Origin of the sequence: Corynebacterium alimapuense (genome assembly GCF_003716585.1) — a bacterium.
Taxonomy (GTDB): Bacteria; Actinomycetota; Actinomycetes; order Mycobacteriales; family Mycobacteriaceae; genus Corynebacterium; species Corynebacterium alimapuense.
Genome location: NZ_PTJO01000001.1, coordinates 115,343 through 308,615 on the forward strand (window position 1 = coordinate 115,343; position 193,273 = coordinate 308,615).

General features: G+C 56.9%; 163 protein-coding genes, 1 tRNA gene and 1 rRNA gene (1 of these 165 only partly in view). 73 read left to right on the forward strand and 92 right to left on the reverse strand.

Going from position 1 to position 193,273, the window contains the following annotated elements; all coding sequences use genetic code 11:
- The 4 genes in view from C5L39_RS00560 to C5L39_RS00575 are tightly spaced (at most 8 nt apart) and all read left to right on the forward strand, a layout consistent with a single transcriptional unit that may run on beyond the window.
- On the forward strand, nt 1–1,144 hold the 3' portion of the coding sequence (locus tag C5L39_RS00560; RefSeq protein WP_123046947.1) for a Na+/H+ antiporter subunit D. It extends 590 nt beyond the left edge of the window; the window shows 1,144 of its 1,734 coding nt (coding positions 591–1,734); the start codon falls outside the window, past its left edge; its stop codon occupies nt 1,142–1,144.
- A complete protein-coding gene (locus C5L39_RS00565; RefSeq protein ID WP_123046948.1) occupies nt 1,144–1,653 on the forward strand; it encodes a Na+/H+ antiporter subunit E in 510 nt (169 codons plus the stop codon). The genes C5L39_RS00560 and C5L39_RS00565 overlap by 1 nt, the downstream gene beginning before the upstream one ends.
- 8 nt (nt 1,654–1,661) lie before the next feature.
- Nucleotides 1,662–1,937: a monovalent cation/H+ antiporter complex subunit F gene (locus C5L39_RS00570; RefSeq protein WP_123046949.1), complete on the forward strand. Its 276-nt coding sequence runs from the start codon at nt 1,662–1,664 to the stop codon at nt 1,935–1,937.
- On the forward strand, nt 1,937–2,317 hold the full coding sequence (locus C5L39_RS00575) for a monovalent cation/H(+) antiporter subunit G (RefSeq protein WP_123046950.1): 381 nt from the start codon (nt 1,937–1,939) through the stop codon (nt 2,315–2,317). Before C5L39_RS00570 ends, C5L39_RS00575 begins: the two co-directional genes overlap by 1 nt.
- A 1-nt stretch (nt 2,318) precedes the next feature.
- On the opposite strand, the gene C5L39_RS00580 is transcribed toward C5L39_RS00575, so the two are convergent.
- The 4 genes from C5L39_RS00580 to C5L39_RS00595 are packed head-to-tail and all read right to left on the reverse strand — an operon-like array spanning nt 2,319 to nt 5,002.
- Complete coding sequence (locus C5L39_RS00580) at nt 2,319–2,909, reverse strand: alpha/beta fold hydrolase (protein ID WP_123046951.1); 591 nt, start codon at nt 2,907–2,909, stop codon at nt 2,319–2,321.
- The gene (locus C5L39_RS00585; protein ID WP_123046952.1) at nt 2,899–4,041 is read right to left on the reverse strand and encodes a glutamate--cysteine ligase; all 1,143 of its coding nucleotides are present in this window, start codon (nt 4,039–4,041) and stop codon (nt 2,899–2,901) included. Before C5L39_RS00585 ends, C5L39_RS00580 begins: the two co-directional genes overlap by 11 nt.
- 18 nt (nt 4,042–4,059) lie before the next feature.
- Nucleotides 4,060–4,728, reverse strand: coding sequence for a LytR C-terminal domain-containing protein (locus tag C5L39_RS00590; protein WP_126268712.1), 669 nt, complete (start codon nt 4,726–4,728; stop codon nt 4,060–4,062).
- 10 nt (nt 4,729–4,738) lie between these two features.
- A complete protein-coding gene (locus C5L39_RS00595; RefSeq protein WP_123047103.1) occupies nt 4,739–5,002 on the reverse strand; it encodes a DUF3263 domain-containing protein in 264 nt (87 codons plus the stop codon).
- Here C5L39_RS00595 and C5L39_RS00600 point away from each other — a divergent pair.
- From C5L39_RS00600 to cls, 5 genes are all read left to right on the forward strand, one after another.
- Entirely contained in the window at nt 5,001–5,612 is a 612-nt protein-coding gene (locus C5L39_RS00600; RefSeq protein ID WP_123046954.1) for a peptide deformylase, read from the forward strand. The two genes, C5L39_RS00595 and C5L39_RS00600, sit on opposite strands and share 2 nt — an antisense overlap.
- Nucleotides 5,609–6,610, forward strand: a complete 1,002-nt coding sequence (locus tag C5L39_RS00605; RefSeq protein WP_123046955.1) for an N-acetylglutamate synthase, CG3035 family — start codon at nt 5,609–5,611, stop codon at nt 6,608–6,610. The genes C5L39_RS00600 and C5L39_RS00605 overlap by 4 nt, the downstream gene beginning before the upstream one ends.
- Nucleotides 6,611–6,680: 70 nt before the next feature.
- Nucleotides 6,681–7,109 carry a VOC family protein gene (locus C5L39_RS00610; RefSeq protein ID WP_123047104.1) on the forward strand — a complete coding sequence of 143 codons (429 nt, stop codon included), beginning with the start codon at nt 6,681–6,683 and terminating at the stop codon, nt 7,107–7,109.
- 67 nt (nt 7,110–7,176) lie between these two features.
- Nucleotides 7,177–8,007, forward strand: a complete 831-nt coding sequence (locus tag C5L39_RS00615; protein ID WP_123046956.1) for an exodeoxyribonuclease III — start codon at nt 7,177–7,179, stop codon at nt 8,005–8,007.
- Nucleotides 8,008–8,012: 5 nt separating this feature from the next.
- A complete protein-coding gene (cls, locus tag C5L39_RS00620) occupies nt 8,013–9,506 on the forward strand; it encodes a cardiolipin synthase (protein WP_197714696.1) in 1,494 nt (497 codons plus the stop codon).
- On the opposite strand, the gene C5L39_RS00625 is transcribed toward cls, so the two are convergent.
- Nucleotides 9,478–10,713: a multidrug effflux MFS transporter gene (locus tag C5L39_RS00625; protein ID WP_123046958.1), complete on the reverse strand. Its 1,236-nt coding sequence runs from the start codon at nt 10,711–10,713 to the stop codon at nt 9,478–9,480. The genes cls and C5L39_RS00625 overlap by 29 nt on opposite strands.
- Nucleotides 10,714–10,797: 84 nt before the next feature.
- Between C5L39_RS00625 and C5L39_RS00630 the strand changes: the two genes are divergently transcribed.
- A complete protein-coding gene (locus C5L39_RS00630; RefSeq protein WP_123046959.1) occupies nt 10,798–12,048 on the forward strand; it encodes a Na/Pi symporter in 1,251 nt (416 codons plus the stop codon).
- 6 nt (nt 12,049–12,054) lie between these two features.
- On the opposite strand, the gene C5L39_RS00635 is transcribed toward C5L39_RS00630, so the two are convergent.
- The 3 genes from C5L39_RS00635 to C5L39_RS00645 are packed head-to-tail and all read right to left on the reverse strand — an operon-like array spanning nt 12,055 to nt 14,290.
- Nucleotides 12,055–12,816, reverse strand: a complete 762-nt coding sequence (locus C5L39_RS00635; protein ID WP_123046960.1) for a multidrug ABC transporter permease — start codon at nt 12,814–12,816, stop codon at nt 12,055–12,057.
- Nucleotides 12,817–12,818: 2 nt separating this feature from the next.
- Nucleotides 12,819–13,760, reverse strand: coding sequence for an ABC transporter ATP-binding protein (locus C5L39_RS00640; RefSeq protein ID WP_123046961.1), 942 nt, complete (start codon nt 13,758–13,760; stop codon nt 12,819–12,821).
- Nucleotides 13,761–13,780: 20 nt separating this feature from the next.
- Nucleotides 13,781–14,290, reverse strand: a complete 510-nt coding sequence (locus C5L39_RS00645) for an NUDIX domain-containing protein (RefSeq protein ID WP_123047105.1) — start codon at nt 14,288–14,290, stop codon at nt 13,781–13,783.
- 63 nt (nt 14,291–14,353) lie between these two features.
- On the opposite strand from C5L39_RS00645, the gene C5L39_RS00650 reads away from it, so the two are divergent.
- The 3 genes from C5L39_RS00650 to C5L39_RS00660 are packed head-to-tail and all read left to right on the forward strand — an operon-like array spanning nt 14,354 to nt 19,436.
- Entirely contained in the window at nt 14,354–15,964 is a 1,611-nt protein-coding gene (locus C5L39_RS00650) for a hypothetical protein (RefSeq protein WP_245974826.1), read from the forward strand.
- Between the two features lie 23 nt (nt 15,965–15,987).
- Nucleotides 15,988–16,977, forward strand: a complete 990-nt coding sequence (locus C5L39_RS00655; RefSeq protein WP_245974827.1) for a glutamate ABC transporter substrate-binding protein — start codon at nt 15,988–15,990, stop codon at nt 16,975–16,977.
- Complete coding sequence (locus tag C5L39_RS00660) at nt 16,974–19,436, forward strand: serine/threonine protein kinase (RefSeq protein ID WP_123046964.1); 2,463 nt, start codon at nt 16,974–16,976, stop codon at nt 19,434–19,436. The genes C5L39_RS00655 and C5L39_RS00660 overlap by 4 nt, the downstream gene beginning before the upstream one ends.
- Before the next feature lie 66 nt (nt 19,437–19,502).
- Here C5L39_RS00660 and C5L39_RS00665 read toward each other — a convergent pair whose 3' ends face one another.
- Together C5L39_RS00665 and pta are read right to left on the reverse strand one after the other, a co-directional pair.
- A complete protein-coding gene (locus C5L39_RS00665) occupies nt 19,503–20,699 on the reverse strand; it encodes an acetate kinase (RefSeq protein ID WP_123046965.1) in 1,197 nt (398 codons plus the stop codon).
- On the reverse strand, nt 20,699–22,075 hold the full coding sequence (gene pta / locus C5L39_RS00670; protein WP_123046966.1) for a phosphate acetyltransferase: 1,377 nt from the start codon (nt 22,073–22,075) through the stop codon (nt 20,699–20,701). Before pta ends, C5L39_RS00665 begins: the two co-directional genes overlap by 1 nt.
- A 505-nt stretch (nt 22,076–22,580) precedes the next feature.
- Here pta and C5L39_RS00675 point away from each other — a divergent pair.
- On the forward strand, nt 22,581–23,948 hold the full coding sequence (locus tag C5L39_RS00675) for an FAD-dependent oxidoreductase (RefSeq protein WP_123046967.1): 1,368 nt from the start codon (nt 22,581–22,583) through the stop codon (nt 23,946–23,948).
- A 28-nt stretch (nt 23,949–23,976) separates the two neighbouring features.
- Here the strand turns inward: C5L39_RS00675 and C5L39_RS00680 are convergent, their stop codons facing one another.
- Nucleotides 23,977–24,891: an AEC family transporter gene (locus C5L39_RS00680; protein WP_123046968.1), complete on the reverse strand. Its 915-nt coding sequence runs from the start codon at nt 24,889–24,891 to the stop codon at nt 23,977–23,979.
- A 206-nt stretch (nt 24,892–25,097) separates the two neighbouring features.
- On the opposite strand from C5L39_RS00680, the gene C5L39_RS00685 reads away from it, so the two are divergent.
- Nucleotides 25,098–25,568, forward strand: coding sequence for a GNAT family N-acetyltransferase (locus C5L39_RS00685; protein ID WP_123046969.1), 471 nt, complete (start codon nt 25,098–25,100; stop codon nt 25,566–25,568).
- Nucleotides 25,569–25,582: 14 nt separating this feature from the next.
- Here the strand turns inward: C5L39_RS00685 and C5L39_RS00690 are convergent, their stop codons facing one another.
- Nucleotides 25,583–26,647 carry an ATP-grasp domain-containing protein gene (locus C5L39_RS00690; RefSeq protein ID WP_123046970.1) on the reverse strand — a complete coding sequence of 355 codons (1,065 nt, stop codon included), beginning with the start codon at nt 26,645–26,647 and terminating at the stop codon, nt 25,583–25,585.
- A 3-nt stretch (nt 26,648–26,650) separates the two neighbouring features.
- Entirely contained in the window at nt 26,651–27,940 is a 1,290-nt protein-coding gene (locus C5L39_RS00695) for an adenylosuccinate synthase (RefSeq protein ID WP_123046971.1), read from the reverse strand.
- A gap of 105 nt (nt 27,941–28,045) precedes the next feature.
- Here C5L39_RS00695 and C5L39_RS00700 point away from each other — a divergent pair, with 105 nt between their 5' ends.
- A complete protein-coding gene (locus tag C5L39_RS00700; RefSeq protein ID WP_123046972.1) occupies nt 28,046–29,008 on the forward strand; it encodes a diacylglycerol kinase catalytic domain-containing protein in 963 nt (320 codons plus the stop codon).
- A 21-nt stretch (nt 29,009–29,029) separates the two neighbouring features.
- Here C5L39_RS00700 and C5L39_RS00705 read toward each other — a convergent pair whose 3' ends face one another.
- From C5L39_RS00705 to C5L39_RS00735, 7 genes are all read right to left on the reverse strand, one after another.
- On the reverse strand, nt 29,030–30,214 hold the full coding sequence (locus tag C5L39_RS00705) for an FUSC family protein (RefSeq protein WP_123046973.1): 1,185 nt from the start codon (nt 30,212–30,214) through the stop codon (nt 29,030–29,032).
- A 68-nt stretch (nt 30,215–30,282) separates the two neighbouring features.
- On the reverse strand, nt 30,283–31,317 hold the full coding sequence (gene fbaA, locus C5L39_RS00710; protein WP_123046974.1) for a class II fructose-bisphosphate aldolase: 1,035 nt from the start codon (nt 31,315–31,317) through the stop codon (nt 30,283–30,285).
- A gap of 169 nt (nt 31,318–31,486) precedes the next feature.
- Complete coding sequence (locus tag C5L39_RS00715; protein ID WP_123046975.1) at nt 31,487–32,698, reverse strand: glycoside hydrolase family 76 protein; 1,212 nt, start codon at nt 32,696–32,698, stop codon at nt 31,487–31,489.
- A 51-nt stretch (nt 32,699–32,749) separates the two neighbouring features.
- Entirely contained in the window at nt 32,750–33,397 is a 648-nt protein-coding gene (locus C5L39_RS00720; protein WP_123046976.1) for a TrmH family RNA methyltransferase, read from the reverse strand.
- A complete protein-coding gene (pyrE, locus tag C5L39_RS00725; protein WP_123046977.1) occupies nt 33,384–33,938 on the reverse strand; it encodes an orotate phosphoribosyltransferase in 555 nt (184 codons plus the stop codon). Before pyrE ends, C5L39_RS00720 begins: the two co-directional genes overlap by 14 nt.
- A 40-nt stretch (nt 33,939–33,978) precedes the next feature.
- Nucleotides 33,979–35,199 (reverse strand): type III secretion system chaperone family protein, encoded by a 1,221-nt coding sequence (locus C5L39_RS00730; RefSeq protein WP_123046978.1) that lies wholly within the window; start codon nt 35,197–35,199, stop codon nt 33,979–33,981.
- Nucleotides 35,200–35,254: 55 nt separating this feature from the next.
- Entirely contained in the window at nt 35,255–36,091 is an 837-nt protein-coding gene (locus tag C5L39_RS00735) for a sulfurtransferase (RefSeq protein ID WP_123046979.1), read from the reverse strand.
- 94 nt (nt 36,092–36,185) lie between these two features.
- Between C5L39_RS00735 and C5L39_RS00740 the strand changes: the two genes are divergently transcribed.
- Nucleotides 36,186–37,595: an MFS transporter gene (locus tag C5L39_RS00740; RefSeq protein ID WP_123046980.1), complete on the forward strand. Its 1,410-nt coding sequence runs from the start codon at nt 36,186–36,188 to the stop codon at nt 37,593–37,595.
- Between the two features lie 71 nt (nt 37,596–37,666).
- Here the strand turns inward: C5L39_RS00740 and C5L39_RS00745 are convergent, their stop codons facing one another.
- From C5L39_RS00745 to C5L39_RS00775, 7 genes are all read right to left on the reverse strand, one after another.
- A complete protein-coding gene (locus tag C5L39_RS00745) occupies nt 37,667–39,385 on the reverse strand; it encodes a hypothetical protein (protein ID WP_123046981.1) in 1,719 nt (572 codons plus the stop codon).
- A 324-nt stretch (nt 39,386–39,709) separates the two neighbouring features.
- Nucleotides 39,710–42,268 carry an ATP-dependent chaperone ClpB gene (gene clpB / locus C5L39_RS00750; protein WP_123046982.1) on the reverse strand — a complete coding sequence of 853 codons (2,559 nt, stop codon included), beginning with the start codon at nt 42,266–42,268 and terminating at the stop codon, nt 39,710–39,712.
- Nucleotides 42,269–42,462: 194 nt separating this feature from the next.
- Nucleotides 42,463–43,812: a sodium/glutamate symporter gene (locus C5L39_RS00755; RefSeq protein ID WP_123046983.1), complete on the reverse strand. Its 1,350-nt coding sequence runs from the start codon at nt 43,810–43,812 to the stop codon at nt 42,463–42,465.
- A 162-nt stretch (nt 43,813–43,974) separates the two neighbouring features.
- Nucleotides 43,975–44,922 (reverse strand): ABC transporter substrate-binding protein, encoded by a 948-nt coding sequence (locus C5L39_RS00760; RefSeq protein WP_123046984.1) that lies wholly within the window; start codon nt 44,920–44,922, stop codon nt 43,975–43,977.
- On the reverse strand, nt 44,919–45,593 hold the full coding sequence (locus C5L39_RS00765; protein ID WP_123046985.1) for an ABC transporter permease: 675 nt from the start codon (nt 45,591–45,593) through the stop codon (nt 44,919–44,921). Before C5L39_RS00765 ends, C5L39_RS00760 begins: the two co-directional genes overlap by 4 nt.
- A complete protein-coding gene (locus tag C5L39_RS00770; RefSeq protein WP_123046986.1) occupies nt 45,590–46,234 on the reverse strand; it encodes an ABC transporter permease in 645 nt (214 codons plus the stop codon). Before C5L39_RS00770 ends, C5L39_RS00765 begins: the two co-directional genes overlap by 4 nt.
- A complete protein-coding gene (locus C5L39_RS00775; RefSeq protein WP_123046987.1) occupies nt 46,231–47,037 on the reverse strand; it encodes an ABC transporter ATP-binding protein in 807 nt (268 codons plus the stop codon). Before C5L39_RS00775 ends, C5L39_RS00770 begins: the two co-directional genes overlap by 4 nt.
- A 114-nt stretch (nt 47,038–47,151) precedes the next feature.
- Here C5L39_RS00775 and C5L39_RS00780 point away from each other — a divergent pair, with 114 nt between their 5' ends.
- The gene (locus tag C5L39_RS00780) at nt 47,152–48,318 is read left to right on the forward strand and encodes an FAD-binding oxidoreductase (protein ID WP_165857937.1); all 1,167 of its coding nucleotides are present in this window, start codon (nt 47,152–47,154) and stop codon (nt 48,316–48,318) included.
- Here the strand turns inward: C5L39_RS00780 and C5L39_RS00785 are convergent.
- Nucleotides 48,313–49,116, reverse strand: coding sequence for a carbon-nitrogen hydrolase family protein (locus tag C5L39_RS00785; protein WP_123046989.1), 804 nt, complete (start codon nt 49,114–49,116; stop codon nt 48,313–48,315). The genes C5L39_RS00780 and C5L39_RS00785 overlap by 6 nt on opposite strands.
- Before the next feature lie 91 nt (nt 49,117–49,207).
- Between C5L39_RS00785 and C5L39_RS00790 the strand changes: the two genes are divergently transcribed.
- Together C5L39_RS00790 and C5L39_RS00795 are read left to right on the forward strand one after the other, a co-directional pair.
- A complete protein-coding gene (locus C5L39_RS00790) occupies nt 49,208–49,471 on the forward strand; it encodes a hypothetical protein (protein WP_126268713.1) in 264 nt (87 codons plus the stop codon).
- Nucleotides 49,471–50,667, forward strand: coding sequence for an alpha/beta hydrolase (locus C5L39_RS00795; protein WP_123046991.1), 1,197 nt, complete (start codon nt 49,471–49,473; stop codon nt 50,665–50,667). The genes C5L39_RS00790 and C5L39_RS00795 overlap by 1 nt, the downstream gene beginning before the upstream one ends.
- 11 nt (nt 50,668–50,678) lie before the next feature.
- Here C5L39_RS00795 and exaC read toward each other — a convergent pair whose 3' ends face one another.
- The 6 genes from exaC to C5L39_RS00825 all read right to left on the reverse strand — a co-directional run bounded on the left by exaC (nt 50,679) and on the right by C5L39_RS00825 (nt 58,143).
- A complete protein-coding gene (exaC, locus tag C5L39_RS00800) occupies nt 50,679–52,199 on the reverse strand; it encodes an acetaldehyde dehydrogenase ExaC (RefSeq protein WP_123046992.1) in 1,521 nt (506 codons plus the stop codon).
- Between the two features lie 235 nt (nt 52,200–52,434).
- Nucleotides 52,435–52,851, reverse strand: a complete 417-nt coding sequence (locus C5L39_RS00805) for a heat shock protein transcriptional repressor HspR (protein ID WP_123046993.1) — start codon at nt 52,849–52,851, stop codon at nt 52,435–52,437.
- A gap of 29 nt (nt 52,852–52,880) precedes the next feature.
- Nucleotides 52,881–54,068 (reverse strand): molecular chaperone DnaJ, encoded by a 1,188-nt coding sequence (dnaJ, locus tag C5L39_RS00810; protein ID WP_123046994.1) that lies wholly within the window; start codon nt 54,066–54,068, stop codon nt 52,881–52,883.
- Nucleotides 54,069–54,215: 147 nt separating this feature from the next.
- Entirely contained in the window at nt 54,216–54,902 is a 687-nt protein-coding gene (grpE, locus tag C5L39_RS00815) for a nucleotide exchange factor GrpE (RefSeq protein WP_123046995.1), read from the reverse strand.
- Nucleotides 54,899–56,752, reverse strand: a complete 1,854-nt coding sequence (dnaK, locus tag C5L39_RS00820; RefSeq protein ID WP_123046996.1) for a molecular chaperone DnaK — start codon at nt 56,750–56,752, stop codon at nt 54,899–54,901. Before dnaK ends, grpE begins: the two co-directional genes overlap by 4 nt.
- Before the next feature lie 173 nt (nt 56,753–56,925).
- The gene (locus C5L39_RS00825; RefSeq protein ID WP_123046997.1) at nt 56,926–58,143 is read right to left on the reverse strand and encodes a DUF4272 domain-containing protein; all 1,218 of its coding nucleotides are present in this window, start codon (nt 58,141–58,143) and stop codon (nt 56,926–56,928) included.
- Between the two features lie 279 nt (nt 58,144–58,422).
- Between C5L39_RS00825 and C5L39_RS00830 the strand changes: the two genes are divergently transcribed.
- Together C5L39_RS00830 and C5L39_RS00835 are read left to right on the forward strand one after the other, a co-directional pair.
- Nucleotides 58,423–61,899, forward strand: a complete 3,477-nt coding sequence (locus C5L39_RS00830) for a proline dehydrogenase family protein (RefSeq protein ID WP_123046998.1) — start codon at nt 58,423–58,425, stop codon at nt 61,897–61,899.
- Between the two features lie 35 nt (nt 61,900–61,934).
- Nucleotides 61,935–63,335, forward strand: a complete 1,401-nt coding sequence (locus tag C5L39_RS00835; RefSeq protein WP_123046999.1) for an AI-2E family transporter — start codon at nt 61,935–61,937, stop codon at nt 63,333–63,335.
- Nucleotides 63,336–63,338: 3 nt separating this feature from the next.
- On the opposite strand, the gene C5L39_RS00840 is transcribed toward C5L39_RS00835, so the two are convergent.
- Genes C5L39_RS00840 through C5L39_RS00875 form a run of 8 tightly spaced genes read right to left on the reverse strand, consistent with a single transcriptional unit; the run spans nt 63,339 to nt 70,660 of the window.
- Nucleotides 63,339–63,914 (reverse strand): nucleosidase, encoded by a 576-nt coding sequence (locus C5L39_RS00840; protein ID WP_123047000.1) that lies wholly within the window; start codon nt 63,912–63,914, stop codon nt 63,339–63,341.
- Between the two features lie 57 nt (nt 63,915–63,971).
- Complete coding sequence (locus C5L39_RS00845; protein ID WP_123047001.1) at nt 63,972–64,919, reverse strand: sulfite exporter TauE/SafE family protein; 948 nt, start codon at nt 64,917–64,919, stop codon at nt 63,972–63,974.
- Complete coding sequence (locus C5L39_RS00850; protein ID WP_123047002.1) at nt 64,916–65,656, reverse strand: sirohydrochlorin chelatase; 741 nt, start codon at nt 65,654–65,656, stop codon at nt 64,916–64,918. Before C5L39_RS00850 ends, C5L39_RS00845 begins: the two co-directional genes overlap by 4 nt.
- A gap of 7 nt (nt 65,657–65,663) precedes the next feature.
- Entirely contained in the window at nt 65,664–66,959 is a 1,296-nt protein-coding gene (locus C5L39_RS00855) for a sulfate adenylyltransferase subunit 1 (protein WP_123047003.1), read from the reverse strand.
- Nucleotides 66,959–67,873 carry a sulfate adenylyltransferase subunit CysD gene (gene cysD, locus C5L39_RS00860; protein ID WP_123047004.1) on the reverse strand — a complete coding sequence of 305 codons (915 nt, stop codon included), beginning with the start codon at nt 67,871–67,873 and terminating at the stop codon, nt 66,959–66,961. The genes C5L39_RS00855 and cysD overlap by 1 nt, the downstream gene beginning before the upstream one ends.
- The gene (locus C5L39_RS00865) at nt 67,873–68,658 is read right to left on the reverse strand and encodes a phosphoadenylyl-sulfate reductase (RefSeq protein WP_123047005.1); all 786 of its coding nucleotides are present in this window, start codon (nt 68,656–68,658) and stop codon (nt 67,873–67,875) included. The genes cysD and C5L39_RS00865 overlap by 1 nt, the downstream gene beginning before the upstream one ends.
- On the reverse strand, nt 68,655–68,960 hold the full coding sequence (locus C5L39_RS00870; protein WP_123047006.1) for a hypothetical protein: 306 nt from the start codon (nt 68,958–68,960) through the stop codon (nt 68,655–68,657). The genes C5L39_RS00865 and C5L39_RS00870 overlap by 4 nt, the downstream gene beginning before the upstream one ends.
- Nucleotides 68,957–70,660: a nitrite/sulfite reductase gene (locus tag C5L39_RS00875; protein WP_123047007.1), complete on the reverse strand. Its 1,704-nt coding sequence runs from the start codon at nt 70,658–70,660 to the stop codon at nt 68,957–68,959. The genes C5L39_RS00870 and C5L39_RS00875 overlap by 4 nt, the downstream gene beginning before the upstream one ends.
- A gap of 385 nt (nt 70,661–71,045) precedes the next feature.
- Here C5L39_RS00875 and C5L39_RS00880 point away from each other — a divergent pair, with 385 nt between their 5' ends.
- Nucleotides 71,046–72,440 (forward strand): FAD-dependent oxidoreductase, encoded by a 1,395-nt coding sequence (locus tag C5L39_RS00880; RefSeq protein WP_123047008.1) that lies wholly within the window; start codon nt 71,046–71,048, stop codon nt 72,438–72,440.
- Nucleotides 72,441–72,641: 201 nt separating this feature from the next.
- On the opposite strand, the gene adhP is transcribed toward C5L39_RS00880, so the two are convergent.
- The gene (adhP, locus tag C5L39_RS00885) at nt 72,642–73,670 is read right to left on the reverse strand and encodes an alcohol dehydrogenase AdhP (protein ID WP_123047009.1); all 1,029 of its coding nucleotides are present in this window, start codon (nt 73,668–73,670) and stop codon (nt 72,642–72,644) included.
- Nucleotides 73,671–74,042: 372 nt separating this feature from the next.
- On the opposite strand from adhP, the gene C5L39_RS00890 reads away from it, so the two are divergent.
- The 5 genes from C5L39_RS00890 (at nt 74,043) to C5L39_RS00915 (ending at nt 82,630) form a co-directional block, all read left to right on the forward strand.
- Nucleotides 74,043–74,930 carry an IS5 family transposase gene (locus tag C5L39_RS00890; protein ID WP_123047010.1) on the forward strand — a complete coding sequence of 296 codons (888 nt, stop codon included), beginning with the start codon at nt 74,043–74,045 and terminating at the stop codon, nt 74,928–74,930.
- A gap of 1,326 nt (nt 74,931–76,256) precedes the next feature.
- Nucleotides 76,257–79,202, forward strand: coding sequence for a (Fe-S)-binding protein (locus C5L39_RS00900; RefSeq protein ID WP_197714690.1), 2,946 nt, complete (start codon nt 76,257–76,259; stop codon nt 79,200–79,202).
- Between the two features lie 111 nt (nt 79,203–79,313).
- Nucleotides 79,314–79,949 carry a DUF1707 SHOCT-like domain-containing protein gene (locus C5L39_RS00905; protein ID WP_165857939.1) on the forward strand — a complete coding sequence of 212 codons (636 nt, stop codon included), beginning with the start codon at nt 79,314–79,316 and terminating at the stop codon, nt 79,947–79,949.
- Nucleotides 79,950–79,995: 46 nt separating this feature from the next.
- The gene (locus C5L39_RS00910) at nt 79,996–81,255 is read left to right on the forward strand and encodes a pyridoxal phosphate-dependent aminotransferase (RefSeq protein WP_123047013.1); all 1,260 of its coding nucleotides are present in this window, start codon (nt 79,996–79,998) and stop codon (nt 81,253–81,255) included.
- A gap of 118 nt (nt 81,256–81,373) precedes the next feature.
- Nucleotides 81,374–82,630, forward strand: a complete 1,257-nt coding sequence (locus C5L39_RS00915) for a YibE/F family protein (RefSeq protein ID WP_123047014.1) — start codon at nt 81,374–81,376, stop codon at nt 82,628–82,630.
- Here C5L39_RS00915 and C5L39_RS00920 read toward each other — a convergent pair.
- The gene (locus C5L39_RS00920; RefSeq protein WP_123047015.1) at nt 82,627–83,949 is read right to left on the reverse strand and encodes a UDP-glucose dehydrogenase family protein; all 1,323 of its coding nucleotides are present in this window, start codon (nt 83,947–83,949) and stop codon (nt 82,627–82,629) included. The genes C5L39_RS00915 and C5L39_RS00920 overlap by 4 nt on opposite strands.
- A gap of 95 nt (nt 83,950–84,044) precedes the next feature.
- A complete protein-coding gene (gene dcd / locus C5L39_RS00925) occupies nt 84,045–84,608 on the reverse strand; it encodes a dCTP deaminase (RefSeq protein WP_123047016.1) in 564 nt (187 codons plus the stop codon).
- 107 nt (nt 84,609–84,715) lie between these two features.
- Between dcd and C5L39_RS00930 the strand changes: the two genes are divergently transcribed.
- Nucleotides 84,716–84,789: transfer RNA gene (locus C5L39_RS00930), tRNA-Gly, on the forward strand.
- Nucleotides 84,790–85,130: 341 nt separating this feature from the next.
- On the opposite strand, the gene C5L39_RS00935 is transcribed toward C5L39_RS00930, so the two are convergent.
- Complete coding sequence (locus C5L39_RS00935; RefSeq protein ID WP_123047017.1) at nt 85,131–86,795, reverse strand: VanW family protein; 1,665 nt, start codon at nt 86,793–86,795, stop codon at nt 85,131–85,133.
- Nucleotides 86,796–86,888: 93 nt separating this feature from the next.
- On the reverse strand, nt 86,889–88,058 hold the full coding sequence (locus C5L39_RS00940; RefSeq protein WP_123047107.1) for a glycoside hydrolase family 3 N-terminal domain-containing protein: 1,170 nt from the start codon (nt 88,056–88,058) through the stop codon (nt 86,889–86,891).
- Nucleotides 88,059–88,198: 140 nt separating this feature from the next.
- Between C5L39_RS00940 and C5L39_RS00945 the strand changes: the two genes are divergently transcribed.
- The 3 genes from C5L39_RS00945 to C5L39_RS00955 are packed head-to-tail and all read left to right on the forward strand — an operon-like array spanning nt 88,199 to nt 92,092.
- Nucleotides 88,199–88,687, forward strand: a complete 489-nt coding sequence (locus tag C5L39_RS00945; RefSeq protein WP_123047108.1) for a universal stress protein — start codon at nt 88,199–88,201, stop codon at nt 88,685–88,687.
- A gap of 14 nt (nt 88,688–88,701) precedes the next feature.
- Complete coding sequence (locus C5L39_RS00950) at nt 88,702–88,899, forward strand: DUF2613 domain-containing protein (RefSeq protein ID WP_123047018.1); 198 nt, start codon at nt 88,702–88,704, stop codon at nt 88,897–88,899.
- 16 nt (nt 88,900–88,915) lie between these two features.
- Nucleotides 88,916–92,092 (forward strand): DUF3367 domain-containing protein, encoded by a 3,177-nt coding sequence (locus C5L39_RS00955; RefSeq protein ID WP_245974829.1) that lies wholly within the window; start codon nt 88,916–88,918, stop codon nt 92,090–92,092.
- Here C5L39_RS00955 and C5L39_RS00960 read toward each other — a convergent pair.
- Entirely contained in the window at nt 91,984–93,159 is a 1,176-nt protein-coding gene (locus C5L39_RS00960; RefSeq protein ID WP_245974830.1) for an acyltransferase family protein, read from the reverse strand. The two genes, C5L39_RS00955 and C5L39_RS00960, sit on opposite strands and share 109 nt — an antisense overlap.
- Before the next feature lie 69 nt (nt 93,160–93,228).
- Between C5L39_RS00960 and C5L39_RS00965 the strand changes: the two genes are divergently transcribed.
- Both C5L39_RS00965 and C5L39_RS00970 read left to right on the forward strand, forming a co-directional pair.
- Complete coding sequence (locus tag C5L39_RS00965; protein ID WP_123047020.1) at nt 93,229–94,452, forward strand: porin PorA family protein; 1,224 nt, start codon at nt 93,229–93,231, stop codon at nt 94,450–94,452.
- A 29-nt stretch (nt 94,453–94,481) separates the two neighbouring features.
- The gene (locus C5L39_RS00970) at nt 94,482–95,915 is read left to right on the forward strand and encodes an MmpA family trehalose lipid delivery protein (RefSeq protein ID WP_484028998.1); all 1,434 of its coding nucleotides are present in this window, start codon (nt 94,482–94,484) and stop codon (nt 95,913–95,915) included.
- Here C5L39_RS00970 and C5L39_RS00975 read toward each other — a convergent pair.
- Nucleotides 95,851–97,005 (reverse strand): glycosyltransferase family 4 protein, encoded by a 1,155-nt coding sequence (locus C5L39_RS00975; RefSeq protein WP_123047022.1) that lies wholly within the window; start codon nt 97,003–97,005, stop codon nt 95,851–95,853. The genes C5L39_RS00970 and C5L39_RS00975 overlap by 65 nt on opposite strands.
- Nucleotides 97,006–97,047: 42 nt before the next feature.
- Here C5L39_RS00975 and C5L39_RS00980 point away from each other — a divergent pair, with 42 nt between their 5' ends.
- Complete coding sequence (locus C5L39_RS00980) at nt 97,048–97,815, forward strand: class I SAM-dependent methyltransferase (RefSeq protein WP_197714691.1); 768 nt, start codon at nt 97,048–97,050, stop codon at nt 97,813–97,815.
- Nucleotides 97,816–98,051: 236 nt separating this feature from the next.
- Here the strand turns inward: C5L39_RS00980 and C5L39_RS00985 are convergent, their stop codons facing one another.
- The 3 genes from C5L39_RS00985 to C5L39_RS00995 form a co-directional block, all read right to left on the reverse strand.
- Entirely contained in the window at nt 98,052–99,881 is a 1,830-nt protein-coding gene (locus C5L39_RS00985) for a phosphoenolpyruvate carboxykinase (GTP) (RefSeq protein ID WP_123047024.1), read from the reverse strand.
- A 118-nt stretch (nt 99,882–99,999) separates the two neighbouring features.
- Nucleotides 100,000–100,410 carry a DUF6802 family protein gene (locus tag C5L39_RS00990; protein WP_123047025.1) on the reverse strand — a complete coding sequence of 137 codons (411 nt, stop codon included), beginning with the start codon at nt 100,408–100,410 and terminating at the stop codon, nt 100,000–100,002.
- Nucleotides 100,411–100,427: 17 nt separating this feature from the next.
- Complete coding sequence (locus C5L39_RS00995; protein WP_123047026.1) at nt 100,428–101,663, reverse strand: hypothetical protein; 1,236 nt, start codon at nt 101,661–101,663, stop codon at nt 100,428–100,430.
- A 130-nt stretch (nt 101,664–101,793) separates the two neighbouring features.
- Here C5L39_RS00995 and trmB point away from each other — a divergent pair, with 130 nt between their 5' ends.
- Genes trmB through C5L39_RS01020 form a run of 5 tightly spaced genes read left to right on the forward strand, consistent with a single transcriptional unit; the run spans nt 101,794 to nt 107,143 of the window.
- Nucleotides 101,794–102,603, forward strand: coding sequence for a tRNA (guanosine(46)-N7)-methyltransferase TrmB (gene trmB, locus C5L39_RS01000; protein ID WP_123047027.1), 810 nt, complete (start codon nt 101,794–101,796; stop codon nt 102,601–102,603).
- Nucleotides 102,604–102,627: 24 nt separating this feature from the next.
- Nucleotides 102,628–103,305 carry an NYN domain-containing protein gene (locus C5L39_RS01005; protein ID WP_123047028.1) on the forward strand — a complete coding sequence of 226 codons (678 nt, stop codon included), beginning with the start codon at nt 102,628–102,630 and terminating at the stop codon, nt 103,303–103,305.
- Between the two features lie 24 nt (nt 103,306–103,329).
- Complete coding sequence (locus C5L39_RS01010) at nt 103,330–105,666, forward strand: MMPL family transporter (protein WP_123047029.1); 2,337 nt, start codon at nt 103,330–103,332, stop codon at nt 105,664–105,666.
- A gap of 15 nt (nt 105,667–105,681) precedes the next feature.
- The gene (locus tag C5L39_RS01015) at nt 105,682–106,749 is read left to right on the forward strand and encodes a lysylphosphatidylglycerol synthase transmembrane domain-containing protein (RefSeq protein ID WP_123047030.1); all 1,068 of its coding nucleotides are present in this window, start codon (nt 105,682–105,684) and stop codon (nt 106,747–106,749) included.
- A 10-nt stretch (nt 106,750–106,759) separates the two neighbouring features.
- Entirely contained in the window at nt 106,760–107,143 is a 384-nt protein-coding gene (locus C5L39_RS01020) for a DUF3054 domain-containing protein (protein ID WP_123047031.1), read from the forward strand.
- 254 nt (nt 107,144–107,397) lie between these two features.
- On the opposite strand, the gene C5L39_RS01025 is transcribed toward C5L39_RS01020, so the two are convergent.
- From C5L39_RS01025 to glf, 14 genes are all read right to left on the reverse strand, one after another.
- Nucleotides 107,398–108,948: an acyl-CoA carboxylase subunit beta gene (locus tag C5L39_RS01025; RefSeq protein ID WP_123047032.1), complete on the reverse strand. Its 1,551-nt coding sequence runs from the start codon at nt 108,946–108,948 to the stop codon at nt 107,398–107,400.
- A gap of 26 nt (nt 108,949–108,974) precedes the next feature.
- Nucleotides 108,975–113,858 (reverse strand): polyketide synthase Pks13, encoded by a 4,884-nt coding sequence (gene pks13 / locus C5L39_RS01030; RefSeq protein ID WP_123047110.1) that lies wholly within the window; start codon nt 113,856–113,858, stop codon nt 108,975–108,977.
- Between the two features lie 130 nt (nt 113,859–113,988).
- Nucleotides 113,989–115,839 (reverse strand): FadD32-like long-chain-fatty-acid--AMP ligase, encoded by a 1,851-nt coding sequence (locus C5L39_RS01035; RefSeq protein WP_123047033.1) that lies wholly within the window; start codon nt 115,837–115,839, stop codon nt 113,989–113,991.
- 124 nt (nt 115,840–115,963) lie between these two features.
- Complete coding sequence (locus C5L39_RS01040) at nt 115,964–116,875, reverse strand: cutinase family protein (protein WP_123047034.1); 912 nt, start codon at nt 116,873–116,875, stop codon at nt 115,964–115,966.
- 4 nt (nt 116,876–116,879) lie between these two features.
- Nucleotides 116,880–117,386 (reverse strand): DUF732 domain-containing protein, encoded by a 507-nt coding sequence (locus C5L39_RS01045; protein WP_123047035.1) that lies wholly within the window; start codon nt 117,384–117,386, stop codon nt 116,880–116,882.
- Nucleotides 117,387–117,393: 7 nt separating this feature from the next.
- Nucleotides 117,394–119,325: an alpha/beta hydrolase-fold protein gene (locus C5L39_RS01050; RefSeq protein WP_123047036.1), complete on the reverse strand. Its 1,932-nt coding sequence runs from the start codon at nt 119,323–119,325 to the stop codon at nt 117,394–117,396.
- Between the two features lie 399 nt (nt 119,326–119,724).
- On the reverse strand, nt 119,725–120,753 hold the full coding sequence (locus C5L39_RS01055; RefSeq protein ID WP_123047037.1) for an alpha/beta hydrolase: 1,029 nt from the start codon (nt 120,751–120,753) through the stop codon (nt 119,725–119,727).
- Nucleotides 120,754–120,914: 161 nt separating this feature from the next.
- Nucleotides 120,915–122,906, reverse strand: a complete 1,992-nt coding sequence (locus tag C5L39_RS01060; protein ID WP_197714692.1) for an arabinofuranosyltransferase AftB family protein — start codon at nt 122,904–122,906, stop codon at nt 120,915–120,917.
- A gap of 58 nt (nt 122,907–122,964) precedes the next feature.
- Nucleotides 122,965–123,945, reverse strand: coding sequence for a decaprenyl-phosphate phosphoribosyltransferase (locus C5L39_RS01065; RefSeq protein WP_123047038.1), 981 nt, complete (start codon nt 123,943–123,945; stop codon nt 122,965–122,967).
- A complete protein-coding gene (locus C5L39_RS01070; protein WP_197714698.1) occupies nt 123,942–124,448 on the reverse strand; it encodes a phosphatase PAP2 family protein in 507 nt (168 codons plus the stop codon). Before C5L39_RS01070 ends, C5L39_RS01065 begins: the two co-directional genes overlap by 4 nt.
- A 17-nt stretch (nt 124,449–124,465) precedes the next feature.
- The gene (locus C5L39_RS01075) at nt 124,466–126,472 is read right to left on the reverse strand and encodes a glycosyltransferase (protein WP_123047039.1); all 2,007 of its coding nucleotides are present in this window, start codon (nt 126,470–126,472) and stop codon (nt 124,466–124,468) included.
- A gap of 338 nt (nt 126,473–126,810) precedes the next feature.
- Nucleotides 126,811–127,443: a three-helix bundle dimerization domain-containing protein gene (locus C5L39_RS01080; RefSeq protein WP_123047040.1), complete on the reverse strand. Its 633-nt coding sequence runs from the start codon at nt 127,441–127,443 to the stop codon at nt 126,811–126,813.
- Between the two features lie 319 nt (nt 127,444–127,762).
- Nucleotides 127,763–128,395, reverse strand: a complete 633-nt coding sequence (locus C5L39_RS01085) for an arsenate-mycothiol transferase ArsC (RefSeq protein ID WP_123047041.1) — start codon at nt 128,393–128,395, stop codon at nt 127,763–127,765.
- Between the two features lie 126 nt (nt 128,396–128,521).
- Nucleotides 128,522–129,700: a UDP-galactopyranose mutase gene (glf, locus tag C5L39_RS01090; RefSeq protein WP_123047113.1), complete on the reverse strand. Its 1,179-nt coding sequence runs from the start codon at nt 129,698–129,700 to the stop codon at nt 128,522–128,524.
- Between the two features lie 193 nt (nt 129,701–129,893).
- Between glf and C5L39_RS01095 the strand changes: the two genes are divergently transcribed.
- Nucleotides 129,894–132,071: an N-acetylmuramoyl-L-alanine amidase gene (locus C5L39_RS01095; protein ID WP_165857940.1), complete on the forward strand. Its 2,178-nt coding sequence runs from the start codon at nt 129,894–129,896 to the stop codon at nt 132,069–132,071.
- On the opposite strand, the gene glpK is transcribed toward C5L39_RS01095, so the two are convergent.
- Nucleotides 132,064–133,572 carry a glycerol kinase GlpK gene (glpK, locus tag C5L39_RS01100; RefSeq protein WP_123047114.1) on the reverse strand — a complete coding sequence of 503 codons (1,509 nt, stop codon included), beginning with the start codon at nt 133,570–133,572 and terminating at the stop codon, nt 132,064–132,066. The two genes, C5L39_RS01095 and glpK, sit on opposite strands and share 8 nt — an antisense overlap.
- 708 nt (nt 133,573–134,280) lie before the next feature.
- Here glpK and C5L39_RS01105 point away from each other — a divergent pair.
- Entirely contained in the window at nt 134,281–135,720 is a 1,440-nt protein-coding gene (locus tag C5L39_RS01105) for an MFS transporter (RefSeq protein ID WP_123047043.1), read from the forward strand.
- Between the two features lie 23 nt (nt 135,721–135,743).
- Nucleotides 135,744–136,943 (forward strand): M20 metallopeptidase family protein, encoded by a 1,200-nt coding sequence (locus C5L39_RS01110; RefSeq protein WP_123047044.1) that lies wholly within the window; start codon nt 135,744–135,746, stop codon nt 136,941–136,943.
- A gap of 95 nt (nt 136,944–137,038) precedes the next feature.
- Here C5L39_RS01110 and C5L39_RS01115 read toward each other — a convergent pair whose 3' ends face one another.
- From C5L39_RS01115 to serS, 3 genes are read right to left on the reverse strand one after another with little or no spacing between them, the layout of a single operon-like run.
- Nucleotides 137,039–137,878, reverse strand: a complete 840-nt coding sequence (locus tag C5L39_RS01115) for an HAD family hydrolase (protein ID WP_123047045.1) — start codon at nt 137,876–137,878, stop codon at nt 137,039–137,041.
- Nucleotides 137,875–138,816, reverse strand: a complete 942-nt coding sequence (locus C5L39_RS01120) for a lysophospholipid acyltransferase family protein (protein WP_123047046.1) — start codon at nt 138,814–138,816, stop codon at nt 137,875–137,877. Before C5L39_RS01120 ends, C5L39_RS01115 begins: the two co-directional genes overlap by 4 nt.
- Before the next feature lie 2 nt (nt 138,817–138,818).
- Complete coding sequence (serS, locus tag C5L39_RS01125) at nt 138,819–140,078, reverse strand: serine--tRNA ligase (RefSeq protein ID WP_123047047.1); 1,260 nt, start codon at nt 140,076–140,078, stop codon at nt 138,819–138,821.
- Between the two features lie 123 nt (nt 140,079–140,201).
- On the opposite strand from serS, the gene C5L39_RS01130 reads away from it, so the two are divergent.
- From C5L39_RS01130 to C5L39_RS01140, 3 genes are all read left to right on the forward strand, one after another.
- Nucleotides 140,202–140,975: a GntR family transcriptional regulator gene (locus C5L39_RS01130; protein ID WP_123047048.1), complete on the forward strand. Its 774-nt coding sequence runs from the start codon at nt 140,202–140,204 to the stop codon at nt 140,973–140,975.
- Between the two features lie 66 nt (nt 140,976–141,041).
- Complete coding sequence (locus C5L39_RS01135) at nt 141,042–142,067, forward strand: septum formation family protein (protein WP_123047049.1); 1,026 nt, start codon at nt 141,042–141,044, stop codon at nt 142,065–142,067.
- Nucleotides 142,068–142,418 carry a metallopeptidase family protein gene (locus C5L39_RS01140; RefSeq protein ID WP_123047050.1) on the forward strand — a complete coding sequence of 117 codons (351 nt, stop codon included), beginning with the start codon at nt 142,068–142,070 and terminating at the stop codon, nt 142,416–142,418.
- A 13-nt stretch (nt 142,419–142,431) separates the two neighbouring features.
- On the opposite strand, the gene C5L39_RS01145 is transcribed toward C5L39_RS01140, so the two are convergent.
- Both C5L39_RS01145 and pheA read right to left on the reverse strand, forming a co-directional pair.
- The gene (locus C5L39_RS01145; RefSeq protein WP_123047051.1) at nt 142,432–143,118 is read right to left on the reverse strand and encodes a histidine phosphatase family protein; all 687 of its coding nucleotides are present in this window, start codon (nt 143,116–143,118) and stop codon (nt 142,432–142,434) included.
- Nucleotides 143,119–143,130: 12 nt separating this feature from the next.
- The gene (pheA, locus tag C5L39_RS01150) at nt 143,131–144,063 is read right to left on the reverse strand and encodes a prephenate dehydratase (protein ID WP_123047052.1); all 933 of its coding nucleotides are present in this window, start codon (nt 144,061–144,063) and stop codon (nt 143,131–143,133) included.
- 34 nt (nt 144,064–144,097) lie between these two features.
- On the opposite strand from pheA, the gene C5L39_RS01155 reads away from it, so the two are divergent.
- From C5L39_RS01155 to C5L39_RS01165, 3 genes are read left to right on the forward strand one after another with little or no spacing between them, the layout of a single operon-like run.
- Nucleotides 144,098–145,324 carry an amidase gene (locus C5L39_RS01155; RefSeq protein ID WP_245974831.1) on the forward strand — a complete coding sequence of 409 codons (1,227 nt, stop codon included), beginning with the start codon at nt 144,098–144,100 and terminating at the stop codon, nt 145,322–145,324.
- Nucleotides 145,321–146,079 carry a CPBP family intramembrane glutamic endopeptidase gene (locus C5L39_RS01160; protein ID WP_123047053.1) on the forward strand — a complete coding sequence of 253 codons (759 nt, stop codon included), beginning with the start codon at nt 145,321–145,323 and terminating at the stop codon, nt 146,077–146,079. The genes C5L39_RS01155 and C5L39_RS01160 overlap by 4 nt, the downstream gene beginning before the upstream one ends.
- 49 nt (nt 146,080–146,128) lie before the next feature.
- Nucleotides 146,129–147,409: an LCP family protein gene (locus C5L39_RS01165; protein WP_123047054.1), complete on the forward strand. Its 1,281-nt coding sequence runs from the start codon at nt 146,129–146,131 to the stop codon at nt 147,407–147,409.
- A gap of 100 nt (nt 147,410–147,509) precedes the next feature.
- On the opposite strand, the gene C5L39_RS01170 is transcribed toward C5L39_RS01165, so the two are convergent.
- The 4 genes from C5L39_RS01170 to C5L39_RS01185 all read right to left on the reverse strand — a co-directional run bounded on the left by C5L39_RS01170 (nt 147,510) and on the right by C5L39_RS01185 (nt 152,128).
- Entirely contained in the window at nt 147,510–148,424 is a 915-nt protein-coding gene (locus C5L39_RS01170; protein ID WP_123047055.1) for a DUF5926 family protein, read from the reverse strand.
- 22 nt (nt 148,425–148,446) lie between these two features.
- Nucleotides 148,447–149,172, reverse strand: coding sequence for a glycerophosphodiester phosphodiesterase (locus tag C5L39_RS01175; RefSeq protein ID WP_123047056.1), 726 nt, complete (start codon nt 149,170–149,172; stop codon nt 148,447–148,449).
- Nucleotides 149,169–151,070, reverse strand: a complete 1,902-nt coding sequence (locus tag C5L39_RS01180) for a pyruvate kinase (RefSeq protein ID WP_123047057.1) — start codon at nt 151,068–151,070, stop codon at nt 149,169–149,171. The genes C5L39_RS01175 and C5L39_RS01180 overlap by 4 nt, the downstream gene beginning before the upstream one ends.
- 92 nt (nt 151,071–151,162) lie before the next feature.
- Entirely contained in the window at nt 151,163–152,128 is a 966-nt protein-coding gene (locus tag C5L39_RS01185) for an L-lactate dehydrogenase (RefSeq protein ID WP_123047058.1), read from the reverse strand.
- 135 nt (nt 152,129–152,263) lie between these two features.
- Between C5L39_RS01185 and C5L39_RS01190 the strand changes: the two genes are divergently transcribed.
- Nucleotides 152,264–154,090 carry an alpha/beta-hydrolase family protein gene (locus tag C5L39_RS01190; RefSeq protein ID WP_123047059.1) on the forward strand — a complete coding sequence of 609 codons (1,827 nt, stop codon included), beginning with the start codon at nt 152,264–152,266 and terminating at the stop codon, nt 154,088–154,090.
- Here C5L39_RS01190 and C5L39_RS01195 read toward each other — a convergent pair.
- Entirely contained in the window at nt 154,080–155,588 is a 1,509-nt protein-coding gene (locus C5L39_RS01195; RefSeq protein ID WP_245974832.1) for an alkaline phosphatase D family protein, read from the reverse strand. The two genes, C5L39_RS01190 and C5L39_RS01195, sit on opposite strands and share 11 nt — an antisense overlap.
- Before the next feature lie 296 nt (nt 155,589–155,884).
- Between C5L39_RS01195 and C5L39_RS01200 the strand changes: the two genes are divergently transcribed.
- Nucleotides 155,885–156,574, forward strand: a complete 690-nt coding sequence (locus tag C5L39_RS01200) for an HAD family hydrolase (protein WP_123047060.1) — start codon at nt 155,885–155,887, stop codon at nt 156,572–156,574.
- 86 nt (nt 156,575–156,660) lie between these two features.
- Here C5L39_RS01200 and msrA read toward each other — a convergent pair whose 3' ends face one another.
- Entirely contained in the window at nt 156,661–157,338 is a 678-nt protein-coding gene (gene msrA, locus C5L39_RS01205; protein WP_123047061.1) for a peptide-methionine (S)-S-oxide reductase MsrA, read from the reverse strand.
- Nucleotides 157,339–157,620: 282 nt separating this feature from the next.
- Here msrA and C5L39_RS01210 point away from each other — a divergent pair, with 282 nt between their 5' ends.
- The gene (locus C5L39_RS01210; RefSeq protein ID WP_123047062.1) at nt 157,621–158,220 is read left to right on the forward strand and encodes a superoxide dismutase; all 600 of its coding nucleotides are present in this window, start codon (nt 157,621–157,623) and stop codon (nt 158,218–158,220) included.
- A 125-nt stretch (nt 158,221–158,345) separates the two neighbouring features.
- Here C5L39_RS01210 and C5L39_RS01215 read toward each other — a convergent pair whose 3' ends face one another.
- Entirely contained in the window at nt 158,346–159,239 is an 894-nt protein-coding gene (locus tag C5L39_RS01215; RefSeq protein WP_123047063.1) for a LysR substrate-binding domain-containing protein, read from the reverse strand.
- A gap of 70 nt (nt 159,240–159,309) precedes the next feature.
- Here C5L39_RS01215 and C5L39_RS01220 point away from each other — a divergent pair, with 70 nt between their 5' ends.
- The 12 genes from C5L39_RS01220 (at nt 159,310) to C5L39_RS01275 (ending at nt 172,221) form a co-directional block, all read left to right on the forward strand.
- Nucleotides 159,310–160,530 (forward strand): MFS transporter, encoded by a 1,221-nt coding sequence (locus C5L39_RS01220; protein WP_123047064.1) that lies wholly within the window; start codon nt 159,310–159,312, stop codon nt 160,528–160,530.
- Between the two features lie 445 nt (nt 160,531–160,975).
- The gene (locus C5L39_RS01225) at nt 160,976–161,521 is read left to right on the forward strand and encodes a copper chaperone PCu(A)C (RefSeq protein ID WP_165857941.1); all 546 of its coding nucleotides are present in this window, start codon (nt 160,976–160,978) and stop codon (nt 161,519–161,521) included.
- A gap of 7 nt (nt 161,522–161,528) precedes the next feature.
- Complete coding sequence (locus tag C5L39_RS01230) at nt 161,529–162,758, forward strand: Dyp-type peroxidase (RefSeq protein ID WP_123047066.1); 1,230 nt, start codon at nt 161,529–161,531, stop codon at nt 162,756–162,758.
- Between the two features lie 58 nt (nt 162,759–162,816).
- Complete coding sequence (locus C5L39_RS01235) at nt 162,817–163,716, forward strand: TauD/TfdA dioxygenase family protein (RefSeq protein ID WP_197714693.1); 900 nt, start codon at nt 162,817–162,819, stop codon at nt 163,714–163,716.
- Entirely contained in the window at nt 163,713–164,276 is a 564-nt protein-coding gene (locus C5L39_RS01240; protein ID WP_123047067.1) for an FcoT family thioesterase, read from the forward strand. Before C5L39_RS01235 ends, C5L39_RS01240 begins: the two co-directional genes overlap by 4 nt.
- Nucleotides 164,269–165,036, forward strand: a complete 768-nt coding sequence (locus C5L39_RS01245) for a glycosyltransferase family 2 protein (protein WP_245974833.1) — start codon at nt 164,269–164,271, stop codon at nt 165,034–165,036. The genes C5L39_RS01240 and C5L39_RS01245 overlap by 8 nt, the downstream gene beginning before the upstream one ends.
- Complete coding sequence (locus tag C5L39_RS01250; protein ID WP_123047068.1) at nt 165,033–166,934, forward strand: glycosyltransferase; 1,902 nt, start codon at nt 165,033–165,035, stop codon at nt 166,932–166,934. The genes C5L39_RS01245 and C5L39_RS01250 overlap by 4 nt, the downstream gene beginning before the upstream one ends.
- Nucleotides 166,931–169,180: a hypothetical protein gene (locus C5L39_RS01255; RefSeq protein WP_126268714.1), complete on the forward strand. Its 2,250-nt coding sequence runs from the start codon at nt 166,931–166,933 to the stop codon at nt 169,178–169,180. Before C5L39_RS01250 ends, C5L39_RS01255 begins: the two co-directional genes overlap by 4 nt.
- Nucleotides 169,180–169,413 carry a hypothetical protein gene (locus tag C5L39_RS01260; protein WP_123047070.1) on the forward strand — a complete coding sequence of 78 codons (234 nt, stop codon included), beginning with the start codon at nt 169,180–169,182 and terminating at the stop codon, nt 169,411–169,413. The genes C5L39_RS01255 and C5L39_RS01260 overlap by 1 nt, the downstream gene beginning before the upstream one ends.
- Entirely contained in the window at nt 169,410–170,453 is a 1,044-nt protein-coding gene (locus C5L39_RS01265) for a serine hydrolase domain-containing protein (RefSeq protein ID WP_123047071.1), read from the forward strand. The genes C5L39_RS01260 and C5L39_RS01265 overlap by 4 nt, the downstream gene beginning before the upstream one ends.
- 5 nt (nt 170,454–170,458) lie before the next feature.
- Nucleotides 170,459–171,457, forward strand: a complete 999-nt coding sequence (locus C5L39_RS01270) for a glycosyltransferase family 2 protein (RefSeq protein WP_123047072.1) — start codon at nt 170,459–170,461, stop codon at nt 171,455–171,457.
- On the forward strand, nt 171,454–172,221 hold the full coding sequence (locus tag C5L39_RS01275; RefSeq protein WP_123047073.1) for a glycoside hydrolase family 16 protein: 768 nt from the start codon (nt 171,454–171,456) through the stop codon (nt 172,219–172,221). Before C5L39_RS01270 ends, C5L39_RS01275 begins: the two co-directional genes overlap by 4 nt.
- Here C5L39_RS01275 and C5L39_RS01280 read toward each other — a convergent pair.
- Both C5L39_RS01280 and C5L39_RS10670 read right to left on the reverse strand, forming a co-directional pair.
- Complete coding sequence (locus tag C5L39_RS01280; protein ID WP_165857942.1) at nt 172,205–173,332, reverse strand: glycosyltransferase; 1,128 nt, start codon at nt 173,330–173,332, stop codon at nt 172,205–172,207. The genes C5L39_RS01275 and C5L39_RS01280 overlap by 17 nt on opposite strands.
- Nucleotides 173,332–174,573 carry a lipopolysaccharide biosynthesis protein gene (locus C5L39_RS10670; protein ID WP_165857943.1) on the reverse strand — a complete coding sequence of 414 codons (1,242 nt, stop codon included), beginning with the start codon at nt 174,571–174,573 and terminating at the stop codon, nt 173,332–173,334. The genes C5L39_RS01280 and C5L39_RS10670 overlap by 1 nt, the downstream gene beginning before the upstream one ends.
- Before the next feature lie 144 nt (nt 174,574–174,717).
- Here C5L39_RS10670 and C5L39_RS01285 point away from each other — a divergent pair, with 144 nt between their 5' ends.
- The 3 genes from C5L39_RS01285 (at nt 174,718) to C5L39_RS01295 (ending at nt 178,381) form a co-directional block, all read left to right on the forward strand.
- The gene (locus C5L39_RS01285) at nt 174,718–175,704 is read left to right on the forward strand and encodes an alpha/beta fold hydrolase (RefSeq protein ID WP_165857944.1); all 987 of its coding nucleotides are present in this window, start codon (nt 174,718–174,720) and stop codon (nt 175,702–175,704) included.
- A 140-nt stretch (nt 175,705–175,844) separates the two neighbouring features.
- On the forward strand, nt 175,845–177,416 hold the full coding sequence (locus C5L39_RS01290) for a long-chain-fatty-acid--CoA ligase (RefSeq protein WP_123047076.1): 1,572 nt from the start codon (nt 175,845–175,847) through the stop codon (nt 177,414–177,416).
- Nucleotides 177,416–178,381: a COG1361 family protein gene (locus C5L39_RS01295; RefSeq protein ID WP_123047077.1), complete on the forward strand. Its 966-nt coding sequence runs from the start codon at nt 177,416–177,418 to the stop codon at nt 178,379–178,381. Before C5L39_RS01290 ends, C5L39_RS01295 begins: the two co-directional genes overlap by 1 nt.
- Here the strand turns inward: C5L39_RS01295 and C5L39_RS01300 are convergent.
- Entirely contained in the window at nt 178,345–180,804 is a 2,460-nt protein-coding gene (locus C5L39_RS01300) for a hypothetical protein (RefSeq protein ID WP_123047078.1), read from the reverse strand. The two genes, C5L39_RS01295 and C5L39_RS01300, sit on opposite strands and share 37 nt — an antisense overlap.
- A 208-nt stretch (nt 180,805–181,012) precedes the next feature.
- Here C5L39_RS01300 and C5L39_RS01305 point away from each other — a divergent pair, with 208 nt between their 5' ends.
- Nucleotides 181,013–181,747: a PEP-CTERM sorting domain-containing protein gene (locus C5L39_RS01305; protein WP_126268716.1), complete on the forward strand. Its 735-nt coding sequence runs from the start codon at nt 181,013–181,015 to the stop codon at nt 181,745–181,747.
- On the opposite strand, the gene C5L39_RS01310 is transcribed toward C5L39_RS01305, so the two are convergent.
- Nucleotides 181,744–183,306 carry a TM0106 family RecB-like putative nuclease gene (locus C5L39_RS01310; RefSeq protein WP_123047080.1) on the reverse strand — a complete coding sequence of 521 codons (1,563 nt, stop codon included), beginning with the start codon at nt 183,304–183,306 and terminating at the stop codon, nt 181,744–181,746. The two genes, C5L39_RS01305 and C5L39_RS01310, sit on opposite strands and share 4 nt — an antisense overlap.
- Before the next feature lie 63 nt (nt 183,307–183,369).
- Between C5L39_RS01310 and C5L39_RS01315 the strand changes: the two genes are divergently transcribed.
- Both C5L39_RS01315 and C5L39_RS01320 read left to right on the forward strand, forming a co-directional pair.
- Nucleotides 183,370–184,005, forward strand: coding sequence for a DUF6474 family protein (locus tag C5L39_RS01315; RefSeq protein WP_123047081.1), 636 nt, complete (start codon nt 183,370–183,372; stop codon nt 184,003–184,005).
- 209 nt (nt 184,006–184,214) lie between these two features.
- Nucleotides 184,215–184,559, forward strand: coding sequence for a histone-like nucleoid-structuring protein Lsr2 (locus tag C5L39_RS01320; protein WP_123047082.1), 345 nt, complete (start codon nt 184,215–184,217; stop codon nt 184,557–184,559).
- Here the strand turns inward: C5L39_RS01320 and C5L39_RS01325 are convergent.
- Entirely contained in the window at nt 184,556–185,194 is a 639-nt protein-coding gene (locus C5L39_RS01325) for a response regulator (protein WP_123047083.1), read from the reverse strand. The genes C5L39_RS01320 and C5L39_RS01325 overlap by 4 nt on opposite strands.
- Before the next feature lie 9 nt (nt 185,195–185,203).
- On the reverse strand, nt 185,204–186,508 hold the full coding sequence (locus tag C5L39_RS01330; protein WP_123047084.1) for a sensor histidine kinase: 1,305 nt from the start codon (nt 186,506–186,508) through the stop codon (nt 185,204–185,206).
- On the opposite strand from C5L39_RS01330, the gene C5L39_RS01335 reads away from it, so the two are divergent.
- Nucleotides 186,507–187,139 (forward strand): DUF2020 domain-containing protein, encoded by a 633-nt coding sequence (locus C5L39_RS01335; protein ID WP_123047085.1) that lies wholly within the window; start codon nt 186,507–186,509, stop codon nt 187,137–187,139. The genes C5L39_RS01330 and C5L39_RS01335 overlap by 2 nt on opposite strands.
- A 24-nt stretch (nt 187,140–187,163) precedes the next feature.
- On the opposite strand, the gene C5L39_RS10675 is transcribed toward C5L39_RS01335, so the two are convergent.
- Nucleotides 187,164–187,316, reverse strand: a complete 153-nt coding sequence (locus C5L39_RS10675) for a hypothetical protein (protein WP_165857945.1) — start codon at nt 187,314–187,316, stop codon at nt 187,164–187,166.
- Nucleotides 187,317–188,126 carry a class E sortase gene (locus C5L39_RS01340; RefSeq protein ID WP_123047086.1) on the reverse strand — a complete coding sequence of 270 codons (810 nt, stop codon included), beginning with the start codon at nt 188,124–188,126 and terminating at the stop codon, nt 187,317–187,319.
- A gap of 119 nt (nt 188,127–188,245) precedes the next feature.
- On the opposite strand from C5L39_RS01340, the gene yidC reads away from it, so the two are divergent.
- The gene (gene yidC / locus C5L39_RS01345) at nt 188,246–189,490 is read left to right on the forward strand and encodes a membrane protein insertase YidC (RefSeq protein ID WP_165857946.1); all 1,245 of its coding nucleotides are present in this window, start codon (nt 188,246–188,248) and stop codon (nt 189,488–189,490) included.
- Here yidC and C5L39_RS01350 read toward each other — a convergent pair.
- From C5L39_RS01350 to C5L39_RS10680, 4 genes are all read right to left on the reverse strand, one after another.
- Nucleotides 189,417–190,049, reverse strand: coding sequence for a TetR/AcrR family transcriptional regulator (locus tag C5L39_RS01350; RefSeq protein ID WP_123047088.1), 633 nt, complete (start codon nt 190,047–190,049; stop codon nt 189,417–189,419). The two genes, yidC and C5L39_RS01350, sit on opposite strands and share 74 nt — an antisense overlap.
- Nucleotides 190,050–190,226: 177 nt before the next feature.
- Nucleotides 190,227–190,481, reverse strand: coding sequence for a GlsB/YeaQ/YmgE family stress response membrane protein (locus tag C5L39_RS01355; RefSeq protein ID WP_123047089.1), 255 nt, complete (start codon nt 190,479–190,481; stop codon nt 190,227–190,229).
- Between the two features lie 258 nt (nt 190,482–190,739).
- On the reverse strand, nt 190,740–191,636 hold the full coding sequence (locus C5L39_RS01360; protein ID WP_123047090.1) for a universal stress protein: 897 nt from the start codon (nt 191,634–191,636) through the stop codon (nt 190,740–190,742).
- A 124-nt stretch (nt 191,637–191,760) separates the two neighbouring features.
- Nucleotides 191,761–191,907 carry a hypothetical protein gene (locus tag C5L39_RS10680; RefSeq protein ID WP_165857947.1) on the reverse strand — a complete coding sequence of 49 codons (147 nt, stop codon included), beginning with the start codon at nt 191,905–191,907 and terminating at the stop codon, nt 191,761–191,763.
- Between C5L39_RS10680 and C5L39_RS01365 the strand changes: the two genes are divergently transcribed.
- Nucleotides 191,906–192,910 carry a pseudouridine synthase gene (locus C5L39_RS01365; RefSeq protein WP_123047091.1) on the forward strand — a complete coding sequence of 335 codons (1,005 nt, stop codon included), beginning with the start codon at nt 191,906–191,908 and terminating at the stop codon, nt 192,908–192,910. The genes C5L39_RS10680 and C5L39_RS01365 overlap by 2 nt on opposite strands.
- A 182-nt stretch (nt 192,911–193,092) precedes the next feature.
- Here the strand turns inward: C5L39_RS01365 and rrf are convergent.
- Nucleotides 193,093–193,210, reverse strand: a 5S ribosomal RNA gene (gene rrf / locus C5L39_RS01370).
- Between the last annotated feature and the right edge of the window lie 63 nt (nt 193,211–193,273).

Genomic DNA, 193,273 nt, shown 5'->3' on the forward strand with positions numbered 1-193,273 from the left:
CGGCATGGTCTACGCCGCCGTGGGAACAATCAACCTGGCCCAAATCGGTCTGCGGATGGAGGAAATTCCCTCCGGCATCCGAACTGCTATCTTCGGCGTCTTGCTGGTGGCTTTCGGCATCAAGGCTGCCGTATTCCCCTTGGATGCCTGGCTGCCTGACTCCTATCCCACTGCTCCTTCCCTGGTGACGGCGGTGTTCGCTGGTCTGCTCACCAAGGTCGGTGTGTACTCCATCATCCGGATGCGTTCGGTGGTCTTTACCGACGGCGCCCTCGATGGAATGCTCATGTGGGTGGCACTAGCCACGATGATTGTCGGCATTTTGGGCGCCATGGCACAGAACGACATCAAGCGACTTTTGTCATTTACCCTGGTCAGCCACATTGGTTACATGATTTTCGGCATTGCCCTTGGCTCCGCACTCGGGCTATCTGGAGCAATCTTTTATGCCGTGCACCATATTTTGGTCCAGACCGCACTATTTTTGGTCGTTGGCCTCATTGAGCGCCAAGCCGGCACATCTTCGCTGCGCAGGTTGGGATCTCTTGCCTATACCGCGCCGGTAATCGCGGTGCTCTATCTCATCCCAGCGTTAAATCTCGGCGGAATCCCACCGTTCTCCGGATTCTTGGGCAAGATCATTCTGCTCGAAGCTGGCGCCAATGATGGCAGTTGGCAGGCCTGGGTCCTCATCGGAGGTGCTGTGATTACCTCCTTGCTCACCCTCTACGTGATGATCTTGGTCTGGTCCAAAGGCTTCCTGCGCGATCGCAAAGACGCTCCCGAAGGCAACCTCGCCAACGCTCGACCTGCACCTTTGGTCGACATCACCGATGAGGTGGAGTTCGGAGACCGAGAAGATGTGGGCAAGATTCCCTTCGGGATGGTCGCCTCCACTGCTACCTTGATCGCTGCTTCTCTGGCGGTAACGGTTGCAGCTGGACCATTGGCTTCAGTCACTGGCCGAGCAGCAGAATCCGCCCAGGATGTCAGCATCTATCGATCAGCGGTGTTGGGTAGCAATTATGAAAACCCCTCCCGAACTCTTGATCAAGAGCGTCTAGACGACGGTTCTGACAACTTGGAAAACCGGGCAACCCCGCTTCCAGAGCCCGTGCCCGCTGTTGAGGAGGAGGAAAACTAATGCTCTCCGGATTCTCCCACCGCTTCCACCCCTGGTTCGTCGTCTGGATCACCATCATGTGGTGTCTGCTCATGGGCGAGCTGACCTGGGCTAATCTCATCGGCGGCTTGTTAGTCGGCATCGCCGTAGTGATGGCGCTTCCGCTGCCAGCCATGCCTACCGCTGGGCAGGGGGTTCGCTGGCTATCACTATTTGGCTACCTGGTTATCTGGAATAGAGATCTGTTGGTGGCTTCTTTCAAAGTGGCTTGGTTGTCGCTTCGCCCAGCCCCCTTACCGCGCACCGCAATTGTGAAAGTGCCGATGCGAGTATCTTCCGAACTGGTGTTGTCTTTTGCCACCGCGCTCTACAATCTCCAACCGGGTGGCGCCGTCAGTGATATCGACATCGCCAATCGCACCTGGACTGTGCATTTGCTCAATGCCGGCTCCGATGAGGCACTACGCCATGAGCTCAATTTAATCGCGGATCTTGAGCGTCGGATGATCCACATCTTCGAGAGGAGCTGAACCCACCCATGGACGACTCCATTTACAACGCCTTCCTCATGGTCGCGGCCGTGATGATTTCTATCTCCTTTATCATCATGACCTGGCGAATTCTGGTGGGACCGAACTCATTGGACCGTATGCTCGGCTTGGACGGTTTTATCGCCATGCTCCAATGCGCCTTGGCCACTTATATTTGTTGGTCGCTGGATACTACTGTCGCCAATGCCATGCTCGTGATCGCGTTGCTGGGCTTTATTGCCTCGGTGTCTGTTGCCCGTTTCCGCAAGAGGGATGGTTCCTGATGACCTATATGCTCTTCGCGGATATCGCCTCGCTCATCTTGATCCTCACCGGCGCTTTCTTAGTATTCTCCGCAGCGGTAGGAGTGGCACGCTTTGGCGATACTATGTCCCGCATCCATGCGATCACCAAGCCGCAGACCACCGGCCTAATTCTGACTATTCTCGGTGCGATTTTACGCGTCACGGGTGCGGAAGAGTTCGGTATCGCCGAACGCGGCGACCTCGGAGTATTGGTCTTGTTGGTCATCTTTGCCGCGATGACCAGTCCGGTTACCGCGCAGCGCCTGAGCCGAGTCTCCCGCCGTGAGGGGCTCTACGGAACCAAGGAATCCATGTCGCGTAACGACGCTCCCGCGGATCGTTCGCTGCGTCGTCGCTGAGCTAGCTGCTGTTTATCAAGGAGACGATCTCAGCAGCGAGGCGCTCTGGTTGCGCCTCATACCAAGGGGTCGCTGACTCCGGTACTGGCACAAATCGAGATCCCTGGATTCCGGAGTCTTCGTGTGCCGCCAAGATCAAAATAGGGATTCCAGCCTCTACCAAAGACTCTCCCAAATCAAGACCACGGGTAGCTTCCAGGCTGGCCATCAGCTCGCCTTTGTCTATGCCTCGACGGCGAAGGAGAAACTTAGGCACCAGTTTCATGGCCTTGAGCTGAGTGTCTAGTTCTTTCTCATCCACCCGCAGCTGTGGCTGCGATAGGACCAGGTGAGAGACTCGTTTCGGCTGAGCCAAGGAAATCGCAGCGGCAATCTGAGCTCCAGTGCCGTGGCCGGCTAGGATCACTCGGCGAAGCTCATTGCGGTCGAGGAATTCCTCTGCCGTCTGCTGCTGGCTAGAGAGGGAACCAATCCCTAGATTCGGCAGCCAAGACTTAATCTCGGGAGGCAAGGTCCGCACTACACCGGTAAAGGTGTCCGGCATCCGGCCTGCTGGGTGGAGAAGGACCAGGTTTTTAAGGTTAGTGGTCAAGGGGCTTCAGATCTTCCATCTCTTGACAGGTGGCATCGATCGCTAGCTTCCAATCGCCGGTCTGGAGGTAGATGCGACGCTGCCGCTGGTATCCGCCGCCGCGCTCAAGGATCTCCCAGATCAACTGGAGCTCAGCTAAGCAGCCTAGCTCTTCCGCCAGTGGAGATAGCTCGTCTACCAGGTCAGTCAGTTCCTCGGTGACCCAACGCTCATCGGTGTTTCGAGAGGTAATCACGAGCGCTTCTAGTCCGTAGCGGGCAGCGCGCCACTTGTTCTCCGCGACATGCCAGGGCTGCAAAATGGGTAGTTCTTGGCCGTGATCAATCATCCGATCAAAATGGACTACTAGGCAGTGGATCAAGGCGGCCACTGCTGAGAGCTCCCGAAGATTCGAGGTCGCATCGGCGACTCGGATCTCGATGGTCCCCCACTTGGCTGCGGGTCGGATATCAAAGTGCATGGACCCGGTGTGGTTGATCACTCCGGAAATCCCCTGGTCATGCATATGCGACTCCCACTCTGCCCAGTTCTGGAACTGATAAGGCAATCCGGCGGTGGGAAGCTGCTGATAGAGCATCGTCCGGTTGGAGGCATAGCCAGTATCGAGGCCATCCCAGCCTGGGGAAGATGCCGTCAGCGCTAGTAGCTGCGGGAATTTGGTCATCATCGCATTGATGATCGGCCACACCCGCTCTTCATGAGAGATGCCGACGTGGACGTGAATGCCCCAAATCAACATCTGCTGCCCCCAGTAACGGGTGCGTTCAATAATCTCCGCGTAGGTCATCTTGGCGGAGACTGGGTTGGTCCGGAAATCTGAGAAGGGATGCGAGCCAGACCCCCATAGCCGCAGCCCTAATTCATCTGCAGCTTCTTTGACACACGCGAGATCTGCAGCAAGTTCATTGATCGCTCCTGGCACAGTTTCATGAATCCCGGTGACCAGTTCAACGGTGTTCTGGAGGAACTCCTTTTCCAGATGAACCTCGGGGTGCGCGTTCGCAACCAGCTTGATCAATTCAACCGCTTTGGGTGCAAGATCGCGCGTTTGCGGGTCAACGAGGGCGATTTCCCATTCGATGCCCAGCGTCGGTTTCGGGGAGCGGTGAAACTCGATGGGCTCAATCGGCATGGGAGGTACTCCTTATATTTACAGTGCTACCTGGGTGACCAGAATCAGAGTGAGATCATTGGCACCGTTTTTTTCAAACGGAACACTGCCATCAATTTCTCGGGCGACGCCACCGACGCGATCAGCCAATGCCCGCGCGCGATTTTCTGCATCAGCATTTCCAGCTTCAAAGAAGACGGTGTTTTCCAACAAGATGGGATCCGAAAGGTTACCGACCTCTCCGACATCATATCCTTGCGCATCTAGAGTGCCTGCGACATCGGCAGCCAGATTGGAGACCGTCGAATTATTCAGCACATGTACCTGGGCAGGTTCCGTCGAGATCTCAGCGGGAGCATTCGCCGCCGGGGTATCAGCTGATTCCGAAGTTGCGGGATCAGCGTCTTGCTCAGTCGGGCTTGCGGGAGCTTCAGCGGAAGTCGCTTCTTCGGCATCTGCTTCGGCATCTGCTTCGGGAGCCGGCGCAGCGGAATCGGACTCTTCGACGGAGGTCGACTCAGTCTCTTCGGCGGCCGTAAGATCACCGGAATCCTCCCTGGTCATGGCGTAAAGACCCCATAAGCCAAGCAGGACGGCTACCGCGATGAGTATCATCGCTAGACCGCGTAATGGCAGGCCAGCTCCGGAGGTGGCCGCCTGGCCGGAAGAATCAGTAGAGTTCTGGTCATCCTTATTCACATTGGTCACAATAGTCACTCTAGCTTTCTTTTGTGCCAGCGCGCTCTTCGGCGCGCCTATCTCGGATACGTCGGAGTCGCGCGGTCAGGGAAGGATGGGCGGCCATGGCCGCCGGGACGTCGATAAGCACGTTGAGTCGCTGATAATAGCGAACTGGACTCATTCCCAGCCGAGCACGAATGGCTTCTTCCTTAATTCCGGCCGAGCGTGGGGAACGCTCCTCGAAATCGAGGAGACGGGCATCGGATTCGCTCAGATCGGGCATGCCTAAACTGTAGAACATGAGCATTCGCCCCATCGTGATCCATGGCGATCCCGTCCTACACAATCCCACCGAGCCTATTTCCGGAGACATCCTTGGCAACGCGGAGCTGCAGACGCTGATCGCCGACATGTACGAGACCATGGAAATTGCCAATGGCGTCGGACTAGCCGCCAACCAGGTTGGCGTGGGTCAGCGGCTCTTTGTCTACCACTGCCCCGATGTCGAAGGCCCCGAAGGGACTAAGAAGCCGGACGGCGGCATGCGTCGTGGCTGCGTCATTAACCCGGTGCTAGAGACTTCCGAGATCCCAGTGACTATGCCCGCCGACGATGGAACCGACGATGAGGGCTGCCTATCGGTACCTGGTGAAGGCTTCCCCACCCCACGCGCCGATTGGGCACGGGTCACGGGGTTTGATGAAAACGGCGAAGAGATCTCGATTGAGGGCTATGGTTTCTTCGCGCGTTGTCTCCAACACGAGGTCGGACACCTCGACGGCTTCGTTTACACCGACGTCCTCATCGGCCGCTACCGGCGAGCCGCGAAGAAGGCGATCAAGGCCCACCGGTGGAACCAGGCTGGCTTGACCTGGCAGCCGGGGGTAGATGAAGACCCCTTCGGCCACTGATGAGTATCTTTCGTTCCGACGCCGTCGAACCCGGCGACCGGATTGTCGTCCGGCGGCTACTACCCGAGACCCCGGGACACTTAAGCGATGTCATCGGGCATGTCTTGTCTACCGACCCGCTGGTAGTGCGCCCCCAGCAGGTCGGCGGGCTACCTTCTACAGCTGACTCCGTGGAGATTCCGGCCGAGCAGGTCAAAATCACCAAAAAGCTCTCTCCTCGCCGGATCCGCAACTCCGATATTCGGGCCGTCGAAACATCCACCGCCAAGGCATTCCCAGGCATCGAACATACCTGGACCACCGATGGCCAATGGCTCATGCGCGCTGGCGATGGAATCACGGAAAGATCTAACTCAGCGGCTCCGCTGGGTGCCTCGGCAGGATTCAATCCCGTCCCCCTGGCTGAAATCTCGGCTTTCTATGCTCGACATAATCTGCCAGTTCGCATTCTCATTCCAGAGCGAATCGGAGCCCCAGCCGAGAAGTTAGCTACCAGCAACAACTGGACACTAGGCCCAGAGATCACCGTAATGACCAGGGAATTGACGGATTTACCTGCGATCGACTTGGGAACTGCTCTGCGCTTTGAGATCAACCAGCAACCGGATGCAGAATGGCTAGAGCTCTACCACTTCCGTGGACACCAATTACCGGTGCAAGCGTTGGAGCTGCTTCGTAGTCAGATCGATGGGGAGATGGGATTTGGCCGCTTACTCACCGAGAAGGGCGCAACCGTTGCTATCACCCGTGGCACCTTGACCACCTCTGGAGACGACATTCTCCGGCTGGGTTACTCCGCAGTCGAGGTAAGCCCCGAGTGGCGCCGGCAAGGCTTGGGTACCCGACTAGGTGCCGAGATGCTTCACTGGGGCGCTTCCCAAGGAGCTCAATCCGCCTACTTGCAGGTAATTTCTTCCAATGCGGCTGGACGTGCGCTCTATTCCAAACTCGGATTCTTTGAGCATCACCGTCATCGATACGCGCAGCCAAACCCCTAGATAGACAGCGAACGAACAACCCCTCTGGTAGTTTTGCTTGCAAATGCTCTCAACTGCTCAAGGGGCTCTCATGGCTTTCCGCTTTTCTCCATATATTTCCTTCCCCGGCAATGGCCGCGAAGCCATGACCTACTATCAATCGATATTCGGCGGCCAGCTTGAGCTGATGACCTACGGAGATTTGCCGGCAGAAGCAGCCGCGCAGCTCCCCTTCTCCCCACCTGCATCTGCCCTTGCGCACGGCCAGCTCAACGCTGGCAGCCTTCAGCTCTCCGGCAGCGACGCTCTGGGAGATGAGTTGCCAGCGTTGCACAGCGAGGTCTATTCGTTTCTGATCAGCCCGGAGACCGTCACCGGGGCGGAAGCGATTATGGAGAAGTTCACTGCTACCGGCGCAGAGATTGCCATGCCCTTCGAACTTGCTCCGTGGGGTTCGCACTATGGCCAACTCAAGGATCCCTTCGGAATCCTCTGGGCTTTTGACGTAGACCCTGTTTAATCAACTCAGATCGGCGAACTCACCCCATTGGGCGCAACCCTGCGAAACCCCCGCTAGTCTGTAACTCATGCGCATCGCCAATTGGAACGTCAACTCCGTGCGTTCGCGCGCAGACCGTGTCGTGGAATTCCTTGATCGCCACGATGTCGATATCCTGGCGGTTCAAGAAACTAAGTGCACAGATAAGCAATTCCCCTACCAGCGCTTCTTTGATGCTGGCTACGAGGTCGCACACGTTGGCCTAAACCAATGGAATGGTGTCGCGATCATCTCCCGAGTGGGAATCTCGGACGTCGAAACGCATTTCCCCGGACAACCTGGCTTCCATAAAGATCCTGATCAGCCACAAGCAATTGAAGCCCGAGCGATCGGAGCCACTTGTGGCGGGATTCGAATCTGGAGTCTCTACGTGCCCAACGGCAGAGAAATCGCTGACCCGCACTATGACTACAAACTGCGGTGGCTCTACGCCTTGGGTTTTCATGTCGCAGATTCATTGGTTGCTCAGCCCGATCACCGAGCGGTCTATCTAGGCGACTTCAACGTCGCCCCACTAGATGAAGACGTGTGGGATATCGCGGCTTTCTACGGCAGCACTCATGTCACAGAACCAGAACGCCTAGCCTTCGAAGGATTGGAAGAGGCAGGATTAACCGAGGTCACTCGCGGTCTCGCCCAAGAAAAATTCACCTATTGGGATTACAAAGCCGGACGATTCCACAAAGGTGAAGGCATGCGGATTGATTTCCAGCTTGCTACCCCGACATTGGCAGCCGAAGCACGCAGCGGCTTCGTTGATATCGAGGAACGCGCCGGCAAAGGCGCCTCCGATCACGCACCGGTAATCGTGGATTACCTCCCCCGGGCCAGCGCTCGCGACTTCGATGAGGTTCGCTGAACATGATCACTTTCCTAGCCTCGCTCAGCACCTGGCAGCTCATTGGCCTCATCATCGATTACACCATCAAGATCATCGCTATTGGCGTGGTTCCAGAGGGGCGTCGACCCAGCTCTTCGACCGGTTGGCTGCTGGCAATTCTCTTGCTGCCCTTCGTCGGCTTGCCGCTGTTTTTGCTCATGGGTTCGCCCTATATCAACCAGCGTCGACACCGAATTCAGCAAGAAGCCAACGTGATGATCCAAGACGTGCAAACCCATGTCCCGGATCACCCCACCTATGTCGAGTTGTCGCACGAAACTGCGTCCATGATTTACCTCAATCGTCAGCTGACCAAGATCCCCGCCGTGGTGGGACACAACATGGGTGTGCACTCCGACTATGAGCTGACTATTGCCCGGATGGCCGCCGCAGTCGATGCTGCGAAGGACCACGTCTACGTCGAGATTTACATTACTTCCTGGGATAAGACCACCGAGGTATTTTTCCGCGCCCTCGAAAGAGCTGTCCAACGAGGGGTAACGGTCCTCTATCTCTTCGACCAAATTGGTTCGCACAAATATCCGGAATACCGCAAGCTAGGCCAGCGACTAACCGAGATCGGAGTCGATTGGCAGCTAATGCTGCCGCTGAAGCCCTGGCAAGGACGTTTCCGACGTCCCGATCTACGCAATCACCGCAAGCTGTTGATTATCGACGACCGCGTGGGTTTCATCGGCTCCGTCAACATGATTGACCGTAGCTACCTGGTCAGTAAAAACCTCAAGATTGGCCGCCAATGGGTCGATGTCATGATCGAGGTAGAAGGCCCAGTTGTGGCCTCGATGTCCTTCGTATTCGCCGTGGATTGGTATACCGAATCAGGACAGCTGCTCGGCATTTCGCCCCCCGAGGATGATAGCGATATGCCCGGATTAGAAGAAGACCCAACTGCCAATGTGGTCCAGCTTGTTCCTTCTGGTCCCGGTTATAACACCGAGCCAAACCTACGGATGTTTAACTCGATTATCTCCAAGGCCCGCCACCGGCTAGTCCTTTGCTCGCCCTATTTCATCCCTGATGAATCCCTGTTGCAGGCTGTGACCAGCGCTTGCTATCGCGGAGTGACCGTAGATTTGCTGGTCTCCGAACGCTCGGACCAGTTCATGGTCAACCACGCCCAGTCCTCTTATTACCAGGTCCTCTTAGAGGCTGGAGTAAGAATCCACATGTTCCCAGAACCCTACGTACTGCACTCAAAGTTCATGCTCGCCGACCCGGCCTGCGATATCGAGGCAGTGGGAGCCGTTGGTTCCTCAAACATGGATATGCGCAGCTTCGGGCTCAACTATGAGTCAACGATGCTTTTTACCCACGGAAACCTAACCGATCAGCTCAACGAGCTCACCGAGAACTACCTGCAAGTCTCTCGGCAGCTCACGCTCGAGGAATGGAATAAGCGCAGCTACTTCCGCCGCTACATCGACAATGTTATGAAACTGACTTCGGCGCTGCAGTAGTACCGTAGCGGCCGGCATAGATTGCACCGATCAATGCCAGCAGTGAACATACCGACATGCTCAATGCCATGGCCAAGCCCACGTTCTCGCCTGCACCCATCAATGGGCTGATCAGCCCGGCGAGGCCGAACTGAGTGAAACCCATGAGCGCAGAAGCGGCACCAGCACGTTCACGCACCAGGCCGGTACCCAAGGCGGTGGCATTGCCCATGATGATGCCGATCTGAGCTACCGCGATAAACAGCAAAACCATGATCAACCAGGTAACCGGGTAGAAAGCCATCACCAGCAGCAACAAGATTGAACTACCGAGAATCGCCGAGAGCGCGCAGATAAGGAGGCGGTGAGTGCTGACTCTGCCGATTAGACGGGAATTGAGGAAGCTGCCGCAGACTATTCCCGCTCCATTGAGGGCAAAAACAAAGGAAAACCCCTGGACTGAGAAGCCTAGATCCTGCTGGAAAAGGAACGGGGACGCCGAGATATAGCTAAACATCGCGGTAAAAGCCAAGGCAAAAGCCACCAAGTACCCGCGGTAACCAGGGTTAGCAAGCACGAAAGCGTAGTTTCCCACAATGTCACGGACATTGGCCGGGCTACGTTCCTCTGGAGGACGGGACTCATCAATGACAAAAGCCACCACCAGAAACTGAACAAATGCAATGGCCGCGAGCACCCAAAATAGGCCCCGCCAGCCCAGTGGCCCCACGAGGAGACCACCGACCATAGGAGCAAGCACGGGAGCAAGCCCCTGGATAGTCATCAGCAAAGCAAATGCTTTTGCCGCTGCCGCACCACGGGCAAGATCCGGTACCACCGCGCGAGCCAGCACAATGCAGGCTCCGGATCCCAGGCCTTGGATAAGCCTGGCTAGAATCAGGATTCCTACGTTGGGCGCTATGGCGGCCGCAATCGAAGCAATTAATGCCACGGTAGCGCCAGCGAACATCAGCCGGCGCCGCCCCATCGCATCTGAGATCGGGCCGATGATCAGCTGCCCAAAGGCCAAACCAGCCAGAAATCCAGACAGAGTTAACTGGACCATGGGTTGGGTAGTCGCTAGATCATCGACGATTCCCGGTAAAGCTGGCAGGTACATGTCGGTGGAAAATGGTGCGGAAGCCGACAGCAATGCAAGCCCCATCAATAGCGGGACCGTCAGCTGCTGTTTTTCTGGTTGCTTCCGGTCTGCTTTTGAAGAGATCATTGTCAACACACTAGTCCAGACAACAAATTTCACTGATAGTGATAGATTCAGGCAAACAGATGGTTTCCGCGTGGTGTCCATCAAATGAATGAGAGGGTGGGCATGGCTACTGATCGGGTGTTTCCCCGCGCGCAGCCTGGCACTCAGCAGTACATCAATCCCTCGTTGATTCCTCCCGGTGGCGACTTCGTTGCCCTTTCGAGATTCGGTTCTACGATGCGCTGGTTGACCGTGGCATTAACCATCGTGCTAATGATCTCCTCGATCTATCTCATCCTCGATGGTGCAACTGGCCTTGGTTCCGCCACTGTGTCGCGGCTTTTTGTATTAGCTGCCAATCCCATCATCGGCCTACTCATCGGTATCTTGGCTACTGCGACCATTCAGTCGTCTTCAACTGTCACCGCGTTGACAGTTGCGGCAGTGGCCACTGGTGGAGTTTCCGTCCCCGTAGCAGTACCCATTATTCTTGGCGCGAATGTCGGCACTACCATCACTCCTTTGATTCTGGCTTTTAGCTACCTGGGTGATCGCAAGCAGTTTCAACGAGCATTTACCTCTGCCTCACTACACACGTGGTTCAACCTCATCTTTGTAGTAGCGGCCTTCCTCTTGGAGATGCTTTTTCATCCGTTACAGCAGCTCACTTGGTTCCTCTCCGAGGCGTTGACCAGCGGCGGCCAAACTGCAGGCTCTTCCACTGGCGGGGCAGTGTTTTCGTTCTTTTCACCGCTCATGAAGACCATTGGTCACCGAGGCTTTTTAGGCAGCATCATGTCAACGCAGACGGCATCCATGATGAGTATTCTGATCGGAGCCATTTTGGTGCTGCTGTGCATGCAGGTCCTCAAAGCGCAGCTATCGGTGCTCACTGCCGCTACCACCAGACCGCTCTTGGAACGTTCTTCTGGGGCCTCTGATGCCTTGGGCTTTTTCTCTGGTACCACAGCAACCATGGCAGTTCAGGCGTCCTCGGTGACCATCTCTTCCCTGCTACCTTTCGCCGCTGCCCGGTCATTATCCCTGCGTAATATTCTGGTCATTACTTTGGGTGCGAATGTCGGAACCACATTCATGGCGCTCCTGACGGCATTGGCAGTCCCTGGAGCAATCGGCACTTTCGCCATCCAGGCAGCGCTAGTGCATGTCACCTTCAACGTACTGAGCACGTTGATTATGTTGTTGATCCTCCCCCTGCGCGAGCTGGTGATCCGCCTTGCAGAACGCTCGGGAAAGCTGGCTGTAGGAAGCTGTCCCAAAGCCGTTGCCTGGATGCTGGGTGGTTATTTCTTACTGCCCTCAATGGTCATCATTAGCTACGCGCTCATTAGATAGACGCTATTAGGCGTCACGGCGCTGGAGGACTACTACTCCCAGCAGCCACAAGATCGCCGCCCAGAGAAGGAAATAGGCGCCGGAACCATTGTGGTCCCAAGGAAGCCCCGCGATATCAACTTCTTGGATAAACGCATCGAGATTCTGAAAGGGAAGATAACTCGCAATATCGCTTCCGAACTCGGGAATGAGTCGAAATATCTGTTCCAGACCCATAAACCAAATAAGCACCAAGGCGACACTGCCGGCAGTCTGGCGCAAAAGCAGTCCCACACCTTGGGCGAGCATGACCACAGATGCAGCCATCGCCGGGTAACTCCAGAGAATTCTCAGAGCCGCCGCATCCTCCAGGGGATTAAATAGTGCTGCTGCCGATTCTGGGGCCAGCGCACGGGCGAGATAAAAGCCCGCCAACACCATGAGAAAAGTCAGCGCCGCAGCAATAGCTGAATAGAGCAAGAGCTTAGCCAAAGCCACGGTCCAACGCCGAGGTGTGGCTAAGTAGCTAGTCGATTGCAGATGATAGCGATACTCCGTGGTCACTAACATGACCGACTGAATCATGATCACCGAGAAACCGAGCAGATAGACCGCTACCGCTGAAGATGCCGCCCACAAAGTGGGAAAATCACCCTGCGCTTCCAAGCTGGTGTACCCGGTCAGCCCTGCCCAACCCAGACTCATCAGGATGAAAAGAGCGGTGGTCCACCAGAAGGAACGCGTGGTCCGTAGTTTGGTCCACTCAGCGACGAGGGTGTTAATAAACATCTCTATTTCTCCTCCTGATGACCACTACGGCCGTGAGCCTGATATTGCACCGCGCCACCAGTGGAATCCATGAATGCGTCTTCCAGGCTGGCATGCCTAACGGTCAGCTCTCGGATTTGGAAGCCCTCATTAAACGCCAGTTCCCCGATCTCATCGGTAGTACTGCCGGAGATTTCTAGGATTCCCCGACCAGCAGTATCTCGGCTTTCAACAGGGTCGATGCCCAGAGCTCGCAAACGAAGCGCAAACTCTCCAGCTCGGTCAATCCGCAACATCACGGTAGACACTGAATGCTCCCGAATAAACTCTTCTGTGGTGGTATCTGCCACCAGCTTTCCCCGGCCAATAACTACCAACCGGTCGGCGGTTAATGCCATCTCGGAGAGCAAATGCGAACTGATCAAAATGGTCCGCCCCTCAGCAGCCAAAGCTTTAAGCAGACCACGAACCCAACGGATACCTTCTGGGTCAAGACCGTTAACCGGCTCATCCAAAACTAGGGCCTTTGGATCGCCCAAAAGTGCCGCCGCCAGACCGAGCCGCTGCCCCATACCGAGCGAGAAGCTGCCAGCCTTCTTTCCAGCCACCTCTGTTAAACCCACCAGCTCCAGCACTTCATCAACCCGACGGACCGGCAAACCATTGGACTGCGCCAACCATCGCAGGTGATTGGCTGCACTCCGGTTGGGATGGACTGCTTTCGCATCCAGCAATGCGCCCACCTCGGTGAGGGGGCGATGCAAGTCACGGTATCGACGACCGTCGATTAGAGCCGTGCCAGAAGTCGGCGCGTCCAAGCCGACGATGGCACGAATAGTGGTGGATTTACCGGAGCCATTGGGTCCAAGAAAGCCAGTCACTAACCCTGGTTGGACGTTGAAAGTGAGATCATCGACCGCTCGAACTTGCCCGTATTGCTTGGTAAGCCCCTGAATCTCAATCATATTTCTACCTTGTCATAAGGTCAGCTAATCAGCCTGTTGATTAACTGACGGAGTTCTGGCAATGACTCCGCAAACGCGGGCATGAGCGGCATCTCCTCTAGACTCTCCAGCGGTATCCACCGCAATTCCAGTGATTCCTCGTTTCCATGGGTTTCCAGCACTTCCCCGGTCGCGGTCTGTGCGATGACCGTGGTGTAGGTCCAGTTGGCAGCCAGCGTTAAATCCGCTGGATCTGGCGGAAATGGCCCAGCAGTAATCTCGGCGTGCAGAACCCGCACTTGTTCCGGATCGATCGAGCATTCTTCCACGGCTTCGCGCAGGGCTGCCTCGGTGGAGTTTTCATGGGAATCACATGCACCACCAGGCAGTGCCCATGTCCCACCTGCGTTGGTCCACGGCGCGCGATGTTGTAGAAGAACCAGCTGTTGTGGTCCGGCACCCGCCAGTAGAAAAAGCCCAGCGGCTCCGAATCGTCCCCATACCCGCGAACCGCCGGGCCCTGCTGCCCACCCGTTTCCGTCACCGTTCATACTATTGAGACTAGCGTTTTGCTTCATCCGAGGATGTCCTCCGGGTAGCTGCGGAGAAAAGACATGACATCGAACACACCCCAGGGCTATCATGGATTAATGGAAGGCGCAGAGGAGACTCCCGACGCAGCGCCCAACCCCGCAACAACTCAGGCAACGCCGTCAATGCCCTCCAGCTATCGCCGAAGCCGATTGCGTGCTTCCATGGGGTCTTCAACTCCCGCGCTGGAATTCCCACCTGAGTTTGACGGCGAAGATTTACCCGAAGACACCCAAGACTATTGGCTTGAACATGTCGTCTCTGATGAAGAACACCGGCGCCGGACGATGGCTGGCCGCGTGCTCAACACCTTCTCGGTTCCAGGCTTGTGGCTAAAGCGAGTTTTCTCCTATTTGGCCACTACTCCCGGAAAGCTATTTGGGATGGCTGTCATCGTGTCTTTGGCAATCTTCGCAGCCGGTTATTCTATGTCTCAATCTTCGGAAGACCGACAATCCGACCTGAATCTCCTGCTAACGACCACCGAACCGATGAGCTACTCAGCTCATAATCTCTATACTTCCTTGTCGCTGGCTGACACGATTGCGGCAAATGGTTTCGTGCAAGCCGGAGTGGAATCTGCAGGAACACGCGCTAGATATTACGCAGCCATCGACCGTGCGATGATCTCTGCTGCTGAGACTTCTTCGGGGATTGACCTCTCCAATCAGGAATCCCTGGAGCTTATCGCTGACGTCGAAAGACAGGTTCCCATCTACACCGGGCTAGTGGAGACCGCACGCGCCAACAACCGCATGGATAACCCAGTCGGTGTGGCCTACATGATTGAGGCCTCCTCATTGATGCGTGAGGAGATTCTTCCTGCCGCAGCCGAGCTTTTCACCCTCACCAGCAGTGAAGTTCGAGTTCAGCAAGATACCCAAACCCGCCCCCAGTGGGTCCCTCTGTCAGGATTATTCGCCGCCGTGGCATTCCTACTAATGGCGCAATGGGCACTCTGGCGAATGACCCGACGTCGACTCAACAAGGGTTTCCTCGCTGCCACCGCTTTATTGAGCGTAGCCATCATGTGGGTCAGCGCCTCCAATTTCAGTGCATGGCAGGCTGGCACACGTGGTTTCGAAGAAGCTTCCATGCCATGGGATTCCCTCACCGCCTCAAGAATCCAGGCTCAACAAGCCCGGACAGCTGAAACCTTGACGTTGGTCCGACGAGAATCAATCAATGACTCCACCCTGGTATTCGAGGAGAGTACTCAAGCTGTAAACGTCGCCCTCGATGACTTCGCTCAAGCGCGCAGTCTTGAGTCTGTGGAGGAAAAAGCCTCCACCCAAGAACTGCTGACTAATGCCCGATCTGCTCTCGCTGACTGGGAAGACGCTCACGGTCGTTTTATCGAGGCGATGGAAACCGGCAACTACGATGAAGCTGTCCGATTGGTCACTACTACTACTGCTACGCCAGGCCAAGAAGCCACCGCTGCTGGGGCCTACGACCGACTAGATTCGATACTCTCAAGCCTGATCGCCGATGCCCGTTCTTCGATGCGCATATTTATCAATGACGGTCTAGCTGCCACCCAGCTGGTCGCCACCGCAGTGCTGGTGTTATCGCTGCTGTCCATCGTCGCCGTATGGGTAGGCATGCGCCCCCGACTACAGGAGTACCTGTGATGCGCCGGAGCATAATTGCCCTCATGGTTGCTCTGGCAACTGGTCTCTCTGCGTGCTCGACGATGAGTTCAGAAACCACTGTGGGGCAAAGTCCAAGCATCTCGGAGACTCCAACGGCACAGGCTTACGGACCACCGCTGCCAGCTGGCGCGGTTTCCGAGGAGCCTGGCGAATACCCAGCGAAAGAAGTTCAAACCACTAATCTGCTCGGTTCTCTGCGCCCAAATCTCCAAGAGCCTTCCGAACTAATTCCCCGGATTTATCTGCGTGGCCGGGTCATCATCGGGGTCGATCAGTCCCAGAATCTGCTGTCCTACCGCAATTCGAAAACCGGTGAATTGCAGGGCTTTGAAGTCGATCTTGCCAGAGAGATTTCCCTCGATATCTTCGGCGATCCAGACCGCGTGGACTTTCGGTTTGTGGAATCTGCCTCTCGCGCTGAAGCGCTAGAGAATCGAGAGGTCGACATGATCATCCGAACCATGACTATTACCAGGGAACGACAGGAACAGCTGGAATTCAGCACTCCCTACCTGTCCACTGACTCCCGATTGCTGGTGGCCCCCAGCTCTGCAATTGAAGGAATTGAAGACCTCCCTGGTCGCACTATTTGTGTCACTGATGGTTCAACTTCTCTGGAGATTGCCCGTAGTCAAGCTCCCCAGTCAAGTATTTTGCGCACCCGCAGTTGGGCGGATTGTTTGGTCGCTCTTCAACAAAATCAAGCGGATGCCATCCTCTCTGATGACGCCATCCTCTCGGGTATCGCTGCTCAAGATCCTTATACCGAAATAGTCGGAGACTCACTTGCGTCCTCGGTCTATGGCATCGCTATGCCGCAATCCGATGCTCTCTACGATTCCACTGGGCTGACCCGACAGGTCAACTCCACCATCGCCCGGATACGAAATGATGGCAGTTGGTGGCAGATGTACAACACGTGGTTCGATTCCTACCTAACTACTGCCGGGCCACCCCTTGCCGCCTATCGCGAAGAGGAGGAAATATCATGACCTCTCAGCCACAAGCTGATGGTCCCGCTGAAGACAACACCATCTTCGAAGAGCTTGAGAAGCTAGAGCTTAGTGACTCGACTTCTGGGACTCAGGCGGTGAAATATGATCCTTTCGCCGACAACGACGATGATATGGGAGACATCTCCGCCCTCCTTGAAGATCTTGGGACGTTGCGGGACCAGCAGCCCGCGCCGATAGAATGCGTCGATGCTGCTACTTCTGCGACTGGACGGATGCTTGGTCCGCTAGACACCTCGGGGGAAGAGGCCACCACTGATCCCACTATCCAAGATGACACGTCTACCAGGGCCAGAAAGCTGGCACTATCCACTTTCCGAGAGCTTCGTGGTACGACTCGGCACGGTCGAACCGTAGCTGACGGTATGGTCAATCTGCCCTTCGTCATTCCTACTCGCCCAGGTCAAGCGCTTAAAGATCCTTCCTCGGCAGTGAAAGAAAAGGGTATTGCTGCCCCCCAGCTCAAGCCCGGAGATATCGTAGCTGGCCAGTACGAAATCCTCGGAGTCATCGCCCACGGCGGCATGGGGTGGGTCTATTTAGCTAATGACCACTATGTATCTGGGCGCCTGGTCGTACTTAAAGGCCTGCAAGCGGAGAAATCTGCTGAAGAGGGTGCCGCCGCCATTGCTGAGCGTGAGTTTCTCGCCGACATCACCCATCCAGAAATCGTCAAGATTTACAATTTCATTGATGATCTCAAAGCCGCTAGCGGCTTTATTGTCATGGAGTACGTGGGTGGACCGTCATTGCGCAATCGGCGTAATGAGCAACCAGACCGAGTTCTTTCCATCGATTTGGCCATCGCTTATATGCTTGAAGTACTACCAGCTCTGGATTATCTGCACTCTCGAGGAGTGGTCTACAACGACCTCAAGCCGGACAATATTATTGTCACTGAGGATCAGATCAAGCTCATCGACCTGGGCGCGGTCTCCGGTATCGGAGCCTTCGGTTTCATCTATGGCACCAAAGGATTTCAGGCACCGGAGGTCTCTACTGAGGGACCAAGCGTAGCCAGCGATATTTACACCGTCGGCCGAACCCTTGCAGCATTAACGCTGCAGCTTCCGCAGTCCGATGGCGTCTATCTCCCAGGTATCCCCAGCCCATCGAAAGAACCTACGCTCAGAAAGTACCTCAGCTTTTATCGGCTTCTGCGTAGGGCTACTCACGAAGATCCACGTCAACGCTTCGACTCAGTCGCCGAGCTGTCTACCCAGCTCTATGGTGTCCTGCGTGAGGTCATCGCTGTGCGCGATGGCCTGCAATATCCAGCGCAGCACTCGCTTTTTTCCCCGCAACGTACCACCTTCGGTACCAAGCATCTGGTGTTTCGGACCGACCAGCTTATCGACGGCATCGATCGCACCGTGCGCATTACTGCCTCCGAAGTCATCTCTGCTCTTCCTGCACCGCTCATTGACCGCACGGATATCGGCGCTGACATGCTCTCTGGTTCTTCCTACACAGAACCGCAGGAGGCTCTTGAGACGCTCTGGCAGGCAATGAAAAGTAAGGACTTCGAGGGCTCCTCAGAAATTCCACTCGGGATTGTCCGAGCCATGTTGGACTTGGGATTTACTGGACAGGCTCGGTCTTGGTTGTCTTCACTAGAACCTAGACTTGGCCGCGACTGGCGCTTCCTGTGGTACTCCGGTGTGACTGCACTACTTCTTGATGACCACGATGCCGCCCAGAAGCACTTCGCTGCAGTGTTGTGCATTTTGCCGGGAGAGGCCGCTCCGAAACTTGCGGTGGCCGCAGTTGATGAGCTGATTTTGCAGCAATTAGGGCTGCAGAACTCACAGCTACTGCCGGAAAAAACCGCCCGCGCCGCCACTTATCTTGGAGGCACTCTCGATCAAGTCAACACTCAATCCTTCGAGGGACTGACCTCAACGTGGTCGTATCACACTCAAGAACCGGAACTCCTCCGGTTTACCGCGATGCGACTCTATGGTCTGGTCTGGGCAACCAACTCCACCACTGTTTCCTCTGCATTTGGTCTAGCTCGACAATTGATGGCCGAGGATCAGATAGAAACAGCAGTCTCAGCATTGGATAAGGTTCCGCAGGCTTCTCGTCATCACAGGATGGCCCAGCTCAGCACTATTTTGCAGCTGATCTCTGGAAGTTTGACGGAATCTCGAATCCGCCGGGCGGCACGTCGGTTGGAGGAGATCCCCACCAATGAACCACGTTTCCTCCAGATCAAGATCGCGGTCATGTCTGCTGGACTGAACTTCCTCCGAGATGCTGAGGTCGAATCAGCTGCTTCCCAGAATGACCTGTTCGAGTACCGGTTTACCCAGCGTGGTTTGAGGGGTGGCTTAGCTGAAACTCTGCGGTTACAAGCACGGCAGGCTCCTTTTGCGAAACACCGCTATGCGCTGGTGGATATGGCCAATCAAGTTCGGCCGGCCACCTGGTTTTAGGTGACCGGCCGAACGGACCGCAATAAGCAAACAGTAAAGACCTAGCGGTCTCGACAGGAGCCTGAGTTACTTAGACAACTCGGTGGCTTTCTGCGCGATAGCCAGCTCTTCATTGGTGGGAACCACAAATACCTTCACCTTGGAATCGTCAGTGGAGATTTCTCGGGCACCATCATTGGGTAGGGCATTGCGCTCTTTGTCAATGCGGATGCCATACATCTCAAGACCAGCCAATGCGTCTTCGCGAACAAACTTGGCATTCTCACCGACACCTGCGGTGAACGTGATGGCGTCAACATGGCCAAGCACAATCATGTAGGAGCCGATGTAGCGCCGCAGCTGGTGGATGTAGATGTTATAAGCCGACCAAGCGTCAGTGTCACCATCTTCGATCATCTCGTGCAGCGCACGGAAGTCATTGACTCCGGATAGACCCTTGACGCCGGACTTGCGGTTGAGCAAGACGTCGATCTCATCGATGCTTAGGCCCGCGGTGCGATAGAGGTGGAAGATAATGCCTGGGTCGATGTCACCGCTGCGGGTTCCCATGACCAGACCAGCCAGTGGGGTCATTCCCATGGAAGTGTCTACGGCTTGGCCGCCGCGGATTGCGGCACAAGAAGCGCCGTTGCCCAAGTGCAAGGTGATCTGGTGAACGTCTTTGGGGTCTTTGCCCAACAAGGGAGGAACCTGCTGTGAGACGAACTCATGCGAGGTGCCATGAAAGCCATAGCGACGGATGCCGTTTTCAAGAGCAACCTCAGCGTTGATGGCGTAGAGCGCGGCGGCTGGGGGCATATCCGCAAAGAAGCCAGTGTCGAATACTGCGACGTGGGGAATATCCGGCAGCATCTCGCGGGCAACCTCAATGCCATCGACGTTGGCGGGGTTATGCAACGGAGCCAACGGGATGATGTCACGGATCATCTCTACTACCTGGTCATTAATAATCTCAGGGGCGGAGAATACCTTTCCACCGTGGACCACCCGGTGCCCGACGGCCGATACATCGACGTCATGCGGGCCGACACCATGCTCATGGAGAATCTCAAAAGAACGCTCGAGCCCCACTGAATGATTGGGGATCGGCTCTTCGACCGTGACTTTCTCGCCTCGGATCTTGATGGCGATGACACCCACAGGCTCACCGATCTGCTCAACCAAGCCAGATACCAGCGGCTCCGCGTTGGCATCAGCAGAAGGATCCAGCAGCTGGAACTTGATGGAAGAGGAACCGGAGTTCAGGACAAGTGCGTAGGTCATTATTTTCCTCCGGCCTGGATGGCGGTAATGGCGACGGTGTTGACGATGTCGGGGACGGTAGCCCCACGGGAGAGATCATTGACGGGCTTGTTGAGCCCCTGCAAGATCGGGCCAACCGCGAGTGCACCGCCAGTGCGCTGGGCGGTCTTATAGCCGATGTTTCCGGCTTCCAGGTCGGGGAACACAAAGACATTGGCGTGTCCGGCGACGTCTGAATCAGGCATCTTCTTCTTCGCCACACCTGGGTCGACAGCGGCGTCGAACTGCAACGGGCCATCTACCTTCAGCTCTGGATCGAGGCGCTTGGCGTGACCGAGCGCCTCGATGGCGCGCTCTACGTCTGGGCCTGCTCCGGAGGCGCCGGTGGAATAGGACAACATGGCAACTCGCGGGTCGATGCCAAATTGCGCGGCGGTCTTAGCCGAGGCCATAGCAATCTCACCGAGCTGTTCAGCGGTCGGGTTCGGGTTTACCGCACAGTCACCAAAGGCCCAGAGGCGTCCTCGCAGGACCATCAAGAAGATTGAGGAAACCACAGAACCACCCGGGGCGGTCTTAATGATTTGGAAAGAAGGTTTGATGGTGTGTGCAGTGGTATTTGCTGCACCAGAGACCATGCCGTCTGCCAAGCCCTTATGCACCAGCATCGTGCCGAAGTAGGAGATATCTTTCATCGTCTCCTTGGCCTCTTCAAGAGAGACACCCTTCTTCTTACGCAGTTCCACGAAGTCCTCGGCGAATTCCTGCGCCAACGGTGAGGTGAGGTGGTTGATGATATGGGCCTTAGACAGGTCCACTCCTAGCTCACCAGAACGGTTTCGAATGTCTGCTTTATCTCCCAAAATCGTAATCTGGACGATATCGCGCTCAAGCAGTTGACCAGCAGCGAGCAGGATACGATCGTCTTCCCCCTCGGGCAGGACGATGTGGGCGCCGGCATCCTTCGCGCGAGTGAGCAGCCAGTTTTCAAAAACCGGCGGAGACATCACTGGAGCAACTTCAGCGTTGCCTAGTGCGTCATGGATTTTAACCGTGTCACGCAGGCCATCCTCGGTGACAGCCAAGGCGATAACGGCTTCCAGCTCTTGAGCGTGACGTTCGGCCAACTGCACGTGGCGACCTTGGACATCAGTCAGCAAAACTACAGCTACTCCGAGAGCAGCCGCGATCTCGGAGTCAAAGTGCAGATTGCCAGTGCCGACGATCAGCGCCGGGCCATCGTCGAGCAACCCAGCCGCGACGATTGAGCTGACCTTGGGGTCAAAATCATCGAGGTACTTAACAGTGAGCCCAAGGGATGTAGCAAGCCCCTCAGCGTCTACACCGTCAAAGTTTCGGTTGACGACACTAAGCAGTGCTGATCGTGGGTCAGACATGCGTAACCTTTCTGTCGCGGAGCAGCGCAGCCGAAGTGATAGACATCCATGGGCGCCACTCTTGTGTGATTGGTCGCCATTCTATATTGAATGTCGTGTTCGCCACACTCTTCTCGATCATGAATTTCCAGACTTAACACAGCATAACCGGACATCTCACTACATGAGATGTCAAACAACTACTAACCTGAAACACTCGAACATCCACTATTCCTGGATATTTGGGCAGCTCAAAGACTCTTTAAATGATATTATCATTTGCCAAAAACGCCATGTTTGATTATCGCCGTATGCCAGAAAATAGCCTCGCAAATCACCAACAACTTGAGGCTGGAAAGCGTGCAAATCCCCGCAAACTCGCCCACCTGCCTATCCCCCGCGACTCCCCCCCACCACAATTGCTCACTGCTCAGGGGATCATCGTGACAATGCCGAGCGGTCAGTACTATAGGACGCAAGGTTTAACTCAGTTTTCCCCAATCGCGTAAAGGATGTTCGCCCCATCATGTCTCGCCCCCTGCGTGTCGCCGTCGTCGGCGCTGGCCCCGCCGGCATCTACGCCTCGGATCTGCTCGTTAAATCCGGGCGGGATGTGGCCATCGATCTCTTCGAGCGGATGCCCGCTCCCTTCGGTCTCATCCGCTACGGAGTAGCCCCTGACCATCCCAGGATCAAGGGAATCGTGAAATCCCTACATACAGTCTTGGATAAGCCGGAAATCCGGCTCCTCGGCAATATTGAGGTCGGACGCGATGTCACAGTTGATGAACTCCGAGAATTCTACGATGCGATCGTATTCTCTACTGGAGCAACCGCTGACCGAGATCTGAAGATCACCGGTTCAGACCTCGAAGGCTTCCACGGTGCCAGCGAATTCGTCGGCTTCTACGATGGCAACCCGAACTTCGCCAGAGATTGGAATCTCACCGCTGAAAAGGTGGCTGTCATCGGAGTAGGCAATGTCGCCCTAGACGTCGCCCGCATCCTAGCCAAGACCGCCGATGAGCTTCATGTCACCGAAATCCCGGACAACGTATATGGAAATCTTGGTCGCAGCGCGGTCAAAGAAGTACATGTCTTTGGCCGCCGAGGACCTGCTCAAGCTAAGTTCACCCCCCTTGAGCTCAAAGAACTCGATCACTCCGCCAACGTCGAGGTCATCGTCGACCCAGAAGACATTGACTACGACGCGGCCTCCGAACAATCCCGCAGAGACTCCAAGTCCGTTGATTTGGTCTGCCAAACTCTCGAAAACTACGCCATTCGCGAACCCAAAGGCGCCCAACACAAGCTCTACCTTCACTTCTTCGAATCTCCAGTAGAGATTCTAGGCAAAGACGGACGTGTAGCCGGGCTAAAGACCGAGCGAACTGAGCTTGATGGCACGGGCAACGTCCGCGGTACGGGAAAGTTCAGCACTTGGGAAAGCCAAGCGGTCTACCGTGCAGTGGGCTACCGCTCCGATGCTGTCACCGGCGTGCCCTTCGATGATGAGCGCGCGGTAATTCCCAACGACGGCGGCCGTGTCATCGACCCTGACACTGACTCCCCAATCCAAGGCCTTTATGCCACCGGTTGGATCAAGCGTGGTCCAGTTGGCCTCATCGGCAACACCAAATCTGATGCAAAAGACACCACCGGCATGCTGCTCGAAGACTTCGAGGCTGGCCGTTTAGAGGCACCAGCTAAGCCAGAACTATCGGCGGTAGTGGAGATGCTCACTTCCCGAGGTATTGCCGTCACCACCTGGGATGGCTGGCACCGTCTTGATGCCGCAGAACGTGCATTAGGCGAAGCCGAGGGTCGCGAACGCAAAAAGATCGTCGAGTGGGATGACATGGTCTCCCATGCGGGTCCCGAGTATCACATTTAAGGTTCTTCCCTTACTCCCACCTACCGGGCTAGATCAGCGCCAGTAGCAGAGGCAGGGTAGCCAGGGAGAGAACAGTTTGCACCCCTGTAATTGAGATCATCAGCTGACCATCTCCGCCCATCCTCGCTGCTAAAACATAGGATGACGGAGCTGGCGGCAATGCCGTAATAATGACAATTGCAGCAAGCATGACTCCTTCAATCGACATTAACTGCGCCAAGAAGAAGGCGCCCAATGGCAGCGCGATCAGCTTGATGGCAGAAGTCAAAGTAATCATCCCGATGTGGTGCCGACTGATCTGAAACTGCAGCGCCGCGCCCACAACCAGGGTGCCGATGACCAAAGCACCGTCCGCAAGAATCCCCAGACTGGCATCGACGAAGGCTGGCAACTCAACAGGCCCCACCGAGAATCCAATGCCTACTAAACAGCTGAGGATGAGCGGATTGGTCAAGATCTGTCGGAGCATCGGCAATGGGCGAAGCTCAGTCTCATTATCGCCGTAGACTGTCAGTGCTACCACGCTAATAACATTGACCAGCGGCACCACTATCGCCGCGGCCAGAGAGAACATAGCTACACCTTGTGCTCCTGCGAGTGCCGAGGCGAAGATCAATCCGGTATAGGTATTAAAGCGAATTGCCCCTTGAATCATGGAGGTAATCTCTGGCCCAGTCGCTCGAATTGGCCGCTTTAGCACTAAGACCAAACCCGCGGCCACTAAAATTGGTATTGCTAATGCGACAGCCACCGAGCCAAACGGCACCGATGTCAGGTCTACCGAGGCAATGGCAGTAATAAAAAGGGCCGGAGTCAGAACAAAATAGGTCAGCTGCTCCATGCCATTCCAGAACTCAAAGCTCGGCAACCACCGCCGTTTGAGTATGAAGCCCACTGTCATCACAACAAGGATGGGGATGATGGCGGTCGCGACAAGCTGCATAATTTCCTAATTTTGTTGCAAGCAGCAGTTCGATACAACTGCTGCATTATCCACGGGGGCGACTGAAACTGTTGGCTAGCTATCCCCTCACTGCACTAACTAGCCCGGTTCTTGCACAGAATCTACCGGTGGACCTGCTCGACTTCGATAGGTAGCTTCCTTGACCACCACGAAGCTAGCGGCCAAGAAGGTGTACGTTCTCTGTCATGAGTGTCTATTTCTCAGTTGACCATCTAGCGAACATGGCTCCGTTAGAGGTACACCGCATGTACAAGCTGCGCGTGGACATCTTCGTCCATGAACAGCACTGCTCCTACTCCGAGATCGATGATCTCGATGCTTCACCGGATACTTTCCATATTCGAGCGCTCCGCAATGACTCTGGGGTTCGTCAACTCCTAGGTACTGCCCGGCTGTTTCCCACCACTATTGAGGGCGAAGAGGTAGTCCAGATCGGACGGGTTTGCCTGACCCCTTCTGAGCGAGGCACTGGCCTTTCAGTCGAGCTGATGGAACAGACCCTGCGGTTAGCCCGAGAACAGGCCCCAGGCCGTGATGTGGTGCTCAATGCCCAGATCCCGTTGGTCCCGTTCTACCAAGGTCTAGGCTTTGAACCCGCCGGCGAAATCTTTGATGAAGAAGGAGTCGACCACCAGCCAATGCGGCGACAGAGCTAGCTTCTGATCTCGCACTAAAGCGAAGCTGCTTGTCTGGCCCGTGAGCGGGCCAGTTCAGCGGTCTCAGCAGTAGCAAGCACAAGATTTTGTTCATCGCGTTGCAAACGAATGTCTACCTCAGGCAGAGCAAGCGCCTGAGCCAGATTATTCACCGGTTCCTCAAGCATGAAACACGCCCCTGGAGAGATCAACGTGGCATCCAATGGAAGCCCTAGGATGGCCCGCGCATGCAGGTCATATTGAGATAGACGCTGAGTTCCCATGGTCACGGCACCCGCATCCTGTGGTCGCGGAGTAACCCCGGAGAAATACACATCGTCTCCCGAGACCAACATTTCCACGGCGCACACGCCCCGGCCACCAATAGCGTTGCTGATACGAGCAGCCATCGAACGAGCGTTATCGAGTGCATAGTTGCTCATAGGCATCGGCTGCCAGGACTCAACCAGCCGACCTTTATGGTGGACATGACCAATCGGCTCACAAAACCACGTAGCCAATCTGCCGGTGCTCGGATCAATCGAGCGCACCGCCAACAAGGTCACCTCGTAGTCGAAGTCAATAAATTGCTCCACGACGACTCGGCCCCCCGCGTCAGCACCCACGTTTTCCCAGGTCTGTGCCACCTCGGCAGCGGAAGAAATCACGGTGTGATTACTTCCAGACGACCAATTCGGCAGCTTAACGATGCACGGAAAACCCACTTCCGCGGTTGCTTCTTCAAACTCTTCCCACGTCTTGGCAAAACGGTAGGCGGTCGTCGGCAGTCCCAGTTCTTGGTTAGCTGCATGACGCAGTGTGTCGCGGGCGATGGTGAGCTCGCAACCGTGAGCAGAAGGCACTACGACAGCGGTGTTGTCGTTTTCTAGTTTTTTGAGAGCATCAACGGCCACAGCCTCGACCATGGGTAGTACATAGTCAGGGTGGTAGCGGCCAACTAGCTCTTGAATTTGTCCAGCATCGGCCGCGGCCTTGGCATCGGCAAACTCGACGGTCACACCGAGTCGATGAAAGGCGCCAGAAAGCTCCTCAGCCGCTTCTCCGCGGCCGAGGAACAACACGCTGATCCCGGAGGTCACCGGCTAATCCGCCATCACGTCATGGCGCACAATGGTTTGATCTCTGCCCGGGCCCACACCGATGTAGGAGATCCGGCAACCGGAGAGCTGCTCTAGACGCAGCACATAATCCTGTGCCTTCTGCGGCAGCTCCTCAAACTTCGAGCAACCGGTAATATCCTCGTCCCATGCTGGCATGGTCTCAAAAATGGGCTGCGCGTGATGGAATTGGGACTGCGAGATGGGCATCTCATCGAATCGCTCCCCATCGACGTCATAAGCCACACAGATCGGAATTTCTCCGATACCGGTAAGGACATCCAGCTTGGTCAAGAAATAGTCAGTGAAACCATTGACGCGAGTGGCATAGCGGGCGATAACCGAGTCATACCAGCCACAACGGCGCTTACGCCCGGTGTTGACGCCGATCTCACCGCCGACGGTCTGCAGGTATTCGCCCCACTTATCGAAGAGTTCTGTGGGGAAAGGACCAGCGCCTACTCGAGTGGTATAAGCCTTGATAATGCCCAAGGACGCGGTGATGCGGGTTGGGCCGACGCCTGAGCCCACGCAGGCTCCACCAGCAGTGGGATTCGAGGACGTCACGAAGGGGTAGGTGCCATGGTCCACATCAAGCATGGTGGCCTGCCCGCCCTCCATCAGGACGTGCTTTCCTTCATCCAATGCTTGGTTAAGCATGTACTCGGCATCGATCATCATCGGCCGGAGACGATCGGCATAACCGAGGAAGTACTCGACGATGACCTCTGGGTCGATGGCCTGGCGGTTATACATTTTGACCAGAGTCTGGTTTTTCACGTCCAAAGCGGAGGTGACCTTCTGGCGCAGGATCGATTCATCGAAGATGTCTTGGACCCGGATACCCACTCGAGAAACCTTATCGGCGTAGGCCGGGCCAATGCCGCGTCCGGTAGTACCGATCGCACGCTTGCCCAAGAAACGCTCTTGAACTCGGTCCATAATCTGATGATAAGGAGCAACCAGATGGGCATTTGCCGAGATCCTGAGACGGGAGGCATCCGCGCCACGGGCCTCAAGACCATCGATCTCCTCGAACAATGCCTCGAGGTTAATTACTACTCCGTTGCCGAGAATCGGCACTGCGTTCTCGGAGAGCACTCCGGCGGGAAGAAGCTTCAATTCATACTTCTCACCACCGACGACGACAGTGTGGCCCGCGTTGTTGCCACCGTTAGGCTTGACGACATAATCGACCAGGCCACCGAGGATATCGGTCGCCTTACCCTTGCCTTCGTCGCCCCACTGGGCACCGACAATCACGATTGCAGCCATTAGTTTGCGTCACTTCCGCTCAGTTCTCGGGAACTCATGACCATTGACAGCCATAGTCGGTGCCTTATTCTACCCCCTTGCCCTTCCGGCGTAGGATCACGGCTCATGCGAGTGCTCCTCCTGAGATGTGGCGACCACCCCCTGCCGGTAATGGATATCCCCGGCATCGAAATTCATCAGCTTGGACAGATCCCCTCTCGGCGTGATCTATCAGTCCTCGACGAGGCCGCCACCGACATCCTCCCAGCTGATCCGACTCCTCCATTGGATGAGATTGCCGCCCAGCCTGATGTCGCGCACCTATCTACTCCGATGCCCGCCCCTCAGACACCGTTCCTTCCCCAAGGCTTACGTGTGATCGTCGCGGGATCTGACGCTGCCCTATCTGCGGTACTGACTCGGATGATGCGCGGGGACTACCTGTGGGCGGAAGTAGCGCTCATCCCAGTACCAGGCAGCACCGTCGCTAGAAATTGGGGACTGCCTGAATCCCCGGCGGATGCACTCGAGTTGGCACTAACTGGCTCAGTCCGCCCAGCGCCATTGATCCGAAACGACTTAGGGATCGCCGTAGCAGGTTCCGCCACCATTTCGGAGTGGGAAACAGGCGAGATCACCGGAGAGATCGTGGTCGATGACCGAGTTCTTCTTCGCCACCAAGCACGCCCCAATGTGCGGTTCGACGGCATCTTCGGTATCCGATTGGTGCCGATGACTGATGCCCCCGGCATCGCCGCTGTCCGAGCGGTATCCCCAGTCTCTCCGGAGTCCTCTCCTAAGGCTCCCACGCCACAGGGGCTGCGAGGTCGACTCGCCAGCAAACTCATCCGTTCATGGTCTCCCAGTACGCTCCAATCATTCTCTAAGCGGCCACTAGGCGGGTGGGTGTTGCAGGGAATGAGCGATCGGCGACAACGCTTAGACGCAGATTCTTTGCTCAGCGGCCGTGCGGTTCAAGCCGGTGGTCCAGCGTTGGCAGTAGCCGTGGACGAAGTAGTGCATCGACGTCCTTTGGAACGGGTGACTTTCTACCGGCACCTGCGCGACCTTCAATGCGTGCGACCCTGATCTTAGATCCACTTTTTGGCTTTAGTCATCCTCGATGATTCCCGGCCATCGTTCATAGGGGTAGGCCGGAGTCGCTGAGGTGGGCGGCAACGCAGCCGTGGCAGATTCCTCTGACCAGCCACAGACGACCAGCAGGTGCACAGTGACCGAACGAGCCTGAGCAAGAAGGACATATTCGGACAGCACTCCGTCGTCTTTAACCACCGACATATCCGTGCTGGCGGCGAGTACTTGGAGCCTGCGAACGAGTGCGGGGATCTCCGCGGTCTGAGTTTCATCCGCGAGGCCATCGAAATAGTCCGAAAGCGAGGCCGTAATATCGGCGAGCTCATCGATGATGTTAATCAATCTGATGGTCACCTGATCGCCGTCCTCGCACAACACCCGTGCTCTTCGTGCTAGCACTCGGATATCGCCTAATAACTGCTCGACCGACGGCAGGATGCGCTCTAATGAACGCACTCGCCAACGCGAATCCCACATCATCGGAGATAGCTTCGAGACTTCCCGTCCGCCCTTCGCTGCCGCGATCATGTCCGCAATGCCAGCCTGAGTGTTGTGGACGGCCATGATCGCTTCATCAAGCTCTTTGACCTCTTGTTTTTCCAAGGCCACCGCGACATCATCCAACACAGAAGAGGCAATCCCCAGGAGTTTAGAGACTTCTCTGCGGCCTGAGTTCAGTGGAGAGGCTGGCAACAAAGCGATGGTGACTAGGCCGATAACAGAGCCAATGAACGCGTCAAACATGCGCTCGGTACCGCCCCCGGCAGTGCCTGGAGGCATGATAGTGGCGATGATGATCGCGCCAATCGCGACTTGGTTACTTACCAGCACCGAGCTAGAGAGCATCGAAGCTACCAACAATGACACCGCGACGATCACTGAGATCTGCCAGGTACCTGGCCCAACATAATTGACCAAGAAGTCCCCTAGGCCCACCCCGACGGTCACGCCCAGTGAAATCTCTGCGGCACGTCGAATCCGGTCGCCACCGGATAATCCGAGAATGATCACCACTGTGATCGGGGCAAAAAAGGGTGAGGCATGCCCAAAAATAGTTTGGGCAACCCAATACGCCAGCCCAGCGGCTAATGATGCCTGGACGATCGCGAAGGATCTCTTACGTACCCGGTTTATTCTGGAACCAAGCGAACTCTCAATAACTTTGAGCCGCTCCAAGGTGCCAATTCTCAGTTTGGCCAAGGATCACAACCTTTTGCAGACGACAAAACCCCGCACAAGGCGGGGAATGCGCTAACGATGAAGCTGATTTAGCGGGTGACGGAAGTCCCCACAGAGTGCAGATCCTGGCAAGCCTCGAGAACACGGGCAGCCATTCCCTGCTCACCCTTCTTGAGGTAAGAACGCGGATCGTAGGCCTTCTTGTTGCCCACCTCGCCGTCAATCTTGAGCACACCATCGTAGTTTTCGAACATGTGGCCCACCAGCGGACGGGTGAAGGCGTACTGGGTGTCGGTGTCGACGTTCATCTTAATGACGCCGTATCCCAGTGCTTCTTCGATCTTGGCCTTTTCGGAGCCGGAGCCACCGTGGAAGACGAAGTCGAAGGGCAGATCATTCTCGCCCAGGCCGAGCTTCTTACGAGCGACCTGCTGGCCTTCCAGCAGGACCTCCGGGCGCAGCTTGACGTTGCCCGGCTTGTAGACGCCGTGGACGTTGCCGAAAGTAGCGGCCAGCAGGTAGCGCCCCTTTTCGCCGGTGCCAATCGCATCGATGGTCTTCTCAAAGTCCTCGGCGGAAGTGTAGAGGTTGGAGCCAGCCTTGGCCTCAACGCCGTCTTCTTCGCCGCCAACGACACCAATTTCAACCTCGAGGATGATGTTGGCCTTGACTGCCTTGGCCAGCAGCTCCTGAGCGATCTCTAGGTTCTCATCGATCGGGATTGCAGAGCCATCCCACATATGGGACTGGAACAGCGGCAACTGGCCGGCGTCTACGCGCTCCTGAGAGATAGCGATGAGCGGGCGGACGTACTCATCGAGTACCTCCTTCTGGCAGTGGTCGGTGTGCAGTGCAACATTGATGCCGTAGTGTTTGGCTGCCTCATGGGCATAGGCGGCCAGCGCTACTGCACCAGCGACCTTATTCTTGACTGCCAGGCCGGAAGCAAACTCAGCGCCACCGGTGGAAAACTGAATGATGCCGTCAGACTCAGCATCTGCAAAGCCCTTCAGAGCGGCGTTGATGGTCTCCGAAGAGGTGCAGTTGATGGCTGGGAAGGCGAATCCGCCCTCCTTGGCCCGAGTGAGCATCTCGTTGTAGACCTCGGGAGTTGCGATTGGCATGGGCTGTTCCTCCAGTTTGTCGGTCGTATCACCGGCGGGGTGTCCAAATAACCGGTGTCTGATTCCAGTATGCCCGGATTCGTACGCAGATGCTCGTGTACTCGGACAAGATGGAGGAATTCTTCAGAGAGATAGCCAACACATCCCAGGAGCAGCTTGCTGGTTCGGTCTAACTGCGACCTGTCGAAGCCCCAGTTTCGGCAGCTAACGAGACCCGAGCTGCCGCTTCCATCAGCATCCACCCCGAAAGCTGAACCGAAAGATCTCGCTCATCAATACGGATGACTCCGATGGCCTCAGATAAAGACGAAGGCGCCGCCCCGTAGTTCCATGGCAAGCGAGCGTCAGTAGTCCAATCGGTAGCAAATACTGGTAGCCCATCAACCTCAAGGCGCCGGTTCCACACAGAGGTTGCCGAAGCCGTGACTAGGCGGGCAGCAATCTTTTTCACTGCCCTATTGGCCGGGCTATCCGAAGGTAGGCGAACTGAAATATCGGCGAGGTAGCGCACGAGGATCCCCTTGAACAGGCCACCATCGCCATCGCCGGTATCCCAGTCAATAACTCCACCAGGAGTGGCCATATGTACTGCAATGGCCTGTACCAAGCCCCGAATTCGGGCGATATAGACCATCGATTCATCGGCACGCTCGGCATCATGCACGCCAGCAATTTCCTCAGAGTGCGCGAACCCGGCGCGAGCACGCAGCTTGAGCGCGATCTCTAGGCAGGCACCGAGCGCAACACCTTGCACATAGGGATGCACGCTGGGAACGATCTCCGGCCCATGCATGCGCATTCGTTGGCCATCGGCGATCAGACCATCATCGTTGAGGAGAGTGTCAAAGATCCAGTCTGTAATCACTCGAGCTTGGTCTAAGCGTCCGGTGCGCGCCATCATGATGGCCGCTGGCCCATTGGAGGGGACGTTATAAAAGGTCTCTCCGGTTCGCCAGGGCAAAACGCCAGTCAGCGCGTCGATGCCAGCAATGATGTTGTGCTCAAGGGGCACTAATGCCCTACTAGGTGAGACCTGCTTGAGTTGGCCTGCACGATGCATGGCTAGCGCCAGCCACGCTTTATCGTCATAGTAATTATTGCTGGTCAGCTTAGAGAGATTGCGTATCCGAATTCCCTTGATGGTATTCCGGATGCGGAGATTGCGATCGCGCGCGGGCCGACGCAGAGCTGCATCTACCTGGCAGTCGAGGTAGTGCGCCTGCCACCAATAATGCCAATGGACAAAAAGCCGATCCTTCGCCGTCGGCGGCCAACTAACGACGGCGAGGTTAGTCCGGGGAATCCCCCACAGCTTGGAGCTGTGGCGCTCATTGATTGCGGATTCCGCAAGGTCGGCGCGATGCGCCCATTTCTCCTGCACAACTTTCCTGTCGCTGATGAACTGGTATTCGTTACTATTTTCTAAGTCTATCTACCATGATTGGCTCAGGTCGGCATACTGACGAATCCATGCGTGCATAGCTATACCTGCAGCAACACCGGCGTTGATCGACCTGGTAGAGCCAAATTGTGCAATGGAACAGGTCATCAATGCCCCTTCTGCAGCTTCCGGGGTAATGCCAGGTCCTTCTTGGCCAAATAACAGTAGGCATTTTTCGGGAAGCTCAACAGTCTCCAACGGCACTGACCCCGGGGTGTTGTCGATAGCCACGACAGTCAGTTCCTGAGTCTGTGCCCATTCCAATAGCGAAGAGACATCCGGATGGTGCATCAGATGCTGATAACGGTCAGTGACCATCGCACCTCGGCGATTCCAGCGCCTTCGTCCCACGATATGCACAGTATCGGCGGCAAAGGCATTGGCGGTACGCACTACCGTGCCAATATTGGCGTCGTTTTCAAAGTTCTCGATCGCCACATGCAGAGGGTGCCTACGCTTATCGATGTCCGCGGTAACCGCCTCGCGGGTCCAATAACGGTAGGCGTCAACGACGTTGCGGGTGTCCCCTTCTGCCAACAACTGCGCATCAAAACGAGGGTCCTCCGGCAACGGGCCCTCCCAGGGGCCAACTCCGTGGCGGCCTTCTCCCCATTCGGTAGGTCCTTTAGACGAGTCCAAGATCGCCCAGCCCCAGCAAGAAGCGGTATTCCAGGCCTTCTGCGCGAATGACCTCTTCAGCTCCGGTAGCTCGGTCAACGACGGTAGCCACGCCTACTACCTCGGCACCGATCTCACGCAATGCTGCCACTGCAGTGAGCGGAGAGTTTCCGGTGGTGGTGGTGTCTTCAACTACGAGTACTTTCCGCCCCACGACACTTGGGCCTTCAACCTGGCGCTGCATGCCGTGCTTTTTGGCTTCTTTGCGCACCACGAAAGAATCAATGTCTCTACCGGAGGCATGCATGACCGAGGTGGCAACCGGATCTGCACCCAAGGTCAATCCGCCAACGGCGACATAATCCCAGTCAGCAGTCAGTTCACGCAGCAGCTCGCCGATGAGCTGGGAGGCGCGATGGTGCAAGGTCGCCCGACGCAGGTCAACGTAGTAGTCGGCCTTCCTGCCCGAAGACAGTGTCACCTCACCATGGACGACAGCTAGCTCCTTGACCAGCTCAGCGAGTTCGGCAAGCGCAGTGGGGTCAAGGTCAGTTCGGCTCATGGTCACTCCTGGTCTTTGAGAAATTCCTTACGAACAAAGACTAACCGCTCGGATCATCAAAGATCGACGACCCCCCGCTGAGATCTCGAGGCATCCTGGTTCCCTGCCCGTCTTCGGTCCGGCTGCGGCCAGCTTCCCCGATCGCATCGACCTCATCGGTTCCTACTTCACGGGGTTCGACAACCCCGCGTGCCACTGGCAGCACCCGGGTCGGCAGATCTAACGGCTCTTCGGGACGCTGCACTAACGGTGGCTCACCGCCATCAATGATGCCGGATGACAGACCAAACGCTTTCGCGGCAACGAGACCAGGCGCTGGCATCTGCCGTGATGGGTCTAGTCCATCTAGGTTGAGCACCTGCGCCGAGGAGGATTTCGGAGGCAGGGCACGGGCGGCGTCGGCAAGCAGCGCCAACGGCGCAAGCATCTTTGTCCAGTCGGCGGCATGCGATCCGCGTGCGGTCTGCGCCAGCACCCAATCTTCTTCCATCCACACCGCGGTCACTATCTCCGGCATCTGGACCAGTGCGATATTCACCCGTTCATCAACAAAGCGCTGAGCAACAGCGGTGTCGGTAGCAAAAATAGTGAAGCCGGAAGTACTCAATGCCTCCAGCATGTCTTCCGAAGCATTGTGTTCGGGGAACTCCCCTCGCCGACAATCCACCACTATCTCGGATGCCTCACCCCGACGCATGGCCATGACATTGACCCCGCCGAGGTCCATCAACACCATCTCATGGCCATAAGCCTGACCACTGACGATGTCCTTGGCCGGAGCTCCAGAGGCTGCTGCGCCTCGAGCCCACTCATCGTTGAGGTAGTCATCTGAACGGGAAAACTCGTAGCCTTCTGCCTCCGCCCATGTGCGACGCTCACGGCGCAATGCCCCAGGAAAAGAGATTCCACCGCGCTGACGGGCAGTTGCCGGAGTGGGATCTGGGGGCGAAGCTGGCTCGGTTTCTGCTGCTACTTCCGGCTCCGACGCTATGGGAGGTTCCTTCAGCGGCGGTGGCTGCGCAGTCTCCGCCTCAATGTCAGGTTCTGGCTCCAGCGCTACTTCCGGCTCCGGGTTTTCCGCTTTCACTTCAGTTTCCGCAGGTTCCGGCTCTGGGCTAGATACTGACTGAGCAGAAGTTGTCGGAATCTCCGTAGGATCCAACGGCTCCATCTGAGCCTTGCGTTGCCGGGCATCGAAATACCACAGCACGGCGGCAGCAAGCGCCGCCGCAGCTGCAAGGTAGAACGCGTAGGTGGCCATTAGCTTCCACAATAGTGTGTGGACGACAACTCAACCTGCAGACTCACCAGCTTAATTAGCCGCGCTCGACAGGGTTGGCTGGATCTGCTGACCACTGCGACCAACCACCCAGGTAGTGAGCCGCGCCGGGCAGCCCAGCTTCTTCCATCGCCGCTAGTGCCAGCGCGGAGTGATTTCCCGATCCGGAATAAAGAATCACTGATTCTCCGGAGGTAACCCCAACCTGGGCAAAGCGTTCCCGGATCTCCGCGGGGCTACGCAGCGTGCCATCTTCATTTTTCAGCTCCCGCACCGGCACCGACACCGCTCCCGGAATATGTCCAGCCTTGAGATCAAGGTTTTCCTTCTTGCCAGCAAACCGGTTCGGCTCCCGAGCGTCCACCAGCACTCCGCCGGCACTCAAATGGGCACGAACATCATCAATAGTGGCCACAGGCATCTGTCCCGGGTTCACCACTGCAGTAGAGGCGGCGGCGAAGTTGCCCGGCCCAACGACGATGGGATAGTCCTTGTCGGCCCACTCATGCAGGCCACCATTCAGGATTCGTACATTGCTCATCCCTGCCCAGCGCAGGATCCACCAGGCGCGACCTGCCATCAATCCACGACCCTCGTCATAGACCACGACCGAAGAATTGGTAGATAGCCCCCAGCGACGGAACCACTCCTGCAGTTGGTGCGGATCCGGAAGCGGATTGCGGCCAACTTCTGAGCCTGGCAGCCCCGCTAGTGCAATCGGCGGATCACAAAACAATGCGGTGGGCAGGTGCTGAGCCTCGTAGCGAGTCAGCCCGCCTCTTTCACCTGGCCCCCAGAAGGCCGCGAGAATGGTGTGCTTTTTACCCCGATAGATGTCTTGGTTCAGGTCGCTCGCGGAGACGAAATTGCTCATGGCGAAAGTCTAAAGGTAGGTGGCCTCCAGCGCATTACCTGAAAGCTGGTTAAGAGCTCTACCACCGATCAATCAGCTCAGGTAGGCTCCCTCCGTGAACAACTTCCGTCACATATTGGCTAATACGCTGGTAGCCAATGTGACTACTAGCTATCTCTGGTTTGCACTGACCTTCTGGGTCTATTTGGAGACCGGAAATGTCGGACTAGCTGGCGTACTCAACGGTCTCTATATGGGACTGATCGCCGTCGGGTCAATCTTTTTCGGCTCGATCGTTGACCACAATCTCAAAAAGAATGTCATGCTATTCGCCGCAACCTGCACCTTGGTTTGCTTTGGCTTGGCTGCCATGGTTTGGGTCATCTGGGTCACCGAAGATGACGTCTCTGCGACGAACCCGGCGTTGATAGTCTTTTCTGCCTTGGTTCTCATCGGTGCCGTCGTCGAACACATGCGCAATATTGCGCTGTCGACCACAGTGACACTGCTGATCCCGGAAAATGAACGCGACAAAGCCAATGGCTGGGTCGGCACCATCCAGGGCGCTTCCTTTTTCGCCACCTCAATTCTCGCTGGCGTCTCCATCGGATACATAGGCATGGAAGCAACGATGTGGATTGCACTGGGACTGACGTTGGTCACCTTGGTGCATCTAATTCCCATCAAGATCCCGGAAAGTCGGATCATTACTTCCGAGGAGACGACCTTGCCAGCAACCGGAACAGACACTGTCTCCTCTGCGCCTTCTGTACCCTCAGCACCCTCAGCGCCGGTGAGCTCTGGGATAGATCTACACGGCTCCTTCCGCATCATCGCCCTCGTTCCCGGATTACTGGCACTGATCCTGTTCACCAGTTTCAATAACTTCATCGGCGGTGCTTATACCGCTTTGATGGACCCCTATGGGTTGGAGCTATTTTCACCCCAAGTGTGGGGTTTGGTGCTCGGGGTAACCAGCTTGGGCTTTATCATCGGCGGCGCCCTCGTTGGCAAGTTTGGGCTAGGAGCGAACCCAGTGCGCACGCTTTTGCTGGTCAATGTCGGAATGGCCACCCTCGGTATGGTCTTTGGCCTGCGCGAATGGTGGTGGCTCTACGCTGGTGGAATCTTCCTGTTCATGCTCACTATCCCCGCTGCAGAAGCCGCCGAGCAGACCATCCTGCAAAGAGTGGTTCCCTACCGCCAACAGGGCAGAGTCTTCGGACTGGCTATGTCGGTAGAACTGGCAGCCAATCCGCTGTCCACCATCATCATTGCGGTTGTGGCCCAGGCTTATGTCATTCCGTGGATGGCCACCGACTCAGGACAGCAGTGGTTTGGCTGGTTGCTCGGCGAAGGTGACACTCGTGGAATGGCCCTGATGTTCGCCATCTCCGGATTGATTCTGCTGATCGTGGTCATCCTGGCCTTTTTCTCTAAGCCCTATCGCCAGCTCAGCGAGTATTACGCCTCCACCAGTCAAGATATTGCCGGGCATCAAGCGAACTCGCTCGCTACTGATTGATACGCAATTCTGCCGAGGCGGCTGAATTATCTATTCCGCTGATAGCGATCCTGCGAATCAGCTAAGCCGAATCAAACCGACGCCGGTTCTTCTGCGGAGTCGGTCTCCCCAGCTTCTTGAGTATCGATACCTTCGATTTCACGTTGCTTTTCTTCGATGCTGGATTCACCGCTGCAAATCAACTCAGCGAGCCTATCGACCTGTGCTTCATCAGCGACCTCAGGGAACATCCAATTAATGTCACGCCGCTCAGTGGTGATGGTGATGGTCGGGCGAGCGTTCTTCTCTTGATCGCTGGGCGGTCGAACAAATTTAATATCGTCTAACAAGAGCTCACTCTGATATAGCCCCTCACGGAGAAACTCACGTGGGTCTGCGGTGATGATTCGTTGGTTGGTCACCGCAACGAACTTGCCGGCAGCCAACTTCTCGCTCGCCGTACCCATTATACCTGGAGAAAGTGCCTTCCACGACCCATCAACACGCTTGTTAAGCATCGGCAAGAAGGCCGATGAACGCTTAGAATAAGGAAAGGCAACCGTACGAAGAACTTCTTCGTCTTCCATGAACCATCGCAGGATATTCAGATAAGGATCTAGGCCAAGGCCTTCAGGAACACAAGCACCATCAGAAACACCTGACATCGGAACCGGATAATGAAAGCTATTTGCGACCGGTTCAATGGCATCAAGTAACTGTTGACAAGTCAGCTTCACTGCCTTATTTCCTCTACGATTATTCGTCAGGGATAGCGTGGCTCGACCAGGAAGCTCTGCGATAATTCTTAGCTCGCGCACTAAGTCTTTTGTGATGCGCTTGATTTTCTCAAGGTCACTTTGAATCTCATCCGGCATAGTTAGCCCAATGCGTTCAAACAGCTGAGCTTCTTTTTCGTCTTCAGCACTCAAACTCCGCGCTCGTAGCGATTTGAGCATTTGATACTCGGCATAGGCTTTCAAAGAATGAAGCAATGCATAAACATCGAAGGACATAGCCTCGGCATTAGACTCAAGATATTGACGGAGCGGGCGTCCATCTAATTTCCCAAGTTCCTGGCTATAATCTGCGACATTTTTTCGGTAGAGCTTCAATTGCTTCCGCAAAGATGGGCCGCTTGCGGCGATTGAATCCCACGATGACTCAGGAATCGATTCAAGTCCTCGGGTGTGGTCGACTGCTTCACTCACAGATTCAACTAATGCTTCAAGTTCAGACCACTGCTCATTTCGGATTATCTTCAGAGTCTGGGTAGTCAGCGCGATATTCGTACGAGTAAGGCTCGCAAGCTCACTGATTTGCAGCTGCAATCCAATCATGGCGATAGTAGGAGCAACTGAGGCAACAGCATCTTTTGCAGACATCGCAACGGGAATAAAGCGTGCCTGACCAACTATTTTTCCGTTGTTAAGAATCGCACCAAGGTTCGCACCATCCTTCACCGCAAGCGCTCCACCGCTATTAAGTAGTGACAGAGAGGCATCGCTGATCCGATAGAACCCTTGCACACCTGAGACCCCCTCGGCAACGCTTCCTGCCGCGGCGCTAATGTTGCTGATTGATCCAAGGAGCGTAGACAACTGCTGCCGGTCAAAACCTGGGAGACTATCTAGTTTGAGGAGTTCCATCTTTTCTGGAACCTCTCCGAAAACAACAGCAATGTCGCGAGAAAATTCTACCAGAGTAGTAGCTGCTGAGACCTCAAGCTCTGCGTCCTCCTGTGCAACTGAACGCTCTACCTCTTGCGACTCTTGCTGGCTATCATTGTCAGCGCCCGCTGGTGAATCATTCATCCTCGACCGTCGCCTCTCAGGAGATTTTAGTAGTAAATACCGCTGAAGTATAAAACTATAGTAGTGCGACCCAACACAGCTCTATCTGTGATGCCCTTCGCGGGCATTGCTCGACGCAGCAAGGGCAGCGCTAACAGCTGTGCTGTCGCTGATTGTTCAGCGGGCACGACCTCCCATAGATCCCGAGAAGCTTCCTCGCATCTAATAATCAGGCTGCACTTTCTCATGCGAAGACGCCGCCCTCATCTCCGAGAACTCGGGACAAGGACGGCGGCGTCGTTAATCTGAGGCCACGCTAGAGCTCAAGCTGGAGCCAGATGGAGATTAGCCCCGGTTGACGACCAAGCCTTCTCCGTCTTCGGCAAGGTCGACGGCAACTAGGTCGCCATCCCGGATCTCTCCGGCCAACAGGGCCTTGGCCAAACGATCACCAATGGCCTGCTGAATCAGCCTACGCAACGGACGAGCACCATAGGCCGGATCATAGCCACGCTCGCCGAGCCATACCTTCGCTGCCTCAGACACATCCAGCGTCAGTCGACGCCCCGCGAGACGATGTGCCAACTGGTCAATCTGGATGCTCACAATATGCGTCAGCTGCTCCTGTGACAACGGATCAAAGATCACCACGTCATCGAGCCGGTTAATGAACTCCGGCTTAAATGCACGCTTGACCGCTTCCATCATCTGCTCCCGAGTGCCACCGGCACCCAGGTTAGAGGTGAGGATGAGGATCGTATTGCGGAAGTCCACGGTACGACCCTGACCATCGGTCAGACGGCCTTCGTCGAGCACCTGCAGCAGAACATCGAAGACATCCTGGTGGGCCTTTTCTACCTCGTCGAACAGCACGACGGTGTAGGGGCGGCGTCGAACTGCCTCGGTGAGCTGGCCACCGGCGTCATAGCCGACGTATCCCGGAGGGGCACCGACCAAGCGAGCAACGGAGTGCTTCTCACCGTATTCGGACATGTCGATGCGCACCATGGCACGTTCATCGTCGAAGAGGAACTCTGCCAGCGCCTTGGCCAGCTCGGTTTTACCCACACCCGTAGGCCCTAGGAAGAGGAAGGAACCGGTCGGACGATTGGGATCGGCGACTCCCGCCCGCGAACGACGAGTGGCATCGGAGACAGCTTGCACAGCCTCCAGCTGACCTACGACTCGGCTGCCGAGCACCTCCTCCATAGCCAAGAGCTTCTCCGTCTCGCCTTGAAGCATCTTGCCCGCTGGAATGCCGGTCCACGCGGCCACTACCTCAGCGATAGTGTCCGGGGTGACTTCCTCGGAGAGCATCGCATTATTGGCGCCTTCTGCTAACTCTGCTTGAGACTGAGCAACCTCCTTTTCTAGTTCTGGGATCCGGCCATATCGCAGTTCAGCAACCCGACCATAGTCACCGTCGCGTTCGGCGATCTCCGATTCTTGGCGGAGCTTTTCCAGTTCTTCCTTGGCGTTTCGCACCTTATCGATGGCCGTTTTCTCATTGGTCCACCGTGCAGTGAGTTCACCGAGCTTCTCGCGCTCATCAGCTAGTTCCGAGCGCAGTTTCTCTAGCCGATCCTTCGATGCGGCATCAGATTCGTTGGCCAGGGCGACTTCTTCGATCTCTAGACGACGCACGATTCGCTCACGCTCGTCGATCTCTTGCGGCGAGGAATCGATCTCCATCCGCAGCCTGGAAGCAGCTTCATCAACCAAGTCAATGGCCTTATCTGGCAAGAATCGGCTGGTGATATAGCGATCCGAGAGGGTCGCCGCCGCGACTAGCGCAGAGTCTTGAATACGCACGCCGTGGTGGACTTCATAGCGTTCTTTGAGCCCACGGAGAATACCCACGGCATCTTCCACGCTTGGTTCACCGACGAAGACCTGCTGGAATCGACGCTCCAGGGCAGCGTCCTTTTCGATGTACTTGCGGTACTCATTGAGCGTGGTGGCACCAACCAACCGCAGTTCACCACGAGCCAGCATCGGCTTGATCATGTTGCCAGCGTCCATGGCGGATTCACCGGATGCACCGGCACCAACAATGGTGTGTAGCTCATCGATGAAGGTGACAATCTGCCCATTGGAGTTTTTAATCTCATCCAAAACTGCCTTGAGCCGCTCCTCGAACTCACCGCGGAACTTCGCACCCGCAACCATCGAACCTAGATCCAGGGAGATCAGCGTCTTTCCCCGCAGCGATTCTGGGACGTCTCCAGCGATAATGCGCCGTGCCAGTCCCTCAACGATGGCGGTCTTGCCCACGCCAGGTTCACCGATCAAGACCGGGTTGTTCTTGGTCCTTCGGCTCAGTACCTGGACTACTCGACGGATCTCCGAATCGCGGCCAATGACTGGGTCAATCTTGCCCTCACGGGCAAGCTTGGTCAGGTCGGTGGAGTACTTCTCCAATGCTTGGAACTGTCCCTCTGGGTCCTCGCTGGTCACTTTGGAGGCACCACGAACCGAGGGAAATACTCCCTTGATCGCGTCATAAGTAGCACCGCGGCTAGTCAACAGCGCGGCAGCATCGGAGGAACCACGGGCGATTGCAGCCAATAGCACCTCAGTGGAGACGTATTCATCGCCGAGTTCGCCAGCGAGCTCTTGGGCTGCGGTGAGCACGTTGAGTCCATCGCGGTTGAACGTGGGATTAGCCAGGTTGGCGCCGTCTACCTTTGGGTATCCGGCAACCAGTGCACGGGCTTCCCGCAGAACCGTCTCTGGATCAACGCCAGTGGCCTTCAGTACTGGGGCAGCGATGCCGTCTTCTTGCTCCAAGATGGCAGCCAATAGATGGGCCGGGCGAATATCAGGATTGCCATCTGCGGAAGCCTGCTGCAGGGCATTCTGCAGGGCCTCTTGAGTCTTGGTGGTGGGATTGAACGAGCTCATTGCACGTTTCCTTTCTCTATATCCGTTTGTCTACTACTAGTAGTAACGCTTTAAGAGTTGAGTCTGTTCCACTCAAGGGGGATTTTCTTTGAGTCTCTCACGCTCAAGTTTAGGCCTTTCCCGCACATGACGACGCCCCCGCGGCCGCAGACTAGGCAGACGGCGTGCACGGGGGCGTCGAGAAGCTACAGAAGTCAATTATCAGCCTTGGCCGCAGTCCTAGCCTGTTGCCCCGGCGTCCAGCCAAGAGCGATCGGGGCGATGATCACTACCAACGCAATCAGCAGAGAAATCCATCCCAACCCCGCAGTAAGTCCAGCAATCACCGCGATGGGAGCCAGAATGGTCATACCGATCTCGAAAGGAGCGAACCCAACGTAGGCGACACCGTATTCATTGAGCGTGCCGGATTTGAGTTTTGGATCGACGATCTTAAGCAGCGCGATACCGGTAGCAACCGCTGCGGTCGCCCAGCCCCACGAGAAGATGCCCCGCTCCAGCCACTGCTCTCCGAAAAATTCTGGGGAGAGCACGAAAAAGATAAACAAACAGTAGACAATGCCCAAGACAAAGAGCACCACCAGAGGAATCCAGTAGTCGGCGATGGCTGCCGGAATAATAGAGGCCACGCCGAATGCGATGAGATAGTCAGTAGCCGCACCCGATAGCGAGTTAACTGTCTTTTTATCCAGATATTCTCGGCGACCCACCAGGCTAAGAAAAAGCCTGCCTAGCAGCCCCACTACGAACGACATCGCGAACAATGGGATCGAGGTATTCGGAAAAATACCTGTAATTACCTCGTTAATCAGGTAGGCAAGCATGACCGTCACCACGATAAATCCCAGGTGCAAAGTCAACGGCTCAATGGCAGAAGGATTAGTAGTGGCCCTACCAATCGAAGGACGTTGCTCTAAGTCCTCGATATATCCGGAACGCAGCTCCCAGGGCAGTTTCTTGGGCATGGTGGAGCTTCGCTCGGTACGAATTCCCCAGCTGGCAAAGATGAGACCACCGACAATCGCGGAGAGAGTACCCACCGTCGCCGCAGTAAAGCCCAAGGAACTCGCCGCCACTGCACCAGTTGCCTCGAGCGATGTACCCACCGCTGCGGCAGTGCCGAAACCTCCGATGAAGCCGACCGGAAGCATCATTCCGAACCAATCATCGGTGCCGAAAACCGGCGCGAATAGATACACACCCAGCAGAATGAATAGTCCCCACTGGCCCATAAACATGCCGGTCGAGAAAGCCCACATGTTCCTGGCTCCAGTACGCACCGAAGAAGATAGATCCATCGAATACGCCATGGAAGCGAACACAAAAGCAATCAACAGGGAGGTATAGGTTCCTATTTGGTCAGAAAAGCCGATCCAACCCAGCACCTCCGGCCCGAATATCAGTCCGAGTAATCCTGCTGTGATCGAGGCCGGCAGTAATAGGCGCTGAAAGAAGCCGACCTTGCGTCGCAGAACGTTGCCGATGACTAACAGCAACGAAATCCAACCGACGTCGATAAGCAGGCTGTAGGGGGTGTAGTCCATGACGACATTCACTTCCTTCCGGGATACAAGGACCAGCAAACCTTGGTTAACAGCTGCGTACAGCTAGTAACATCTTTGCGGCTAAGAAGGTCACGATATCGAACCCGACCCCGAAAAACCTATCTACAGCTCATCGTGGAAGTAGTGACCGGAATAGACAGGTTAAAGCTGGTCGACGAAGTCTCTCGCGATGACGGTCGGCTCCGCCTTTTCTTCACCGACGTTGCGCAGGTTCATCGCCACTAGAGAATCAGTAGTCAGCGATTCACTAGCTTCGTTAACGGCATCCAATGCCTCCTGCGGCACCGCATCTGCACGCAGTAGTGGAAGGACATTCTGCGGCAGGATCAGCTGCTCCGGATCATCGAGCGTGACCAGATCAATCTCGTTGCCAGCCGAATCCAACAGCGGCGAGGTGGTGTAAATATTGGCCACTTCAGCCGCACCTTCGAGCAAGGTAGCGATCGTCAGCGGGCCGCCGCCATCAGAGATCGGAACTACGGTGACCTTCTCGGAATCCACTCCGTAGATATCCGTCAAACCTTGGGGCCCATAGGGCCGTTCCGCCAGCTCCGGGTTGCCCGCGATACGAACCTGCTCCACGTTGTTCAAGTCGCCTAAGGAAGCAAGCTGATACTGATCGGCCAACTCACGAGTCACCCGGTAGGAATCTTGCGACTGCCCCTCAGCCAGATTTCCAACGCTTAGATCCTCGGGCAAAGACTGCTCTAGAGCAGCATAAACATCATCAGCACTTGAGCCTGCTCCGAGCTCAGTTCCACCGGAATCCGCGAGATAGTACTGAGCGAGATTGCCACTATATTCAGGTACGAGATCGACGCTTCCCTCTTCAAGGGCGCGAAGGTAGACCTCCCGAGAACCAATGCCAGAGGTGACCTCGACGTCGAAGCCAGCATCGGTCAACGCAGCGGCCCACACTTGGCCGATGATCTCGGACTCTGGGAAATTCGCAGTACCGATGACGATCGTCTCATCATCACCTGCCGCTGAATCCCCGCCACTAATGGGGTCTTCCGAAGCGCAGGCGGACAAAGTCAGAGCAAAAACTGTCGTGGCCGCGATGGCGGCGTGACGTAGGCGGATCCTCATGAGGTACTCCCTCGGGGTCGAAGTTGACGTTGCAAGCCAGCCAGGGCCAGATCCACCACCAGCGCGAGTGCGGTAACTAACAAAGCTCCCGCGAGCATCTGCGGATAATCTTGCAGCGCCAGCCCGTCAATGAGATAGCGGCCCAAGCCTGACAACCCAATGTAGGCGACCACAGTGGCTGTTGCTAGCACCTGAACCACACAAGATCGCAGACCACCAACCATGGTGGAAGCAGCTAAGGGCAATTCCACCTCTAGGAGAATTTGTCGTTCGCTGTAGCCTGCGGCACGTGCGGAATCAGTCACGGATTGGGGTACCGATACTATTCCGGAGACAAAACCCGCCAACAGTGGTGGCACCGCCAAAATAACCAACACGATGGTCGCTGGAATCAGCGGAAGCCGGACTCCGAAGCTCAACTCCACCGTCAACCAGGTCAGCAGCCCTAGAGAGGGCAAAGCACGCAGGGCTCCAGCAGTGGCAATGACACTATCGGCAGCTTTTCGAGTGTGGCCCACCCATAATCCTAAGGGCAAAGCAATCAGTAGTGCCGCGCCCACTGCTAGGCAGGTGTAGAGCAGGTGGTCTTGGATGCGCTGAGCAATACCTCCCGCTCCAGACCAATTTGCGGGATCGGCAAGGAACTCCCAGGCTAAGGCGAATTGATTCATCCTCGGCTCCTTGACCACGGCATCAGCAGGCGTCCGGCGGCTACTAGGAGCAAGTCCAATGCCACTGCCAACAGCACCGTCCCGAGCAATCCCGCCATGATCTGAGTGGGAAAGGAGCGTTGAAAGCCCTCGGTAAATAGCGTGCCCAGCGAAGAAACACCGATCAGCGCACCAACCGAGACCAGGCTGATGGTCGAGGCTGAGACCACTCGGATTCCAGAGAGCAGGCCAGGCCCGGCAAGGGGCAGTTCCACTGAGAGCACTCGCTTCCAGGCCGGGTAACCAGTAGCTACGGCAGCCTGTCGAACATCTTCCGGCACCGTATCGAAGGCATCAGCTGCGGATCTCACCTGCAGTGCCAACCCGTAAAGGGTCATCGCGACTATGACATTGAGCGGAGAGAGAATCGAGGTGCCCAGAATAAGCGGCATGACCACAAAAAGCGCCAGTGAAGGAATGACATAGAGCATCCCAGCAGCCACCACCAGGATTTCTCGGGTCGGGCGATGATAATGAGCAAGCCATCCGATCGGCAAAGCTAGAAAGAACGACGCCACGATCGCTGGCCATGAGAGCACAAAGTGCGCCCAGGCCAGCTCACCAAGACGATCGGCATTATCGATAATCCAGTCCCACCTCATTCGAGAACCCCACGAACCCGACCATGTCGATCCACCAGCAGCTGTTTTCCACCATGCTGGCGTATTTGAAGGCTGTGTGACTCCGCCCCGATAAAGTCTCGGACCCGCTCATTGGCAGGGTCAGTAACAAATTGTTCGGCGGTCCCGGATTGTTCAATTTTTCCTGAGCCACCCAGTAGAACGATCTGATCGCCGAGCAAGAATGCCTCGTCGATGTCATGGGTGACCATGAGAATGGTCTTGGGGTCTCGGTCCTGCAGTGTCAGGATCTCTTCTTGTAACCCGCGACGAACCACTGGGTCCACTGCGCCGAACGGCTCATCCATCAGAATAATGTCGGGGTCTGCGACCAAACCACGAGCAACTCCGACTCGTTGTGCTTGTCCGCCGGAGAGCTCTCCCGGATAGCGCGGAGCAAGTTCAGGCTCGAGGCCGACCAATTCCATCATCTCTGCGGCGCGCTCGCGGGCATCCTTCTTGTTAGCTCCATTGAGCCTGGCCACTACCGCAATATTGTCGGTCACTGTCCGGTGTGGCAATAGACCAGAGTGTTGCATCACGTAGCCAATAGATCGGCGTAGTTCCACTGGGTCGGTGTCTGCGACATCGTGGCCTCGGACCAGGATTTTTCCTGAATCTGGCTCAATCATCCGATTGACCATCCGCAACAAAGTGGTCTTCCCGCAACCGGAAGGACCAACGAACACCGTGGTAGAACCCTGTTCCACGCGATGATTAAAGCTCTCAATAGCCGGTGTTGTCGACCCTGAGTATGTCTTGACCACGTGCTCAAACTCGATCATGCCAACGCCTCCCGGCCATCCTATTTTCCGTAGCAGCCCAGTTTAGGCATATCTAGCGTCTGGTTCGAGAGTTCTCTAGAACACCGGCGCCCCTACGCGGGCATGATAGAAGTCATGGATTCGCTCACCCTCGCCGATACCGGCGCTTTCCTGCGTGAACATGGCCCAGATTTCCGGGACGTGGTCCAGCAACGTCTATATCAAGATGTTCTCGAATCTCGCCAAGTGTTCCCTATCGCGCTCAGACATACGCACTTAGAGCTTGCCGACGCCCTGGCCTGGGTCCTTGAGCGCACCTCTTGTTCTGGGAAGATACCGAAAAGTGTGCTCCAGCGTTTGCAACAACTGGGCCAGGACCATCGCCGTCATGGTTTTCCAGCGGAGATTTACCCAGCTTTTTCTACCGCACTTCAGCATGGCTTAGCCGTACTCGGCGCCCCGCACTCGAACGCTGCCGGAGTAGCGATAGACACCATCTGTGGTGTGATGGCACAAGCCGCCACCACCGCTGATCTCAACGGCATCGTTTCGGCCTATTCCGCCGAGGTCTTGGGCGTACAAAGACGCAGTAGGCGGATTAGCGTGGTGCTGCTGGAATCTGGACTACCGGTGGATTATCAGCCAGGTCAACATCTGCCAGTGACCACTTCTTACCTGCCCGGGGTGTGGAGAATGCTCTCCCCCGCCCTGCCCAGTAATGATTTCGGACAAATGGAATTCCATATCCAAGCGGTGGAGGGAAGCGATATCGCCCAGCTGATGGCCACGCCCAAACCTGGTGACTATTGGACGTTCGGATCAGCGCGCGGAAATCTCAGTGTCAGTGGCGAAAGAGACATCCTGATGATCGCGCATGGCACTGGTCTAGCTCCTCTTCGGGCAATCTTGTTCGACATGCTCCATTGGCAGCATCGCCCACGGGTGCACTTATTCGTGGCTGCTGAGTATCCCGGGGAGCTCTACGACCTCATGGGACTATGGAATCTGGCCGCGGTGAGTACTTGGCTATCGGTAATCCCCGTGGTTGAACATGAGCAGGATGCCTGGTGGGTCGGCGCTACTGAAACTTCCCATGCCCCCCAAGGCTTACATCTGCAGGTGTCCGGGCACGTCGGTGAGGTGGTGGCTTCTTATGGCGCATGGGCCGATAGAGAAATCCTAGTCGTTGGTGAACCTCGTGGAGTGCAAGCAACGGTGGCATCACTCATCGCTGGGGGCACCCCCGCTGCCCATATCCAATCGGAAGCGTGGGAGAACACGGACGATTGGCCTAGGTCATAACACTGGAAGCGACTTCCGGGCTCGGGCTACCTGTTCTAGGTCCAGATCATAAATGACAATCTCTGGACCAAAGCCGGCTTCCACTTCTCGACGTCCCGTCGGGCCGATGACGCAGGAGTGCCCAATGCCAGTTGGTCCCGAGGCCTGCCCCGCCGATGACGCTCCCCCTGGCCGAGCCTGTCCAGCAGCCAGAATCCACACCGTGGAATCCAAACCACGGGCGGCGGTGAGAATGCGCCACTGATCGAGCTTTCCCGGCCCATCCATCCAGCTAGTGGGCAGCGCAATCACTTCAGCTCCCCGGCGCGCTAACTCGCGAAATTGTTCGGGGAAGCGAATGTCATAACAAGTGGCTACCCCGACGGTTGATCCCTCGACCTCAAAGGTAACCAAGTCCTTGCCTGGCTTGACGGTATCGGATTCGCGGTAATTATAGGCGTCGAAAGTATGAATCTTGTCGTAGCCTAAGTGCTGATCAGGGCAGGTAATCAGCGCGGTGTTATGCACCCGCTGAATGGTCTTTCCCTGGCGATCAATGGTGTCAGCTGGTCGAAACATCCCGGCTACCACGGTTACATTGAGGGCCCGCGCGGTGTCCTGCAGACCAGTGGCGAATGCGCCGTCAAGCTCTTGGGCCTGGGTGTCTAGCCGGCCAGAGTCGAAGGCTTGACTGGTGGCCTCTGGCAGCACAATCAGCTTCGCGCCCTGGCTTGCTGCTTGTTTGATCTTTGATTGGGCTAGCGCAAGATTAGCGACGATATCGTCGCTGGACTGTAATTGCACGATTCCGATTCTCATGGCCACCACGATATGTGGATGCCCATGAGTTATCCACAGTTTGGCCAGGAACCCAGTTGGTATGGTGCTGGCTTTGTCGGAGACTATCGCCATGAACAATCTGCAGCTAACCCAGACCTCATCTGATCTCATCGCGTCGCTACAGAGCCTGAACGTAGTTGAACCCGCATTAGCTCACTTGGCACCGACTTCATTGACTGCGGCTGCTCTAGCCAGAGCCAATCTGTTCTGGCGTCATCAACACCGGCAATCAATGCAGTCTGTGACTGCTCATTTGAGCCAGGTGCAACGCTTCGCGGAGCATATCCAGGAGATTGATCTGGATGTCCACCGGCGGTTAGAGAGCAACTCCTGATGCCGGGGGCTTCCGCTTTGGATGGTCTCGATGCCACCTCCCTGCGTGCTGCCGCTGTGGTACTCAACGATGGCGCTATAGACCTATGGCACCAGCAACTCTGGCTGGGCCAGTCCTGGGATGAATTGGCTGATTCCGGGTTTAGCGGCACAGGTGCGGAGGCCGCAGTAGAACATCTACACCTGCTCACTGAGCCACTCGGGATACCGCCAGAGCACATGGAACGGGTGTCGCATATTTTCACCATAGCGGCAGAATTACAAGAGAACTTGGACTTTTCAGCAGCTCAGGCAGTCGCGATAGCCGATCGTTTCATAGAAGTGACACCCCTGGTGACTCTACTCCTAAGAGATCTACAAGGATTAGGACGGCTGCTGGATTGGACCTGCGCTCGCGAAATCGATCTGCTGTGCACCCCGGCATCGCAGAATCCACTACGCAGGTTAGGCGATGTCGATACGTTGTCGGTCGAGGCAATCAATCAGCTCAATCTGCTGGACGCGGATCCTTCGATTACCCAATTGGCCGCCGACAATCCTGATCTCTATCTCCTAGAGACGGCGAAAGGTCAGTTGGTAGCCGCGGTTGGCAACCCTGATACTGCCGATTCAGTGGTCACGGTTGTTGCTGGTGTGGGATCGAGTGATCCTAGTTCTTGGCCCACTCAAATTGATCGGGTTCGCACGGTAGCTGCCGCCACAGGAGGTGCGGCGGTGCTGTGGCTGGGATACCAGGCCCCAGCACAATTGCCGCAGGCGATCAGCTCTCATGCCGCGCGACAGGCGGGGCAAGACTTGCGAGTTTTCCAACAACAATTGGCTCAGCGTCAGCCAGATCAACGCCGAATCCTGGTCGGCTATAGCTATGGATCTGTGGTCGCTGGCGCAGCTGCCGCAGGTGGCACTGGGCTGAGCACGGATGACTTAGTGTTGGTCGGCAGCCCAGGGGTTGGGGTCGATCACGCCTCACAGCTTCGCCTTAATGGCACCAATCCGCAGGTATCTGCGGTAGTCAATCCAGGTGATCCCATTGCTTTGGCCGCCACCAAGATGGGTGGGGTACACGGAATAGACCCGGCATCCCCAGGTTTTGGGGCGCGGGTCTGGTCCGGAAACCCCCAAGGAGATCACTCGAGCTATTGGGAGGATCCCCTCTTTCTCGAACAGCTAGCGAAGCTATCCGAGCGAGGGCGGTAGCTGGAAGCAGATCAGAAGAAGCCTGCGCGCTCCTCAGCGTAGGAGACCAAGAGGTTCTTGGTCTGCTGGTAGTGAGCCAGCATCATCAGGTGGTTCTCGCGGCCGATACCGGATTCCTTGTAGCCGCCGAAGGCCGCATGGGCTGGGTAGGCATGGTACTGGTTAACCCACACGCGGCCGGCATGGATGTCTCGACCAGCGCGGTAGCCGGTGTTGGCATGACGGGACCAGACTCCAGCACCGAGGCCGTAATTGGTGTCATTTGCGGTCTTGATGGCCTCGTCGTAGTCCTTGAAAGTCGCGACAGAGAGGACGGGGCCAAAGATCTCTTCTTGGAAGATTCTCATGGTGTTGTCGCCCTTGAACACGGTCGGCTCGATGTAATAGCCGTTTTCCAAGCCTTCGACGGAGTTGATCTGGCCGCCGGTGAGTGTCTGCGCACCCTCCTTCGGTCCGATCTCCAGGTAGGAAGAGATCTTGTCCATCTGCTCCATGGATGCCTGCGCGCCCATCATGGTTTCGGTATCGAGCGGGTTTCCGATCTTGATCTTCTTGACCCGCTCAACGCCGAGTTCGAGGAATTCATCGGCGATGGACTCATGGACGAGTGCGCGTGAGGGACAGGTACAGACCTCGCCTTGGTTGAGTGCGAACATGGCGAAGCCTTCCACGCATTTATCTAGGAAGGCATCATCAGCGTCCATGATGTCGGGGAAGAAGATCGAGGGCGATTTTCCGCCCAGTTCGAGTGTGACCGGGATGATCTTGTCGGCAGCGGCCTTGTTGATCAGTTTGCCCACTGCGGTAGATCCGGTGAAGGCGATCTTGGAGATCCGGTCCGAGCCGGACAAGGCTATGCCTGCTTCTTCCCCCAGCCCATTGACGATGTTGAGAACGCCGTCTGGGAGGAGATCGCCGATAATCTCCATGAGATAGAGCAAGGAAGCCGGGGTCTGCTCAGCTGGTTTGAGCACAATCGTGTTGCCTGCAGCCAGTGCTGGAGCAATTTTCCAGGTAGCCATGAGAATGGGGAAGTTCCACGGGATGATCTGGCCGACGACCCCGAGTGGCTCATGGAAGTGATACGCCACGGTGTTGTCATCGATCTGGGACAGGCGTCCTTCCTGTGCCCGCAGTGCGCCGGCGAAATAACGGAAGTGGTCAGCCGCCAGGGGAATATCAGCGGCCAGGGTTTCGCGAACAGCCTTTCCGTTTTCCCACGTTTCCGCCACTGCGATTTCTTCGAGGTGCTCTTCGATCCGGTCGCCGATGCGGTGGAGAATCAATGCCCGCTCAGCTGGGGAGGTTTTACCCCAGCCGGGTGCTGCCTTTTCAGCTGCATCCAGTGCCAACTCAACATCAGCTGCGGTACCCCTGGCGACCTGGCAAAAGACCTGGCCGGTAATGGGAGTGATGTTGTCGAGGTATTCGCCTTCAACTGGTGGCACCCATTGGCCGCCGATGTAGTTTTCGTAGCGATCCTTGTAGTTGACGATCGAACCTTCGGTACCAGGATTGGCGTAAATGGTCACGGGGTGAACCCTTTCACTTGCGACTTGGAGGATGGTATGTGAGGTAACACACAAGATACTGTGTCGCGTGCCACATTTGTGAAGATCTCCGCAAGGAAGTTAGCTAAGGGGTGGACTAGCAAGATTTGCATCTTGTTTACCTGCCCAATCGCAGACACAGCAATGCCCGCGCCCCACCCCCATCACAGAGGTCGGGCACGGGCATCAGGTCGAAAACTATCTGCCTACGGCCTTCTTATCGACGCCGTCGTGGACGAGGTTCCCACATCACCACAGCCGTCGAACGGGGAACATGCACCAGTTCACCATGACCATGCCTATTTCGATAGGCCTCAAGTACACGTAGCCGCTCATTTTCTGCATGTGAATGCTCAAGCTCAGCACGCAGCCGCTCATTTTCCTCGGTCAGTTCAATGATTGACTTGATCCCAGCTAAGTTGACGCCTTCGTCCTGGGATAACCGCTGAATCTTGCGCAACAGTGAAATATCCCGGCGCGAATACCGACGCCCACCGCCAGAGGTTCGCGCCGGGATAACTAGGCCGATGCGGTCATAAGTGCGCAACGTTTGTGCGTGCATCCCGGCGAGTTCAGCTGCTACCGAGATAACAAAGACTTCGCCTATGTCATTGCTCGAAGATTTGTCTTTCATTGCACTCACCCTTGATATCCGCATACCTATTAGGCGTTTCCAGCCCAGTCCGAACGGGGGCTGAAACCGGCATCTTTCTCTGCTTGAGCGTAGCTGCGCAAGGCACTGGTAGCTGCGGCATCGAGGTTCTTTGGGACCTTGACTTCCACGGTAACCAGCAGGTCTCCTGCACTATTGCCCCGCTTGGGCACCCCCCGTCCACGCACCCGCAAAGTCCGCCCATTGGGAGTACCAGCAGGCAGCTTCACCTTCACTGGGGCATCGAGGGTGGGGACGGTGATCGTGTCACCGAGCGCTAGCTCCGCAAAAGAGACTGGCACAGTGACCTCAAGGTCATCTCCGGATCGAGCGAAGACCTTATCCGGGCGAACGTGGACGCTGACGAACAAGTCTCCAGAAGGCTTGCCATTGGGGCCAGCCTCACCCTGCCCTGCCAGCCGAACCTTCTGACCGTCAATAACTCCCGCAGGAATCCGCACGGTGATCGATCGCGTCCGATGAGTGGTTCCCGATCCATGACAAGTGGTGCACGGATCAGTGATCACCTGGCCCGTAGAACCGCACTGGGGACACGGAGCCGAGAATCCGAAAGCGCCTTTGTTCTCCGAAGTGAAACCCGTACCGGAGCAAGCTCCACAGGTAGTGGGATTACCAGACTTCGATCCGGAGCCATGGCAGGTATTACAAGGTGCATCCCCGCTTAGCTGAAGGGGAATCGTCGTCCCTTTCGCCGCTTCTTGGAACTCAAGGGTGATTTCCGTTTCGACATCTGCCCCCCGCGTCGGCCTAGCTGAGTGGCGAGAAGCGCCGCCGCGGTTGAAAAGGCCACCGAAGATATCGTCCATACCGCTGTCCGCAGAATATCCTCGCTGTGATCGGGATCCGCGGCCGCCGAAGATGTCGGAGACGTCGAAGTCCTCCGCAGTCTGTCGAAAGCCTCCCGGAAACCCGGCACCGCCGCCGCCGAAGCCACCAGAGCGAAGCATCGTCTTGAGCTCGTCATATTCCTGACGTTTGGCTTCATCGCCGACTACATCATAGGCTTCCGCAGCCTTTTTGAACCGGTCCTCGGCAGCTTTATCCCCAGGGTTGTTATCTGGGTGATTCTCGCGGGCCAGCTTGCGGTAGGCCTTCTTAATCTCTGAATCCGATGCGGATGAGGAGACCCCCAGATCCGCGTAGTAATTCTTGTCTGCCCATTCGCGTTGAACGGTCACTGGGCATCTCCTCCCTTCAGATGAAAACGTAATTTATTGCTTTGCATGGAATTGCTATTGAGTTATTAAAAAGTGGCACCGCCGCCGGAGGGGACGCAGCATAAGCTGTCTCAGAGGCGGCGGTGCGGTAGTGGCTGGAGCCGGTTACTAGGCGTTATCGCCGTGAGTAGCCTGTTCAGCCGGGTCCACGATGATAACCATCGCAGTACGCACAAGCTTGTCGCCAATGCGGTAGCCACGGCGCAAGATGGTTCCCAGCGCCTTGTCTTCACCGTTGGAGAGATCCTGCACGGCTTCGTGAATCTCCGGGTCGAAGGCATCGCCCTCGGCGCCGAAAGACTCAAGACTCATCCCAGATAGAGAATCGGTGAGCTTGTCCGCGAATGCTTTTAGCGGACCTGCTTCCAAATCTCCGTGCTGGGCCGCCAGATCGAGATCATCAAGAACCGGAAGCAACTTGATCAAGACCGAAGACTTAGCCGAGTCAATAATCCCTTGGCGCTCACGCTCGGTACGCCGACGATAATTGGCATACTCCGCGCTGATGCGCTTGAGATCATCGGTTAACTCAGCCAGCTGAGTTTCTACGTCAGCAGTCTCTGACTCCTCTTCCTCAGATGCTCCAGCAACCGCAGAATCGATGTCAGCCAAAGCCTGCTCGATCTCGGCTTCCAGAGCGGGGTCGACCGGAGCCTGCCCCGCATCCTCGGGAACCCCACCCTGGGCCGAAGCAGCCTCCTCGGCTGCGGCCTCGGCGCGATCAGGCGAGGTCACCTCCGGGTCAGTGTGCTCAGGTTCGCCCGGGTTATCGGGCATCGGGTTGGGATGGGTCACTTCTTCTCACCGTCCTGGCTCTCTGCGTCATCTTCCACTACCTCAGCGTCAACAACGTTGTCATCGGCAGCTTCTTCACCGGCATCTGCCTGGGTGGCACCGGCATTGGCATCAGCCTCGTAGATGGCCTTGCCCATCTCCTGGGACTCGGTAGACAGCTTCTCCACGCCAGCCTTGATAGCTTCCAGGTCATCGCCCTTGAGCGCTTCTTCGACCTCAGTGGCAGCTTCTTCAACCTTGGCCTTGATGTCCTCGGAGACCTTGTCGGTGTTTTCCTCCATGAACTTACGGGTCTGGTAGACCATCGACTCCGCGTTGTTGCGGGTCTCCTGCTCCTCGCGACGCTGCTTGTCCTCGTCGGCGTGAGCCTCAGCGTCCTTGACCATCCGGTCGATCTCTTCCTGGGAGAGGCCGGAGCCTTCCTGGATCTTGATCGTGTTTTCCTTGCCGGTGCCCTTGTCCTTAGCGGTGACATGCACGATGCCGTTGGCGTCAATATCGAAGGTGACCTCGATCTGCGGGACGCCACGCGGTGCCGGTGCAATGCCGCCGAGTTCGAAAGAACCGAGCAGCTTATTGGCGGTCGCGATCTCACGCTCACCCTGGAAAACCTGAATTTGGACGGAGGGCTGGCTGTCCTCGGCCGTGGTGAAGGTCTCGGAGCGCTTGGTCGGGATGGTGGTGTTGCGCTCAATGAGCTTGGTCATCACTCCACCCTTGGTCTCAATGCCCAAAGACAGCGGAGTGACGTCGAGCAGCAGCACGTCCTTGACCTCGCCGCGCAAAACGCCAGCCTGCAGGGCAGCGCCCACAGCGACGACCTCATCCGGGTTGACGCCCTTGTTCGGCTCGCGACCACCGGTGAGCTCCTTGACCAGATCGGTCACGGAAGGCATACGGGTGGAACCGCCGACCAAAACAACGTGGTCGATCTCGCTGACCGACATTCCGGAGTCGCGGATGACCTGGTTGAAAGGCTCCTTGGTCCGGTCGAGCAGGTCCTGCGAGATGCGCTGGAACTCAGTGCGCGAGAGGGTCTCGTCCAGGAAGAGCGGGTTCTTCTCGGCGTCAACAGTGATGTAGGGCAGGTTGATGGTGGCCTGCTGAGAAGAAGACAGTTCAATCTTGGCCTTCTCCGCAGCCTCACGTAGACGCTGCAGAGCCATCTTGTCCTTGGTCAGGTCAATGCCATTGGTGGCCTTGAACTTCTCTGCCAGCCAATTAACGATGCGCTGATCCCAGTCATCGCCGCCCAGTCGGTTGTCACCGGCAGTGGCCCGGACTTCGACGACGCCGTCGCCAATTTCCAGCAGGGAGACGTCGAAGGTTCCGCCACCGAGGTCGAATACCAGGATGGTCTGCTCTTCCTTGCCCTTTTCCAAGCCATAAGCCAACGCTGCTGCAGTGGGCTCGTTGACAATACGAAGAACATTGAGACCGGCAACCTGGCCAGCTTCCTTAGTTGCCTGGCGCTGTGCGTCCTCGAAGTAGGCCGGAACGGTAATAACTGCGTCGGTAACGTCCTCGCCCAAGTAAGCTTCAGCATCGCGCTTGAGCTTCATCAGGGTACGGGCGGAAATCTCCTGCGAGGTGTACTGCTTGTCATCGATATCGATGGACCAGTCGGTGCCGATATGGCGCTTGACGGAGCGGATAGTGCGGTCGACGTTAGTCACCGCCTGGTTCTTTGCGGACTGGCCGACCAAGACCTCACCATTCTTAGCGAAAGCAACGATGGACGGGGTGGTCCGGGCGCCTTCCGAGTTGGCGATAACGACGGGCTCGCCGCCCTCCAGAACAGAGACCACCGAGTTGGTGGTTCCCAGGTCAATTCCTACTGCACGTCCCATGATTCATTTCCTCCTGTTGTACGGGTCTTTAGTTAAGTTGACTGAAGTGGACTCAACTTCTGGAACCTACTGTACCAGTTCCCTTGAGTGTGCCCCACTCAATCTGACACTCTTCATAACGAGCTGCAACCCAAACTTGTTCCCACTTGACTCAATTTTTCTTTTCTTGCAGGTCATAGCAGTCGTTCCGCTTGTCCCCACACGCTATTTGGAGAGCACAACCAGGACAGCGCCCGCGTCCAGGCACGCGCGATCGTCGGCAAGTTCCCCTCCGCCCAGTCGGGACGCTGTCGCCACAGCCGGTCGCCAGCCTCGATCGTGTGGTGAAGCACATGAGCCAGATCGAAGGCTTCGATAATCACCGCAGGTTCTCTCAAGACTTGCTCTTGCAACAGCAGCACCGCACAGCCGTCATTGACAATGCACCTCGGCAGCGCCTCCAGATCCCCCACCTTCCACATTTCTGCATCAAAGTCCCACGCCCGGAGTCGGGAGGGGGCCACCTCAACCTGCCCGAGCACCCAAGCAAGTACCTCGACGGCGAAAGACTCCGCATGAAAAGTAGCCGCCTCAGCAATCAGCGCAGGCGACGGCACAGGCGACGGCGCAACTATTCCAGACCCGGAGACCGAAATTCGCCATGCCTTCCACACATCATCAAGGAAGCTCCGCTCCCGCGGATTCAACGAATGCTCCACCAGCTCAAGCTCTGGGCCCCATTGCTCGACGGGGGGAAAATTTCCTTGAGTGATAAATCCAGCAGAAGCAGCAACGAGGGACAGAGCGCACAATCGATAGCTGACCTCGACTGGATCACGCAAGATCAGTTCAGCGTCCCCAACAACGACAGGCAGTTCTTCATTGAGCTCATAGCCGGCCTGACGCAGGCTACGCAGATTCCGCAACCGACGGTTCCTCGCTTCTGGATGAACAGGGACTTTTACTTCGCGACCAGGTGCCAGGAGGCTCTCCCCATCAAGGTTTCGAAAAGGGCCATTACCAATCCGAAACACACAGTTAAGTTCCTCTGCCCAATCCGCGAATTCTCCCAGCTGACGTGCAGAATAAGACTCTTCGCGCCGGAAACGATAGACCACCACTGCCCGAGATATCAGCCTGGCCAAAGGATGACTACGGGTCACCGAAGCATCATTGATTTTCAGTCCAGCTTCCGCAAGATCCTGCAATGCAAGGATGCGCAGGTCCGCAATCTCGGCGGGCTCGTAGATCGCCTCCTCCCACGCCGTGACCGAAGCTCCGACGGGCGAGACTATTGGCACGGTCGAAAACACGAGGACGTCCATGTCCCCTATCAGACCAGAACTTGGTTCCGATGCAAGACGACACAGGAAGAACGTGGCAGAAGCAGCGAACCTCGCAAAGGCAACCATCTTCAGACTCCTCACAAAAACCCTGTTCAAAACGTCCTATCGGCCATATACTGGCCGAACAGAGGTGCCCGGCAATCTTTAAGCACCCTGACAAGATCGCGTCGGTTTCACCCGCGCACCCAGGCCGGGTGAAAGACGTGAACGACCACATATGACAAGGGCGGTGCGTTTCATGAATCAGCAGTTTGCACGCACCAGGCGCAACGGCGACAGACCTCCCGTAGTCAGCTGAGGCTCCACCCCAAGCCCAGCCCTGCCACCCATAGAAAGACATGCGCCATGACTACCTCTACTCCCGGCCCCGTAAATTCCGACTTGGTCTCCCCTAACTCTGATCTCGATGCGATTCTCGACGCAGCCGTCGAACGCGCCAATTCATGGTTGGACGAGCCAGAGAGCCCTGAAGGAAAACGAAAAGCCAAAAAGGCCAGCAACTCCGCAACGGAGCAGCTCGCCGCCCTCGTTCAGGATCCGGACGGGGTGAAATTCACCATGCAGTTCGTGGACCGAGTCGCCCGTCCGGAAGATGACAAAACTGCTGCCGAGGCCCTATCAAAACTGCCCAATGGTCCGGAGTTTCTCGGCTCCCTGAATAACTCAGCCCTCCGTCTCGGCGGAATCATCGGCAAGGTCCTACCCGGAATAGTCATGCCGGTGGCCCGTGCCCGTCTACGCCAATTGGTCGGCCACTTGGTCCTCGATGCTGATGGCAAGGCGCTCAATCGCCTGCTGGATACCTCCGCAAAACAAGGAACCCAGCTCAACCTCAACCTCCTCGGAGAGGCTGTCTTAGGCCATGAAGAAGCCGCGCATCGCCGCGAACGAACCTTGGCGCTGGTCAGAAATCCTCAAGTCACTTATATCTCGGTGAAAGCATCGAGCCTGTGCGCTCAGCTCAACCCTTGGGATCTGGAGGGAAATCTCTCCCGACTCAAAGATCAGCTGCGTCCGATCTATCAGGCCGCTGCGAAACGCGATCCTCGAGTATTCGTCAACTTGGACATGGAGGAGTACAAAGACCTCCATCTGACCATCCGCCTGTTCACCGAGCTGCTCGATGAGCCAGAGTTCCATGATCTTCAGGCTGGCATCGTGCTGCAGGCCTACCTGCCCGATAGCCTCGCAGCCTTGCAACAGTTGGCAGAATACGCCGCTGAACGAGTGGCTGATGGTGGGGCACCGATCAAGATTCGCTTGGTCAAGGGCGCCAACCTCTCAATGGAAAAGGTCGAGTCTGAGGTCCACGGCTGGCAGCAGGCCCCCTACGCCACCAAGGCAGAGGTAGACGCCAACTACTTGCGTCTTCTGGACTGGATTTTGCAGCCCGAGCACGCAGATCACGTTCGCATCGGTGTAGCTAGCCACAACCTTTTCACCGTCGCTATCGCCTGGGAGCTGGCTGTCCGCCGCGGAGTCGAAGCCCAAATTGATGCCGAGATGCTTCAGGGCATGGCCCCGGACCAGTCTCAAAAAGTCCATGATGCAATCGGCCGCATCATCCTTTACACCCCGGTCGTCCACGCTGAAGACTTCGATGTCGCGGTGAGCTATTTGGTCCGCCGTCTAGAGGAAAACGCCGCCGAGCAGAACTTCCTCTATGCGCTGTTCGCCCCCGAAATCGAGGGCCCCGACCTATCTCCAATGGAAAAGCAAGAGGCCGCCGCCAGGAAGGCCGCCGCTGAGCGTTGGAGCACCTTCGCAGGCACCCGACGTACCCAGGACCGTACGGATGAGACTGGCCGGCAGGCCCCTCGCACGGGACGTTTCGTCAACGAACCTGATACCGATCCGGCGCTGCCGATCAACCGTGAGTGGGCACTGGATGCGATCTCCGATGACCCCGCTCCGGTCGCTTCTCCCGAGATCTCCGATCTCGCGCTTGTCGACGCCGCGGTTGGCACCGCCCGCTCTCTCGCCCCCGAGTGGGCGTCGAAAAGCGGCGCCGACCGCGCTGCTGTTCTCGATACCGCGGCAGATCGACTGGCTGATGCCCGCGGCAAACTCGTGACCGTTATGGCCACGGAAGCGCGGAAGACGGTCGACCAATCTGATCCTGAGATCTCCGAGGCGATCGACTTTGCCACCTATTATGCTGAGTCCGCCCGGGCACTCGATAGTGCGCGTTCGGTGTTTACTCCGCACACTCTGACGGTAATTGCTCCGCCTTGGAATTTCCCCGTAGCTATCCCCGCGGGTGGCATACTCTCCGCACTCGCTGCTGGATCGGCTGTCATCATCAAACCGGCCCCGCAGGTGGTGGCCTGCGCTGAGGTGATGGTTGAGGCCATCCACCTAGCTCTAGATGAACACGGCATCGACCGTGACCTCGTTCAGCTGCTGCGCACCGATGAAGCAGAAGCCGGACAGCGGCTGATTGCGCATGAGGATGTTGACCATGTCATTCTTACCGGCGCTACCGAGACCGCAACTCTGTTTAGCTCTTGGCGCCCAGAGATGAAGCTCTCTGCTGAGACTTCCGGAAAAAACGCGATCATCGTTACTCCCGCTGCAGACCCGGATCTAGCCATAGCCGATGTCTACCACTCCGCTTTCGGCCACTCCGGACAGAAATGCTCGGCTGCTTCCCTGCTGATCTTCGTCGGCGCGGCTGGCGAATCACGCCGGATGCGCGACCAACTCCTCGATGCGGTCTCCACCTTGTTAGTAGGCCCTGGCACCGACATCTCTACGACCATGAACGGGCTGATTGAAGCTCCCGGAGAAAAGCTACTCCGTGGCCTCACTAAGCTGGATAAAGGCGAAACCTGGTTGCTCAAGCCCCGCCAGCTCGACGAAGAAGGCCGATTCTGGAGCCCCGGAATCCGCGATAACGTCAAGCCGGGTTCGTGGTTCCACAAGAATGAGTGCTTTGGCCCAGTACTGGGAATCATGCACGCCGATACCCTCGAGCAGGCCGTAGAGTGGCAGAATTCCACCGGGTTTGGACTGACCGGCGGCCTGCATTCCCTCGATGACGATGAGATCACCTGGTGGTCCGAGAACGTCGAGGTCGGTAACGCCTACATCAACCGCGGAATCACCGGTGCTATCGTCCAACGTCAGTCCTTTGGTGGTTGGAAGAACTCCGTCATTGGTGCCGGTGCCAAAGCCGGTGGACCAAACTACGTAGCTCAGCAAGGCACGTGGTCAGAAGGATTACTCGAGCACAAGCAGGTCCAACTGAGCACGGATGCCGCCGGGTTGCTGCGCGATTGGGCCGATAAAGTCGATGCTGCCGACCTCACGTGGCTATATGCTGCCGCCGAGCTCGACGAGCTGGCATGGTCAGAAGAATTCGGTATTGAGCACGACCTCACTGCACTGCGTTCTGAAGCAAATATCTTCCGCTATAAGCCATTGCTTGAGCCGCTGCGAGTTCGTGTCCAGGATGATTTCCGTCTCCGCGAGATTCTGCGAATGCAGCTGGCGGCACTACGGACCGGGACGCCAATAGATATCTCCGGTTCTGGCGAAGTAGTATCTAAGTTGGCACAGGCTGGCATCGCTGCCCGTCAGATCAGCGACGAAGGCTTCGCCACCGAGATCGCCAAAGCCGAGGGCACACGAATTCGAACCATTGGTGGGGTCTCCCCCTCGTTGTGGAAGGCGGCTGCAAAATCGCACTCGGTCATCCTCCATCAACCGGTAATCGCTGATGGCAGGCGAGAGCTCTTGCCGCTGTTGCTTGAGCAAGCTCTCACGATCACGATGCACCGATTCGGTGTTTTGGGCACCACCGGCATCCGCAAACACTGACACCTTGATGGCTGTCTGGAAGAATGGGAACACTTATGAGCAAAACACCAGATTCTAAGCAACCGGGCGATCACGACGTAGACCCGCGTGACCTCGCAGATGTTGTTGTGGATGCCCCTGAGCGTCCCGTTCTTCCCAGCGATGATGAAGGGAAAACCGACCGAGCAATAGTCATCGGCCGCGACGGTCGATGGGCCGCTGGTTGGGCATTAAGATTCATCATCTTCGTCGCCGCAGGCTATATCGCACTGGAGATGCTCGGCACAGTATGGGTTGGCCTCCTGCCCATTTTGCTTGCGATCTTGGTGAGCACCTTCCTCTGGCCCGCAACCGCCTTCCTGCGCCACAAGGCTAAGTTCCCACCGGCACTGGCTGCTGTGACCACGTTGCTGGGTTTCATCATCATCTTCACCAGCGTCTTGGCTGCTATGGCACCGATTATTCGGAACCAGAGCAGCGAGCTAGCCGACCAGGCTTCCGAGGGTGTCAACCGCATTTTCGAGTGGGCTCAAGGTGAACCATTCAACCTTGATCTCAGTCAGTTTGACGGGCTCGTCGACAACCTCGTCTCGTTTATCCAAGGCCAGTTCTCTAGCATCGCCTCCGGATTGTTCACCGGTATCTCCGCCGCTACCTCGGTAGCAGTGACTTTAGTAGTAATGCTGGTGCTGACCTTCTTCTTCCTCAAAGACGGCGACCGCTTCCTGCCATGGATGCGCCGTAATGTCGGCGCCAACGCTGGCTGGCATCTCTCCGAGGTTCTTACTCGTACGTGGAACACCCTGTCTGGATTCATCCGTACTCAGGCGTTGGTCTCTTTCGTGGACGCAGCCTTCATCGGTATCGGCCTAATGATTCTTGGGGTACCGCTGGCCTTCGTACTTGCGGTTATCACCTTCTTCGCTGGCTTTATTCCCATTGTTGGTGCAGTCACTGCAGGTGCTTTGGCAGTGATCATCGCACTGGTGACCAACGGATTCACCAATGCGCTGATGGTGCTTCTTCTGATCCTCTTGGTACAGCAGCTTGAGGGCAACGTCCTCCAGCCCATCTTGCAATCCAAGGCAATGAACCTGCATGCTGCCATCGTCTTGCTCTCAGTGATGGTCGGTTCCACGCTCTTCGGCATTATTGGTGCCTTTTTGGCTGTACCGATCGCTGCCACCCTGGCAGTATGGTTCCGTTACCACTCCGAGTTGGTTGCGCTCAGAGCCGGTGAAATCACCATCGATGATATCGAGATTGCTACGTCCAAGGGCAGCAGCATCACCTCCAAGGAGGCTATCGACAATCTGCGGGAACGGTTCAGTTCCATGGTCCGGACTGCACCCGGCTCAGATGGAAAAGAGGCTAAAGACGAAGAAGATACCGATGGATCTGACCACCGGCATCTGCTTCCCCGCTTCCGCAAAGTCTCCGAAAGCGATCCTGAATAAGTTCTAGAACCCTAACCGTTCAACGGCCTCCGATAGCTGGTGAGCACCCCGATCAAGGGAGCTTGCCCAGCCGGAGGCCGTTTCTTCGTTTGCATGGTCGGAGATCTGCTTAAGCAAAGTCACCGGCACTCCGAAACGGCGAGCCACGGCGACCACGGCATAGCCTTCCATGTCCACCAGCCCGGCGCGCTTAGCTAGCCGGTCTCTGGTCTGAGTGTCTTCGACGAAGGTATCGCCAGTGGCCAGCTGCGCGGTGGGCAGGAGTCCGGAGACCTCCAGGTTGAACTCAGCTGGTAGGAAATTCTCCGCGACTCCGGGCACCGCTTCAGAATTGAAATCGTGCTTATGCACCTGGGTGATTTCAAAGACACCGTCGGGGTGCTCATCGCGCAGTGCACCTGCGGTGCCAACATTGATGATTCTTGAGGGCAGGCGGTCCTCAGCGCGGGCTTGAACGAGGGTTTCAGTCAGAGTGATAGCGGCGGCGAGGGTACCGATACCGGTGATCAGCAGTGGTGTCCCCTCCGGAAGCTGGGTGACTTCTCCGGGAACAGCGGCAACAAACAAGGGTGCATTCATTCGCACGAGTCTACGACATCACTCGTCGGGAATCCCCCGTTAGCCGCTAGCCGAAGGCTATTGGGCGGGCTGCTGGGTGAGAGAGGAATCCGTGGACTCTGGGTCAACCGAAACTCCAGTGACCGTCGGGCTCTCCGCGTTGCGGGCTGCCACGGCTCGGCGGTAACCAAGTGCCGATAGGTACAGTCCAACGATCAATACCAGGGCACGTACTATCCATCCGGCAATACCGTCCACGCCCAGGGGCCCGAGCACATTCGGCAAGTTCAGCATCACCAAGAAGGTACCCACCACTCCTCCGAGCATGGCTGGATCAAGTCGACTGACCAGCCAAGCAGCGATTGGCGCTGCGATGGAGCCGCCGATCAGTAGTGCTGCCACGGCTGCCAGGTTGTCCACCAGATCTGACCACATGCCCAGTGCAAACCCGGCGGTAGCAGCGGCGGTAACGAGGAACTCGGCGGTGCTGACTGTGCCGACGACCCGTCGAGGCTCAGTCCGACCGAGTGTCAGCAGAGTAGAGGTAGTCACAGGTCCCCAGCCGCCACCGCCGGAAGCATCGATGAAGCCTCCGAATAGACCTAGGCCGCTGAGGAAACCAGTGCTGTGTTGCGACCCATCGAGGCGACGACGCACTCGTCCTCGGGAGAACCGCCACACCAGGTTAATGCCGATCGCACTGAGGATGGCGGCAGTGATGGGGACGGCTGCCTCGGTGGAGATCTGCGAGAGAAAAGTAGCTCCAGCAAAAGCGCCAATTGCTCCCGGGATCGCTAGGCGGAAAACAATACGCCAATCCACATTGCCGAATTTCCAATGGCTAAAACCGGAGACCAAGGTGGTCCCGAGCTCCGCGGTGTGAACTACAGCTGATGCCTGGGCAGGTCCTAGACCTGCGAGAATAATCAGGATGGTGGTGGAGGTGGCGCCGAAACCCATGCCCAGGCCACCGTCGACAAGCTGGGCGGCAAGACCTGCGATAGCAATGAGAATGAGAGTGGTCATGTCTCAGAACCTCCAAGATGACTGGGCGATGAGTTCACAGCAACGTGGTAGCGAGCAGCAACAATGTCAGCCACCACAGTGCCCAAGGGTCCGGATGCGGTCATCGTGGTACCTGTGGCTGAAGCGATGTCTTGGAGTCGCTCGGTGAGTTTGTCCAGCAATAGGCTGCGGGTGAAAAACAGGGGAAGAAGGTGGATCGCTCGGTGTTTCAATGCCACCTCGATCACTCCGGCAGGACCGGTTCCAGCTCCGCCAGTGGCAACAACTGATTCGGCGCTATGTCCTGTGGCCACACCGACTCTGGCGGCCAGCTCCGCCACCGCAGCATTGGCGGCTTGGTCAGAGGAACCAACGGAATAGAGCACAATGTGTGCACCCTGAGGTGCCTCGTGGTTGACGCGCTCGCTAAGCATGTCGACCATGTCGGTTCCTGTGCCGACGGATTCTGCAGCCAGTAGCTCAATACCACTGGTTTCCCGAGCTTGAGCTAATGCCGCCGGAACATCATGGCGAGCATGGAAGGCAGAAGTAAAAAGCAGCGGGACGACCACCGCGCGGGTAGCTCCGGCGGCGTCAAGCCTGACAGCCGCCTCAGACAATGAGGGGCTCTCGAAATCCAGGTGGGCGGCCAGCGCTGGTTCACCGATCTGTGCAGCGACAAACTTCGCCAGCCGCTCGATTCCCTTCCCCGCCAATGCGTGGCGGGATCCATGGGACAAGGTGATCAGCGCGGTCATGGTTGTCTCATTCCTCCCGCAAGCGGTGACCCACTAGGCCCGCGGCCAGAGTGTTGCCGGAAGCCTGGTCGATCAGGAGGAAGGAGCCCACCGCGCCACGGGCGGCGTAGCCCTCGATAGGAAGTTCTGCGGCAACCTCAACGGTGATGTGGGCGATGTCGTTGAGCCCGAAGTTCTCGGAATCAATTTGATCGGCAACTCCATCAATGTCGAGTACTCGGTCTACAGACGAGATTCGGCCGCGTACCAAAGAGGTGCCGTAGCGAACTTTCACTGGAGCGCCAGCTTTCAAGGGGCGCTCGGCTAGTGCGACGACGGTGGCGTCGAAACGCCGGACTGGCTCTGGACGGATCGGACCAGAAATCAGGTCGCCGCGGATCAGATCAATCTCATCGGCCAGGCGCAGGGTAATCGAGTCGCCAGCAACGGCGCTCTCACGCGGACCATCTGCAGAATCAATGTGGGTGACAGTGGTAGTACGTCCTTGCGCGATAGTGATCTCATCACCAACGCTGACCCCGCCGGCTTCGATCCGACCGGCATATCCGCGGTAGTCGGAGGAATGCTCACGGATGACCCACTGGATGGGGAAACGGAAATCTAGGTCGTGGGCGCGGCCACGGGAGACGGTAATGCCCTCCAGAATCTGGAGGACCGTCGGGCCCTGGTACCAGTCCATTTCGGTGCTGGTCTCGACGACGTTATCGCCCTTCAGCGCGGAGATCGGCACCACGTGGGAATCCGGCACGCCCAGTCGAGCAGCAGCAGTGATGAAGTCAGCTTCGATGCTTCGGAAGATCTCCTCGGAATAATCCACCAAATCGATCTTGTTCACTGCCAGGATGACGGTGCGCACCCCCAGCAGGGCGGCGACGGTCAGGTGGCGAACGGTCTGCTCGACAACGCCGTGACGGGCGTCGACTAGCAAAACCACCACCTGGGAGGTGGACATGCCAGTGACGGTATTGCGGGTGTACTGCACATGGCCCGGGGTATCAGCCAGGATGAAGGTTCGCTGGTCGGTAGCAAAATAGCGATAAGCCACGTCGATGGTAATGCCCTGTTCGCGCTCGGCGCGTAGGCCATCAACGAGCAGGGAAAGATCCACTCCATCGAAACCACGGTCGGAAGAAGTGCGCTCGACAGAGGCGAGTTGGTCGGCCAGCACGGATTTGGTGTCATGGAGCAGTCGGCCCACGAAGGTGGATTTTCCATCGTCGACGGAACCAGCGGTGCACAGGCGCAGTGTCTCCCGGTGGGCGAGAACTTCGGTGGCGGTGTGATCGATTGCAGGCGCACTCATCAGAAGTAGCCCTCCTTTTTGCGGTCTTCCATGGCGGATTCGGATAGGCGATCATCGGCGCGAGTGGCACCGCGTTCGGTCAAGCTGGAGGTGGCGATCTCGGCGAGGACGTCGTCGATAGTGGTGGCTGCGGATTCGACAGCTCCGGTGCAGGACATATCGCCGACGGTGCGGAAACGAACCTGACGGGTGACAACTTCTTCCTTGCCGCGAGGTCCTCCCCACTCACCTGGAGTCAGCCACATGCCATCGCGGCTAAATACCTCACGGTCATGGGCAAAGTAGATGGGGGGAAGTTCGATGCCACGGGCACCGATGTACTCCCAGACATCCGCCTCAGTCCAATTGGAAATCGGGAACACGCGAATGTTCTCACCTGGTAGCTTTTCGCCGTTGTATAGGCTCCACAGCTCCGGGCGCTGACGGCGCGGGTCCCAACCTCCGAAAGAGTCACGGACAGAAAAGACGCGCTCTTTTGCTCGTGCCCGCTCTTCATCGCGGCGCGCACCGCCGAGGACGGCGTCATAGCCTTGTTCCGCAATCGTCTCCACCAAGGGAACGCTTTGGAGCGGGTTGCGAGTGCCATCGGGACGCTCGACAAGGTCGCCGCGATCAATCCAATCCTGAACCTTGGCTACTCGCAGGCGAGCGCCAGTGTCTTTGACCAACCGGTCGCGGAACTCCAGGACTTCGGGGAAGTTATGGCCGGTATCAACGTGAAGTAGCTCGATCGGGATCGCCGCTGGGGCGAAAGCCTGACGGGCAAGCTCAAGCACCACGCAAGAATCCTTGCCACCGGAAAACAGCAGGCCGATGGAATCAAACTGTCCGGCGACTTCGCGCAGGATGTGGATGGATTCGTTTTCGAGATCAGCTAGGTGGGGGGAGAGTTTTCTCTGGGTCACGGTAGTCATCAGTGGAGTCCGCATTCTGTCTTGTCGTTGCCGGCCCAACGGCCAGCCCTGGGGTCGTCGCCTTCGGCGACCGGAAGGGTGCAGGTGGCGCACCCAATGGAGGGGTATCCACGGGTGGTCAACGGGTGTCGGATCAGGCCGTTATCGACGATGAAGTCTTCGGTCTGCTCCAATGACCAGGTAATGATCGGGGAGATTTTCAGCCGGCCAGTGCCATCTAGCGACAGCGCCGGCGCGTGTGCTCTGGTCGGCCCATCTGCCCTGCGTAGGCCGGTAACCCAGCCGACATAGGGGCTCAGGCTGACTGCGAGCGGCTCGACTTTGCGCATCCGGCAGCAGGCCGTCGGGTTAGAACGATAGAGATCTTTCCCATAGGTCTGATCCTGTCCTGTGCGAGTGAGCAAAGGCAGTGCGGTCACCAAGCGCTGGGAATAGCGAGTATCTACTTGTTCAGCGACCTCGATGGTCTCGTCAAAGTGATATCCAGTATCCAAAAAGAGCAGCTCAGCCTCCGGCAAATGGGCACCGGCGAGCTCTGCGAGGACGGTGTTTTCCATCGACATCGTGACCGCAATAGCACCAGGTGCATAAGTGTTTGCCCAGTCGAGGATGTTCTCCGCGGTCTCATCGTAGAGTCGCTGCGCCCATTGCTCGACCAGTTCAGCGTTGCGCTCGGCGATCTCTGTGCTGAGCGGTTGCGTGCTGTGATCGCCGGTGGGGCTCACAGCTGGATCGCGCAGCTTTTTCGCTGCACCACCGCCGAGCAGGTTAATGCTGCTGGTCATCGGTTATTCACCTTTTTCTGCCGGAGCTGTTCGGATACTTCTTGGGCCCGCTCTTCTGGAAGTGCTGCGGTATGGCCATGCTTAGCCAAAGAATCTTGAACTGCTTGGCTGGTAGAACGAGCCGGCGCAGGACGGTGTACTGGATCGTTCTGGCCGTGATAGCGGACCGAAAACACGCGAGTGCACTCGGAGCAGGACCAAGCAAAATCATCTTCTACCGCGGGAAAGAGCATTTCCCCAGCGCAATAGGGGCAGTAGAGCGGGTGGTTTCGGTTGGGATTAGGTGCTCGGCGGAAACTCATTTGAGAGCCTCCTCTTCAGCGCGCTGAATCCACTCTTGGAAGGTCTCGTCCGGGGTGCGCTGCTGTTTGAAATGACTGACTACTCGGACGACATAGTCGCCGACTTCATCTGCAATGACCTTGTGGCCTTTGACCTTGCGGCCGAAGTTGGCATTGACGTTCATGGACCCACCCAGGTGAACCTGGAAGCCTTCGACGCGGTTGCCCTCGGCATCGGTAACCGTCTGTCCTTTGAAACCAATATCGGCGACCTGAGTTCGGGCGCAGGAGTTCGGGCAGCCGTTGAGCGCGATGCGCACGGGTACATCGATGTCGCCAATGCGCTCCTCGAGCTCATCGACCAATTCCACTGCGCGGGACTTCGTGGTGGCGTGCGCGAGCTTGCAAAACTCCAAGCCGGTGCAGGAAATGATATTTCGGCGCCACTCCGAAGGCTTAGAAAACAGACCGACCTCATCGAGCGCCCGACCAAGATCCGCCAGGTCCGTGCGCTCGACATCGAGGAATACCAGTTCCTTTTCCGCGGTAGTACGGATCCGGCTAATACCGAAGCGCTCGGCAACTGCAGCGATAGCAATCAGTTGCTCACCGGTGGTGTGCCCGACGGTGGGCTTAACGCCGAGGTAGAACTTGCCGTCTTTTTGCGGATGAGCACCAATATGGTCGCGGTAGCCGGGATTGATCGGCTGATGCGGGCCATCGATGAGCTTGTGTCCGAGGTACTCGGTTTCTAGTACCTCGCGGAACTTCTCGATGCCCCACTCTGCCACCAGGAATTTCAAGCGAGCACGGTTGCGCAGGCGACGATATCCATAGTCGCGGAAAATCCGCGCCACGCCGGCCCATACCTCGGGCACCTCATCTATGGGCACCCAGGCACCGAGCGACTGAGCGATCATTGGGTTGGTGGAAAGTCCACCGCCGACGTAGCACTCAAAGCCTGGGCCATACTCTGGATGCACCGAGCCGATGAAGGAAATGTCCTGGATCTCGTGGGTAACATCCTGGCGAGAGTGCCCCGAGATCGCGGACTTGAACTTGCGCGGGAGGTTGTGGAACTCCGGGTTGGGCACTAGATCGCGCTGGATGATCTCGATGGCCGGGGTGGCGTCGATAATCTCTTCGGCGGCGACGCCCGCGACTGGCGAGCCGAGGATGACGCGCGGAACATCTCCGCAGCCCAAAACGCTGGTCAGACCGACAGCTTCGAGCTTTTCCCAAATCGCCGGAACGTCTTCAATCCGGAGCCAATGCAGCTGAATGTTCTGGCGATCGGTGAAATCGGCGGTGGAACGAGCATAATCGCGGGAAATCTCGCCGATTACGCGCAAGCGTTCTGGGGAGGCCAGCCCACCATCAATGCGCACGCGCATCATGAGGAACTTATCCTGCAATTCGGCATCGGAGACCTGGCCGGTCAATTCGCCGCCGAGGTCCTGGCGACGCTGGGTGTAGATTCCCAGCCATTTAAATCGTGGCGCGATGTCATCGGCAGGGATGGAATCAAAGCCCTGCTTGGAGTAAATATCAATCACTCGCTGCTTAACCGCGAGGACGTCTTCTTCCTGCTTGACTTCCTCGACGTGGTGGAGTGGTGCCTTACCGTCGATCTTCCACTGCCCCTGCGGCTTCGGGGTGCGCTTGGGACGCTTTCCTCGTGCTGGGGCAGCCTGTGTCGTGGCATTTGTGGTGGGTGACATCAAGGCTCCTCTCAAATGTGAACCAGTCGGTCTATTCAAAAACATGTCAGCCGCCTAGAATCTCGATAATTCCAGTGCGGCAAACGCTTGAACACGTACGGTATGCGTACCAGTCTGTCTACGCAAGGGGTAGATTTTCCCCTTTCACAATCAAGACTCCCACCAGATCCCATATACCCATTCTGAACTGCACTTATCAGAGATATAGGACTACCTCTAGCGCGAGTATCATTGCCTGAAATAAAAGATATTTTGAATAAAACTGACTAGATACCTTTACCGGAATGACTCCGAGTGCTAACTTCATGAACCAAGCGGTCTACTAGAATCCCGCACATACCCGCCAACCCGGCCCAGTCGCGGCCCTTCCCGAAAGGTGAGCAGCATGACCGAGAAGACCACCACCTCACTGCCCCCACTGCGCGTCGCCGTTATCGGTGCCGGGCCCGCCGGTATCTACGCTTCGGACCAGCTAATCCGCAATGGCGAGCGGGAAGTGTTGGTAGACCTTTTCGAGCAGATGCCCGCCCCTTTCGGCCTCATCCGCTACGGCGTAGCTCCGGATCACCCACGTATCAAGGGCATCGTTAAATCCCTGCACAACGTACTGGACAAGCCCCAACTACGGCTACTGGGCAATATCGAAATCGGCCGAGACATTACCGTCGAGCAGCTGCGTGATTATTACGACGCTGTCGTTTTTTCTACCGGCGCAGTGCGCGACCGCGCTTTGAATATCAAGGGAGTGGATCTACCTGAGTCTTATGGCGGTGCTGATTTCGTCGGCTTCTACGATGGCAACCCCCGCTTCGACCGCGATTGGGATCTCTCCGCCAAGCAGGTAGCGGTTATCGGCGTGGGCAACGTCGGCCTAGACGTGGCGCGCATCTTGGCCAAGACTGCTGATGAACTCAAAGTCACCGAGATCCCCGACAATGTCTACGAGTCATTGAAGAAGAACCAGGCCACTGAGGTACATGTCTTCGGACGCCGCGGCCCAGCCCAAGCAAAATTCACCCCGCACGAGCTCAAAGAACTCGATCACTCCGATAACATCAACGTGGTCGTTGATCCGGAAGATATCGACTACGACGAGGCCTCTGAGCAGGCACGTCGCGGATCCAAGTCTCAGGATCTGGTCTGCCAAATCCTCGAGGGCTATGCCCTCCGCGAGCCCAAAATCGCCCCGCATACCTTGCAGATTCACCTCTTCGAGCAGCCGACCGAGATCCTGGAGAAGGACGGCCACGTCGTCGGTTTGCGTACTGAACGCACTGCACTCGATGGCAATGGCGGTGTCACCAGCACCGGCCGCACCACCGATTGGCCGGTCCAGGCGGTCTACCGCGCGGTAGGTTATCGCTCAGAAGCCATCGAAGGCGTGCCCTTCGATTCGCAGTCCAATGTCATTCCCAACGACGGCGGTCGGGTGCTCACCGCACCCGGCGCCCAGCCGGTGCCCGGCCTCTATGCCACCGGCTGGATCAAGCGTGGACCCATCGGTCTAATCGGCAACACCAAGTCCGATGCCAAGCAGACCACCGACATGCTGCTTGCCGACGCCGCCGAGGGCCAGCTCAGCCCGCGTCTGCACGAAGGCCCGGAAGCCATCGTGGAGTTCTTGGAGCAGCGCAACATTGCCTACACCACGTGGGAAGGCTGGTACCGGCTGGATTCTCAAGAACGAGCCCTTGGCCAGGAAGAAGGCCGCGAGCGCAAGAAGATCGTTGACTGGGAAGAAATGGTCTCCCACGCTCGCGCTATCCCGGTGTGCATCTAATTCGCCCTCAAATTACGTGCATGACCTGGCTCTAGCCATCCCGTTGAGGTTTGCCGAACGCACCTACCGGAGATAACGGATGGCGCGACTCATTGGCAAAATCGCCACACAGGCCGCCCAAGAGAATTAATAGCCGGCACAGCCCCCTGAGGGGGGCGTGCCGGCTATTAGCTTCAATCAGTCGAGATGGAAACCAGGCAACTAGTAGCGGATGGACATGCGTCCCTCAACCTTGCCGTGGCGCAATTCCTCGAATACAGCATTGACGTCATCGAGCGTGCACTCAGCCACGGTGGGCTTGATCATGCCGCGAGCGTAGAAATCCAGCGCCTCTTCCAGGTCTTGGCGGGTGCCGACCAGGGATCCACGAATGGTCAACGCCTTGAACACGATGTCGAAAATCGGGGCGGGAAAGTCTCCCGGGGGAAGTCCGTTGAACACAATGGTTCCGCCCTTGCGCGCCATGCCGATGGCCTGGCCGAAGGCTTGCGGGTGAACAGCGGTGACCAGCACGCCGTGGCTTCCGCCGCCAGTGTATTCCTGGACGGCTTCCGCCGGATCCGCGTGCTTGGCATTGACCACAAACTCGGCACCATGACGCTTGGCCAGCTCGAGCTTGTCATCGGCGATGTCCACGGCGATGACGCGCATGCCTAGTGCGACGGCGTATTGGACTGCGATATGGCCAAGACCACCAACACCGGAGATGACCATGAACTGGCCGGGCTTGGTCTCGGAGACTTTCAGTCCCTTGTAGACAGTGACGCCGGCGCACAGGATCGGGGCGACCTCCACGGGGTCTGCACCCTCGGGAATGCGGGCACAGTAGCGAGTGTCGACGAGCATGTAGTTACCGAAGGAACCGTCTACGGTATATCCGCCGTATTCAGCTTCATTGCACAGAGTCTCCCAGCCTGTTCGGCAGTGCTCACACGTTCCACAGGCTGACCAAAGCCAGACATTGCCAACGATGTCGCCAACGCTGACGGTGTGGTTTCCGGGGCCAAGTTCAATGACTTCACCGACTCCTTCGTGTCCGGGCACGAACGGCGGAGCGGCTTTGACCGGCCAATCACCCTCGGCTGCGTGGAGATCGGTGTGACAGATTCCGGAGGCTTGAACCTTGACCAGTGCTTGATGGCGGCCTGGTGTCGGCATCTCGACATCGCGGACGTTCAGGGTGGGGCCGAATTCCTCGACTACTGCGGCGCGGAACATTGTGTCAGTCATGATGACTCCTTATTGGGTGTCGGGCTGAAGTGGTTCCACCACCCTAGAGACAATTTATAGTGTTCGCCATCACATTCCTTATTGGAAATGATGTTCATCACATAAATCGTGACGCATCCTATAGATTATCGCGCGCACAGGACATAAATAGTTCCCTCACCTGGCAATTTAGAAATTCTCCCAGCCACTACTCACTCACTCAATGCGTAGCTTATGGAAATAGATTGATCTCTGGAATTCTTCATGTCCGGCGATGGACCTAGGTCCTGTTATAAAAGTCAGCACCTAAGGGTGTTGCGGTCACACCACATAAGGGAACTCCTGTGATAGCGAAGAAAGTACCAACCATTTCCACTGCCACAGGAGTTCTACTTGCCCACCCTAAACGTTGAAACCCGCCACGACCTCACCGACACCCAATGGAATGTGCTTGAACCGCTGCTACCAGCACCGACACACCTCGGTCGACCCTGTCGCTACCGGCTACGTGACCTGATCAACGGCATCCGGCACCGCATTCGGATCGGCTGCCCCTGGCGGGATGTACCTGCCCGGTACGGCCCCTGGTGGCGGGTCTACGCACTGTTTAAGACCTGGCAGTGCTCCGGGATGTGGGCACAGATTGAAGCCACGTTGCAGTCGAAAGCTGATGCCCAGGGCACACTCGGTTGGGACCTGGCAGTGGATTCCACCACCAGCAGGGCTCATGTCCATGCTGCCGGAGCCCGGCGGGACTCACCGCAGCACGTTGAAGGCGAACCTGCTGATCACGCGTTGGGCCGGTCACGGGGCGGGTTTTCCACCAAGATTCACCTGGCCTGCGACGGCTACCTGCAGTCGGTGTCGTTTACGATCACCGCTGGTCAGGCCGGGGATTCCCCGCAACTGACCGAGGTACTCGACCGGATTAAGGTCGACAGGCCCGGACGGGGCCGGCCGCGAACGAGACCGAACCGGGTGCTGGCGGACAAGGCTTACTCGTCGAAGGCGATTAGGGCGCATCTGCGCCGTCGTGGGATCAAGACCACGATCCCAGTCAAAGAAGACCAGGCCAAGCATCGTAAAGCCCGTGGTCACCGAGGTGGGCGGCCACCGGCCTTTGATGCCGAGGTGTACAAGGCCCGGAATGTGGTGGAGCGGTGTTTCAACGCGCTCAAGCACAAACGTGGTGTGGCCACCCGTTATGACAAACTCGCTGTCCGTTTCGAGGCCACCGTCCGAGTCGCGAACATCGATCGCTGGCTCAAACGACTTTCATAACAGGACACTAGTCGCTTTTCATTGTTTTACGGCGCTGAAACAACACGTAGATCCCCCAGATCAGGAGGCCAACAATGGGGAAAAAGAGTACTACAAATCCCCAAAGCAGTGCCGAGGTTATCCCTCTAGACCGGTTCTCAAAAAGAACGACGAAGAGAACCAAACCCAGGTATATTAAAGGTATAATTAACCATGCAATGTCAGCAGCCCAGGAGATCGTGACATCATTTTTGGCACTAAGCAAAACAGGCGCCACCGATATGTCCAGAAGGCGAAGATGAGCCAGGTCGGGTAGTCTGCTTTGCGCAAGCAAAGTGCTGCGTCCCAGGAATCCAATCCTGAGCGTTCCAGATCTTGAAGTGCCCTTGCGCTGCCGATACCCCACGGTCCCCGTAATTTACGGCGCCCTGAGCGGTGATCCCGTGGTAAGAGTAGCCAGGTGCTACAGACTCGCCGCTTGAGCCAGTGATTGAGTGAGAGGTAATTCGGCCATTATTTGCACACCAGTGGCTGGAAACATACATCCGGTAGGTAACAAACCCCAAGTTGCTTCGGTAGTCCTGCTGAACCGTCTGGTTCCAACAACCGTTTGTTGAAGACGTTGTGAAACGGGGCTCTTCTGGGGGCGAAGTTACGGCTGTTGGTTCCATTGCTGTTACAAACGCCTCTTTATCTTCGGTGTTCAATCTTTCAAATGCCTGATCGGGGTCCGAAGACTCCATTACTCCGTAGACTAGTTCAGTGAGGGGTTCGGTATTTGCCTCTTGCGCGGATGCATTAACAGTGGGTACAGCGAGAAGTATAGATGTTACAAGCGCAGTGCATAGGCCCTTGAGCTTCATGGGATCACTCATTCTTCTTTTGAGGCGGACAAGGCTAAAGCAGCCTTTTGCATGATCATAAATAGGTTACTAGAAGCTGTTGAATGCCGCAGAATATGGGCAGCCTCGACGGCGGTAAGAACGCCGTAAACGGGCCCGGTCCTGCCCGCAAGTCGTGGACATCAATTGCTGACTCAAACGACTTTCATAACACGACCTAGTACTCCACGACTCCTCCGTGTCCTCAGTGCAACCACTTTTGGCCATCACCATCAGCGATTGGTCCTTCGGATTTATAACCATTTCTCGGCCCAACCTTGACGCTCACAGCTGATCAATAGATCAGATCCTCGCCTCATCACTCCGTCGGCTGTCTCCCCCGAGCCCAGCAACCACTCAGATGTCTGCATGAAACCTGGCTCCGGCTTCGCTCCGTGTCGGCTCCCCCAGTTATGGTTGGTCCAAGTCCCACCTGAACCGTTACTACGAGGATTGTGAAACACCGATGCCTATAGAAGCCGTCTCCACCTCCACCATCGTGTTGGGCAGCATTGGCATCGCTCTGGCGATCCCGGCGTTCATTTACTTCGGGTTCGCGGCCTTCCGGATCTTCCGGCTGATTCGTTCCGGGCAACCTCTTCCGGCAGGCAGTCGCACTGATCAGCCCATCCGTCGATTAGTGCAGGTTGCCATCGAGGTATTCGGCCATACCCACTTCAAGGGGCGACCGGTAGTAAACACTGCGCATTGGCTGGTCATGGTGGGCTTCATGTTCGGTGTCTTAGTGTGGTTCGAGGCGTTTATCCAGACCTTCAACCCAGCAGCAGGTTGGCCGATCATCAGCCACTGGGCGATCTATCACTTCATTGAAGAAATCCTGGCGGTAGGCACCATCCTCGGCATTGTGGCGTTGATTGTTATTCGCATCATTACCGGCACCAAGAGTCGAGCTTCGCGCTTCTATGCTTCCAACGCCACCGCTGCCCGCACCATTGAGACGATTGTCCTGATCGAGGGCCTAGGAATCCTATTCGTGAAAGCTGGCCGCATCGCTACCTTTGGTGGCGGCAGCCTCTGGGCGGACTTCCTCTCCATCCACATCGCAAAGCTCCTGCCCGCATCTCCGGTCATGGTCTCGGTGTTTGCACTCATCAAGCTCTTGGTCGGCATGGCCTTTTTGGTTCTGATGGCTCGCTATCTTTCTTGGGGAGTGGGCTGGCACCGATTCCTCGCCGCCTTCAATATCTACTTCCAGCGCAACGCTGACGGTGCCAAGGCCACTGGTGCGCTCAACCCGATGGTCTCCAAGGGCAAGGCGCTCACGCTCGATAATGTCGAGGACGACGATGTTCTCGGCATCGGCACCCTGGGCGATGCTTCTTGGAAGCTGCTTCTCGACACCTCCACCTGCACCGAATGTGGCCGCTGCCAGGATCTCTGCCCCGCATGGAACACCGAGAAACCGCTCAACCCCAAGCTGTTAATGACAGACTTGCGCGACGCGGTCGTCGATAATGATTACCTCGACCAGCACTCAAGCATGGACGTGCTCAAACTCGCTGGCCAAGGTGGCGTGATCTCCGATGAGGTGTTGTGGTCTTGCACCAACTGCGGCGCATGTGTTGACCAGTGTCCCGTGGATATCGAGCACATCGACCACATCGCCGACCTGCGCCGCTTCCGGGTGCTCTCCGATTCGGAATTCCCTTCGGAGCTGACCGGCCTATTCAAAAACCTAGAGACCAAGGGCAACCCGTGGGGGCGCAACAACTCCGAACGTGCCTCCTGGGTCGAGGAAGCCCGCCGCGATGGGCTGCCCGTTCCAGTCATCGGCGAAGATCTGGAAGACTTCTCCGATACCGAGTACCTCTTCTGGGTCGGCTGTGCCGGCGCCTTCGATGAAGATGGTCGGCGCACAACTCGCGCGGTGATTGACCTCCTGCACACCGCTGGCGTCAAATACGCTGTGCTCTCCACCGGGGAGACCTGTAGCGGTGATCCCGCTCGTCGCGCTGGCAATGAGTTCCTCTTCCAAATGCTCGCCACCGAGAACATCGAATCACTCAACAATGTCTTCGAGGGTGTTCCCACCGGACAGCGCAAAATAATCACCACCTGCCCGCATTGCTTCAACACCATCCGTAATGAATACTCCGATTTCGGTGGACATTTCGATGTCTTCCACCACACTCAGTTGCTCAACCGACTAGTCCGCGAAAAGCTCCTAACGCCGGTGCCGCGCAGCCCAGAAAACCGCAAGCCCATCACCTATCACGACCCTTGCTTCCTTGGCCGTCACAACCAGGTCTACGACCCGCCCCGAGAGCTTCTCGACGTCACCGGTGTCGAACTACGCGAGATGGATAACTCCCGCGAGGAAGCATTCTGCTGTGGTGCCGGCGGTGCCCGAATGTTCATGGAAGAAAAGACCGGACGCCGCGTCAACGAGTTCCGCGCCGAGCAAGCGCTCACTACCGGCGCCGAAGAAATCGCCACCGGCTGCCCATTCTGCAACACCATGTTCACCGGCGGCGTCAAAGCGCTCGATTCTGCCCAGACCTCCATCAAAGACGTCTCCGTCATGCTGCGAGACTCTGTGCTTATCGACGGCCAGCTCCCTCCCGCACGCACCCCCGCATTCTTAGGGACCCCTCGTCCTCGCCCTTCCACCAAATCTGCAGCACCAAAGTCATCAGAAGAGACTGCTCCCATCACCACCCCGGCGGCTGCACCACCAGCGACGCCTCCGGCTGCACCCTCTGTGCCGGCTATTCCTGGTGCTCCGGCGGCTCCAGGTAGTGCAGTTCCTCCAGCCCCTGCGGCACCGGTAGTTCCAGCTGCACCGGGTAGTGCGGTTCCTCCCGCCCCGGCGGCTCCTGCGGCTCCGGGTAGTGCTGTTCCCTCTGCGCCGATTGCCCCATCGGTCCCGGCAGCTCCCAGTAGTGCGGTTCCTCCAGCCCCTGCAGCTCCTGCGGCGCCAGGTAGTGCTGTTCCAGCTGCACCGGCGGCTCCTGCGGCGCCAGGTACTGCGGTTCCAGCTGCACCGGGTAGTGCGGTTCCTCCAGCCCCTGCAGCTCCTGCGGCTCCGGGTAGCGCTGTTCCCTCTGCCCCAGTCTCTCCAGCAGTACCGAAAGCTCCGGGTAGTGCGGTTCCTCCAGCTCCTGCAGCTCCTGTGGCACCGGGTAGTGCTGTTCCCTCTGCACCTGTTGCCCCGTCGGTTCCGGCAGCTCCCGGTAGTGCGGTTCCTCCCGCGCCTCCCGCTCCTGCGGCACCAGGTGCTGCCACTCCTGCAGCCCCGGGCAGTGCGGTACCTCCTGAGCCGACAGCTCCTCCGGCACCAGGTAGTGCAATACCGCCGGCACCAGGTAGTGCAATACCGCCGGCACCAGGTAGTGCAATACCGCCGGCACCAGGTGGAACCACCCCAGAATCTGATGAGGATTCTCACTGACTTAAGGGAGTTAAATATCCATGAATCTCTCGCGGTCATGCGTTTTTCATGGTGATAAATCAGGGAATTCCCGGAAGCCGAGTGATCTTGCCATCGGTAGACTCTGAAACTATGAACGCCAGCCATCAGTACGAAGGCCAGAACAAAAGCGTTCGGCTCAGTGACGCCGAGCGTGCTGCTGCCATGTCCTCGCTTGGCCAGGCTTTTGCAGAGGGCCGCCTTAGCATCGAAGAATATGACAACCGCTGCCACACAATCACTGCAGCCCAGGTACAGGGGGAATTGCAACCACTATTTGCAGACCTCCCTGCGCTCCACGGCAGCCCCGGCTCAGAGGTATCAAAGCTCTACAGTGCCCAGGAAATTGATCATGCTTTCCGAGAAGGCCGCAAGCTTCGGCTGGGAATATTCGGATTAACTTCCATCGGGGCAGTTGCAGGAGCCATAGCTTTATCTACTTTGACCCCAACTGCCTGGTTGCTGATGCTGATCATTCCAACGATCTGGATTCTGCTTTATGTCATGAAGATCGGCCCGACGACGTGGTACGTGCCGAGTCCGAGGGCCGTCGATAAGCAACGCATCCGTGAGCTACGCACAGCAGAAAAGCTACGGGCTGCCGAGCTTCGAGTGGCCGAACAAGATCGTCTGTCAGAGTTGCGAACGAAACGTCGCGAACAAACCGCCGAGATCACTAACAAGGCGATGGATTTCGTCAACAAGACGATTAAGAAAAAGCCGGAATAGCAGGGCATCCTTTCGCAACAGATCTCCGGATGGCAACATAGTGCCCATGACTGAGACCGATCCCCAGAATCCGATCCGCCGGCGTAGTCCGCGTATCTTTGACCAGTCCGACAAGATGAAGGACGTTCTTTATGAGATTCGTGGTCCCGTAGCGGCAGAAGCGGAGCGTCTTGAGCTGGACGGTCACCGCATTCTCAAACTCAATACGGGCAACCCTGCGACCTTTGGTTTTGATGCCCCAGATGTAATCATGCGCGATATGATCGCCGCTTTGCCAACCGCTCAGGGCTACTCAACATCCAAGGGAATCATCCCGGCGCGCCGGGCGATTGTCACCCGCTACGAGCTTATCGACGAGTTCCCGTATTTCGACGTCGATGACGTATTCCTCGGCAATGGTGTCTCCGAGTTGATCACCATGACGATGCAGGCACTGCTCAACGATGGCGACGAAGTGCTCATCCCTGCCCCCGATTACCCCCTGTGGACCGCTGCGTGTTCCCTCTCCGGGGGCAAGCCGGTGCACTACCTCTGTGATGAGGAAGACGACTGGAATCCTTCGATTGAGGATATCGAATCCAAGATCACGGAAAAGACCAAAGCAATCGTGGTCATTAATCCCAACAACCCGACAGGTGCTGTGTACCCGCGGGAAGTGCTGCAGAAGATCGTCGATATTGCCCGCGAGCATGAACTGCTCATCTTGGCCGATGAGATTTATGACCGGATTCTCTACGACGATGCTCAACACATTAATATCGCCTCGCTGGCACCAGATCTGCTGACGATCACCTACAACGGCCTGTCCAAGGCCTACCGGGTAGCTGGTTACCGAGCTGGCTGGATGGTGCTAACCGGACCGAAGGAACATGCCGGCGGATTCGTCGAAGGCATCGAGCTGCTCGCAGGAACCCGCCTATGCCCGAATGTGCCTGCACAGCATGCTATCCAAGTAGCACTCGGCGGCCGCCAATCAGTCTACGAACTCACTAATTCCGGTGGTCGCCTACTCAATCAGCGCAATATCGCGCATGAAAAACTCAATGAGATCCCCGGAGTCAGTGTCACCAAACCGATGGGTGCGCTCTACGCATTCCCGCGCCTAGACCCGAACGTCTATGAGATCCATGACGACTCCAAGCTGATGCTTGATATTCTGCGCGCAGAAAAGATCTTGTTGGTCCAAGGAACAGGCTTCAACTGGCCGGAGCCAGACCACTTCCGAGTAGTCACCCTCCCATGGGCCTCTCAATTGGAAAACGCGATCGAGCGATTGGGCAATTTCCTGGTCAGCTACAAGCAATAGGACGCGGTGTTTTCCCGTACCTGCCCAAATGTTCAGGGTGGATGCGGGGGCGGTGTCAGTCTCACAGTAAGCAGCCAGCAATGACTATTTCTGCTCCTACTGATTAACATCGTCACCTATGGGACGACATCACTCCACCAGTACTTCCACTGTGGCCACTTCACCTTGGCGCAAACTGCTCATGGCGTTTCTGGCGTTTTCAGTTGCCGCCACAGTGATAGGTCTGTGGTGGCAGTGGCCGGATGCTGAGGGACCGGAGATCTCACCGGATTTTGCGACCACTTTTAGCCTCAACCACACCCAGGTCGAGGGAACTGTGACGCTGGTGGATTCTGCTTTATGTAATTCGCCGTCCAATGGTACGGCGTTTGAAGGGTCTCCGGTGGTTCCTCTCCAGCAGTCTGACGAGTCTTGTAACCGGGCGTTAGTCGACATTACTTCTGGGCAAAACGCTGGCATGCAAACCATGCTTGTCCACTACGGATTGCCCGGCGAACCAGTCTTAGAAGAAGGCGACAAGATCCTCCTCGCCGAAACTCCCGTGGCTGATGGCCCTGCTACCTATTCTTTCTCTGATTACCAGCGCACCACTGCCTTGATTATCTGGGGTGTGATCATCGCGCTCGCGATCGTCATCTTCGCAATGTGGCGCGGTGTCCGTGCGCTGCTTGGGCTGGTCATCACTCTCGGGGGCATCGCGATATTCCTTCTCCCAGCGCTGCTAAATGGAGGAAATGGCCTGGTTCTAGCGCTCGTCGCGGGCTCTGCCATCCTCATGATCGTGGTGCCACTGGTCCACGGTCTGAACTGGAAATCCGCATCTGCACTCGGCGGTACGCTCATCGCTTTGGGTGCGGCATCCATGCTGGCTTATTTTGCTATCGATACCACCCATTTACGCGGGCTGGGCGACCAAGAAAACCTCAATATTCTGCTCTATCTGCCCGGCGTATCCATCATCAGTCTCATGCTGTGTGGCTTTATTATCGGCGCCCTTGGTGTACTCAACGACGTCACCATTGCTCAAGCCTCTACCGTCAACGAGCTCGCCAGCATCGATCCGGATGCCACCCCCGGCAGATTGTTTATCGGCGCTATGAAAGTTGGCCGCGATCATATCTCCTCGATGATCTACACCCTGGTGTTGTCCTACACGGGTGCGGCTTTGCCTCTGCTCCTGCTGCTTAGTGTGGCAGAGCGTCCATTAAGCCAAACCATGACTAGCGACGTAGTTGCCACCGAGCTGCTGCGATCCGGCATCGGTGCTCTCGCACTAACCTTGGCGGTACCGCTGACCACGATCATCGCTGCTTGGACGGTCCCTGATCGAAAGATCCTGACGAAGGCCGTTGAGACGATGCCTGCCGAGGTCTAAAGGTTGCGGCCCAACGCCTGAATATCCCAGCCAGCGGCTTGCCATTGGTCGACCGGAAGAACATTGCGCCCATCAATGATCACTCGCCGGCGGACCAATTCGCCGGTTGTTGCCGGATCAAGGTCGCGGAACTGCTGCCATTCAGTAGCTAAGACCACTACATCGGCACCGGTGAGCGCGTCTTCGACTGTCGGTGAGTAATTCAGTGTGGGGAATACCTTCCGAGCATTGTCCATCGCTTGCGGATCGTAGACACTAACCTCAGCGCCTGCTAGCGAAAGCGAACCCGCCACACTCAAGGCGGGAGAGTCACGAACGTCATCAGAATTGGGCTTGAACGCCGCACCTAACACCGTGACCCGGTGCCCAAGAAGATCTCCCCCACATAGCTTGCGGGTAAGTTGAACCGCCCGCTCGCGGCGGCGCATATTGACCGCATCTACCTCGCGGAGGAAGGTCAACGCTCGATCGGCCCCGAGCTCACCTGCGCGAGCCATGAAGGCCCGGATGTCTTTAGGCAGGCAGCCTCCACCGAAGCCTAAACCGGCACCAAGGAATTTCCGACCAATTCGGTCGTCATAGCCGATGGCATCAGCTAAAGCGGTGACATCGCCACCAGCGGCCTCGCAGACCTCGGATACTGCGTTGATAAAGGAAATCTTGGTAGCCAAGAAGGCATTGGCCGAGACCTTGACTAACTCTGCGGTGGGTAGATCCGTGACCAAAAAGGGTGTTTCTTGAGAAAGCGGGATGGCGTAGACCTCCCGGGCAATTTCCTCGGCACGGGAATCACCACCGTTGACACCGAGCACGATGCGATCTGGGGTGATGGTATCAGTGACTGCGTAGCCTTCCCTGAGGAACTCTGGGTTCCAAGCAATCTCCACATTGGTGTCGGGGCCAGCCAAGCTATCGGCTAATTCCTGCAGCTGAGCGGCAGTACCAACCGGTACCGTCGATTTTCCAAAAATTGTGTGATTGCCCTTCATCAGCGGGACCAAATCCTCGATGACCGCGCGCACAAAGGTCAGATCCGCTGCATAGGATCCCCTGCGTTGCGGCGTCCCGACGCCGAGGAAATGTACGTTCGCAAATTCAGCGGCCTCCCCGTAGTCCGTGGTGAAGTTCAATCGACCGCTCTCAAGATTGCGGTTGAGTACCTCCGGTAATCCAGGCTCGAAGAATGGGACAACGCCCGACTTGAGTGAGTCAATCTTGGCGGAATCTACGTCCACGCCGAGAACCTCATGGCCGAGTTCAGCCATGCAGGCTGAGTGAGTTGCCCCAAGATAACCAGTGCCGATGACAGTCATGTGCATAATGACCATTCTTACCGGCAGGATGTGAACGGGGGCTTAAATCGGACTTAAAGCACGGATCTACCTACCGATTCTGCTGCTTCCAGGGGTAACGATCAGCGGAAGTTGAGATATGCCTTCGACGCAGTCGGGCCTCGCTGGCCTTGATACTTCGAGCCCAGCACGCCGGAACCATAGGGAGTCTCCGCTGGCGAAGACATGTTAAACAGCGCCAATTGGCCGACTTTCATCCCTGGCCACAAGGTCATCGGCAGGTTGGCTACGTTCGACAACTCTAGGGTGATGTAACCGGAAAACCCGGGATCAATGAATCCTGCAGTGGAATGGGTCAGCAGGCCCAAACGTCCCAAAGAGGATTTTCCTTCTAACCTGCCAGCGAGATCGGCAGGAAGAGTGAATTTCTCCAGCGTGGAAGCTAGGACGAACTCGCCTGGGTGCAGCACGAATGGCTCGCCGTCTTCCACCTCGACAAGGCTTGTCAGCTCATCTTGCTGGAGCTTTGGATCGATGTGGGTGTACTTCGAGTTATTGAATACTCGAAATAGCTTGTCCATTCGCACGTCCACGCTCGAGGGCTGGACGTTGGCGGGCTCATAGGGCTCGATGCCGAGCACACCAGAATCGATGGCTGAGCGGATGTCACGATCAGAGAGAAGCACGTCAGCCAGTCTACGTCACTGAGCCAGATCTTCATTCAGGGACCGGTTCGCAATCGAGATTCTAGGTTTTGCTAGAGTGGTCTCCAGCACGTTTGAGCTGCCCCTTTGCCGGCGTAGTTTAGTGGTAGAACATCAGCTTCCCAAGCTGAGAGTGCGAGTTCGATTCTCGTCGCCGGCTCCACGTATTAGTAGCGGCCCACCGAATTCTCGGTGGGCCGTTTTTTCGTGCGCTGATTGAACTCCGGAGATTGGGGGTGGTTGTTCGCACCGCACAAACCGCACAGAGCCCTAGCCAAAGCCCACCAACTGCAGTGCGAACAACCACACACCACAGCCCACCCCACCACCGCGGTTATTCGCACCGCACAAACCACCCGACTCCCCGGCCAAAGCCCACCAACTGCAGCGCGAATAACCACTGTGGCGTCGAAAAGCGGGCCAGCACTCCAAAAAGGGATGCCAGCCCGCAGGAAAATCAACCTTGGCTAGACCACAGCGCCAGCTCTAGCTCCAGCGCCAGCTCTAGCCAGTGCAGGTCACGATCGGTTGGGGATCATAAACCGTGGTCTGGGTCTCTCGAGAAATCTCATTACCGGAGAGATTGCTGATGATTCGAGTATCGGAGGTGGTGAATCCTTGGTTTCCGCTCGAAGGTATGCAATCTTCACCGGAGATATCCCGTTCCGGTGGCTCAGTGAATGCCCATTTACCGCCGTTGACAGATTCCACCTGGACGGTCTTGATACCGGTGATCTGTACCGTGAGGTCTCCGCCGCCCATGAAAGACTCAATCCGAACCGGGTAGGGGGAGCTATTGCGGAATTGGAGATCAATTGCGCCCTCGTAGACGGTGGCTTCACGGCCAGCCGGGTAGCGGGAGATGTAGTAGCTGTGCGGGGTGTGCGCGATATCGTCCATCCCGGAGAAATAGGTGGCGTTATAGAGCGTGGTGGCGAATTGGCTGATTCCGCCGCCGACGGCTTCGCCTGCGCGGCCGTCGATAATCACGCCACTTTCTACATAGCCCTGAGCGGTGCCTCTAGAGCCGGTGAATTCGTTGAGGGAGAAGGTCTCTCCTGGGGCGACGATGGCACCGTTGACGGTGTTGGAGACTTGAGCGATATTGATACCGCTAGCCTCTGCATAGCCTGAGGTGGTGAATTCGCCCAGCACTTCGTCGAAGGTGGCAGTCTCTGCCATTTCGGTAGTGAAGGCGGCTGGGTCATCTAGGTAGACCGCTTCCCAGTTCTTTGCTGCGACATCGGCATTGAGTACTCGGTCGGCAAAACCAGCCATGGTGGTTTCCCAGTCGATTTCTACTCCGTCGACGGAGGGAGTGATCTGTTTTGCACCATTGACGTAGGTGATCGTCGCGTTGAGGCGTTCGCTCTCAGTCACCGATAGTTGGCTGGAGAGCAATTCCTCGGCAGCCTCAGTGTTGATGTCGGTGCGCAGCAGCTCTCCATCGGGTACGAAGGACACGACCTGCCCCATCTGTTCTAGGTTGATGACACCAGTGATCTCATCACGGCCACGAACTTCAATGGGTGCGGAAAGAGCGGCGGCAGCTGGCCCTTCGGCTGCTTCATCGACGGCATCCTGTCCAATCATGGGATCGGTCAGGTCCGCTTCGACGGTGACGCCCTCGGGATTAAGCCAATCGGTGGTGATCGCCTCGTGGAGTTCTTCTGCATCGGTGGTCTGTCCGATCACGGGAGCGATGGCGTCCACGCGGCCGTCGATAAGCAGGACGGCACCGTCGACAGGTTCGGCGTTGAGCTCCTCGTGGATACGGTCAACCTCTGGGTTCAACAGCGCCTCATTAGTATCTGAAACGATTTCGGCCTCAGTTTCGACACCGAATAAGCCCTGCAGGCGAATCAACGGATTGAGCGATTCCGTGCCTAGCTGCGAGACGGTCTCATCCCAGTTGATGGCCATCCCAGCCTGTAGCGGAATGAACTGTGAAGTACGTTCCCCAGCACTAACCGATACTGGCTCATCGACGACCCCGCCGAGCTCCTTTTCTAAGAGATCGCGGGCCTCATCTGGGCTCAGGCCGCCAACGGCCACCCCACCGACGGTGGTGCCGCGGGGGACATTTCCCTTGGTGAGAGCGTAATCAACCCCATAGGCGATTCCCATCACCGCGAGCAGGCCAACGGCTACTCCGAGAAAAATCCTCATGCCTTTTCGGCCACTGTCCTGGTTATTTGACTGGCTCACACATCACACACTAATGGGATTGACAGGGAAATACCTACTTAGCCACGAGGTATCTCAGACTCCAGATTCCAATAATTGCAGCTGCACGCGTTGGGCTGACTGGGTTATCTGTGATGTGGAAACTTGGCCGTCGCTGACTGCCTGATCAACGACATCGATGACATGGCTTAGATCTGTGACAGAAGAAAATAGCGCTTGGTCCGCACCTGCCTGCAAGGCTGCAGTAACTGCTTGTCCCAGAGAGTAGTGATCTGTAATCGCGCGCATCCCCGACAGATCATCCGTACAGGTCAATCCATCAAACGGCTCTCCACCAGGATAATCGCCGCTGCGGAGTAACTGATAGGTAGCAGGATCCAGGCTGGAAGGAGTGACTCCATCGCCTAGTCCTGGAACCACCATATGTCCGATCATCACTGCGCCTGGGGACTTCGGCAGCGCCACGGTATAGGGGATCAAATCATGATCGTAGAGCTGTTCGAGCGGCGGAGTGACTGCTAATTTCTCATGGGTGTCCCCGCTAGCTTGGCCATGCCCAGGAAAGTGCTTATATACCGGGGTAATTCCAGCCTCGGTCAGACCAGCGGCAAAGGCTGCACCGTATTCTCCAACTTCCCACGGATCGGTGGAAAAAGCGCGATCACCGACAATCGGCAAATCAATGGTGTCAACATCAAGCACGGGAGCATAGTTGATGCTTATTCCATGCTGATGCAAGGTCTCCCCCAGCTCACGCGCATGGTTTTGCACCTGTTCCGGGGTCATCGTGGCGGCCATTTCCTGCGCGGAGACTCGCTCACCGAGCACCTCTGAGTGCCGTTGAACACGGCCACCCTCGTAGTCGATGGATACCGAAAATGGACGATCAATAATTTCCCGAAGGGCTGCGATATCGCGCCCTGGTTCGGCCAACAGCCCTGAATCTGCCCAACTGGGAATAAATATCCCACCAACGCCCTGGTTGAGTTTGGCCAAAGCGTCATCAAAGTCGGTCACACCGACCACCATCAATGAAGCAATCTGCTCCCGTTGTTGCTCAGGTACTCGCTCCAGAGCAATCTCGGCAGGGCTAGGCGGAACACTAGAGGTAGTGCTGGAAGTAGTAGTGGAAATAGCAGTTGTCGAGCTAGTTTCCGCTTCGGTTGGCTCCGGCTCCGAGGTTCCGGAGGCGCAGGAAGCCAAAACTAAAATTGCAAAGGTAGAGACCACCAACCGAGTGGCGATCTGACCTTTAGCTGTCCATCCCTGACGATGGTTGGCGTTGAACACACTGACAGTGTGCCTGATAGATCGCTAGACTCGTCAACGACTGGCTATTTGAACTAAGGAAAAGTGCAGCTGTGAGCACACCCAAGCAATTGACCATGCTCATCGCCTACGACGGCTCTGATGAGGCTCGCCGGGCAATGAATTATGCCGCCCAGCTGCTCGTACCCACGCACGTCGAAGTGCTCACTGCATGGGAACCACTACAGCGAACTGCTTCTCGCTCCATTAATATGTCGGGCCTCTACCAGGCAGAATGGGTAAATAGCTCCGAAGCAGAAGATCCGGTCTATGCCAAGGCCCGAGCGACTTGTCAGGAAGGGATGGATCTCGCGCGTTCTTTGGGATTAGCCCCACGAGCCCACCTGGTGGAGGTAGAAGCCACTGTGTGGTCCGCGATTGTCGATGCGGTCTGGAAACTACAACCAGATGTCATTGTGAGCGGAACTCGTGCCACTAGCGGCTGGCGTTCACTATTCCAGCCTTCAACATCGGGCAGTATTCTGCAGAATGCCGGAATCCCGATGCTTATCGTTCCCCCGGAGGCAGACTCGGAAGACGCCGAGGATTCCGGAGACAACTCCTGATAGGATCAGTTTCCATGTCAGAAGCATCTACCTCAGTTAACCGCCGTAGTCTCCAATCGGTGGTAGCCAGCGCAGTCGTTGGCGTGGCACTCGGTGTGGTCTCCATCATCGGAATCGCCGCCTTCTCCGGGCAAGATTCAGTCCCGCAGGGCAACGCCGTGCCGGCCTCTGATGCGCTACTCGGCGGCCCGGAATACGGCACCCGCGGCTGATACCAGAGTTAGATCCGTGCGCCTTCTCACGGTCCCGCGTTTTCTGCCCAAAGCCCAGCCACACCTCCTTGGCTGGGTATTTTTAACGATCCTGGTTTTCCTCCAGCCCGCTGGGTTCACTAGCGCAGACACCAAGCACGATTTGACCGCCAATCCGGCTGGTTTCCTCGCCGGAGCGCTCCACGCTTGGACCGATACGTTTACCCTAGGTCAGCTACAAAACCAGGCTTATGGTTATCTTTTCCCACACGGGTTGTTCTTTCTCATCACCGATGGATTGCCCGATTGGCTAGCTCAGCGCCTCTGGTGGACTCTTGTTCTCGGGGTCGGATATTCCGGGTTTCTGCTGTTAAGCACGCGGCTACGGGTCGGTTCCCCTGGTTTTCGTATCTTGGCAGCGTTGCTCTACGCGCTCTCCCCTCGAGGTCTAAGCACGCTGAGCACCATCTCTTCCGAGACGTGGCCAGTCATGTTGGCTCCGTGGGTGATCATTCCGCTGCTCGGACGACTAGACCGGCGCGCCATCGCCGCAGCGGTCTTACCGGTGGCTGCAATGGGTGCGGTCAATGCCACTGCCACGTTGGCTGCCTGTCTGCCAGCCGGGATTGTGCTGGTTTGGCGGATCCTGCGCCGTGATCAAGGGGCCTTGGCGGCCACTGCTGCGTGGCTTGCGGGATGCCTTTTCGTCAGCTTGTGGTGGATCGGACCGCTGTTGATTCTTGGCCGCTACTCCGCTCCTTTCACGGACTTTATCGAGTCTTCTTTCGTGACCACTAGGTGGCTCAACCTGGTGGAAATTCTCCGCGGTACCACCAGTTGGGCGCCCTTCGCGGACTCCGAGCGAGTGGCCGGAACGCTACTGGTGTCTGAACCAGTGTTTATCTTGCTCACCGTGGCTGTTGCTGCGCTTGGCTTGTGGGGCTTGGGGCTAGCAGCAACTCCACATCGCCAACTATGGACAATCATGCTGCTGAGCGGGGTGGCGGTGTTGGGAGTTGCCCACGGCCCCCTCGGCCCGCAGTGGTTGGAGTTTTTAGATGGACCGGGCGTGGCCTTGCGCAATCTCCATAAATTCGATCCACTCGTGCGCATTCCGCTGCTGATCGGAGTTGCCGGACTGGGAGCGTACCTGCGGCTGCCCGCGACTCGAGGACAGTGGGTGTCACCGGGGCGTCGAGAAGCAGCTGGTGTCCTCGTTTGTCTGATCGCCGCGGCCAGCATGGCGCCGGCGTGGTCAGGACGCCTTCTGCCACTCGGTGCCTATGAACAGGTCCCAGATTATTGGTCGGAAGCGAGCACTTTCCTCAATGAGGAGGCCTCTGAAACCCGCACGCTGATCGTCCCAGAGACCTCTTTTGCCCGCCAAGACTGGGGTTGGACTCGTGATGAACCCGCGCAGCCGTTGTTGGAGGTGCCCTGGGCAGTCCGCGATGCGGTGCCCTTGATTGACCCAGAAGCCATTCGCGGCCTCGATGGGGTCATGTCCGTATTGCACCATGATCCTGAGACTGGGGTGGCTGCGCTGCGCCGCCTTGGCATCGGTGCAGTACTAATCCGCCATGACTTGGCTGAGGACACAGAAACCATCGATGCCGACGCCATCGCTGAAGCCACCGGTGCCAGTGTCGAGTCTTTCGGTGATCAGCAACAGGTGGAGATCATCCTCTTCGACCCGGTCGCCGACTTGATGATCACTTCTGAAGATCCCGTTCGGGTAGCTGGTGGCGGTGAAATTCTCGCGCTTATCGACGCCCGTTTCGGCTCCGGCCCCCGGCTCCTCGTTGACCACGACGCCGAGGTAGTCACTGATACCCCGATGCTCACCGTCCGTAACTACGGCACCCTTCAGGGGGCGGTCTCGGCACCGCTAGCAGATCTTGCCGAGGGTGCCGATGTGCGCAATGCAGTCCCGAACTATCCCTCGGTCGGCCCTTATACCCAGGTAATCGAGCACGGCGGGCACGTCAGCGCCAGCAGCTCCGCGGCAGATGCCACGAGCTTCGGCGGGGCAGACCCGGCGCGATCGATGACTGCCGCTGTCGACAACTATCCCGAGACCGCGTGGTGGCCCACACCCGGCACGGCAGCCGGTCAGTGGCTGGAACTGCAGCCAGATCTGGACCTTAACGACCCAGTAGTCACGATTACCGCCACCGCAGACACGGTGTTATTGGTCAATGACACGGAGGTGGAACTGGTAGCTGAGGAACCCACCGAAGTCATGCTCGAGGGCAACGTTGAGGCAGTACGACTAACCCTCAGCGAGCCCGGTCCGGTGGGTATCGCGGAAGTCGCGATCGAAGGCGCACCCATTGAACGCATCGTCACCGTGCCAGATACCTCCCCTAATGTCTCCCAGTTTCTCTTCCAGCGCCTCGCCGTAGATACCGGAGTGATCATCCGCGAATTCACCGCGCCTACTGAGATGACGCTTCTAGTTGAGACCGCCGAAGAGCTGCCCATCACAGTGGACGGGGTCGAGTATCTCTCCGGGGATATTCTCACCCTGGAACCTGGCACGCACCAACTATTTTCCGACGCAGAATGGGTCAGTCTCGCCTCGGAAGGTGCCGACCCTTCCCCGCTGTGGTCCGCCACTGGCCAGCAGCTCGAACCATCAGAGCTCGACCGGCTGCTGATCACCGGAAGGGCCGCTAACCCGGGGTTGCAGGCCGAATTGGCCGGTAGCCAATTAGAGCCGATTACTATCGACGCCGCCACCCAAGCATTCATCGTTCCTGCCGGCGCCGGCGGCCAAGTGAGATTCTCCTTTGCTGGAGATTCCGCCTATCGCGGTTTCCTCTTCGGCGGCGGGTTGCTAGCGCTGGTGAGTATTGTGGTCGCACTCATAGTGCTTTCCCGTACACGAGCTCAAGCCTTCGAACTCGATGAAGGTCAGGTCCCAGGACTAGCGATCTTCGGTGGGATGGTCATTACCCTCGTGGCTGGTTGGCCAGGTCTCCTCGCAGGACTGGTGACCTATGCGATCCTGCGCATCACGATCATTCCCGGTGGGCTTCTAGCAGCAGCCTTGCTGAGTATTTCTGGCGCATGGCTAGCACGTAGCCCCTGGCCCAGTGGCACCTATGCAGGCGACTCCGAAGTAGTAATGCTCCTTTGCGTTGCAGCCCTAGCTAGCCTATTGGCTACTTGTCTGCCCCAACGGGCAGCCGGTGCTTCCACAAAAAGATAGCTGGCAGCTGCCACCGGCAGTGTCATTATTAACGTCAACGCCAAAATGATGACAAACCCACCTTGAAAATAGCCGATCCCTGCCAGCGGGAACGCCAGGGAGAGCATGGCTAGATGCCACAGGAAGATGGAATAGGACCACCTGCCCAAACTCTGCATCAACGGGCTGGCTAACCATCCACCACCTGGCGCCAGCGCCTGCGGGCAGACCACTGCTACTGCGAACACGGTTCCGGCGATGACTCTCCTGGCGAATTCACTGGGGTCAGGATGCACCAATCCGAGCGGTCCGAACCACTCTTGTCCGGCAATCCAGGCGGTTATCAAGGCCAGAACCCACCATAACCAACGCACCCTCAAAGCTCGATCCACCAGCGGTGGAACTCGGCCTTCGAATTCCGCAGACAATAATCCCACGGCAAACCACAAAGTGTAGGCCGGCGGCCAAATCTGGCGGTTAGCAATACCTGCTGCGAGATCCGGTCCAGCCATCACAAGGGGCAGGTAGGCCCAGCCCAAGCTCAGGAGACCAGCCACGAGGATTGCTGCGATCCGGGCGCGCCGAGGAAGACGCCCGAGGCTTAGCGCCAACAGCGGCAACACTAGGTAAAACGCCATCTCAACACTCAATGACCACAAATGGGTCAGCCCTGGGGCCAGCCCGTCCACGGCGAATACCTGTGTGAGCGTCAGGTTCGCCACTATTTGGCTGCTACTCATCTGCCCAGCCTCTGGCAGGAGCAAGATGACGGCTAGGACGCACACTAAGTAGGCAGGCAAGATCCTCGCGACTCGATTGACTAAATATCTGCCAATCTGAGCGCCGGTGCGATCATGCCGATGGCCACGCCACAAGAGAAATCCAGAAAGTGCAAAGAACGCAGGTACAAAAAAGTCGAATCTCGCTAAAACGGCACCGATGGGGCTCGCAGGATCCATTCCAGTCTGGAAAGACACATGCGCGAGGATGACTCCCAACGCAGCGACTGCACGCACCCCTTCCAACGAAGAAATATGTGCTGGCTTGTAGAATGGAGACATTATGTGGGGCGCGATCGAATGATTCATACCTTGCCCCCTCGACTGTCTCGTTGACCTCTCCCGGCTATTTTCGGTGATCTTAGTGGAAGGACAGCCGTGATTTCATTCCCTGGCACATGGGCCCGTCGACAACGGTCGATTGTCATATTGTTGGTGCTCGCGGCCCTAGCGTTTATGGCTGGTTCTTTCATCCCGCCTTTGCTGATCTGGTCCATTAAACCGATCCCGGCCGGGGTCTCTGCAGAGTTCCACACTGAGCCCGCATACACGGTAGCGGTGGATCCCAGCGCGCTAGAAAATAGGACCGCGTCCGAGGCCAATCTTGACCGACCAGAATGTCGCGATACTGCCTTCAAAGACCTACCGTTTTCTTGCTTAGTCACCGAGGGAGAATCCTTCCAGACTCGGATCACCACTACCAGCCAGACAGCAGATGACGAAGAGATCAACGTGGATTCGGTTATCAAAGCCAATGTATTCGGCTACGAGGTTGCCGAGTTTCAAGATCACGTCCGGTTGGAAAGCCGCTCCGCCTACCCAGTAGCTGAACCTGCCAGCAGCCTCACCATGTCTATTCCCGGGGTGCCCTCCGGCATAGAATCAGAGCTGTTTGTCCGAGAAGGCCTGCAGTATTTCTTTCCTTTCACCCTAGAACGACGTTCTTATGAATTTTTCGACGTTCTGGCCCAAGAGCCGGTGGCCTTGGATTATGTCGGCGAGACCAATCGCAATGGTCATGATGCCTATGAATTCCACCAGACCATCACTGCAGTATCTACCCGAGAAGCCGCCGCCCGTGCCTTCTTACAGCCCACCAGCATCACTAGTCCGCAGCTAGCTTCCGGAGAAGTGCTCTTCAACCAACTATCGGTGGAACAACAAGATCTCATTTCGGGCTACACGTTCTCGGGTCCGGCTAGCCGTTTCTATTCCGAAGAAGAACTCGAAAGATTCGACTATGGAGTCGAAGACACCGTAGTGGTTGAACCGTTCTATTCCGTCAGCCGCACGGTCTGGGTGGAGCCCAGCTCCGGTATCATCCTCGATGGCACAGAGAATCGACATGTCTATCTCGCCGCCGATGTACAAGAAGCCGAAGCGCTCGCTTTCGATCCCTCCCGTGCGCACGCCTTATATCTCGGCGAGAACACCTGGGATCAGCAGACTCTAGACATCCAACGGGCTGCTGCCGATGAAGTAGTCGGCGAGCTGCGGGCCTTGCAGATCTTTTCCTATCTCGCCAAAGCTCTGGCATTTCTCCTGATTCTCGGCACAGTGACGCTAATTCTGCGCAACCGCACACAACAGGCCGCGTCCTGATTCGCACCCGAAGATGGGCGATTCCTTGGCTGTGGTCCGCCCTGCTCATGGTTGCGCTTCTCTGGCCACTGTTTTCGCCCGGACAGCTAGCCCTGCGAGACATGCTGGTTCTCGATCAGCCAGCATTGACTCCCTCCGCCTTGGGCTGGGGAGATTTGCCCGCTCGTAATGCTCCCCAAGATGGGTTGCTGGGGCTGATCGGAATGGCGATTCCTGCTTCCTGGGCTGCCCGAGCGCTTATCGTCTTCGGGGCATTGGCAGGTGCAGGCGGTGCCATCTGGCTATCTCGCGTGGTTGGCGGTGGACTAGTAGGGACACTCGCCGCCGTGACAATAGTGCTTTGGAATCCCTTTGTCGTCGAACGGCTCCTGCAAGGACATTGGTCCCTCGTGATCGCTGGTTGGCTGCTCCCATTGATCGCGGCAGCCGGACTATCCGGTCGCACCTGGGTTATGTGGCTGGGTATGTGGGCAGCTTCGTTAACGCCAACCGGAGCGATTTTGGCCCTTCTCACTGGAGTGATCGTTTCTCGTGCCCGCCGAGGCTGGACACTAGCAATCGGGGTGTTGGCCTGCTTGCCTTGGATTATCCCCGGTCTGACTAATCCTGCCTCAGGCTTATCGACGTCCGCTTCAATCAGCGCCTTCGCCCCACGTGCGGAAGCCCACGTGGGCACCCTTGGAGCTTTGCTTGGCTTGGGCGGAATCTGGAACGCCGATGCGGTACCAGCATCCCGAGAAACTGGTGGGTTTGCCCTTGCTGGAATCTTGTTGTTTGCCGTTCTCATGTTGGGGGTGCGACGGGTCCCACTGCCGCTATTGGGTCTGGCAGCACTCGGAATTGGTGGCGCTGTTTTTGTCTGGTTGGCACCCGGCGCGATGGGTTGGGTGGTCGAGACGATCCCCGGTACCGGGCTTTTTCGGGATGCTGGAAAGTTGGTTGTCCTCGCATTACCTGCCTATGCCGCGTTGGCAGCATCGCTGCGCCCATCACTGGCAGCGGTGGCACTCGCGTTGGCCCTATTGCAGATTCCCGATGCGCCTAGCGCGCTGCAACAGCTAGCTCCAACTCAGCTCGAGGTCGACGAAGAACTAGTGTCGTTGGCCAATGGGCGGGATGTCTTGCTCGTGGATACCCCCACACTGACGCTTCGCCCCGATGGTCTGCCTATTCTCGACCCGCATGCCAAAGCACTGTCATTAGTGGAATCAGGAGTGCTGGTCGTCGACGGAGTGGTCGTAGATCCGCCTTCAGAAAGATGGGTCCAGGCTAATCAGGCTTGGACTGAGCGAGATTTGGCAAAGCTCGCCGACTTGGAGGTCGGGGCCATCGTCGATAACGATCAGTTTACCGAGACTACGGCCGAGTCACGCTCAGTACGGACTGGGCTGTTTCTCCTCATTGGTTGGTTGTTGATCCCGGTGGCACTGTTGACTGCTCGGTGGTTGCGGCGACATCGTTGAGTAATTTTTCGAACCGGGCTCCAGTAGTTGCCCAAGAAAATTCAGAGCTCCATTGTTTGGCCGCAGTTGCCATCTGCGAACGCAGAGATGAGTCATCTAATAGTCGCTGCGTGAGTGATACCAGTTCTGTGGCATCCTCAGCGAGCAATCCAGTTTCCCCATTCCGGATGGAATCGCGCAGCCCACCTGCGGTGAGATAACCAATAGTAGGCACCCCATGTTGGGCAGCCTCCATCACTGCCAATCCCCACCCTTCTTTCTGCGAAGGCATGAGATGAATAGTGGCTCTGGCTAACAAAGAATGCTTGTAGTCCTCGGTGACTTGGCCGTGAAAAATAACCTGGTCAGTGATCCCTAGCTCAGTGGCATATTCTCGGAGCTGATCCTCCCACCAGCCGGAACCAATGATGTCGAGCACCAGATTGCGGCTAGGAGATAGCTCTAGGAGCACATCCATGGCGTGTTCTAACTGCTTATGCGGCACCAACCGAGACAAGGTGACCAGATGCATGGCCGCGTCGTCATCAAGCCGCGGTAGATGAGCAGGAACCGGATCAAGCCCGTTTTCAATGATCTGAATATCACTCGCTCGGATCCCCAGATCCACCAAATCCTCCTTGGAAGAACTCGAAACCGTGACATAGGGCGCACCCCGATAGACCCGAGGAGCTATTTGAGATTCGAGAAACCAACCGAGCTGAGCAATGGCAGGTCCAGCTACTGGCCACTGCTCACGGTGGCAATGATGAGTCAATAACACCGTGGGCGCCCCGGAAACCAACCTGGCGTAAAACGGGATGCCATTTTGGGTATCAACCACCACGTCGATATTCCCCAAGGTGCCAATACCCATCCGACCCAGCGCAATCCCCACCCAGGCCTTGGGATAGACCGTGTATTTTCCTCCACTGCGAGAGAATCGCACCCCCTTGCGCGTCGATCGCCTGGGCGCATCCGTGTGTCCTGCGGTGCGGTAGACGACCTCATGACCACGATCGGCCAAGTATTCACCAACCCGCTCAAGGTAGCGTTCCGAGCCGCCACCCTGCGGATGAGTGGAATCGCGCCAACACAACAGAAGGATCTTCATGACTTCACCAGCCTACCTGTGAGCGCATGGCACGATAGAGCAATGTCGTCTTTAACCCGAGGTCGAGCCAGTCTTTCCCGTTCGCTCACCCTATTAAGATCGATCAGCCACGAGCAATCCGAGCCCGAGCTGTTCTATCGCCCCTTGGCTGAGGACACCGCAGACCTGTTGACGTCTCTTTCTTTGGACCTACTGGGAAAGGACCTCGATGGAGCAAAAGTACTGGATGTCGGCGGCGGACCAGGCTATTTCGCTGAGGCTTTTGGTACGCGAGAGGCAAGCTATATCCCGGTCGAGCCGGATGTCGGGGAAATGGCGGCGGCCGGGATCAATGTCCCGGGATCAATACGCGGATCGGGAATGTCATTGCCCATACGCAATGATGCCTTTGATCTCGTCTACTCCTCCAATGTCGCCGAGCACGTCGATCAGCCATGGGTGATGGGCGAGGAAATGCTACGAGTCACCCGCCCTGGTGGTCTAATGATCCTGAGCTACACCATCTGGCTGGGACCTTTCGGCGGGCATGAGACTGGCCTATGGGAACACTATGTCGGCGGTGGCTTCGCCCGTGATCGCTATCACCGAAAACATGGCTATCCGCCAAAGAACGTGTTCGGTGAATCGTTGTTCGATGTCTCCTGCGCAGAAGGCCTCAAGTGGGCGAATTCCGTGCAAGACCGTGGACTAGCCGAGGTCTCGTTAGCGTTTCCCCGGTATCACCCAGCATGGGCCTGGTGGTTGGTGCGAGTGCCCATCGTGCGCGAATTCTTGGTATCCAACTTGGTGATCGTGTTGCGCAAGAGATAGCTCGGTAGTGGAGAATGTGTTCCTGATTAGTCGCGACCTAGCTAGAGGCGTATTTTCTCCCACCCACTAAATTGCTGAACAGGGAAAATACGTCTTCACCCACCACACCTTGGTGAGAAAATACGTGTCTCCACCCTGCGAGCCCCGACAGCCAACCTTTCAAAACAAAAATCCGCCTCCCCGAACCATTATTGGTTCGAAAAGGCGGATTAATCAGCCAAGCATCAGCCAAGCAATTAGGCCTTGCCAGCTTCAATGCGCTCGCGGAGTTTGCCCAGCTGTGCATGCAGCTCAGCCGGAACCCGCGGGCCAAGGAACTCCAAGTATTCTTCGCCGGAAACTAGGTCAGTGACCCAGCTCTCTGCGGGCGCGGTCAAGGATTCCTTGACATCCTCGATCGGGGTATCAAGACCGGTCAGGTCCAGGTCTTCCGCACGGGCGGTGTAACCGACGACGGTCTCGTCAGCCTCAACCTTGCCTTCGATGCGGTCGATGACCCACTTGAGCACGCGAGAGTTGTCACCGAAACCGGGCCACAGGAAGCGGCCGTCTTCGCCACGGCGGAACCAGTTGACCAGGAAGATCGGAGGCATCCGGTCTCCACCGGTGTTGCCCATGTCGATCCAGTGCTGGAGGTAATCGCCGGCGTTGTAGCCGATGAAGGGCAGCATTGCCATCGGGTCATGGCGCAGGGATCCGACCTTGGCCTCTGCAGAAGCAGCAGTCTGGCCGGAGGAGAGGGTGGCACCGATCATCGTGCCGTGCTCCCAGTTGAAGGACTGAGAAACCAGCGGGACGGTGTCGGGACGACGTCCGCCGAAGAGGATGGCGTCAATCTTGACACCCTTCCAGTCATCGAACTCCGGAGCGGCAACCGGGCACTGCTCGATCGGCACGCAGTAGCGGGAGTTCGGGTGAGCTGCCTTGACACCAGACTCTGGTGTCCAGTCGTTGCCCAACCAGTCGATGAGGTGAGCGGGCTTCTCGCCGTCCATGTCCTCCCACCAAATGTCACCGTCATCGGTCAGCGCGACGTTGGTGAACAGGGTGTTTCCGGCTTCCATGGTGGTCATGGCGATCGGGTTGGAAGCGTAGTTGGTACCCGGCGCGACGCCGAAGAAACCATCTTCCGGGTTGACGGCATAGAGGCCGTCTTCGCGTAGCTTCAGCCAAGCGATGTCATCTCCGACGACCTCGGCGCTCCAGCCCTCGATGGTCGGGGTGATCATCGCGAGGTTGGTCTTACCGCAAGCAGAGGGGAAAGCTGCAGCAATGTGGTAGGCCTGTCCCTCCGGGGAGGTGAGCTTCAGGATGAGCATGTGCTCAGCCATCCAGCCTTCTTCCTTAGCCATAACCGAGGCGATACGCAGTGCGTAGCACTTCTTGGCCAGGATGGCGTTTCCGCCGTAACCGGAACCGTAGGACCAGATTTCCTTGGTGTCCGGGAACTGAGTGATGTACTTAGTGTCATTGCACGGCCAGGTGGTGTCTTCCTCACCCGGCTCCAGCGGAGCGCCAACGGAGTGAAGCGCGTGGACGAAATCGCCATCAGTGCCAATCTTGGCGAGCGCTTCGGAGCCCATGCGGGTCATAATCGCCATCGACAAAACGACATAGGCAGAGTCGGTCAGCTGAACGCCCAGCTTGGGGTCCGGATCACTGATCGGTCCCATGCAGAAAGGAACGACATACATGGTGCGGCCCTTCATGGCGCCACGGAAGACCTCGGTCATCTCGGCCTTCATGTCCGCCGGTGCGACCCAGTTATTGGTCGGGCCAGCGTCCTCCTCGTTATCGGAGCAAATGAAGGTACGGGATTCGACGCGGGCAACATCGTCCGGGTTGGAGCGTGCGAGGAAGCTATTGGGACGCTTTTCCTCGTTGAGCTTAATGAGCGTTCCAGCTTCAACCAGCTCCGAGGTCAGTCGCTCCCACTCTTCTTGTGAGCCATCAGCGAAGACGACCGCCTCCGGCTGGAAGAGCTCAACCGCCTCAGCGATCCAGGAAAGGAGCTTTTCATTGTCGGTGGGGGCGGGGCCTACCAGGCCCTTGATGGCGGTGGTCATGTGTTCTCCTGACATGTACGTCACTCGGCAGAGTCTCTACTACCTAGGTTATCTGTTCGACAGGCCCACTGATGGACTGTTGAATATTCAATTCTGGCACTGGTAATGACCAGCTACCTTATCCTTGCTCAATTCGACGCCACGTGCAGTTTTGTTGAGATTTGCCACTTTCATTTGCCCCTATTTCGGGGGTGAGAGAAGAGCTCAGACCCCAATCCAAAACCTCAGGGGCTCCTTGCTTCTCACTTTCCCCTCCCTCTAGCCCCCAAGCTGCCCGATGAGGATCGGCGGAATAGACCTCGTAGCGACCGTCATGATGAACGGTGGAGATATGGTCGATCTCACCGTCATCGTCGAGGTCGGCAAAAACGGTCATCCCACCGCCGTCGACCAGAGTCACGGCTTCGCCCGATTGCCCGTCTAGGATCCAATCCTGCGATCCAGTGCTAAACCGAAGCCCATCGCTGGAGACCACACCTTCTGGGCCAATTTCTGCAAGTCCGTGCAGACTCAGCAACCAATCATCCATCCTGCCTCCTCACCATGTCAGTCCTGCACGCCAGCCAACTCACGCCTTAGCCAGGCAGAGGGCCCGTCGCGTTCACCCCAGGACACTCCACCACTACTGCGGATACGTACGATTTCGTGGTCGAGCCACTTCAAACGAGCTTCTCGACGCCCCCTTATCCAACGCATCCATCCAACCGTTGCGGCCAGTGCTGCTCCAACCAGCACTGCAATCACTTCATTGATCGGCCACAGCGCTCGCGCAGAAGCTGTTCCGGTCAATGCGGCCAAGAGCAACGGCGACATGATCGGACCTGAGGGCAACTCCGTTCCGGGGGAATCCACTCCCTGCTCGCCCACAAGCTCAGCCAAGCCGCTAGCGGCACCCGAGAAGTCTGTTGTAGCTAGAGTGCGCAGCTCCACTAAGCGAGCGTCGAGTAGCGAGATTCTGCGACGATGAAGCCGTTCAGCTGCCTGGTACCAGGCTCCCGGACGCGGTATCGGCAGTTGGTCCCCTCGCGGATGCGAGAGCACCTGCCCTAGCACCTCAGCTAATTCAGCACCGGGATGGACTACCCTCCCGGATACCCCTGGCGGAAGCGGAGCAGTAGAAATCAAACGTCCAGCCCGCCGAGCAGCATCAACCAACGTGGGCGCATCTGAAGCTACCCAGCCCCGGCTGGGAGCAAGTGCAATCACCACATCCACTTCGGCTCCATCGACAACTTCTACGCCCTCAAGTTCAGCAGAAAGATGACCGCAAGCAGCTGCATCCGGTCCGATGATTGCCACCTGAGCCAGCCTCTCGGGAGGAGCAAGTGCCGGCCCGGCTATCGCTCTCAGCTGTTGCGCGACTTCCGGGTGCTTCAACGCCAGCGAATGTAGTTGCCCCACTAATATCCTGCCTCGTGCAACCAGAAGATCCCCACCAGCCAGTCGCGTTGCCACCAGTTGGCGAGACTGCTCCCCTAGATCTGGGACCACGATCACCAGTGCAGGACCAGCGCAAATACGTGAACGCATGAGCGCAGTCACCGGCCCAGAATGAACCAGCACAACCACATCTGCCCCCTGGTTCAATCCTGGCCAGGCAACTGCAACCTCTCGATATCCCCAATCTGGCAGCGGCACTGAAACAGTCAACGTGCAGGCGCCAACTCGAGGGTCTCCAGTGAGCTCACTGAGCACTCGGCGCAAGCCAATTCCAACCGGACAGCCGAAATCTCTGGCATGCGCCCAATCAGCGGCATCAACAAAGAGCTTCGGCGTATCCACGACCCACCCCTCCCCCAAGGTCCGGTTCTCAGTTCAGGATGTCCCAGGAGAGCAGTTCCCGCAACAGGAAACCCAAATATAAGAGGTGTAATATTGAACTTTCCCCACTGTGGGGGAAGAATAAGAAGTGATGTCTATTTCTGATTTTTCCAATACCCCCATTTCTTCTCCAGAGCCAAGCCCAGAGCAAACCCCCCTAGGGGATCTGCCTGCGGGTCGACCTCTGCAGACCAACTTCGACGACGACCGCGAATACCCTCGCTTGGGCACGGTGAGCTTCCGCCGTGGAACGCTCACTGAGAACCAAGAAAAGCGCTGGGATGAGCACTGGCCACAACTGGGCAAAGTTCTCAGCGATGAGCCGATAGACCTAGATACCTGGTTTGGCAGGAAAGATGCTCCGACGATCGTAGAGATCGGATCGGGCACTGGCACTTCCACCGCCGCCATGGCTCCGTTAGAAGCCGACACCAACATCATCGCTGTCGAACTCTATAAACCCGGTCTAGCCAAGCTGCTCGGCTCGATCCTGCGCGAAGACCTCGACAATATTCGCATGATCCGCGGAGATGGCGTCGAGGTGCTTGCTCGGATGCTCGGTCCGGCTTCACTTGACGGAGTGCGGATCTTTTTCCCCGATCCTTGGCCGAAAGCACGTCACCATAAGCGCCGTCTGATCCAGTCCGGCACTTTGCACTTGATCGCTTCCCGGCTCAAACCTGGCGGGGTACTGCATGTAGCCACCGATCACGCCGATTATGCACAATGGATCTCTGAATTAGTCGATGTAGAACCTCTGTTGGAATACCACGACTGGCCTTGGCAAGACTGCCCTCAGCTGGTCGACCGTCAGGTCATCACCAAATTCGAAGGCAAGGGGCTAGACAAGTCCCATGTCATCACCGAATTCCTCTGGCAGCGCTCACAAGAGCCGGCCTAAAATTCTATTAAGAAGCGAGACTCTGTGAGCGACCTGCACGAATACACCCATCACTACGACGGAGCACCTGCCAGCAGCCCAGACAGCCTCCTCTTGGTCTGGGATGCCCCCAACCTTGATATGGGACTAGGTTCCATTCTGGGCGGGCGTCCGACCGCTGCTTATCGCCCGCGCTTCGATGCCATCGGCCGATGGCTTTTGGGTCGAGCTGGAATGCTCTCCCACACCGCTGGCACCCACGTCGAAGCCGAAGCTACCGTGTTCACCAACGTCACCCAGGGTGGCGCTGATGTGATCCGCCCCTGGGTCGAAGCACTGCGGAACGTCGGTTTTGCGGTTTTTGCCAAGCCCAAAACCGACGAGGACTCTGACGTCGATCCGGACATGCTCACCCATATTCGCCGTCGCCACAGCGAAGGTGTACTCAAGGGCTTAGTTATTGCGTCTGCTGATGGTCAGAACTTCAAAGAGATCATCGACGAACTCATTGCCGAAGGACTACCCGTCACCGTCATCGGCTTCCACGAGCACGCCGCTTGGGCGGTTGCCTCTGAGACCATCAATTTCATTGATCTCGAGGAAATCCCCAATGTGTTCCGCGAGCCGCTACCGCGCATCAGCCTCGATTCCCTACCTGACCACGGTGCGTGGCTCCAGCCTTTCCGCCCACTGTCCGCGCTGCTGTCGGGACGCGGCCACTAACTCGCCTGAGGAAAGGGAGACGCTATGTTCCACAAGTGGGGAAATTTTTCCTACCAGCACCGGCGCATCGTGCCGTTGCTCATCATCGCGGCCATCTTGGTTCTCTACGTGCTCTTCGGTCTACGACTCGGCGAGCGAATGAGCCAGGAAGGCTGGGATGATCCTGGATCAGCCTCCACCGCAGCTGCTGCCATCGAGCTCGAGACCTTCGGGCGCGATAACAACGGTGACGTCATCCTCTTGTTTGAGACGGAAGCAGCGTCAGGGCAGACCCTCAATGACCCAGTGATTTTCGAATCTCTGGCTACCCACTTGGATCAGCTAGAGGCAACCTATCCCGATCAGATCGACACCGTCACCAGCTATTTCAACACTCGTAACGTACAACTAATCAACGACGATGGCACCCAAGCTTTTGCCTCGATTGGTCTCAGCGGCGATGGCGAACAAACTCTGAAGGACTTCCGGGAGGTCAAAGACTCACTGGTTCCTGAGAATCCACCGGAGGGAGTAACCACTCAGATTGGTGGCGCGACCGCTGTGGCTGATGCCCTCGATGAAGGCATGGCTGGCGACATCGTTCGCGCTGAGGTCGTTGCCCTGCCAGTGGTGGCACTGCTATTGCTAGTGGTCTTCGGCTCAGTCGTCGCGGCTTTTATGCCTTTGATCGTGGGAGTTCTTTCGATCGCTGGATCACTAGGCATCCTGTCGGTTCTGGCCGGGGTAACCCAGGTCAACGTCTTCGCCCAATCCGTGGTCACCTTGCTTGGGCTGGGCTTGGCCATCGATTATGGATTGTTCATGGTCTCGCGATTCCGTGAGGAACTCGACCGCGGTAAAGAAGTAAAAGATGCGGTTATCACCACCACATCTACCGCAGGCAAGACTGTGGTCTTTTCCGCCGCGATGGTAGCGGTAGCTCTCTCTGGACTCCTGGTGTTCCCGCAGGCATTCCTCAAATCAGTTGCCTATGGAGCGATCTCCGCGGTGGCCTTGGCAGCATTGCTGTCGGTAACGGTACTGCCAGCTCTATTTGGACTCCTTGGCCGCAATATAGACAAGTGGTCTATCCGGAAGACCAAGCGCACCGCCAGGCGGCTGGAAGACACTCTCTGGTTCCGGATACCTGCGTGGTCTATGCGTCACGCCAAGCTGGTCACGGTGGTAGTCGCAGGTGTGCTCATCGCGCTAACCATCCCGCTGACTGGGGTGAAATTCGGAGGTATCAACGAGACATACCTTCCGCCGGATAACGAGACTCGCGTCGCGCAGGATGAGTTCAATGACAGCTTCCCGGCTTTCCGTACCGAACCGGTCAAGTTGGTAGTCACTGACGCCACCGAAACTCAATTGGTCGATATCTACGTTCAAACCCGCGATATCGAGGGCTTGTCCTCACCCTTCTCCCCAGACTCCGGCACAGTAGATGGCACTACGGTGCTCTCTGCTGGAATCGCCGACCGAGACTACAACGAAGAAGTCATCGACCAACTACGCGCCCTCGATATCCCCGAAGGGGTCAATGTCTACATCGGCGGCACCCCCGCCATGGAGATCGAGTCAATTGAGGCACTCCTCGAGAAGCTGCCGTGGATGGCGCTCTATATTGTCATCGCAACATTCTTGCTTATGGCAGCTGTCTTTGGCTCGTTGATCTTGCCCGCGAAGGCGGTCATTATGACAGTCCTCGGACTCGGTGCCACCTTGGGTATTCTCACCGCCATCTTCGTCAGCGGAGTCGGCGCGGACCTGTTCAACTTCACTCCAGGTCCGTTGATGTCTCCGGTGCTGGTCCTGATCGTGGCTATCGTCTACGGACTGTCCACCGACTATGAAGTGTTCCTCGTCTCTCGGATGGTCGAAGCCAGAGACCGAGGAGAAAGTACCGACGATGCCATCAAGTACGGCACTGCCAGAACCGGATCGATCATCACCGCCGCTGCCCTGATCATGATCGTGGTAGCCGGAGCATTCGCTTTCTCAGAGATCGTCATGATGAAATACATTGCCTTCGGCATGATCGCTGCGTTAGCAATCGATGCGACCATCATTCGTATGATGCTCGTGCCCGCAGTCATGCACCTATTGCAAGATGACAACTGGTGGGCACCACCATTGGTGCGCAAGATTTACCACAAGCTCGGCCACAGCGAGACCCCTGCGCCAACTGCAAAGGAAAGCGACGTCGATAAGCATCCCGAAGACGCTGAGCTACTGATTGACTCCGCCATCGTCGTGGATGAGGAAGAGGCGGCACGCAGTGGCCGCAGCACACGCGATGATGATGAGCTGATTCCTTTCGCCGAGTTAATGCGCAGACTGCAATCGGATGAGGACAACCCTCGGCAGCTGGGACGGTAGCCGCGAGTGCAGGTAATGAAACGGGCGCTCATCAACCCTTGGACAAGGTGGCTTGCGCCACTGGCAGTCCTCGCGGCACTCGGAATGTTCTTCCGTGATGAGCTTCCGTTTCTAGGAGAAGGAATAGGTCGCCTCTCCGATATGCATCTGCCAGGAGTGGCGCTAGCCGTAGCCACCGCTAGCGCCTCACTGCTGGCAATGGCCGAAGTCATGCGCCTGCTTATACGAGCAGGTGGAACCTCCGTAGCGTTGACGGAAACCACCGCCATTACCTTGGCATCAAACTCATGGTCCACCACGTTGCCTGGCGGGCCTGCATTTTCCGCAATCTTGACCTATCGAGTCCAACGCGGCTGGGGCGCCAGCGCCATCCTCTGCGGCTGGTTTTTCGTGCTTTCCTCCGCGTTGTCGACCATGTGGCTGGTGCTCATCGGAGCTTCAGCAGTGTTTTTCCTCGGTGCTCAGGTCAGTGTTAGCTCACTGTTGGTGACTCTGGTGGCCACCGTTCTATTGTCTTGGGCGGTGTACTGGGCGACCAATAATCCGCGCTGGATCGAGCGGTGGGCACGCGCTTTAGTGCCCAAGTTCAACCGAATACTCCGCCGGCGTCGAGAAGCTGGGCTCGAAACAGTCATCGGACAGATCCGGCAGTTGAACTCGGTGAAGATGTCACCGCAACGATTCTTCGCCAGCGCAGGATGGTCATTAGCCAACCGGCTATTAGATGCTCTGACCATCTGGGCCAGCATCTGGGCGGTCACTGGCGAGCTTCCCTGGTTGGAGGCCTCGCCTGAGCACACCACGATCATGGGCGTATTGCTGGTCTATGCCTCTGCGAAAATTGCAGGTTCCGCCCAAATAACACCCGGCGGGCTCGGGACCGTAGATGCTGCCATCTTCACCGCGCTAGTTGCCTCCGGGCTGACCGCGGTCAACGCTACTGGGGTCGCGTTGCTCTACCGGCTGATCTCCTTTGTGCTGGCAGCGACAGTCGGCTGGGTGGTCTATTTCCTGTACTACGCTCGTCGTGGGCTCAAGGCTAGAGATCCCCTACCCGATGAACAACCAGTAGCTGACCGCTAGAATCAGTGGCATGAACAGGTATTCCGCTCTTGCCGCCGATGTCGTCGCCATCACCATCTTTGCGTTTTTGGCCCGAGTGGCCCACCAAACCGAAGAGATGCCGCTCAATGTTTCCGGCTGGCTCAGTACCCTCTGGCCGTTCTTGATCGGAGTCGCCGTGGCCTGGATGATCATCGTCTTGGCGCACTGGGATGGAGCCCAACTGGCGCCTGCGGGTGTATTAGCTTGGGCCATCACTGCGGTGACCGGTTTGGCAATCTGGGGGCTGCGCAATGGAGAATTCCCACATTGGTCCTTCATCATCGTGGCCACAGTAATGTCCGGGCTGTTGATGCTCGGATGGCGGATAGTAGCGAGATTTGTCATTCGCGCTAAATCCACCGCGATTGCCTGAGCCTAGCCACAGAAACTAATGGCGCCGGCCGCCCCGATAACTGGGGTGGCCGGCGCCATTGCTCTTTCTGACTGAGCTTTAGCTGCTCATGCTGCTAACAGTGAAAGAAATTTGGTTGATGATCATGAAGAAGTAGTTGATGATATCCCCGGAAAGATCGATTGCGGTGCTCAGCATATTTTATTGCTCCTTAAGAATGAATTTTCCAGATTTATGACTTGTACCAACTACATCGATGGCGAAAGGTAATTGCGTTACATCGGCATAATGGTGTGCTTCTTCGGCAGATCCTGCTCTTGTTTATCCGCCAACTGACGTACCGCTCGACGAAGCGCCAGTCGGGTATCCCGCGGCTGGATCATCGCATCGAGATAGCCACGCTCGGCGGCAACATAAGGACTAGTCATGTTCTCGTCATAGAAGTCCATGAATAGTTTCTTGAGGTAGCCACGCTGTTCCGGCGGAGCCGCTGCGAGCTGCTTTCCCTGAATCATCACTACCGCCGCTGCTGAACCCATGACAGCGATTTGGGCGGTAGGCCAAGCCAAGTTGATATCACCGCTGAGGTTTTTCGAACCCATCACGGCATATGCTCCGCCATAGGCCTTACGCACGATGAGCGTGATTTTAGGGACAGTCGATTCCACGACGGCAAAGGCCAGCTTGGCTCCGCGGTGAATCAGACCGGCGCGTTCTTGATCAACGCCTGGCAGGTAGCCCGGGGTATCGACCACAAAGACCAACGGAATGTTATAGGCATCGCAGATACGAACAAACCGTGCGCCTTTATCAGCGGCGTCGGCATCAATACAGCCGGCGAAGTGCATTGGGTTATTGGCAACGAAGCCAACGGCGCGACCATCAATTCGACCAAAGGCAGTGATCAAGTTCGGTGCGTAGTTTGCCTGGATCTCCACCAGCTGGGAATCATCTCCGAGCAAAACCAGCAGGTCAAGCATGTCATAGCCCGCGTTGGAGTCATTGGGCATAAACAGGTCGAGTTCTTCTGCCTCAGAGATCTCTTCATCACTGGGCGCATCGAAAACCGGCGCCGGGTCGTAGCACGTCAGTGGAAGGTGATCGAGCAAGTCCCGCACAAAGTCGAAGGCTTCATCTTCGCTAGCAACCACCGCGGAGATATTGCCATTGAGCTCCTGTTGGCGGGCCCCGCCCAGTTCAGCAGAGGTGACATCCTCGCCAGTGACTTCGCGGATCACTGCAGGACCAGTGACATACATTTCGGTCTGCCCATCGACGGCAATGACGAAGTCAGTGGTCACTGGAGCATAGACCGCGCCACCAGCAGATTTGCCCAGCATGATCGAAATCTGGGGGCTACGTCCAGAAAGCGGCAGCTGCCGACGCGAGATCTCCGAGTACATGGCCAAGGAGGTCACTGCATCTTGGATTCGGGCGCCACCAGAGTCTTGGATGCCGATGACCGGGCACCCAATCTTGATCGCCATCTCCATGACCTCGACAACTTTACGGCCAAAAGCCTCGCCGACGGAGCCGCCGTAGACGGATTTATCGTGAGCATAGATAGCCACCGGACGGCCATCGATATGCCCATAACCGGTGACTACGCCGTCAGAATAGACTGCATCCGGATTGCCGGGAGTTTTTGCTAAAGCGCCAACTTCGACAAAGCTCCCTTCATCCAGGAGCGCACTAATTCGCTGTCGAGGCGTTGTTCGTCCCTCTTCATCACGGCGTAGCCGAGCGCGTTCACTGCCTGGATCTTGCGCTTTGTCCAAGCGGACACGCAGATCGGCTAGCCTGCTCGCCGTCGAGCTCTCAGTCACTGATCACCACTGCCTTCACTAGTACTTCAGCTGTCTAAGCTCTTGATGCGCTTGGTCATGTGCGCACCAACCACGCCGATGGCCGGTTCGTCGGGAACCGCTAGGTGGTCACCGGAGAGCTGAATGATATCCAGTTGATCAACGATAGCCGACCAGCCACCGTCTGGGTCAATCTCAGCGTAGCGGGGTTCTAGCTCAATGGCACCAGCATGCATCCGCTCAGCTCGGAAAAGTAGGACCGGCACATCTACCGCTGCCCAGCGAGCAAAATCTAGCTTGTCCAGAATCCGATTGTCCACGAAGCTGGCACGCTGGTGTTCAAGGACACCTGCTGCCAAACCGTGCTCGGAGGCGTCGGTAGTAGCAAGGAATTGCTCAAGCATGCCGAGCATCGCTTCTTCTCCGGCGGTCTCTAGCAGTTCGAATGGCACCGGGAAATCGAGACCGTAGGTGCGCTTGGCGAAGGCGCTGTAGCGCTCCCACCGCGCTTTGGTCTCTTCCAGGGTGTCCGGCACAGGTTCAGAAGGCTGAGCGGTATCGAGCAGTGCAATGAACGAAACTTCAACATCAGTACCCAGTAGCTGATAGGCAACCTCATAGGCGAGAGCGCCACCAAAGGACCAGCCACCGAGGACTACCGGTTGCCCGGCTGCGTATTCACGAATCTCATCGAGATAGGCGGCGGCACGATCTTCGAGGCTGCCTTCTAGCCGTTCCACACCATAGACTGGGACATCTTCCGGTAGGCGGCGCATGAGTGGTTGGTAGACCACTGTCGAGGAACCTGCTGGGTGGAAAAGAAACACGCTCGGGCTAGTAGATCCCGCAGGCCGGGCGCGCAGGACGCGAATATTGCCCTCGACTTCGGTCTCAAGTCCCTCGCGGACCAGGTTGGCCAGCGGCTCGAGAGTTTCGGCTTCCATGACCTGCACAGCAGTGATGGCTAATCCGGAACGCTCGCTCAAGCGCTCAGCGATCTTCGTCGCGATATCACTATCGATGGTCGCCAGTCGGCTGGTTACTCCAGCTGCGGCTTTGCCAGTGATAGAAGCCCAAGCGGCGAAAACCAAGCGCTCGGAGGCATCACGAGGTGCAACACCAACTCCTTCAGCTGACTCAGTATCGTCACCGGAGGTGTTGGCAGACGTCTGCAGGGCTGGAGCGATCGTGGTCTCGGTGTTCCCGCTGCTCTCGGAGGCGGGCGCACCCTGCTCCAGCGAAACTCCGCTTTCGGCTTCCTTCTGTGTGACAGCTTCTTCAACGAGCGTGACGACATCGGCTACCGAGGCGTCGCGAAGCGCTTGGACCTGCAACGGCGGAATCTGGAAATCATTTTCCACCCGATTCTTAATGCGCATACCCATGAGGGAATCCAGGCCTAAATCGATCAACGGCAGTTCGCCGGGCAGATCATCGACGTCATATCCCATCGACTCTGAGACGATGGCGCGCAGGCGTTCTTCAATGCTCTCGCCAGAAGAGCGCGACCAGCGTAGCGATTCGACTTCGAGATCCTCATCCGCGAAGAATCCACCGATGGAGGGCTCGACCACCGCGGAGGGCTGAGGTGATTGCACACCGGGCGAAATCTGTTGGGCGCCCAGGCCCAGTGAGCTGGCGAAGCCTTCTGCCAGCAGGCTGGAGGCGTTATTGCCATCAATATGGTGCACTGCGATCGCTAGGCCACCAATGGTTCGAGTCGCAACCGTGGTGATCTCGCCTTGGGCCGGCAGCATGGCATGTTCTTCGGCCGCAACCAGCTGGGAGTTCGGTTCAACGACCTCAGCCGCGCGCTCAAGCAACGCTAGCGCGGAGGGAATTTGATCGGCGTTAGTTGTGAATGCTGACACGCCGCCGGGTAGGTTGACCCGAGTACCCGGCAGGCTCGCGGTGTGGTTGCTCGAAGGTCGAGCATTGGTCCAGTATTGCTGATGCTTCCATGTGGTCACCGGCGCGGATAGAACTGGCCCGTCACCATAGACGGCAGAGAAGTCCACCTGATCGCCACTGGTGTAGAGCTTGGCTAACAACTCGCGCACTGAGTCTGAAACGTTGACCTTGCGCTTGAGTACGAACAGCAATTGAGCGTCCGGTTTGCCAACGCTAAAGGCAGTATTAATCATCCCCATCATTGCCACGGGGTTTGGGGAAATCTCCACCAAAGTGTTGTGGCCGTGAGCAAAGGCGACCTCGATGGCATCTTGGAAGTACACCGGCTGACGGGTCATGCGCAACCAGTAGTCGGTGTCGTGAACTGTAGTACCAGGCTCATGGGCCAGCCCGCGGTCTACCGATGAGAACAACCGAATCTGCAGCGGTTGTGGGGAGATACCTGCGGTCTCGAATCCGAGCTCGCCGAGTAGCGGCTCCACAGCGCTGGTGTGCCCAGCGCCCTTAACGTTGAGCAGTCTGGCGAACTTGCTCTCTGCCTCAAGCTTTTCGACGAGCGCGGTAACCGCCTCTCGAGGACCTCCCACGGTGGTCATTCCCGGACCTGCGTACACCGCAGGTTCAATTCCCGCGAACTTCTCATCGTGCTCGCCGAGTGCGGCCAACTCTTCGGTAGACAGCTCAACCACAGCCATGGCACCAAGTTGGTCTTCTGGCAGGGATTTTTCGCCTTCGCCCATCAACCGAGCGCGGTGGCAAGCAATCTGTAGGCAATCCTCTGCGCTAAGGCCACCGGCTGCGTAGGCAGCGGCGATCTCACCCATCGACATACCAACTACTGCTGCGGGCCGAACCCCGAAGCTGGCTAGGAGGTCAGTCAATGCGATTTGGATCGCGGTGATGGCTACCTGTGCAGTTTCAGTGTCATAAGTCTGCGCATCATCCCGAACCAGTTCAAGCACCGACCAACCAACCTCGCGGTCGATAAATACGTCCAGCTCGGTCATCCGATCCAAAAACAGCGGGGAAATCTCAATCAGATCTTTGGCCATCTTGCGGTGCTGAGAACCGAAACCGGAGTAGACAAAGACCGGACCAACAGCAGCTGGAGCATCCGCGACATCAATGCCGACGGAGACTTTGCCCTCGGCTACTTGGCGCAGACGACGGACAGCGTCAACAGTGTTGGTTGCGCTGATCACAGCACGGGAGCGGCCATGGTTACGCCGAGCGAGGGAACGCGCTAGCGGGACCAAATCGGTGTCCTCGCGTCCCTCGAGGAAATCGGCTACATCTGCGGCCGCTTGGCGACGTCGCGAAGGCAGCATCCCCGAGATCGGCAGCGCCACGGCATTCGGCTGTTCTGGGTCAACCAACTGTGCCGGGTGGGATACCGCCTGGATCTCATAATCGGCCGGATCATACGAAGATACGACCACATGAGCGTTGGTACCGCCGAAGCCGAAACCGGAGACGCCAGCGAGCTTGCGCCCGGAGTACTCCGGCCATTCACGCGGATCTTCAACCATTTCCAAGTGCTCAGCATCGAAGTCAATATAGCGGTTGGGCGACTCGAAATTCGGGGACGGCGGAATCACACCATGCGACATAGCCTGGACAACCTTGATCAGGCCGGCAGCGCCCGCAGCGGACTCAGAATGTCCGATGTTCGACTTCGCGGAACCCAACAAAGTCGGATTCTTTGCTTCGCGGCCAGCACCTAGGACCTCACCGAGCGCGGTGGCTTCGATGGGATCACCGAGGATGGTTCCGGTTCCGTGGGCCTCGACATAATCGACTTCCGAAGGATCCAGTCCAGCATCAGCGTAAGCACGATTGAGGACATCAATCTGGGCTTCCGGATTCGGCGCGGTCAACCCGTTGGAGTGCCCATCAGAGTTGACTGCTGAGCCCTTAATGACCGCAAGAATCTCATCACCATCGGCGACTGCATCATCCACCCGCTTGAGGATGAGCACTCCGGCACCATCGGAACGCACGATCCCGTCAGCCTCATCAGAGAAAGCGTGGATATGGCCACTCGGGCTCAGTACTCCGAGATCACCAAAGGCAGTGGAGACAAACGGGGAAGCAAGAACATTAACGCCACCGGCGACGGCAACATCGGAATCGCCCTCCCGCAGAGAACGTACCGCCTGGTGAACTGCCACCAGGGAGGAGGAACAAGCGGTATCCAAAGACACAGAAGGACCGCGGAAGTCGAAAGCATAGGAAATACGGTTGGGAATAATGGAGCTAGCGGTACCAGTCAAGGCATAGGGGTGTGCCTCCGCTGGGTCCGAAGAAATAAGCATGGCGTAGTCATTGTTCGATGAGCCGAGGAACACCCCGACAGGTGCGCCACGCAGATCACTGGGAGCCAAATGGGCAGCTTCCAGCGCTTCCCAGGTGATCTCAAGCATGATGCGCTGTTGCGGGTCCATGTTCGCAGCCTCGATCGGCGAAAGACCAAAAAACTCAGCATCAAAAGAAGCGAGATCATCGAGATAGCCACCAGCCAAGTTCTGCTCTGCCATCTTGGCGGACAACACATCATCACCGGCGTATTCGGACCAACGCCCGATCGGCAACGGGCCGGTGCCATCGCGGCCCTCGACCAGCATGGCCCAGTATTCCGACAAGTCTCCGGCACCGGGGAACCGACCGCTCATTCCGACGACCGCGATGTCGTGGGTACCTGGAGAAGATGCAGAGGCGGAATACCTACTACGAGATCGGGTGCGCTCACGAGTGACGGGCTCGCCATCGATCAGCCGTTGAGCGAGCGCATCGATGGTGGGGTACTCGTAAGTAATGGTGGCATCGAGTTGCACACCTAAGAGGTTTTCTAATTCGCCGGAAAGCACAACGGCATCGCGGGAGGATAATCCAAAGTTCTCCAACGGCTTGGAGCCAGTGACTTCTTCAGCTGGCAGGCCGGTGGTAGAGACGATCCAGTCACGAAGCCACCCCCGCAGTTGCTCGACGGTCATCGGCGCGGTGGGCTGGCTCTCATTCATGGAAACTGACATCCTTCTAAACTACGGCGGATCGGGTCCATCCTCCTAGTGGAGGAGGAAGGTGGCTAACACGAGGTCTATCGCCGGTTCGCGCCTCAATGTGACACCCCGGTATTCGATCGAAAACCTACTAAGAAGAAAGGTAGGTCTTCCGCACAACGCGACGTGCGATTTTACCGGAAGATGAGCGGTTGATCTCATTCGGTCCCATGAACTTGATATCGGCTGGAGTTAGTCCATGGTGGGAAGAAACGGCTGCTCGAATCGCTTCCACGGCAGCTAAGTCACCAGCGGGATCAGCGTCATCGGCACGCTCAATGATCAAGACAAGCTGCTCCGAGTCATCGCCTTCAATCGAGAATGCCGCAAGGGAATCTGGACGCACATGCTCGGTGGTCTTCATCACAGTGTGCTCGATGTCCTGCGGGTAGTGATTGCGCCCAGCGATAACAATAAGGTCCTTGAGTCTTCCGGTGATGTAAATTTCACCATTGACGATGGCCCCGAGATCTCCGGTGGCCAACCAACGCTCGTCATCGGCGCCCTCAGCGCGAGAGCCCTCTGCAAGTCGCTCACCCAGAACGTTGGCAAAGGTAGCGGCGGACTCTTCTTCCCGGCCAAGGTAGCCAGCAGCCATGTTATCGCCCTTGGCCCACAGCTCTCCGATGCTGCCATCGGGCAGCTCAGCGCGAGTCTCTGGGTCGACGATGGTCAGCGATTGCGGGCGAACGACCTGCCCATTGGAGATAAATGACACGGCAGCCGCAGAATCGGATTCAACGAAGTCCATCTCACCTGCTGCCAACTTATCGCGATCAAAGTAGGAAATAACCGGGCGCTCAGGGGACTGCGGAGTAGCTACCAACAGGGAGGCTTCTGCCAGACCATAGGAAGGACGAAGCACAGATCGATTGAGCCCATAGTCACTGAATGCGTCAAGGAAACTCGTCAGAGCCTTCTCTGTGACCGGCTCAGAACCGATGATGATGCCGTCAAGTGCAGAGAGGTCGAGTGATTCTCCGGCTTTAGGCTTTCCGTAGCGCGCAGCCAGTTCGAGAGCGAAGTTGGGGACGACGGCATAAACCGAGACGCCCTCATCGCTGTCTCGACGATTGAGCTGATCGATCCAACGCTTGGGCTGCTGGATAAAGTCACGCGGAGCCATAATCTCATTGGGCAGGCCCATGATGGTGACGAACAGGGCGAGAATAATACCCATGTCGTGGTGCAGCGGGAGCCAAGAAACCAAGCGCAATGGGGTGCGCAGACGTGCACCGACGAAAATCTGCAGCACATTGGTCAAAATGGAACGGTTGGTCAGCTGCACTCCAGCCGGGCTGCGGGTAGAACCTGAGGTGTACTGCAAAAACGCTGGCTGATCGACTGGCATCGTCGTCATAGACGCCATGATCTGCTGGCCCTGCAGAGTCATCATGGGATTAACAAAGGAAGCAGCAAGCGTGTCCGGCAGTGAATCCACGGCCAAGATCCGGGGCCGCTCACGAGAGGGAACCTCAGAAAAGTGCGTACGCACAGCCGCCGCAGAGCTGGAGTTGGTCAGCACGAAGCTGGGCTGGCAGTCCGCAAACACAGCCTCCAAATGATCGGCGTGACCAGGCTCAGAGGGATCATAGAGCGGCACCGGGGTCATCCCGGCGTAGAGAGCGCCCGCGAAGCCAAAAATGTACTCCGGAGAGTTATTAGCCATGACAGCGACTCGATCGCCGATCTTGCCAACCTGCTGCAGCCGAGCCGCGACGGACTTGATCCGAGTATTGATCTCGGTGCGAGTGAAGTCCACAGGGGTACCTTCTCGGGATTCGGAGAAATCCCAGTACCGCAGGCAATGACGATCTCCGCCACCGAGCTGCAGGTCCCCTTGGTACATCAATTCTGCAAGTCCGGCCAGCGTCAGCTGCGGAGCAAGAACGATTTCGCCCTTGTCATTGAAGAATTGGCTCATCGCCGCTTTCAGGTCCATGCTTCTCCTTATATATTGCATCCACTTGTGGGGAAAACAGTTTTATATGCCAACCTAACAGAGCTGACCTGTCACCTGTTAGTCCCTCGCTGTAATACTTTCGTTACTTGTAAGGCGCTTTGAGCTAGTTATCAATCAGATCGATTGCCCAGTCGACCAGCCACGCGTTGGTGGTAGTCCCGGGTATTACGTTCGGATTTGAGGCATACATCGCATGGACCCCATTAGCCGCTACCAGAGCTAACGCACGATCAAGTGCAGTGCCGACTCCCAGCGGGGCATCGCAGATACTGTCATCCGGCGCACAAATATCGAAGGTTCGATCGTTGATAGTTCCGAACCCTCCCTCGCGAGGCCCTCGCATGGTGGCGCCGGGAACAACCGGCTGTACGAGCAGGTTCAGAGCTTCCAGGGACACCTCTGCGCCGACCCCAGAAACCGGGTTACCCGGCACCTGACCAACACCAGGCTCTCGGCGGCCATCAGCTACTACCGCTACTCCCCTAATCCGTTCAGACGGAACCGGGCCATTGCCCTGCCCAATCGCATTTGCAATATCTCCGACGATCACTGCTCCCTGCGAAAAGCCAGCGAGGACATAATCGGTGGCAGGACATTGCTCATGCATAGTAATCAGCTCGGTCTCTAGTGTCAGCCGTCCCTCCTGCCGGGATTCGTCGTAGGTCATCTCATCGGGGGAATTGATGTTCCGAAACTCTGCTGTATACGGCAGGGTCCAAACTTTGACGTCGTCTGCTGAATATCGCTCCTGCAGCGGCTGAGTAACCGAGAGCATAAAGCTATAGGGGTTAGCCGTGGGATAGATCGGGTCATCACCTTTGGCTGATTCCCAGGTACCTGGGGCAGAGACTACCTCCACTGCTGGGCACCATTCTGGCTGCTCCACAGCCTCGCCCGGAGCACCTGCTTCCGGCGAGGTCAGATCTTCCTCGGAACTGCGGATCCATTGCATTGCGCCGACACCGAGAACCACGATCAGGATCACTACGGCCAGAATGGTGAGTGCTTTTTTCATCGCTCTAGCAATACGCCTTCCGGGCTGCGTCCTCAATAAGCGTGGCTACTTCTTCAGCTGAAAGATCTGTTCTGCCCTGCTCAATGAGTTGCCCTGCCACCGCCGGAACCGTAGCCAGATCAATGCCAGTACCCTCTGGAGAGCAAATCGTGATCGCGGTTCCGATCATCTGATCTTCCACTCCAACGATATCGACACCGTTGTCGCTAAGTTCGCCGAGAAAAACTTGGTCTTCTGCAGAACGAGAGGCATCTAGCTCAGGCACTTCATCAACTTCGCGGGCCCCTTGATCTTGGGGCTGCGGGGTAGCTGGATCTTGTGCAATGGGGCTTTGCGCTTCCGAGCTCTCCGCGGCCGTCGTCGCTTCAGACGAGCTGGGACCGCGTTCTAGCGGTGCCACAGTAGGCGCGGTGGTGGAATCGTCCTCGACGGTCGCCTCTCCGCAAGCGGTGAGTGCGAGCGCACTCACACAGGTGGCGGCGATCAGTCCAGTTTTAGCCCAAGTGCGCATGTTCAATTCAGCTCTTTTCAATAGATCCATTTATCTCGCTGAGGGTACCGTTTTCAAACTCTACGACCTCGCCACCAGCAGGAATGCTGGTTTGATCGGCAGTCGGAAAGCCGAGTTCGCCCTGCTCCCAATCGGCTTCACCCCAAGCGTCAAAGATGGCGCCATACTTAATAAAGTGAGCACCGGTGGAAGGTGACCAGTAGATATTGCCGTTTTCGAACCGTTGGAAAGCACCACCGGAGATCAAGTATTCATTCGAGGTTGGGAAACCCAGCTCAGAATTCACGGTACCCATCTCGCCGTACTTTTGACCGATGAGACCACGAACCCAGTGGACACCGTCTTCGGGGGTACGGATGACATAGCCGCCCTGGAACTGCTGCACCAAACCACCATTTACGGAAGCAGCTCCTGCAGTCGGGTAACCAAGGTCGCCCGTCTCAAAACCTGCGGTACCCCATGAGTCAATCATGTCGTTCGGGATCTCCCAGGCGCCGGTGCTCGGGCTCCAGTAGATGGAGCCATTCTCAAACTTGACGTAGCGGCCGACCCCATCCGGTGCAATAAGCTCTCCAGAGGTCGGGAAACCAAGCCAGCCAGCTGGGCCTTCCAAGGCGTTGTAGCGAGCGTTGATAGCGCCGAATAGCGTATGCGCGCCGGTATCCGGGGACCAGTAGGCAGTGCCGTTCCGGAAGTCTTGGCGCATGCCATCATCGCCCACTGGGTACTCATTGTTGACGCAACTGCCGATAGTGGTCTGTCCACTGACTGCGGCAGCGATGGCACCCTCTGTCGTGCAATCTGCACCGCGATCTTCAGTGGAGAGACCAAAAGCGTTGGCGATATAAGGCCAGGCCTGGGTCATCTCAAACTGCCAATAGGGCCAAGCGTGGACACCGGAAGGCCGGAAGAAGGAGATCGGCTCCACCCCTGCTGCCTTCGCGTAGCTCATGAAGGTGCTGGTGGTCATCCGGGAAAGAACCTCTAGGCCAATGCCAGCGGAGTTGGCGACATCGGTGGCCACAGACTCTGGGTCACCGAAATCATCAACGCCTGAACCTGCGGAGACATAGACCGTCATATCCTTGAGCTCGGAGATGCCACGCTTGGGATCATGATCGACCCAGTCCTGGCTACCCAGTGGGCCCCACATAGCTTCACTGTTGTAACCACCGGCGTCTGCCTGGGCGGCCTCGATAGCCAAAGGCATCCCCGTTGAGGTGGTATCTAGGTAGCCGGAGAAGGATCCAACGAACTCGAAGAAGCTCGGGTAACGCTGAGCCAAGTTCATTGCCGCGGTGCCGCCCATGGACAGGCCGAATACTGCGCGCTGTTGGTTAGAGCGGAAGCCGTTATCCAAGATCGGGATGAGCTCCTGCATAAGGAAGGTCTCCCACTTGTAGTGGGTTCCGTTGTCCGGCTCTTGCCAGTCCGAGTAGAAGGAAGCTTCGCCACCGACGGGCAGAATAACGTTGACGTTCTTGTCAGCGTAGAACTGCTCGATGTTGGTCTCGATGGTCCAACCACTCTCGTCGTCGCGCGCACGCAGTCCATCCAGTGCCCACACCTCCGGGAAGTTGCGATCGGGGCTGCTGTGCCAGTCACGGGCCAAGAGCATCTGAACCTGGACGAGCTCATCGGGCATGGCTGCTGACTTAATGAAGATTGCCAGGCGACGATCGCTGATCCATTCCACGCGCTCCACCTCGACGCCAGCGGGGAGGTTTTCCACCGTGGGGTACTCAGTGTCAATAGGGGTGCGCTCGACCGGATCCGAAGGGCGGATGCCGTCAGAAAAAGAGCTCGAACCTAGCGAGCTCTGTGCTGTAGCAACCGGTGCCATTGATAGACCAAGGGCAACAGTAGTTGGGATCGCAGCGGCGGCGAGCCAAGCACGGCGGCCTTGACGCTTCAAGGGAAGGGATGCGGTGTCGCGCATATGGAGGTTCCTGATTCTATTGTCGAGAATTTTATTGAGACAAGTGTCGTCCAGCTATCCATCGACCGAGAAATACTCGCAATCTCAGAAAAGGCCTCGATCATCGCTCCACAATGGAGTTTGTCGACGCTTCCTTCGCACTCTCATATTCCCTGCCGATGAGGCAATCCGAACGATAACGCTTTCAACCTACTAGTCCTGTCGGCGCCGGAGCGACAACCGTTACTTTTGTCAGGAGCCAGGTGCCCGCACCCGGTAGGTATACATCAAGTTTAAGTTGAACTTGAGGGTTTGGCTAGGGCCACGCCGAAAGGGGTACGAATAGCTACTTTTTCCCTCAATTAAAAACAGCCCCGGAGATAATCTCCGAGGCTGTTAAAGATCAAACTTCGAGCTTAATTACCAGGCGTTCATCACATCGAGAACACGCGGACGACTCTTCTCCAACTGAGAGCCAAACTGAGTCCAGTTATGAATACCGGTCAGCGGGTAGTCAGTAGTGACATTGAGACCCTGCGCCCGAGCCTTAAGTTCCCATATCTGAGTGGAAACACGCGCCAGAGTCTCCAGCGGCGCACCGGAGAGCTGCAGATTGATCGGGTAGTTGGAATCCTGGGGACCAGGAATGCCGGTTGCGGCAGAAATATAAACATCGCTGCCAGCCAGTCCGCCCATGTTCAGGAAGGGATCATTCGCGAAGCGCTCTGGGTTGATCGTCGAGCCGTACATGGCGTTGATATTGAATCCACCGGCATCGAGCAGTGCCACTCGCATCATGGTCTGCATGCCCGGCATGGTCTGGGCTAGGTAGCCGGAGTAAGACAAGGCCTGGCGGAACTGGTCTGGATGCTTTGCTGCCAAAGTCAATGCCGCAGTACCGCCCATGGATAGGCCAGCGATGGAGTTATTGTTCTGAGCAACACCGAAGTTCGCAGCCAAGTAGGCCGGAAGTTCCGAGCTAAGGAAGGTCTCCCACTGGTAGCTGACTGGGTTTTCCAGATCATAGGTAGCCGGGCCCTGCCAATCGGCATAGAAGGAACCAGCACCGCCGACCGGCATCACCAGAGTGATGTTGTCATTGTTATAGAGCGCCGGAGCATTGGCATCTACGGTCCAGGCATTGGCATTGTCAGTAGCACGCAGGCCATCAAGAAGGTAAAGACCTGCATTGCCACCACGATTGGCCGGCTGGACCTGGACCGTAATGTTTTCCCCAGTAGAGGGCGAATAAACATCACAGCGTTGAACCCAGTAGCGAGCAGCATCCCACTCACAGCTACCGGTGGCGTCAGCGCGCAGCCAGCCTCGATTGTTGGCGGTGGCTTCTCCGGCACCGACAAATACCATCATGGCCATCGCAGTGGCTAGGGCCGTCACAAGCGCGAGAGCTTTTCGCCCCACGCTATGGGTCGCGGTCTGAATGGTCATGGTTCCCTTCGGATTTACGAGCATGCTTTAACGGCACTAATAATGTACAGCCGCCAACCAAGTATCCGCTAGCAAACATACGTCTGTGCCAAGTTATCGTTAGCCTAGCGTATTTGGCCCCAAAACTCGCCTTTTCCGTTATCGTTTTGAGATTATGGAGATCATCTGGCCCTATCTGGGTTGATCTCCACTGGCCAAGTAATGCGTGCATCTGGCGCAACAGGACCTTGGTCCTCAATTACTTCGGCGGGATCCAGTGCAATCTCAAGCGTGCGTCCATCGGTCAATGAGAATTTAATATTGGCGATAAACCTGCCCAGACTCATGGGCTCACGATAGGTAGCAAATAACTCCACCAATGCCGGAGTTTGTAATGCCGACCGTGCCTGAGCCGTTTCCTCGGCGTCATACCAAGGAGGTAGCGCCCCAAGATCGATGGCAGTATCCGCAGCCTGCCAAGAATAGGGCAACGATTTATCATGCCCGACTCTAGCGTCAGGGTCACGTGGCTGACGAGCAGCAAGCGGGGTGGTCAATCCGACAGTGTCCAACACCCGTACCTCCAGTGGTGCATTCATACTGGTCATCCCCAGATTCAGATGATAAGCCGTGGTGGGAAACGTATCTATCCCGGATAATTCTTCAGTTTGAATGCGAGGGCTGGTAATCCACGACAATTCCATCGGGTCTCGAGCAACCACAAACTGCGACACCAACGCGGCATCCTCATCCACTGCTTGATCGAGCACCTCCACGTAGTCATTCATCACTCGAGTGGTAGCAAAATCTTCGGTCACCAAAGGTGGGTTACCTTGCTCGCGGAAGGTGGCATAGGTCCAGAAATCACGCTCGTCGACAATCCCCAGGTCCTGTTCATAGACGGTCTCCCAGTCTTGTGGGTGGCCTTGGATTGCTGTGGAGGTTGCCCACCAGGAGATTAACACCGCTCCGATCAATAGCAGTGAGTCATGAGCTTTGGAGGTTCGGAGCAGGTCAATAACTGGCAGAACGGCGACGGGCAGCAGCATACTAAACAGTGGAAGTAGCAGCATTCGGCCATGCATAAAATCCCCGCCAACTCGCAAGACGTAGATCAGATGCAGAAAGCCAGCCACCAAGACAAGCACAATCACGCTTCTGGGAGTACGCAGCCGCTGCTTCCAATCAGCATTGGTTCGAGGTAGGTCACTGGCAATAGCCGAATCAGCAGGAGCTGCGATAAAACTCCGATATGCCACAACCGCCATCGCCAGGACGAGGATCAGTGCCATCCACAACCAATAGGGTCCGACAAAATCCATGAGATAGCCCCACCCGTCGGCCCAGGCTGCCTCTCCCGCAGATTTAGCTACGGCAGTGTGAGGGGTAATTAGGCCGTAATAGCCCATCCGGAATAGTTGATAAGCCGCAGGCAGTGGAAGCGCAACGGCTAGGATCAGCCACCGCTCCCGCCACGACGCCGCTGCTACCAGGATCAATAGCCCAGCCAACCCACCGTAGAGTGCCAATTCCGGACGGACTAACCAGGACACACCGCACCACACCGCGAGGCTAAGGGCAGCTGAATCTACCACGCTGCTGGAATGATGTTTCCCAACCGAGGGCTGCCCTTTGCTCCACCGAACTAGCAGCCACCACAGCACCGCGATCCACAACAAACTCAAGCCCCATTCGAGGCCAGAAGTGGCAAAGTCACGGGCCGGTGGCAGTGCTAGATAGACCAGCCCGCCGACTGGCATCAGCACCAGCGCATGTCGGCGACGAAATAGCAGGGAGGTCGACCACGCAGCTATCGCCAAAGCAACAGTGGTGAAAATGAGCGCAAGCCACATCGCGATCATTTCTAGGCGGGCATTGGTCAATAGCGCCACCAGATAGATGAGGTACTGCCACAGCGTGGAAGTATTCGCCTCCACGCGCTCGCCGGCGTTGAACACCGGCCCGTTGCCAGCCAAAAGATTCCGAACGGTCCGCAAGACGATGAGTCCGTCATCGCTCATCCAGCGGTTGTGCCAACCGCCAAGGAAAGCTAAAACCGCGAGTGTCAGAGAACTGAGCACCGCGGTCAGAGTAGTGATTGATCCCCGGGGTTCAGCTGAGTGCGGGGCGGTATTCCGCGCCCGCCGACTGCCATCCGGAACGACTGTGGTCATGTTGCCAAATGCTAGCAGGGGAAATACTCAGTCCCTGAGGTCTACCGCTGTGTCGGGGTTAGAGCGCTGGCACCAGGTAAACCGCCATCACAATGCAGACGATCCACAAGATCGCCAGAGACTGCAAAACTCGGTCAGACAAGGCCATTTCATCAGGAGCACCGCCGTCACCCCGATCGACATCCGCCGCATAGCGCAAGATGGCGATGGTGAACGGAACCATGGAAATCTGGTACCAAACTCCGGCCATTCCTTCGACCGCGCTGGAGAGCTCGAATCCCCACAAGGCATAGCTCATGACCACAGCGGTGGCCGCCAGAGTCCAGACAAAGCGCAGGTAGGGGGCAGTGTATCCCTGTAGCGAACGACGAATCTTCTTGCCGGTACGCTCAGCCAACAGCAGTTCGGAATAGCGTTTTCCGGAAGCCATAAACAAGGAGCCGAAAGCTGCCACGAGCAGGAACCACTGCGAGAGATCAATGCCTGCGGCCACGCCACCAGCCATAGCTCGCAACATAAAGCCGGAGGACACTAACGCGATATCGATCACTGGCAGGTGCTTCCAGCCAAAGCAATAGCCCAGCTGCAATGCGATATAGACGGACACCACCGCAGCCAGACCCCAGCCAGAAGAAGCCAGGAAAGACAGACCAATAGCTGCAATGATCAGCACCACTGCCATTGCATAAGCCAGGTTGATCGGCAAAACGCCAGAAGCAATCGGACGGAAACGCTTAGTGGGATGTTCGCGGTCAGCATCAACGTCCCGAGCATCATTGACTAAGTAGATCGAAGAAGCCGCAAGGCAGAATACGACGAAGGCTAGAGCGACGTCGATAATGGTGCGCCCGTTGATCAACGCATCGGTGCCGGCTGCTGCTGGCGCCGCGATAACGAGGACGTTTTTAACCCACTGCTTCGGCCTTAGGGCCTTGATCATGGCATCGGGAAGGTTCTTTGGAGGCTGCCGCTTCCGGGTGTTATCGATGCCTTCGGTATGCGGCTCAGAATAGAAGATCCCCGGCTTGTCCTCGTTCACGCGAGTTTCCTCTCAATGGTGGTGATGACACGGCTAGTGGTCACGCCCAATAGGGCGCCCGCTAGGGTGTCGGACGGATAATGCACTCCCAGGACCATACGCGAACCCATCATGACCGGAATCCCGGCCAAGGGCAGAGCGGAACCGCTCAGACGTGCCAGGGAGGCTAAAGCCGCAGAGGTAGAGGTTGCGTGCGAAGAAGGGAAAGAGAGCTTCGACGGAGTATCCACGCCAATGCGAATACGCGGGTCGTGAGGCCGAGCACGACGAATCACACGCTTGATTACAACAGATGCGGCATGAGCGCTAAATGCCGAAACGCCTAGCGCTACCCATTGGCGACGACGCGGGCGATCCAGCCCAGCGCCAAGCGCGGCCAGACCAAGCCAGCCAAGAGAGTGCTCGCCGAAGTGGGAAAGAGAGCGGGCTGTCTTGACGACGCCGGGCTGATCCATCAACGCATCCTGCACGCCGATCAGCAGCTCGACTTCATGGCGGCTCAAGTTATTGACAGTTTCGCTCACTTGAAGATCTCCCCCCAAGATTCACGGCTAGTCAACGTGGGCAGTGCTGCGCGGTATTGATCACGGAGATCGTCGAAACGCTCAGCCACTTCTTTTTGAAGTGCCCAGGTCTGTTTGGCTAGATCTTTAGCCAAGTCACGGTCGCGCTTGCGGTAGGCCACTCCGTTGTTTCCGGCGGTAGTCACCGTGACACCGTCCAGGCGCGAGAGACTAAACCAGCGGGCCTCCTCTGGAGAGAGGTTGGCCTGCGGAACCTCGTGGTGGCGAGGATCTTCTTTACTCAAAGAGTGCTTCAACCCCTTGAGCAACCAGCGTGCTTTTTTCACCTTGGCCAGTCGCCCACCGATGTCACGAATCGGCACGCCCGGAGCACCAGAGGCAACCGGTAGATCCGCAGCCGTGGGAATGACCACCGCATCGGAGTAGTTCTTGCGGATCTGCGCAATCCGAGGCAAAGAAGACTCAAGAATATCGAAAAGCTGATCAGGTCCTGCGAGGAAATCCTTCATCGATTCAAGCTGAATAGCCAGCGTCGAATACTCCATGCACATTAAGTGCTTAAAGGTGGATTTACGCATGGAGGCGATCAGACCATCGACAGGACCATCGTGGTTGAGCGCCGCGACGATCAGTCGGTTGCGTAGGTGGAAATAGGCCTGCCAATCAGTGGCATCATCTTTGTCAGTCCAGGCCATGTGCCAGATAGCTACGCCTGGCCAAGTCACGGTCGGGAATCCTGAGTTTCCAGCCCGCAAGGAGTACTCGGTGTCATCCCACTTAATAAATAGTGGCAAAGGCTGACCGTTAGCTTCTGCGACCACACGGGGGAACATACACATCCACCAGCCGTTGTAGTCGACATCAATTCGACGATGCAGATCAGCAGACTGATTACTCTCTTGCTTTGCTCCTCTACCGCTGTGCCCCGTCGAATCTCCGGAGCCATTGAGCGGATAGTGCGCGAAATCGTGATCGCTCACGGAGTGCGGCGCTGGGCTCCACATAAAGTCTGAGCTGCTGACGATTTCACCCATGGTGCGCAGCTGACTGCGTTCCTGCAGGTTAAGCATCTGGCCACCAATAATGACCGGTTTGGCTGCGTAGCGGCCGACCTGGATAGCACGGAGAATCGACTCCGGCTCGATGGCAATGTCATCATCCATATAGAGGATAAATGGCGACTCCGCAGCACCAGCCGGTCCATCACCTAGCGCCTCATACATGATGCGCGAATAGCCACCCGATCCACCGAGGTTGCCCTGGCGAAACTCATGAAAACGATCGCCGAAGTGGGCGATGGCTTCGTCATAGCCGGGTTCATCCGCCGGATGAGCATTACCTTGATCCGGCATGATGACGGCGTCGATAGCGGCGTCGACAAGCGGGTCTTCGCCGAGAGCCTGCAATGCCGCAACGGCATCGGCAGGACGATTAAAGGTGGGAATGCCCACGGTGGCGCGCTTGTCGAAAGGACCAACTTGCGTGCCATCAGGCATGGTCTGTGGGCCTGGTGCACGATCTGCGTACCAACCAGCCTCAGTCAGCGTCGTTTGTGTCTCGGCAGTGACGTCAAACCACAGCCAACCGCCATCTTCAAAATGGGAAAGCGGGATGGTGAACTCCACCACATCATCGCTGACCAATTGGCCAGCTACCGATACTCGGGTGCCGTCGATTTTGGAACGGTAAACCTCCACGTTCGCGGTACCTGCCACCCGCATCCGCAACAGGACGTGATCGAGCTGCGACCAGCGGCGCCAATAGCTGGCAGGAAACGCATTGAAGTAGGTCTGAAACGAGGATTCCGCCCCCGCTGGCACTGTAACAGTGACACGGTCTGACCAGGTCAGACGATCTTTATTCTGCTCAGCCTCAAGTAGGTAAAGGGTCCGCACATCGTGCGGCTCCCCTCGCCTGGGCAGCAGTATCCGCTGCAGCATTTCCCGCACGTTGTGGTCTCCAGTGTCGTTCACGGTGATTGTCTCTGCCTTTCGACGACTCATCTCACACTCAAGGTTAGTGGGCCGAACCAGATTCTACGGACTCACTCGCATCTCGCGCGGGCGTGTCCTGAGGTTCACAGAGTCTTAATACCTTGAACAGAGTTCGCCATCATGAGTTTTCCCAGCATCAGAAGGAACACTTGTATGCCCCTGCCCCACTGCCGAATCGCCGATTAGAGCAGGTTCTAGCGTTCTATTTCCTATTAGACAGCAGTACTCCCCGGTAAGTTGATTCCTGAATTTCTCAGTTCAACTTCCGGGGAGCAGTCTGGTAGCCCGAGGGAGCTACTCGCGTTCGTGTCGAACCACTCAGAATGGGCAGGTGATGCCCCAACAAATTAGGCCGGCAACGGGGACCGAGTCTGAACGGGCACACCGAGCTCTGAAAGCAAGATCGAGACATGATCCGCAAGGTCATCCGCGGTAACCCGCGCCTGGCTCAAGTCCATACCGTCGGCGGCGGAAATATCCCACTGAACGTATCGACGGCCCGCTAGGTCCGGCGTTTCATCGATCCCAAGGTAGACCACAATGTCTGCTGCATCGAGAGTGCGTTGACGCCCAAAGTCCAATTGCGCCGAAGTATCGAGGCCACGCTCATCCATGACCCATTCAACGAGAGTGTCTTCACGGTTTTCTGGGTGCGTACCCGCCACTGTGGCAACGACTGCATTGCCACTGAGCTGTCGCGCCAGCCCTGCGGCCAAGCTAGCCCAAGCTGCATTTCCCCGACTGACGAAGAGGATTCGCTTTCGACGATCACCTACGTCGCCGTGAGTCCAGATATGATCTTCGATGCGCTCTGCAGCTTCCCTTGCCACCAGTACTGACAAGAAATTGGTGACCTTCGCAGTTGCAGTGTGCTCGTCGACGACGGTGTCGACGATGTCGTCAATGATCTGCGAGTCGCAGATGTGACCGTAGCGGTTGTAGAGATCGCTGCGAACTGTACGGAACTTGATGTCGGTCATGAGAAGCTCACTTTCATAGATTGCGGATAGGTTAACGAGGAGCCTTGTTGTTAACCTTTTGTTCACCATAACCGCATCAACAGCGCTTCCGCAAGGATTATTCCAGGAACTTTCGCAAATTATGAAGAAATGCGCACCTGAAACGATTCATATTTCGTTCACCTTTAAGACACTTGATGAACAGTCGACCCCTCCCCGGGGTCGCCACCGGCCATGACTAGCCGTCCACTACCCAAATAGCGCAAACCCCGGACCGCCATATTGACAGTCCGGGGCATTATCCCGCGCTAGTAGCGACGAGAGCATAAGCAGTGTCGGCCTAGGCCACCTCTGAGGCTCCCTCCTTGGGAGCTTTACCGATCTCTTCGAGTAGGACGAGAATGCGCTTTTCAACCTCGTCCGCAATCTCGCGAACCTTCTCGATCGACTGGCCGGCTGGATCCTCAATATCCCAATGGACATAGCGGACTGCCGGAATCCCTGGCACCTCATCGACCCCCATGAGTACAACAACATTAGAGCGGTGAACCGTGCGAGGAACGATTTCCTTTTGGTAAATGTGATCGGTGGAGATTCCACGCTCCTGGAGAACTTGAAGAACCTGCGAGTCAACGCCACCAGTGGGATTAAGGCCCACCGAGCGGACCATCACACGGTCTCCCACCAGGTGGTGGGTAATATTGGCGGCCAGCTGGGAACGGCCAGCATTCTTTTCACAGACGAAGAGGATTTCACGGCGGGAATCGCCATCACGGTTAATATCTACCGCCATGTCTTCCAACTCCTCAGCCGCAGTGCGCTCAACCAGCACCGGAAGGAAAGTCTTTATTTTCGCAGTTGCCTCAGCCTCTGCAATCACGCGATCAAGGACCCCATCAATAGCCTCAGCATCGAAGTACTGCTCGTAGCGACGGTGCAGATCTTCGCGGACAATGACGTAGGGATCCTTCATGATGGCCACAACTTCCTGTAGAGATTTCCGAATGTCAGTAACTCCAAATTACCTGACTGTTAACCTGCAGTTAACTTTACACTCGGCCAGAAAAGCCCACAAGTTGAAGCGAGCTATATTTTCCAGCTACAGATCAGCGCCTTCAGCCAGGTGCGGAGCCAAGCGATTATCGAACATCGTCAAGGCCGAAGCGATGGCCATATGCATGTCCAAGTATTGATAAGTGCCTAGTCGGCCACCGAACAAGACCTTGCTTTTAACCTCTTCTGCAGCAAGCTCTCGGTAGGCCAGAACTTTTTCCCGATCATCAGGAGTATTGATCGGGTAATAAGGCTCATCACCCTCCTCAGCAAAGCGCGAGTACTCCTTCATGATGACGGTCTTATCTTTCGGATACCGGTCTTCCCGCTCCGGATGGAAGTGCCGGAATTCATGGATGCGGGTGTAGGGAACCTCAGCATCGTTGTAGTTCATCACCGGGGTGCCCTGGAAGTCACCGGTTTCTAACACCTCGGTATCGAAATCAAGGGTACGCCAGCCCAATTCGCCAGCAGAGTAGTCAAAGTAGCGATCGAGCGGACCGGTATAGACAACCGGCGCATCCGGGGACTGCGCACGAATCTGCTCACGAACCTCAAACCAATCGGTATTCAACCGAACCTCGATGAGCTCATTGTCCGCCATGCGTGTGAGCCATGCTGCGTAACCGTCAACCGGGAGTCCTTCATGAGTGTCATTGAAGTAGCGATTGTTGAAGGTATAGCGCACTGGCAATCGAGCGATATTGCCCGCGGGCAGGTTCTTCGGGTCGGTCTGCCACTGCTTTGCGGTGTAGTCACGAATAAACGCCTCATAGAGGGGGCGCCCGATCAAGGAGATCGCCTTTTCCTCTAAGTTGGCAGCTTCTCCAGCGTCAATCTCTGACGACTGTTCCTGGATCAACTGTCGAGCTTGATCCGGAGAGTAGTAGCGCCCAAAGAACTGATTGATCAGCCCCAGCCCCATGGGGAACTGGTAGGCGGTACCAGCGTGCATCGCGAAAACTCGATGCTGGTAGCCGGTAAAGCTGGTGAATTGATTGACATATTCCCACACGCGTTCATTCGAAGTATGGAACAAGTGTGCGCCGTATTTATGGACCTCGATGCCGGTTTCCGGCTCGGCTTCCGAGTAGGCATTGCCACCCAGGTGGTCACGGCGGTCAACGATGAGCACTTTCTTGCCCAATTGGCTCGCGGCACGCTCGGCGACTGTCAGGCCAAACAGGCCAGAGCCGACGACGATCAGGTCATAGGTATCCGTCATGCCAGCAAGGCTAATCGACGCCCGCGAAGCCGGCATACTGCGACACCAAACCGCTCCGCACCATTTTCGGCAGCTCAGTTATCTCTCAATCAACTTTTCATCCCACCAGTATCATCAACCACAAATCTGTACTAATGTTGACTACTGATCTCACCGGCCACACGCGTATCAGTAATTTCAGGGAGTCCACATAGTGCAGCAACGACGCCGAATCGCCATGTCACGGCAGGCCAGCGTCCGCCCGACGCTGGCTGCAATCTTGTCCGTTTCTCTTGTAGTTTCCGCAGCAGTTGGCGGAAACCAGATCCTCAAGACACAACAGGCCGACCCCGGCCCCGTCAGCGTGATGAAAGAAACTGAGTCCTTCGCAACTGGCGCCAATGTCGTCATCGAAGATGCCGCTATTAGTGCTCAATCCGGGGAAGCTGGCCCGCGTACCGTCAAGGAATTCACCCGCGACGAGACCTTCTCTATGTTCGCCGTGACCTGGGATGGACAGCGCGACCTGGCTGCCTATGTCCGAGCTGAAGCCGAGGACGGTTCTTGGAGTCCCTGGTACGACGCTGAGCCGGTTGACCAACTTGCTGCAGACGGCAAAGGTGGCACCGACCTGCTCTATATCGAGCCCACCAACCGCGTTCAGGTCTCCATTACCGGCGTTGACCTCTACAGCGACGATGACACTTCCCCTGAGGTAGATATCGCCCCAGCAGAGGCCGCACCTGCAGCGCAAGCTCCGGTTGAAGCAGCTCCCGTTGCGCCCGAGGCGGCAGCGCCCGCAGCAGAGGCACCTGTTGAAGCAGAACCCGCTGCGGCTCCCGCCGCAGCCGCACCGGTTGAGGCCGCACCGGTTGAGGCCGCACCGATCGCACAGACTATTGATGGTTTGGCGCCGATGCCGTCCAACTACGGCGATATCCTTCCAGTGGCTGATGTTGCCACCTCGGACGACCTAGACGTCGTCTTCATCGATGGCAATGCTGATGAGGGTGGCATTGCCCTAGCCGCAGAGTCCACCACTTACGGCATGCCTGATGTGGTCACCCGCGCTGGCTGGGGTGCAGACGAGAGCAAGCGGTGTAGCTCACCGACCATTGACAGTGGTGGGGTCACTGCCGCTGTTGTCCACCACACTGCAGGTTCCAACAACTACAGTGCGGCAGAATCCGCTGGCATCATGCGTGGCATGTACAGCTATCACGCAGACTCGCTGAACTGGTGCGACATCGGATACAACGCGGTCGTCGATAAGTTCGGCACCATCTACGAGGGCCGCTACGGCGGTCTCGATGAGGCGGTCCAGGGCGCACATGTCGGCGGATTCAACCAAAACACCTTTGGTATCTCCATGATGGGCAACTACGACACCACTCAGCCTTCCGCAGAGCTCATCAAATCCGTCGGTGAAATGATTGGCTGGAAGGCCGCTATCTCCGACTTCGATCCAGAAGGAACCACGGGCCGCTACTCAGGTGGATTCAACGGTTCGAAGTTCTCAGCCGGCACGACCGCCAGCCTCCCGAATATTTTCGCCCACCGCGATGCGCACTATAACGCGTGCCCCGGACAGTACGGTTACGCGCAGATGGATAACATTCGGGCATACGCCTCGGAGAAGTATGATGCCATCAACGCAGGTAGCGAGGACTCCAGTCAGAGCAGCTCATCTGCCACCCCTAGCAGCTCACCCACAGCTCCCAGTAGCCCCGCTGTTGAGCCTTCCGAAGACCCCTCCCCCTCGGCATCTACGTCGACATCCACGTCCACGACTGTGCCTGATAAAGAGCCTTCCGAGAACGACTCCGTCACCTTCGAGCCCATAGAGACCGGGTCTGCGGCTAACACGATTAACAACGCCGTCAATGGCAATGATTCTGCAATCATCTCGTTGATCGGCTCCATTGCCGCCATCGCAGTGTCCGCCCTCGCCGCAAATCCCGGTGAGGCTGGAGCCCTTACCCAGCTTGGTGATGTCAGTGTGCTCGAAGGTCTGAGTATCTCTGACCTTGAGCCTGTAGTGAGTACGCTCATCTCAATCAGCGGGGACTCTGAGATTGAACAAACCTGGAACCAGATCTATACCGTGTTCGGTCCGGTTCTTGGTAGCCCTCGCAGCGGAGTCGCCACTGCAGCCGCAACCGAGTACGCACTCTTCGACGACGGCATCATCCTCGATTCCGAACAGACGGGCACGTATGCGCTGTGGGGCACCATCGCTGATGTCTGGGCTGGCCAAGGCTTCGACCTAGGTCCGCTGGGTCTACCTCTCTCTAACCAGTACTCAACAGGCGATCTGTTACGGGTGAACTTCGAAGGCGGCTATATCACCCTCGACCCGGCTACCGGCGAAGCCGATATCACCCTTAGCTAGCCCAGTCTAAGGAACGCTCAACCGCGCGATCCCAGCCCTCGACCAGCTTGTCTCGCTGTTCGGGGGTCCATGTCGGCGACCACGAGCGATCAGCTGATTGAAGCGCTCGCACTTCATCAATCCCCGACCAAAAGCCAGCGCCAATGCCGGCTGCGAAAGCTGCTCCCATAGCTGTAGTCTCAATAATCTTCGGGCGGACCACCTCTGCCCCCAGGATGTCTGCCTGTAGCTGCATCAACAGGTCATTGGCGGACATTCCCCCGTCGACCCACAGTCGGGTGAGCTCAATACCAGAATCTGCTGCCATCGCCTGGACGACTTCTCGGATCTGCAGCGCGGTGGCCTCTAGTACGGCACGTGCGATGTGGCGGCGATCGGCAAAGCGGGTCAGCCCTACTATGACCCCGCGGGCATCCGGCCGCCAGCGCGGAGCAAACAATCCTGAAAACGCAGGCACGATGTAGACCCCGCCATTGTCATCGACCTCGCCTGCGAGTCTTTCGATCGCCGCAGCATTGGGGATAATCCCTAATTGATCGCGCAGCCACTGAACCAGCGATCCGCCCACTGCGACGGATCCTTCCAGAGCATAAACCGGAGCTTGCCCCTCGAATTCATAGAGAACGGTGCTCAGCAATCCATGTCTACTGTACTTCGGCTCTGTCCCGGTATTGAGCAGTAAAAACAGCCCAGTGCCATAGGTGTTCTTCGCATCCCCGACGTCAAAGCAGCCTTGCCCAAACATTGCCGCTTGCTGGTCTCCTAGCACTCCGGTGAGCGGAATCTGCGCCAAAGTTCCCCGCTGACGTACTCGGCCAAAATTTCCTACGGAAGGACGAATAGTCGGGAGAATGCTCATCGGCACGCCTAGCGATTCACACAACTGCGGATCCCATTGCCTGGTGCGCAAATCCATCAGAAGGGTACGCGAAGCATTAGTCACATCGGTGGCATGGACGGCTGGAGAATCTCCATCGCCTAAGGCGCCACCGGTGAGGTTCCATAGCAACCAGGTATCCATGGTTCCGGCTAAGAGCTCACCGGCGGCCGCTCTTTCGCGTGCACCCTCAACATGGTCAAGAATCCAGGCAATCTTCGGACCGGCAGAGTAGGAATTGACCAGCAAGCCGGTGCGTTTGAGCCAGCGGGCTGGATCCTCCCCACTGATATCTGCAGTACGGGTGTCTTGCCAGACAATCGCGTGGTAAATCGGTAATCCAGTGGCCTTATCCCACACCACTGCGGTCTCGCGCTGATTGGTGATCCCCAAAGCGACAATGTCCTCGGGGGATGCGTCAATGTCGACTAACGCCTCTGAGACTGCATGGCGGGTATTGCCCCATATCTCCAGGGCATCATGTTCCACCCAGCCTTGTTGCGGCATGATTTGGGAATGCTCGAATTGAGCCGAGGAAACTACCCGGCCAGCGTGATCGACGAGAATGCATCGCGTCGAGGTCGTGCCTTGGTCTATGGCAGCGACATATTGATTTAGTTGGATTGCGGACACAGTTTCGAGTTTGCCATGGTTTAACCAGACGATGCCAGAGTCGAAGTACCTACTCGACCACTTCGAAGTCCCAGACTTAGCGGGCAAAGATCTGACCTAAACCACAGCCCGCTTAATCTGACAGATACCGACCTCAACGGTTATCCCTTGACACGCGGCAGCAATGCGACTGGAACTTCCCTGCCCCTTCAGCCGTCTGCCACCGCGCTAGCGGCCTGCCAGCGCTAGCCCAATAGTGAACTACTCATCTCATGGCGAGACCCCGTTGAGCTATGCGACAGGCGATCGGCGCACCGGGGCCCTACATCTGGGCAGCGCTTCTAGCACTGGGACTTTCGTCCAAATAGGTCGATTGAGCTGCACCTATCCCTATCACGATTTAGCTAGAGCGCGCTTTTCCCCAACAGGACACCAACACCACAGTTTCTAACTGTTAACCAATCGTTATTATTTTGGGCTAGTTCCGGAACGGTTCGTATCGTATCCTTATCTCATGTTGGAACAACCGAATCAATCTCTGCGAATCCCCGATCGGAGAGCAAGGAGAGATTCTGCAGCCAACAAATTCAACACGTGATCGACCACCACATCACATGTTGTTCAAGCAATAGGGCCACAACGGTATTCGATCCCCACAGCTACGAGAGATGCCAGCCAAAGTCGCGCTTTTTAAAACACCACATTCAAGGAGGACTGCAGATGAGTAACTCAACTACTTCCACTACTACTACGCAGACCACACCAAATATTACCGCGCGTTCAGTCGTTGGATTCTTAGTATTTTGCGAAATAGCCAGCGGATTCGTCCAAGGCTATTACCCCGCTTTACTTGCCGACATCGCAGCAAATTTGCAGGTCAGCGATGCTGACATTACCTGGTTTTTGACCGTGCAAACCCTCTCCGCAGCAGTCAGCGTCCCACTGCTTTCAAAATTGGGTGACATATACGGACACCGCCGAATCTTGCGCATCGCTACTCTCTGCGTGCTCATCGGCGTATTCATCACTGCGTTGCTTCCCAGCTATCCAGTGGTTCTCGCCGCCCGCATCCTTGTCGGACCGCTAGCAGTCTGGTTGCCACTTGAAATTGCGCTAGTACACAACCGGATCAGCGGACATACCGCCCGCGCGTCAATTGGCATCCTCGCAGCCAGCCTGACCGGTGGTGCGATTTTCGGAACCATTTCTTCAGGCCTCATTTCAGCATTTTCCCCATCGCTCACATTGACCCTGATGGTGCCGGTAGTGCTGGTCGTGGGCAGCGTCTTCGCCGTGTTCTTCAAAGTTCCTGAATCAACACATCTCACGAAATCCACCATCGATATCCCAGGCTTTATTGGCCTCTCCATCGCCATGGTTGCCTTGCTATTCGGGCTTCGCCTGGCCTCGAGTTCAGGATTTTCTTCGGGCTCCACGCTGGGGACTCTCGCGGTTGCCCTGCTCGTGTTCACCCTATGGGTGAAATGGGAACTCAAAACAGAATCTCCCGCAGTGGACATTCGCATGATCGTCTCAGGCCGCCTCGGCCCCATCTATCTCACTGCATTCCTGTTTGGCATGGTGCTATTCGGCACCCAGTCGCCCATCACTACCTTCCTGTCAGCAGATCCAGACCAGGTCGGCTACGGCTTCGCAGGTTCAGCCAGCACTGCATCCGCAGTAATCGCCGTAATCACCATCATGGCAACAATTGGCGCCAGCCTCTTCGCTCCGATATCTCGCAAGATCGGAATCCGCGCAGTGTTGATCACTGGTGCCGTGCTGCCCGCAGGCGCCTGGATTTTCCAAATCATCTGGCACACCGAGTTGTGGCATATCGTCTCCGCAAATGCAGTCGGCGGGATCGGCATGGGACTGCTCATGGGCGCACTACCTGCACTCCTCGCGGAGCTCGCCCCAACTGGTTCCACTGGCATCGCAGCTGGAATCTACAACTCCTTGCGCACTCTCGGAGGCGCAGCAGCTGGCGCAATTTTCGCCCTAGTGCTGGCCTCCTTCACCGCTGAAGGAGAACTGGTCTCCGACCTAGGCGGCTATCTCACCATTTGGGCGATCAGTGCTGCTGCATTCATCATCGCGATCATTGCGCTATCACGCATGCAGTTGCCTGATACCTCCCTGCAATCAACCAATCACTAATAGTAAGAATAGGACTACCTCAGATGACTACACCTGACTTTGTTGCAGATGCCCGTGAAATCCTCCCGGAGCTCGTCGCACTACGCCGCTCGCTGCATGCAGATCCTGAATTGGGACTCGAGATACCTCGCACCCAGCGCCAAGTACTTGATGCTCTCGAAGGCCTTCCACTAGAGATCACCACCGGCGCCAATAGCACCACCTCCGTCGTTGCGGTCTTGCGCGGCGCACTCCCCGGGCCAGTGGTCCTCCTGCGCGGAGACATGGACGGACTGCCGATCAAAGAAGAAACCGGCCTTGACTTTGCCTCTACCAATGACGCAATGCACGCGTGTGGACACGACTTGCACACGGCCGGCCTGGTAGGCGCCGCAAAGCTGCTTTCCAAGCACCAGGACACGCTCGCTGGATCTGTGATTTTTATGTTCCAGCCCGGCGAGGAGGGCCATGGCGGAGCCAAGGTCATGATCGACGAAGGTCTCCTAGAGGCCGCTGGAGATCGTCCAGTCGGCGCCTACGCCATCCATGTCGCACCAGGCCCGAAGGGATTTTTCGCTACTCGATCAGGTGCCGCCGCAGCTGGATCCAACCAACTCCGTGTCACCGTTAATGGCCGTGGTGGCCATGGTTCGCAGCCACACCAAACTCTCGACCCAGTTCCAGTTGCAGCTGAAATCGTGCTGGCATTGCAGAGTTTCGTTACTCGCTCATTTGATGCGTTCGATCCAGTCGTGTTGTCCGTAACCCAGCTTGATACCGGGGCAGGGGCAATCAACGTCATCCCGGAAAAGGCGCACCTGGCGGCTACCGTCCGCACCATGTCTCAAGCATCACTGGCAATTTTGCAGGAGGGGCTCCCCAGACTCGTCAAGGGCATTGCCTCCGCGCACGGTATGGACGCCGATGTGGATTTCAAGGTCATGTACCCAGCCACCGTCAACGATCCTGCCGAAACTGAACTCGTTCTGAAAACTCTCGGTAGCGCATTTGGATCAAAGCGGGCCCAAGAAATGCCCAGCCCCATCATGGGATCCGAGGACTTTGCATTCGTCCTTGACGAGGTTCCAGGCACCTTCATGGCGCTCATGGCCTCGCCGCCAGAGATCGATCTGGCCACGGCAGAGTGGAACCACTCTCCTCGAGTCCTATTCGATGACGCTGTTTTGGGCGATCAAGCAGCCGCGCTGGCGCACATTGCTTTTGCCCGCACGGCCAAAGGTTAAGAGAACCCAAGTTTCACCCTGGTAAAGGGCCGGCCCAAGCATCCGCTGGACCGGCCCTGAGCCGTATCTTCCACTAGATGTAGCTAGGAGCCGGTTTAAAACCAGCGCTCAAGCACTTGCGCTACTCCGCTGTCATCGTTGGTGCCGGTGACATAATCAGCAGCTTGCTTTACCGAAGTTCTAGCGTTGCCCATCGCCACACCGAAACCTGCCCACTGCAGCATTTCGATGTCATTAGGCATATCGCCAAAACAGAGCACGTCTTTTTGTTCGAGGCCATGTAGCTGAGCGAGAGTCGAGACACCGAGTGCTTTAGTCACACCAGGAGCGGCAACCTCAAGCAATCCCTCGTCCATTGAAAAGGTCACATGGGCATCCATGGGATCAATGAAAGGCGAAATGAGGTCATACATCTCAGACGCCGACAAACGCTCATTGCGCAAAATAAGCTTCACGGCGGGTTCTGCGATGACCTCATGTGCTGGCACTACGCCAAAACCCTGTCCCTCCCAGGTATGGAGAAAATTGGGCGAGGTCAAAAACATCTCTTCCTCTGCATCAAGAGCAGAGCTGCCAGCACGCTCGCAACCGATAGCAACGCCGCCGTAGCTGTGGAAAGCCTCAAGCGCTGAGCCTAGAACGGACTCCATGGTCTCAGGCTCGAGGACATGAGCGCGCAGCACTCGATCGTTGGCAGAATCATAGAGAACCGCTCCATTTGCGGTCACACATACCGGACGAATCGGCAGCTGGTCGAGGACTGGATAGATCCAGCGGTGCGGCCGGCCGGTAGCCAGCGCTACCTCAGCACCAGAACGAACAGCTCGAATCACAGCATCACGTACTCGCGGGGTCACCCGCTCCCGTGAATCCAGTAACGTGCCATCGACATCGCTAGCGATCAGCGTCGGTGCATGCTCAGTATCGACTGTCATCGCCTCCGAAAGATCTTCTTGAATCGATCGAATCGGGTCCGGGTATTGCCGAGCGCTTTGTCAGCGCGCTTGTTGAGCCGATCCGCGACCTTGTTTTCCTTCTTTTCCTTCCGCTTCCTGCGTTCTTCAAGATCAAGTACATCGGCGTCTTCGAGCGTCGGCGCACTTCCGCCCAAAGCCTCCGGAATCCAAAATTCTCCAGCAGGGAATGGCCCGTACTCGCAGGCGTAGTCCTCGCGAACCTGATCGAGCAATTCCTGCATCGCAGTTTTGAGCCGCTCAGTCGCCTGATCCGGATCACCAGCAGGATCAATGGGCGAGCCCACCCGAATAAAGATCGGGGTATTGCTCCGGCCTAAGTGCTTAGGGTGATCTTTGGTCCAAATACGTTGCGAACCCCAGATTGCCACTGGCAGCAATGGCGCTTCAGCCTCCGCTGCAATCCGGGCAGCACCATTTTTGAAGTCTTTAAGTTCAAAAGATCGCGAAATAGTGGCTTCCGGAAAAATCCCGACTAGTTGTCCTTGTCCCAAACGCTCAACGGCTTCGTGCAACGCAGAACCACCCGAGGATCGGTCTACTGGGAGGTGATGCATGCGTTCCATGAGACCACCGGCTACCGGGACACGGAAGATCTCTTGCTTGGACATAAACCGAACTAACCGCTTGCCTCGCAGGTGAGCAGGGATTCCAGCAAAGATGAAATCGTAGTAACCGGTGTGATTGCTCGCCAATAGTGCAGGTCCAGTCTCAGGGATATTCTCAGCACCAAAGACAGTGATTTTGATCCCTTGAACCCGCATAATCCTTTTGACTAGGGGGATAATCCACCGACCATAAGGCCGCTCTCGGGACTCAGTGGGGTGATCAGCGACCTTCGCTAGCCCAGTGGGAACCCGAAACCCGCCACGTCGCTGGAATTGCTTATGCGCAATCATGCTCATTTCCTCGGCTCAAGGATGTCCTTGCCCACGAAGGGGCGCAGTGCTTCGGGCACCACGACGGAGCCATCCGCCTGCTGGTTGTTTTCGAGGATGGCCACCAACCAACGAGTGGTAGCCAAAGTGCCGTTGAGTGTCGCAGCCACCTGGGCTTTTCCGCTCGCGTCCCGGTAGCGTGTCTGCAACCGACGACCTTGGAAAGTGGTGCAGTTAGAGGTTGAAGTCAGTTCACGGTAGGTGCCCTGCGTAGGTACCCACGCCTCGGTATCGAATTTACGGGCTGCGGATGAACCAAGATCTCCACCAGCAACGTCAATGATGCGATAAGGAACTTCGACCGCTGAGAGCATGTCCCGTTCCATCTGCAGCAAATCGCGATGCTGCTGTTCGGCTTCTTCGGGGCGGCAGTAGACAAACATTTCGACCTTGTCGAACTGGTGAACACGCAAAATACCTTTGGTGTCCTTGCCGTAGGAGCCTGCCTCACGTCGGAAGCAAGAAGACCAACCGGCGTACTTAACCGGTCCGTCCTTCAAATCAATAATCTCATCCTTGTGATAACCAGCCAGTGCCACCTCAGAGGTTCCTACTAGATAGAGATCATCGCGCTCAAGGTAGTAAATCTCTTCAGCGTGGTTGCCCAAGAAACCGGTGCCGGACATGATTTCCGGACGCACCAGCACTGGTGGGACCATGAGAGTAAAACCAGCATCCCGGGCTTTTTGTGCGGCGAGTGTGAGCATTCCCAGCTGCAGGAAAGCCCCGTCTCCGGTGAGGTAGTAGAAGCGGGCGCCACCAACTTTGGTGCCACGCTCCATGTCGATCAAGCCAAGACTAGTGCCCAGCTCTAGGTGATCTTTCGGTTCAAAATCGAACTGACGCGGCTGGCCAACATGCTCAAGTACGACGAAATCATCTTCACCGCCAGCAGGTGCTCCGGCGACGACATTGGACAGCCGCAGCTGAATCTCTTTAACTGTGGCCTCCGAAGATTTTTGCACCTCCTCGGCTGCCTTAACTTTGGCTTTGAGTTCATTGGAACCCGCCAATAGCGCCGGGCGGTCTTCTGGGGCGGCTTGGCCGATCTTCCGACCGAAGGCTTTCTGCTCGCTGCGCAAGGCATCTGCCAATTGGATGGCCTCTCGGCGGGCCTCATCAGCGCTCAGCAACTCATCAACAAGACCAGGATCCTCCCCACGGGTAACCTGTGAGGTACGGACTACATCTGGATTATCGCGGAGAAATTTAAGATCAATCACGCTCTTGAGCCTACCGCGCGACGGGTGTCTACGCGTCTCCGCATCCCCAGTGACTTTCCCCTAGGACGAGATATTCCCGCTATAAGTCGCCACTGGTCATAACCAGAAGGTTAAGATAGCAGTATGCATGCAGCGGAGCGGAATTCCCGGACACCCGAGCTACCAGCCAGAATCATCACGGAAGGTCCCCCGCCGAAGCATGCTCAGTTGCGGGCAATCCTCGAAGAACTATGTAGCACTCAGCTCCATCCCGGAGACCTCTTACCCGGCGAACGAGTGTTAGAAGAGGCCTATGGAGTCTCCAGAATTACCGTACGTCGAGCCATCGGCGATCTCGTAACCTCTGGCCGCCTACGCCGCATCCGAGGAAAAGGCACTTTTGTCGCACCCAATATGCTGGTTTCTCGGCTGCACCTAGCATCTTTTAGCTCCGAAATGAACGCTCAAGGTGTCGCTGCTTCATCCAAGATTTTACTCTCGGGCAGGACAGTAGCTCCGCCTGAAGTTGCTGAGTTTTTTAATACCGGCGATCCCGGTGCATCGCATATCCATCTACGCCGTCTGCGACTGGGAGATGGCGAGCCCTATTCCATCGATGATGGCTGGTACAACGCCAAACATATCCCTGACCTGCTAGAAAATGACGTCTACAATTCAGTCTACGAGATCGTCGATAAGCACTACAATCTTCCGGTCACCGAAGCCGAGCAGGTAGTCACCGCTGTCGCTGCGGATCAGCAGCAGGCGGAGCTTCTCGATGTCGCCCCGGGCACCGCTTTGCTCCGTATTCTGAGGTTATCTCGTTCTACTACGCTGGCTGTCGAATGGTGTTCTTCGGTCTATCGGACTGATCGATATCAACTTAATACCCAAGTGACCCGAGGCCTCGGGCTCTAAGGACTGCAAAATTTCTTCCCCGAAATTTTGCCAGGCACCTTCACTAATGGGCACAATGGGAGAATTATGAAGATAGCTAACGCCCGTTCAGCAACCGCAGTCCGCGCCGGACTCGTGGCCGCCATGGCCACTGTGGTCGCTCTGGGCGCCCACGGTTATGTCTCCGCTGCTAATCAAGACAATGGGGTTGACGGCCAATCCGCCGAACAATCTGATAGTTCTGAAGACGATGCGCAGAGTTCTACCCTGCAGGCAACTCCCTTTACCACCGCCGATGTTGGCGATTGCCTGACGTGGAACACTGACGAGGCTGGCGTAGTCAGCGACTTCGAGCAGGTACCGTGCTCCGGCGAACACCGCTTCGAGATCTCCGCCCGCGAAGATCTAGCCGCTTATCCTTCCTCCGAGTTTGGCCCGGATGCCTCCGTGCCAGATGTGACCAGGCAAGCGCAATTGCGCGAAGAGCTGTGTGCGGCTCCAACTCTGCGTTATCTCGACGGTCGTTTCGACCCCGTCGGCCGATTCTCGATCGCTCCCATCTTGCCCTCTGCTGAAGCATGGACGAATGGGGATCGCACCATGCTTTGTGGGCTGCAGTCTACCGATGCTGACGGGATTCCGATCCCCACCATCGGCCCCATTTCTACCCAAGATCAAGCCAGGGTTAATCAGCCTGAAGCATGCGTCGCAGTGGATAGTTCCCGAGCATGGAACGTCGTGGACTGCACAGAACCTCATCAAATGGAAACCACCCTAATCGTGGATCTGCTGCCGATCTTCCCGGAGGGGACTCCCACAATTGAGGATCAAGATGGCCATCTCGCGGAGGTGTGTACCCAAGCTGCGCAGGACTACCTTGGCGGCGAAGAAGAGCTCTATCAATCGACCTTGCAGGCCTACTGGGGCACCATCGACCAGAGTTCATGGATCGGCGGCTCGCATTCAGTCAACTGTTCATTGGTCCATGCCAATGAAGAAGGTGGCTTTTCTACCCTCGAGGGCACTGCTCGGGATGGCCGTGATGGCTTCACCATCAACGGGCAGCCCCCAGCCGAGCAACCTACCCGCGATCCGCTCGTAGAGACTGGCTAGATGGCGGTCCAGGTAAGCCAAGAGGTCTTCGATGGGATGGTCAATGACGCCCTAGACAAGATTCCTGACAACTTTGCTCGACATCTGCGCAACGTCGTGATCTTGGTGAGCGACTTTAACCCAGATAGCCCCACGATCCTCGGCCTCTACGAGGGCGTGGCTTTGCCGGAGCGCACGTTCGATCACACCGGCTATCTCCCCGATACGATCTCTATCTATAAAGGCGCGCTCGAACGCTATTGCACCGATGAGCAGGATCTTGCGCATCAAATCATGGTGACTGTCTTCCATGAAGTCGGGCACTACTTTGGGATGGATGAAGCCCAGCTCCACCATCTCGGCTGGGGCTAAACCCCACCTTGGCTTATAGCTGTCGGTCGAGGTCTGCCCACCGAACCATCTCCCACTGACCAAACGGCCGCTGACCTGGTTCCAGAACGACAAACCGACAGTTGCCCAGGTAACCGGCGAAAGCAAAATCCGGGTCAATACTTGCGGCGTGAGCTGCGATAGTGCGGATAGCAGTGCCATGGCTGACCACCAACACGTCTTCGTCTTGGCCGTCACTCAAATGCTCTGCCACCAAATTTTCTAGCATCGGCTGATAGCGGCCCAGCAGGTCTAGATAGTTCTCCCCTCCCGGCATCCGGGCAGCTTCTTCCCGACTGAGCCAGCCCCACAATGCATCGGTATAGAGGTTGAGGGAGTGCTCATCGCCCAGTAATTCATGATCCCCGGCAAAGATCTCTTGGATGCCAGGTATGACGTTGATCTGCATCGAACGCTCCGGCAATCCGGCGGCTTGTTCGAAAGCAGACATTGCCAGGACTGCGGTCTGTTGGGCGCGCAAAGCGATCGAGCACGCGACCGTCGATAAGCGGCCTGAAGATCCTTCGCCAACTCCGCAATACTCAGCCAATTCAAGACCGACCTGGCTGGCTTGAGAGCGTCCCAGCTCAGTGAGCTCAGCACCTGGCGGACGGGTATCGAGGATGTGCTTTACATTGCTATGAGTCTGCCCGTGCCGCAGCAGAATAAGACGTCCGGCCATAATGGTTTTCCTTTACTTTCCCTCGCGTGCGGAGATAACCCACTCGGTGGCTTGTTGGAGTCGTTCTAGATCTGGCCCCGTCGCCTCTCGGTCGCCTTGCGCACGCGACTTCGGCCAGGAACCCAGGTAAGTAATATCCTCGGCCCGCAACCACAATGCACGCAGAGCTTCCGCCAGCGGAGCATCATCGATGTGACCGACCAGATCCGCATGGAAATGATAAGTGCCAAATTCCCGCCGGGTAGGACGAGACTCAATCCGGTTCATATCCACCCCCCGAAGTGAAAACTCACCCAGCGCTCCGACTAGTGTCCCTGGCTGATTGGGCAGTGTAAACACCACCGAAGTGCAATCGTTTCCAGTACGCGCAGTGGGCAGACCGCAGGGACCGACAGCGACAAAACGAGTGCGCGCCCCAGCCAGGTCAGCAACACTGTCCGCATGGACGTCCAACCCAAATAGTGCTGCTGCCCGGTCGGGAGCTGCTGCAACATCTGCCCGTCCCTCGGCGACGGCTTCGGCAGCTGCGGCATTGGAGGAAGCCGGCATGAATCGGGCATCCGGTACATGCTCAGCAAACCATCGGCTGACTTGTTGATAGGCCACCGGATGTGTCGAAAAAGTCTTCGCCTCACTCAGCTTCATGCCTGGACGCATCATGATGGAAAAGGCAATCTCGATCTCCAGCTCGTGATAGATCTGCACCCCATGACCATCAACGAGCGCATCGAAGGTCGAGGTCACTGCGCCATCGACGGAGTTTTCAATGGCTACGCACGCAAACTGTGCCTGGTTGCTCCGTACTGCATCGAGTGCCTCCCGAGGAGAAGAAACGGGAAGCTGAGTGATCTCTTGGTCACCGAATGCCCCTGAATCTGCAAAACGCAGCAGCGCTGCCTCAGTAAAGGTGCCAGCTGGTCCAAGATACGCGACAGTGGTGGTCATGGATACCAGCCTATCCAGTCGTATTCTGGTCCGCATGACTGCTTCCCTTCAATCACTCGTAGCTGCTCTGCGCAGCGGGGAGATGTCTGCCCAGGTGCAGGTGGCACGACTCTCGGAGCAACTATCTTCGCTACATTCAACCGAACATGGACTCGCCCACGTGTGTCTTGAGCACGCCGCCGAGGCTGCCGAGCAGGCAGACAGCCTCCCCGATCACCTTCGGGGCCGTCTGCACGGGCTGCTCCTACCGATCAAAGACCTTTCCGACGTCGCCGGCATGCCCACCTCCTTCGGCTCAGCGAAACGTACCCGGCGCGCACAGAACACCGACGCCTTCCCGCAGTCTTTGCTCGATAAGGGAGCAATCATCCCCGGAAAAACCGCAACAGCAGAGCTGGGTCTGACCGTTTATACCGAACCTCCCGGGATGAGTTTCCCAGATAATCCGCTGTGGCCAGGGCGCACTCCTGCTGGCTCCTCCGGTGGGGCAGCCGTCTTGGTAGCTCGTGGCCTGTTGCCCGCTGCCCACGCCTCCGATGGCGGCGGATCTATCCGCGTCCCTGCTGCGGCCTGCGGTCTCGTTGGTTTCAAACCTTCCGCTGCCGGGCTAGCGGCACAGGGATTTCTCACCCGTTCGCTTATCGACGCCGCTTTCCTCCACGACCTTTCACCCCGTTCAGCTCCGCGCCGGGTAGGTATCCTCACCCAACCCCTATTTGCTGAAGCAGCCGTCGATGAGGTGATGCTCACTGCCGTGACGCAGGCAGCTCAAGCACTGAGGGAGGCCGGGCATCAGGTAGTGGAAGTAGATATCCCACCCTTTGCTGCGGAGATCTTTGCAGCATTTCGCACGATCTTTAGTTCCCGATTGGCCACCTTAACTGGGCAGAACAGCCCGATCGCGGACTGGTTGCGTAGCGAAGGGCAAGCAGTCACTAAACAGCAGCTAGCCGATGCACTCCGGCAGACAAGGAAGCTTCCCCTACGTCTGCACCAATATTGGAACATCGATGCGCTCCTTAGCCCAATGACCACCACGGATCCGCCACCAATCGGACATTTCTCAGCCCTGCCACCGGCTGAGAACTTCCTTGAGCAGACCCGTTGGTCGCCGTGGGGATCGCTCTTTAATATGAACAGAAAATCAGCGGTATCGCTGCCCTGGCAGCTGCCTCATCGACCCCCCGTAGGAGTTCACTTGGGCGCTATCGCACTCGATGATCCTTCGTTGCTTGGCCTAGCGATGGATCTGCACCGATGAACGGGATAGATACGGCTAGCACGGGCGTCGATAAGCGACGACTACGTATTGAGATTCTCCTAGTCTTGGCGGTTTCTTTCGGAATCTCCGGGATTCGGGCCGTACTAAGGCTCACTGATGCGTTGCTCGACCCGGTGCCGTTGAACCAACAACAGGTAGCACTCAATAGCACTCAGTCGCAGATCCCTTGGTTAGACCTAGCGCTACAACTCAGTTCTGCGACTGCGTTGCTGGCTTATGGCGGCCTGGCGCTTTTTCTACTAGCTGGCGATGGAATAGGTACCGCGCGACCTCGGTGGAGTGATGCTGCTTGGGGTGCCGGGTTGGCCGCTCTGATTGGTATTCCAGGGCTGGTTTTCTACGCAACAGCCGTCCACCTCGGGCTCTCCCGAGAAGTAATTCCAGCCTCGCTTGATCATCCCGTCACCGAAATTCCAGTTCTGCTGGTCTGGTCGGCGGCCAACGCGTTCGGGGAAGAGACCGTGGTGGTGGCCTATCTCTTGACCCGATTGAAGCAACTGGGGTGGGGACTTCCCGCTGCGCTAGCTGCCTCAAGTCTGCTGCGCGGCAGCTACCACTTGTACCAAGGAATCTCTGCTGGATTCGGCAATATCATCATGGGCGTGGTCTATGGCTGGTTCTATTGGAAAACTGGACGCCTCTGGCCATTGGTCATCGCACACTTTCTCATCGATGCCATCGCCTTCGTGGGCTACACCGCAATCGGCGGGAATCTATCGTTCTTGGGGCTCTGAGTACCAGCAAAATCGCGTGAGATGGGGGTCAGTGATTACGCTATAGCCCATGGATGAACGCGACAGACGCAACGACCGGCAGCAACCTCTGCCGGGAAGGTCGTCCGACCCCCGCGATTCCGAAGACATCATCCGCGGCCACGACGGCCGCCCGCTCACTGATCGCTACGGTCGCCCCGTTCGCAGGCGCCCTGCTACCCCGCCTTCCGCACAATCTCAGCGGAGGCCACGACGAACCGCCGAACCGCCGGCGGGACGCCCATCCCCGCCTCGTCAGTATGTTCCTCCCCGGCAGCCGGATTATCAGCAGCGTCAGTACCAGCCAAACCAGTATCAACAACCGCAGTACCAGCAGCAGTATCAACAACTACCGCCGCAGCCACCGCAACAGGGTGGGCGCCATACTCAAAGCAAGCCACCCCGTCGCCGTTTCGGCGGAGGTTGTCTACGCCCACTTGGCTGGGCAGCGGCAATCTTCCTCGTCTTTACGATGGTTCTTACTTTGTGGGCTGATGCCCAACTCAACCGAGTAGAAGCCACCCCGGATAATCAGGTCTCTAATACTTCAGGTACTAACTGGCTATTGGTCGGCTCAGACTCTCGCGAAGGGCTCTCTGATGAGGAAGCAGCGCTCCTCGGCACTGGTGGTGACATCGGCGTCGGGCGAACTGACACCATCATGTTGCTGCATCTTTCTGCCCTCGGCCAGGCTCGTTTGGTCTCTATCCCCCGCGATAGTTTGGTGAGCATTCCTGGCTATGGCGAGAATAAGGTCAACGCTGCTTTCACCTTCGGTGGGCCAGTTCTGCTGGCTGAGACCGTAGAACAAGCCACCGGCCTGAGGATCGATCACTACGCAGAGATCGGTATGGGCGGGCTCGCCAATGTCGTCGACGCCGTTGGTGGAGTTGAACTATGCCCCGAGTATGCGATCAATGATCCCCTAGCCCAGCTCGATGTCGAAGCTGGTTGCCAGGAGATGGACGGGCCAACGGCCCTGGGATATGTCCGAACCCGCGCTACCCCATTGGGTGATCTCGACCGAGTCGAACGCCAGCGTGAATTCTTTTCCTCCCTAGTGGAGACTGCGACCTCTCCGGGGACACTGCTCAATCCCCTACGTCTGATCCCATTGATTACTAACACTGCCAGTTCTTTCACCGTCGGCGATGGTGACCACGTCTGGCACCTAGCCCGCGTGGCCCTAGCAATGCGTTCAGGTGTGGAGACGGAGACGGTACCAGTGGCAGGCTTCGCTGACTACGACGTAGGCAACGTGGTCTTGTGGGATGACGCTGGCGCGACTGCTCTCTGGGAATCGATGAAGTGACCTGAACCTGGATGTTGATACTCCAGCGTGGACCTGCCTAAATAAGAAAAGACCTCCGGAACAAGCCAAAGCTTGCCGGAGGTCTTTCGCTATCACACGATCAGCGAATGGTGACCTGACGTGACTTGATGTTCTGTAGCTGACGACGCTCATCAGCAGTGAGCTGTTGATCATTGGATAGTTCGATCTCCAATGCCGAAGAGAGTCGGACTATCTCATCTCCATAGGAGTCGTAGGCAACCTCTGGGTCCAGATCGAATACTGGCACGAGTAGGCCGTGAGTACGGAACACTCCGGCAAAGCGAGTATTTTCCCCAAGGTTCAGATCTCCACGAGCAGCGATGCGGGCTAGCGCGGTCAGCAAAGCGTCCTCGTTATCAGTGCGAATCCACCGGATATGCGCTTTTCCACCAGGGTTGACCCACCACAGAGCGCCAGGAACTTCCGCCTCGATGCGGTGGGATTCCACAACCGACTCGTTGGCGTTCTGGATCGCCTGGTGCGTCATAGCGTCCAGGTTCGAGCCTTCTGGGATCCACCAATTGAAATCTTGGTGCTCGGTGATCTCCAAGGCAGCATCCGCAGCGATGAGCTCGGTAAGCTTTGGCTCGGTGCCATCGGCAGAAGCCGATTCCAGAGTCTGACCGGGTTGGGCATTAGCCACCCAATTGAGTGCATAGGCCAGATCGCGGCCCGGATTCTGGCTTCGGATCTGCAACTGAAGCGCAACAAAGGCCGCTCCCCCGAGGTTGTCTTCTCGGACGAGGGCTGCCCCGCCACCCGGCAAAACGGTGACAATATAAACGTCACGATCGATGCCCTTGACCTCGATCTTGGCCACTGCGGAGGGAACGAATTCCTGCAAGGCGATGAGATCTGCCTCAGCGGACAGCCCACCATAAGGGCGAGGCTCGCGTTCTAATGCGGCACGTTCAGCGGCGCGGGCGGCAAGCTTAGCTTGGCGACGACTCATGCCCTCGGGCAGGTTCTCATTTTTCTTGTTCTTCTTGGCCATGATCTCAAAGGTACCTGGCTACCTAAGAGTTCAGTTCCTCTAGTGTCTCCAGCGCCAATTCAGGATCATCTGTGGCCATCATTTTTACTCCCGCCTCGCGCGCCCACTGCATGTCATTGGGCGTGTTGACCGTCCACATGTAGGTAGGGAGATTATGACTGGATACCAGCTCGGGGTGCCGACGTGCCCGCATTACTGATAGCCCTAAGCCCGTGGGCTCGCCCGGGTGGGTATCTACTGGATTGAGCCATCTTTCGATTTTGCGCCGGAGGTGAATCCGATCGATACCGGGGGCAAGAGTTCTCATTCTCATTATCGCGGCAGGAGAGAAGGAGATGACATGGATACGAGGATCGTCGATAAGATCTTGGTACTGCAAAACCCGCACGAGTTGTTCTTCAAGCATCCGTCCGTAGCGCATCGGATGCTTGGTCTCGATATAGATATGTTTGTCATTCTGCGCAGTCACCATTGCCAATAGCTCACGGAGAGTGAGAATCGTCTGCGGATTATCCGGCGTGCCGAAGTTGTACTTGCGCAGCTGCGCCAGAGTCATCGCTGAGACTCGCCCACGACCGTTGGCGACACGGTCAATGATCGGATCATGGACCACCACCACCTCGCCATCGAGAGTAAGCCGAATATCGCATTCGATGCCGTGGATCGGCAGAGCCAGAGCTTTCTCGAAAGCGATCGGGGTCAGCTCTGGGTAGCGTGCAGAATAGCCACGGTGGGCGATGATATTCATTCTGCAGGCTGCTGTTCGACACCCCAGCTGCGGATACGTCGCAGAAGCTGCCGGTTCTTCCGCTGAGAACGACCCAACTTGGTCGACATCCGATGCAAAATGTTAATCGCATCGGTGATGTGGGGACCCTTATTGAGCATGACGACTTCGCTGCGCAATGCATAAGCAGCATCGGTAATTTCGGCACGGGAGGGAAGCCCAGCCTTAGCCATGTTCTCTAGTACCTGAGTAGCCATCACCGTGGGTACATGGGCGGCCTCAGCCATCTGAGAGATCAGCCGAGGCACCTCCGCCATCCGATCAAAGCCGAGCTCTACGGCCAGATCACCGCGAGCGATCATGATGCCGAGATTGGGATGGCGCATGCCTTCTAACAGGACCTGCGGGAGGTTTTCAAAAGCGGGAATCGTCTCGATCTTGAGAACCACCCCTAGGTTTCGAGCCCGTTCCGCGATTTCTTCCGTCTCCGCAGTCTCTGCAATATCTGCCAAGGTGCTTAGGAGGAACTCAACATCGCCAGAGTCACGGATGAAGGACACATGAGCAATATCCGCGTTTCGGACCACGAAGTTCAGCGCTGCAATGTCCTCTTCCGTCAGACTCGGCAGTGGCAACGTGGTCTCCGGCAGGTTAATGCCCTTGTAGGCCGCCAAGTTCGTACCACCGGGAGCTGCGTGAATAACCTCTAGTTCAATCTCCACGTATCCGTCATCGGTGGACTGTTTACCGATGGCCAGTGCAGCGATCGCTCCATCATCAAATTGCACACGCTGTCCGACCTCTATCGCGGCCACTGCTTCTGGGAGAGTGCAACTGATCCGTGGAGTCGTGCCTGGGGTGGGATCTGCTGAGACCTGTTCATCGCAGAGAATCAGATGGTCACCAGGAGCCAAGCGCAGCTTTCGCTCAGTGGGCTCAATTCCGCTGACGCGAGTCTTTTCCCAATCGTGTTCTAGCAGGGTGGAGTTCGCGATATAGGCATTTCGCTGGCCCTCCGCAAGTACAGCGGCTGGAACGGTGGACTCTGGTTGCCCCGGTTCTATCTGCGTGACGTTAAAGTGTCGCCGGGAATCTCGATTGTCTAAGAGTGAAATCTCAGAGCCTGGGGCCAGCCTGCTCAACCAATCGCCGTCGACTTGTACAGCCAAGCAAGGTCGGCCGGGCAAGTCTGGAGCGGCTAATGCCGGATATCCAACCGGAGTCAGCCATAATTTCGCAGGAGTGAGAACCTGCCCAGTTTCCGTGCGAGTGACTCGAGCACGACCAACGGCTGCGCCCGGTGCAATCGCACCTGTGCGTACCTTGGGACCAGCCAAATCCATACCGATTTTGATCTCTCGGCCAACCTCGGCGGCAGCGGTGTGCACATGCTCAATCATCCGCTCCCAGACCTCTGGCCCATCGTGGGCACAGTTGATCCTGGCCAGTTCCATGCCAGCTTGAGCGAACCCTCGGACCAAATCTAGGTCATGACCAGCTTCTCCCGGCAGGGTAACCATGATGCGAGAGTGCGTCTCTTCTGGGGAGTCCCCAAACAAGGCAGTGGCATGTTCTTCGAGAATGTCATCAGAAACAGCAAAACCGTCACTGACCTCGGAACTTGAATACACCAATTCTTCACCCGCAAAAGCCGATAGCACGTTGCGCGCAGCTTTAAGCCGCGTCAACACGGCTGGTTCTGTGGTGGTGAGACGGGTGGCGCCTAGGGCCGAAAGCTCAGCTTGAAGAGCCCGGATGTCATGCTGGCGCAGCTCCGCATAATGAATGAGATTCACGGCGCCATCTCGGTGGCTAGGTGCCACTTTAGAGATGGCGGGAGCCTGGCGGCGTTCCTCATCTAGAAGAGTTCTGATCAGCGCATCTACATCGTTGATCAGTGTTTGCAACCTGGCATCCACGTGCCGTCCTCTTTTCCTAGGCTTTAAGTAGCTTCTGCTGAGCTCATTGTGCCTGCATTCACTACTTACGGCACCTCGGAAGAAAGCGGATACTATTCTGCAGCGGATTCCGCGGGGAAGAACTTCACCTGGATATCGCGCAAGGTGCTGGCAGAGTGCTCGAAGCGCTCCTTTTCATGATCATTGAGCTGGAGCTGAACGACTCGGCTGACACCGCCTCGGTTGATAATGGCGGGAGTTCCGATGTAGATATCTTCCTCACCGTACTGGCCTTCCAAGTAGGCAGAGACCGGCAAGGCGACATCCTGGTTTTTGATGATGGCTTTAGTGATTCGGGCCAATCCCATGCCGATGCCATAGGAAGTAGATCCCTTGGCGTCGATGATTTCATAGGCGGCATCGCGAGTCTCTTCGAAGATTTTCTCGATACGCTCGGCGAAATCTCCTTCTAGATCGGCCTGTGCGCTCAGCGGAACGCCGGCAACCGTCGCAGTAGAAACCACTGGAAGTTCGGTATCCCCATGCTCGCCGATGATGTAGGCGTGGATCGACATCGGAGAGGTGTGCGTAAGCTCTCCGAGCATAAAACGGTAGCGCGCCGAATCCAGGACAGTGCCGGATCCGATGACCTTGCTGGAATCCAGACCAGAGAATTTCCAGACACCATAAGTAAGCAGGTCGACCGGGTTGCTAGCGACCACAAAAATACCGTCGAAGTCATTTGCCATGACCTCATCGACGATATGGTTCATGATCTTCATGTTTTTATCTACCAACTGGAGACGGGTTTCGCCCGGCTTTTGGGCAGCACCAGCGCAGATAACCACGATGGCGGCATCTTCACAGTCGGCGTAGGTACCTTCGGTGATCCGGGTGCGGGAGCCGCCCCACACCACGCCATGGTTGAGGTCCATGACATTTCCGCGCAGCTTCTTGGCATCGATGTCAATGATTGCAAGATGGTCGACTGTCCCTTGGTTGACCAATGCATAGGCATAGGCAACTCCGACATCACCGGCGCCGATTAGTACTACTTTGTTTCCGACTGTCTTCCGCATGGGGAAAATCCTCCCTGGATGGGGTTAGAACGAGAGTCCGGATTGATTAATCCGTTCCTCCCTATTATGACCCTAAAAGGTGGCCCCTCGCAGACTGAACTGCGCTGTCCGATAACCTCTGCCAGACTCATAGTCATGAGGCCCTCGACTCGGCTCGCCCTCAGGGCTGCCACTGGCGCGCTAAGAGGCACCGCATTCGCCCTTGATATAGCAGCCGATCTGACTCCCGGTGTGCGGATGGCCAAGCGACGCAGGCTGCCGAAACGTCTGTTCGCGGGGTTGCTTGGCGCGGAGGTAGCCACGTGGTGGGCGATCTCGCTTTCGCTATTGCCAAGACCATGGTGGATCACCGCCGCTAATGTGGCCATTTGTCAGGGAGTGGGGCATATCACGGCCACCAGCCTGGCTTGGACGTTCGCTAAAGGGCAAGCTCGCATCAAACGAGTTCCATATTTGCCGACCTCCGCGCGCTACCTTCAGTTAAGCCGCGCAGCTTTGGCCACCGTGACTACAGTTGCGGTCGGACTGAGCCTGCGACGTCAGCAACAGCAGGCCCGGCTGGTGGAGTTTCGCATTCGCCGTAGCCCGTGGCATCTACTGGTGGGAGGCGTCGTGGGCACCGCTGGGTATGGCGCTCTCCTATTGATCGGCGAAGCGGCACAGCAGAGCGTGGATCAACTGGGACGACGACTATCGAAGTTCATGCCACTGTGGCTGAGTTGGCCGATCGCGGCGATATCAGTCGGCATTGTGACTGCCGCGCTCAGCGACCGGATGTTTATCCGCCGGGCATTCGCCAACTTTTCTCGCAATGCCGAGGCACTCAACCAATCGGTCTTTCCCGGAACAGCAATGCCGTGGGAGCCGGAGCGCTCTGGTAGCCCATGGTCGTTCGAACAGTGGTCTAGCGTCGGCGCCCAGGGCCGAGCAGTATTGGCACTGGGCCCTCGAGCTCGGGACATCGCCAGGATCACTGGGATGGAACCCACCGAACCACGGGAGCCCATCCGAATCTTTATTGGTCTACAACCTGACCGAAAATTGGAAGAGGCAGCACGCTGCGTCCTTGCTGAAATGGATCGCACTGGAGCTTTCGAAAGAGGCACCATCGTGGTCCAAACCTCCGCAGGCTCCGGCTGGATCACCGACTGGTCGGTGTGTTCGGTGGAGTTCCTCACCGGTGGCGACTGCGCCACCGTAGCCATGCAGTATTCCTATCTCCCCTCGGCGGTAGCCTACTTGGTTGATCGCGACACTCCAGTGCGAGCTTCTCGCCTTCTCATTGGGGCAATTTTGGACCGACTCCGAAGCATGGATCCTACGGAACGGCCACGGTTCTACGTGGCAGGCGAATCCTTGGGCGGATATGGCATCGCCACCGCCTTCGAGGATCTCGACGATCTGCTGTCACACACCGACGGAGCACTGCTTTCTGGGTCACCCCGTTTCACTCAACTAATACGTGAGCTTTCTAGGCGCCGCGATCCCGGCTCCCCAGAACGGCTTCCGATTGTCGATGGTGGACGCCACGTTCGCTTCGTCGCCCACCCAGATCACCTTCACCATGATTTCAGTGACATGGACTATCGACATGATTGGTCTCATCCACGGATGGTGGTTGCCCAACATGCTTCTGATCCCATCGTTTGGTGGAGCTCACAGCTGTTCTGGCGGCGTCCGAGATGGCTTGTAGAGCCAGGTGCTCGAGGAGTTTCCGCACCTAGTGGACAACACCTGGATGTGGTTCCGGGCATGAGGTGGGTACCATTTATCACTGCCTGGCAGGTCGGACTGGATCAGCTGACCTCGCTAAGTACCCCTGGCGGTCATGGGCACAACTATCACGAAGAAATGCTGTACTACTGGGACGAAATCATCGCTGGCCATGGCGCGGTACGCCTCACCCCGGATATCGCGGTTCGCGCCGAGGAATTCATCCGATCAGATTCGGTCAGACGCTAATGCGTGCGCCGTCGTAACGACGAGTGGGGCCAGCCTGAACACCGCTACCTGCGACGGTGACATCAGTGCAACGTTGCCAAGACATCTCGGCCCCATCCTCTGTAATGGTCAAGGTGGCATAGCCATGCGCATCGAGATCCACGTGGGAAATATGCGAGTTATGTCTAAGAATGTGCGCTTCTGCCGAAGTAGAGGCAGGATTATTCGCTGGCAGCGTGAGAACGTCATCGACATTCGGGGCGGACACCGATGAGCACACCAGCTCGGCAGCGATGACTCGATCTTCATGGACGATATGGTTGGCCCACTCGGAATGGATATCTCCGGTGAGAAACACCGTACGGCCATGAGCATGTTCACGGCCCAGCTGCGCAAGCAATCGCTCACGATCAGCTACGTATCCATCCCATTGGTCAGAGTTGACTGGAGTTTCGGTGTCTTCAAACCCCACCATTTCCAGCAAGGGTTGGTGCACCACGCGGCCAATATCTAGCAGGTTTAAAGGAGACATCATCACCGAGGTTCCGATGAGATTCCACCGCGCTGAGGTGTTCGAAAGTCTGGCAGATAGCCACTCAAACTGTTCCTGGCCCATGATCGTATGGTCCTGAGACTCCTGCCCGATGGGGCGAAATACCCCTGGGGCGCTGCGGTAGGAGCGAAGGTCGAGCATATTCAGTTCCGCCAGACGCCCGAAGCGTAGAGTGCGATAGATCCGCCCACCTCGGGAGGGAGATCCTCCGCGAACTGGCAGCCACTCAAGATAAGCCTGCATTGCAGCATCACGTCTGGAATACCAATCGCCCTGCTTGTCAGTGTGGTCACTCGCGCCACCTGACCAAGCGTCATTGGCAATCTCATGGTCATCCCATGTCACCACCCAGGGTGCAGCAGCATGTGCCTCCTGCAGCTCTACATCCCGACGGTAATGGCCATAACGAGAACGGTAATCCGAGAGAACACGCAGCTCCCAGGTGGGCACATGTGGACGAACCACCCCGTATTTTCCGGCGTAGTCGCCGGAAGCATATTCGTAGATGTAATCACCCATGTGCACGACCACATCAATCTCTTCTGCATACGCCCGGCGCGCAATATCGGAATATGCGCCAAAGTAGCCTGCCTCAAAATTTGCGCATGAGCACACCGCCAGCCGCAATTGCGCAGAATTTGCATCATCGAGCGGCGTTGTCCGAGTACGCCCAATGCGAGAAACTCTCCCCGATTGGTCTCCGTCGAGCAGTCTGAATCGATAAAAATATACGGTATCGGGAGCCAATTCGAAGGGGTCAACGTGAACGGCATGGTCGTTGACCGCAGTGGCGATGGCAGTCCCAGAACGCACGATACGGGCGAAGTCTGGAGTTGCCGATATCTCCCAACCAACCCGAACATCCGGGCCTTGACCAGATCCAGGGACCGATTCAACAGTAGGAGTAACCCGGGTCCAGAGGATGACCGAATTCGGTAGTGGATCTCCGGAGGCCACTCCATGCATAAACGGCTGGTGTTCAGTTTGAGTGTAGGGACTGAGCCCATAGTTCTCACTAACACTGGCGCTTCCCAAGCTAGCAGTATCCGAGGCATAACCCCTGTTCAGATAGGCAGGAGCAACTGTGACGGCACCTGCGATAAGAGTTCCTCGAAACAAGCTCCGCCGTGTCATCTTGCCCTTGCCCAATTGACTCACAGGGGCATTGTCACCATTGCCTCGCAGCAGCCGCCACCCGAGGACACAGATTTCACATCATCTTTACTCCACGGCCATCTATCAGATTTTCCTAGACTGGCAGCATGCATTCTCCAGCTACTACCCGCGCCCTGATCTACGACCTTGATGGCACGTTGGTCGACCATGACGCCGCTGCTCAAGCTGGAGTGGAATCCTGGTGCGCCGAGTTAGGTCTGCCAGAAGGGCAATGGCCCCGATGGCAGGACATCGAAAAGCGCTGGTTTGGCCGCTACGAGCGCGGCGAAGTCAGCCATCTAGGACAACGCATCGAACGATGTCGAGAGTTTCTTGGCCGATCTGAGCTCAGCGATGATGAGGCACTATCGCTCTACGAACATTATCTAACGGCTTATCGAAACAATTGGCGAGCTTTCGACGATGCGCATGATTCGCTCACGGCGGCGCTCGAGGCTGGGCTTCAAGTAGGGGTGCTTACTAACGGTGCGGAAGCTATGCAGCTGAGAAAGCTCGATTGCACCGGCCTATTGCTCGATGGAGTTGTGCTTTTGCCGACCGTCGAACTCGGCGCGCCAAAACCTCGACCTGAGGCCTACCAACGAGCCTTAGAACGCCTAGGAGTCAGAGCTGCAGAAGCAGTGATGGTCGGCGATTCTTGGCCTAATGATGTCCTCGGGGCAAGAAAAGCAGGCATGACTGCCCACTATCTCCTCCGAGCAGGTATCCCTCGCGATCCTCAAGCCCCGGCCACCGAACCAGTGATCACGAACCTCACACAGCTCAGCTGGGATTAAGTGTTTGAGCGCTGCCCGGCCTCCACCGACTTAGCTACGGGTAGGGCTGGTACCGCACCCACCTAGCTCATCTGATCACTGCCTAGTCACTGCTCATCCGGCAGATGACAAGCAACCCCGGTGGAGTGAATCGGGCAGTAGCCATGCGGAACCTTGTGCAGATACTGCTGATGCTCATCTTCAGCAAGGTAGTACTCGCCTGATGCAGTATCTGAGAGAGCTTTTACCTCGGTGGTTGCAGCACCGAAGCCATGCTCTTTGAGCTGCTGCGCATAGGCATCGACGATGTCTTGAATCTGTTGGCTCTCTGCTTTTGCATCATCGCCAACGGTATAAAACGCTGAACGATACTGAGTTCCCACGTCATTTCCTTGGCGCATGCTCTGCGTGGGGTCATGCCCTTCAAGCGCAGCGACCACAATCTCGCGCAGGGAGATTAGCTCTGGGTTGTAGACAACCTCAACGACCTCGACGTGGTTAGTCTTTCCTGAACACACCTCACGATAGGTGGGATTAAGAGTGACACCTCCTGCGTAACCGACAGACGTTGATTCCACTCCCTGCATTTTCCAGTACATCTTCTCGGCTCCCCAGAAGCAGCCAATACCTACGAGCACAGAACGCTGGCCTTCTTTCCAGGGTCCAGCGATCGGAGTACCCAGCACAGCGTGAGCACGCGGATTACTCAGCACTGGGGTGGCTCGACCGGGAAGAGCTTTATCGGTAGGGACCAATTCAGGGGTACGCGCAAACATCCATGACATGTCCACTACTTTACGCGCCAAACAAAATGGTTGTGTTGAGCAATCGACATGACCACGCCTCAAATAGTCCATGTTGCTGGCTCGGTTCAGACCTATCAGCCGACTACCAGGGCAGTGTTCAAAGATGCTGAAGATCCGAGAAAGCAACGCAAAAGGCCCGATAGCTGGTCTCAAAAATCTATTTCGGGAACAGTTTCGTTGCCAAATCCGCAGATCTGCCTATCATGGGGGACAAGGCGCTAGTTGATATGGCGCCACCCCGACGAAAGGATTCACGAGAACATGGCTGTCTACGAACTCCCCGAGCTCGATTACGCTTACGACGCTCTCGAACCGCATATTTCGGCTGAGATCATGGAGCTGCACCATTCCAAGCACCATGCCACTTACGTCGGCGGCGCCAATGCCGCACTCGAAGCACTCGAGGCTGAGCGCAACGGCGATGCCAACCCGGACAAGATCCGAGCACTGTCTAAGAACCTGGCATTCAACTTGGGTGGCCACACCAACCACTCCATCTTCTGGAAGAACCTCTCCCCCAATGGTGGCGGCGAGCCTACCGGCGAGCTGGCCGAGGCCATCGTCCGTGATTTCGGTTCCTTCGAGAAGTTCAAGGCACATTTCACCGGTGCGGCTTTGGGCCTGCAGGGTTCCGGCTGGGCAGTGTTGGGCTGGGATCACATCAGTGGCCGCCTGATCATCGAGCAGCTGACTGACCAGCAGGGAAACATTTCTATCAACATGACCCCGCTGCTGATGCTGGATATGTGGGAGCACGCCTTCTACCTCCAGTACAAGAACGTTAAGCCGGACTACGTCAAGGCCGCTTGGAACGTCTTCAACTGGGAAGATGTTGCTCAGCGCTACGCCGCTGCAAAGTAACTCAACCTAACAAATAATACGTCGCCGCTCTCAGCCCGAGAGCGGCGACGTAGTCGATTCAGGTCGATTCAGGTCGATTCACACCGCCTTATTTCAAAGCAATACCCCACAAAAGAGCACGGAGATCACACTCCCCCGATGACAAACTCCCGAAACTGATCAATCGGGGGTGCGGATTCAGCATCAGCGCGCCACACCAGCCCCAATTCCCGGTGCTCGGGAGGATCAAGTGGCCGAAGAACAATCCCGGTCGGGGCAAGATATGGGTCGTCCAACGGCAGCAGGGCTACTCCCAAGCCCGCTGAGACCAGCCCTGCGACCGTCGTGAGCTCCATGGATTCAAACACCAGTCTCGGGGAGAACCCGAAGCCAGCGCTAATGCGATCGAGCAAGAGACGGGTGCCATAACCTGGCAGCATCCCAACAAAGTTCTCGTCTTTGACCTGACGGATATCGACCGGGGTGGCGCCTTCCCTCGCTAGCGGATGGTCCTCGGGCAGTGCGAGCGCCAGCCGTTGCAGGCGAAGCTGGTGCCAACCTAGTTCTTCACCCGCTTCAGGCGGCCGGGGCCCGACGAGGGCGACATCGGTGGCGTCGACACGAATTCGATCCACGAGCTCACGCGCTGCTCCTTGATGGAGTCGGATATCCACGGCTGGATACAAACTCCGATAGTCCCGGAGGATATCCGGCACCATCCAAGTGCCCAAGGAGTGCATAAAATCAAGCCGGATGGTTCCACGTTCTGGGTCCATGAGTCGGGCGATTTTGGAACTGCCTTCGGCCAATTCAGCGAGCATCGCACGTGCGTGCGGCAAGAAAGCTCGACCTCGCGAGTTAAGCACCATCCGTCGGCTGCCACGATCGAAAAGATTAGCTTTCATGGAGCTCTCCACTCGACGAATGCGCCGAGTAAGAGTTGGCTGGGGAATCCCGAGAATTGCGGCAGTATCAGTGAGATGACCTGATTCAGCCACCGCAATAAATCCCTGCAAATCCGTCGCACTAATGTCACTCATGCACTAATCGTATCGATAAGCGTCATTTTCGTCATTTTACTCATTAGCCCCGGTAGGTGACGATAGGCCTATGGAAAATCAGCGTGAGGGCCTGCGCCACGGCGAACGCGACTATCGACGCGCAGTGCTAGCCATGCTTGCCGCAGGCCTGGCTACTTTCAACGCCCTCTACGCCACTCAGGCGCTCCTACCCACTCTCGTCGACGACCTCAGCATCACCCCAACTCAAGCTGCGCTAACGGTATCTGCGGCCACCGGCATGCTCGCGATCTGCATCGTTCCGGCGTCTATCTTGTCCGAACGCTTTGGACGTGGCCGGATCCTCGTCATCTCTGCCATCGCCGCTACCGCCCTCGGAATGCTGCTCCCCCTAGCACCAGATGTCACCACCCTGATCCTGCTGCGCGCACTACAGGGAATGGTCATCGCCGGGGTGCCAGCGGTTGCCATGACATGGCTCTCGGAAGAGCTCAACCCAGCCGACCTTGCTCGAGCAATGGGTATCTACGTCGCCGGTACCTCCTTCGGTGGACTAACTGGACGGCTCATTCCCGCAGGCCTGCTAGAGATTGTGGATTGGCGTGCGGCACTGTTTGTCAGCTCTGGCGCAGCTTTTCTCGCGGCTATGGCGATGGCCACGCTCCTGCCCAAACAGCGAAGATTCACACCCAAAAAGCTCCGACTCCGTTCTGAAGTAGCAGCCATGGTTGGCCACTGGCGCAATCCTCAGCTGGCGGCGCTCTTTGCCACTGCATTCCTCGGCATGGGGGTTTTCGTATCCATGTATAACTTCTTTGGATTCCGAATGGTCGAGCATTTTGGCCTCTCTCCAGCGCTAGTCGGAGTGGTATTTGTCATGTACCTCTCTGGAACGTGGAGCGCTGCCCGCGCCGGAGCCATCGCCAGCCGCCATGGCCGAGGCAATACTCTGCTGACCTGTACCGTTCTATTGTTGCTGGGCGCTTTGGCTACCGTCAGCGGATGGCTACCGCTGGCACTGGCCGGGCTCTTGGCATTTACCGCTTCCTTCTTTGCCATGCACTCAGTCGCCTCAAGCTGGATTGGGCTGGTCGCCACTACCCACCGGGCAGAGGCCTCAAGCATGTATCTATTCTGCTACTACGTGGGATCCTCATTATTGGGCGCTGCTGCTGGGTTCATCTTCGCGCGCACCTCTTGGACTGGGTTTGTTATCGCATTGGCTGGGATCCTGGTGCCGCTTGTCACTGTCGCCTGGGCGCTGAGACGCAGCGAGCGCAGTGAACACAACACACAAAAAGTCCCCGCTTAGACCCACGACACTAGGGGGACCTGCCCACCAAGGCAATTGATTACTTTCTAAGTATATTACCCCCACAGCTCCCCCTGCTTTCTTTAGTCTTCTCTAGCCGTCTTCAGCCAGCAAGACCTCCCTGCAGGATTGGATGCGACTGGTATCCCCAGCCACCTGACTCTTTTTCAGCAGTGATGGAAATTGGCCCAAGTCTCAGGCAATAAACCACAGGTGAAGCGGTTTTATTCCCTCCGGAAAAGTCTTAGCCACCCGTCGTCTCAGTGCGCGGGGCCGAGCATGATCCATGTCCGCATTTACGGCATCGATAGCGAACCGTCTAGGAGGCCCCTGCAGATTGCACGGGAAAGGACTGGGAACTAAATCATTGGCAACTCCGACTACTCACTTTGAGAACAAAAGCAGTCTCGTCTCATCGTTTTATCCCTGTCTGAGGAGCTCTCGAATGAAGTCCATGTCCTATATCGCCATCGCAGTTGCATCACTGCCTGCGCTTCTGCTCGCTGGATGTTCCAGCGACTCCGCAGATAGCGCTGCCGCAACCTCCGAGGTTGCTAGCTCAGGGGAAATCGCACTGAGCATGGAAAATGGCTACTGCCGGGCAAAAGCTAAGTCTCCCGCCGATGCTGAGTTCAATTCGATGGAGACTATGACAGCCTGCTTCGGCGAGTTGGTCAACGACGGCGACCAGGACATCAACATCGCATCGTTTACTGTCACCAACCTCCCGGATGAGACTCACTACGAACTACACCAGACCATCGACGGCGTGATGAGCGAGAAAGACGGCGGCTTCGAGATCGCAGCCGGAGCGTACAAAACGCTCGAACCAGGTGGAGATCACCTGATGGTCATGGAAATCTACGAAGAGATTCCGGCCGGCGGCGACTTGGATCTGGTCCTCACTCTGTCAGAAGGCTCCACTGTGGAGTTCTCCCTCCCCGTGCGCGAACAAGCTGCTGGGAACGAAGACTACTCCGACCTCGGGTGATGGAGAGATGACTCAACAATTCTCCCGACGAAAATTCTTCGCAGGTGCCGGACTCTTTTCCACCGTAGCCACCGCCGGAGCGCTCTCTGCTTGTGCGAAACCTGAGACTAGTGATGCTTCCTCCGAGGCAGCTCAATCAGGCATCGAGTTAGCTACCGAAACGATTGCCTTCGATCAGCCTCACCAGGCAGGTATCCACACCAAGCACCAGGCCCACCAATGGCTCATTGCCTTCAATCTGGCGGAAGATGCGGACCGAGACGGCGTCATTCGGTTGATGAAACTGTGGACCGATGATGCCCGCAAATTGACTCAAGGAGAGATCCCTTTGGGCAGCCTGGATGAGGAGATGGTCACTCGCCCTGCCAACCTGACCGCGACGATCGGCTATGGCCGAGGCTTCTTGGTGAAGGCAGGCTTGGAAGATCATGCTCCCGTATGGCTGGATAAGCTGCCGGAATACCCCACCGATGAGCTTCTCCCCGAATGGTCAGAAGGCGATATCTGTCTGCAAATCGCTGCTGATGATCCGGTAGCGGTCTCCTACGCCTCAAGATGGATGATCAAAGCTGCGAAGCGCTACGCCACACCAGCGTGGGTCCAAGAGGGTTTCTCTTATGCAGACGGCGTCCTAGCGGAATCCGAGACTCCTCGGAATCTCTTCGGCCAGAAGGACGGAACAGTCAATCTGCGAACGGAAGAAGAGCTGGATTCACTCGTCTGGATCTCGGATTCGGAAAACTGGCTCAATGGTGGCACCTCGCTCGTGGTTCGTCGCATCGAGATGGATATGGATGGATGGGATGCCGCTGACCGTGGAGTCCGCGAGCTCTCCATGGGCCGAACGATCGCAGAAGGTGCTCCCCTGGGACAAGAAAAAGAGTTTGACGACGTCGATCTCACCGTCACCGATTCCTATGGTCTTCCTGCCATCGATTCCAAGAGCCATGTCGCCCGAGCACATCCTCCGGTGGATAACCCAGAACAGCAGATTCTACGACGCGTTTATAACTACGATCTCCCGCCGATCCCTGGTCACCGATTCACTTCAAACTCTGGTTTGGTGTTCGGGTCCTTCCAGCAGGATCCGCTCACTCAGTTCCACCCGATCCAACAGCGCCTGGCAGAGGCAGACCGGCTGAACGAATGGATATTCCACACGGGATCTGCGGTCTTTGCCATTCCTCGAGGCACCGCCCCGGATGAGTACTGGGGTCAGTCCCTGCTCGAGACCTAAATCGCTGCTGAAACAACACACGCACCACCATCAAGCTTGCAGAAAGAAGATGACGATTATGTCTTTTACTTACACCGCACCTGCCCCCGGCCAGCTGGGAGTCCAGGTCACTGATTTCGATATCAATCTGGCCACCAACGAGGATTTTGCCGAGTTGAAAAAGGCTATCTATGCCAACCGCGTGGTCGTCCTCAAAAACCAGGCAGCCATGACCCCCACCGAGTTCGTCGCACTAGGAAACGGCACCGGCACGATCGTGCCCTATTACGAGCCGATGTATCACCACCCAGAGCATGAGGAGATTTTTGTTTCCTCCACCGTCCAGCTCGAGGGCAAGAAGATGGGTGTTCCCAAGACCGGAAAATTCTGGCACTCGGATTACCAATTCAAAAAGCAGCCCTTCGCTTTCACCATCTTCTTTCCCCAGGTTCTCCCAGAGGGAAATCGTGGGACCTTCTTCATCGATATGGCACAGGCTTTCCAATCTCTTCCTGCTGAGCTGCGCTCCGCCGCACGCAAGGTAACGGCATCTCATAGCGTCCGACGCTTCTTCAAGATCCGTCCTTCCGATATCTACCGTCCCCTCGGCGAGATCATCAAGGAGGTAGAACAAGTCAGTCCTCCCGCAGTGCACAATGCCGTGGTCACTCACCCAGTCACTGGAGAAGAATTCCTCTATCTCAGCGAGGGTTTCACTGATCAGCTAGACGGCGAAGGCACTTCGAGCCACCGCAATCTCCTGCATGACCTCTTAGAAGAGAGCGGCCAACTTGATCCGGAATTCACCCATCCCAATATTCTGTGCCACTCCTATGAGCTCGGCGATATCGTGCTCTGGGACAACCGAGTTTTGACGCACCGAGCACTTCATGTTTCGGGCAACGGAGCTAGTGCGTCCTACCGGATCACCGTCACCGATGATCTTCCCTTTGACGCTGCCGCGGGGTCCCTGGCATGACCTTCACGATCATCCATCAAGCAGACTCCGCCCTGCTTAACCAGTGTCTAGATCCTTATCGCGCCAAAGACGCTATCTACTTGCAGGAACTGGAGTTCACACACTCAGAAGCTGGAATCTCCTCGCGGGGCAGCTTCGGGATCGACGAATCCTGCTACATCGATGACACTGGCCATTTCAACGCCGCTGAGTTCATCATGTGTTACAACCAGCTGATGTACGCGACCATTGCGGTGGCGGTGAACTATGGAGGTACCGACGAGTTCGCAGGTTGGAACCTGCAAGACTACTGGGATCGCCAACTACCTAACGTGCTCATTCAGGAATTCTGGAGCAGATATTCTAGACCGATTTCCGCGCGCAGATTTCAAGGTGAATTCACCATCGATCAGGTTGACCGTTCTCGCCTCGACCGAGGAATCCTCAAGTTATCGACGTCGGTGTCCTTTCACGATGAGGCTGGCGGACGAGCTCGTGGCACCGTCTTATTAGCACTCACCGATCTCCCTGAGCCAGCTGTTCAGGCTGCTATCTCTCAGAATTCGGGCACCAGTGATTAACTCCCCTGCGCCCGAGGTGAGCATCGTGATTCCTTCCCTCGGAGAAGCTGAAAACCTACGACTAGTCCTCCCGGAGCTTGATGTTTCCTACGAAGTCATCGTGGTGGAGGGTAAAGATCCAGCAGGTACCCGCACTGTCGCGCAAGAAACCCGTGCTCACACTCGGATTATCCCGCAGACTCGCCGTGGCAAAGGTAACGCAATGTTGTGTGGCTGCCATGCTGCCAATGGTCGCTATCTGGTCATGTTTGATGCGGACGGGTCTGCAGATCCCACTGAAATCCCTCGCTTCATCGAGGCTCTCAAAAAAGGCGCTGATTTTGCCAAAGGATCTCGCTTTCTCCACGCCGGTGGAAGCGCCGATCTGACTCGGGTTCGAGGTCTGGGAAACACCGGTCTTTGCACCCTGACCAATTTGCTCTTCAACAGCCAATTCACTGACCTTTGCTATGGGTTTAATGCTTTCCGTGCTGAGATATTGCCGCTACTAGAGCTTCCTCCGCCCTTGCACGATTCAGAATCACTCTGGGGAGATGGCTTCGAAATTGAGACGCTCTTGTCGTGTCGCATTGCCCGTGCCCAAGTCAAATACCAAGAAGTTCCAAGCTTCGAGCTACACCGAGTATTCGGACGATCCAACTTGAATGCATGGAGTGACGGCTGGCGGGTCTTGCGCACTATCGTCTGGGAACGAGCTGCCGCATTCCAAGAACTGCCACGTAGAAGTCTCTCGAGTAGCAGAAGTATCCCGGCGGCATGATCACCAGCGCTCCCCAGAACGACACCCCGGTCGATGTGGTCGTCTGTACTCAGTCTCATCAACGCCTGCTGCTACTCGAGGAATGCGTTGCCGCGATCTTGGCAGAATTGGCGCTCGGTCAGCTCTTTGTCGTGGTGGACCACAATGAACTGCTCTTGGACGAGCTTGGTGAACTTTACGGAGAAATCGATCGGGTCACCGTACTAGCAAATGCCTCAGAGCGAGGCCTTTCTGGAAGCCGAAACACTGGGCTCAGCACAGGAGACTCCCCCATCGTCTGCTTCATCGATGATGATGCAGTACTGCGTCCTGGGTGGTACCGGGCATTGGCGAATGCCTTCTCAGAAAAGCGACTCATCGGGGTCGGTGGTCTAGTCTCAGCACGTTTTCTCACCGAAAACCACACTCCCAGGTCTCAGCCTCGGTGGATGCCTAAGGCTCAGTATTGGGCCCTGGGGTGTGATTACCCACAGTTGCCAAAACCCGGCGCGGAAATCCGTAACCCCATTGGGGCCGCTATGGCATTGCGCAGAAAAGTACTCACCCGCGATAGCAGCCAGGAGTTTTCCTCTGCCTTGGGACGAGTCGGTGAGGGCACTGCTGGTGGTGAGGAGACAGAACTATTCCTCCGGCTTCGCCGAGATCTCCCAGATGGAATCGTCCGTCGGATCAGCGGGTTCCACGTCGATCACGCGGTATTGCCCTCTCGGACACGTCTGAGCTACTTGTTGCGTCGCGCTTTCGGAGAAGGTCGCTCCAAAGCTGCGCTCTCCGGCCTGCCACATACCGACTTTTCCTCTGAACGCGGACATCTCTGGCAGACGGTGGCATCGCTCAATCCGGTGGGACTAGTGATGCTCTTGGCTACTGGTCTCGGTTTTCTAAGCGGGCGGCAATTGTGTGTCTCCAGCGGAACGGATTCCTCCGGCCACCGCCCATTGATGTCGGTAATTGTGTGCACAGATGCCAAAGGAAACTATCTTGCCGATACCGTTTCCTCGGTGCTTGTCAACCACTCAGGACCTGAGCTGGAACTGATCATTGTGGACAATTCAACCCACACCGGCACGGTAGAAAAGCTCTTAGCTCCAACACTGCTTCTCGACGACCCCCGAGTCCGGGTCGTCCATGCCCCCGAACCAGGTCTCTCACGAGCGCGAAACGTTGGAGTCAACGCTGCCTGCAGCGAGATCCTCGCCTTTACCGATGATGATGCGACTGTGGCTAAAGACTGGAGCAGGCGGATCTGGGATAGCTTCGATCAGGACACCTGGTGTGTCACGGGCAGAACCACCGGGCTGACCACCGAGTCCGGCACCGGGCTTTGGTTCGAACAAAGCGGAGGCTTCGATAAAGGTGAGCAACGTCGAGTCTGGCGACTCGATAGCCCAGAGGTACCTGCGCTCTTCCCATACCCGGCCGGCTGCTTCGGGTCTGGGAATAATATGGCTTTCCGCAAGCAAGCACTCATCCGGATTGGGGGCTTCGCCGAAGAACTAGGCGCAGGGCGCGCCACCCGTGGCGGAGAAGACCTCGACGCTTTTCGCTCGATCATTCTTGCTGGTGGCAGCATTGTTTATGAACCTCAAGCGCATGTTGTGCACCGGCATCGCGCCACTAGCGCCGCACTCCACCGGCAAATGTATGGCTACGGAACCGGAATGGCAGCCAGCTTGGGCCGGTGCTTGCTAGATTCGCCTACCCATAGCCTGGCTATCTTGGCCGGGGTTCCTCGCGGAGTGCGCATCTTTCTTGATCGTCGTGTCCACGGACGCTCACCAGTTCATGATCGCCCACCGGCCAGCCTCATCGCTGTTGAAGCAGCGGGCTATCTCACCGGATTCCCACTACTTCTAGCCGTTCTTGTCCGTGACTCCTACCAGGCGATAAAGGCATGACTACACACGACATAACACGCGCCCGAGAAGCTGACCCCGTGATCTGGTCTGGGACAGTCGTTTCCCTTTTGTTGTGCCTGGCACTACCTATCATCGCGTGGTTTCCACCTGGAGGGTTCACCGGAGCAGCACTAGCGATCCTCTGTGTTCTATGGGCTGGAGGTACCGGACTGGCAGCTCTATTGGTTGGTCAGTCCCGGATCTTATGGTTGGTTCTTTCTCCGGTACTATCACTGGCCGCGCTGATCATCCCCAGCCTGTTACAAGCCGTCATGAGCCTATGGCATCCGCCCAGCACTGCCACTATTGTCGCTCTCATCGGTGGCGCCAGCAGTATGTGGTGGCTCAGTAAGCATCCTAGGCCAGCTTTTAAGACCCCAAGAATTCCCCGGCGCGGCGCTGTCTTCCGGATCTTGTCCATCCTTATTGCCCTCGCGCTGTGGTGGTGGGCTACCCGCATCATCGATCTTGACTCCGCTGGTGCTCTCGGACTCCTCGGAGTTTTGCCGCTGCCGTTCTACCTGGCCGTTAGCGTGATCGTGACCATGGTGAGTTTCCTGCTTCTACGCCGGGGATCCTCACTCGATGCTCAAGATAGGCTCGTCCTGTCATTGTCAGCGGCGCTAACCGCCGTGATGATCACAGTCTTGGTCAATGTCTCCGATGGTGGAGCAACCATGGCTACTGGCTATGTTCATGTGGGCTTCGCCGACGCTATCTCCCGCGATGGTTCCCTCATGCAATCAATGGACGCCAGGTTCAGCTGGGCAGGGTTTTTTAGCGCCGCAGCAGCTGCCACCGCGTGGTCGGGCGCTCCTAGCTTGGCTCCGTTCTTGGTGATCTATCCAGCTTTAATTTCTTGTCTTTACCTGCCAAGTATTTATCTCATCGGGGTGTCTTTAACCGGAGATCAGCGGGTCGGTTGGTTGAGTCTATTTGCCTTCCTCTCGGTGAACTGGAGCCAGCAGGAGTACTTTTCGCCGCAATCAGTAGCCATGCTGTTCTACCTCTCAATCATTGCGGTCTTAGCCCATGAAATCGCCACCACCCCAGAGCTAGGTACTCATGGCCAAGCATGGCCTTGGTGGCGGATAGACCGTCGATTACTCACCATGATGCGTACTACCCCAGCCCGGCCCACAGGCTGGACTGCTGGCATGTTCATCAAAGCTGAACTCGCTATCCTCATCATTGCGCTAGCCATGGTGGTCTCCCATCAGCTGACTCCAGTAGCTCTGATCTTGGTGTTGCTCGGTGCCTCAGTACTGGGGGTAACTCGCCACCGCACGCTATGGATCGGGATGGGGCTAGCTTTCAGTCTCTGGTTCGTCTTCGGTGCCACCGACTGGTGGACTGGTCATCTCTCCGAGCTCATCTCTGGATTTGGCCAGGTCAGTCAGGCTCTGAGCTCGGGCGTCGGCGATCGAGTCCAAGGTGATCCGCTCCGACAAATCATGCAGACTTACCGAATCGCGTGGACCGGAGTTGCCTCCTTGATCGCATTCTTTGTCTGGTGGAAACTCTCTTCCCGGATGAAGGCACTCTCCACTATTCTCATCACGGCTCCTGCCTTGTTGGTCGTCGGCCAAAGCTACGGTGGCGAGATTGCGTTGCGCGTCTTGCTCTACACCAGTGCGGCCATCGCACCGTTGTTTGCCTGGGCGATCATTCGGTTCGCGGATTGGGCACAGACTCGAAGAGCTCCTCATGCTGATGATTCCCCGGCTGCCCAAACAATGCTGATTCCTATTGCCACGGCTGCTTTGCTCATGTTCTCACTGCTGGCTGGAGTCACCGCTCGAGGCGTCAACGTCGCCTTCGAAAGAACTCCTGCCGATATCGTCACTGCAGCAGAAGAAATACTCACCATTGCCCCGCAAGGAACGACTGCCCGGCCGTTGGCGACAGAAGGCGCTCTGCGAATGGCCCGGGTGGGTGAGCTATCGCATCCCGCGACTGTTGCCGGCGATGATGATCCTTTCCTTCGCTTGCGGCTTCAGTCCCCGGACTATGTCTTCCTGACCTCCACTCGGGAGGCCTACGAACATTTGGTCAACCAGGCACCCGAAGACTGGTATGCCGAGATCGCCGAGCGCCTTGAAGCCACTGGCGATTACCGCATTATTCACCAATCTGAGCACGTCATCTCATTGGAGCGAATCAATTCGCGTGGACTACCGCTGAGTGAAGATCCCGGCGTTGGAGCTCCCGCAGCTGCGGAGGAAGAAATCGAGGAGACCCCCTGATGAACACCATGGATAGCATCGTGGAATTTGTGTCCGGTACCGGGCTCATCCTGGCTGCCTCCTGCACGATCGTCGCCTATCTCGCTAGCGTGCTGCTTCGGGAATACCGTGACGATGGTCAGGGGTTCATACTCACCCTCGCGTCCTCGCGCCCATTATTGGGAGCGGCATTGATCATCCCGGCGTTGATTACTATCTGCTTCATCATTGTGCGGTTGGGGGTCATGTCATGAGAGCGCTTCGCATTCTGTTGATTCCCCTGGTCACCCTGGTAATTCTGGTGACCTATGCTCTGGGATTGGTCTCCGGCAGCCCGGTCCAGCATGTGAATTCTGATATCCGAGGGGACCATAGACTGGTCACTGACTTATCGGATAACGAGGTCTCAGACATCCGTAGCTTGGCGGTCCTCCGGATGAACGGCGAGGATACGCAGTTCGCATATAAGAATGCGACCGCTTCTACTCGCTTCGAGGTTGGTTCACTGACCAAACTCTTGACCATCGAGCTCTACGGCCAAGCGGTCATGGGTGGGAGGGTGAACACTGATACCCAGCTTGGTGAGATCTTCGACTTGGAAGGATCTTCCGCAGCGACAATCACCCTTGATGAGCTCTCCCACCATGAATCCGGGCTGAGCGAATGGGGTGGTCCAGACGGTGATGGTGATGACGCCACCACGCTATTGGCCTCGCTGCGGGGCGAAAGTGCACACCAAGATGCTTCTGTTGAGGAGTTGCTAAGCCGTGCACGTCAGGATCCGCTGAACACCCGAGGTAGCTTCCACTACTCAAACATTGGAATCGCTCTTTTAGGGCTAGCGCTCGCAGATGCTGCGGAGGTTCCTTATGCCACCTTGTTGGCTGACGGAGTGACTAATCCGCTGCAGATGACTACCACCACGGTGCCCACTAGCTCGACGCTCAATCCACCACGTGGGGTCAACGAGGCCGGTCAGTCGGTCGCTTCGTGGCCGTTGGGTGCATACGCCCCCGCTGGTGGCGCGTTGTCCTCTGCCATGGATATTGCTCGATTCTCGGACTATCTCCTCGACACCACGGAGATCCCAGAAGGCTATCCCCATGTGGTTTATCGAGGGATGAATCTCACCGAGTATCAAGGCCGCACAATCTTGACCAAGACCGGCGTCACCGGTGGTTTCCGCTCAGTGCTGGTGCTCGACCTAGAAACTGACTCTGCAGTCATCGTCCTCAGCGACACTGATCGATCAGTCGAAGAGCTGGCGATCGCGCTGCTTAGCGATTCGGAGTAGCGCCAATGAGCCAGCCCCTAGTCACAGTAATCATGCCGGTCGCTGATGCCCAGGAACACCTTCCCACAGCATGTAAGCACCTGGCAGCGATCGATTATCCACACCTCGAGTACCTCCTCATCGACGACTGCTCTCAAGACAACTCCCGAGAGCTTCTCGACGACTGGGTGGCGACACGCGAGGACGCTCGAGTTATTACCCTGCCAAAACGCGGAGGGGTGGCTGCTGCGAGGGAAGCCGGGATTAAGGCCGCACAAGGTGAATTTGTGTGGATGCTCGACTGCGATGACCGCTGGGAACCGGGGATCCTCCGACTCGCACTCGACATGGTAGATGATCGCCCCATCGATCTGATCTGTTTCCGCGCTCTTGTCCACGAAGTTCAGGGCCCAAGCCGAACCATGGAGGGGGTAGACGCTCCAGTGCTATTTTCCCGCTCGGATACCGCCCTAGCGGTCCTAGAGGGAACCATCCGTGGCTATCTTTGGAACAAGATTTTTCGTACCAGCGTGCTCAAAGAGCACAGCGACTATCAACGTACTTCTTCCCAGAGTGACTTTCTACTGCTGCTATCTTCCCTCGGCCTTATCCGCTCTACGTTGATGATCCCCGATACTGGCTATCACTACGTGCAGCGTTCCGGTTCCATTTCTTTTACTGACACTCGCCAGGTGGATAACACCGCCTACTGCGCTGATCAGGCACTTTCCATCCTTCCTCCGCTTATCTCGGACCAAGATACCGCCCGGCAGCAAGAGGCTTTTCTGGTCTGGTTTTATCTCCTGCCTTGTTCGGTCACTCCAGTCCATCAACAGTGGCCTCAAGAAATCACTATGGATTTTCACAAAAGACTCCTCCCGCAAATGACAGTGCGTCGTATCCTGGCAACAGCAAAGACTGGACATCCGACGGTGGCCGCACATGCGCTACTGATTCGGATGCTCAGTCCAATCAGGGCCTATCCGGCCCTCTACCGCTTGTTTCTCGATCTGCGGAAGCCATGACATTCAATCGCCGAAAACTTCTACGCTTCGTCGGTGGCCTTCCCCTGCTAGGGGCTGCTTCCTATGCTTCTTCGTGTAGTTCACCACCAGTCGATGGCATCGCCGAGGCTGAGTCTGCCAAAAACTGGCAAGAGATTTTCTTTGATAATTTCCCGGGCACTGAGCTGTCTTCAGAGTGGGAAAAATACACCGGCCAGCCTTCTTCTGATCTCAACGTCCGTTGGGATTCGGATTTCGTCTCTGTCGAAGGTGCACGATTGGTCCTTTCTGGTGGATTAACTGATAGCGGGCTCAAGGCTGGGGCGGTCTCCCTCTGGCGTTATCCATCCACTTATGGGAAATGGGAGGTCCGTCTCCGGGCTCTGCCAAGTCGCACTTTCAGCTATCACCTCTTGTTGTGGCCACAAGATGAGCAATGGCCCCCCGAGATCGATTTCGCTGAGAGCTTCGACGGCACACGCCAACATATCCAGGGCTTCATCCATTACCGGGATTCCTCCGAGGCTCGGCAACGGGTCAGCATGGATGCCTACGTCGATGTCACCGCCGACCACACCATCGCAGTGGAGTGGACCGAATCTCATGTTTCGCTGCTCTACGACGGGCAGGAGTGGGGCAGAGCAACTGGGGAAGCAGTGCCGCATGTTCCTATGTGGTTAGCCCTCCAAGTGGAGTCTCAGGCTACCGGAAGCGACCATGACAACGTATCTTCCTCAGAGCCGGTGCTACTGGTGGATTGGGTTCGGGTCAGCACACTTCGGTAGCTGCGGAATCATAAAGGGACTCTAAGGCGCTGCATCGGTTAGCCATCGACAGCTCACCTCGAGCACGCTGAAAAGCATTGTTTCCTAGTTCTTCTCTTAGCTCCGGGCACTGAAGTAGGCGCACGAGGTCTCGAGCTAAGCCGTTGATATCGCCCGGTTCATTCAAAAGACCCGTGTGCTCATGCAGTACCGCTTCCAAGACTCCACCACTGCGGTAGGAGACCACTGGAATACCAGCTAGTCCAGCTTCTAAGAACACCTGGCCGAAGCCTTCAGCATCGCCGTCCTCCGCGATTTTAGAAGGTGCCATAAATACCTGCGCACGGGCTAGCGCCGCATCCACTCCCGCCGAATCGAGTGCTCCGAGAAAGTGCACCCCAGGTCCAGCGGCAGCTTCCAGCTGGTCGCGCAGCGGGCCGTCACCGATAATCTCGGCCTTGATTACCCTTCCGAGGTGTTCCCCAGCGAGCGCGACCGCCGCTAGGAGGTCCGCAACACCCTTTTTATCCACTAACCGGCCGACAAACACCACATCACTGGTTTTCGGAGCAAGAGCAATTTCCCGATACCGGATACCGGTGTAAAAAACCTTCGGGTCCTGCGCCCCCAACGCACGCGCACAATCGGCGATGTATTGGGAAACCGCAACCACAGAATGTGCTTGCCGGAGGAGCATCCGCCCTCGCCGTCGGTAAAGAATCCCCCGCCAGCCAGGACGTGCTGGAAGTGCGGTGACGTCATAACCGTGGCAGGTAATAATCAACGGCAATCCCAATTTTCGTGCCCCGCGAGCTACTAACCACGCATCCTTAAGGAAATGCGCATGGATCACTTCTGCTCCGCTATCGCGCAGGCTACGAGTCACTCTCGGCGCCACTCCCGTCGCCGCGGCTACTGCCAATGCCCCCCGATCCCACCACGAGTCCGAGTAGCAGACTAGGTCGGTCGGGCGAGTCAGCGCGGACTCTACTCGCACTGCCCCGATCAGTTGAGGAACCCAACGCTGGAGACCATCAGTTTGATCACGGATGAATGTTTCAGAACCTCGCAGTAGCTCGCTTCGCCACACGGCGACTCTGGGCTGAGGCAGCGGTGTTATCAACGGCGTCATCAGCGTTGTCCTTTCAGCGCCCGAGGCAGAATCCGGGTGAGCGGAATGATGGTGACCAAGAAGATCAGGAGGTCTTGGATGAGATAGGCAATACCGACCCCGAGCAGGCCGTAGGTGGGAAGCAGCCACCAGACCAGCGTCACTACCAGCACCGATGCCATCGCTTGAACCATCATGGGGTAGCCGATACGCGCATATACCCGAGACAATGCGCCGAAGAGGAAAGCGGAACCACCAATGAGATGGGCAACTCCCATGAGCACCAGCAGCACCCATCCCTGATCAAAATAGGGTCTTCCGTAGAACAACAGCGCCACTGGGCCAGCAACCGCCACTCCCAAAAAGCGCACCACGCTCACCCCGATCGTCATGGTGATCATCGATCTGGTGGCCGCAGCTAGATCCGAATTCGGGTCGGCGGCTCGGGCAACGAACGGCCCACCCAGAGCCGACATCATCATGATCGATGCGGAGACAATAACCCAAGAAATATTGAAGAAGGCGGCCGATTCCAACCCGGCGATGCTCGCCACCAGCAGCGGAAGAAATAGCGCCGGAAGAATCTGACTGAACAGCCAGCCAACGGAGATGAGGTAGTAGCGAGCGGCGTCGATAAGCGGCGGAGCGGCTGCTGCTGAGCTCTCCGTCCCTGAGAACACTCGCGCGCGGGAAAAAACCAAAAATAGCTGAACGACGATCACCAACACGGCTGCCGGGATGACCCAAGCCAGCAGGATCTCGACTCCCAACAATGACATTCCACACCAGGCGAGAAGCAGTACTACTAACAATTTCAGAACAGAGTGGGTGACATTTTTCGCTGCCGTCCATCGCCCACGCTGGAGCCCGATGAGCACCGAATCATAAAGGGAAAATAGCACTAAAATCACCACTGAGGTGACAAAAACGGGCCGATGCCAGCTCTGAACAAACAGCGCTTCTGAGCTAGGCAGCAATGAGTACACCGTCGAGGTAATCGCGGCTAGGGACGCCGAGATGACACTCGCCCACACCACAACTCTAATTTGGCCGACCCTCCGCATAACCGGTAAGAATCGTTCCAAAAAACCACCGCTGGCCAGCAACGACACGCTAGCTAAAGCGGTCGCCGCGGCAATCATGGTCGATGCTCGGCCCACATCTGCGATCGGGAATAATCGAGCAGAGGCCAGCCAAAACACCAGCCCCAGTGCCGCGTTAATGACACTAGCGCCCACCAGAGACCAAGAATCGATCTCCATGGGGGTCGGTTTCTTGCGTGGTTTCACTTGTATTCCGGCACTTTCATGGCTCAGACAGGCTCAGGCTATTGTCCATCACAGTTAGTTCATCACAGCCATCTAACACCGAATCAGCCACTAGACCTCTATCGAGAAGACACCCCCATGACAGACCTGATGCTCCCCGAAACTGCCACGGAGCAGGCCATCGCAGATATCTGGGCTACCCGAACCGGCGTCTCCCCAGTAGGTAAACATGACCGGTTCAGTGACCTCGGAGGCTCCTCCCTGGCAGCTGAGACCGCGCTAGTAGAGCTACGCAATCGGCTAGGAAGGGAGATCGGTGCCCAGCTACTAGCCACAGATCCCACCGTGGCTGAACTTGCCGAGGCCATCGAGGAAACTGGTCGGCAGGACTTTCACCGCGGACTAGAAACCTGCACTCATCTCACACCCGGCAACGACGGCAAACCGATGCTCTTTTGCTTCGCCGGCGCTGGCGCATCCGCGGTTTGTTTCTTAGACCTGGCTAGATATTTCTCCGATTCCTACGACGTATGGGCGTTCCATGCTCACGGCTTCCATTCCAAGGGCAGAGCAGACCGCTCGCTAGCTGCCAAGGCTCGCAGACATGTGCCCAAATTGATGGAAATCCAACCGACTGGCCCATTGACGTTGATCGGCCATTCCTTCGGTGGGCATGTCGCGATGGAAGCTGCCCGTCAACTCACTGAGCAGGGGCGAGTAATTAACCAAGTGCTACTGCTGGATACCTTCCTGGGAGCCGTTGACGGAGGTTCAGTCGCTGATTATCGAAGCGAAGCCCCTGCGGCGCTTCCCCCACTGCGCGAACGCCTGCTCACGCACTGGCGAATTCTCACCGCCGGGCTTATTCCACGAGACGTAGCTACCCAGCAATCGGTGTTCTGGGAACAAGAAATCCGGATCCAAAACCGGATCCAGTGCGAATCCGTCCCACCGGGGACTACTGTGCTGGTCAGCGATGAGGGGCAAGCGCAACAAGAACTATGGTTGGCGATTGACCAACCCCCAACGACTGTCCGGACTTCGGGCAGCCACCTGAGTGTGCTTTCCGACCGCCACACTCTAGCGTTGCTGCGCTCTCAGCTAGCTACCCCCGAAAGTGCGTAGCTAGCCGAAAGTGAGAGCTGTTCCTGGGGTTATTGGAACTATCAGGCCACATAAATCGACTTCTTCAGCAGTACTCCTGTCCAGTCTTTCGCTGCCGACCACCCCGGCGCGCGGAACCGACGCTTGAGAGAAGATCCGTCTTGGTACACCTGGCTGATATCCACACCCTCCGCGATTCGCTGCGCCACCATAGCGCTACTCGCCCCCAGCACATCGCAGTGATGACCCCTGCAGGACCAGCGCTGACCTATCAGCAGTTGGATGAGAACTCTTCACTCGTTGCCGGAAAACTCGCTGGCGCCGGGGTGGGAGAAGGCGACCGGATCGCCTATATCGGCAAGGAACTTCCTTCCTATTGGGAGAGCCTTTTTGCATGCGTAAAACTTGGCGCGGTGCTGGTTCCCGTGGACTGGCGGCTCACGCCACCAGAGGTTGAACACATCCTCGACGATTCCACCGCTGGCACCGTCATCATTGACCCCGATCACCTGATGGCTGGCAAAACCGGCCTCCAGGAGATCAGCTCTGAGCCCCAGCAGTGGGCGCAGTGGCGAGATGCTACATCGGCCGAACTTACTGAAGCTGCCAGAGCAGCTGCTTTTGAACTGGACTTTATCCCAGGGCCAGACACCGCAATGGCTCAGCTTTATACTTCCGGAACCACTGGCCTGCCCAAGGGGGTTATTTTGGCCCACCGCAGCTGGTTTGCGGTCCGCGATGCGCTCTATGCCGCCCACCAAGACTGGATCACCATCGAAGAGGGTGATATTTGCTACGTCGGCATTGCCGGTTTCCACATCGGCGGGCTCTGGTATGCCACCCAGGTGTTCAACGCTGGTCAGACGGTATTTAGCGCACCTGAGTTTCGTCCTGATTTGGCTCGTGAGCACTTCCGCGTTTTTGGAATTACCAACGCCATTTTGGTTCCGGCGATGATGGCTTCAATCGCTCAAATCACTCCCGCGGACCCAGCGGCGTTCACCAAACTACGCCAGGTGGTCTACGGCGGCGCCCCCATCAGCGATGCCGTTTTGGAGGAGTGCATCCGGGTATTCGATGCCCGTTTCGCCCAGATCTACGGACTTACTGAGACGGGCAATACCGCTTGTTGCCTGCCCCCCGACCAGCACTACCCGGGTTCTCCACGGCTTAAGGCCGCAGGTCACCCCTATCCTTCGTTCGAGGCCCGAGTGGTTGATCGCGAGGGCCGAATCCTCCCTGCTCACGGCATCGGGGAGGTCCAGTTGAAGACCCCGGCTCGGATGCTGGGGTATTGGAATCGCCCGGAAGCCACCGCCGAAACGCTCGTTGATGGCTGGATCCACACTGGTGATGCCGGATATATCGACGATGAGGGCTATGTGTTCATCCAAGACCGTTTCAAAGACATGATTCTGGTCGGTGGGGAAAACGTCTTCCCCGCCGAAATCGAAAGAGCCATTATCCGGCACCCTGGGGTCCACGATGCGGCAGTCATTGGTGTGCCAGACGAACGCTCCGGCGAGGCCGTCCGCGCCTTTGTGCTCGCAGCGCCCGGCAAACAGCCGACGACTCGTGAGTTAATGATGTTTCTCAAAGACCATCTTGCCCCCTTCAAACGGCCCACCCAGTGGGAGTTTTCTACGGAAATCCCGCGCAATCCTTCCGGAAAGATACTGCGCCGGAAGCTACGCGAGTCCCATTGGTCCGGGCGCGAACGGCAGGTCAACTGATGCCGCATAGCCAGGTCGGACGCTTCCGTCCTCGGGCGATGGGCATCATGCTGGCTTTGTCCGTCGCAACAACCACGGTGTTGTGTGGCACCCCAACAGTGCACGCTGCCGAGTCCTTTCAGGTGCTGATGCCTTCCGAGGCGCAAACCACCGCTGGGGTGCTCTCGGCCCGAGTGCTGCCTGGTGGAGACAACCGACTGAACTTCCTGGTTCGAGGAAGTGGCGAATCAACTCCGCTGACGGCTCGGCTCACTGAGGTCACCAGCGAGGGAGGCGCTATCGCCGAGGACGATACCCCGGTCGCGGAAGACGACATCCCCGTTACCGACTGGGTGAGTTTGTCTGGGCCAGAGAATCTGGTGGTCGATGTAGATAACAGCATCGTGCTTAATCTCGACATCCAAGTACCGGAGGAGGCTGCACCCGGCGATTTCGCCGGCGGTGTGGTGATTTCTTCCGGCCAAGACTCCGAACTATTCCCTTTTTTGATTCGGGTCCCTGGCCCTCGTGATGCGCAGCTCAGTGTTGAGCAATCGGATCTCACAATCAGTGGTGTCAGTACGTGGCCCTTTAGCCGCGGGCGGGGAGAATTAGCTATGACGGTGCGCAACACCGGTTCCCTAGCTCTTTATGATTCTGCCCATCTCCACGGCAGCGGGGTTTTCGGCACGACGTCGCTATCCACGGAGCTCGAGGATGCCATTCTGCTTCCTGGCGATACGATGTCGTTGTCCACGGCAGGAGCTGTCTCGCCGGGTTTGGATCTCACCCCGGTCTTTGACTTCGAGGTCCCCTTTACCGATGATGCGGGACAGGAGAATACCTATTTCGTCTCCGCTGAGGGGCAGGCTGAATCCACCTTCTCGTGGGCGCTGTTGGCCACCGCCACGAGCACACTATTAATACTATTGGCGGGTTGGTTTTTGGCTCAACAGCGTGCCGTGCGCAAAAACACTTCTGAGTGAGCCACTACGAAGAACCATCCGTCTTGAGTAGTCATCCCTGCGCTAAAACGCCGCGGAAGGGGCTCGCTGCCCAGTGGGTCGGGAACGCTGCCGTGCTCCAGCGATTGCACCAGTCCATCGATTCTGGCGAGAACTGAGCTCTCCTCCGGGGTCAACCACAAAGGCTGCTCTAGTGGCAGTTCTAGGGCGCCTCCACCATTGTTCGGGGAAGGGGCATAGACGTGGATATCGGAAAGCTGCACCCCGCACCGGTGTGCTGCGGTATCCGAGTCTGGCCCGCCGGCGACTACCGCTTGGACTGGCCAGCCTCGAGCTTGTGCGGTCTCGCCCCTGGCTAATAGCAACTGATTGCCATGTTCGCTGACCCAAAGGGCTTTTGCGTCTCCCCAGCTCAATCTCCCCAAAGCTGCTTCCAGGCTGGAGACCTCGCCAACATTCTCCTGAGAGAGATCAGTACCCAACTGCCCCTGAGCAGCGTCGATGAGCACGATAGCTGAGCTTGGATCCGCGAGCAGCGGGCGTTCCCCGATAGTTTCCGGCATCTTATCTACAGCCACAGCAGGCGGACGCGAGAGCTCTCCCGGTATTCTCTCCCAGACCACATCCCAGGGCCAGCGCCCACGAATCAGCCGGTGACCAAGCGTGATCTCCGGACTATATGACTCCTCCGGTGCCAACCTAACTCGCAACCGTTGCTGCCGCGAAGGCAATAATTGCTCAATGAGCCGTTCTGTCCCGGTCACTGCCGCTCGGGGACGCTGCTTATCGACGCCCGCGAACACCACCAGCTCTGCTGGGTTCAACGGCCGAAGAAACTGAGCCAAGGCGTCGATATCGCGCAAGGATTCTTCGTTGATGCCTGCCAACCAAAGTCGTGCCCCGTCGCAGGCATAGGCGCGCCATAGCTGTGCTGCTGCAGCTAGCGTTGCAGGTGGCAGCTGCTTGTGAGCGGAATCCACCGTCGCCACCACATCCACTCCTTGGGAAAGGTAGTGGCAGAGGAGGTTTTTAGACAGGGAAGTGCTTAAGGCGCCAATAACAAGCACTACTCGACGCTCCCGCGAGCACGCCGCTGGAAGATGCACGTGCCGAGCAGAGAGCTGTTCTAATTTGAGCACCTTCTCCGCGTTAAACACTGGAACCAATCGACGAGCCCAGTCGGTGCCAAATTCCTGATGAAGAATTCGCGCCGGTCCAGCCGGTGTTTCTGCTGGCAAACCAGGCCGTTCCAACTGACGCAGCCTGCTAAGAACACCACGTGCGACGACCTTGAGAACACCTCCATCTCCTAAAACTACTTCTCGAAGCTGATCGAGATCATTGAGTTCATTTTCCTCAGTCGCTTCCGTTAGCTGCGCATCGGAGGCCTGATCAGGGCTCCTGGCTCCCTGAACTGGTGAAGGAGGTGCGGGTTGGACCACGGGGGCGTCGAGAAGCTCTTTCCTTCCTCGCTCGGTAGCTACGCTGATTATTGTGATTCCACTGCCGGCCAGGTTTTTAGCGGTGGCAGCAGCCATCCCAGGTCCTGGACCCAATTCGAGTACATAAGCGGCTGAAGAATGGGCAATCTTTGAGGTCTCTTCCACCCAGTTGACCTGCCGTACGAGGACATAATGGGATAGCTCTCGCGCCATTTTTGGGCAGATATCGCAGTGCTGCGCCCACGCCACGACCTGTTCGACGGCCATTATTAGTGCTGGATGATGCGCCGCCATCGGCATCGGCAGTGCGCTGATCTTCGCCTCCGGACAGGATGCCTCGACTCGATTCAGATCCTCGGGGCGACCAACCCCGACTACCGCCTTCGGGGCATTGATCAGCCCGACCACTGCCTCGGGAGCGACCTGGGTCATGACCGCTTCGACTTCTGTGGCACTAACTCCTGAAAAGACGCGCATGGGCATCCCGGCAGCACAAGCGAGCAGACCGTGTTGGCGCGCTGCACGGGCAATGGCCGCGCCGATAAGCTCCGCGATCGCCAGGATTTCGGCAGGAGTAGAGCATTGCTCGAGCATCCGCACCGCGAAAATCCCTTGCGAATGACCGGTAATCGAGCACGCCTTCGAGGTATTTAGGCCCCAATGGTGCAGTTGCCACAGCTGAGCGACCTGAGCCAGGAAGATCCCGGGCACGCTCACCGAGGATGCTGCCAAATCGAAAGCCGGCGGCGTAGCTCGATCTGCCCATTCCAGCGGGTCGAAACCCCAGAGCCGGTGGATGCTGAGCTCATCCATCACGGGATGTAGCAGTACTTGGGCGCTGGCCAGCAATTGCTCAAGATCTGAACGGATCGCCCCACCCGTTGGAGCTGCCTGGCGGAGAGTCCCTAACCATTCAAAGCCCTGGCCGGAGAAATTCAGCGCAAAAGGCTCTTCCTCCAAGCGCTCAATCAACGAAGCGCGACGCCTCGCCTTGTTGCTCATCACAGCCCCGCATTCCTCCTTAAACTCTTTAGTCGGTTCTTTACTTAAACAACTAAAGACCTGTCGGAATGCCACCCCAAATAGTTCCCAGCCAGGGACAATCTCATAGGTGGCAGCTATTGGGAACTCTCTCGGTGGAAGCGCCGACTACTCAACGCAGAGAGGCGCCCACACCGGAAGGCGCCTCCCGATTTGAACGAGGTTTCACGTGAAACATTCCCTGAGGGTTCTCAGTGCGGCAGCCGCAGGTTGTGCCGCCATCGGCATAAGCATCGCCCCGGCCATGGCGGCCACCACCATGACCTATGACATCACTACGGTGTGGACCGAACCTGATACCGCCCCTCGAGACTCAATTTTTGTGGGCAGCTTCGATTACGACCCCGACACTCGCACGGTCAGCAATCTCCAGGGCAAGCTGAGCGAATCCATGACCGGCGAGGCAGACGCCTATCCAGATGATTCGATGGTGTGGCTAGATCTCGATCACCAGCTCGAGACCTGGTACGACACTGAACTCGGAGGCACCTTCGCTGCCACGTTCCTCAATGACACCGTAGATACCTTCGATAGCACTGGCGAAGACACGTGGTCCCCGCAAGCGGGCGTGACGGCCCAGGGCATTCACTATGGCCACTCCACTGGGACTGAAAACCCCGGAAACGCCTACGCACTGATATTTATCCCCGAAGATCCGACCGCCGCGCTCACCCAGGATCAAATAGACACGCTCGCTTATGCTGACTGTGTACCCACCCATGAAGATGGCATGTCCGCTGGCGGCGGAATGATGGGCAAGTATTGCATGACCGGCACCAGCGCAGCAGCCCACGGGACAGTGGGAACGATGCATGGCTACCCCACATCCCAGCAGATCACGGCCGCCGACAGCAACGATCCCGAAACCCCGGCTGCTAGCGGATCTTCCCTGTCTTCGAGCTAGAGCCGCGGAGTGCCCGGCGCGCCGTGGCGCAACCAATCTCGCACCGCCGCGGTGGCCCGGCAATCATCCTCGTTATAGCGCAGCAATAAGGCTCGCATTTCCATAGCCTGCTTATCGACGCCCCGCGCCAACCGCCGAGCATTGACAGACGCCTCACCATCAAAATCCCCGTCGGCCCAGGTATAGCCAGCAACCGGGGCAACGATTTTCAAGCCTAGGCCAGCAGGACCAGCGAACTGAGTACGCACTAGCCGGAAGAGATCGATCCATTCCGAGGAAGAAATGAACTCGGAGATCTCTTCTTGGCGAGGAACCTGAAGATCGCCAAAGCGCTGTCCGCCAAAACGCCGAGCGCTCATTTTCATCCAATGATTTTCACCATTGGCTGACCAGCAATAGACCGCAAAGCTCTTGCCTTCGGCATGCGCTTGCTCACGACGTTCCATTAGCCAAGCCCAAAAGCTGGCGAAGTTCTCCGCCTCAGCGTCACTATCCATCGACTCCCAGGTGACGAATGGCCGGTATCGTTCACCGTCATAGGCGCCCCATAGGTAAGCCCCTTGATCGAGGTAGGCTTCCATATCAATGTCGATCTCAACTTCAGCAGCGGGAACCTCGATCTGATCAACTCGACGCAACAGCGGCACTCCGTCTCGCCATGCGCGAGCCAAGGCACTGAGCTCTCCCCGATTGCCTTCAACCAGCTCAGAGACCGTTTCAATCCCAGCTTCCCGCAAGCTGCGTGCCCGATCGCCAGGCAAAAATAGGCTGATCTCGTCGAGGGCCTTTAACTCCGATTCACATTCCGGCCAGAATCGACAGGATGCGCATCCTTTTACCCGGCGTGGGCCGGCTGGCAGCGCTGAGGTCAGCGCTACCGTCAACGGCTCCTGAAAATGATCGGTGTCTACGATGAACGCTCGGCTGCGATCTTGGCCGATGAGACCTCCCCGCCCGGAATCAAGGTCAAGATCTTGCAATGCACGAGCGGCAAATGCCAAGCGATGTCCGTCTCCGGCATGATGGCGTAACCGAAAAGCACCATTGACAATCTTCCCCAACCCCAGTCGCCCGGTCGCCAATACCGGCGTCGATTGACCCGGCGCAGCACGAGCCACGCGGTGATTGCTGATTATTACCGGCAGGTAGGTCCCTTCTGGCTGACGGACAAGGATATCAACATCAATACGCCAGGGGGTATTTTCGGACTCGCCAGTAAACACTGCCCCCGTAATCAAGGTGGCCTCCGCAGCCAATGCCTCGAGAGTGGCCAGTTCAGCGGCAAAGGAGTCTTCCTCGAGCGAGACCCGAGCTATGTCAATCCGAATAAAACGTTGGGATCGCCCATCCCCCAATGCAGGCCGCTGTGGCAGACAATCGAGTACAACTTCACGAGCGAGCTTGATCCGCTCAAGCCGCATAAGAGAAGAATCTGAACGCGGTGCGCTGGGATAACGGCGACGCTGAACCAGCCGATACCGGCAGCCAACGAGATCGGCGGGCCCAATAACGCGCAGATAGTCAGAGGCACTCACAATGGCGTGAGCATAGCCCACCATCCCAGGTAGTGTTGAATGCGCACATCGCTACCGTCACACTCCCGGGAAGTTAGGTCCGAACACATGGGCATCCTTGAAACGATCCGCAAGAGTCGCGCCAAGACTAAAGCAGAGGTCCAGGCTGCGAAAGTCCGAGCACGCCAAGAGACCAAAGAGGCGGCCAAATTGGAGTATAAACGCGAGAAACTACTGGCGGGAGCAGAGAAAGACCTCCTTAAAGCGGAAAAGAAGGGCCTTAAAGCCAAGCGCAAGCATGAGCAGAAGCTGGCAGAGAACGCTCTCGAGCAATTGCGCAAAGGGCGAGTTAACGTCAGCTCAGTCAGTCGCGGGTTCGGTGTTGTACGCCTAAGCCTTCCGTTACTACTTCCACTGGGATATCGCGCTATTACTATGGGACGCGAACAGCTCATCGAAGTCCGCGCTCGGCGCCTTGGAGTCAGTGCGGATCAACTTGCTAGATTCTCGGGTCACGGAGCGGGTCTCAAAGCCCGCATTGAAGGCATTCGCCATACTCTTGGCGAGAATCATCAGCCTTCTGGCTTCATTCTTGATGCCAAAAACCGGCTGGATCAATTAGATATCGCAGTAGACAATGCTGAGTTCATGACTCCGGAACAGCGCAAGCGTGCGCATAGCACCATCTCTGAGGATATCGATCGAGTAGCTCAAGAGATTCAGGATCATCTGCGTCGCCCCTAATAGGCACTACTGCTAAAACAAAAGGAACTCCTAATCTGTAGGAGTTCCTTTTGTAGTTATTGACACTTCTGTCACTTAACTTCTCCCATTAAGGGATTTCACAGGTCAACATTATGTTCGTTAGCTAAGCTTGAAAACGAAATAGAGAAATTGGCTCGCATTACCCTTAACGCCAATAGCTTAAAAACCCCTATACAAAGGAGAAACACGTGGCTCGCCGCGAAATCACTCAGTACTTTGATGACTTGGATAACTCCCCGCTCACTAACGAGCAAGTGAACACGATTCGCTTCAGCGTCGATGGCTCTCATTACATTATTGATCTTTCCGAGGAAAACGCCGCTCGTTTTCGCGAGATCTTAACCCCCTATGTCGAGAATGCTTCCGCACTCCCGGCCCCCCGCAAAACCACTAGCCGTGGAGCATCAAAGGCAAAGAGCTCTAACTCGCGCAAGATCCGCGAATGGGCTCAGGAAAACAACCTCAAGGTCGCTGAGCGAGGCACCATTCCCAGCCACATCGTTGAGGCTTATAACCAAGCAGTTTCGGCCTAAAGCATGCCCTGTTCGCGGGCGGCAGCTACTGCTGAAGTCCGCGAACGTACTCCTAGTTTGTCGTAGATATGCACCAGATGTGACTTCACAGTTGCTTCTGAGAGCATAAGTGCGTGGCCGATCCCGCGGTTGGATGAACCTTCCGCAACCAACTTGAGCACTTCAAGTTCCCTTGGGGTCAAAGATGTTCGCGGAGCTCGATCCCTGGAGGAAAGGCGATCGGCCACCACCGGCGACAGCGCTGAGTCCCCCTCGGCAGCTGAATGAACCGCAGCCAGTAGTTCAACTGGCGGTGCATCTTTCAACATATAACCAACAGCGCCTGCTTCGATCGCGCCGAGAATATCAGCATCCGTGTCGTAATTAGTCACCATGAGGACCTTTGGCGGATGTGCCATCGCCCTTCTGATTTCCGCGGTGGCCTCGGCGCCATTCATCACCCGAGTGCCTTCAACACCAGCGCCAAAGCGCAGATCCATCAGCAAAACATCAATTCCGCCAGCCTGTGCTGCGGCGACTGCTGCTTCTGCGGTGGCGACTTCTCCCACCACCTCGATATCCTCGGATGCTTCCAGCACCGCGCGTAAGCCTAAACGGACGATCTCATGATCATCGGCCAACAACACTCGGATCATGACGGCTACCTAATCTCTTCCAGTGATTGTGTGGTCTTTCAGTGTAGTGGCCGCCGCTGTCTGCTCAGACAGCGCATCAGGCTGCACAGTGGCAATCGGTATCGCCACCGATACTGCGGTCCCAGCGCCCGGTGTCGATTCGACTTCTAATACTCCGCCTTGTTCTGCGCACCTTTGACGCATCGCATCAAGTCCGATGTGACCAAGGCTAGTGGGACGAGTACTCAATTCTGCCGGGTCGAACCCCCGACCGTCATCGACGACGTCTAGGCGCACCTCCTCCGGCTCATACGTCACAGTGACGCGACAACGGGTAGCACCGGCATGTTTGGCCACATTGCCGACGGCCCCCTGGGAGATCCTCAAAAGTGCAGCCTCAGTGCGCATGGGAAGCTGACGAACCTCTCCTTCAACATCCACCGTGATTTCCATACCTCCAGCAGCAGCAAAACCAGTAGCCATCCGTTCAAGAGCCGAATTCAATGAGGACTCCGAGAGTGACGATGGCTGCAGCGTGGCGATCATGGCTCTGGTCTCACTCAAGTTATCGGCGGCCGTAGTCCGCGCAAGATAGAGAAGCCTATGGGGGTTGGCTAACTTCTCATCTGACACCCCGAGTCCACTCAAGTCTCGTTCCACTGAATGCAGAAGCATTTGAATGCTCGATAACCCCTGAGCAACCGTGTCATGAATCTCATGGGCAAGCCGCTGGCGTTCATGCGCAACACCGGCGGCGTGTTCAGTTTCTGCAAGTTGAGTGCGAGTAGCAAGCAACTGTTCAATGAGTAGTTCACGCTCTTGATTGATTCGAGAAAGCGTCTGGAATGCATAGTGAATGGCTAGAACCACAGCAGCCGAAACCGCTGGACCCATCACCCCGCCTACTGTCAGCCCAGTGGGGATCTGGGTCACTACCGCTACCGCGGTGGCAAATACGACGGAAACGATACCGCTGATACCGTCCATCACTCGCAGGTAGAGAAAGAACAGCGAAAATACTAAATAAATGCCAACCGGCGCGACCAGCATTGCCAGGATCCAAATGACGGTTAAGCCGATCAACCATAAGAGACGAATGCTCTCCCGCCATTGCGATAGCTGTGCCGAACCGAAAAAATAGAGCACGGCAAACCCAGAACACAAAAGCAGATTCAATGCCGCGGGCCCAAAAGGAAGCCGGACCGAGGATAATAATGCTGTTACCAGCAATACCGCGGTGAGAATGTGAACGCCGTCAGTAAGTACGTCGTCATTGGCGGTGGATGCGCGCGCCAGCTTTTTATCGCCCGCGCGGGGATCTAGGCTGGTCTCCATGCGTTCGAGCCTACCTAGCGCCATAGCTGCGCCTGTGATCGGCGCGGTGCTGCTTCTGACTGGTTGCAGCACCGCGATGGAAGATGGCATCAGTGCCACGGAGGAGATTTCCGCGGAAGCGGCATCTGATCCGCTCGCCGATCCGGCCACTGAGCCAGTCGCTGATTCAGGGTTGCCCGTAAACGCTCTCCCGGAAATTCCTGGTGGCCGATCTTCCACGGATCAGTGCCCCTACCTCGATAACACGTGGGTGGCAGAAACCAACGGCCAGATCACCACTGGTACTGGAATTGATCTGCGCTTCGACACTCCTGCATGCGTGTTTTGGTCCTATCCGGAAGACCCTCAGTTGACTGTCATCATCCGCGAGATGCCCGATAGGCAGTCAGCCATCGAGGTGGTCGACTGGGCCGCCCCCATCGACTACACCGAGCCGGCAGAGGAGATCGAAGGCTGGTCCGGCGGTCGAGCTGGCGCAGGTATGGTGCCAGAGGGTCTACCCACCGGCCAGGATGGTGCGCTCTATGCGGTCCAAAAGGACAATCGAGCGGTGGTGGTCTTTAGTAACCAAGATCAATCGCTTAAAGCCGAGCTAGTAGCCAGAGAAGTGATTAACAACCTCGGCTGGTAATTCTCGCCAGGCTCAAGCGACTGGCTACACCGAGACGTCGTTATAAGGCATAAGGGTGGCAACCCAGGGGAAGACAACCTCCATCAACAATAAAAACACTGCCACTAGTAACGCGATGAGCAGAATCAATTTCACGGGCACCGGTCCGGGTAGCGCTTGCCACAATGCTTGATACATCTAGTTCTCCTCTAGGACGGCTGGGCGCTGCCCATCAGTCTTCGGGGTCGATTCGACCTCCATGGCATGGATAATCATCCGTTGAGCATTCGAGAATCGAGGATGACAGGTAGTGAGAGTAATCAAACCTTCCAGCCCCTCAGTAGAATTCACTTCAGTGGAACCTGGTATCGGATTAATCACTTCGATTGCTCCAGGCAGGGTGATATGACGACCATTGACCGCCGAATAGTCCCCAGTGGATACACGCTCCACTTGCTCCGGGGACAAACACTCGGAAGCCTCCGCACGACGAACGTCACCGGTGGCGTCGATAGGCAGGATTCGGTAGGTAACCCAATCGGTTTGTGTCTCAATAACCACGGCATCACAGACTTCGAGGTTGTCTAGATCATTGAATGGCGCTCCTTTGCCCACTCGGTGTCCGGCTACCGCAAAGTTTCCAGGTTCACCAGGCATCTGGGAATCAACGTAGCGGCCAGGCCCAGCTAGCAGATCAGCATCCTCGGTCCCCTCAACAATGGCGAATTGGAAATCTGATCCGAAGGAGGGGATATAAATTCGGGCAAAAGCCTCACCAAGTTCAGGCGTGATTTGCTGTCGGGGATTGACCCATTGGTCTTCATCAACGCCCCAATCTTCATCCAGCTGATCTTGAGCTGCATCTTGCAGACGCCCAGAGCTGAGATTGGTCCAATATGCCTCGTAGAAAGTGAACAATAAGATGATCACCCCAAAGGTCAAGAGGAGCTCACCGAAAATCTGTGACTTACCAGGGCCCTGACGGGTGGGAGCTGCGTGCTGACTCATGCGGGACATCCTCGGTCGCGGATATATGATCGACAACACTGGATCATCGCCCACAATCCCAAGGTTGTCCAGTCTCCACCCCCTCCCCCGCGCCTTGTGTAAGGATGGTTGACCCCGCTGTGCTGGATCCGTTCATCTATTTTGTCTCGGGTGTACTTAAACTGTGGCATCTGCTCCTCCAAGATGTCTTAGGTGCGGACTATTCCCTCACCTGGGCACTCTCACTATTTGGGCTCGTTGTCACAGTCCGTATCCTCATTGCCCCCTTTACTTGGATCCAGCTGCGGTCTAGCCGTACAACAGTGCGGATGAGGCCAGAGCTCACGGCCCTCAACGAAGAGTTCCAACACCGCACTGATAAAGAATCGGTGGCGCAACACCAACAACGCCGTAAGGAACTACAAAAGCGCTATAACTACCGGCCGGCCGCGGGATGTCTGCCAATGCTCATCCAGATCCCAGTGTTCCTCGGGCTCTACCGAGTGGTTCTGTCAATGTCGCGCCCAACAGAGTCCCTCCAGGTGGCAGCAGACTTCCGAGTGGGCTTTCTTACCGCTCCGGAAATCAATTCCTTCCTCAACGCTGAGTTCAATGGTGTTCCGCTACCTGCCTACGTGGCTATGTCTACCGATCAGCTCTCTTCCCTTGGAACTACCGCCGAAGAAGTCCTCGGCTTAGTACTCCCGACGTTGTTGCTGGCAGTAGCCTTTACCGTGCTTAACCTGAGCATGTCGCTCTATTTCAGCAGTAAAACGCTCGATTGGGGTTCGCCTGCAGTCCAAGCCATCCGACGATTCCAAATCGGGCTGACCATATTCGTACCGGTCATTTTGCTGAGTTTGGGTCTGCTATCCCCCCTGCCAGTAGCAATCATCCTTTATTGGTTCGCCAACAACCTCTGGACATTGGCGCAGTCTTTGACCTTCCAATTGATGCTCAACCATCGGATGCCCTTGGACGAGGCCTACCAGGCGCATCATAAGAAGCAACGAGATACCGCGCGTGAAACCAACAAAGAAAAGCGCACTTATCGCGCCAGTGTTCGCCGCAGGAAGGCTCTCGGAGTGATTAAGCCTTGGCGCATTCCGGAGATCCGCCGAGAACTCATCGCAGAAAAAACCGAAAAACAGGTTCTCAGCGCTGCAGAGAAGGCAAAGAAAAAGGAGCTCTTCAAGGCTAAGCAAGCTTCAAGAAGAGCACTAAATCAGGAGAAGATAGCACGCCGTCGAGCCGAACGAGAAGCCAAGAAAGCTGGCGATTCCACTCCTGCCGACGCTGATACCGAAGAGACTAGATTGAGTAATCCGCCGGAGGAGCAAGCAACATCTGACGAGCCAGATCCCGGGCAGTCTCCAAAGGACTAACGCTACGGACAAAGCGTGCCCCAGCTAATCCGCCATCAAGGAAGATCAAGAGCTGGTTTGCTTGAGTGGCCGAGGGATATCCGTTTTTCTTGGTCAGCAACTCTGTCATTGTCCGGTGTATCCACTGTCGATGCGCCATACAAGCGGCTGCAATCCCAAACTCCGACTCAGTCTCCGGTTTCGGATACTCATTGGCGGCGTTTTGAAAATAGGAACCTCGGAAGTCCTTGCCAGGTTCTTCCGCTATCGCGATATCGAAAAAAGCCAAGATCTTATCTTCCACATCAGGAAGGTCCTGGGTTCTGTCAATCCAAGTCTGGCGGTAACGCTCATCTAGGCTCTCCAAGTAGGCGATGACTAGAGCATCCTTAGACCCAAACAGGGAGTAGAGCGAAGCTTTAGCCACATCCGCTTCTCTCAGGATCCGGTCAATACCGATCACCCGGATGCCTTCCGTGGTGAATAGATTGGTAGCCGAATCCAGCAGCCGCTGGCGTGGGCTAGGCCGGTTTCTGCGGCGGGTGCCGGTAGTTTTCTTCTTGGCGCTGCCTGCGGCCACGGAGAACCCATCCTTTCTCAGGAGCCAGGGGAGGGGGCTGACTATTTCCTTCCACCCAATATAGACAAACCGGTACGTATAGCAAGTAGCCGGGGTACCAGACCGGCACACAATGACTGATGCCCGCAGCCCTCTCACTTAGCAGGACTGCGGGCATCACCCAGATAGTTGTTTACCTTAGCGACGGACCGCCTTGACGATACTCAGCAGAATGACTGCACCGAAAAGGCAGGTCAAGAAGCTAAAGATTAGTCCGCCGCCGGCTACATCGACGAAGAAGCTCAACACAAAACCACCGATTAGGCCACCGACAATGCCGACGACAACATTGAGAACAATGCCCTGTTGAGCATCAGTTCCCTTTATCTTCGAGGCGATCCAACCGGCCAGACCACCGATAATAATCCATCCAAGAAAACCCATTCCTAGCATGCCACTTCTCCTTATCCATCAGATATCTTCAGTCATGTTTGCTAAAGCCTGTCGCCTTGAGGCAACCCAGCAAAGGTTACATGCACCTATTCTAATGAATACTGCTGGCCTTGCCATCTTGAAAGGCCTGAGACCACAATTGCCACTTTTGATTAGTCGCCTTCACAGCTGTCCGCACAGCAGGAATCACAAAGATCGACCCAGCCCCAGCCAGTGAGCTAGGGAGAGCCGATCCTTGGGGAGATTACCGCAAAGCTATTACACAGTCTCTGGACGGACAACCATCATTGGGCAGGGCGCGGACTGCAGCAGTGCGCGAGAGGTAGAACCAAGCAGCATGCCCTTAAATCCGCCTCGACCGTGGGAACCAACGATCAGAAGCTGAGCACCTTCGGAGTTCTCCACCAAGGCGCGGACCGGACGATCGCGAGCGATGACCTTACGAACCTCCACATCGGGGAACTTCTCCACCATGGGAGCCAAGCGTTCGGTGAGCATAGCCACCTGTTCACGCTCGACCTCCTCCCACTGCCGCTGAGCAGCAGACAGGCCAGCCAGGGAAGCTTGGACCTGCATGTCCATCCAGGTGTGAACGGTAACCAGCTCAGCCCCACGAGCATGAGCCTCAGCGAAAGCAACTTCGGTTGCCTTCGCGGAAATATCCGAGCCGTCCACGCCGACTACGACAGGACCATACTTGGTCGTTTCATCGACAACGTTGTCTTCTCGCACGACAACAACCGCACAGGTGGCATGGGAAACAACGGCAGCGGAGACCGAACCCATGACCATTCCGGAAAGACCGCCCAGGCCACGCGATCCCATGACAATCATGGTGGAATCGGTCGCCATGTCTAGGAGCATGTCGATGGGGGAGCCCTCGGCGATGGTGTGCCCGATCTTGATATCGGGGGCGACCTCATGTGCGACCGCGCGAGCCCCGTTGATCTTCTCCATGGTCTCGGACTGAAGATCATCGAAGAGTTCCTGCGGAGGAACCATGCCTTCGGCGTAAAGGAACTGAGGCATGGTGTACGAGGCTGCCAAGCGCAGCGGGACACCACGCTTGTTGGCAGTGTTGGCCGCCCAGCGGACTGCGTTGAGGGAGGCAGGGGAACCGTCGACGGCAACGACGACGATGTCTTGATGGGTCATGCTGATCGCCCTTCCAATTTAAGGATCGATTGTGCTGTCACCTTCAATTGTAGACCTATATAACAGGAGGGGTGGCTTGTTACAACCAGTTCAGAATTTCCGCTGCCTGATTATCACAATGACATCAGAATGGGACATCTACTGGTGTCGCCGGGTCCGCGTTAGACGGATAGAGGAGGGTATAGATGACCTGAACGACTTGGAGCAGCACCTGCCCGATACCGTCAGAGGAAAAGTCCATCATAGAAGCGAAAATGGTGTCAAGGTTCATGTCTGACAGATTAGTACATCCACGGGGCCCGCACGTCCCGCTTCCGGTTCGAAACGGACTTACGGCTACCCGCGCGCGCCTACCGGATAATTCGGATCCGATTTCAGCTGCGAATTTTCTCAATGAACTGATCTCCAGCCAACGTCACCGGCATCCCGATGACAACGAATCCGCCCTTCTAGAGCGCTTTCAGGCTGGACAAGTACGCCTGCGCAACGGCACTATTCTAGCCCCAGAATCTTTGGTCTCTGCTGGCCAGGATGTCTTCTTCTATCGCACTCCGGCGCCAGAGACTCCAGTGCCCTATGACATCGAGATTCTCCATCGCGACAACGATCTACTCGTAGTGGACAAGCCTCCTTACCTGGCAACCATGCCGAGGGGGCGGCACATTACTGAAACTGTGACAGTCCGGCTGCGTCGAGATCTCGACCTGCCCGATCTGGTGCCCGCCCACCGCTTAGATCGGCTAACTTCAGGCGTTCTCATGTTTACCCTCCGGAAAGAGGTTCGCGGGGCGTATCAGAGCCTATTTGCCCAACGAAAGGTCGCTAAGGCCTATGAGGCGATAGCAACTCTAGATCCCGACTTGGCTAGCTCCACACCGGTGGACTGGGCCTCCCAGATGACCAAACAGCCCGGTGACATTCAGGGCCATATTGTCGAAGGAGAGCCGAATGCTTTTACTCAGCTTGTCGACGTCGCCCCGCTCAGCCAAGCTGAGCAGCTAGCGCTGGAGCAGCTGCACGGTCCACTACCCCCACAGGCTCGCTATTTACTTCATCCAGAAACCGGACGAACCCACCAACTGCGTTTGCATATGTGGGCTGCGGGAGTACCGATCCTAGGGGATCCGGTTTATCCACGTATCTATTCCGTAGAAGAGGAGGATATGAGTGTTCCGATGCACCTTCGAGCTCGGAGTCTTTCCTTCATCGATCCTTTGAGCGGCTTGTTGCGGGAGTTTTGGGCTCCTCGGCAGGGACACCTCTCAAGCAACTAGCCCGTGCCGGCAGCTGGCCCTATCAACAAGGGCCAGCCCGCCCCGGCAGGAATGCCAGTCCGTGATCTGATCTACTCTGAACATGCGTGTAGGCCCCCTAGTGTGTGGGTTCCTACCAACACAGTGGTGGGAAACCTAGCAACACTAGGGGGCCTGACAGCAATATTTATTTTTAAGTTTTAGGTCGGCGGCAACTTACTCTCCCACACCCTCCCGGGTGCAGTACCATCAGCGCGGGCAGGCTTAGCTTCCGGGTTCGGAACGGGACCGGGCGTTTCCCTGCCGCTATCAACCACCGACACACTCACCGGGACAACAACCACACAAAAAGTGGGTGCCATAAAGGTGGGTGTGCTGTGTCAG

Coding starts and splice junctions, on each gene's coding strand:
- C5L39_RS00565 (WP_123046948.1), top strand. CDS start 1,144: ATGCTCTCCGGATTCTCCCACCGCTTCCACCCCTGGTTCGTCGTCTGG.
- C5L39_RS00570 (WP_123046949.1), top strand. CDS start 1,662: ATGGACGACTCCATTTACAACGCCTTCCTCATGGTCGCGGCCGTGATG.
- C5L39_RS00575 (WP_123046950.1), top strand. CDS start 1,937: ATGACCTATATGCTCTTCGCGGATATCGCCTCGCTCATCTTGATCCTC.
- C5L39_RS00585 (WP_123046952.1), bottom strand. CDS start 4,041: ATGCCGATTGAGCCCATCGAGTTTCACCGCTCCCCGAAACCGACGCTG.
- C5L39_RS00600 (WP_123046954.1), top strand. CDS start 5,001: ATGAGCATTCGCCCCATCGTGATCCATGGCGATCCCGTCCTACACAAT.
- C5L39_RS00595 (WP_123047103.1), bottom strand. CDS start 5,002: ATGTTCTACAGTTTAGGCATGCCCGATCTGAGCGAATCCGATGCCCGT.
- C5L39_RS00610 (WP_123047104.1), top strand. CDS start 6,681: ATGGCTTTCCGCTTTTCTCCATATATTTCCTTCCCCGGCAATGGCCGC.
- C5L39_RS00615 (WP_123046956.1), top strand. CDS start 7,177: ATGCGCATCGCCAATTGGAACGTCAACTCCGTGCGTTCGCGCGCAGAC.
- C5L39_RS00625 (WP_123046958.1), bottom strand. CDS start 10,713: ATGATCTCTTCAAAAGCAGACCGGAAGCAACCAGAAAAACAGCAGCTG.
- C5L39_RS00630 (WP_123046959.1), top strand. CDS start 10,798: ATGAATGAGAGGGTGGGCATGGCTACTGATCGGGTGTTTCCCCGCGCG.
- C5L39_RS00635 (WP_123046960.1), bottom strand. CDS start 12,816: ATGTTTATTAACACCCTCGTCGCTGAGTGGACCAAACTACGGACCACG.
- C5L39_RS00640 (WP_123046961.1), bottom strand. CDS start 13,760: ATGATTGAGATTCAGGGGCTTACCAAGCAATACGGGCAAGTTCGAGCG.
- C5L39_RS00645 (WP_123047105.1), bottom strand. CDS start 14,290: ATGAACGGTGACGGAAACGGGTGGGCAGCAGGGCCCGGCGGTTCGCGG.
- C5L39_RS00650 (WP_245974826.1), top strand. CDS start 14,354: ATGACATCGAACACACCCCAGGGCTATCATGGATTAATGGAAGGCGCA.
- C5L39_RS00655 (WP_245974827.1), top strand. CDS start 15,988: ATGGTTGCTCTGGCAACTGGTCTCTCTGCGTGCTCGACGATGAGTTCA.
- C5L39_RS00660 (WP_123046964.1), top strand. CDS start 16,974: ATGACCTCTCAGCCACAAGCTGATGGTCCCGCTGAAGACAACACCATC.
- C5L39_RS00665 (WP_123046965.1), bottom strand. CDS start 20,699: ATGACCTACGCACTTGTCCTGAACTCCGGTTCCTCTTCCATCAAGTTC.
- pta (WP_123046966.1), bottom strand. CDS start 22,075: ATGTCTGACCCACGATCAGCACTGCTTAGTGTCGTCAACCGAAACTTT.
- C5L39_RS00675 (WP_123046967.1), top strand. CDS start 22,581: ATGTCTCGCCCCCTGCGTGTCGCCGTCGTCGGCGCTGGCCCCGCCGGC.
- C5L39_RS00680 (WP_123046968.1), bottom strand. CDS start 24,891: ATGCAGCTTGTCGCGACCGCCATCATCCCCATCCTTGTTGTGATGACA.
- C5L39_RS00685 (WP_123046969.1), top strand. CDS start 25,098: ATGAGTGTCTATTTCTCAGTTGACCATCTAGCGAACATGGCTCCGTTA.
- C5L39_RS00695 (WP_123046971.1), bottom strand. CDS start 27,940: ATGGCTGCAATCGTGATTGTCGGTGCCCAGTGGGGCGACGAAGGCAAG.
- C5L39_RS00700 (WP_123046972.1), top strand. CDS start 28,046: ATGCGAGTGCTCCTCCTGAGATGTGGCGACCACCCCCTGCCGGTAATG.
- fbaA (WP_123046974.1), bottom strand. CDS start 31,317: ATGCCAATCGCAACTCCCGAGGTCTACAACGAGATGCTCACTCGGGCC.
- pyrE (WP_123046977.1), bottom strand. CDS start 33,938: ATGAGCCGAACTGACCTTGACCCCACTGCGCTTGCCGAACTCGCTGAG.
- C5L39_RS00730 (WP_123046978.1), bottom strand. CDS start 35,199: ATGGCCACCTACGCGTTCTACCTTGCAGCTGCGGCGGCGCTTGCTGCC.
- C5L39_RS00735 (WP_123046979.1), bottom strand. CDS start 36,091: ATGAGCAATTTCGTCTCCGCGAGCGACCTGAACCAAGACATCTATCGG.
- C5L39_RS00745 (WP_123046981.1), bottom strand. CDS start 39,385: ATGAATGATTCACCAGCGGGCGCTGACAATGATAGCCAGCAAGAGTCG.
- clpB (WP_123046982.1), bottom strand. CDS start 42,268: ATGAGCTCGTTCAATCCCACCACCAAGACTCAAGAGGCCCTGCAGAAT.
- C5L39_RS00755 (WP_123046983.1), bottom strand. CDS start 43,812: ATGGACTACACCCCCTACAGCCTGCTTATCGACGTCGGTTGGATTTCG.
- C5L39_RS00760 (WP_123046984.1), bottom strand. CDS start 44,922: ATGAGGATCCGCCTACGTCACGCCGCCATCGCGGCCACGACAGTTTTT.
- C5L39_RS00765 (WP_123046985.1), bottom strand. CDS start 45,593: ATGAATCAATTCGCCTTAGCCTGGGAGTTCCTTGCCGATCCCGCAAAT.
- C5L39_RS00770 (WP_123046986.1), bottom strand. CDS start 46,234: ATGAGGTGGGACTGGATTATCGATAATGCCGATCGTCTTGGTGAGCTG.
- C5L39_RS00775 (WP_123046987.1), bottom strand. CDS start 47,037: ATGATCGAGTTTGAGCACGTGGTCAAGACATACTCAGGGTCGACAACA.
- C5L39_RS00780 (WP_165857937.1), top strand. CDS start 47,152: ATGGATTCGCTCACCCTCGCCGATACCGGCGCTTTCCTGCGTGAACAT.
- C5L39_RS00785 (WP_123046989.1), bottom strand. CDS start 49,116: ATGAGAATCGGAATCGTGCAATTACAGTCCAGCGACGATATCGTCGCT.
- C5L39_RS00790 (WP_126268713.1), top strand. CDS start 49,208: ATGAACAATCTGCAGCTAACCCAGACCTCATCTGATCTCATCGCGTCG.
- C5L39_RS00795 (WP_123046991.1), top strand. CDS start 49,471: ATGCCGGGGGCTTCCGCTTTGGATGGTCTCGATGCCACCTCCCTGCGT.
- C5L39_RS00805 (WP_123046993.1), bottom strand. CDS start 52,851: ATGAAAGACAAATCTTCGAGCAATGACATAGGCGAAGTCTTTGTTATC.
- dnaK (WP_123046996.1), bottom strand. CDS start 56,752: ATGGGACGTGCAGTAGGAATTGACCTGGGAACCACCAACTCGGTGGTC.
- C5L39_RS00825 (WP_123046997.1), bottom strand. CDS start 58,143: ATGGTTGCCTTTGCGAGGTTCGCTGCTTCTGCCACGTTCTTCCTGTGT.
- C5L39_RS00830 (WP_123046998.1), top strand. CDS start 58,423: ATGACTACCTCTACTCCCGGCCCCGTAAATTCCGACTTGGTCTCCCCT.
- C5L39_RS00835 (WP_123046999.1), top strand. CDS start 61,935: ATGAGCAAAACACCAGATTCTAAGCAACCGGGCGATCACGACGTAGAC.
- C5L39_RS00840 (WP_123047000.1), bottom strand. CDS start 63,914: ATGAATGCACCCTTGTTTGTTGCCGCTGTTCCCGGAGAAGTCACCCAG.
- C5L39_RS00845 (WP_123047001.1), bottom strand. CDS start 64,919: ATGACCACTCTCATTCTCATTGCTATCGCAGGTCTTGCCGCCCAGCTT.
- C5L39_RS00850 (WP_123047002.1), bottom strand. CDS start 65,656: ATGACCGCGCTGATCACCTTGTCCCATGGATCCCGCCACGCATTGGCG.
- C5L39_RS00855 (WP_123047003.1), bottom strand. CDS start 66,959: ATGAGTGCGCCTGCAATCGATCACACCGCCACCGAAGTTCTCGCCCAC.
- cysD (WP_123047004.1), bottom strand. CDS start 67,873: ATGACTACCGTGACCCAGAGAAAACTCTCCCCCCACCTAGCTGATCTC.
- C5L39_RS00865 (WP_123047005.1), bottom strand. CDS start 68,658: ATGACCAGCAGCATTAACCTGCTCGGCGGTGGTGCAGCGAAAAAGCTG.
- C5L39_RS00870 (WP_123047006.1), bottom strand. CDS start 68,960: ATGAGTTTCCGCCGAGCACCTAATCCCAACCGAAACCACCCGCTCTAC.
- C5L39_RS00875 (WP_123047007.1), bottom strand. CDS start 70,660: ATGTCACCCACCACAAATGCCACGACACAGGCTGCCCCAGCACGAGGA.
- C5L39_RS00880 (WP_123047008.1), top strand. CDS start 71,046: ATGACCGAGAAGACCACCACCTCACTGCCCCCACTGCGCGTCGCCGTT.
- adhP (WP_123047009.1), bottom strand. CDS start 73,670: ATGACTGACACAATGTTCCGCGCCGCAGTAGTCGAGGAATTCGGCCCC.
- C5L39_RS00900 (WP_197714690.1), top strand. CDS start 76,257: ATGCCTATAGAAGCCGTCTCCACCTCCACCATCGTGTTGGGCAGCATT.
- C5L39_RS00905 (WP_165857939.1), top strand. CDS start 79,314: ATGAACGCCAGCCATCAGTACGAAGGCCAGAACAAAAGCGTTCGGCTC.
- C5L39_RS00910 (WP_123047013.1), top strand. CDS start 79,996: ATGACTGAGACCGATCCCCAGAATCCGATCCGCCGGCGTAGTCCGCGT.
- C5L39_RS00915 (WP_123047014.1), top strand. CDS start 81,374: ATGGGACGACATCACTCCACCAGTACTTCCACTGTGGCCACTTCACCT.
- C5L39_RS00920 (WP_123047015.1), bottom strand. CDS start 83,949: ATGCACATGACTGTCATCGGCACTGGTTATCTTGGGGCAACTCACTCA.
- C5L39_RS00935 (WP_123047017.1), bottom strand. CDS start 86,795: ATGAGGATTTTTCTCGGAGTAGCCGTTGGCCTGCTCGCGGTGATGGGA.
- C5L39_RS00945 (WP_123047108.1), top strand. CDS start 88,199: ATGCTCATCGCCTACGACGGCTCTGATGAGGCTCGCCGGGCAATGAAT.
- C5L39_RS00950 (WP_123047018.1), top strand. CDS start 88,702: ATGTCAGAAGCATCTACCTCAGTTAACCGCCGTAGTCTCCAATCGGTG.
- C5L39_RS00960 (WP_245974830.1), bottom strand. CDS start 93,159: ATGAATCATTCGATCGCGCCCCACATAATGTCTCCATTCTACAAGCCA.
- C5L39_RS00975 (WP_123047022.1), bottom strand. CDS start 97,005: ATGAAGATCCTTCTGTTGTGTTGGCGCGATTCCACTCATCCGCAGGGT.
- C5L39_RS00980 (WP_197714691.1), top strand. CDS start 97,048: ATGTCGTCTTTAACCCGAGGTCGAGCCAGTCTTTCCCGTTCGCTCACC.
- C5L39_RS00985 (WP_123047024.1), bottom strand. CDS start 99,881: ATGACCACCGCCATCAAGGGCCTGGTAGGCCCCGCCCCCACCGACAAT.
- C5L39_RS00990 (WP_123047025.1), bottom strand. CDS start 100,410: ATGGATGATTGGTTGCTGAGTCTGCACGGACTTGCAGAAATTGGCCCA.
- trmB (WP_123047027.1), top strand. CDS start 101,794: ATGTCTATTTCTGATTTTTCCAATACCCCCATTTCTTCTCCAGAGCCA.
- C5L39_RS01010 (WP_123047029.1), top strand. CDS start 103,330: ATGTTCCACAAGTGGGGAAATTTTTCCTACCAGCACCGGCGCATCGTG.
- C5L39_RS01015 (WP_123047030.1), top strand. CDS start 105,682: ATGAAACGGGCGCTCATCAACCCTTGGACAAGGTGGCTTGCGCCACTG.
- C5L39_RS01020 (WP_123047031.1), top strand. CDS start 106,760: ATGAACAGGTATTCCGCTCTTGCCGCCGATGTCGTCGCCATCACCATC.
- pks13 (WP_123047110.1), bottom strand. CDS start 113,858: ATGAATGAGAGCCAGCCCACCGCGCCGATGACCGTCGAGCAACTGCGG.
- C5L39_RS01035 (WP_123047033.1), bottom strand. CDS start 115,839: ATGGACCTGAAAGCGGCGATGAGCCAATTCTTCAATGACAAGGGCGAA.
- C5L39_RS01040 (WP_123047034.1), bottom strand. CDS start 116,875: ATGAAAAAAGCACTCACCATTCTGGCCGTAGTGATCCTGATCGTGGTT.
- C5L39_RS01045 (WP_123047035.1), bottom strand. CDS start 117,386: ATGCGCACTTGGGCTAAAACTGGACTGATCGCCGCCACCTGTGTGAGT.
- C5L39_RS01050 (WP_123047036.1), bottom strand. CDS start 119,325: ATGCGCGACACCGCATCCCTTCCCTTGAAGCGTCAAGGCCGCCGTGCT.
- C5L39_RS01055 (WP_123047037.1), bottom strand. CDS start 120,753: ATGACCATTCAGACCGCGACCCATAGCGTGGGGCGAAAAGCTCTCGCG.
- C5L39_RS01060 (WP_197714692.1), bottom strand. CDS start 122,906: ATGACCACAGTCGTTCCGGATGGCAGTCGGCGGGCGCGGAATACCGCC.
- C5L39_RS01075 (WP_123047039.1), bottom strand. CDS start 126,472: ATGAGTCGTCGAAAGGCAGAGACAATCACCGTGAACGACACTGGAGAC.
- C5L39_RS01080 (WP_123047040.1), bottom strand. CDS start 127,443: ATGACCGACATCAAGTTCCGTACAGTTCGCAGCGATCTCTACAACCGC.
- C5L39_RS01085 (WP_123047041.1), bottom strand. CDS start 128,395: ATGAAGGATCCCTACGTCATTGTCCGCGAAGATCTGCACCGTCGCTAC.
- glf (WP_123047113.1), bottom strand. CDS start 129,700: ATGACGGATACCTATGACCTGATCGTCGTCGGCTCTGGCCTGTTTGGC.
- C5L39_RS01105 (WP_123047043.1), top strand. CDS start 134,281: ATGAGTAACTCAACTACTTCCACTACTACTACGCAGACCACACCAAAT.
- C5L39_RS01110 (WP_123047044.1), top strand. CDS start 135,744: ATGACTACACCTGACTTTGTTGCAGATGCCCGTGAAATCCTCCCGGAG.
- C5L39_RS01115 (WP_123047045.1), bottom strand. CDS start 137,878: ATGACAGTCGATACTGAGCATGCACCGACGCTGATCGCTAGCGATGTC.
- C5L39_RS01120 (WP_123047046.1), bottom strand. CDS start 138,816: ATGATTGCGCATAAGCAATTCCAGCGACGTGGCGGGTTTCGGGTTCCC.
- C5L39_RS01130 (WP_123047048.1), top strand. CDS start 140,202: ATGCATGCAGCGGAGCGGAATTCCCGGACACCCGAGCTACCAGCCAGA.
- C5L39_RS01135 (WP_123047049.1), top strand. CDS start 141,042: ATGAAGATAGCTAACGCCCGTTCAGCAACCGCAGTCCGCGCCGGACTC.
- C5L39_RS01140 (WP_123047050.1), top strand. CDS start 142,068: ATGGCGGTCCAGGTAAGCCAAGAGGTCTTCGATGGGATGGTCAATGAC.
- C5L39_RS01145 (WP_123047051.1), bottom strand. CDS start 143,118: ATGGCCGGACGTCTTATTCTGCTGCGGCACGGGCAGACTCATAGCAAT.
- pheA (WP_123047052.1), bottom strand. CDS start 144,063: ATGACCACCACTGTCGCGTATCTTGGACCAGCTGGCACCTTTACTGAG.
- C5L39_RS01155 (WP_245974831.1), top strand. CDS start 144,098: ATGACTGCTTCCCTTCAATCACTCGTAGCTGCTCTGCGCAGCGGGGAG.
- C5L39_RS01160 (WP_123047053.1), top strand. CDS start 145,321: ATGAACGGGATAGATACGGCTAGCACGGGCGTCGATAAGCGACGACTA.
- C5L39_RS01165 (WP_123047054.1), top strand. CDS start 146,129: ATGGATGAACGCGACAGACGCAACGACCGGCAGCAACCTCTGCCGGGA.
- C5L39_RS01170 (WP_123047055.1), bottom strand. CDS start 148,424: ATGGCCAAGAAGAACAAGAAAAATGAGAACCTGCCCGAGGGCATGAGT.
- C5L39_RS01175 (WP_123047056.1), bottom strand. CDS start 149,172: ATGAATATCATCGCCCACCGTGGCTATTCTGCACGCTACCCAGAGCTG.
- C5L39_RS01185 (WP_123047058.1), bottom strand. CDS start 152,128: ATGCGGAAGACAGTCGGAAACAAAGTAGTACTAATCGGCGCCGGTGAT.
- C5L39_RS01190 (WP_123047059.1), top strand. CDS start 152,264: ATGAGGCCCTCGACTCGGCTCGCCCTCAGGGCTGCCACTGGCGCGCTA.
- C5L39_RS01195 (WP_245974832.1), bottom strand. CDS start 155,588: ATGCATGGAGTGGCCTCCGGAGATCCACTACCGAATTCGGTCATCCTC.
- C5L39_RS01200 (WP_123047060.1), top strand. CDS start 155,885: ATGCATTCTCCAGCTACTACCCGCGCCCTGATCTACGACCTTGATGGC.
- msrA (WP_123047061.1), bottom strand. CDS start 157,338: ATGTCATGGATGTTTGCGCGTACCCCTGAATTGGTCCCTACCGATAAA.
- C5L39_RS01210 (WP_123047062.1), top strand. CDS start 157,621: ATGGCTGTCTACGAACTCCCCGAGCTCGATTACGCTTACGACGCTCTC.
- C5L39_RS01215 (WP_123047063.1), bottom strand. CDS start 159,239: ATGAGTGACATTAGTGCGACGGATTTGCAGGGATTTATTGCGGTGGCT.
- C5L39_RS01220 (WP_123047064.1), top strand. CDS start 159,310: ATGGAAAATCAGCGTGAGGGCCTGCGCCACGGCGAACGCGACTATCGA.
- C5L39_RS01225 (WP_165857941.1), top strand. CDS start 160,976: ATGAAGTCCATGTCCTATATCGCCATCGCAGTTGCATCACTGCCTGCG.
- C5L39_RS01230 (WP_123047066.1), top strand. CDS start 161,529: ATGACTCAACAATTCTCCCGACGAAAATTCTTCGCAGGTGCCGGACTC.
- C5L39_RS01235 (WP_197714693.1), top strand. CDS start 162,817: ATGTCTTTTACTTACACCGCACCTGCCCCCGGCCAGCTGGGAGTCCAG.
- C5L39_RS01240 (WP_123047067.1), top strand. CDS start 163,713: ATGACCTTCACGATCATCCATCAAGCAGACTCCGCCCTGCTTAACCAG.
- C5L39_RS01250 (WP_123047068.1), top strand. CDS start 165,033: ATGATCACCAGCGCTCCCCAGAACGACACCCCGGTCGATGTGGTCGTC.
- C5L39_RS01255 (WP_126268714.1), top strand. CDS start 166,931: ATGACTACACACGACATAACACGCGCCCGAGAAGCTGACCCCGTGATC.
- C5L39_RS01260 (WP_123047070.1), top strand. CDS start 169,180: ATGAACACCATGGATAGCATCGTGGAATTTGTGTCCGGTACCGGGCTC.
- C5L39_RS01265 (WP_123047071.1), top strand. CDS start 169,410: ATGAGAGCGCTTCGCATTCTGTTGATTCCCCTGGTCACCCTGGTAATT.
- C5L39_RS01270 (WP_123047072.1), top strand. CDS start 170,459: ATGAGCCAGCCCCTAGTCACAGTAATCATGCCGGTCGCTGATGCCCAG.
- C5L39_RS01275 (WP_123047073.1), top strand. CDS start 171,454: ATGACATTCAATCGCCGAAAACTTCTACGCTTCGTCGGTGGCCTTCCC.
- C5L39_RS01280 (WP_165857942.1), bottom strand. CDS start 173,332: ATGACGCCGTTGATAACACCGCTGCCTCAGCCCAGAGTCGCCGTGTGG.
- C5L39_RS10670 (WP_165857943.1), bottom strand. CDS start 174,573: ATGGAGATCGATTCTTGGTCTCTGGTGGGCGCTAGTGTCATTAACGCG.
- C5L39_RS01285 (WP_165857944.1), top strand. CDS start 174,718: ATGACAGACCTGATGCTCCCCGAAACTGCCACGGAGCAGGCCATCGCA.
- C5L39_RS01295 (WP_123047077.1), top strand. CDS start 177,416: ATGCCGCATAGCCAGGTCGGACGCTTCCGTCCTCGGGCGATGGGCATC.
- C5L39_RS01300 (WP_123047078.1), bottom strand. CDS start 180,804: ATGAGCAACAAGGCGAGGCGTCGCGCTTCGTTGATTGAGCGCTTGGAG.
- C5L39_RS01310 (WP_123047080.1), bottom strand. CDS start 183,306: ATGGTGGGCTATGCTCACGCCATTGTGAGTGCCTCTGACTATCTGCGC.
- C5L39_RS01315 (WP_123047081.1), top strand. CDS start 183,370: ATGGGCATCCTTGAAACGATCCGCAAGAGTCGCGCCAAGACTAAAGCA.
- C5L39_RS01325 (WP_123047083.1), bottom strand. CDS start 185,194: ATGATCCGAGTGTTGTTGGCCGATGATCATGAGATCGTCCGTTTAGGC.
- C5L39_RS01335 (WP_123047085.1), top strand. CDS start 186,507: ATGCGTTCGAGCCTACCTAGCGCCATAGCTGCGCCTGTGATCGGCGCG.
- C5L39_RS01330 (WP_123047084.1), bottom strand. CDS start 186,508: ATGGAGACCAGCCTAGATCCCCGCGCGGGCGATAAAAAGCTGGCGCGC.
- C5L39_RS10675 (WP_165857945.1), bottom strand. CDS start 187,316: ATGTATCAAGCATTGTGGCAAGCGCTACCCGGACCGGTGCCCGTGAAA.
- C5L39_RS01340 (WP_123047086.1), bottom strand. CDS start 188,126: ATGAGTCAGCACGCAGCTCCCACCCGTCAGGGCCCTGGTAAGTCACAG.
- C5L39_RS01355 (WP_123047089.1), bottom strand. CDS start 190,481: ATGCTAGGAATGGGTTTTCTTGGATGGATTATTATCGGTGGTCTGGCC.
- C5L39_RS01360 (WP_123047090.1), bottom strand. CDS start 191,636: ATGACCCATCAAGACATCGTCGTCGTTGCCGTCGACGGTTCCCCTGCC.
- C5L39_RS01365 (WP_123047091.1), top strand. CDS start 191,906: ATGTCTGACAGATTAGTACATCCACGGGGCCCGCACGTCCCGCTTCCG.
- C5L39_RS10680 (WP_165857947.1), bottom strand. CDS start 191,907: ATGAACCTTGACACCATTTTCGCTTCTATGATGGACTTTTCCTCTGAC.